This is a genomic window from Massilia luteola (assembly GCF_034420155.1).
GTDB classification, from domain to species: Bacteria; Pseudomonadota; Gammaproteobacteria; order Burkholderiales; family Burkholderiaceae_D; genus Telluria; species Telluria luteola.
Map to the genome: position 1 here is coordinate 1 of NZ_JAXOFN010000008.1, position 203,858 is coordinate 203,858.

Here is a 203,858-nt window from a genome sequence, read left to right on the forward strand (position 1 = left end):
CCAGGTGCAGGGCAATATCGAGCTACCCAACGACAAGGACTGGTTCAAGGTCGCGCTGCAGGCCGGCACCACCTACGTCTTCGACCTGACCGGCGCCGACGGCGGCGGCGGGACGCTCGGCGCCGGCTTCGGCGAAGCCTACCTCAGCCTGTTCAACGGCAACGGCAGCATCGTCGACTCGGCCATCAACAACGGTGTCGGCGACGATCCGCGGCTGTCGTTCACGCCGACGGCGAGCGGCACCTATTACCTGCAAGCGTCCGACCTGAACGACGGCACCGGCACGTACACGCTCAAGGCCACGACGGGCATCAACGATGACTTCAGCGACAACGCGGCGACGACTGGCAATCTCGCCATCGGCGGCCAGGTGCAGGGCAATATCGAGCTACCCAACGACAAGGACTGGTTCAAGGTCGCGCTGCAGGCCGGCACCACCTACGTCTTCGACCTGACCGGCGCCGACGGCGGCGGCGGGACGCTCGGCGCCGGCTTCGGCGAAGCCTACCTCAGCCTGTTCAACGGCAACGGCAGCATCGTCGACTCGGCCATCAACAACGGTGTCGGCGACGATCCGCGGCTGTCGTTCACGCCGACGGCGAGCGGCACCTATTACCTGCAAGCGTCCGACCTGAACGACGGCACCGGCACGTACACGCTCAAGGCCGCATCCGCATCGGCGCCGCCCGTCAACGGCGTCGGCACGCCGGGGGCCGACGTGCTGTCCGGCAGCAAGGGGAACGACCACCTCGACGGCGGCGCCGGTCTCGATACCGCCGTGTATGCCGGCGCGCGCGCCAATTTCACCATCACGAAGACGGCGACCGGATTCAGCGTCGTCGACAATACCGGCGCCGAAGGCCATGACGATTTGCTGAACGTCGAACGGATACACTTTGCGGACACCGCCGTTGCGCTGGACGTCGACGGCAACGCCGGCAAGGCCTATCGCATCTACCAGGCCGCCTTCGACCGGACGCCCGACCTGGCCGGACTCGGATTCTGGCTCAAGGCGATCGACGACGGCGCCCGCGTGGAGGACGTCGCCGCCGGCTTCATCGCGTCGGACGAGTACCGCAACACCTATGGCAGCGACCTCGGTGCGACTGACCTGGTCACGCGGTATTACGAGAACATCCTGCATCGCGCACCGGAAGCGGCCGGGCTGGATTACTGGGCCGGGGTACTGACCCACAAGGATGCGACGGTGGCCGACGTGCTGGCCGCGATCAGCGAAAGCGCGGAGAATGTGACCGGCGTGGCGACCGTCATCGGCAACGGCTTCCAGTACACGCCTTACGGCAGTTGAGGCCAACCGGCCGGCAAACAAAAAGGCAGGGCCGCGGCCCTGCCTTTTTCGTCGGTCCGTCCTGTGCTTACAGGATGTGCGTCCCGACCCACCACGCAATCGCGGCCATGAAGGCCGATGCGGGGATCGTGAAGATCCAGGCCCAGACGATGTTGCCGGCCACGCCCCAGCGCACGGCCGAGGCCTTTTGCGCCGAGCCGACGCCGACGATGGCGCCCGTGATGGTGTGCGTCGTCGACACCGGCACGCCGATCGCGCTGGCGAGGAACAGCGTGATGGCGCCGCCCGACTCCGCGCAGAAGCCGCCGACCGGCTTGAGCTTGGTGATCTTCTGGCCCATCGTGCGCACGATGCGCCAGCCGCCGAACAGCGTGCCCATCGAGATGGCCGTGTAGCAGGCGATGATCACCCACAGCGGCGGTGCCGAGGCGCCGGCGTTGGAGACGCCGGCCACGATCAGCAGCATCCAGATGATGCCGATGGTCTTCTGCGCGTCGTTGCCGCCGTGGCCCAGGCTGTAGGCCGCGGCCGAGAACAGCTGCAGGCGGCGGAACCACGTGTCGACCTTGCGCGGCGGCGTGCGCACGAAGATCCACGACACGGCCAGCATCACGAGCGAGCCTAGGATGAAGCCCAGCAGCGGCGACAGGATGATCCACTCGACGGTCTTGAGCAGGCCGCCGCCGACCAGCGCGCCGGTGCCGCTCTTGGCCACCGCGGCGCCCACCAGGCCGCCGATCAGCGCATGCGACGACGATGACGGGATGCCGTAATACCAGGTGATCACGTTCCAGATGATGGCGCCGACGAGCGCGCCGAACACGACGTACTGGTCGACGATGTGCGGGTCGACGGTCCCCTTGCCCACCGTCGACGCCACGTGCAGGCCGACGGTGAAGATGGCGACGAAGTTGAACATCGCGGACATCGCGACCGCGGTCTGCGGACGCAGCACGCCGGTCGACACCACCGTCGCGATCGCGTTGGCGGCATCGTGGAAGCCGTTCATGAAGTCGAAGACCAGCGCCAACAGGACGAGCAGGACCAGCACATACATGCTGATATGAATTGTATGCATATTGTTTTTGTTGTTCCGGTCGTTACGCGTTTTCGACGATGATGCCTTCGATGATGTTGGCAACGTCTTCGCAGCGGTCCGTCACGGTCTCGAGGATTTCGTAGATGGCTTTCATCTTGATCAGGTTGCGCACGTCCGGCTCGTCGCGGAACAGCTTGGACATCGCGGCGCGCATCACGTGGTCGGCGTCCGACTCCAGGCGGTCGATCTCTTCGCAGATGGCGACGATCTTCTGGGCATTGTCCATGTTGTGCAGCATGCCGACGGCCTGCTGGACCTTTTCGCAGCAGGTCAGGCACAGCTCTGCCAGGCGCTTGGCTTCCGGCGTCACGGCATGCAGGTCGTACAGCGAGATGGTCTGGGCGGCGTCCTCCATCATGTCGAGGATGTCGTCCATGCGGGTGATCAGCTTGTGGATGTCGTCGCGGTCGAGCGGCGTGATGAAGGTCTTGTGCAGCAGGTCGACGCACGCGTAGGTGACCTTGTCCGCCTGTTTTTCGATGCTCTCCACGGCGTGCGTGCGGTTTTCCAGGTCGTCGAAGTTGGTCATCAGGCCGACCATCTCTTGTGCACCCTTCACGCACAAGGCCGCGTGCTGGTTGAACAGGTCGAAAAATTTGCCCTCCGTGGGCATCAGGCGTCCAAACATAGGTTCTCCGTTGGGTAATTCTCTTGGGACTTCTTAAAGATTGCGGCACCGGGCCGCAACATCATCTTGTTATTCACTACTGAGCAACAGGGGCCTCGAAAACCGTCGCGAGCGGCGGCAGTTTCGTTCGAGAAGCGCAACCGTACTTAAGGTACGGTGAGCATCACAGAACGAAAATGCAACGCGCAGCAGGTTTGCGAGACCCCCACTACTAGTCGCCCTGGTAGATACCGAGGCTGCCGCTGTAATTGCCGAACTTGGTGTACATGCCCATCCAGGTCAGGCGAATGGCGCCGATCGGGCCGTTACGCTGTTTGCCGATGATGATTTCGGCGGTACCTTTGTCGGGCGAATCCGGGTTGTAAACTTCGTCACGATACAGGAAGATGATCACGTCCGCATCCTGTTCGATAGCGCCCGATTCGCGCAGGTCGGACATCACCGGGCGCTTGTTCGGGCGTTGTTCCAGCGAGCGGTTCAACTGGGACAGCGCGATCACGGGGCACCCCAGCTCCTTCGCAAGGCCCTTCAGGCTACGCGAGATTTCCGAAATCTCGGAGGCGCGGTTGTCGCCCGGCTTGGAACCCTGCATCAGCTGCAGGTAGTCGACGATGATCAGGCCCAGCTTGCCGCACTGGCGCGCCAGGCGCCGCGCGCGCGCGCGCATCTCGATCGGGTTCAGCGCCGGCGTCTCGTCGATGAAGATCTGGGCGTCGTTCATCTTCTGGATCGCATGCGTCAGGCGCGGCCAGTCCTCGTCGAGCAGCTTGCCGGTACGCAGGCGGTGCTGGTCGAGCTGGCCGATCGAGCCGAGCATACGCATCGCCAGCTGCACGCCGCCCATCTCCATCGAGAAGATCGCGACCGGCAGGCCGGCGTCGACGGCGACGCTCTCGCCGATGTTGACGGAAAACGCGGTCTTGCCCATCGACGGACGGCCGGCGACGATGACGAGGTCGCCCGGCTGCAGTCCGGACGTCATCTTGTCGAGGTCGACGAACCCGGTCGGCACACCGGTGACCTCACCCTGGCTGTCGCGGCTGTACAGCTCGTCGACGCGCTCGACCACCTGGGTCAGCAGCGGCTGCACGGGCAACCAGCCCTGCGCGCCGCGGGCGCCCTGCTCGGCGATCGCGAAGATGCGCGATTCGGCTTCGTCGAGGATCTGCTTGACCTCGGCACCCTGCGGATTGAAGGCCTTGCCCGACACTTCGTCGGCGACAGTGATGAGTTGGCGCAGCACGCCGCGATCGCGGACGATCTCGGCATAACGGCGGATGTTGGCGGCGGATGGCGTATTCTGCGCCATCGCGTTGAGGTACTGCAGGCCCCCGACGTCCTCGGCCTTGCCGAGTTGGACGAGCGCCTCGTACACGGTGATCACGTCGGCAGGCTTGCCAGCATTGATCAGGCGGACCATCTGTTCGAAGATGATCCGGTGGTCGTAGCGGTAAAAATCCTCCGCATGCATGAAGTCGGCGATGCGGTCCCATGCCGCGTTATCGCGCAGCAGGCCGCCAATGACGGACTGTTCTGCTTCGATGGAATGCGGGGGGATGCGGAGCGACTCGATCTGCGGGTCTGCTGGGGTGTTCATGGCCGGCATTATACCCGTTCCCGATCAGGCGCTGAAATCATTGGTGAGTTTCCAAAAGCGAATTCTTTTTGCTGTTGCAAAAAAAAATCGTCCCCGCGGAGGCGGGGACCCAAGCTTTGCATCCGAAGTCGCAAATTGGGCCCCCGCCTGCGCGGGGACGACGTTTCAGAGTCTGACTCTTGATTCTTAGGCAGCTTCGCCCACGACAGCGATGGTGATTTCCGCCACGACGTCGGTGTGCAGAGCGACCGACACCGGGTGCTCGCCGGCGGTCTTCAGCGGACCGGTCGGCATGCGCACTTGTGCCTTTTCGACGGCGAAACCTTGCTTGGTCAGGGCTTCGGCGATGTCGAAGTTGGTCACGGAACCGAACAGACGGCCGTCGACGCCGGCTTTCTGCGCGATGGTGACGGTCATGCCGTTCAGCTTGTCGCCCTGGCCTTGAGCGGCGGCCAGTTTCTCGGCAGCTGCCTTTTCCAGTTCGGCGCGCTTGACTTCGAACTCGGCCACGGCAGCTTGCGTTGCACGGCGGGCCATTTTTTGCGGGATCAGGAAGTTACGGGCGTAACCATCCTTGACCTTGACGACGTCGCCCAGGTTGCCGACGTTGACGACTTTTTCCAGCAGGATAACTTGCATTTTATTCTCCAGTAATCTGACTATGCTTGCGGTCGCGACCGACGATTAAGCGTTGTGCAGGTCGGTGTACGGCAGCAGAGCCAGGTAACGGGCGCGCTTGATGGCGGTGTCAACTTGACGCTGATAGTGCGCCTTGGTACCGGTCAGGCGTGCCGGCATGATCTTGCCGTTTTCCTGGACGAAATCCTTCAGGGTGTCGACGTCCTTGTAGTCAACCTGTTCCACGCCTGCGGCGGTGAAGCGGCAGAATTTCTTGCGCTTGAACAGCGGGTTCTGCTGTTTACGCTTCTCTTTGAGCTTAGCTTTGTTTTTGTCGAACTTTTTACCGAATGCCATTTTGAGGCTCCTGTATCTATCTAAAAACGTGCCCGCACAATTCTTTATGCGGCGGCACTGAAATCAATGATGTGAAACACCAAGCTTTTGCTGTGACGGCTTTTCCTGGCCAAAAACCCTGTGAAGCGGTACATCGCGCCCAACTCGGCGTTGGCAAATCGTCCCGAAATCTCGCCCGCGGCAACCGCGGGAATCTCGAAGTCGACCTGCCTGTCCATCCTCGCTTCCGTCTGCGTCGATCCGTGTTGCAGGACGCCGCCCACGATGGGGATGCCGGCCGGGGTGTAGCGCAAGGTGTCGCGTTCCAGAATGCTTGCGACCAGCGACAGCTCGTTCACGTACTGCTCGGTGCTCCCGCGAGAGATTTAGGCGGCAGCGGCCGGAGCGGCGGCCTGCTCGGCGCGGTGGCTCTTGGCTGCGTCTTCGCGCTGGACCGACTTCATCATCGGCGACGGCGCGGTTTCGGCCTTCTTCATCTTCACGGTCAGGTGACGCAGCACGGCATCGTTGAATTTGAATGCGGTTTCCAGCTCGACCAGGGTCTCGTTGTCGCACTCGATGTTCAAGCAGATGTAGTGTGCCTTCGGCAGCTTCTGGATCTGGTAAGCCATTTGACGACGGCCCCAATCTTCGACGCGGTGGATGTTGCCGCCGCGCGAGGTGACCGTGGTCTTGTAGCGTTCGATCATCGCCGGGACCTGTTCGCTCTGGTCCGGGTGGACGATAAACACGATTTCATAATGACGCATGAAACACTCCTTAAGGACGTTTAAACAAATGCCCACCTCGGCGTCAAGACGAGTGTGGGAAGGGAAAGCCCAACATTATAACAGCAAAGCCGTCAAGTACTCAATAGGTGTCGACGGCGCGCGCGGGCTTGCGGCGGCGCGCAAGGTCGCGGACGTGCGCTGCGTACCGCACCGCAAAAACATTGTGGACGTGCGCTGCGTACCGCACCGCAAAAACATTGTGGACGTGCGCTGCGTGCCGCACCGCAAAAAAATCTCGAAATCCCCTTGCGCGCGGCGCAATACTGTACAAAAATACAGTCTGATCCCGTACCAACCAAGACAAACATGCTAAAGCTCACCGCACGGCAAGAACAGATCCTCAACCTGATCAAGGAAGCCATCGACAACACCGGCTTCCCGCCGACCCGCGCCGAAATCGCCCAGGAGCTTGGCTTCCGCTCGGCCAACGCGGCCGAGGAACACCTGCAGGCCCTGGCCCGCAAAGGCGCGATCGAAATCTCACCGGGTACCTCGCGCGGTATCCGCCTCGTCGGCCAGTCCGTCACCGAATCGAAGGCCGCCCTGCCCTCGTTCGTGCCGCCGATCCCGCCGAACCTGATGTCGCTACCGCTCGTCGGCCGCGTCGCCGCCGGCTCGCCCATCCTTGCCCAGGAACACGTCGAGGCGACCTATTCCGTCGACCCGGCGATGTTCTCCAGCAAGCCGGACTTCCTGCTGAAGGTCAAGGGCTGGTCGATGCGCGATGCGGGCATCTGCGACGGCGATTTCCTGGCCGTCAAGAAGGTCGACAACGCCAAGAATGGCCAGATCGTCGTCGCCCGCATCGGCGACGAAGTGACGGTCAAGCGCTACCGCAAGACGGGCGCCACGATCGAACTGCTGCCGGAGAATCCGGACTTTTCCGTGATCACCGTCGATCCCAGCTCGGACGAGTTCGCGCTCGAAGGTCTCGCAGTCGGGCTGCTGCGGTCCTGGCATTGAGAACGACATCGTAGTTACGTCCCGCAACATCGAAAGGCCGCATCTTGCGGCCTTTTTTTACGCATATAAATATACAAAAAGAAATATACTCCGGACACAAAATGAATAGAATATAAACTTTTTATCCAAGCGGACAGAAGGAATTTCATGCAACGTCACGTATTGAGCATCGCAAGCCTGGCATTGTTCGCCGGCCTGGGTCACGCGGCCGAGGGCGACGTCAAGTCCGCGCCGGTTGCCGTGCGTTCGGCACTCGCCAGCGGCGTCGACACCCGGTACATCGAAGGCTCGGTACGGCCGCAAGACGATTTTTTCGAATATCTGAACGGCAAATGGCTCAAGACGGTCGATATCCCGTCGGACAAGCCATACCTCGATCCGTTCGTCGACCGGTATGAGGATTCACTGCGCCAGCTGCGCGAGATCATCGAAAAAGCCGGTGCCGGCACCGATGCAACCCACAAACCGGATGCCCGCCGCATCGGCGACCTCTACGCCAGCTTCATGGACGAGGCGAAGCTGGAACAACTGGGCATCACACCGTTGCGGCGCGAACTGGATCGGATCGCCGCGATCAAGGACAAGACCGAATTGTCCATGGTACTGGCCCACCTGGGCAGGCTCGGCATGGGCGTGCCGCTCGACTTCACCATTCACCTGGACAACAAGGATTCGACCCGCTATGTCGCCGACATCAGCCAGGGCGGACTGGGCCTGCCTGACCCCGACTATTTTCTGAAGGCGGACGACCAGAAGCTGGCCGATATGAAGGCCAGATATCTGGCCCACTGCCAAAAGGTCCTCGCCATGGCGGGCGACCGGCATGCCGCCGCCCACGCGCAAGCCATCGTCGCGTTCGAGACCGAACTGGCCAAGGCGCAATGGACCAAGGTCGAACTGCGCGATCCGAACAAGGCATACAACAAGTTCCACCTGACCGATCTCCCAGGGTTCGCACCAGGTTTCGACTGGAACAGCTGGCTGGACGGCATCGGCCTGTCCGGCAAGAGCACGTACGTGATCGTTGGGCAGCCGAGCTATCTGAAGGCGTTTGCCGGGATCGCGGATGCCACGCCGCTCGATACCTGGAAAGCGTACCTGACCCTGCACCTGGTCAAATCCTATAGCCGTTTCCTGTCGAAGGCCTTTGTCGACGCCGATTTCGAATTTTTCGACAAGACGCTGTTCGGCATCGAAGCGAACGAGCCGCGCTGGAAACGCGGCGTCGGCGTGATCGAAAGCACGCAGGGTGATGCGCTGGGCAAGTTGTATGTGGCTCGGTATTTCCCACAAGAGCGCAAGGTACGCATCGAACGCCTGATGCGGAACCTGCTGGCCACCTACAAGCTGAGCATCGACAAGCTCGACTGGATGAGCCCGGCCACCAAGACGGAAGCCCAGGCCAAGCTGGCCAAGATGAAGACGAAGATCGGGTATCCGGACAAGTGGAAGGATTATTCGGCCCTCGTCGTCAAACGCGACGACCTGGTCGGCAACGTGATGCGGTCGCGCGAACTCGAGTTCGACCGCGACCTCGCGAAACTGGGCAAGCCCATCGATCGCGACGAGTGGACCATGACGCCGCAGACGGTCAATGCCTACTATAACCCGGAAAAGAACGAAATCGTGGTGCCGGCCGCCATGCTGCAGCCGCCGTTCTTCGATGGCGATGCGGACGATGCCGTCAATTACGGCGGCATCGGCACCATACTCGGCCACGAGATCAGTCACGGCTTCGACGACCAGGGTTCCCAGTACGACGGCGACGGCAACCTGCGCGACTGGTGGACCGCGGCCGACCATGAACGGTTCAAGGACAAGAGCAGGATGCTGGTCAGCCAGTACGACGCCTTCGAACCGGTCCCTGGCTACCATGTGAACGGCGAACTGACTCTGGGCGAGAATATCGCCGACATGTCGGGTCTGGCGATCGCGTACAAGGCCTACCACATGTCGTTGAAGGGAACGACACCCCCCATGATCGGCGGCCTGACCGGCGACCAGCGTCTCTACATGGGTTTCGGCCAGATCTGGCGTCAGAAGATGCGCGACAACATGCTGATCATGGTGCTCAAGACCGATCCGCACTCGCCAGGCCGATTCCGCACCAACGGCCCCCTGCGCAACAACCCGGGCTTCTACGATACGTTCGGCGTCAAGCCGGGCGACAAGATGTACCTTGCACCCAAGGATCGGGTAAGTATCTGGTGACCGCTCGAGCCGGCGGCCGCCCGCGGCGGCGGCCGGCATCGGTCACTTGCCGTCATCCGGCGGCGGCGCGTTCTTGACCATCTCGTTGTGTTCCTTGACGTACGCCTCGGTCCCCGCGCGCCAGGCGTCGAAGTCCGCGACGACCATCCGGCCGGCCACCTTCGTATCTTCCGCCAGGCGATCGCTCACCTCCTTCAGGTGCGCCGTCGCCTTGTCGGTCTCGTCCTTCGTCATGATCTTGGCGAGGTCGTCCGGGATGCGCTTGGTCAGCGGCAGTGCCGCGTTCAAGTGTTTTACCCAGTTGTTGTGGCAAGCCTCCCAGTCCTTCATCTTGCCGCCGTAATAGTCGATTTCCTCGTTGACCTTGGACATGGTCGGAAAACGCGGTGCCGGGCAGCGGTATTCGCTCGTGCGCAGGTCGGAACCGTCGTATTTGGCGATCCAGTAATCGAGGTCGGCGCGGCGCACCTCGCGCTGCTTCATCAGCGCGAGCGAGGCGATGGCGACGGCATTGCCCTTGGCGGCGGCCTTCTGGAACCATTGCGCGGCCTGGTCCATGTCGACCTTGCCGGCGTCGCCGTAGAAATACATTTCGCCCACGTGCTGCTGGGCCATGACGTTGCCGGCATTTGCCAGCGTCGTATATTTCTGCAGGGCTTCCGGATAGGCTTTCTTGGCGAAAAGCGCATCCGCTTCCGCGAGCTCGGCGGCGGCGTTGGCGGACGATGCGGCGGCGGCCGGCTTCGCAGCGCCGCCCTTGGCGGACGATTTGGCGGTGGATTTGGCGACAGGCTCGGCGCCGCACGCGACACCGGCACACAGCAGTGCGGCGCAAAACAGGACAGTCTTCATGGTGTGCAATTCTACGAGTAGAGGGATGGCAACACGACGATCATAACCGCAGCGTCGTCCGTGCTCAACCGGGAAGGCGATCCACCCTCCCGGCTTTACGCAGCTTTACGACAGAATCAGCCGTTCAGCGCCTCGCCGAAATCGGCCAGCAGGTCGTCCGTGTCCTCGATGCCCACCGACACGCGGATCAGCGATTCCGCGATGCCCATGCTGGCGCGGCGCGCCGCGCCCATCTCGAAGAAGATCGTGTGCGCGACGGGGATGACGAGCGTGCGCGTGTCGCCCAGGTTGCTGGCGGGGATGCCGACCTTGAGGCGGTTCAGGTAGTCGAAGCAGTCGATCCCCTCCTTCAGCTCGAAGCTGAACAGCGAGCCGTAGGCGCGGAACTGTTCGGACGCCAGCTTGTGCTGCGGATGCGATGCCAGGCCCGGATAGTGGACGGCCGCCACGCGTTCGTCCGCTTCCAGCATCGTCGCCAATGCCAGCGCGTTCGCGCAGGTGCGGTCCATGCGCAGGGCGAGCGTCTCGGCGCCGACCGCGATGTGGTGCGCCGCTTCCGGTGCGAGCGACGCGCCGAAGTCGCGCAGCGCTTTCGCGCGCAGCTGGGCCATGCCCTGCGCGGCCGGCGGCTGGCGGCGGAAGTTGTCGGCGATGTTCGGGTAGGCGGACCAGTCGAACACGCCGGTGTCGGTCAGCGCGCCGCCCAGCGCCATGCCGTGGCCGCCGATCGACTTGGTCAGCGCGTTCACGACGAGGCCCGCGCCGACGGCTTTCGGACGGAACAGGTAGGGCGTCGTCATCGTATTGTCGACGACGTACAGGATGCCGCGCGCACGGCACAACTCGCCGATGCGGGCGAGATCCGCGATCTGCGTGCGCGGATTGGCGATGGTTTCGACGAACACCATGCGCGTAGTCGGCTTCAGTGCGGCTTCCACGTTGGCGACGTCGGTCGCATCGACGAACGACACGTCCGTTCCCTGCGCGGCCACCGTGTTCCACAGGCTGTTGGTATTCCCGAACAGGAACGAGGACGACACCACGTGGTCGCCCGCGCGCAGCAGCGCCTGCGCGAGCGCGCCGATGGCGGCCATGCCGGTGGCGAAGCACAGGGTGGCGGTGCCGCCTTCCATCTTGCTGATCTTGTCTTCCAGCGCGGAGACGGTCGGGTTGCCCTGGCGGCCGTAGCGGAAGCCCGGCTCCTTGCCCTGGAAGACGGACGCGAGCTGGCGCGCGTCGGTGTAGCCGAAGGCGACCGACGTGTGGACCGGCTTATGGAGGGAGTTGTGTTCGATCGGCTTGCTGCGATCGTTGTGCAGGATGGTGGTGGTGAAGCCGTAGTTTGGTTTGTCGCTCATGGTCTTGTTCTGCGCGGTGGTAAATGATGGGGCCCATTAACAACAAACCGGATTTATTCGGCCGCGACGGACGGATTCAGATTCAGCTGCGTCCGCACGATGTCGTCCGACGATTTACCGGACGACTTGTGGCGCACGCTCTCGAGCTGGTCGAGATAGGCCGGCGTCACGTCGCCCGTCACGTACACGCCGTCGAAGCACGACGCTTCCACGTTCGTCAGGGCCGGATTGACGTCCGAGATCGACTTGCGCAGCGCGTCCAGGTCCTGGTACACGAGGCGGTCGGCCGTGATCTCGCGGCACACTTCCTCGACGGTGCGGCCGTGGGCGATCAGTTCGTCGCGCGTCGGCATGTCGATGCCGTACACGTTCGGGTACAGCACCGGCGGCGCGGCCGACGCGAAAAAGACCTTGCGGGCGCCCGATTCGCGCGCCATCTGCACGATCTCGCGGCTCGTCGTGCCGCGCACGATGGAGTCGTCGACGAGCAGCACGTTCTTGTCCTTGAACTCGGACGCGATCGCGTTCAGCTTCTGGCGCACCGACTTCCGGCGCATCGTCTGGCCCGGCATGATGAACGTGCGGCCGATGTAGCGGTTCTTGATGAAGCCTTCGCGGTATTCGACGCCCAGCTTCAGCGCGAGCTGGATGGCGGCCGGACGCGACGAATCCGGGATCGGCATCACGACGTCGATCTCTTCGACCGGGATCTCCTTGCGGATCTTCTCGGCCAGGTATTCGCCCATGCGCAGGCGCGTCGCGTACACGGACGCGCCGTCGATCACGGAGTCGGGACGGGCCAAATACACGTATTCGAACGCGCACGGATTCAGCGACGGGTTCGCGGCGCACTGGCGCGTGTGCAACTGGCTGTCGGCGTCGATCCAGACGGCTTCGCCCGGCGCGATGTCGCGCACGAAGCGGAAGCCCAGGCCTTCGAGGGCGACGGATTCGCTGGCGACCAGGTATTCGGGGCCGTTCTCGGTCTCGTTGATGCCGAGGCACAGCGGGCGGATGCCGAACGGATCGCGGAACGCGAGCAGGCCGTGGCCGGCGATCTGCGCGATGACGGCATAGGCGCCGCGCACGCGGCGGTGCACCTGCGCGACGGCCTTGAACACGGCGTCCGGCGCCAGCGAGTAGCCGTCGGCGGCCTGGGCGATTTCGTGGGCGAGCACGTTCAGCAGGACTTCCGAATCGGAGTTCGTGTTGACGTGGCGGCGGTCGTTGCGGAACAGTTCTTCCTTCAGCTGTTCCTGGTTGGTCAGGTTGCCGTTGTGCGCCAGGGTGATGCCGAACGGGGCGTTCACGTAGAACGGCTGCGCTTCTTCTTCGCTGGACGAGCCGGCCGTCGGATAGCGGCAGTGGCCGATGCCGGAATTGCCTTGCAGCGAACGCATGTTGCGCGTGCGGAAAACGTCACGCACGAGGCCGTTGGCCTTGTACATCGAGAACATGCTGCTGTGATTGGTTGCAATCCCCGCCGCGTCCTGACCGCGATGCTGCAGTAGCAGCAATGCGTCATACAACAGCTGGTTGACGGGGGCTTGCGAGACGACGCCGACGATGCCACACATGGTGTGCTCCTAATACCGTGAAGAAGTGTTCAAAACTGTAAGTGCTGCGCGAAGGCAGCGGGCAAGAAAGGCTTGACCGTGCGCGCTCCGGTTTCCGCCATGGGCGAGAGCAGCGCGTCTTTCCAGAAAGCCTGTTGGGGAATGGAAGTCATCCCGCACAATATGACGCCGGCCAGCACGATTACAATGCCCCGGCCCAAGCCGAACAGGCCGCCGAGGCCGCGGTCGGCCAGGCTCAGGCCGGAAGCCTCGATCAATGCGCCGATCGCGAGGGCCAACAGGCCCATCAGCACGCGCACGCCGAGGAATAATGCAATGAAGGCGACGATGAGCCGCAAGGCTTCGCCCGGAATCACGGATGGTAGCATGGGCGCCAGCTTCGCGCCGAAGGCGTTGGCGACGATGAAGGCCGCCACCCAGCCGAGCAGCGACAGGATTTCCTTCACCAGGCCGCGCATGGTGCTGATGACGACCGACGACGCCAGGATGAACAAGACCACGTAGTCGAAGATCGTCACGGCGCGGCTTTTGCAGTCATCATCGGTTGCGGACAGCCGGCGTCAGACCGGGCTCATGGTGCCGGCCATGCCCAGGCGGCCCAGTTTGGCGCGGACTTTCTCGGCGTCGTCCTTGTTCAGGGGGCCGACCCGTACGCGGATCAGTTCGCCAGCCGGCGTGTTCGTCTTTTGCGTGTACGACGAGATGCCCGCTTCGCGCAGCCGGGCCTGCACTTCGGCCGCCTTTTCCGGGCTCGACAGTGCCGCGACCTGCAGCACGAATTTCTGCGATCCGGACTCGGCCGGCTTGTCCTTCTCGGCGGCCTTCTCGGCCTGCTTGCCTTCCAGGATCGCCATGGCGCGCGCCGCGTCGTCATGCGGCCTGACGGGCTTGTCGTCGGTTTTCGGCTTGACGGGCTTTTCCTTTTCCGCCAGGCGCGGTTCCGGCCGCGGTTCCTTGTGCTCCGGTTTCGGCACGTCCTTGTGTTCCGGCCTTGCCGGCTCGGACTTCACGGGCTCAGGCTTCGCGGGTTCGGGCTTCGATTCGGGCTTGTGCTCGACCTTGGGTGCCGGCTGCGGGGCGGTCACTGCGGCGACGGCGGCCGGTGCCTTCGATGCGGGCGCGGGCGGCGGTGCCTCGACGACTTCTTCGCCCTTGTCGACGCTGTCCGCGGCGGACACGGGCTTATCGGCGGCCGGCACGGGCAGCGGCGCCGCCTTGTCTTTCGCGGGGATCTGGATCGCGATGTCGCCGGCGAGCGGCTTGGGTTCGGAATCGAGCAGCATCGGCAGGCCGACGGCGGCCGCCAGGGCCAGCGCGATGGCGCCGACGAGGCGGCGCCGGGCGCGCTTCTTTTCGGGCAGCATGGGGTCGTTGCCGGGACGGCGCGACGCACCGCCGGCATTGCTCGCCCGCTTGGCGCGGGCGCGCTCGCCGATCGCGGCGTCGTCATCCTTGCTGTAGAAGCGGCCACTGTCCTCGGTGAGGCGGTCCTGCTTGCTTTTACGGGGAAACAAGCCCATGCGGTGTCACGTCAATGAAGAGAGGATTTACGGGCCGCCATCACGCCAGCCACGGTGTAGAACGAGCCAAAGACCACTATTCTATCATCCTGTCCGGCCCGGCTCGTTGCATCTGCGAATGCCTCGGCCGGATTCGCGAACGTTTTGACGGAAAATTCGCCGTCCTTGGCATCCGCCGGCCTGAGCGCTTCGAGCTTCGCGGCCAGCACGGCCGGGTCGGCCGAACGGGGCGACGGCAGCGCCGCCACGCACCAGTGGTCGACGTACGGCGCCATGTGGGCGACGACCGCGTCGATGTCCTTGTCCTGCATGATGCCGAGCACGCCGTAGGTAAAACGGTGGAACCCCATGTTGCTCAGGTTCTGCGCCAGCGTCGCCGCCGCGTGCGGATTGTGGGCGACGTCGAGGATCGTCGTCGGACGGCCCGCCAGCACCTGGAATCGGCCCGGCAGCTCGACCAGCGCGAGGCCCGTGCGCACCTCTTGCGCGCCTACCGGCAGCACGTTGCGCAGCGCTTCCAGCGCCGCCAGCGCGGCCGCCGCGTTCAGCAACTGGTTGGCGCCGCGCAGCGCCGGATACGCGAGCGAATTGCGGCGCTGGTTGCGGCCGCCGTAGGCCCATTGCTGCTTGTCGCCCTGGAAGTTGAAGTCGCGGCCCAGCAGCCACAAATCGGCGCCGATGGTTGCCGCGTGGTCGATCAGCGATTGCGGCGGCAGCGGATCGCTGCAGATCGCCGGCCGGCCGGGGCGGAAGATGCCGGCCTTCTCGAAGCCGATCTCCTCGCGCGTGTCGCCGAGATAATCCTTGTGGTCGATGTCGATGCTCGTGACGATGGACACGTCCGCGTCGATCACGTTCACGGCGTCCAGGCGCCCGCCCAGGCCGACCTCGAGGATCGCCACGTCGACGCCGGCCGTCGCCAGCAGATGCATGATCGCGAGCGTCGTGAATTCGAAATACGTGAGGTCGATGTCGCCGCGGCGCGCTTCCACTTCAGCGAACGCCGCGATGAGAACGGCGTCGCTGGCCATCTCGCCATTGATGCGGGCGCGCTCGTTGAAGTCGAGGAAGTGCGGCTTGATGTACAGGCCGACCTTGTAGCCGCCCTGCAGCAGCATCGCTTCCAGCATGGCGCAGGTCGAGCCCTTGCCGTTGGTGCCCGCGACCATGATCACGGGGCAGGAAAAGGCCAGGCCCATGCGCTCCTTGACGGTGCGCACGCGGTCCAGCCCCATGTCGATGTGGGTTTCGGCATGGCGTGACTCGAGCAGCGCCAGCCAGTCGGGCAAGGTGGTCGGGAGGTTGTGCATGGGATGTCGTCCGGATGAAGCCTGGCGAAGGGAAAATACGCGCGCGGCCGGTTGCTTGTCGGGAGCAGCCGGCCGCGCATTTGGGCGTAGTGTAGCCGTTCGTATCAGGCTTGTCGAATTCTTGCCGTCAATTACTTGGCTTCTCGACAAGCTTCAAGGCCCGTGTACCTGAACGAATCCCTACCTCCACGCGACTCAGTGCGTGGCGGCGCCGACCTCGGCCGTGGTGAATTCGAAACCGCCGATGCGGGCGGCCACCTGGTTGTAGATCCACGCGCCGACCGCGACGCCGATGAACGCGCCTGCCGCATACGCCACCGGCATGACGATCAACATGGCGATGCCGACGCCCGCCGGCATCACCGCCGACATGAACAATGCCGCCAGCACGACGACCGGGATGGCGGTGACGAGATACACAGCGGCCATGACCTTGGCCGACTGCACGACGGATACCTGCACGATTTGTTTTTTCATGATGGATGCCGGGGTGAGGTGGAAGAAAACAGCTCGTCCACTCTATCCCGACATTTCCACCAAGAAAATCGAACGCATCAAGGAACGGGCATCCGGCCTTGGCCAATTCGAGGCCGGAGCACTGGCCGACAATCAATTGCCCAAAACCGGGCTCTGACCCCGAATTGTCGATTTAAACGGCGGTTATTTGGCGTCCAGCGCTTCCCGGATGCCCGCGACGAACGCCCGCACCGCCGCCGGCCCCTGCTCCTTCGGCGTATTTTCCAGCTCCTGGATGATGCGGCTGCCGATCACGACGGCGTCGGCCACCGCCGCCACCGACCTGGCCGTCTGCGCGTCGCGGATGCCGAAGCCGACGCCGATCGGCAGCTTGACGTGCTCGCGGATCGCGGCCACGCGCTTGGCCACGTCGGCCGTGTCGATGCCGCCCGCGCCCGTCACGCCTTTCAGCGAGACGTAATAGGAAAAGCCGCTGCCGTGGCGCGCCACCTGTTTCACGCGCTCGACGGTGGACGTCGGCGCCAGCAGGAAGATCATGTCGAGGCCGTTGGCCTTCATCTCGGCCGCGAACGCTTCGCATTCTTCCGGCGGATAGTCGACCACGATGGCGCCGTCGGCACCGGCGGCCTTGGCGCGACGGACGAATTCGCTTTGGCCCATGCGCTCGATGGGGTTCGCGTAACCCATCAGCACGACGGGCGTGTGCTGGTTGGTCTTGCGGAACTCGACGACCTGGGCGAACACGTCGGTCATGCTGATGCCGAACGTGAGCGCGCGTTCGCAGGCGCGCTGGATGACGGGGCCTTCCGCCATCGGGTCGGAGAACGGGACGCCGAGTTCGAGGACGTCGGCGCCGCCTTCCACGAGGGCGTGCAGCAGCGGGACGGTCAGTTCCGGGGCCGGGTCGCCGGCGGTGATGAAGGTGACGAGGCCGGTCTTGCCCTGCTCTTTGAGGGCGTCGAAAGTTTGTGCGATACGGGACATGCTGGTTTCCTTGTATGTGGTTGGCAATGGGAGGATGGGGCTCAGCCGAAGTTGAGTCCCGCCCGTTGCGCCACGGTATGCATGTCCTTGTCGCCGCGGCCCGACAGGTTCACCAGGATGATCTGGTCCGCCGGGAGCGTCGGCGCCAGCTTGGCGGCGTAGGCGATCGCGTGCGACGATTCCAGCGCCGGGATGATGCCCTCGATGCGGCAGCAGTCGTGGAACGCGGCCAGCGCTTCGTCGTCCGTGATCGACACGTACTGCGCACGCTGGCTGTCCTTCAGCCACGCGTGTTCCGGACCGACGCCCGGATAATCCAGGCCCGCGGACACCGAATGCGTCTCGATGATCTGGCCGTGCTCGTCCTGCAGCAGGTAGGTGCGGTTGCCGTGCAGGACGCCCGGGAAGCCGGCCGTGAGCGACGCCGCGTGCTTGCCGGAGTCGAGGCCCTCGCCCGCCGCCTCGACGCCCACCAGCTTCACGCCCGGCTCGTCGATGTACGGATAAAAGATGCCCATCGCGTTCGAGCCGCCGCCGATGCAGGCGACGACGTAGTCCGGCTGGCGGCCCGTCATCTGCGGCATCTGCACGCGGCATTCCTCGCCGATCACGGACTGGAAGTCGCGCACCATCATCGGATACGGGTGCGGACCTGCGACCGTGCCGATGATGTAGAACGTGTTCTCGATGTTGGTGACCCAGTCGCGCATCGCCTCGTTCAGCGCGTCCTTCAAGGTCTTCGATCCCGATTCGACCGGGACGACGGTCGCGCCCAGCAGCTTCATGCGGTAGACGTTCTGCGCCTGGCGCTTGACGTCCTCGCTCCCCATGTAGATCACGCATTCGAGGCCGAAGCGCGCGCAGATGGTGGCCGTCGCGACGCCGTGCTGGCCGGCGCCCGTCTCGGCGATGATGCGCGGCTTGCCCATGCGGCGGGCCAGCAGCGCTTGACCGATCACGTTGTTGATCTTGTGGGCGCCGGTGTGGTTCAGGTCTTCGCGCTTGAAGAAGATCTGCGCGCCCAGGCCGTGATGCGCCCCCTGCTGTGACCAGCGCTTGGCGTGGTACACGGGCGACGGACGGCCGACGAAGTGCGCCAGCTCGTAGCGGAATTCTTCGAGGAATTCGGGGTCCTGGCTGTAGCGCGCGTAGGCGTCGTTCAGTTCGGCCAGCGCGTGGCTGAGCGTCTCGGCGACGAACGAGCCGCCGTACGGGCCGAAGTGGCCGGTGGTGTCCGGCAGCTGGTAGTCGGAGGTCTTGAACAGCGCTTGTGCGCCGTTAACTTGATTGGCTTTCATGGTGTGTCAGGCTTTCAGTGGTGGCATCGCCGGCCCGCACCGCGTCGACGAATGCGGCGATCTTGCGGGCATCCTTGATCCCCTTGCTCGCCTCGACACCGCTACTGATGTCGACCGCGAAGGGGCGTACTTGCGCCACCGCGCCAGTCACGTTGTGTACGCTCAAGCCACCACTCAAAACGACCCGAGGCGCGAGCTCTTTTGGAATCAGAGACCAATCGAAAACCTTTCCTGCACCGCCATAGGCATCCACGTAAGTGTCGAGCAGAAGGCCCGAGAACCAGGCACTGGCGGCGCGGTATTGAGCTTCCGATTCTAGCAAATCGACGGCCGTCGTGTCAGGTTTTACGCGAAACGCCCGCACGAACGGGCGTTGCACGGCACTCGCCAGCCGCGCGCACTGCCCGACCGTTTCGTCGCCGTGGAATTGCAGCAGCGCGACCGGACCGGCCGCGACGACCGCGCGGACCTCGTCCTCGGTCGCGTTGACGAACAGCGCGACGGTGTTCAGGAACGGCGGCAGTGCGCGCGCCAGTTCGGCGTAGCGCGCGGGCGTGACGTAGCGCGGGCTCTTCGGGTAAAACACGAAGCCGAGGGCGTCGGCGCCGGCATTGACGGCGGCGTGGAGGTCTTGTTCGCGGGTGATGCCGCAGATCTTGATTCGGGTACGGGGCATATCGAGCGGTTATCGATGGGTCAGAGCCCGGTTTTGCTTTTCAAGGGGCTCTGACCCCGGAGTTGCGGTTTTGCTTTTCAAGGGGCTCTGACCCCGGAGTTGCCGGCTGATGCTCAGCCAATTATTGGGTTGTAACGGGCGCTACCACTAACCACCGGGGTCAGAGCCCCAAAGGAAACACCGGGCTCTGACCCCTCTCCTGCGGCAGCCCCCACTTGGGATCGTAGTCGATTGTAGCAAGGTACAGCCCATCCGGCATGAAGGTCGGCGCCGCGGCGTCGCGCGAGCGCGCGGCGAGCACCTCGGCCATCCAGCCCGGCTCGTTGCGCCCCGTGCCCACATAGATCAGCGACCCGACGATGTTCCGCACCATGTGATGCAGGAACGCGGAGGCGCGCACCGTGAACACGACGATGTCGCCGCTGCGCTCGATGCCGATGTCGTGCATCTGCTTGACGGGCGAATTCGCCTGGCAGCCGGATGCGCGGAAACTGGAAAAGTCGTGCGTGCCGACCAGGTGGGCGGCGGCCGCGCGCATGCGCTCGACGTCGAGCGGCCGGAACACCCAGCCGGCGCGTCCCGCCAGCAGGGCGGACGGGTTGGCGTGGTTGTACAGCACATAGTGATAGGTGCGCGAGCGGGCCGAGAAGCGCGCGTGGAAATCCTGTCCTTCGACGTCCGGCGCGACCACGTGGGCCCAGCGCACGACGATCGACTCGGGCAGGAACGCGTTCGTGCCGCGCACCCACGATTGCGGCGCGCGGTCGAGGTCCGTGTCGAAATGGACGACCTGCTCGATGGCGTGCACGCCGGCGTCCGTGCGGCCGGCGCACGTCGTCGCGAGCCGTGTGCAGGCGAACTTCTCGAGCGCGATCTCCAACCGGTCCTGCACCGTGTCGCGCGATGGCTGTTTCTGATACCCGTTCCAGGCAGTGCCCACGTACTGGACACCCAAAGCGATTCGTGTCAAAGCGCGTGACCTTACGCCAGCGATGCGCGCATCGAGTTGGCGCGCGCCGCCTGCTCGGGACTGCCGCCGCGGATGACTTCGTCGAGCAGCTCGCGCGCCCCTTCCTTGTCGCCGATTTCCTGGTAGGCGATCGCCAGGTCGAGCTTCGTCTCCATCTCCATGTGGGCGGCGGACAGCGCGCCCGAATCGACCGGCGCGGACGGCGCGGCAAACTCCGGCTCGGACAGCGTCTGAACTTCCGGCAGCGGCAGCGCACCGTCGGCCGGCAGGTCGAGGTCGAAGCCGCCCATGTCGAATTGCGGTTCGGCGCGCTCCGGCGTGACGCGATCCGGCTCGGCGAACAGCGCGTCGGCCGGGGCCGGCGTGGCCGGGATGTCGAACATATGCTCGTCCAGCGCGGCCGCCGGGATCGAGGCCGGGCTTTCCGCGCGCGGCGTCTCGGCGATGTCGAAATCCATGGCGTCGAGGTCGAACAGCGGGTCGCGCTCCGCGGTTGCGGCGTGCGGCTCCGGCTCGGGCGGCAGGCTGGCCTGCAGTTCCGTCGGCAGGTCGGGCAGGTCGAATTCGCGCGCCAGGTTGGCCATCTCGATCTCGCCGGCGGCGGCGGTCGCGGCGGCCGGGGCCAGCAGATCGTCTTCCGTGTGCGCTTCCAGATGCGGCACCGGATTCGCGGCCGGGGCGGCGAAGTCCATGTCGAACGAGAAGTCGAGCGGGTCGTGCTCCGCCTTGTCCGGCGCAGCGGCCGGTTCGGCCGGCACCGCCGGGGCGGCGGTCGGCTGGTCGAATGCGCTCATGTCGAATTCGAGGTCGGGCACGTCGCCCACGTCGGCCAGCGGCTGCGCGACCTGCGGCGCGGGCGCCGTCTCGACCGGCTCGAACGCCAGGCCGCCCAGGTCGAAGTCGAGGGCGTGGTCGTCTTCCACCGGCGCCGGTTCGGTCGACGGCGCGTTGGTCACGGGGGCCGGTGCCGGCTGGGCCGTCGCCATCGCGTCGGCGAAGTGCTGGCTGAAATCCATCGGCTCATCGAGCGCCGCGGCGAACGGGTTATCCGCTTGCGCGTCGGCGACATGCGCGTCCGCGACATGCGCGTCCGCGACATGCGCGTCCGTCACCGGCACCGCGGTGGGCGCGCCGAAGACATCGTCCAGTTCCTTCGACAGCAATGCCTGCTGGCCCAGTTCCTCGGTGCTCGGCGCCGGACCGGCAGGCGTGAGGCTGTGGGCATACAGCGGGTTGAGCGGGTCGATGGACAGGCCCAGCGCGGCGGCCTGCGCCCACTCGTCGCCCTGGCCGCGCGTCATGCCGTACAACTCGGCGGCCTGCGTTTCGAACGCGCGCTGGTCCTTGCGGGCGGCGTAGATCTCGAGCAGCTTGAGGCGCACCGGATAGCGCTCCGGATGGGTGCGCAGGGCTTCCTTGAGGATCTCCTCGGCCTGGGCATCGCGGCCGTACGCGATGTAGACGTCGGCTTCCGCGACCGGATCGACTTCGTTCGTGTCGAGCTGGCTGGCGGACGGCGCGAAGCTCGAATTGAAGACGCTGTTGTTCGTGTCGACGCTCTGCCCACCCGTCTCGGCGAACATCGAGTGCGCCGGCTCGGCCGGCACGCCGAGGATCGACGGTTCGGCCACCGGCTTGACGACCTTCTGCTTGCGGCGCTGGGCGACGAGCAGGCCGCCGAGCAGCAGCGCGGCCACGCCGCCGCCGACCAGCGCCAGGTTGTTCATGATGAAGTCCATCAGGCCCGGTTCCGGCGGCGCGGCGGGCTTGGCGGGTTTGATGGTCGGCAGCTTCTTCGGCTGCACGTGCGGCGCGACCGGGGCCGGCGTTTGCGCCAGCGTGGCCGAAGGCTGCGCGGCAGGGGCCGGGGTCGACGCGTTCTTCTCGGCTTCGGCGCCCGTCTTGCTCTTGACGGTCGCCAGCTTCTCGAGGTCGTTCACATTGCGTTCGAGCTCGCGCACGCGCTGCTGCGCATCGGCCAGGGCCTTTTCCTTGGCGATGCGGTCCTCGGCGCTCATCGTCGCGCCCTTGCCGGCAGGCGTGTCCGGCGCGGCCTTGGACAGGCGCAGCTTGTCCTGGGATGCGTTGGCGGCCGTCGGGCGCTCCTCGACCTTGGCCGTGATCTTGCCGGCCGCGCCCTGCCCCGCCTCCGGGGTCTTGGCGGGTTCGGACGCGCCGACCTGGCCCGCCAGCTTGTTGCGGTAGGCGTTGAAGTCGGCCGCGTGGGCGATGACGACGCCATGCGCCTCGGCGTCGTCCGTGCCGCGCACCGCGTCGCCCGCCGGCACGGTCAGGATACGGCCCGACTTGAGGCGGTTCATGTTGTTGCCGATGAAGGCATCGGGATTGGCGCGGTACAGCGCGACGAGCATCATGTCGAGCGACACGTCGACCGGCTTGAACTGGCTGGCGATGCGGCCCAGGCTGTCGCCCGGCCTGACGCGGTACTTCGACGGCGCGGCCGCCGCCTGGGCGCCCTCGCCTTCCGTGGCCGGGCGCGCGCGGTTGCGCTGCGTGGCGGCGGTTGCGCCGCGGTCCGTCTCGACGGGGCGCGCCTGCGCGGGTGCTGGTGCCGGTGCCGGTACCGCCGCCTGCGGGCGCGGGGCCGGCGCGGCGCGCATCTCGCTGGGTGCCACCTGGGCCGACTGCGTCGCGCGCAGCTCGGCCGGATCGAGCAGGAACGTGTATTCGCGCACGAGACGGCCGTTATTCCACGACAGTTCCAGCAGCATGTCGACGAACGGCTCGTTCAGCGGCTGCGTGGAGCTGACGCGGATGAACTGGCGGCCGCCGCGCTGCTCGACGTTGAAGCGCAGCGACAGCAGGGCCGGATTGAAATCGATGTTGGCCGCCTTGAACGCGTCCGGCGACGCCAGCTTGGCCGCGAGGCCGGACGCCTCGTCCCCGGATACTGCCGTCAATTCGATTTCGGCGCGCAGCGGCTGGCCGAGCGCGGACAACACCGTGAGCTTGCCGAGACCGGCAGCATGCGCCGCGGACGTCAGGACCAGCGCACTTGCGACCGCCGCGGTGAGCTTCTTCAGCGCGGACGACTTCAGCGGGAGGCGATGAGTGACATGCATAGAGTAGAAAGCGGAGTGGGTTGACGGGGGCGCGCGACCTTGCCCGGAGGTCTCAGCAACATATCATCATGCACTGTGGCATGCAAGTTCTGCAGGGAGAAACATTCAGCGAGTCTGAGATATGTAGACGGTATATTCAGAGTTATGATGTTTTTTGGATGGTTCGGTGTCAATTCATCACGAAACCCGTCCTCGTCGTTCCTGCGCAGGCGGGAGCCCGGGTTGCGCATGTCGGCCGCTCGACATTGGGCCCCCGCCTGCGCGGGGGCGACGCGATCGAAATAAAAAGCAAATAAAAAAGGCGGCCCTGCGGCCGCCTCTCTCGCGCCCGCAGGCGACAGATTACATCACTTGTCCAAGACGATGCGCAGCATGCGGCGCAGCGGCTCGGCGGCGCCCCACAGCAGCTGGTCGCCGACGGTGAACGCCGAGATGTATTCCGGGCCCATCGACATCTTGCGCACGCGGCCGACCGGGATCGTCAGGCTGCCCGTGACGGCGGCCGGGGTCAGGTCGCGCACCGACGCTTCGCGCGTGTTCGGCACGAACTTCACCCACTGGTTGTCGTTTGCGATGATGTCGTTGATCTCGTCCAGCGGCACGTCTTTCTTGAGCTTGATGGTCAGCGCCTGCGAGTGGCAGCGCATCGCGCCGATGCGGACGCACAGGCCGTCGACCGGAATGACGCTGGCGCCGGCACCGTTGCGACCGAGGATCTTGTTGGTCTCGGCGCCGCCCTTCCACTCTTCCTTCGACTGGCCGTTGCCCAGGTCCTTGTCGATCCACGGGATCAGGTTGCCGGCCAGCGGCGCGCCGAACTGCTTGGTTTCCTCGGCCGACAGACCGTGCTGGGTGGCCAGCACGCCGCGGTCGATTTCCAGGATGGCCGACGCCGGGTTGTCCAGCAGCGGCTTGACGGCCGCGTTGATGGTGCCGAATTGCGTGAGCAGTTCGCGCATGTGCTGGGCGCCGCCGCCCGATGCGGCCTGGTAGGTCATCGACGTCATCCAGTCGACCAGGTCGTGCTTGAACAGGCCGCCCAGGCCCATCAGCATGCACGACACGGTGCAGTTACCGCCGATGAAGTTCTTGACGTCGCGGCTCAATGCGGACTTGATGACGTCGGCGTTGACCGGGTCGAGCACGATCACGGCGTCGTCGCTCATGCGCAGGGTCGACGCGGCGTCGATCCAGTAGCCGTTCCAGCCGGCCGCGCGCAGTTTCGGGAACACTTCGGTCGTGTAGTCGCCGCCCTGGCACGAGATGATGATCTCGCATTTGGACAGTTCGGCGATGTCGGTCGCGCTTTTCAGCTTGGTCTCGTTTTTCGCCATCTTCGGCGCGTCGCCGCCCGGATTCGACGTCGTGAAGAACACCGGCTCGATATGGGCGAAATCGCCCTCGTCCTGCATGCGCTGCATGAGGACCGAACCGACCATGCCGCGCCAACCAACCAGACCTACTAATTTCATTTTGATCCCTCGTTTGAAAATTACTCCGCCCCGTTCGGCGTATTCCTTGGTTCACGCGAAGGTGGGCACGGGGTGCCCACCTTCGCGTAACGTCGAATTAACCCAATGCGTTGACGACCGCGTCGCCCATCTGTTCCGTGCCGACGCGCGTCGTGCCGTCTTCGTGGATGTCGGCCGTGCGCAGGCCCTGGGCCAGCACCTTCTTGACGGCGTTGTCGATGCGGTCGGCCTGCTCGGGCTTGCCCAGCGTGAAGCGCAGCATCATCGCGGCGGACAAAATCGTCGCCAGCGGATTCGCGATGCCCTTGCCCGCGATGTCCGGCGCCGAACCGTGCGACGGCTCGTACAGGCCCTTGTTGTTGACGTCCAGCGACGCCGACGGCAGCATGCCGATCGAACCGGTCAGCATCGCCGCCTCGTCCGACAGGATGTCGCCGAACATGTTGCCGGTGACGAGCACGTCGAACTTCTTCGGCGCGCGCACGAGCTGCATCGCGGCGTTATCGATGTACATGTGTTCGAGCTCGACGTCCTGGTATTCCTTGTGCACGTCGGTGACGATGTCGCGCCAGAACTGGAACGTCTCCAGCACGTTGGCCTTGTCGATGCTCGTCAGGCGGCGGTTGCGCTTGCGCGCGGCCTGGAACGCGACGTGGGCGATGCGGCGGATCTCGCCTTCCGCATAGCGCATCGTGTCGAAGCCTTCGCGCTGGCCGGCGAACGGACCGTCCGGGCATTCGCGCACGCCGCGCGGCTTGCCGAAATAGACGTCGCCCGTCAGCTCGCGGATGATCAGGATGTCGAGACCCGACACGACTTCCGGCTTGAGCGTGGACGCGCCGGCCAGTTCCGGATACAGGATCGCGGGACGCAGGTTGGCGAACAGGCCCAGTTCCTTGCGCAGGCCGAGGATGGCCTGTTCCGGACGCAGCGCGCGCTCCAGCGAGTCGTACTTGAAGTCGCCGACGGCGCCCAGCAGCACAGCGTCGGCGGCTTTCGCCAGCGCCAGCGTGCCCTGCGGCAGCGGATGGCCGTGCGCGGCATAGCCGGCGCCGCCGACTTCCGCGCTTTCCAGCTCAAACGATTCGCCCAGCGCCTTCAGGACCTTGACGGCTTGCGCGGTGATTTCGGGACCGATGCCGTCGCCCGGCAGGATTGCAATCTTCATGTTCTTGTTCTCAGTTCAGATGGTGTTGGCGAGCCACGGCTGCGCGCGCAGATGGCGTTCCTCGTAGGCGCGGATGTCGTCGGCGTGGCGCAGCGTGAGGCCGATGTCGTCCAGGCCGTTCAGCAGGCAGTACTTGCGGAAGTCGTCGACGGCGAATTCGAACGCGAGGCGGCCGTCCGGCGTGCCCACGGTCTGCTTCTCGAGGTCGACGACCAGCTTGTAGCCGGGGAAGGCCTTGACTTCATTCATCAGCTGGTCGACCTGGGCTTCGCCGAGAACGATCGGCAGCAGGCCCCCCTTGAAGCAGTTGTTGAAGAAGATGTCGGCGAAGCTCGGCGCGATGACGGCGCGGAAGCCGTACTGCTGCAGGGCCCACGGCGCGTGCTCGCGCGACGAGCCGCAGCCGAAGTTCTTGCGGGTCAGCAGGATCGACGCGCCGGCGTAGCGCGGCTGGTTCAGCACGAAGTCCGGATTGACCGGGCGCTTCGAATTGTCCATGCCCGGCTCGCCGTGGTCGAGATAGCGCCACTCGTCGAACAGGTTGGGGCCGAAGCCGGTGCGGCGGATCGACTTGAGGAACTGCTTCGGAATGATGGCGTCGGTGTCGACGTTGGCCCGGTCCAGCGGGACCACCAGTCCTTCGTGTACGTTGAATTTATCCATGATCGACCCGATTATTTCCCGCCGGCGCCCGTGATGACCTGGCCGACCTTCTGCACGTCCTTGCCGACGCCGGAGATGGTGTTGCAGCCGGTGACGGCGAGTGCGATGAGCGCGAGAGCAAAAATTTTCTTCATTGATTTCTCGTAGGATGGGCACCCGTGCCCACCGATATATGCGATTACGGAAACGCATGGTGGGCACGGGGTGCCCACCCTACTGCTTCTCAGATTTTACGAACGTCGACGAAGTGGCCCGCGATACCGGCCGCCGCGGCCATCGCCGGCGACACCAGGTGCGTGCGCCCGCCCTGTCCCTGGCGGCCTTCGAAGTTGCGGTTCGACGTCGACGCGCAGCGCTCGCCCGGTTCCAGGCGGTCGGCGTTCATCGCCAGGCACATCGAGCAGCCCGGCTCGCGCCATTCGAAACCGGCGGCCTTGAAGATCGCATCCAGGCCTTCGCGTTCCGCCTGTTCCTTCACGAGGCCGGAGCCCGGCACCACCATCGCCAGCTTCACGTTCGAGGCGCGCTGGCGGCCGCGCACGACAGCGGCGGCGGCGCGCAGGTCTTCGATGCGCGAGTTGGTGCAGGAACCGATGAACACCTTGTCGATCCGGATGTCTTCCATCGCGGTATTCGGCTTCAGGTCCATGTAGACCAGCGCCTTTTCCATCGCGTCGCGCTTGACCGGATCCTTTTCCTTGTCCGGATCGGGCACGCGGCCGTCGATCGTCGTGACCTGCTCGGGCGACGTGCCCCAGGTCACCTGCGGTCGGATGTCGTGCGCGTTCAGCTGCACGACCAGGTCGAACTTCGCGCCCGGGTCGGTGTGCAAGGTACGCCAGTACGCGACGGCCTGTTCCCACTGCGGGCCGACGGGCGCGAACGGGCGGCCCTTGACGTAGTCGATGGTCGTGTCGTCGACGGCCACCATGCCGGCGCGCGCGCCCGCTTCGATCGCCATGTTACAGACGGTCATGCGGCCTTCCATCGACAGCGCGCGGATGGTCGAGCCGCCGAATTCGATGGCGTAGCCCGTGCCGCCAGCCGTGCCGATCTTGCCGATCACGGCCAGCACGATGTCCTTGGCGGTCACGCCGGCCGGCAGTTCGCCGTCGACCTGCACCAGCATCGCTTTCGATTTTTTCGCCAGCAGCGTCTGCGTGGCCAGCACGTGCTCGACTTCCGAGGTGCCGATGCCGTGCGCCAGCGCGCCGAACGCGCCGTGGGTCGACGTGTGCGAGTCGCCGCAGACGACGGTCATGCCCGGCAGCGTGGCGCCCTGCTCCGGGCCGATCACGTGCACGATGCCCTGGCGCTTGTCGTTCATGTTGAAGTACGTGAGGCCGAAGGACTTGGCGTTGCTGTCCAGCGTTTCGACCTGCAGGCGCGACGTCGGGTCAGCGATGCCGTGCGAGCGGTCGGTGGTCGGCACGTTGTGGTCGGCTACGGCAAGGTTGGCCGAAGTGCGCCATAGCGGGCGGCCGGCTTCGCGCAGGCCTTCGAACGCCTGCGGGCTGGTGACTTCGTGGACCAGGTGACGGTCGATATACAGCACGGTGGTGCCATCCGCATCGGCACGCACGACATGCGAATCCCAAAGTTTGTCGTAGAGCGTTTTTAACATAATGAGTTGCGAAGTCCAGAGAAACGACCGCTTCATGCGGGCATGGTCTTTGATTATGCCATATTTGTGCAATGCGGAAGCAAGGGCCTTCAGGCACGATTATTCCAATGAACTCATCGATATAAAAATTTTGTTCGGATGTGTTTTCAGAAACGCAAATAAAAAAAGCCTGCGCATTTCCTGCGCAGGCTTTTCGTAGCTTTGTAGCAAAAATGACGGCGGCGTCGTTTATGCGGCCAAACGCACCGTCGAGCGGCAACCGTCCATGAGGAACGACAGGCCGACGACCAGCACCAGCGATCCTTCGGCCGAACGCGCCGTGCCGGTGATGCCTTCGACGGTCAGCGCCGTCATCGGCTTGATCACTAGGTCGGCCGTGCCGTCGACGGCTTCCACCGCGATGATGTACGGCTGCGGGGCGTTGATGACGATGCCCACGCGCTCCACGCACTCCTCGTAGCCGAGCGACAGCGCCAGCGAACGCACCGGCAGCGGACGGCCCTGGTCCTTCAGCACCGGGGCGCCGCCGACCTGCATGAAGGTCTCCGGCAGCTCGACCACGCGCTCGACGACGGCCATCGGCAGGGCCAGCTGCGCGCCCGACGTCGACACGAGCATGGTCGGCACGATCGACAGTTCGATCGGCAGGCGGATCGAGAACTTCGTGCCCGTGCCCAGGTTCGAGTCGATGCGGATCGCGCCGCGGTTCTTCTCGACGGCCGTCTTGACGACGTCCATGCCCACGCCGCGGCCAGAGACCGACGACGCCACTTCCTTGGTCGAGAAGCCGGGCAGGAACACGAGCTGGTACGCCTCGTCGTCGCTCGTCGCCTGGTTGTCGCTGATCAGGCCCTTTTCCATCGCCTTCTTGCGCAGCTTGGCCGGGTCCATGCCGCGCCCGTCGTCCTGCAGCACGATCATGACGCTGTTCGCTTCCTGCCAGGCTTTCAGCAGGATGAACGCCTTGGCCGGCTTGCCGTTGGCGACGCGGTCTTCCGGACCCTCGACGCCGTGGTCCAGCGCATTGCGCAGCATGTGCACGAGCGGGTCGTACAGGCTGTCCACGACGACGCGATCGACTTCCGTCTCGGCGCCTTCGATGGTCAGCTCGACGTCCTTGCCGAGGTCCTTGGCCAGCTCGCGCACGAGGCGCGGGAATTTCTGGAACAGGCGGCCGACCGGCTGCATGCGGGTTGCCAGCGTGGCGCGCTGCAGCTCGGCCGAGTAGCGCGACGCGCGTTCCAGCGTCTCGGTCAGGGTCGCCATCAGCGTCGCGGCCTGGCCCTCGAACTTGAACTGCGACAGGCGCTCGAGCAGCACAGCGGCCTGGTTCGCGGCCTGCACGGATTCGCCGGCCACTTCCAGCAGCGCGTCCAGCTTGACCGCGTCGATACGGATGCTCTCGTCCTTCGCGGGACCGGTGCTGGCCGGCTTGGCCTCGTTGCGGCGCTCGATGCCGTCCCAGCCCGGCTTGCCCGGTGCGGCGGCGTCAGGCGCCGCTGCCGGCACCGGCGCGGCGGCCGGCGCTGCCGCCTCGGCGGCCGCGGGCGCCGCGACAGCCGGCGCGGCGCCCGGCGTATAGGTGCCCGCCGGGACGACCGCCATGAACATCGCTTCCCAGTCGAGACCATCGGCAACCGCCACCGCGGCCGGCGCAGCAGCAGCAGGTACCGGTGCTGCGACAGGCGCCGGCGCGGCCGCTGCCGGCGCGGGCACGGCCTTGGGCGCGGGCGCGGCGTCGTTGCCGGCGATGGCCTCCTTGAGCATGCGCTCCAGGTCCGGCGGCATCGACGGCAGCTGGTCCGGCGTGGCGCCGTTGTTCAGGTCACCCAGCTGGTCGGCCACGAAGCCGGACGCCTGCAGCGACGCTTCGATCGCGGCCGGCGTGACGGGGGCCGCGCCGGTGCGCAGCGCGTCGAACAGGTTTTCCGTCAGGTGGCAGGCGGCGACGAGCGCCGGCAGCCCCATGAAACCCGCGCCACCCTTGATGGTGTGGAACGAGCGGAACACCGCGTTCAGCGTTTCCTTGTTATTGGGATCGCGTTCGAGGTGCAGCAGATGCTCTTCGACATTTGCTGCAAGATCCATCGCCTCGACGACGAAATCCTTGAGCATTTCATCCATTAGAATCCCAGATCGGCAAGAAGGTCATCGACACTGTCCTGGTCGAGCGCCGCGGACGGCACCGACGGACCCTGCATCAGCGTTACGGGCTGCTCCTGCTCCTGCGCGGCCTGCTTCTGCGCCAGCTTTTCCTTGACGTCCGGCGGCGCGCTGTCCTTGAGCAGCTGGGTCAGCTCGTTCTCGACCGTCTTGGTGATGACCACGACTTTCTTGATCAACTGGCCGGTGATGTCCTGGAAGTCCTGGGCCATCATGATCTCGAGCAGGCGCGCCTTCTCGGCTTCCGTCGCTTCCGAGACCAGCTGGGCGAACTGCTTCGAATCGCCGGCCAGGGCCTTGAACTGCTCGATCGAGAGCTTGCCCGCGAACAGGTCGTCCCAGCGGTTTTCCATGTCCTTGGCCTGCTTGGACAGCAGGTCCTGGGCCGGCATGCCGTCGTCCAGGGTGTTCAGTACCTTGTTGGCGGCCTGTTCGGTCAGGGTGGCGACGTATTCCAGGCGGTCCTGCGCGTCCATGATCTGGGACGATGCCTCGGTCAGCGCCTTGTCGTAGCCCAGCTCGCGCAGCGAGTCGTGCAGCAGGCGCACGATGCCGCCCAGGCGCTCGTACATGCCTTTTTCGTGGTCTTCCTCGCCGGCCTCGGCCGGCGCGGCGGCTGCGGCTGCGACCGGCGCGACCGGCGCAGGCACGACGGCCGGGGCCGGTGCGCTGGTGGCCGCGACCTGGTCGAACAGGGCCTCCAGGTCGTCGGTGTCGTCGCTGGCGGTGGGTGTGGGTGCTGGTGCCGGAGCGGCTGCGGGCGCGCTGGCACGCTGCGCTGCCACTTCCTCGAATAGTGCGTCGAAATCGTCAGCGGCGTCGGTCATAGTCCCTGCTTCTCCATAATTTAAATGTCGCAATCATCTTTGCTGTGTGCGGTACGGCTGCCGTCATGACGCTGACGGTACGAATTTCCGACGAGTGTATCAGTGTGGTTGCCGTAGGTAAATCTTCGAAAATGCCCGCGCAGCCGAATCTTGGGTAATCTTGGTCTGTCGACAATCTTTTACAGCCGTTTCTGAATCATTTCGCAAAGTATCTGTTGTATTTTTTTATCGCTGGGTAATTTGTGACATCCGGTATTTGCCTGCGGACAGCCGAGCACATCACTGAGCAAGATCAAGCATTTACGTTCTGCCAAGAGGTCAAACGCGAACTACAATGAGAACGTAGCGTGACGTGAGGGAGGACTCACCATGTACCAGAAAATTCTGATCACCACCGACGGCTCCACGGTATCGCAGCACACCGCTTGCGCCGGCGTCAAATTCGCCCAACAGATGGGAGCCGAAGTACTGGCCCTGTTCGTCGCGCCCGAGTACCAGTACCCGGTCTATGTCGAGATCATTCCGCCCGCCTACCCCAGCGAGGAGGAATACGTCGAGCAGATGCAGCGGCTGGGCCAGGAATACATGGGCTCGATCGTGCGCTCGGCGGAAGGCTGCAGCCTCAAGCATGCCTGCATCACGGCGTTTTCCGACGCGCCGGCGCTCAAGATCGTCGACGTGGCGGAACAGCAACACTGCGACCTGATTTTCATGGGCTCGCACGGCCGCAGCGGCTGGGGGCAATTGCTGCTAGGTAGCGTGACCAACAAGGTGCTGTCGCATACGAGCAAGCCCGTGCTGGTACACCGCCTGATCCGCGAACCCGGCACCTGAGCGACTGACTGCAAGTTGTCGCACCGTCATCGGACAGTAGGCATTGTCCAAAAAAAGGCAACGTCAATGTTGCTGACGTGATATCTTTTTACCTTCTATTTTACAATTGACCCCTTGGGGACACTTTATGATTCGCATTGTCATCGCCGACGACCACACGATCATGCGCGAGGGCCTCAAGCGTATCCTCGACGGCGCGCTCGACATCGAGATCGTCGGGGAGGCCATCAACGGCTTCGAAGTGCTGTCGCTGGTGCGCCAGGGCGGCTTCGACCTGTTGCTGCTCGACTTGTCCATGCCGGGCCGCAGCGGCGTCGACCTGATCCGCCAGGTGCGCAGCGAGGCGCCCAAGCTCGCCATCCTGATCCTGACGATGCACGAGGAAGAGCAGTACGCCGTGCGCGCCATCCGCGCCGGGGCGCAAGGCTATCTCACCAAGGAAAGCGCGGGCACGCAACTCGTCGGCGCGATCCGCAAGGTGGCGTCCGGCCGGCCGTACATCAGCACCGAAGTGGCTGAGCAGCTGGCGCTGAACATCATGGCGCCGAACGAACAGTTGCTGCACAAGCAACTCTCGGACCGCGAATTCGAGGTATTTTCGCTGCTCGTGGGCGGCAAATCGATCACCGAGATCGCCAACAACCTGCACCTGTCCGTGAAGACGGTCAGCACCCACAAGACCCGCATCATGCAGAAAATGGGCATGACCTCCCTGTCGGAAATGGTCCAGTATGCGGTCGCGCACCGTCTGCTGGCACCGATGAAGGCCTGACAGGGCACCGCCCGAAACAACTAGACGTTCCGACGACACGTTTTGTGCCCTGCTTCGGCGATTTTCCTGCATGCGCAGGGCCCAGTCCGCACGCGTACTCCTACCCACGTTTCATTCGCATTCCCCTCTGGACGACCGGTTGGCAGTAAGAAAATTCCTACAGCTTGACGCTCCCTCCTACTACACATTCAGCCGTTGCTGATATTAATGCCGGACTCGTGTTGGCATACTGACTTCAGCGTTTCGACTTGCCTGCGGTCCATACCCGTATCCAGTCAGTCCGCCCTGTGCTCCGACACCGCGCTGGCATCACCGGATCGCAGCTTGCTTCTTTGAAATCCTAAACCTGGAGATGAGTATGCAGTCCCAGCTAACTTCAGAACAACGCAACGCCTCCCCGTCGACCCTGCACTCGTCACAGATGGAAGCCGGACGTCAGCGCCAGGGTCGTCTCTGGTCGAACCTGAAAGAGGTCTGCGACCTGCTTCACATCCCGGCCGCCGTATCGATGAATACGGAGGAGCTGTTGTTCCAGCACGTGCAGTTCAAGACCGGGCAGCGCGTGCACACGATCGGCCAGGCGTTCGACACCCTGTACATCGTCAACTCCGGCTTCCTGAAAACCGTGCTGATCGATGAATTCGGCAACGAACAGGTGCTCAGCTTCCCGATGAAGGGCGACATGCTCGGCGTCGACGGCATCCATACGCGCCATTACGCGTCGGAAGCGGTCGCCCTGTCCGACTGCGACCTGATCCTGGTGCCGTTCAAGAAATTGACCGCCCTGGGCCGTGTGCACGCCGAGCTCGAGAACCTGATGTATGGCGTGATGAGCCGCGAACTGGTGCGCGAACAGGCCATGATCGGCATGCTCGGCGCCCTGTCGGCCGAAGCCCGTGTGGCGCGCTTCCTGATCTCGCTGGCCGACCGCTTCGCCGCGATGGGATATTCGAGCAAGTTGTTCAACCTGCGCATGACCCGCCATGAGATCGGCAGCTACCTCGGCCTGACGCTCGAGACGGTGAGCCGTACCTTGTCCGCATTCAACGAAATCGGCCTGATCACGGTCGACCAGCGCACCATCGGCATCAAGGATCCCGACGCCCTCAAGACGCTGCGCCGCCTGCCGCCATCGCGCGCGCGCGCCAAGCAGAACGCCAAGCACAAGGCCGAAGCGGACAGCGCCGGCGATGGCCAGGTGCTGGCCACGGTCTGACGCTGCCAAGCGCGGCGCGACACCGCGCCAGTCTCACTGTCGACGATAAAGCCGGTTCCGCGCGGAAGCCGGCTTTCTGTTTATTCGCCGCCGCTCAATCGCGGATCAGCACGCCATCGTTGACCTTCACCCGATCGCCGACGCGGAAGCCCGGATTGTTTTCGTACGGGATGGTCTGCGTGGCACCGTTCGGATAGCGTACGACGACTTCGTAGCGCTGGCCCGCATGGGCATTGCGCTCGATCTCGCGGCCCGCGAGCGCACCGCCCACGGCGCCGGCGACGGTGGCCGCCGTGCGTCCGCCGCCGCTGCCGACCTGGTTGCCCAGCAACCCGCCCACGACGGCGCCGGCGCCCGTACCCAGGTAGCTGCCGTCGCCGCTGACCTGCACGACGTTGACGGCTTCTACCGTCGCGCAATTCGTGCAGTAGCGCGCCACGCGCGGCTGGCTGTTCGGGTTGATGCCCTGGCCATTGCCACCCGCCATCAGCGGTTGGCCCAGCGTGGCGACCGTGTAACGGCCGTTGGCGCGGATCGTGGCCGTGACCGAGGCGTCCGGTGCGATATGGTCGTTGCGGCGGATCGTGTACAGGCCGCTGTATTCGCCCGGCCGCACTTCCGGCAGGAAGAAGATGCCGCGTGTACCGGCGATCTGCACCTCGACCTTGGCGCCCGGCGTGCCGTGCACGGTGAATTTCAGTTCGTTGCCCGGTCCCAGGTCGTCGCTCCCGCGCACGTCGAAGCGGTCGACGTGCGGCATGTTGGACGCCGTACGGCCGGCGCGATCGTCATCGCGGCCGGGACCGCGCACGATCGATTCGGCCAGCAGGCGCGTCGTCACCATATTGTTCACGCGCAGGTTGGCGGTGACGGCGCTGCCCGGATTGATGCGGTCATGCGTGCCGATCGTGTACGTGCCCTGGTAGGTGCCGGGCGACGTTTCCGTCATCGTCAGGTTGCGCGTGGCGCCGTCGATGCGCAGCGTGGCGTAGCCGCCCGGCGTGCCGTACAGGTCGAAGTTCAGTTCGGTGCCCGGTTCCAGGCGCCGCACTTCGTCCACGTTGAAACCGTCGATGCGCGGCGCCAGCCGGGCCGCGCGCGGATGTTCCTGCGCATGCACGGGTGCCGTGACGGTCATCGAGAGCAGGGGCAGCGCGGCCACGACGGCCGCGGCCAGTGTCTGTCGGGTTGTTGCCATGAGGTCCTCCGACTTTGTCTTGTTGTCGATACGACCAGCTTACGCCGCGGTCCCGCCGGGCTCGGTGCGTTAGCGTACGCTGTGCACGGCTTCCCCGGAGGTAACGAAGATGCGGTCGCCCTCGTCCGGACGCATGGCGTGTCCGCCAGTAAAAGATCCGAACGACGGCAGGATCATCCGACGCATCCCCACGATGAAACACGGCAGGCGCAGCGCGTCGAAACGTGTCGCCAAGACATAAACTGGGTGGACGTGGCCGGCCAGCACATAGCCGGGCGCGTCCACGTCCGGGTGGTGGCAGAAGGAAAACGACCCGACCGTGTACGGCTCGTCGACGAGGTCGATGCCGAGCACGGCGGCCGGATCGCCCGCATGCCGGTCATGGTTGCCGCGCACGAGCGTCAGGATAAGGTCGCAGCGCCGCCGGCGCCACGCGAGCATCGCGGCCTGCGTGCCGGCCGCGTGCGCCGCGCGTGCGTGCAGGAAGTCGCCCAGGAACAGCACGTGGTGCGCGCCGGTCGCATCGACCAGCGCGTCCAGGGCATCGAGGTTTTCGCTCGTCGTCCCGCGCGGCACGGGAATGCCGAACGAGCGGAACGCGGCCGCCTTGCCGAAGTGGATGTCGGCGATCGCCAGCAGCGATTCGCGCGCCCAGTACACGGCCCTTTGCGGCAGCAGTTCCAGCCGCTCGCCGCCGACCTCGATCGCCACGCTGCCGGCGACGGTCATGCCTCGGCCGCCTTTTCCAGCTCGCGCACCATGCGCGCGACGCGGTCCGCCAGCTTTTCCGTGCTGACCTTTTCGCGGAAGCGCTCCACCATCAGCGGAAAGCCGAACGGCGTGGCGCGCTTGACCTCGCGGAAGGCGACGCGGCGCGCGTGCAGTTCGACGAGCGTGTCGCGCAGGCGCGTGAGTTCCAGTTCCTGCTCCAGCACTTCGCGCTCGGCCTGCGTGAGCAGCAGGTTGGCGCTGTCGTGCTTGCGGAAGACTTCGAAGAACAGCGAGGACGACGCCTGCACCTGGCGCAGCGATTTCGGCTGGCCCGGATACCCCTGGAACACCAGCCCAGCGATGCGCGCCACTTCGCGGAAGCGCTGCTGCGACAGCTGCGTCGCGTTCAGGCTGTCCAGCACATCTTCCAGCAGGTGCGACGTGTCGAACAGGCCCACGTCGGCGCCCCGCATTTCCTCATCCTTGGCGGCGAACACGGTCGCCCAGTCGACCGCCTCGGGCGCCAGCAACTCGAACCCGTAGTCGTTGATGGCAATGGAAAACGTGCTGGGCATGACGCGCCCCACGCGGAACGCGAACAGCGACGCGAGCCCCGTGTGCACGGCGCGGCCGGCGAACGGATAGACGAACAGGTGATAGCCCTCGCGGCTCTTCATGCTTTCCACGACCAGCACGTCGCTGCCGGGCAGCGCCGACCAGCGCGCCTGGATCTCCAGCAGCGGTTGCAATGCCCGCATCTCCGGCCCGTCGAACACGCCCGCGCCGGCCAGTTTCAGTTCTTCCAGCGCCGCGTGCGCGAGTTCGGACGACAGCGGCATCTTGGTGCCCTGCCAGCGGCTGACGGCGCCGCGCGTCGAGTCCGAGCGCTTCACGAACGCCGTCATCTCGTGCACGCGCACGAGCTCCAGGATGCGGCCCGAGAACAGGAAGCGGTCTCCCGGCTTCATGCGGCCGATGAACGATTCCTCCACGCTGCCGATGCGGCCCCCGCTCATATACTTCACCTGCATCTGCGCGTCGGAGACGATGGTGCCGATGCCCATGCGGTGGCGCCGGCCGATCTTCGCGTCGGGCACGCGGTAGACGCCCTCCTCGTCCGGCAGCACGCGCTGGTATTCCGGATAGATCGTCAGGCTCTGGCCGCCGCGCGCGACGAAATCGAGCGCCCACTGCCACTCCTCCGGCGTCAGGTGCCGGTACGACCACGCGCTTCGGACTTCCTCGTACAGGTCGTCGGCGCGGAACCCGCCGCCCAGCGCGACGGTGACGAGGTGCTGCACGAGCACGTCGAACGGCTTGTTCGGCACCTGCCGCGCCTCGATGCGGCGCGTGGCGACCGCGCGTTTCGCCCCCGCCGCCTCCAGCAATTCCAGGCTGTTGGTGGGCACGAGCGTCACGCGCGAGATGCGCCCCGGCGCATGGCCGCTGCGGCCCGCCCGCTGCAACAGGCGCGCGATGCCCTTGGCGCTGCCGATCTGCAGCACGCGCTCGACGGGCAGGAAATCCACCCCGAGGTCGAGGCTCGCCGTGCACACGACGGCTTTTAAATCGCCGCGCTTGAGTCCCGTCTCGACCCATTCGCGCACCTCGCGGTCGAGCGAACCGTGATGCAGCGCGACGAGGCCGGCCCAGTCGGGACGCGCCTCGATCAGGTTCTGGTACCACAGCTCCGACTGCGAGCGCGTGTTCGTGAAGACCAGCGTCGCCGCATGGTTCTCGATCTCCGCGACGACCGCCGGCAGCATCTGCAATCCCAGGTGGCCCGCCCACGGAAAGCGCGCCACGCTGTCCGGCACGAGGCAGTCGACGACGATCTGCTTTTTCAGGTCGCCTTCGACGAGCACGCCGCCGTCCGGATCGCCCAGCAGCACGCCGCGCGCTTCCGCCAGGTTGCCCATCGTGGCCGACAGGCCCCACACGACGAGTCCGGGATTCCAGCGCCTGAGCCGCGCCAGCGCCAGCTGCACCTGCACGCCGCGCTTGCTGCCCATCAGCTCATGCCACTCGTCGATGACGATCATGTCGAGGTGCTTGAACTGGTCGCGCGCGGCCGCGTGCGACAGCAGCAGCGACAGGCTTTCCGGCGTCGTGATCAGCACGCCGGGCAGCGCTTTCGACTGGCGCGCACGCTCGGCCGCGCCGGTGTCGCCCGTGCGCGCGCCAATGCTCCACGTGCCAATGACGTCCGGACTCGCGGCCCCCAGTTCGGCCGCCGACACTTCCAGCGAGCGCTGCGTGTCCGCGGCGAGCGCGCGCATCGGCGTGATCCACAACACGCGCAGGCCCGTGCGTTGGGTCGTGCCGGCGCGGCGGGTGCCGCTTTTCCCCAGCCTTGCGCCGCGCAGCAGCGCCGCGAACCACACGGCGTAGGTCTTGCCGGCGCCGGTGTTCGCGTGCAGCAGGCCGGATTCGCCGGCCAGCGCGGCCTTCCACACGGCGCGCTGGAACGGAAAGACTTTCCAGCCGCGCGCGGCGAACCACGCGTCGACGGCGGCTTCCGCCTGGGTCTTGCTCATGGCGTGACGGCTCCCAGCAAACCCTTCAGCGTATCGAGCGTATCCGCCTGCTCGACCGTCTTGTCGTCGCGCCGGCGCAGGATGCGCGGGAAGCGCACGGCGATGCCGGCCTTGTGGCGCGTGGACAGCGCGATGCCCTCGAAGCCGATCTCGAACACCAGCGTCGGCCGCACCGAGCGCACGGGGCCGAACTTTTCCACCGTCGTCTTGCGGATGATGTTGTCGACCTGCGCGATCTCCGCGTCCGTCAGGCCGGAATACGCTTTCGCGAACGGCACCAGCTTGCGCGCATCGCCCTCGCCGTCCCACACGGCGAACGTGTAATCCGTGTACAGCGACGCGCGCCGGCCGCTGCCGGCCTGCGCATAGATCAGCACAGCGTCGACGGCATACGGGTCGATCTTCCACTTCCACCATGTGCCAACGTCCTTCGTGCGGCCCACGCCGTACTGCGCATCCTTCGCCTTGAGCATCATGCCCTCGACGCCGCGCGCCCGCGATTCCGCGCGCAGCGTGCCCAGGTCGTCCCAACTGTCGGCCGTCACCAGCGGAGAAATGCGCAGCTGCGCCTGCGCGGCGCCGGTGACGAGCGTCTCCAGCAGCGCGCGCCGTTCGTGCTGGGGCAGCGCGCGCGTGTCGACGCCGTCCAGTTCCAGCACGTCGTACGCCAGCAGCACGGCCGGCAGCTCGGCCAGCAGCTTGCTTGATAAGGTCTTGCGGCCGATGCGTTTCTGCAGGTCGGCGAACGGCGCCGGTGCATTGCCGCTCGTCCAGATCAGCACCTCGCCGTCGACGACCGTCCCTTCCGGCAGGATGAGGCCCGCCAGTTCCGGAAAGCGGTCCGTGATGAGGTCCTCGCCGCGCGACCACAGGTAGTTCTGGCCGCCGCGCCGCACGAGCTGGGCGCGGATGCCGTCGTACTTCCATTCGACCTGCCAGTCGCCCATGTCGCCCAGGGCCGCGGGGTCGCCCTGCAGCTGGTGCGCGAGGAAGAACGGGTAAGGCTGGCCGCCGCGCAGCTTGTGCTCGTTGTCCGTCGGCGCCGCGATCAGTTGGAGGAAGCCGGCCGCCGTCGGCTTCACGCGGCCGTCCGTCCAGCCCATCAGGCGCTGCGCGATCAGTTTCGAATCGACCGCGGCGATGGACGCCAGCGCGCGCGTGACGAGCAGTTTCGATACGCCCACGCGAAAGCCGCCGCCGATCAACTTCACGAACAGGAAGCGTTCGCGCCACGTCAACTCGTCCCAGTACGAGAACAGCGCCGCGCGGATCGTGCCCGGGTCGGCGCCGCGCAACGGGCCGATGCGCTCTTCCATCCAGGTCGCCAGACCCACGTCGCTGTGCTGCGTCGGCGGCGGCAGGATGTGGGCGATCGTCTCGGCCATGTCGCCGACGGCCGCATACGACTCGTCGAACAGCCAGTCGTCCAAGCCCGCGTACTCGATCGCGTACTGGCGCAGGAGTTTGCTCGGCACGGCCTGGCGCGGCTTGCCGCCGGCGAGGAAGTACACGGCCCAGGCGGCGTTTTCCGGCGCGGCGCTGGCGAAGTAGTTCTGCAGCGCCTCCAGCTTGCGGTTGGTGGCCGTGGTTTCGTCGAGGTCGGCGTACAGGCGGGCGAATTCACGCATCCTTCGTCTCCTCGACCGGTTCGCCGGGCGTCGCCGAGACGGCTTCGTCGTCTTCCTCGCCGTACTCGGTGTCGAACGCTTTCGCATCGAGGCCGATCTGGCACAGCCAGCGCACCATCACGGGAATCGACCCGTGCGTGACGATGACCTGCTGCGCGCCGGTGGCATGGATCGCGCCCAGCAGGCCGGGCCAGTCGGCGTGGTCGGACAGCACGAAGCCGCGGTCGACCCCGCGCCGCCGGCGCGCGCCGCGCAGCAGCATCCAGCCGCTGGCGAAGGCGTCGCTGTAATCGCCGAAGCGGCGCGTCCACGGCGAGCCGGACGCCGACGGCGGCGCCAGCACGAGCGCCTGTTTCAGGTCCGCCTTGTCGGTCTCGCTGACGAGCTGCGTGGGCGGCAGCGCCACGCCGCCCTCGCGGTAGATGCGGTTCAACGGCTCGACGGCGCCGTGGCAGACGATAGTGCCGATGGATGGATCGAGGCCGCAGAGCAGGCGCTGCGCCTTGCCGAACGCGTAGGCGTACAGGATGCTCGTGCGGCCCTCGCCCGCATTGCGGCGCCACCAGCGGTTGATCTCGTCGAACACGTCCTGCTGCGGGTCCCAGCGGTAGATCGGCAGGCCGAACGTCGATTCCGTGATGAAGGTGTGGCAGCGCACGGCTTCGAACGGCGCGCAGGTGGCGTCCGGCTCGACCTTGTAGTCGCCCGACGCGACCCAGATCTCGCCTTCGTACTCCATGCGGACCTGGGCGGACCCAAGGACATGGCCGGCCGGGTGCAGCGAGATCGTCACGCCGTTGTGGACGACCGTCTCGCCGTAGCCGACGCCCTCGATGTTGATGCCCTGGCCGAGCCGCGACTTCAGGATGCCGACGCTTTGCGTCGACGCCAGATAGTGCTTGTGGCCCCAGCGCGCGTGGTCGCCGTGCGCATGGGTGATGACGGCCCGGTCCACCGGCCGCCACGGGTCGATGTAGAACTGGCCCGGCACACAGTACAGGCCTTCCTTGCGTACGACGACCATGTCTCCCATGCGCTTGGCGTCCTCCCCGTCAGGCCGGGCTGACGAAATCGGCGACGAAGGCGCGCTGCTCGCCGTCCGGGAATTCGATGTTGACCTGGTCCCCGGCGACGGACAGCACGATGCCGTCGCCGTACTTCGGCACCGTCACGCGCGCGCCCGTGTCGAACGCGGGCGCGGGCGGCGCGTCGCTGTCCGGCTCGCGGTCGAATTCGTCGTCGCGGATGTCGACGTCGTCGAGCAGCACGGCGGCCGGCGGGTTCAGGCAGTTGTCGCAGCGGCAGCACTTCTCGAAGCCTTCGACCTCGTCGCCGAAGTAGTCGAGCAGCAGCTTCCAGCGGCAGAAACCGCTGACGGCATACGACACCATCTGCTCCAGCGCTTCCTTGTCGCGCTCCTGCTTCTGGCGGTAGATCTCGGCCAGCGCCGCGAACAGCTTGTCGGCCGGTTCCGCGCTGCCGAGGGCATACGCGAGCTTGCGGTTCTGGCGCAGCAGCTTCGCATCCTTCAGCAGCTTCAGGCAGACTTTCAGGTGCGGCCCCGCGAGGTCGCCCGCCGCGTCGCCGACCCGGTCCGGCGTGGCCGCCCCGTTCTCCGCCAGCGCGTGTACGGCCTCGTACACGGTGCGGATTTCATGCGCCGTCGGATAGTGCTTCACGAGGAAGAACTGCTGCACGCGTTTGTCGTCCTGCAGGAACAGCAGGGTGCAGCTGGCGTCCTGGCCGTCGCGCCCCGCGCGGCCGGATTCCTGGTAATAGGCTTCCAGGTTGGCCGGAATCTGCAGGTGGATGACGAAGCGTGTGTCCGGCTTGTCGATGCCCATGCCGAACGCGTTCGTCGCCACCATCACGCGCCGCTCGTCGTTCATGAACAGGTCCTGGTTCGCGCGCCGCTCGCTGGCTGCCAGCTTGCCGTGGTAGAGCGTGACGGATTCGCCGGCGTCCAGCAGCACCTGGTGCATCTCCTCGGCCGCCTTGACGGTGGCCGCGTAGACGATGCCCGTCCCCTGGGTTGCGCGCACGAGGCGCAGCGCTTCCTCCAGCTTGTCGGCGGGGTTCGTCACCTGCACGACGCCGTAGTGCAGGTTCGGCCGGTAGATGCCCGTGTTGATGACCTTCATGCGCGGGCGGTTCAGTTGCCGGCCGATGTCGTCGATGACGTCCTCCGTCGCCGTCGCCGTCAGCGCCAGCACGGGCGGGCTTCCCAGCGCGTCGATCGCGCCGGCCATCTCGAGGTAGGCCGGACGGAAGTCGTGGCCCCATTGCGAGATGCAGTGGGCTTCGTCGACGACGACGAGGGCGATGCGCACCGGCTTGAGCACGTCGACGAAGTCCGGCATGGCGAGGCGCTCGGGCGTGCAGAACACGATCTCGCAGCGTTCCTCCGCGATCGCGGCCAGCGCGGTCCGCTCCTCCTCGGCCGACAGGCTGCTGTTGACCTGCGTGGCGCGGATGCCGAGTTCGCCGAGCTTTTCCAGCTGGTCCTTCATCAGCGAGATCAGCGGCGAGACGACGACCGTCATGCCACCCTTGATGCGGGCGGGGATCTGGTAGCACAGCGATTTACCGCTGCCGGTAGGCATGATCGCCAGCGTGTCCTTGCCGTCGAGGACGCTGTCGATGACGCGCTGCTGGCCGTCGCGCAGGTGTTCGATGCCGAACACGGTATGCAGCAGGCGCCGGATGGTGTTGCGGCGGACCGCGAGCACGCCGTTGTGGAGGAGTTTGGGGTCGTGTGTCGTCATGATGAATCCACTCTAAGCCTGAGCACGGCGACACGCCATAGGACGCAACCTACACCCACCGTAGGAGCGCTACGACGAGCTACCACAACCGCTCATACAGTCTCACGAGGCTTATTCCTACATCACGACGGATTGCCAGCCGATAGTTTCCATGAAGCATACGCCCTAACATGATATCAACACGACAGCATTCCGCACTTTCGGAGGTTCATCATGACCCGCATGTTCCCGACCGCCTGGACCGCAGCCTTCATCGCCCTCACGAGCACGGCGACGTGGCTGCTGTGCGCGACCGATGCGCTGGGCGGCGTGCCGCCGCTGTTCTTTCATTGACGATGCAGCACCGTACCGCCGTACCGGCCGTGTGCCGGCGTACCCGCGTTTCGCCCTCCGCCTGAACCGCGTGCGGCCCGCAGGGGCTGCGCGCGCGTCCGCTGCACCGTCCACCGCATGACCCGCCGCAGCGCATCCGCCGCGGCTGATATAGTTGTTACAAATTAGCAGTTGAACAACACGAAGGAGGCCGCCATACCTGTGGCAGGAGGACTCATCCATGAAGTACGCTCTGTTATACGACGATGACGCGGCCGCACGCCGCCACAGCGCCACCCTGCTCAAGTCGCTCGGCTATGCGGTTGCCGAGGCGGCGACGGCCCAGGCCGCGCTGAACGCCACACGGGCGCTGCACTTCGATGTGATCCTCACGGCCAGCGCGCACGCCGATGGCGAGCGGCGCGCGCTGCCGGGCGAGCTGTCCCGCCTGGCGCCCGACACGCCCACGATCCTCCTGCTGGACGACGACGAACCGTTTCCTCCGCTGTACGCCGCGTTCAGCGCCACGGTCACCAAACCGGTCACGGTGCGCGCCCTGCGCCACGCGCTGGAATTCGGGCTGGACGGCCTGGGCGCCCGGCCCGTGCCGCCCGCCGTCCGGTACGAGCGGCGCGCCGGTTAGCGGCGCGGCAGGCAGGTACCCCGCCCGCGGTTCCACGATCGGATCCGTCCCGTGTGCACGCCGGGCTATCTCGGAGGCGTGCACCACTTCAGCGCCAATGACTACAACCTCCTGATCCAGATGGTGCTCAACAACCAGCGCGTCGCGCTGGGGTTCGATCACCTGGTCACGCCGCTCGTCGACAAGTGGCAATTGATCCGGCCGACCAGGAACTGGTGCTGGAAGAGACGCGCCACTACTTCGCCTCATTGAGCCGGTTCCGCGGCTGGTTTTTCGGCCAGAGCGATGCGGCCTGAAGCAGTCCGAAGCCGGCCCAGTTCAGGTTGACCTGTGCGGCCAACAGATACATGCTGAATTCTGTCCTAATTTAGCACCACACCCAACAGGGAGGCACCATGGAAGTCGCGCAGCGTTTCCGCCCTGTCTCTTATCTCAAGGCCAACACGGCCGACGTCGCCAGGGAATTGCAGGAAGAGTCGGGCGCCGTCGTCATCACCCAGAACGGCGTCCCGGCGTTTGTGTGCGTGAGCTTCGAAGAGTACTACCGCTCGCAAGAAACGAATGCCTTGCTGAAACTGGTAAACCTGGGCGAGAAGGACAAGGCGGCCGGCAAAGTCACCCCGCTCGAGCAAGCCAAGCGCGACATGGAAGCAGGGTAATGCATGCCCTACGCCGTCGACATCCTGGACTCGGCCAGGGAATACATCATCGAGGACACCTTGTATGTGATGGAAAAGTGGGGCCGGGACAAGGCATGGGAAAGCTACGCCGCCATCACCGAAAAACTGGACCTGCTGGCGCCGCAACCTCATATGGGGGCCGTCGTGCCGGAACTGGCAGCGCTCGAGAAGACGAACTACCGCATCGATTCTCGCGAACGCCACACGAGGTTCTTGTATGACGTGGATGAAGGCAAACGGAAGATAACGGTGCATATGGTCTTCAGCAGCACGCAGGATTTCCAGGCCCTCCTCTACCGAAGAATCATTCGCTACATATGACGATACCGGGCGGCGCGCCGCCGCCCGGACCGGGAACAACTTACGCCGCTTCCACCGCCACCGGCATCCGGATCAGGTAATCGAAGGCCGACAACGCCGCCTTCGCGCCGTCGCCCGCCGCGATCACGATCTGCTTGAACGGCGTCGTCGTCGCATCGCCTGCGGCGAACACGCCCGGGATGTTCGTGCGGCCATGCGCATCCACGACGATCTCGCCGAAGCGCGACAGTTCCACCGTGCCCTTGAGGAACTCGGTGTTCGGCACGAGACCGATCTGGACGAACACGCCGGCCAGCGGCACGAGGTGCTCCTCGCCGGAGAGGCGGTCCTTGAACTTGATGCCGTTCACTTTGCTGCCGTCGCCGGTGATTTCCGTCGTCTGCGCGTTCACGTGGATCGTCACGTTCTTCAGGCTCTCGACCTTGTTGACGAGCACCGCATCCGCCTTCAGCTGCGGCGCGAATTCGACCAGGGTCACGTGCTCGACGATGCCCGCGAGGTCGATCGCCGCTTCCACGCCCGAGTTGCCGCCACCGATGACCGCGACGCGCTTGCCCTTGTACAGCGGGCCGTCGCAGTGCGGGCAATAGTTCACGCCGGCGTTCTTGTATTCCTGCTCGCCCGGCACGTTCACGTTCCTCCAGCGCGCGCCCGTCGACAGGATCACGGTGCTCGATTTCAGCGAGCCGCCGTTCGCGAACCGCACTTCGACCAGCTCGCCCGGCGCGGCCGGCGGGATGATCTTCGCGGCCGCCTGCTGCGTCATGATGTCGACGCCGTAGTGGCGCACCTGGGCTTCCAGCGCGGCCGCGAATTTCGGGCCGTCCGTTTCCAGCACGGAGATGTAATTCTCGATCGACATCGTGTCATTCACCTGGCCGCCCATGCGCTCCGTCGCGATGCCGGTGCGGATGCCCTTGCGCGCCGCATACACGGCCGCCGCGGCGCCCGACGGGCCGCCGCCGACGATCAGCACGTCGTACGGGTCCTTCGCGTTCAGCTTCGCGGCGTCGCGCGCGCCGGCGCCCTTGTCCAGCTTGGCGACGATCTCTTCGATCATCATGCGGCCGGACCCGAACATCTCGCCGTTCAGGAACACCATCGGCACGGCCATCACCTTGCGCGCCTCGACTTCGGCCTGGAACGCGCCGCCTTCGATCACGGTCGTCTTCACGCGCGGGTTCAGGATCGCCATCAGCGAGAGCGCCTGCACGACGTCCGGGCAGTTATGGCAGCTCAGCGACATGTACATCTCGAAGTCGTAGTCGCCGTCGAGCGCCTTGATGGCGTCTATCGTTTCGGCCTCGACTTTCGGCGGATGGCCGCCCGTCCACAGCAGCGCCAGCACGAGCGACGTGAATTCGTGGCCCAGCGGCAGGCCGGCGAAGCGCAGGCTCGTATTGGTGCCGGCGCGCTGCAGGGTGAACGACGGCTTGCGCGCGTCGTTGCCGTCGGTGCGCAGCGTGATCTTGTCGGCGCGCAGGCCCTGGATGGTCTGCAGCAGGTCGAGCGTCTGTTTCGACGTATCGCTGTCGTCGAGCGTAGCGACGATCTCGAACGGTTGCTGGACGCGTTGCAGGTAGCCGGCGAGTTGGTTTTTCAGGTCTTGTTCGAGCATGATCGTATCCTTTCGTTCAGTCGTGTTCAGGCCGATGCATCGCACATGCGGACGCATCCATCCAATCTAAATAGTGAATCTGGAAGGCAGATCGACTAGCGAGATCGCCTGTCTTGCTGTGGCGGGCCCATTCCGGTTGGGCGCGTGAAGAGGGGGCGACACGAACCGCCCCTCGCGGTCCGTGCCTGGTACGACGGTGCTGCAGTATCGTAGGGTGGGCACCCTGTGCCCACCGCACGTTACTTAGATCTTGCCGACCAGGTCCAGCGACGGCTTCAGCGTTTCGGCGCCTTCGGTCCATTTGGCCGGGCACACTTCGCCCGGGTGCGATGCGACGTACTGGGCTGCCTTCACCTTGCGCATCAGTTCGGAGGCGTCGCGGCCGATGCCGTTGTCGTGCACTTCCATGACCTTGATCTGGCCTTCCGGATTGATCACGAAGGTGCCGCGCAGGGCCAGGCCTTCTTCTTCGATCATGACTTCGAAGTTGCGCGACAGCAGGCCGGTCGGGTCGCCGATCAGCGGGTAGTTGACCTTCTTGATCGCTTCCGAGGTGTCATGCCATGCCTTGTGGGCGAAGTGGGTGTCGGTCGACACGCCGTAGACTTTCACGCCCATCTTGGCGAACTCCGGCTGGAAAGCAGCCAGGTCTTCCAGTTCGGTCGGGCAGACGAAAGTGAAGTCCGCCGGGTAGAACATCAGGACCGACCAGGTGCCCTTGAAGTCGGCTTCGGTCAGGTCGATGAACTTGCCTGCGTGGTAAGCGGTTGCCTTGAACGGCTTGATTTCGGTATTGATGATGGACATGCAGTACTCCTCTTTCGGGGTTAAAAAAATGCTCAGGTGCGTACTATACCTTGCACACCGGATCATGTGAAATTGATTGAACAGATTCTATCAATTGATTTTAGCTATCGCATGGCAGGCACTCCTGTGCCCATGCGTGACGGTTCCGATGTGTTGGCGTTACGCGTGGGCACGGGGCGCCCACCCTACGGTCGTATCAGGCCGGCGCCGCGGCCGTGTCAGGCCGACGCGGCCGCCACCATCCGGGCGACTTCCGTGCACGGCAGGATGAGGCTGAAGCAGGCGCCCTGCCCCGGCACGCTCTCGACCGTCAGGTGGCCGCCATGCGACGCGGCGAGCTGGCGCGAGATGTACAGGCCGAGGCCGAGGCCCTTGGGCTCGCCGCTCTTGGCGCCCCGCTCGTAGGGTTCGAAGATGCGGTCGATGAAGTCGGGCGCGATGCCCTTGCCGTGGTCGCGCACGGCGATGCGCACGTTGCAGCCTTCGTCGTGGACGCTGACCTCGACCGCGCCGCCGCCGCCGTAGCGCAGCGCATTGGTCAAGAGATTCACGACCACCTGCTCGATGCGGAACTCGTCCCAGTAGCCTTCGACGGGATGATGCGGCGCGAGCACGACGTTGGCGCCGGCCGCCGCGGCCTGCAGCGACAGGTCGTTGACGACGCGCTCCAGCAAAGCGAGCAGCTCGACCTTGCCGGGGCGGATGGACAGCGTGCCGCTCTTCATGCGCGAGACGTCCAGCATGTCGTCGATGAGGCGGATCATGGCCTTGATCTGGCGCTCGTCGCGCTTGATCATATTGCCCATCTGCTCGGGATTGAACGCCGGCAGATTGCCCCGCTTGAGCTGCAGGCTGCGCATCTGCGTTTCCAGGAACAGCGTGTTGAGCGGCGTGCGCAGCTCGTGCGCGACGAGGGACATGAATTCGTCGCGCATGCGCAGCGAGCGCTGCAGTTCGGCCTGCGTCGCGTTCAGTTCGCGCAGCAGCACTTCCTGGTCGCGCCGCGCCGCTTCCAGCGCCTCCATCTGGCGCTGCATCTCGCGCCGCTGCTGGTCGAGCGTGACGAAGACCTTGACCTTGCTGCGCACGGCGTCCGGGTCCAGCGGCTTGTACAGGAAATCGACGGCGCCCGTCTCGTAGCCCTTGAATGCATAGTTCAGCTCGCGGCCGGCGGCGGACACGAACACGATCGGGATGTTGCGCGTGCGCGAGGTCGAGCGCATCAGTTCCGCGAGTTCGAAGCCGTCCATGCCCGGCATCTGCACGTCCAGGATGGCCAGCGCGAACTCGTGTTCGAGCATCAGCGACAAGGCTTCCTCGCCGGACTGGGCCTGGAACACCTGGCGCTGCTCGTCGCGGATCAGGGCGTCGAGGGCGCGCAGGTTTTCCGGCAGGTCGTCGACGATCAGCAGTTTGCTAGGGTCATGTGCGCTCATGGTTCATTCATCTCCAACATGGGCAACAGCGCGTGGATGCGCGCCAGCGGCAGGATCAGGTTCGGCTCGCAGCGGTGGATGGCGCTCGCGGGCATCGTGGGAACGAGCGCGTCCACCGGGTCCTGCACGACGGTAAAGCCGCCGCGGGCGCGGATGCGCGCCATGCCGTCGGCGCCGTCGTGGTTCGCGCCAGTGAGCAGGATGCCGGCCAGGGCGGGCCCGTAGACGTCCGCGCTGGATTCCATCAGCACGTCGATGGCCGGCCGCGCGAAGTGCACGGGCGGCTCGCAGCTGAGCGAGAACGTGCGGTCGCGCTCGACGGACAGGTGGTAGCCGGCGCCGGCGAAATACACGGTGCCGGGCGCGATCTCTTCCTTGTCGGCCGCTTCCTTCACGGGCATGGGCAGGCGCTCGTCGAACAACTCGGCCAGCCGGCTGTCGCGGTTGCCCGGCACGTGCAGGATGCAGAACACGGACAGCGCAAAGCCGGCCGGAAGCGCGGGCAACAGGGCCACGAGGGCATCGACGCCGCCGGCCGAGCCGCCGATGACGACGGCCTCGAAACGCCGGCCGCGCAGGCTGGCGCGCAGCGCGTCGTCGGCGGGCGTCATGGCGCCACCTTGCGGAAGAGGCGCTCGCGCCTGGCGAGCGGCTCGAAACGCTGGGCATAGGTGGAAAAGTCGATGCTTTCCTTGCTGCCGAGGCCGAGGAAGCCGCGGTGGCACAGCGAGTCGTGGAACAGGCCCAGCACCCGGTTCTGCAGGTGCCGGTTAAAGTAGATCATCACGTTGCGGCAGCTGATGAAATGCGTTTCGGCGAACACGCTGTCGGTCGCGAGGCTGTGGTCCGCGAACGTGACGTTGTCGACCAGCGCGCGGTCGAACAGCGCGCCGCCATAGGCCGCCGTGTAATAGTCGGAAAACGCGCGCATGCCGCCCGCCTTCTGGTAATTCTCGGTGTACACGCGCATCTTATCCAGCGGCATCACGCCGCGCCGCGCCGCTTCCAGCGCATCCGGATTGATGTCGGTCGCGTACATTTGCGTGCGCTCCAGCAAGCCCTCCTCATGCAGCAGGATCGCGAGCGAATACACTTCTTCGCCCGTACTGCAGCCGGCCACCCACACGTTCAGCGACGGATACGTCTTGAGGAACGGCACGACCAGCCGGCGTATGGCCAGATAATAATCCGGGTCGCGGAACATTTCCGTTACAGGGATGGTCAAAAACTGCAGCAGCTGCGTGAACGCGGCCGGGTCGTGCATGACGCGCGCCTGCAGGGCCGAGATCGTATCGCACTCCATCGTGCGCAGGGCGGCGAGGATGCGGCGTTTTTGCGAGGCGCCCGTGTAATCGCGGAAATCGTAGTTGTACTTGAGGTAGACAGCTTCGATCAGCATCCGCAACTCGATGTCGACGTCGCTCGCCGGATTGTGCATCGGTTTCTTCAAATGCGCTCCAGCGTCGGCATCCACACGCGCAGCAGCGAGTACAGCCGGGTCAGGTCGATCGGCTTGGCCAGGTAATCGTTGGCGCCCGCGGCCAGGCATTGTTCCTGGTCGTCCTTCATCGCCTTCGCCGTGATGGCGATGATGGGCAGGCGCGCGAAGCGCTTGTCCTGGCGGATGCGGCGGGTCGCTTCCAGCCCGTCCATGCCGGGCATCATCACGTCCATCAGGACCAGATCGATCGCTTCGTTCTCATCGAGCCTGGCGATGGCTTCGAAACCATTGCGGCCCACTTCCACCCTGGCGCCACGTTGTTCCAGTGCACTGGTCAGCGCGAACACATTGCGCACGTCGTCGTCCACGACGAGGATCGTGCGGCCTTCGAACACGCGATCGCGCCCGCGCACCGTCTTGAGCATCGACTGGCGTTCCGACGACAGCTGCGATTCCACCTTGTGCAGGAACAGCGTGACCTCGTCCAGCAGGCGCTCCGGCGAGCGCGCGCCCTTGATGATGATCGAGCGCGAGTATTTCAGCAGTTCCGCTTCCTCGTCGCGCGTCAGGTTGCGTCCCGTGTAGACGATCACGGGCGGGAACGAACACAGCTCTTCCATGGACATCCGCTTGAGCAATTCGTTGCCCTGCAAATCGGGCAGCTTCAAGTCGATGATCATGCAATCGAAAATCTGCGTGCGCAGCAACTCCAGGGCTTCCGCGCCGGACCCGACGGCCGCGATCTCGACGTCGGCATCGGCGATCAGCTGCACGACGCTGTCGCGCTGGCGTTCGTCGTCCTCGACGAGCAGCACGCGCTTGATGGTCTGCGACGACTTGTCCTTGAGCTTGCGGAACACCTCTTCCAGCTGCTCGCGCGACGTCGGTTTCAACGCATAGCCGATCGCCCCCAGGTGCAGGGCCTCGCCGCCGTTGTCCTGGCTGGACACGACGTGGACGGGGATGTGGCGCGTGGCCGGGTTGTCCTTGAGCTGTTGCAGCACGGACAGGCCGGAGCGGTCCGGCAGGCGGATGTCGAGCAGGATCGCATCCGGACCGTCGTTCGCGGCAAGGTCCAGGCCTTCCTGCGCCGTCAGCGCGACGAGGCAGCGGAATTCCATGTCGTGCGCGAGGCCGTACAGGATGCGCGCGAACTCCGGCTCGTCCTCGATCACGAGCACCGTGCGCACGCCGGCGGCGGGCTCGCCGCGGTCGTCGGCGAAGGTGGGCGACGCGTCCTGCGGCTGCGCGGCGGCCGGCGCGGGAACGGGCTCGGGCGCAGCGACCTTCGGCTGGGCCGGCGCCGGCATGGGCGGCGTGGCCGCGACGGTGCCGTTGCGCGGCAGGCACAGCGTGAACGTGCTGCCCTCGCCCGGCGCGCTCGTCAACGTCAGCGTGCCGCCCAGTAAGGCCGTCAGGTCGCGCGAGATGGACAGCCCCAGGCCCGTGCCGCCGTACTTGCGCGCGGTGGAACCGTCGGCCTGGTGGAAGGCGTCGAAGATCTTGTCCTGCTGCTCGGCCGCGATGCCGATGCCGGAATCCTGCACGGCGAACTGGATCCAGCCGTCCGTGCCGGCGCTCACGTGCAGGGTGACCTTGCCGGCGTCCGTGAACTTGACGGCGTTCGACAACAGGTTCTTGAGGATCTGCTCCAGGCGCTGGCGGTCCGTGTGGATGCTCATCGGCACGTCCGGCTCGACGCTCAGGTCGAATGCCAGGCGCTTCTGGCGCGCCAGCGGTTCGAAGACGCGGGCCAGGCCCTCGATGACGCGGCGCAGCGGCAAGTCTTCCGGCACGAGCTCCAGCTTGCCGGCTTCGACCTTGGAGATATCGAGGATGTCGTTGATCAGGTTGAGCAGGTCGTTGCCGGCCGAATAAATCGTCTGGGCGAAACGCACCTGTTCCTCGTTCAAGTTGCCGTTGCCATTGTCCGCCAGCAGCTTGGCAAGGATCAGCGAACTGTTCAGCGGCGTGCGTAATTCGTGCGACATGTTCGCGAGGAATTCGGACTTGTAGCGGCTGGCCCGTTCCAACTCCAGCGCCCGGTCGCGCAATTGATCCTGGGCTTGCACCAGCGCCGTGTTCTTGTTGTCGAGGTTGGCGGCCTGCTCGGCCAGCTGTTCGTTCGTCTGCTCCAGCTCGGCCTGCTGGTTTTCCAGCGCCGACTGCGATTCTTCCAGCGCGCGCGACTGCTCTTCCAGTTCCTCGTTCGCCGTGCGCAGCTCTTCCTGCTGCACCTGCAATTCCTCGTTCAGCGCCTGCTGCTCTTCCAGCGCCGCCTGCAGGCGCTGGCGGTGCAGCACGTTGGCGACGGCCGCGCCGATCGATGCCCCGACCGTTTCCATGAACTGGATGTCGCGGTCGCGCACGCCGTGCAGGAAGCCGATCTCGATGACACCCTTGATCTTGCCGAAGTTCGACACCGGTGCGATCAGCAATTCGCGCGGCGCCGTCTCGCCCAGCGCCGAACCCACCTTGATGTAGTCCGGCGGCAGCTCGCGCAGCAGGACGGCGCGGTTCTCGTTGGCGGCCTGGGCGGCCAGCGATTCGTTCGGCTGCAGGATGCGGCCCTGCGCCGTGTCCGCATGGGCGAAACCGTAGGCGCCGATGCGGGTCAAGATGCCATCCTCGCCGCGCACGTACATCGCGGCCACGACGCCGTTCAGGTAGCGCGCCAGGTAGCCCAGCACGACCTCGGCCAGCGGTTCCAGCGCGATGATGCCGGTCGTCTTCGCGCTCAGTTCGGTCAGGCCGATGCGCTGCCAGGCCTGCTGGCGCAGCTGGTCGTTATGGTCCGCCTCGTGTTGCAGGACGTCGCGGTACGACGTGGACAGCGCCATCAGCTCGCGCCGGCCGAACAGCGCCAGCAGCCCGGCGACGACGAGGCTGAACGCGAGAAACGCGGCGACGGACCAGGCGATCACGGAGCGCGAGGACGCGTTGCGTTCCTGCAGCAGACGCTGTTCGAAGAGGATGAAATCGAGGAACTCCTGCCTGACCTGGTCCGTCAGCACCTTGCCGCGGCCGCTCTTGATCGTGTCGACGAAGTCGTTGTTCTTGCCGCGCCGCGCAATCATCTCCTCGGCAAAGGCCTGCCAATCCTTTTGCGCGGCGCGCACCCGTTCGATGCGCTCGGATTGCACCGGATTGTCGTCGACGAGACGCGTCAGATTCTTGAGCTCACCTTCCATGCGCGGCTTGGCCGTGAGATAAGGCGTCAGGAAATCCTCGTCGCCGGACAATAAATAGCCGCGCATGCTCGCTTCCATGTCGGCGGACAGGCGGCTGACCTCGTTGGCGCGGCCGATCACACGCTCGGAATGCTCGACCCAGCTCAGGACGTTGATGAGGTAGGCGATGAGACCGACGAACACCAGCGCGCTGAGCACGCCCATGCCGAGCGGCATGGCGACGTTGCGCGACAGGATGCGGCGGAATTGGTCACTATCGATGCTTGAACCGGCCATGCTGTCGTTATTGTTAAGAAAAAAATATCCCTAGTGTAACGCAAGCAAACAAACCGGCGCGTTCGTTTGAACCTATTTTTTCGCAAAGTCGGCGGCGTTACGAGGCGTTGCCGCGTATTTACTCGATAGATAGCCGACGTTAGGACTCAGTCGCCGACGTTCAGTGCGCGGCGCCGGGCACGAACGCGGCCAGATGCGGCGCCGTGCGGCTCGCGCGCGCCTTGGCGACCTCGGCCGGCGGCCCGGACGCCACGACCTTGCCGCCGGCCTCGCCCGCACCGGGGCCGATATCGATCACCCAGTCGCAGGCCGCGACGACGCGCATCGTGTGTTCGACCATGATGACGGTGTTGCCGGCGTCGACGAGGCGGTCGAGCTGGGCCAGCAGGCGGTCGGCGTCGAGCGGGTGCAGGCCCGTCGTCGGTTCGTCCAGCACATACAAGGTGCCGCCGCGCCCCGCCCGCTGCAATTCCGTCGCCAGCTTGATGCGCTGGGCTTCGCCGCCGGACAGCTCGGTCGCGCTCTGCCCCAGCCGCAGGTAGCCGAGTCCGACCTCGCGCAGCACCCGCAGCGGCCGCGCGACCGGCTCCTCGGCGGCGAAGAAGGCGTGGGCTTCGTCGACCGTCATGCCGAGCACCTCGGCGACGTTGCGGTCGTGGTAGCGCACGGCGAGCGTATCGGCGTTGTAGCGCGCGCCGCCGCAGGTGGGGCAAGGCGCGTACACACTGGGCAGGAACAGCAGCTCGACCATGACGAAGCCCTCGCCCGCGCAATGCTCGCAGCGGCCCTTGGCGACGTTGAACGAAAACCGCCCGGCGTCGTAGCGGCGTTTCCTTGCGGCCGGGGTCGCGGCGAACAGCTTGCGCACCTGGTCGAACAGGCCCGTGTACGTGGCGAGGTTCGAGCGCGGCGTGCGGCCGATGGGCTTCTGGTCCACGCGCACGAGGCGGCGGATGCCGTGCAGCGGGCCGGCGATGTGGCCGACGGTCGGGATGTCGGCCTCCCGTTCGAGGTCCATGCCCTCCTCGGTGTCGTCCTCCGCGCCGCCCTGCCCGAGCGCGACGCCGACGAGGTCGACGAGCACCTGGCTCACCAGCGTCGACTTGCCCGAGCCGGACACGCCGGTCACGCCCGTCATCACGCCCAGCGGGAAGGCGACGGCCAGGTCGTGCAGGTTGTTGCGCGTGACGCCCTCCAGCCGCAGCCAGCCCGTGGCCGCGCGCGGCATGCGCGCCGGCGGGAGGATCGCATCGGCCGCATCGGGAAACAGGTAGCGCCGCGTGTGCGAGCCGGCCACGTCGCGCAGGCCGGCGGGGAGGCCGCTGTAGAGGATCTGCCCGCCCTGCTCGCCCGCCTGCGGGCCGACGTCGACGATCCAGTCGGCGTGGCGGATCACGTCCAGCGCATGCTCGACGACGAACAGCGAATTGCCGGCCGCCTTCAGGCGCGCGAGCGCGTCGAGCAGCGCTTCGGTGTCGGCCGGATGCAGGCCGGCCGACGGCTCGTCCAGCACGTACACGACGCCGAACAGGTTCGAACGCACCTGCGTGGCCAGGCGCAGGCGCTGCAGCTCGCCCGGCGACAGCGTCGGCGTGCTGCGCTCCAGCGCCAGGTAGCCGAGGCCCAGCGCCAGCATCGTGTCGAGCCGCGCGCACAGGTCCGCGGCGATGCGCCGGGTGACGATCAGCTGCTCGGGATGCTTGCCGCCGCGCGCCCTGCCCCTGGGCTCCGTCCCGTCCACGTAAGGGCGCAGCAGCTGCGCCAGGCGTTCCAGCGGCACGCGCGACAGGGTCATGATGTCCATGCCGGCGAACGTCACGGACAGCGCTTCCTGGCGCAGCCGGCGGCCCTGGCACAGCGGGCATTCCGTGCTCACCATGTAGCGCGCCACGCGCTTCTTCATCGATGCGCTTTCCGTGTTCGCGAAGGTCTGCAGCACATAACGGCGCGCGCCGCTGAACGTGCCCTGGTAGCTCGGGGTGTCCTTGCGCTTCAGGGCGCGCCGCGTTTCCTCGGGCGTCAGGCCGGCGTACACGGGGACGGTCGGGGTCTCGTCGGTGAACAGGATCCAGTCGCGCACCTTCTTCGGCAGGTCGCGCCACGGCGTGTCGACGTCGTAGCCCATCGTGACGAGGATGTCGCGCAGGTTCTGGCCGTGCCACGCGGGCGGCCACGCGGCGACGGCGCGCTCGCGGATCGTCAGGCTGTCGTCCGGCACCATCGACGCTTCCGTCGCGTCGTACACGCGGCCGAGGCCCGAGCACTGCGGGCAGGCGCCTTCCGCCGTGTTGGGCGAAAACGATTCGGCATACAGCAGGTCCTGGCCGGGCGGATAGTCGCCGGCGCGCGAATACAGCATGCGCAGCGAATTCGACAAGGTGGAGACGCTGCCGACCGACGAACGCGTCGTGGGCGTGCCCCGCTGCTGCTGCAGCGCGACGGCGGGCGGCAGGCCGTCGATGTCGTCCACTTCCGGCACGGGCATCTGGTGAAAGAGCCGGCGCGCGTACGGCGACACCGATTCCAGGTAGCGCCGCTGCGCTTCCGCGTACAGCGTCCCGAACGCGAGCGACGACTTGCCCGAGCCGGAGACGCCCGTGAACACGACGAGCGCGTCGCGCGGGATGTCGAGGTCGACGTTTTTCAGGTTGTGCTCGCGCGCGCCGCGCACGCGCACGTAGCCTGTCTTCGGCGGCGATTTGCTGGATGGGTCGGGCATGCCTGCGGCTCCGGGTGCGTCACGATGGCTTATTTCAGCACGCACGCGCCCGGGCGTCCGTGCGCTCGGCCACCGTCGGGGATTCATGTTACCGGGTCTCGGCGAGGTCTTCGAGCGCCGCGCACATCCTGTCGATGCCGGCGCGCGGCCGGCATCGCTCCGCCACAGCGCGCGTGCGCTCCGCCAGGCCGGGGGCCGCCAGCAGCGCCTCCAGCGCGCGCGCGAGCCGTGCCTCGTTCAGCCGCCCCGCGGGCAGGCTCGCGCCGACGCCGAGCGCCGCCACGCGCGCGCCATTGTCGAACTGGTCGTGCGCGAGCGGCACGACCAGCTGCGGCGTCCCCGCGCGCAGCGCCTCCGCCGTCGTGCCGATACCGCCGTGGTGGACCAGCGCGGCCGCATGCGGCAGCAGGAGCCGCAGCGGCACGTAGTCCTGCCACAGCATCGCCGGCGGCAGGTCCGGCGGCACCTGGTCGCGGTGCGGCGTGAGGAAGATCGCGCGCCGGCCCAGGCGCCCGGCGGCCGCGCACGCATGGCGGAAATACGCCGCCGCCTGCGTGTTGCCGGTGCCGTGCGTGAACACGAGCGGCGCCGTGCCGGCCCGCAGGAACGCGTGCAGAGCGGCGCCCGGCGGCGCGTCGGCGTTCGGATCGAACAGGGGGAAATCGCCGCGGACCAGCGGCTGCGGCCAGTCCGGCTGCGTGGGCGCGAACCAGTCGGGGAACAAGGTCAGCGACAGGTCGGGCACGGCCGCGATCCAGTCGACCAGCGTCGCCACGGGCGCGCACCCGCGCGCGACGCGCGCCGCGTTCACGTCCGCCAGCGCGACGGGATCGACGAAGCGCTTGCCCACCCAGCGCCAGAAGCGGCGCCGCGCGGCCAGCGGCACCCACGCGGGCACGCGCCATGGGCCGACCAGCAAGGGATCGTGCACCGTCACCAGGTTCGCCGGCGCGAGGTAGGCGGCCGCGATCCTGACGCCGGGATGCACCGCGCGGCACAGGTCCGCCTCGGGCAGCGCGAGCGGGTGCGCGAGCAGCACGCAGCGCTCGTCCGCCGGCAGCGCCTCGACGAACGGCACGATGCGCGCCATCGCCGGCCGCGTCGCGCGCCAGACGACACCGAAGCCGCGCGTGGGGTGCCACAGGTCCGGGTCGCGCAGCACGGCTTCGTCGGCCGGCAGGCCCGTGAACGGCAGCCCGGTCGGCCGCACCCACGGACCGTGCTGCTCCGGCGCGAGGAAACTCACGCGATGGCCGCGCGCGCGCAGCGCGAGCGCCAGCGCCAGGAAGGGGAACAGGTCGCCGGCCGAGCCGATCGTGACGACGACGAAGTGGACGGGTTCGATGCGAGTCTCCTTGTTGCGTTGCCGCTACTGTACCCGAAGCATGCGGCGAGCTTGCGTAGCAAACGCTGTGGCTCGGACAGCGGTCCAGAATTGTCCACTTGTCACGCCACGGACACGCAGGGGAAAAATTAGCGCTTATCCACCTGCCTCGCTGCCAACCGGAAGGACGAGCGATCAATCAAGTTTAAAGATTCCGGGAGAAAATTTCACCGATGTCTTTGCCAGTGACAAGCATGACACGGTGAGGAAGCGAATACCGCAGCTGTGCAATTGAGCATTTTTTGTTGCAAATCAGGAAGGTCGCCCTTGCGTGGTCTTTAAATGTCAAGACCCGGCTGGTTATACACGCGTTTCCTGAACAATTCAGGGCGCTATCCGTGTCAATCCAATGCATTGTCACACGCTGCGCAAAAGCAAAACGGCAGATGAGTCCCTATCGAATGGCGGATTTGACAATATTTATCGCCAGATGATATGTAACTGACCAATCGACGCCCCAACTTAATCGGTTGGGCGCAAATGGAAATCCAGAGAAAATGGAATATGTAAAAAAAATTAATATTTGGCTTTTTTTGCCTTTTTTGTTCGTGGCAAAATTATGGGCTGCGATAGATAAAGGCAATGCGGGACCGTGGAACCTCGCAATAATCGTCACTTGTTCAGTGCTGTTGTTGCTGTACGCCGAAAGAAATACCGCTATGCGAAGTATAGTTTGGCAGGGCGTACTATGTATTTCATATATAGCTCTTTTGCTATTTATGCTCTTCGCCCTGGGGCTCAGAGAAAAGGAATTATCGTTCGTAAAATCCTTAATTCCTTACAACCTTTGGCCAATGTTTCTAATTGATGCGCTTGGCGCAGCTGTTTCAGAAGAAATCATTTTCAGAAAGTTTCTTCTGCGCTCGCTTCTAAAAAGGATGAGGCCGATATATGCCATAGTTTCATCCTCACTAATCTTTTGTCTTTGCCATTTCTCAATAATGGCAACAATCATAATCAGCGGGATATTTTATGCAAGTGTCGCTCTTAGATGGAATTCGCTTTCACTGGCAATAGCAATGCATACGATATATGATTTCCTTGGAAACATGGCATTATCTGTTAACCAAGTATCTATCACTATCACAGGGGGCCTTAATGCGTACCAAGTATTACATGGAGCAGCTGCCCTTTCTGAATTTATATTCATTGCCGCGTACTTCACGATGATCTTGGCTTTTGATATTAGCTCCGCCTGCGTAGCCAAAATAAAAACAAGGAGAAAAATAGGGGAGATTGCGTCATAAATTAAGGCCACCTCGAATAGCCCGGCTTTCGGCATGAGCCAGGCAATGTAGTGCTTGATTCGGCGTTGCTACGTGGCTCCATCAACGTGATTTCGATAGCCACTCGTATCTGGATGAGGTCAGTTCGGCAAGCGCAGGGTGCCAAACTGCTGGTTTAGAACGGTGCCACCCGATGTTCTTTCAGGAAGACCAATCGCTTGAGGTTATAGCTGCGACGGTCCAGCAACTGGTACTCCAGCGCGTCGTCCGCAAGGTTATATAACTGTCGAAGCACCAGGATCTTGATCATCAAGACTGTCGGGTACGGCGGGCCCCTGCCCTTGGCGCGCGAAGGCCGCGGTGCGGCGGCATCGATGCGCGCGGCCAGCGCTTCGAAATCGACGTGCTCGGCCAGGCCGACCAAAGGATCGCCTATTTTTGCTCGCCGGTCTTCGCGCTCCTGCTCGGCAAAAAGGCTGAGCCGGGGTTTCATCATGACGACACTCGCTGGCTGCGTCGATGTCAGGATGTTACTCAGCCATCGTCAGCCTGGCCGAGGTTTTTCGAGGTGGCCTTAACAGGATCCAGATCCCACCAGCTGTGAATTCCTGGCCACGATAGCGCCCGCATCAGCCGGTAACGCTTATAGGAACCGGTCCAGAATCTTCCTGCTGCCCTTGTCGATCGCGAACATGTCGCGGATGAGGAAGTGGATGCCGTGGCTGTCCGCGATCAGCAGCGAATAGGCGCCCAGGCGGCGGATGTCTTCCTCGCCTTTCAGCACGAACTCCGTGTCGCCGCGGTCGGTCCTGACGGTCCAGGTGCACGGCGTGGCGAAGCTGGACACGGCCTTGATCGACTGAATCTCGGGCATGAATTCGCGGCCGTCCAGTTCATCGGTGACGAGCGTGCGGAGGTCGGCCGGCAGGTTCTCGAGGTCGTCGATCCACGCGACTTCCTTGCCGCCGTCCCGCACAAGCGAGATGCCCTTCGTCGGCGCCTGCACGGGGAACGAGCGCACGGGGGCCACGCCGACGAATTCCTCGCCGTCGCCGTTCGTCAGTACCAGCTTGCCGAACGCATCCCGGCGTAAAGTAAAAGTGGTCATCGTTCAGTCTTCCTTGTTGCCGTCGTCCGGGTCCTGGTCGACGTTGCGCGCCTGCGCCTCGTACAGCCGGAAGTAGGCACCCTGGCGCGCCATCAGGTCGTCGTGGTTGCCCTCTTCCACGACCTGGCCGCGATCCAGCACGACGAGGCGGTCGGCGCGGTGCAAGGTGGAGAGCCGGTGCGCGATGGCGATCGTCGTGCGGCCCTGCACGAGGTTGTCCAGCGCCTTCTGGATTTCTTTTTCCGTTTCCGAGTCGACCGAGGACGTGGCCTCGTCGAGGATCAGGATCGGCGGATCGATCAGCAGCGCGCGCGCGATCGAGATGCGCTGGCGCTCGCCGCCGGACAGGCCCTGGCCGCGCTCGCCGACCATCGAATCGTAGCCTTGCGCCAGGCGCAGGATGAATTCGTGGGCGTGCGCGGCGCGGGCGGCGGCGATGATCTCTTCGCGCGTCGCGTCCGGCTTGCCGTAGGCGATATTTTCCGCGATGGTGCCGAAGAACAGGAACGGCTCCTGCAGCACGAGGCCGATGTGGCGGCGGTAGTCGGCCACGGCGAAGCTGCGGATGTCGCGGCCGTCCAGCAGGATCGCGCCTTCCGCCACGTCGTAGAAGCGGCAGATCAGGTTCACGAGCGTGCTCTTGCCGGAACCCGAGTGGCCGACGAGGCCGACCATCTCGCCCGCGTTGATGTTCAGCGAGATGCCGCGGTTGACGGCGCGGTTGCCGTAGCGGAAGCCCACTTCGCGCAACGCGATATTGCCTTCGACCTTGTCCAGCTTGACCGGGTTGACGGGGTCCGGGACGCTCGACACGTGGTCGAGGATGTCGAAGATACGCTTGGCGGCCGACGCCGATTTCTGCGTGACGGACACGATGCGGCTCATCGAATCGAGGCGGACGTAGAACCGGCCGCTGTACGCGATGAATGCCGAGAGCACACCGACGGTGATTTCCTGCTGGCTCACCTGCCAGATGCCGAAGCACCAGATGATGAGCAGACCCAGCTCCGTCAGCAGCGAGACGGTCGGCGAGAACAGCGACCACACCTTGTTCAATTTGTCGTTGACGGCCAGGTTGTGCTTGTTCGCTTCGCGGAAACGCGACGCCTCGCGATGCTCCTGGGCGAAGGCCTTCACGACGCGGATGCCGGGGATCGTGTCGGCCAGCACGTTCGTGACCTCGCCCCAGACGCGGTCGATCTTCTCGAACCCGGTGCGCAGCTTGTCGCGCACGACGTGGATCATCCAGGCGATGAACGGCAGCGGCACCAGCGTGATCAGCGCCAGCTTGGCATTGATGCTGAACAGGATCACGCCTGTCATGATGATCATGAGGACGTCGGACAGGAAGTCGAGCAGGTGCAGCGACAGGAACACGCAGATCCGGTCCGAGCCGCTGCCGATGCGCGACATGAGGTCGCCCGTACGCTTGCCGCCGAAGAATTCCAGCGACAGTCTCAGCAGGTGTTCATAGGTTTCCGAACGCATGTCGGCGCCCATGCGCTCCGAGACCAGGGCGAGGATGTAGGTGCGGCCCCAGCCCAGTGCCCAGGCCAGGATCGCGGAGGCGAACAGGCCGCCCATGTACTGGTAGACGAGGCGTGTGTCGATGTGCTTGCCGTTCTGGTACGGGATCAGCACGTTGTCCATCAGCGGCATCGTCAGGTACGGCGGAATCATGTGTGCGCCAGTACTTGCCAACATGAGCAAGAATCCTAGGAGCAATTGACCCCGATACGGCATGGCGAAGCGCCACAAACGGAACAGCGTCCAGGTCGACGGCGGCGTATGGAGCACCTTCGTGCAGATCGGGCAGTCTTCCTGGTCCGGTTCCAGCGGCGCCTTGCAACTTGGACAAGTGTGTTGCTCGGGCGGCTGCACGGCGACGCCGCTGACGTGGCTGTCGACCTGGTCGTGGAACTGGTCGACGACGCGGATGGCCTGCAGGTTCTGGCCCAGGGTGAAGCGCCAGGCCGCCAGCAAGCCGTTCTCGTCGATCAGTTCGAGGTGGCCGACGCCGCCGTGGTCGTAATGGCGCATTGTCAAACCGGCACGATACGGCCAGTCGCGCCACATCGTGTCGCCGGGCGCACGCGTGAGCAAGCGATAATTGGTGACGACGAGGATACCCTTGGTGAAGCGTAATTTCGCATCGAGGTCAACCTCGACGCTGTTTAAAACGTTTTCCCCTGGCGCAAGCTTTTTCGCGACGTCCGCCTGCCAGTGCTCAGGCAGGAAACCGGCAGTCAATGCCGGCGGAACGGAGGGAACAAGTTGTTGAGTTGTCATGTGATGCCGCCGGTAAAGGCGAAGTTTCCAGTTCGAATCGGGATTGGACAGTGCCAAAGGCTGGCAGATCTGTACGATGGAACGTTGCGAATGGTATTGCCGTTGACACGCGCGCCGACCGAAAGGTGGCGCGCGGGAGTGTACGGTATTCTATCGGAGGGGTCAGACTGGCAGAAATCGATTCGGCACGGTAAGCTTCGTTCCGGCAAGTATACAACATGTGCATTGTGGAAAGAGAGGAAGACGGGCCGCGATCCGGCGCCGTCTTCGACCAACGATGTGCAAACTTAGGCAACGCCACGCGATGAGAGAGCGGTCATCGCGTGGCTGGATATTTTCATGACAAACAAGAAAGACATTGCAATTCTTCGTGTAAACCACCTGCGTGGACCGAACATCTGGACCTATCGCCCTGTCATCGAAGCATGGCTCGACATCGGCGAACTCGAAGAATGTCCTTCGAACAAACTTCCCGGCCTGTACGAACGCCTCACCGCCTGGCTGCCGGGCCTGATCGAACACCGCTGCGGCGTCGGCGAGCGCGGCGGCTTCCTGGAGCGCCTGCGCGACGGTACGTGGGCCGGCCACATCCTGGAACACGTCGTCCTCGAACTGCAGAACCTGGCCGGCATGAAGACCGGCTTCGGCAAGACCCGCTCCACGGCCGACCAGGGCATCTATAAAATGGCGTTCCGCACGCGCGACGATACCGTCGGCCGTGCCGCCCTGCAGGCCGGCCACGCCCTCCTGATGGCCGCCATCAACGATACGCCGTTCGACCTGCAGGGCAAGGTGGACGAGCTGACGGAACTGGTCGACCGCTACTGCCTCGGCCCATCCACGGGCCACATCGTGGAGGCCGCCACCGACCGCCGCATCCCGTCGATCCGCCTGACCGACGGCAATCTCGTGCAGCTGGGCCACGGCGCCGCGCAGCGCCGCATCTGGACGGCCGAGACCGACCGCACGAGCGCCATCGCCGAGTCCATCGCCAGCGACAAGGACCTCACCAAGACCCTGCTCGCGTCCTGCGGCGTGCCGGTCCCGGAAGGCACCGTCGTGCGCAGCGCGGAAGCCGCGTGGGAAGAAGCGCAGGACATCGGCCTGCCCGTCGCCGTCAAGCCGGTCGACGGCAACCATGGCCGCGGCGTGTCGCTGAACCTGATGTCGGAAGCGGACGTGCACGCCGCGTACGCCATCGCGTCCGAGGAAGGCGAATCCAGCGCCGTCCTCGTCGAGCGCTTCATTCCCGGCAACGAACACCGCCTGCTCGTCGTCGGCGCGAAGGTCGTCGCGGCCGCCAGGGGCGAATCGCTGTGGGTCGTCGGCGACGGCGCATCCACCGTCACCCAGCTGTGCGACAGCCAGATCAACATCGACCCGCGCCGCGGCGAATCGGAAGAATTCCCGCTCAGCCCCGTCAGGCCGCATGACAGCGACGAGATCAAGCTCGACCTGCAGCGCCAGGGCCTGAACCCGGATTCCATCCCGCAGGCCGGCCAGAAGGTGCTGATCCAGCTGAACGGCAACGTGGCGGACGACGTCACGGACGACGTCCATCCGGATGTCGCGCACGTGGCCGCGCTGGCCGCGCGCGTCGTGGGCCTGGACATCGCCGGCATCGACCTCGTGTGCGAAGACATCGCGCGTCCGCTGGAGGAACAGCGCGGCGCCATCATCGAAGTCAATTCCAGCCCGGGCCTGCTCGCCCACATCAAGCCCGCGCAGGGCGAGCCGCGCAACGTCGGCAAAGCCATCGTCGAGCACCTGTTCGCCGACGGCGAGACCGGACGCATTCCGCTCGTGGGGGTCACCGGCACCACGGACGCCGCGCTGGCCGCGCGCCTCGTCGGCACCGTGCTGAACCTGTCCGGCAAACACGTGGGCGTGGCGAACCGCGACGGCCTGTTCCTCGACAGCCGCCAGGTCACGACCCAGGACGGCACCCGCTTCGACGCCGGCCAGCGCCTGCTGATCAACCGCACCGTGCAGGCCGCCGTGTTCGAATCGAACGCGCGCACCATCCTCTCCGAGGGCCTGCCCTACGACCGCTGCCAGGTCGGCATCGTGACCGACATGGGGAACGTGGCCGACGTGGCCGACCTGTACGTGCGCGACGACGATGCACTCTACAACGTCGTGCGCAGCCAGGTGGACGTCGTGCTGGCCGATGGCGCGGCCGTGCTGAACGCGCGCGACCCGCGCGTGGCCGCGCTGGCCGACCTGTGCGACGGCGCCGTGCTGTTCTACGCGCAGGACGAAGCCGACGACGTACTGCGCGCGCACCGCGCCGCCGGCGGCCGCGTGGCCTTCGTGCGCGACGGCCACATCGTCCTGGCGCAAGGCAGCGAAGAGATGCCGCTGCTGGGCATCGACAAGGTCAAGCCCGCCACCGCCGCGCAGCCGGACGCCCTGCTGGCCGCCGCGCTGGCCGGCTGGGCGCTGGACGTGCCGACCGACTTGATCTGCGCCGGCCTGCGCACGTTCGACGCAGCCGGCAAAAAGAAGGGCAAAGCCTCATAAAGATACGTGCCCGGCATGACCGGGCCGGTGCGCGCCAGCTACCAGGAGCTCTGGCGCCGCAAGACCCTAAAGGAAAGATCCATGGAAGTAACACGCGTACGGGCCCTGCGCGGCCCGAACCTCTGGAGCCATCACACGTCGATCGAGGCGATCGTGACCTGCGCGCCCGAGGAAGAATCGATCGACGCCCTGTCCGGTTTCGAGACGCGCCTGCGCGCCTCGTTCCCCGACATCGGCGCGCTGCAGCCGACCGGCCATGACGACAAGATCCCGCTGGCCCACGTGCTCGAAGTCGCCGCGCTCGCCCTGCAGGCGCAGGCGGGCTGCCCCGTCACGTTCAGCCGCACGACCGCCACGCTGGAGCGCGGCGTCTACCAGGTCGTCGTCGAATACAGCGAGGAAGACGTCGGCCGCCTGGCCATGCAACTGGCCGAGCAGCTGTGCGCCGCGGCCCGCAACGACCAGCCGTTCGACCTCGAAGGCGCCCTCAAGCAGCTCCGCGACCTCGACGAGGACGTGCGCCTCGGCCCGTCGACGGGCTCGATCGTGCACGCCGCCGTCGCGCGCGGCATCCCGTTCCGCCGCCTGACCGAGGGCAGCCTCGTGCAGTTCGGCTGGGGCAGCCGCCAGCGCCGCATCCAGGCCGCCGAGATCGACGCCACCGGCGCCATCGCGGAATCGATCGCCCAGGACAAGGAACTGACCAAGACCCTGCTGAACGCGGCCGGCGTGCCCGTGCCGCTGGGCCGCAGCGTCGCCGACCCTGACGACGCCTGGGCCGCCGCGCAGGAAATCGGCGTGCCGGTCGTGATCAAGCCGAAGGACGGCAACCAGGGCAAGGGCGTGACCGTGAACGTCACGACGCGCGAACAGCTGGACGCGGGCTTCCACGCCGCGTCCGAGTTCCGCGACGACATCATGGTCGAAAAATACCTGCCGGGCCACGACTACCGCCTGCTCGTCGTCGGCAACAAGCTCGTCGCCGCCGCCCGCCGCGACCCGCCGCACGTCGTCGGCGACGGCAAACACACCGTGCGCCAGCTCGTCGACATCGTCAACAAGGACCCGCGCCGCGGCGATGGCCACGCGACGTCGCTCACGAAAATCCGCTTCGACGACATCGCCCTCGCCTCCCTTGCCAAGCAGGGCTACGACGCCGACTCCGTGCCGCCGAAAGGCCAGCGCGTCACCTTGCGCAACAACGCGAACCTGTCGACGGGCGGCTCCGCCACCGACGTGACGGACGACGTCCACCCCGAAGTGGCGGCACGCGCGATCGCGGCCGCGCACATGGTCGGCCTGGACATCTGCGGCGTCGACCTCGTGTGCGACAGCGTCCTGAAGCCCATCGAAGAGCAAGGCGGCGGCATCGTCGAAGTGAACGCCGCGCCGGGCCTGCGCATGCACATCTCGCCGTCGTTCGGCAAGGGCCGCGCCGTCGGCGACGCCATCATGGACACGCTGTACGCCCCGGGCGACGACGGCCGGATCCCGGTCGTCGCGGTGACGGGCACGAACGGCAAGACCACCACCGTGCGCCTGATCGCGCACCTGCTCGCGAGCTCGGGCCTGCGCACCGGCATGACGAACACGGACGGCGTGTACATCCAGGGCCGCCGCATCGACAGCGGCGACTGCAGCGGCCCGCGCAGCGCGCGCAACGTGCTGCTGCACCCGGACGTCGACGCGGCCGTGTTCGAGACGGCGCGCGGCGGCATGCTGCGCGAGGGCCTGGCATTCGATCGCTGCCAGGTCGGCGTCGTCACCAACATCGGCGCCGGCGACCACCTGGGCCTGAACTACATCACCACGCTGGAAGACCTCGCGGTACTCAAGCGCGTGATCATCCAGAACGTGGCCCCCGGCGGCATGGCCGTGCTGAACGCGGCCGACCCGATCGTCGCGGGCATGGCCGAGAACACCCGCGGCGACGTCACCTATTTCGCGCAGGACCCGTCGCTGCCGACCATGCAGAAGCACCGCGCGCAGGGCCGCCGCATCGTCTACGTCAAGGACGGCCACCTCGTCGCGGCGCAGGGCAAGAAGGAAGAGCGCGTGCCGCTGCTCGAGGTGCCCATCACCCGCGGCGGCGTGGTCGGCTTCCAGGTCGAGAACGTGATGGCCTCGGTGGCCGCCGCGTGGGCCGTGGGCATCGCGTGGGACGCGATCCGCCTGGGCCTGAAGACCTTCGTCGGCGAGAGCGACAACGCGCCGGGCCGCTTCAACGTGTTCGACTACCGCGGCGCGACCGTCATCGCCGACTACGGCCACAACCCGGACGCGATCCAGGCCCTGGTGAACGCCGTCGAATCGATGCCGGCCAGGCGCCGCTCCGTCGTGATCTCGGGCGCGGGCGACCGCCGCGACGAGGACATCCGCGACCAGACCCGCATCCTCGGCAAGGCGTTCGACGACGTGCTGCTGTACGAAGACCAGTGCCAGCGCGGCCGCTCGGAAGGCGAAGTCGTCGCCCTGCTGCGCGAGGGCCTGGCCGGCGCGAGCCGCACGACGCACGTCGACGAGATCAAGGGCGAGTTCGTCGCCATCGACCAGGCGCTGGCACGCCTGCAGCCGGGCGACCTGTCCCTGATCCTGATCGACCAGGTCGACGAGGCGCTGGCGCATATCACGCAGCGGGTGAAGGAAGGCTGACGCGCTGTCCGCGCTGTTCCGGAACTGGCGCCGCGTGCGCCCGTTTTGCTTTTTGTTGGTGCTGCTCAGAAACGAAGGAAGCCGCGCACGCTACGTTAGTCCGCGAACGTGCTCTGAGCAACATCTGGCATAACATGGGTGATCGTGGCCAGGTGTGATGACCTGCCATTCAAGCGAGCGGTGCAACCATGACGATCGACAAGGACACGCAACAACAGGCTGCTACGGCCGGGGAGCCGGTTCCCGAGATGCCGTTCCGGCGCCTGCTCTACCGCTTCCTGTTCTTCGACTGGCTGTTCCGCGACGTCAGCGCCGCGCGCGACCGCGTCGAACGGCACGCCGCGCACCAGCACAACCGCAGGATGAGCCGCTACCTGCCCGTGTATCTGCGGCGCTGGTCGTTCCTGACCGCGTTCGATTTCGCGCTGGGCGTGCTGTTCGAGAAAGTGCTGCAGGCGGGGCTGCTGTCGGCCTGGTTCTTTACCTGGTCATGCGTGACATTCACGGGGATGGTCATCATCACGGTGGCCTGGCTCATCCTCAATCATGCGCGATTCTCCTGAATTTGATGCTCGGTAAGTTGCTGTTGTGCAATTACGCGACGATTGAGTCCTCAACCACCACGAGGAGGACGTCATGACTTACCGATGGATCGACGACCAGGGCTTGCTGAAGAAAATGCTGGGTGAACGGCGGATCGACCGCTGGACGGCCGACAACGTGCAGGATGCCTTGCGGGCGCGCGGGGTGCATGCGGCGGCAAGGGCGATGGAGTATCGGCGGGTGCGGATGGAGACGGCGCTCAGGGTGTTGGCGGTGCCGGAACAACGACGAAAAAAACTGCTGGCATGACCCAACAGCAGAGCCGGATCAATACTTGTCGCATCACCACTGGCGGAAACGTAAAATGTTGACAGGAAGTCCACCAGCTTCCTTGGCCAAAGATAAAATGCTGTTTATTTAACGAACCCGGCGAAACGGCCTTGCTAAGCTCCGCTTTCTATTTTTTTGTTGATAACGGTCTCTGGTTTCTGGTCAACCTAGGGGTACCCGTACTCTTGCCCTACCTTGTCGTCGGCATTATTGCGATTGATGAGGCAACAAGCGGTACCCCTGGTGTTGCCCGTACCCTGATGCGCAAGTCTGTCGAGACTGGTCAGCTGTTTTGGACCGCGATCGCCCTGTTGGCGGCGACGAGCTATGATGCAATCTCGGCTTGGGAAAGACATGCGGACGATCATAGAGCCATCGGCTGGACCATCGGTCTGTGCGGCGTCCTCGCCCTGATCTGCACCTTGTTCGTTGGATTCAGCACCGCACGGACGGTGCGTAGTGGCGTGAGCAATCAATATGTTGTCAATATTTCAATCGGGGTAACCGCTGCTATGTGCATCTTGTACCCGCTCGTCCACTTTAAGCTTGCGTAACGTGTGTTAGACTACTTATCAGCGTAAGAAGGAGGTGCAAAAATGATGCACGTAATGCAAGCGATCACCAAGGACGATTCGAAGTTTGGCAAAGCAATGCTGACTTTGGCCGTGGCCTTTGCGGGTGCTCTTGCGGCGGCCGTTACGATCGTCGCCCACCTCTAGGCTTCTCCAAAGCCTCCCGCGAGGCATGACGACATGGCCGCCGATGCGGCCATGTTTGTTATGGCGCCCCCGCTGCCCTGGTCCCGGTTGTTATTGCGCGCCCACCGTGATGACCGTAAACGTACCGGGCTTCAGGGCGACCCGGCCTTTCGGACCGGGGGCCGCGGCCGGATCGGTTTCGGCGGACACGAGATACAGCTTGTGCGTCGCCGGATCGAGCGTGACCGTCCGGGCGCGCGGCATGGTCGCGACTGTTCCACGGACGGCGAACGGCGCCGCCGCGTCGATCACGGCCAGGGTCCCGTCGCCGTTGGACGCAAAGACAAGCTTGCGCTGCAGGTCGATGGCGACGGCGTCGTTGCCGCGCCCGATCGCCGCGGAACCGACGATCCTCCCCGTGCGCGCGTCGACGACGGCGAGCTTCCGGTTGTGGCACCCCGCATAGAGCAGCCCGCCCTGGGGATCGATCGCCAGGCCCGCCGGTTCTTCACAGACGGACGCGATACGGCGTTCGGCGACCAGCTTCAACTTGTCCGTATCGATTTCGGCGATCGCGTTCCGATCTTCCAGTGCCACGAACAGCCGCCCCTTGCCGTCCACCACCGCGGTTTCGGGCGCGCCCGGCAACGCGATCGTACCCACGACTTTCCTGGTGCCGGCATCGATGACGGACATGCTGTTGCCCGCGCCGTTGGCGACGAACACCCGATGGGTGGCGGTATCGTAGACCAGCGAGTCCGGACCGGCGCCCACCGCCACGGTCGCGATCGGCACCAGCGTGTCCAGGCGGAAGACCGTGACGGCATTCGCAGCGCCGTTGCTGGAAAAGCCGAGCCCGAGGTCGGCCGCCACCGCGACGCCGTGCACGCCCGGTGTCGACGGAATCGTACCGACGACTTCCCGCTTCTGGACGTCGTACACGTCGACGTGCTCGCCGCGCGTCAGGAACAGGTGATGCCGCTCGCTGTCCATCGACACGTAGTCCCAACGTACCGGTCCGTCGAGGACGCGCTTGTCCGTCACCCGATAACCGCCGTCGCCGGCGTGCGCGGCGAGCGTTGTCCCGGACAAGGCAGCCAGTCCCGCCGCCGCCAGGCAGCGCAACATCGTGTGCTTCATGTTTCCTCCGATAGTGAATGAATGGCCCTGGATACCGGCCAGGCCCGGCCTGTGCCGGTTCGACGCTACATCAACCGCGGCAACGTCACCTCCGCGCGCAGGCCGCCCGTCGCCGCTTCGCCACGACGATGCAAGGTCACCTTGCCGCCGCATTTGTCGACGATGGATGCGACGATGGCGAGTCCGAGTCCCGTACCGGGCTGCTGCTGCCCGGTGCCGCGATAGAACGGCGCGAACACACGTTCCAGGTCGCCGGCGGCGATGCCTGGCCCCTCGTCCGTGACCTCGATCGACACGTGTGCCGCTGCGGCGTGCGCCACCAGGTCCACCCGGCCGCCCGCAGGGCCATAGCGAATCGCGTTGTCCACCAGGTTCTTGATCAACATGTACAGATCGGCTTCGCCCAACAGGACCCGCGCATCGGCGTCTGCGACGATGCCGATGTCGACGCCCTTGGCCTCGGCCACGGCCACCATGTCCTCGAGGACATGGCGCAACGCCGGACGCACGGATGCGCCCGGGCTGTCCGGCAATGGCTGCAGGCGCGCGCGGGCGAGGGACAACAGCTGGTCCAGCAAGTCCGTTCCGCGCACGATCCCCTGGCGCAGGACCGCCAGCCGGGCCCGCGCCTCGTCCGGCATCGGCGCCTCGGCCAGGCGCTCGGCCTGCAGCGCGATGGCGGTCACTGGTGTCCGCAGCTCATGCGCAGCATCGGCGATGAAGCGGCGCTCGACGGCCAGCGTGGCGGCCAGCCGGCCGAGCAGCCGATTCAGCGCCACCGCAAAGGGACGCACCTCGACCGGCAGCGCCTGGTCGTCCAACGGGCTCAGGTCGTGCTGGTCACGCGCATCGAGATCGTGCGCGGCCGCGGCAATCGGCGCGATGAGCTTGCGCACCACGACCGCCACCGTGACGAGCAGCACGATCGCCACGATCACCAACGGCAGCACGGTACGCACCGCGCTGTCCTGCGCCGCGTCGTCGCGCAGGTCGGTTTCCTGCGCCACTGCGATCCTGCGTCCATCGGCCGCCGTTTGCACCAGCACGCGGTATCCCGTGCCCGCGACGTCGCGCGTGCTGAAGCCGTCCGGCACGTGCGCGGGCAGCGGCAGCGGCCGCGATACGTCAGTGCCGCCGATGGTTTCGACGAGGAGGCGCGCGTCCAGGTTGCGGCTGGCCGGCGCCTCTGCCGGCCGCGCGGACGCCATGCCGGCCGGCAGGCGCAGCGCGAGCGCCGCGATTTCACGCAGCGTGTCGTCCTGCAACTCATTGGCGGAGCGGAATGCGGTAATGAATGAGAACGTTCCGGCCGCAATCGCGCCTACGAACATGACGGCCGCGAGCACGAACGACAACTGCAGCCGGAGCGACGCGCTCAAGCGCGCCTGGAAACCATCCATCCCGCGCCCCTGACGTTCTGGATGACGCGCATGCCGAGCTTGCGCCTCAATGTGTGGATGAGGTATTCGATCGCATTGCTCTCCACTTCCTCGCCCCAACCGTAGACGCGGTCTTCGAGATCGCTGCGCGACAGGATTGCCCCGGGACGCACCATGAGCGCGTGCAGCACGGCGAATTCGCGGTTCGACAGGCTGACGGGACCAGCATCGCCGACGCGGGCCTCGCGGGTCATCGGATCGAGCGCGACGATGCCGTTGGAGAGCAGGACGGCGCCGTCCGCGCTCTGGCGCCGCACGACCGCCCGCATCCGCGCCAGCAGCTCCGCCATGGCGAAAGGCTTGACGAGGTAGTCGTCGGCGCCGCCGTCGAGCCCGCGCAACCGTTCATCGAGGTCGTCGCGGGCGGTGATGATCAATAGCGGCAAGGTCTTTCCCGCGCCGCGCAGGCGGCGCAGCACCTGCTGGCCGTCCTGTCCCGGCAGGCCGAGGTCGAGCAATACCATGTCGTAATGCTGGCTGCCGACGGCAGCGGGCACCTCGACGCCATTGCGCACCCAGTCGACCGCGTACGACGCATCGCGCAAGGCGGCCTGCACGGCCGCGCCGATCATGAGGTCGTCCTCCGCCAGTAACACCCGCATGCAGCCCCTTTCACTCCGACGATCCGGTTCGATGAACTGGACGATACTATGGCACAAGACTTAGCTGCCACTGAGGACGCTGCCATTTTGGCGGATTCACAACATGTCATGGAAATCACGCTGCCGAACACGGCGATTGGGCTAGGATGGCGCGCATTGTCGTCAATCGGAGTCCGTATGAGCCCAGCCGCTTCCGTCCGTGATTGCCATCACGCCGACCTTGCCAAGGTCCCCGCCCTGACACTGGGATTCTGGATCATCAAGATCCTGGCAACGACGCTCGGCGAGACTGCCGGCGATACCGTCACGATGTCGATGAATCTCGGCTATCTCGCGGGCACCGGCATTTTCGCGGCCTTGCTGGCGCTCGCGCTGACCGCGCAGATACGCGCCAACCGCTTCCACCCGTTCCTGTTCTGGACCGTCATCGTGGCCACCACGACGGTGGGCACCACCCTGGCGGACCTGTGCGACCGGTCGCTGGGGATCGGCTACCTCGGTGGCTCGACGCTGCTGTTCGCGCTCTTGACGGTGACGCTCTTCGCCTGGCACCGCAGCCTCGGTTCCGTGTCGATCAAGCGGCTCGACACGCGCACGGCGGAGATCTTCTATTGGATCACGATCCTGTTTTCCCAGACCCTCGGCACGGCGCTCGGCGACTGGGTGGCCGATCCGGAAACGGGCTGGGGATTCGGCTACGGTGGCGGGGCCGCCCTGTTCGGTGCGGGACTTCTGGTCGTGGTTGGCCTGTATTTCTGGACACGCACGTCGCGCACCGCGCTGTTCTGGGCCGCGTTCATCCTGACCCGGCCGCTCGGCGCCACGGTCGGCGACTACCTCGACAAGCCGGTCGCCGACGGCGGACTCGCGCTGAGCCGGTACGCGGCCTCCGGGGCACTCGTCGTGTGCATGCTCATGCTCGTGGTCCTGTTGCCCCAGCGGGCGGAACGCCTGGAGCATGTCGCCCATGATTAAGGCACTGCGCCGATGCGTCGCCGCGGCAGCCGTGGCGTCGACCTGTGCCCACGCGGGCCCGCCGTTCGTCACCGACGATCCCGAGCCGGTCGACCTGCACGCGTGGGAAATCAACTACGGCGCGACCTGGCTGCGCAGCGCGGACGGCAGCGGCGGTGCCGTGCCGGGTATCGACCTGAACTACGGTGTCCTGCCCAACGTCCAACTGCACGCGCAGCCGCAGATCGCCTACACGCGCGGCCCCGGCGGCAACGCCGTGGGCCTGGGCGATCTCGAGCTCGGCGTCAAATACCGCCTGACGCGTCCCGACCAGCCACGTAGCGACTGGATGGTGGGCATCTACCCGATGCTCGAACTCCCGACCGGCAGCGCGCGCCGCGGCCTCGGCGCGGGCGCCCACAGCGTCTACCTGCCACTCTGGGTGCAGACGACACGCGGACGCTGGACCGTCTTCGGCGGCGCCGGTTACTGGCTCGACCATGGCACGCGCGCGCACGACGCCTGGGCGGGCGGGATCACCGCGCTGTACGAGGTCAATGCCCGCCTCCAGTTCGGCGGAGAGTGGTACGGCACCACGCGTCACCACGTCGACGAAGCGACTGCGACCGGGATCAACCTCGGCGGCATCCTGCAACTACGCGACGGCCTGGCACTGTTATTCTCGGCAGGACACGGCCTGCGCAATGCGGGCGCCAGCAACAAGGGCGCGGCGTACCTCGGGCTGAGAACGAGTTTTCAATAGCGCTCGCACGCCTGCGGAGGTTCGACCAGCGCAAGCGGCAGCCTGACATCGACCTGCAACCCCTTGCCCTGTTCGCCGGCCCCCATCCGGATCTCGCCGCGGAGCGAATCGCAGATCTCCTTGACGATCGATAGCCCCAGCCCGAAGCTGTTCGGTTTGCCATGGTCGGCGCGGTAGAAACGCTCGAACACGCGATCCAGGTGTGCGGGCGCGATACCGGGGCCGGTATCGACGATGCGCAGCAGTGCGCAATCGCCGGCGCGCTGGACCCGCACGCTGACCGAGCCCGGCCCGTCCATGTGCTTGATGGCGTTGTCGATCAGGTTGAAGGTGATCTCGCGCAGCAGATGGGCCGGCACCGACAGGACCAGGCCGTCGTCGGATGCGTCGAGGCCCAGTTCGACATCATGGCGCTGCGCCAGCGGCGCAAGCTCCTCGATCACCGACGTGACCGTTTCGCTCAGCACGGTAGACGGCGGCGCCTGCTCGGGGGCGGCGTGCTGGCGGCCTTGTTCGATGCTCGCCAAGATCAACAACTGGTTGATGACCTTGGTGCCTTGCACCGTCGTGTTCTGCATCGCGGCCAGCAGGGTCTTCTGCTCCGGCGTCACGTGCTCGTTACGCATGCCGTAGTTGAGTTGAGACGTCAGGATGGCGAACGAGGTGCGCAGGTGGTGCGCGGTGCTTGCCACGAAGCGCTCGTACGAGGACAGCGTCTGGTCCAGCCGCACCACGTAGCCGTTCAGCGCGCCGATCACCGGCAGCAGCTCGCGCGGCACCTCCTCCGCGTCCAGTTGTTCGAGCGAGCCGGGTTGGCGCCGGGCCACGCGTTCACTGAAGCGCATCAACGGGCCCAAGGTCCAGCGCAACGCGACGACCAGCGCAACGAGTACCAGCGCAAGCAGGATCAGGTGCTCGCGCGCGGTCATCAAGAACAGCCGCTTGCGCAGCGCGGCGTGGCCTCCCATGGTCTGCGCCACCTCGACGGTGATATGCCCCCCGTCCCGCAGGTCCTGGCCATAGGCGACGACGCGGACGGGTTCGCCGCGCACGCGGCTCTTGAAATAGCTTTCCTGCTCGTCCCGGCCCGGCGAAGGCGGAGGCGTCAGCGCGGCGTCGCCGTCGATCAGGCGGCCGTCCGCCCGGCGTACCGCATAGAACACGCGATCCTGGTTTTCATCGGCGAACAGTTCGAACGCGGCCGGCGGCGCGCCGTTGCCGGCGCCGCCATCGGCCGCCATCTGCTCGGCGATGATCCGCGCCGATCCTTTCAGCAGCTGGCGCTGGACTTCGGTCGCCACGCGGTCGGCGCTGCGATACGTGACGACCAGGTCGATTGCCGAACAAAGCAGCATCGGCAGGAACACCCATGTCGCCAGGCGCGATTTCAGGCTGTGCATCTCAAGACTCGATCGCGCTCAACATGTAGCCGAGTCCGCGCAAGGTGATGATGGCGACGCCGCTGTCTTCCAGCTTCTTGCGCAGGCGGACGATGTAGACCTCGAGCGCCTTGGGCGTGACCATGTCGTTCAGGATGACGAGGCTGTCGGCCAGGTCCTGCTTGGACACCGTCTTGCCGACCTTGCGCAGCAGCGCTTCGAGCACCGCGTGCTCGCGCGGGGTCAGCGGCAAGATCTGGTCGCGGACGCGGAACATCTTCGAATTGCTGTCGTAGTGCAGGTTGCCGCAGCTGACCATCGGGTTGGCGTTGCCGCTGGCGCGCCGCAACAGCGAGCGCAAGCGTGCCTCCAGTTCCTGGATGTCGAACGGCTTCGCGAGGTAGTCGTCGGCACCCAGGTTCAAATGCTCGACGATGTCCTGCAGCGAATCCTGGGCACTGATGATCAGCACGGGTACGCCATTGTCCTGGCTGCGCAGCCGGCGCAACAGCATCTGCCCGCTCAGCAGCGGCAGGGTCAGGTCGAGCAGGATGGCGTCATACGTCTGCGTGCGCAGTAAATGATCGGCCTCTTCGCCGCTGAACGCCTGTTCGACGGCATAGCCCGACTGCTTCAGGAGCCTGGTCAGCCAGGCCGACAGGTCGCGATTATCTTCTGTGAGTAAAAGTTTCATCCCGATAATCATGTTCCTTGCGCGCACATACAGCAAGTCCCGAAAATTAATTTTTAGATAGAAAATTTATTGTAGGCATTTAGTAGGGTTGCCATTCCTATAGTGAGCTCGGTATGCCTGAAGCACCGAAGGCTACAGCCACCCTCACCTATAAAAACGATGGAGACCGTATGAAAAAGCTGATGGCAATCGCCGTTCTCGGTACGCTGGGCGCAGCGGCGCAGGCGCAGGCCCAATCCGTGCCCGAGTTGCAGGATGCCCTGCTGAAAGCGCAACAGGCTGCGGCCGATGCGCAACTCGCGGCAAAGCAAGCGCAACAGGCATTGGCCCAGGTGCAGCAGGCCATGGCCGCGCGCCAATCCCAGGCGGCCGCCGACACCGGCGCCACGCCACCCACGACCGCGGCGACCGACACCACGACGGCAAGCGCCGCTGCCGGCCATCCGGTCGATCCCCTGGGCGCCAGCTCCGCGGGTCCGGGCGGGCTGGTCTATCGCCGCGGCGGCGACGCCGTGCGCCTGTACGGCTTGATCGACCTGAGCATGAGCCGCAAGAACAATGCCGATGCCGCAGGCCATACCCAGAACGACATGTCGGTGGCCTGGTTCAGCGGCAACCGCTGGGGTCTCGAGGGCGAACACTTGCTGCCCAATACGGATGGCCTGAAGGCGGTTTTCAAGCTCGAGAGCGAATACGAACTCCCCACCGGCAACATGGATACGCCGGGCGTCCTGTTCAACCGGGATGCGTGGCTGGGCCTGGAAAGCCCGACGCTGGGCAAACTGACCTTTGGCCGCCAGAACACGCTCGCACGTGAATTCTCGAAGATCTACGGCGACGCCTACGGCAGCGCCGGCGTGACCTATGACGAGGGCGGCTACACCAACAACAACAACTTCAAGCAGCTCATCTTCTACTCCGGCAGCGCCACCGGCACGCGCTACGACAAGGGTATCGTGTGGAAGAAAAGCTACGGCAAGTTGATGGCGGGCCTGGCTTACCAGGTCGGCGGCGAACCGGGCAACAACCGCGAAGGCACCACCAAGTCGGCCGCCCTGGCATATAACGGCGGCGCCGTGAACGTGTCGGGCTTCTACAACACCGCGGTGGTCAACGATTTTACGCACACGTCCTACTCGATCGGCGGCAACTACAAGATCGGCAAGCTGCGCCTGAACGCCGGCTACGTCCACTACACGGCGGAACAACCGGCATCCCTCGGCGATCGCCACGACAACGCGTACACGATTTCGACCAAGTTCGCACCGGGCGGCCACTTCGATTACGAGCTGGGTTGGCAGACGATGAACGCCACCAACGCGGCTGTCAACGGCGGCGGCTTCGTGCTGAATGCCTATGCCGACACGTCCGCCGCCAAGGCAACCGCGACCGGCAAGCGCAAGACCGTGTATGGCTCGGTGTTCTATCACTTCGACAAGCGTACCGAACTGTACCTGGCGTCCGACTACCTGAGCACGGACGGCAGCTACAAGGCCGCGCAGGCGCACGGCGCCGACTCCCAGTTCGAACTCGCAACCGGCCTGCGCTTCCGTTTCTGAGCGGACGGCCGTACTGTAGATGAGCCGGGCGGCGCCGGCATCATGCGCGCCGCCCCGGCCACGACAATAATTAATAAGGAGACAACATGAACGTTCCGTACAAAACCCTGGCTGCCATCACGTTCGCAATGCTCGCCGGGCACGCATCCGCCGCCGAGAAGATCACCATCATGGTGGGCGGCATGGAAAAGCAGATCTACCTGCCGGCCAAGCTGGCCGAGCAGCTCGGCTACCTGAAGGAAACCGGGCTGGACATCGAACTGCTGAGCGAGCCGGCCGGCGTCAATGCCGAGACCGAGATGCTGTCCGGCGCAGCCCAGGGCGTCGTCGGCTTCTACGATCACACGATCGACCTCCAGGCGCGCGGCAAGATGGTGGAATCGGTGGTGCAGTTCAGCCAGGCCCCTGGCGAAGTGATCCTGGTGTCGAAAGCGGCGGCCGCAAGCATCAAGTCGCCGGCCGACTTCAAGGGCAAGACGCTGGGTGTGACGGGCCTCGGTTCGTCGACCAACTTCCTGACCCAGTATCTGGCCTCGCGTGCCGGCGTCAAGTACAGCGAATTCACGACGTTGCCGGTGGGCGCCGGCTCGACCTTCATTGCCGCCATGGCCCAGGGCAAGATCGATGCGGGCATGACCACCGAACCGACCATCGCGCGCCTGACCTCGACCAACGCGGCGCGGGTGCTGGTGGACCTGCGCAGCCTGAAGAGCACCGTGGCCGCGCTGGGCGGCCCATATCCCGCCGCGTCGCTCTACATGCAAACGTCCTGGGTCAACAGCCACAAGGCGCAGGTGCAGAAGATCGCGACGGCCTTCGTCAAGACGCTCCGCTACATCAACACCCACAGCGCCCAGGAGATCGCGGACAAGCTGCCGCCCGAATATTTCGCGGGTAATAAACAGCTCTACGTCGATGCGCTCGACTCCGGCAAACCGATGTTTACCCCCGACGGCGTGATGCCGGCGGACGGCCCTGCCACCGTCCTGAAGGTCCTGGCCAGCTTCGACAAGGCCGTCGAGGGCAAAACGATCAACCTGTCCAGCACCTATACGACGGAATTCGTGAAAGCAGCCAAGTAATGAACAGCCCTGCAATCGAACTCAGTAACGTCAGCCGCAAATTCATCAGCCAGGAGGGCAAGGTCACGCTGGCCCTGCGTGACTTCAGCCTGCAAGTGAGAGAGGGCGAGTTCTGCGCCATCGTCGGCCCGACCGGCTGCGGCAAGTCGACCACGCTCGGCATGATCACGGGGCTGAACCCGCCCTCGTCCGGTTCGGTGAAGGTGTTCGGCAAGTCGGTCGACGGCATCGACCCGAGGATCGGGTTCGTCTTCCAGGCGGATGCGGTGTTCCCCTGGAAGGACGTGCTCGAGAACGTGGCCTGCGGTCCGATCTTCCGCGGCCTCGATCCGAGCGCCGCGCGCGACAAGGCGTCCGACTGGGTGCGCCGGGTCGGCCTCGCCGGCTTCGAACACCATTATCCCCACCAGCTGTCGGGCGGCATGCGCAAACGCGTCGCATTGGCGCAGACCTTCATCAACGAGCCGGCCATCCTGCTGATGGACGAGCCGTTTTCTGCCCTGGACGTGCAAACGCGCGCGATGATGCAGGAAGAGCTGCTCGGCCTGTGGTCGGAGCGCAAGGCCTCGGTCGTCTTCGTGACGCATGACATCGACGAGGCGATCACGCTGGCCGACCGCGTGGTCGTGCTCACCAAGGGACCGGGCTCGGTCAAGAGCGTGTACGACATCCCGCTGCCGCGTCCACGCGCATCGGAAGCCCGCTACACCCCGGAATTCATCGAGCTGTCGCGGCAGATCTGGGCCGATCTCAAGGCAGAAGTCAGTATTTAACAGACGCACATTATGAACACGACAACATCGACAATGACGCCCGCCATCGCCAGCACGGAAGAACGCCGCGCGTTGCGGCGGGCACGGAATTACCGCCGCCTGGTGATCGGATTGCGCGCCGGTCTTGCAGTGGCCGCGATCGCGGCCTGGGAAATTTCCGTCCGCATCGGGTGGCTCGACCCCTTCTTCTTCTCGCAGCCGAGTGCGATCTACCAGCAACTGGCCACCTGGCTGACCGAAGGGACCGGACAGGGGCCGCTGTGGAGCGAACTGCTCGTCACGATGGAAGAAACCGCACTCGGCTTCCTGATAGGCAGCGTGCTCGGCATCGTCTGCGGCATCGCCCTGGGACGCAACAAGCTGGCGGCGGACGTCTTCAGCATCTACATCAAGGTCGCCAACGCGATACCGCGCGTCGTGCTCGGCTCCATCTTCATCATCATGTTCGGTCTCGGCATGGGCTCGAAGGTGGCGCTGGCCGTCGTGATGGTGTTCTTCGTCGTATTCGGGAACGCCTTCCAGGGTGTGCGCGAAGCGGACCGCAACATGATCGCGAACGCCTACATCCTGGGTGCCAACGCCCGCCAGGTCACGGCCTCGGTGGTACTGCCCTCGGCGCTGAGCTGGATCCTCGCCAGCCTGCACGTCAGCTTCGGCTTTGCGCTGGTCGGCGCCGTGGTGGGCGAATTCCTCGGCGCCCGCCATGGCATTGGCCTCTTGATCTCGACGGCACAGGGCACATTCAACGCCGCCGGCGTGTTCGCGGCAATGATCGTCCTCGCGGTCGTGGCGCTGGGGGCGGAATATCTGCTGACCGCCGTCGAGAACAAGCTGCTGAAGTGGAAGCCGCCCCAGTTCGTCGAAATGGGCATGTAGCGGCACCTCACAGCCGGAATAGCGGGGCCGGCGCCGCAACGGCGCCGGTGCACATCGTGGATGTTCCACCTGGCTTGGCGGTACAATGACGGGCCCGGATCTTGCGCGCCTTCGACATCGCACGATTCGAATAATTATTTATATTATTTATCCCGTTACCAACCAAAAGACGGTGCTGTCGCGGTATGCAGATTTCCGAAATTCGCGACGTGGGTCCCGCCTGGCAGCAGTTTGTGCCGATTCAGTCGGTTTCGCAGTTACTTCATTTTGTGCGTACTATGCCCTGCTGATCGCCATCGTGTATTTGCTTACGAGAAACAGCACTGATCATGACGCTTTCGCGGTCACCTGTCTCGGCTGCACGGTCGGCACATTTCCGGCACTGATCATTGCACTGCCTCAGGCGTTCAGTGCCGAGTTCGGTTCTGAGCGCGCCGCGGTGGCGGCGCTGGAAGAGATCGATGCGCTACTCCGCTTTCGAGGGTATAGAAAGAAGGACGATGCGAGCACGGCGGCCGTTTTGTACACGTCCAGGCTGCCCGCTGCGTTGTCCTGGAAAGAGAACAGTTTTTCTATCTGCCTTACTGGAAAATCAATTTCTATCCGCGGGCCAAAAGGTAGCGTAACATGGCTGCGCAATCGTCTGATCCGATCAACAACCCGTTCCTGAAGAAATAGGCGTGACCGGCTCGCCAGGGGTCGGCGCGTGGATTGGCCGCGACCTGGCCCGTCCATTGTCGAACGCGGTAAAATGGCGCTCTTGGCAAGCCCTTGCCCCGCTGTCCCCGACTTGACCACATGAACGTTCCACGCGAAATCAACGCCGACGCGGCCAAACGCCTCGCGACCGAAAAGCACACCCCCATGATGCAGCAGTACCTGAGCATCAAGGCCGACTACCCGACCATGCTCGTCTTCTACCGGATGGGCGACTTCTACGAGCTGTTCTTCGAGGACGCCGAGAAGGCCTCGCGCATCCTGGGCATCACGCTGACGGCGCGCGGCAGCTCGGGCGGGAATCCGATCAAGATGGCGGGCGTGCCCTTCCACTCGCTCGATCCCTACCTCGCCAAGCTGGTCAAGCTGGGCGAGTCGTGCGCGATCTGCGAACAGATCGGCGATCCGGCGCTCAGCAAGGGCCCGGTCGAGCGCAAGGTCGTGCGCGTCGTCACGCCGGGGACGCTGACGGATGCCGACCTGCTGCCCGAGAAGGCCGAACGGCCCCTGCTCGCGGTGTGCACGGTCGCGACGCGCAAGGTGGTGACCACCGGTCTCGCGTGGATGTCGCTGGCGAGCGGCGCGCTCAAGCTGATGGAATTCACGGGCGACGCGCGCGCGGCCGCGGCACGCCTGGTCCAGGAACTGGAACGCATCGCGCCGGCCGAAGTGCTGCGCGCGGACTCGGTTGGTAACAGCGCCGACCTGTTCGCCACGAGCCCGATCGGCCACACGGCGCGCGTGCCGGAATGGCATTTCGATGTCGTGCACGGCCACAAGACGCTGCTCGACCAACTCGGCGTCGCCACCTTGTCCGGCTTCGGCGCGGACGGTCTCGGCGCCGCGTTCGGCGCGGCCGGCGCGCTGCTGCGCTATGCCCAGGCGACGCAGGGCCGCGGCCTGCAGCACGTGAAGCGTCTTGCCGTCGAATCGGAGAGCGAATTCATCGGCCTCGATGCGTCCACGCGCCGCAACCTCGAACTCACGGAAACGATCCGCGGCCACGAATCGCCCACGCTGTTTTCCCTGCTGGACGGCTGCCGCACGGCGATGGGGTCACGCCTGCTGCGCCACTGGCTGCACCACGCCAGGCGCGACCAGCGCGTGGCCCGCGCGCGCCACGAGGCGATCGCGGCGCTGGCCCAGCGCGAAGCGATGTCCGACCTGGCGGCGACGCTCACGCATGTGCCGGACATCGAGCGCATCACGACGCGCATCGCGCTGCTGACGGCGCGTCCGCGCGACCTCGCGAGCCTGCGCGACGGCCTCACGCAATTGCCGGCACTGCGCGACCAGGTGGCGCGCTGCTTCATCCCAGGCGACTCCTGCCTGCTGCGCGACATCTTCGATGCCATCGCGATTCCCGAGGCGTGCGCCGACCTGCTCCAGCGCGCCATCGCGACGGAACCGGCCGCGATGGTGCGCGACGGCGGCGTGTTCGCGCGCGGCTTCGACGCGGAATTGGACGAGCTGCGCGCGCTGTCCGAGAACGCCGGCCAGTTCCTCGTCGACCTGGAAGCGCGCGAACGCGCCCGCACGGGCATCGCCAACCTGCGCGTCGAGTACAACCGCGTGCACGGCTTCTATATCGAAGTGACGAACGGCCAGGCCGACAAGGTGCCGGACGATTACCGCCGGCGCCAGACGCTGAAGAACTGCGAGCGCTACATCACGCCGGAACTCAAGGCGTTCGAAGACAAGGCCCTGTCCGCGCAGGACCGGGCGCTGGCGCGCGAAAAGCTGCTGTACGACCTGCTGCTGGCCGACCTCGCGCCGCACATCGCCTGCCTGCAGCGCATCGCGTCCGGCATCGCGCAGCTCGACACGCTGACCGCCCTCGCCGACCACGCCGTGCGCAACAACTGGTGCATGCCGCAGCTGGTCGAGGCGCCGTGCCTGACGATCGTCGAAGGCCGCCACCCGGTCGTCGAGAACCAGATCGAGCGCTTCATCGCGAACGACTGCATCTTGTCGAACGAGCGCCGCCTGCTGCTGATCACGGGGCCGAACATGGGCGGCAAATCGACGTTCATGCGCCAGGTCGCGCTGATCACGCTGCTCGCCTACGTCGGCAGCTACGTGCCGGCGACGAGCGCGGCGATCGGTCCCATCGACCGCATCTTCACGCGCATCGGCGCATCCGACGACCTGGCGGGCGGCCGCTCCACGTTCATGGTGGAGATGACGGAATCGGCCGCGATCCTGAACGGCGCGACGGAGCACTCGCTCGTGCTGATGGACGAAGTGGGCCGCGGCACGTCGACGTTCGACGGCCTCGCGCTCGCGTGGGCCATCGCGCGCCACCTGATCGAGACGAGCCGCAGCTTCACCCTGTTCGCCACCCACTACTTCGAACTGACGCAGCTGCCGGAGCAGAATCCGAGCGCGGCCAACGTGCACCTGTCGGCCGTCGAGCACAAGGACAACATCGTGTTCCTGCACGCCGTGCAGGACGGTCCCGCATCGCAGAGCTACGGCCTGCAGGTCGCGCAGCTCGCGGGCGTGCCGCCAGGCGTGATCCGCGCCGCGCGCAAGCACCTGGCGCGGCTGGAAGCGCAGGCGCTCGATGCGACGCCGCAGCTCGACCTGTTCGCGCCGGCACCCTGCGACGACGACGCCGACGCCGGCACTGCGGCCCCGGCCGCGCCGGCGCCGCTGCAGGAAGCGGCCGACTCGCCCGCGCTGGTGCTGCTGGATACCATCGATCCGGATGCCCTGAGCCCGCGCGAAGCGCTCGAGCGCCTGTACGAGCTCAAGCGCCTGGCCTCGGCCTGACGATGCACCGGCTGTCGATGCAGCGGCTGTCGATACGGCGGCGCCGTTCGTTCGCCTTGTTTGCCATCCTCTGCGCCCTCACGGGAGGCGCCCGTGCGGTCGCGCTGATCCGCAACACCTACGAGGACAATGCGCACCGCTTCGCCATCATCGGCCACGGCTTCACGGACGGCGGCGAAAAGCGCCTCGCGCAGGCGCTGCGCGACAACGACGACAATGTCGTCGCCTTCCTCGTCGTCACTGGCATCAAGGGGATGAACGAACCGTGCACCGACAAGCTGTACCAGCAGCGGCGCGAACTGCTCGACGATGCGCGCCGGCCCGTCGTCGTGCTGCCGGCCGGCAGCGACTGGAGCGAATGCAAGAACAGCGCCGGCCGCTCCGACGCGATCGAGCGCCTGAACCGCATCCGCGAACTGTTCTACGGCGAACCGAACACGCTGGGCGTGCGCAAGCTGGCGCTGACGCGGCAGTCGATGAGCCCGCGTTTTCGCAGTTATGCGGAGAATGCCCACTGGTCGGTCGGCAAGGTGTTATATGCGACCGTCAACATGCCGGCCAATAACAACCACTACCTGAACGAGGCCGGCCGCAACAGCGAGTATGAGGACAGGCTCGTCGCCAACCGGTTCTGGCTGAACCGGCTGTTCGCCATCGCCCGGCGCGACAAGCTGGAAGCGCTCGTGCTGTTTTCCGAGGGTGACGTGAAGGCGCTCTCGCAACCGACCGGCCTGCGGGCCCTGCTGCGCGGCGCGGCGCCGGACAACGACGGCTTTGCCGAACCGCGCCGGCTGATCCTGTCGCTGGCGCAGAAATTCCGGGGCAAGGTGCTGCTCGTGGACGGCACGCGCGTGCGCGCGAAGCCGGCGATCGAATGGCGCGGCAACGTCGGCCACCTCGCGGCCGGCGCGGATGCGCTGGAAGTGGTCGTGGACCCGGCGACGAAGACCCTGTTCAAGGTCGATCAACGCAAGGTCGAGGCGGCGAAGCCGGCGAAAGGCCAGTGACCATGTCACCGCGGATTCGGCCGCCGCAATACCCGCGTCGTCCCCGCGCAGGCGGGGACCCAAGCTTTGCGTTCGACGCCGAAGACATTGGGTTCCCGCCTTCGCGCGGGAACGACGGCATCGCGATTACTGCAGCGGCTGGCTGCGGAAGTGGTCGCCCTCTTCGCTGTCGCCGATGTCGTCATGGCCGTGATCGTGGCCGTGGGCGCCGTGCACGTGGCCGTGCGCGATCTCTTCCGGCGTTGCCGCACGCACGTCGATCACGGACAGGTCGAAGCGCAGGGCCATGCCGGCCAGCGGATGGTTGCCGTCGAGGACGACCTTGTCGTCGGCGATTTCGGTGACGGTGAAGATCACCGGCTCTTCGTCGCCACCCTCGGCCATGCCTTCGAACTGCATGCCGACTTCGATCGGCTCCGGCAGGCGGTTGCGCTCTTCGACCTTGACCAGGTTCGGGTCGTAGTCGCCGAACGCGTCTTCCGGCTCGATCTGGATCGTCGACGTGTAACCCACGTCCTTGCCGTCCAGCTCTTCTTCGATCTTGGGCAGCGTGTTCTCGTAGCCACCGTGCAGGTAGACCATCGGCTGGGCGCCGTCTTCGATCAGGTTGTTCTGGGCGTCGGACAGTTTGTAGTTCACCGACACAACCGTGTTCTGGGCAATCTTCATTGCACTTCCTTTCGTGGGTAAGGTTGCGATTATAACCCTACCACCAGTGGCTCCAAAAACCTACTGCGCGCCGCACTGCAGGCGTGCGATGCCCACTGTACTTTCGTACAGCTGCGCTTCTCGGCCAGCATTGCTTCCGCTCGCCACGGTTTTAGAAGCCACTTGCGACAACGGGCGCTGGTTATAATGGCGCATGCAAAAATTACAGCTCCTCGGGAACATTACCCCCGCCCAGTTTCTCCGCGATTACTGGCACAAGAAGCCTCTCCTGATCCGTCAGGCGATCCCCGATTTCAAGCCGCTGCTCAAGTTCGAGAAGCTGGCCGAACTGGCGCAGCTGAACCACGTCGAGTCGCGCCTCGTCACGCTGGCGGACGGCATCTGGGACATGCAGCACGGCCCGCTGGCCGGGTTGCCGCCGCGCACGCAGCGCGAGTGGACCATGCTCGTGCAGGGCGTGAACCTGCACGATGCCAGGGCGGACGCGCTGCTGCGCCAGTTCCGCTTCGTGCCGGACGCGCGCCTGGACGACCTGATGGTCAGCTATGCGACGGATGGCGGCGGCGTCGGCCCGCACTTCGATTCCTACGACGTCTTCCTGCTGCAGGCGCAGGGCAGGCGCCGCTGGCGCATCGGCGCGCAGCAGGACCTGACGCTCGTCGACGGCCTGCCGCTGAAGATCCTCGCCAACTTCGAGCCCGAGGAAGAATTCGTGCTGGAACCGGGCGACATGCTGTACCTGCCGCCGCACTACGCGCACGACGGCGTGGCCGAGGGCGAATGCATGACGTATTCGATCGGCTTCCGCTCGCCGTCGTTCCAGGAACTGGGCGAGGCCTTCCTGCAATTCATGGCCGATTCGATCGACCTGCCGGGCCGCTACGCCGATCCCGGCCTGGCGCCGGCGAAGAACCCGGCCGAGATCCCGCGCGACATGCTGTCGACCATCACCGAAGAGCTCAACAAGGTGCGCTGGGACGAGGAAGACGTGACGATCTTCCTGGGCGAACACCTGTCCGAGCCCAAGCACAACGTGTTCTTCACGCCGGTGGCGAAACCGCTGACGATGGGCCGCTTCATGGAGCAGGCGGCGAAGAAGGGCCTCAAGTTGTCGCCCAAGACATTGATGCTGTACCGCGGCAAGCACGTATTCATCAATGGCGAATCGTTTGCCGTCGGACGCGCCGACAAGACCGTACTGGACGTGCTCGCCAACGAGCGCGGCCTGGCCGGCGCCCTGCTCGCGCAGGCGTCGGACGACGTGCTGGAAGCGCTGTACACCTGGTATCAGGACGGTTGGCTGGAGCTGAACTGACCATGGCCGCGCCCGCGCCCGAACCCTTCGACACCCGCGCCGCGTTCCAGCAGCGCCTTGGCGACGTGCTGGCGCGGGCGCGGACGACGCTCGTCATGTTCGATCCGGACTACGCCCTGTTCCGCCTGGGCGCACCGGACGTCGATGCGGCCCTGCGCCGCTTCCTGCACGACGGCGGCCGCCTGCGCCTGGCGCTGCACGATGCCGCGCACCTGGAGCGGGAGGCGCCGCGCTTCCTGCGCCTGTTGCGGGATTACGCCCACGCCATCGAGTGCCGCCGGACGCCGCGCGCGCTGCGCGACCTCACGGACTCGTTCTGCATCGCGGACGACCTGCATATCGTGCGGCGCTTCCACAGCGATCACATGCGTGGCGAAGCGGCTTTTGATGCGCCGCAACAAACCGAGCTGTCACGCCTGCGCTTCGATGGAATTTGGGCAGAATCACAGCCTGGTCTGCAGGCCAGTGTTACCGGGTTGTAATCACTAGTTTTCACTTGCTTTCGCCTATGAGAACTAGCGCACGGACAGGCGCCGTCACGTTACAACAAAATGAAGATTGCCTGTTCTGGCAACTGTTACGTCTTGACACGACTTTTCTATTGCGATTCAGTAAATTTGGCTATAATATCGGGTTAGGAAGGTTCCGTTGTCTGTAGGCACTTTTTCCAAAGTATACAAACAAGAGAATTCCTGACGAGCGATAATTACCGGTAATTATTCATCGCACCACCCTTTTGAATCAATTAAGGAAAAACCATGAAAAAATCTCTGCTGATCGTTTCCCTGCTGGCTGTTGCTCTGGCTGCCTGCTCGAAGAAAGAAGAAACCACCGTGACCCCGGCGGCTCCGGCTGCTGAGACGACCGCTCCGGCTGCTGCTCCGGCCGCTCCGGCTGACGCTGCCGCTACCCCGGCTGCTCCGGCTGCTGCTGACGCTGCTGCTTCGGCCGCTTCGGCTGCCGCTTCGGCTGCTTCGGCTGCTGCTGACGCCGCTTCGGCTGCTGCTGCTCCGGCTGCTTCGAAGTAATCAGCACCGCGCTGAAAAAACCGGCCTGCGGGCCGGTTTTTTTACGTCCGTATGTTTTGCATATGGTTGGTGGGCACGGGGTGCCCACCCTACGGTTCCGTTTGCGCACCCGTGCCCACGGTGCATCGCCAAGCCACGACCCCGTTTAATTCGTACGCCGGGCACCCCGTGCCCACGATACATCGGCCAAGCCACGGCCCGTTTAATTCGTACGCTGGGCACCCCGTGCCCACGATACGTCGACCGAGCCACGGTCCGGTTAATTCATGGGATGGGCACCCCACCACGCATTGCCCGAGCAATAAAAAAACCGGCCACGAAGGCCGGTTTTTCGTTCGAGCGATACGAGGTTATTTCAACTCGTCCGCCAGCAACTTGAGGATCTTGGCCCCGGTCGGCGACGTCTCCGGCTTGCCGTCGTTCGTCTGGACGGTCACGTCGGTCGACGTCGCGTTCGGCACGGTCGAGACGATCACGCGGAACTTCTGCGCTTCCTTGTTCTTGTCGTCGCTGCCGAACAGCTTGCTGAAGAAACCTTCCTTCTTGACTGCGTCCGGGTCGACATAGCGCACGAAATAGATGCCCTGCACACGGTCGCGGTCTTCCACCGTGAAGCCGACGCGGTCCAGCGCCAGGCCGACACGGCGCCAGGCACGGTCGAAGCCTTCGTCGACGACGACCTTGCTGCCTTCCAGCTTGGCGTGCTGCGGCTCCAGCGGAGCGTTGGTCACGAATGCGGTCGCTTCCTTGACCTTGGTGCCGGTCAGCTGGGCCATCAGGCGGCCCAGGAATTCGGCTTCCAGCTCCGGATCGTTCGGACGCGCGGTCCACGTCGACGTTTCCTTCTGCGGGCCGGTCAGCACTTCCTCGGCGCCGCGGTGGCTGATGTAGATCTCGGTCATGCCGTCCGGACGGCGCTCGAGGCGCGTGCGGAACTTGTCGCGCTCGCCCGTCGAATACGCGGAATCGAATACCTTGCCGATCGTGCGGCGGATGAAGTCCTGCGGGATCTTGGCGCGGTTCTCGGCCCAGTTGGTTTCCATGATGCCGGTCTGCGCCGACTCGGTCTCGACGGTGAAGCCCGAGTTATGCCAGAACTCCAGCAGTTGCGGCCACAGCTGTTCCGGCGTTTCCTTGACCACGAGCCAGCGCTGGTTGCCGTTGCGCTCGATCCGGATGGTGTCGGTGGGCACTTGTCCGATCTGTTCGCCGGACGCGGCGGCAACGGCCGGATTGGCGCTGCGCTGCTGCTGGAAGCCGGAGGCTGTCGCGACGCCGCGGCCATCCGGCACGGCGTAGCGGTTGTCCTTTTGCAGTTGGGTCAGGTCCGGCGGAATGTCCAGCGGCGCGGCCTTCTTGGAGGCTTTGTAGTCCACCTTGTCCGATTCGAACACGGTCGTGCACGCGGTCAGGCTGAACGCGATGGCGGTCAGCGCCAGGGTGCGGGCTACGGTGGAGGTCATCATCTTGCGATTCGTCATATCGTTAAAGCTGGTAATCAAAGAACGCCGGAGGCGCGCAGGGCCGCGCGGACGGTGTCGTGGTATTGCGCGGACAGCTGCACCAGCGGCAGGCGCAGGCCGGCCGGCATCTTGCCCATCTCGGCCAGTGCCCATTTCACCGGCACCGGATTCGGTTCGACGAACAGCTTGCTGTGCAGTTCCAGCACGCTGTTGTTGATCTCGATCGCGCGGGCGTTCTGGCCGCTCAGCGCGGCCTTGCACATCTCGGCCATCGCGCGCGGCGCCACGTTCGCGGTCACCGAGATGTTGCCGGCGCCGCCACACAGCATCAGCGCCAGTGCGCTCGCGTCGTCGCCCGAGTACACGCCGAACGATTTGCCTTTGCCGGCGAACGAACGGTCGATGTCGCGCAGCAGTTCGATGCAGCGCGCGATGTTGCCGGTCGCGTCCTTGATGCCGACGACGTTGTCGATGGCGGCCAGGCGCACCACGGTCTCGTTGCTCATGTCGGCCACGGTACGGCCCGGCACGTTGTACAGATACACCGGCAGGTCGGTCGATTCGGCGATCGCCTTGAAGTGGCGATACATGCCTTCCTGCGACGGACGGTTGTAGTACGGGACGACCTGCAGCGAGGCATCGGCACCGACTTCCCTGGCGTGGCGGGTGAGCGCGATCGCTTCGGCCGTCGAGTTGCCGCCCGTGCCGGCGATGACCGGGACACGGCCAGCGACGTGGTCGACCGTCAGCTTGATCAGGTCGCAGTGCTCGTCCGGGCTCACGGTGGCCGATTCGCCAGTGGTACCGACGATGCAGATCGCGTCCGTACCTTCCGCCACATGCCAGTCGAGCAGTTTGCGCAGGCTGTCCCTGTCCAAACTTCCATCCTCGAACATCGGAGTGACGATTGCTACTATGCTGCCCTTAATCATAATCAGTGGACCGTGCCGTTAATAAATAATTGTCGATTGTAGCGGATAGCCTGGCGTTATGGTTCATTCCACACCATATAAATGGCATGGTTACAGGTTGGTTACATATCCAGTCTGACCGCCGCCGGATCGAATGCCGGCCCCGCCGCGCACAGCCGTTGCACGCGTGCCGGACGCGGCGCGTCGACGCTGCCGTCCTCGTACGCCAGCACGCGCAGGCCGTGACGAAGGGCCATATCGAGCAGCTCGCCGGATGCCAGCAGGAAGGCCGGATTCGACGGCTTGCCGAAGCGTTCATTGCCTTGGGCGAAGGTTTCGTAGACGAGCATCCCGTCCGGCGCCAGCGCCGCCGCCAGGTGCGCGAACAGCGGCCGATGCAGGTAGTTCGTGACGACGATGCCGGCAAAGCGTCCCGGCGCGAAGGGCCACGTGGCACCCTCCGCTTCCAGGTCGGTTTGCAAGGTCGTGATGCCGGGCCCGGCCGCCTGCGCCAGCGCGGCCGCGTCGCGGTCGACGGCCTGCACGGGGTGGCCGAGCGCGGCCAGCAGGCGCGCATGGCGGCCGCCGCCGCAGGCGAGATCGAGCGTCTCGCCTGGCGGGATCGAACGCGCCCAGCGCGCGACCCAGGCCGATGGATTGTCGCCGGCGCCGTGCATCACGAGTACGAGAGACCCATGACTTCGCGCACGTCGCGCATCGTCTCCTGCGCCAGCTTGCGTGCGCGCTCGCAGCCGTCGGCGACGATGGCGCGCACGAGCGACGGGTCGTCGACGTATTGCTGGGCGCGCTCGTGCATCGGCTCCTGTTCGGCCAGCACGGCTTCCACGACGGGCTGCTTGCACTCCAGGCAGCCGATGCCGGCACTCGTGCAGCCCTTCATCACCCATTCGCGCGTAGCCGGGGCGGAATAGACTTCATGCAATTGCCACACGGGGCATTTGAGCGGATCGCCCACGTCGCTCCTGCGCACGCGCGCGGGGTCGGTCGGCATCGTGCGGATTTTCTTCGTGACGGATTCCGGATCTTCGCGCAGCGAGATCGCGTTGCCGTAGCTCTTGGACATCTTGCGGCCATCCAGGCCCGGCAGGCGCGACGCTTCCGTCAGCTTCACCTGCGGCTCGACGAGGATGATCTTGCGGCTGCCTTCGAGATAGCCGAACAGGCGCTCGCGGTCGATGTTCGACAGGCTGCCCGCCTCGTCCAGCATGGCCTGCGCCTGCTCCAGCGCGGCAGCAATGCCATCCTGCTGGTAGGCCGTGCGCAGTTCCGCATACAGCTTGGCGCGCTTGCTGCCCAGCTTTTTCACGGCCTCCAGCGCCTTCTGCTCGAAGCCCGGTTCCTTGCCGTACAGGTGGTTGAAGCGGCGCGCGATCTCGCGCATCATTTCGATGTGCGGGACCTGGTCCTCGCCGACCGGCACCTGCGTGGCGCGGTAGATCAGCACGTCGGCCGCCTGCAGCAGCGGATAGCCGAGGAAGCCGTAGGTGGCCAGGTCGCGGTTGGACAGGTTCTCGATCTGGTCCTTGTAAGTCGGCACGCGCTCGAGCCAGCCGAGCGGCGTGGCCATCGACAGCAGCAGGTGCAGTTCCGCGTGTTCCGGGACCTTCGACTGGATGAAGATCGTGGCCTGGGCCGGATCGATGCCGGCCGCCAGCCAGTCGATGACCATGTCCCAGGTACTTTTTTCGATGATCGACGGGTCGTCGTAGTGCGTGGTCAGCGCGTGCCAGTCGGCCACGAAGAACAGGCACGGCAGCTCGGACTGCATGCGGATCCAGTTCTTCAGGGCGCCGTGGTAGTGGCCAAGGTGCATCAGCCCGGTGGGGCGCATGCCGGAAACGACACGGTCGGGAAACATAGCGGTATCAGGTCAGGAGAATGTTCAGGGGAGAGACGATCAGGTGCAGCAGCAGCTTCGCGATCAGCTCGACGAAGAACAGCCAGTAACCGATCACCTTCAGGAAGATCAGCGCCAGCAGGATGATGAAGCCGTACGGCTCCAGGCGCGCGAACTGGAACGCGGCCTTGTGCGGCAGCATGGAAAACAGCACGCGGCCGCCATCCATCGACGGGATCGGCAGCAGGTTGAACGCCATCAGCCACAGGTTGGTCTTGACGCCCGCGTCGGCCACGAGGTGCGGGAAATCTTCCTGCACGCCGAAATACTGCAGGAAGATCGCGATCAGCAGCCACATCAGGGCCATCACGAAATTGGCGCCGGGACCGGACAGCGCCACCCACGCCATGTCGCGCTTGGGATGGCGCATCTGGCCGTAGTTGATCGGCAGCGGTTTCGCATAGCCGAACACGAAGCCGGACATCAGGTACATCACCACCGGAATGACGATGGTGCCGATGGGATCGATGTGACCGAGGGGGTTGAAGGTGGTACGCCCTGCGGCGTGGGCGGTGTTGTCCCCGAAGTACCGTGCGGCGAATGCCTGGGCGGCATCGTGCATCGTGATCGCAAAGAGGACAGGCAGTGCATACACTGCCAGATTGCGTATGAGTTCATCCATAGACTGCGATTCTATCAGAGCGCGCGGTCACGACGGCCGCGGGCGCTAGAGGCCGAACGCGGCCGGGTCGCCGCGGCCTTCGCGCACGAGCTCGGCTTCAGGTCCCGTGAGGTCGACGATGGTGGTGGGTTCGAGCGTGCCGGCGCCGCCGTCGATCACGAGCTCGATCTGGCGGTCGAGGCGCTCGCGCACCTCGTCCGGATCGGACAGCATCTGGTCGTCGCCCGGCAGTTGCAGCGTGGTGCCGATCAGCGGCTCGCCCAGTTCTTCCAGCAGCGCGAGCAGGATCGCGTTTTCCGGCACGCGGATGCCGATCGTCTTGCGCGACGGATGCGACAGGCGCCGCGGCACCTCTTTCGTCGCTTCCAGGATCACCGTGTACGGTCCCGGCGTGACGGCTTTCAGCTGGCGGTACTGGCGATTGTCGACGCGCGCATAGGTGGCGATCTCGGACAGGTCGCGCACGAGCAGCGTCAGGTGGTGCTTGTCGTCGACGCCGCGGATGCGCCGCAGTTTTTCGACGGCCGTCTTGTCGTCCAGGCGGCATACGAGGGCGTAGGCGGAATCGGTCGGCGCGGCGACGATGCCGCCCGACTGGATGATCTGGGCGGCCTGGCGGATCAGCCGGGCCTGCGGATTCTGGGGATGGACTTCGAAATATTGCGTCATCGCGCCGCCCCCGTCTGGCGCAGGGCCTGCAATGCCGCGATGCGTTCTTCCATCGGCGGATGCGACGCGAACAGTGCGCCCCAGCCGCTGCCGTGGCCGGAGATGCCGGACGCCGCCATCGACTGCGGCAGCGCGCCGGGTTGCAGGCCGCCGAGGCGGGCCAGCGCATGCTGCATCGGCAGCGCGCTGCCCAGCAGTTGCGCGGAACCGGCGTCCGCGCGGAATTCGCGCCGGCGCGAGAACCAGGCGACGATGATCGACGCGACGATGCCGAACAGGATCTCGCACACGAACACGGTGACCGCGTAACCGATGCCGGGACCGCGCTCGTTGTCGCCGCGCCGGAACACGACGTTGTCGACGAAGAAGCCGACGACGCGCGCGAGGAACACGACGAAGGTGTTGACGACGCCCTGGATCAGCGTGAGCGTGACCATGTCGCCGTTCGCCACGTGCGCGATCTCGTGACCCAGCACGGCCTCGACTTCCTCGCGGTTCATGCTGGCGAGCAGGCCCGTCGACACGGCCACCAGTGCGGAATTCTTGAAGGCGCCCGTCGCGAACGCATTCGGTTCGCCCTCGTACACGGCCACTTCCGGCATGCCGATGCCAGCGCGCTGCGCAAGGTTGCTCACCGTGTTCATCAGCCATGCCTCGGTGGCATTGCCGGGCTGCTCGATGACGCGCGCGCCGGTCGACCACTTGGCCATCGGCTTGCTCATCAACAGCGAGATGATCGCGCCCGTGAAGCCCACGACGAGCGAGAACACGAGCAGCGCCCCGACGTTGATCCCGGCGCCGCCGACGGGACGTCCGACGCCGAGGACGTTCAGCACGATCGACAGCACCAGCACGACGGCGAGGTTGGTGGCGAGGAACAGCAGTATGCGCTTCATGGGGGGACGGTCTCCGGCCGGGTTACGCAGGTGGGCGGCCCTCCGCCCACGCGTGGGCACGGCGTGCCCACCCTACGATTGGTTCGATATCAGTCGGACAAGATAAGGGCTGAACGGCGGAATTTCAAGCACGCGGCCGTAAAACCGTCGCCCCCGCGCAGGCGGGGGCCCAGGTTTTGTGCGTCGACGCGGCGTAAATTGGATCCCCGCCTTCGCGGGGACGACGTTGCTTGCGATACGTGGCCGACTCAAAACCAATCATGCCAGACCGGCACCACCCCGCTCGGCAACGGCGGCAACTGGTCGAACTCCACGCGCGCCTCCCCCGGCGCGTGGAAATCCGTCCCGCGCGACGCGAGGAAGCCGTAGCGGCGCGCCGCCTCGGCATAGGCCGCGTACTGGTCCGGCGTATGGCTGCCCGTGACGACTTCGATGGCATTGCCGCCGAGCTGCTTGAACTCGTCGAACAGCACGCCCTCGGCCGTCGCGTCGAAGCGGTAGCGGCCCGGGTGCGCGATCACGGGGATGCCGCCGGCGGCGCGGATCCATCCCATCGCATCGGCCAGGGTGGCCCAGCGGTGCGGCACATAGCCCGGCTTGCCTTCCGTGAGGTAGCGGCGGAACACCTCGGACGTCGTCGAGCACGCGCCGACCTCGCACAGATAGCGCGCGAAATGGGTACGCGACAGCAGGTCCGGATTGCCGACGTATTTCAGCGCGCCCTCGTACGCGTTCGGGATGCCGGCCTTGTCCAGCTGCGCGGCGATCTCGCGCCCGCGCGCGTCGCGCCCGTGACGCGTGGCGGCCAGGCCCTGCAGGAGCGTAGGATTGTCTTCATCGACCTGCAGGCCGACGAGGTGCACGGTCTCGCCCGCCCACGTCACGGAAATCTCCACGCCGGGCACGAAGCGCATGCCGAGCGCCTCGGCCTCCGCACGTGCGGCCTTGACGCCTTTCAGCTCGTCGTGATCCGTCAGCGCCCACGCGTCGACGCCGCCCTTGCGGGCATACGCGGCCACGGCGGCGGGCGTGAGCACGCCGTCGGAGACGTTGGAGTGGCAGTGGAGATCGACTTTCATATGCGGCATCCGGACCTTGGGTGTCTTTGCGAAATACCATTGTACGCGGTTCGCATCGGGCGCGAATCGTGGGCACGGGGTGCCCACCAGAACGTCAGGCGGCCAGGAAGTCCTCGATCATCCGCGCCAACATTTCCGGCTGGTCGTGATGCAGCATATGCCCCGCGTCCGGCATCATGCGCGGCGTGACGTCCGCCAACTGGGCCAGGCGGCGGTCGACCTCGTGGCGCGCCTCCTCCTTCGGTCCCATCCAGCGCCACATGTCGGTGTGCTCGGCCTCGACCCACAGCACGGGCGCCGTGATGCGGCGCCAGCAGGCGAGCACTTCTTCCACCTGGTACAGCAGCGGTCCCGTCATCTTGTGCGCCGGGTCGCCCAGGATTTCCCATGCGCCCTGCGCGTTCTGCGCGGACCAGTGCTGCGCGAGGAAGGCGGCACGGTCGGCCGGCAGGCGCGGATTCGTCTTTTGCAGGCGCGCCGCCACCGCTTCCAGGCTGGCATAGCCGCTCATGGCCGGTGGCGCCTTCACCTCGTCCAGCCATTTGGCGTAGCGGCCCGGCGCCTGGGCGGGCTGTGTCGCGGGCAATCCGAAGCCTTCCAGGTTGATGAGCTTAGCGATGCGCGCCGGGCGGACGCCCGCGTACACGCTCACGATATTCCCGCCCATGCTGTGTCCCAGCAGGTTCACCGGCGCGTCGGGTGAATAATGGTCGAGTATCGCTTCCAGGTCGGCGAAGTAGTCGGGGAACCAGTAGGTGTCGTTGCCCGTGCGGTCGGTGAGCCCGAAGCCGCGCCAGTCGTGGGCGATCACGTGCCAGTCGCCGGCCAGCGCGTCGACGACGAACTGGAACGAGGCCGACATGTCCATCCAGCCATGGGCCATGAACAGCTTGGGCGCGCCCGCGCGGCCCCAGTGACGGACGTGGGTTGCTAGGCCGCGGATGGTGAGGAATTCGGAGCGGGACGGTGTCATGGCGTTTCCTGTCTGGGATTTAAATTAGTACGACCGTTCGCATTATAGGCATGAAGCTTGTATTTCCGCTGGCCGGCCCCATCTGGGCCGCTTGCCGGACGATGCGGGCGGGAGGGCGTAAAATACGGCCATCTCAACCTTCCGTGAGCACCCCATGGCGATTTACCAGTTGGGCGAGCATGCGCCCGAGATCGATCCTTCGGCCTATGTCGCCGAGTCGGCGAACCTGATCGGCAAGGTCACGGTCGAGGCGGATGCCTCGGTCTGGTTCGGCGTGACGATCCGCGGCGACAACGAACGCATCACGATCGGTGCCGGCAGCAACGTGCAGGAAGGCACGGTGATGCACACGGATATGGGCTTTCCGCTCGTGCTCGGCAAGAACGTCACCGTCGGCCACCAGGCGATGCTGCACGGCTGCACTGTCGGGGACGGCGCGCTGATCGGGATCCAGGCCGTGGTGCTGAACGGCGCGACGATCGGTAAGGGCTGCCTCGTGGGGGCCGGCGCCGTCGTCACCGAAGGCAAGGCATTCCCGGACCACTCGCTGATCCTGGGCGCCCCGGCCAAGGTGGTACGCACGCTCACGGAAGACGACCTGCTCCGCCTGCAGGGCAATGCCGCCAGCTATGTCGAGCGCGGCAAGCGCTTCAAGGCGGAGCTCAAGAAAATCGGATAAAGAATGACGACTGAAACCAGCAAGGACATCCTCCAGAAATTCATCTTCGACAATGCGGCCGTACGCGGCGAGCTCGTCGAGATTTCCAACGCGTGGCGCGAGATCCAGTCGCGCCACGCCTATCCCAAGGCGGTGCGCGCCTTGCTGGGCGAAATGGTTGCCGCGGCGGCGCTGCTGTCGGCCAACCTCAAGTTCAATGGCTCGATCGTGATGCAGATCCACGGCGACGGCCTGGTGAAGCTGCTCGTCGTCGAATGCGACGCGAACCTGCGCCTGCGCGCCACCGCCAAGCTGCGCGACGGCGCCGAGGTGCCGGACGATGCGACCGTCGTCCAGTTGCTGAACCAGCACGGCCGCGGCCGCTTCGTGATCACGCTCGACCCGCAGGACAAGGTCCCGGGCCAGCAGCCTTACCAGGGCGTCGTGCCGCTGGTCGGCGAGGACATCGCGACCATCATCGAGAACTACATGCTGCGCTCGGAGCAGATGGACACCAAGCTGTGGCTGGCGGCCGACGAGAACGTCGCGCGCGGCCTGCTGCTGCAAAAGCTGCCGCGCAACAGCGCCGTCGAAGGCCAGGTCGAGCAGGCCAGCGAGGAAGAAGATCGCGAGACGTGGACCCGCGCCGTCATGCTGGGCCAGACGCTGAAGCAGGAAGAGCTGCTCACGGCCGACGTGGAAACCTTGCTCAAGCGCCTGTTCTGGGAAGAGACGATCCGCGTGTTCGACCCGCTGCATCCAGAATTCCACTGCACGTGCTCGCGCGAAAAAGTCGCGAACATGCTCAAGATGCTGGGCCAGCAGGAAGTCGAGTCCGCCCTGCACGACCTGGGCGAGCTGGGCATCAACTGCGACTTTTGCGGCAAGCACTACGGCTTCGACGCCGTCGACTGCGCCCAGCTGTTCGCCAGCGATACGACGGCCGACGCCGTGGCGCCCGCGTCCAGCGTCAAGCACTGAGACCGCGCCGATGATGGGGCATCCCGTCATCGGCTTTCCCTATCAATTTGATTGGGAATATAAACAGCGCCTATTGATTAATCCTGTTAAGCTGTCATTCATCCATGCAGCAACGACAACCTGACAGGAGAACTTCATGAGCAAGATCAATATCGGCATCAGCACCGAAGACCGCGCCAACATCGCCGCGTCGCTGTCGCGCGTTCTGGCGGACAGCTACATGCTGTACCTGAAGACGCACAATTTCCACTGGAACGTGACGGGCCCGATGTTCCAGACGCTGCACATCATGTTCATGGAGCAGTACACGGAATTGTGGAACGCGCTGGACAACATCGCCGAGCGCATCCGCGCCCTGGGCCATTTCGCGCCGGGCACCTATGCCCGCTTCGTGGAACTGTCGTCGATCAAGGAAGAAGCGGGCGTGCCGAACGCGCAGGAAATGATCCGCCAGCTGGTCGAGGGCCAGGAAGCGCTGATCCGCACGGTCCGCGAAGCGTTCAAGATCGCCGACGACGCCAACGACCAGCCCAGCGCCGGCATGCTGAGCGACCGCATGGAAATCCACGAAAAGAATGCGTGGATGCTGCGTTCCTTCCTCGAGAACGGCCAGCCGTCCTGATCTCCCGCCCGGCACGGCCGGGCACTTCCCCTTTCATGCCGCATCGCCCCGTAACCACGGGTCGATGCGGCATCGTCTTTATTGCTGGTCGGAAGTTAACCAGCGCCCCTGTCGGAATCCCCTGATTCCCGGCCAGCGCCAATTTTGACTTGCGCTGCATCAATTGGCATAAATCAACGCCGCGCTTCAATGAGCTCCGGTGTACGAAGCCGTGCACCCGTTGCCGGGAATGTGTCGCTTTTTTACAGCCTTTTAGCAATCACAAGCGGCGATCGCGTCCCACTCATTTGCAAACTTCTGGAGAACCGGATGAAATCAGTACGTGCCAATGATGCAGCCTTTGCCACCAGCACAGCCCAGGGCGCAGCCGCGCCGCGCAAGGTCATCGCCCGCTACCCCATCGCGACGATCGGCTCGCGCACCCGCCGCGGCGGCGAAGTGGTCCTCGCATCGCAGGGCGAACCCGCGGACGATTTCCGCATCGCCTGCGTCGGCGACCGGGTGCGCTACCCGGACGGCAGCGAAAGCGTGATCGTGTCGGGTGCCGGGCATGCATCGACGTACGCGAACCGCCCGATCGCCCTCGTCGGCAGCCACATCGCGAACGGCGACCGCATCGTCGCGCGCGCGCAAAGCATCGGCGAGATCGTCGTGGTGGAAGGTGAACCGATTCCCGGCCTGCTGGAGCCGGGCTATGCGCTGCCGGCAGGCGTCGGCGCAGGCGCCTGACGCGCTCGCCGCCGGCGTGCGGTGCTGCCTGGGGCGGCAGCGCACGCCGGCGGCGCGAATTTGCGAGGATGCGTAACGGCCCCGTGCGCGTGCGCGCACCAGGTGACGCGAGTTTAGTTCAGCTTCCCGTCCGCCGGACGGTACAGGTCGATGACCTTCATGATCGCCAGCAGCGTATCGAGGCCCAGCTCGCCGCGACTCATCGAGGCGGCGAGCAGTTCGCGCGGCACGGCGGCCGCCGCGGCCAGGTGCGCGAGGCCAGACGAGCGCGCCACCCGGGACAGGGCTTGCGTCATGGTATCGGGATCGCCGGCGTCGAACGCGGCGGCGAGATGGGCGGCGACGGCCTCGAGCGTGTCGAGCGCCGGCGGGGACGATTCGGCGGAGGTCATGACGTCAATGCTCGCCCTTCTGGGCGCCCTTCTTGACTCGTGGCGGCGGCGGTTCCGTCATCATGACGGCCGGCTTCTCGTCCTTGCGCAGCACCTGCACGAAGATCTCGTTCGATTTGATCATGCCCAGGTCGTAGCGCGCGCGTTCCTCGACGGCGCCGAGGCCATCCTTCAGGTCGCGGACTTCCGATTCGAGCTTGGCGTTGCGTGCCTTGAGCTGTTCCGTGTGGGCATGGGTTGCCGCCACCTGGGCTTCCAGGTCGGCCACGGTCAGCCAGCCGCCCTTCCCCAGCCACAGGGGATACTGGATCAGCAGCAGCAGGGCTGCCAGGGCAAGGGTGATGATGCGCATGGATGAAAACGGCTGTGCGGAATGAAAACACGGGCCCGGCGAACCGGACCCGTGTCCATACTACTCGATTACTTCAGGTTATAGAAGGCGTCGCGGCCCGGGTAGCTGGCGATATCGCCCAGGTCTTCCTCGATGCGCAGCAACTGGTTGTACTTGGCCATGCGGTCCGAACGCGACAGCGAGCCCGTCTTGATCTGCAGGGCATTCATGCCGACGGCGATGTCGGCGATGGTCGAGTCCTCGGTCTCGCCCGAACGGTGCGAGATCACGGCCGTGTAGCCGGCGCGCTTGGCCATTTCGATGGCGGCGAACGTCTCGGTCAGGGTGCCGATCTGGTTGATCTTGATGAGGATCGAGTTGGCGACGCCCTTCTGGATGCCCTCCTTGAGGATCTTGGTGTTGGTGACGAACAGGTCGTCGCCCACCAGCTGGACGCGCTTGCCCAGGGCGGCGGTCAGCGTGGCCCAGCCTTCCCAGTCGCCTTCGGCCATGGCGTCCTCGATCGAGACGATCGGGTATTTGTCGCACCAGGTCGCCAGCATGTTGGTGAAGTCCTGGGCCGTCAGCTGCAGGCCGCCTTCGCCTTCCAGCACGTACTTGCCGTCCTTGTAGAACTCGCTGGCGGCGCAGTCCAGGCCGATCGCGATGTCCTGGCCGGCCACGTAGCCTGCCTGCTCGATTGCCTGCATGATCAGCTTGATGGCTTCTTCATGGTTCGCGACGGACGGGGCGAAACCGCCTTCGTCGCCGACGGCCGTGTTCAGGCCCTTGCTGTGCAGGATTTTCTTCAGCGTGTGGAACACCTCGGCGCCGTAACGCACGGCTTCCTTGAACGACGGTGCGCCGACCGGGATGATCATGAATTCCTGGATGTCCAGGTTGTTGTCGGCGTGCGCGCCGCCGTTAATGACGTTCATCATCGGCACCGGCATCTGCATCGCGCCCGAACCGCCGAAGTAGCGGTACAGCGGCAGGCCGGATTCTTCGGCGGCGGCCTTGGCGACGGCCATGGAGACGGCCAGCATCGCGTTCGCGCCCAGGCGGCTCTTGTTCTCGGTGCCGTCCAGGTCGATCAGGGTGCGGTCCAGGAATGCCTGTTCGTTGGCGTCCAGGCCCATGATGGCTTCGCTGATCTCGGTGTTGATGTTCTCGCAGGCCTGCAGTACGCCCTTGCCGAAGTAACGCTTGGGATCGCCGTCACGCAGCTCGATGGCTTCGCGCGAACCGGTCGAGGCGCCCGACGGGACGGCGGCGCGGCCCATCACGCCGGATTCCAGCAGCACATCGCACTCGACGGTCGGATTGCCGCGCGAGTCGATGATTTCGCGGCCGATGATGTCAACGATAGCACTCATGGTAGTTCAATCTCCAGAAAGTAAAAAAAGCCAAAGCGCGAAATGGGAGGCGTTAAGCCACAAACACATCCCACCGTCGTTCCCGCGCAGGCGGGAACCCAATTTTTGCTCGCGATTCGGTAACGCCGGCAATACTTGGGCCCCCGCCTGCGCGGGGGCGACGTACTTGTCGTACTTGTGATTCAGCCGAACGCAGGACCCCTTGGTACACTCGAGCCCCGCTTCCGTTTATTCAGTCGGGGTCAGAGCCCACCCGTGTGATTCGGGCTCCGCCCCCGATCATCAAGAAAAATCGGACTCGATAAATCCAGCCTTCTTGACGATGCGGTCGATATCGACCAGGGTGGTCAGCAAATCCTTCATGCGGGCGAGCGGCACGGCGTTCGGGCCGTCCGACAGCGCGCACGCCGGATCCGGGTGTGTTTCCATGAACAGGCCCGACACGCCCGCCGCGACGGCGGCGCGCGCCAGCACGGGCACGTGCTCGCGCTGGCCGCCCGACGACGCGCCCTGCCCGCCCGGCAGCTGCACGGAGTGGGTGGCGTCGAACACGATCGGGCAGTTCGATTCGCGCATGATCGCCAGCGAACGCATGTCGGACACGAGGTTGTTGTAGCCGAACGAGACGCCGCGCTCGCACGCCATGAACTGGTCGGGCAGGCCGGCGTCAAGCGCCGCCGCGCGCGCCTTGTCGATCACGTTCTTCATGTCGCCCGGCGCCAGGAACTGGCCCTTCTTGATGTTCACGGGCTTGCCGGAACGGGCGCAGGCGTTGATGAAGTCGGTCTGGCGGCACAGGAAGGCCGGGGTCTGCAACACGTCGACGACGCTCGCCACGACCGGGATTTCTTCTTCCGTGTGCACGTCGGTCAGCACCGGCACGCCGATTTCGCGGCGCACGTCGGCCAGGATCTCCAGGCCTTTTTCCATGCCCGGACCGCGGAACGATTTACCGGACGAACGGTTCGCCTTGTCGAACGACGATTTATAGATGAACGGGATGCCCAGCGCGCTCGTGATTTCCTTCAGCTGGCCCGCGACGTCCATCGCCATCTGGCGCGATTCGATCACGCAGGTGCCTGCAATCAGGAAGATCGGCTGGTCGAGGCCGACGTCGAATCCGCAAAGCTTCATGCCGCATCTCCTTGAACGGCCGGCGCATTGGCGGCCTGTTGATGACCGTGTTCGGCCTGGTGCGCGAGTGCCGCGCGGATGAACGACGAGAACAGCGGGTGGCCGTTACGCGGCGTCGACTTGAACTCCGGGTGGAACTGGACCCCCATATACCACGGGTGCACGCTGCGCGGCAGTTCCATGATCTCGCACAGGTCTTCGTTCGGCGTACGCGCGGCCACGACGAGGCCCGCTGCTTCGACCTTCGGCAGGTAGTAATTGTTCGCTTCGTAGCGGTGGCGGTGGCGTTCCGTCACGACGTTGCCGTAGATTTCGGCGGCCAGCGTGCCCGCGTTCACGGCGCAGGTCTGCGCGCCCAGGCGCATGGTGCCGCCCAGGTCGGAATTGCTGTCGCGCTTCTCGACCTTGCCGTCGTGGTTCTGCCATTCGTTGATCAGGGCGACGACCGGTTGATCCGTCTCCGGATCGAATTCCGTCGAGTTGGCGTTCGGCAGGCCGGCCATGTGGCGCGCGTATTCGATCAGCGCGACCTGCATGCCCAGGCAGATGCCCAGGTAAGGGATGCCGTTCTCGCGGGCATAGCGGGCGGCCATGATCTTGCCTTCCACGCCGCGCTTGCCGAAGCCGCCCGGCACGAGGATCGCGTCGTACTTGGCCAGGTTGGCGCAGCCCGTCGATTCGATCTCTTCCGAGTCGATGTACTCGATGTTGACGCGGCTTTCCGTGTGGATACCGGCGTGGCGCAGCGCTTCCGTCAGCGATTTGTACGACTCGATCAGGTCGACGTACTTGCCGACCATGCCGATCGTCACTTCATGCTTCGGGTTCTCCAGCGTGTGGATCAGCTTCGTCCACATCGACAGGTCGGCCGGCGGCGCATCGAGGCCGAGTGCTTCCAGGATGATGTCGTCGAGGCCCTGGTCGTGCAGCACCTGCGGCACTTTATAGATCGTGTCGACGTCCCACACGGAGATGACGGCCTGCTCTTCCACGTTGGCGAACAGCGAGATCTTGGCGCGCTCGTCGTCCGGGATGCGGCGGTCGGCGCGGCACAGCAGCGCGTTCGGCGAAATGCCGATCTCGCGCAGCTTTTGCACCGAGTGCTGGGTCGGTTTGGTTTTCAGTTCGCCGGCGGACGAGATGTACGGCACCAGGGTCAGGTGCACGAACGCGGCGCCCTTGCGGCCCTGGCGCAGCGACAGCTGGCGCGCGGCTTCCAGGAACGGCAGCGACTCGATGTCGCCGACGGTGCCGCCGATCTCGACGAGCGCCACGTCGACGCCTTCGGCGCCGCGGCGGACATAGTCCTGGATCTCGTTGGTGATGTGCGGGATCACCTGCACGGTCTTGCCGAGGTACTCGCCGCGGCGCTCTTTACGAATCACGGATTCGTAGATCTGGCCGGTGGTGAAGTTGTTCACCTTCTTCATCCGCGTGCTGATGAAGCGCTCATAGTGGCCCAGGTCCAGGTCGGTCTCGGCGCCATCGTCGGTGACGAACACCTCGCCGTGCTGGGTCGGGCTCATCGTGCCCGGGTCCACGTTGATGTACGGGTCGAGCTTGAGCATGGTGACTTTGAGACCGCGCGATTCGAGGATCGCGGCGAGGGAGGCGGCCGCGATCCCTTTACCCAGGGAAGACACGACGCCGCCAGTGACGAATACGAATTTGGTCATTGTGCAGAAGGTGCCGAACGGCACGCGCGGGAAATAGAAATTATACCTTAAACGCGCAAATACTTCCTCATTCCATATTGGCAACATATCTTGCTGACAACGGCCGGGAGTCGAGCTACACTGGACATCTTTCTTCCATGTCAAGAAAAATCCAGCCATGCACGAGTCACCCACCTCGCCCGCGGAAACGCCGCTGCCGTTCACGTTTTCCGGCAGCGGCGCCGAATACTTCCGCATCTGGATCGTCAACCTGCTGCTGACGGTGGCCACGCTGGGCATCTACTCGGCCTGGGCCAAGACGCGCCGGCTGCGCTATTTTTACCGCAACACCCAGCTCGCCGGCGCCGCCTTTGATTTCCGCGGCGATCCGAAAGCGATCCTGCGCGGGCGCATCCTCGCCGTGGCGCTGCTGGCCGCCTATCACTACGCGTTCGGGTTCTCGCTCAAGGCCGGCGTCGTCACGGTCGCGCTGCTGCTGGCCGGCCTGCCCTTCATGATGCGGTCCGCGCTGCGGTTCCGCCTGGCGAACACGGTGTACCGCGGGCTGCCGTTCGGCTTCGCCGGCGGCGTCAAGGAAGCCTATCTCGTGTACCTGCTGCCGGCGGCGATCTTCGTGCTGCCCGGCGCGCTGGTGGCGCTGATGCCCGGGCGCCCCATCGCCGGCACGGTGTTCCTGCTCTACCTGTGCTGGCCGCTGATGCACGGCGCCATGAAGGCCTACCAGCACAAGCACCTGATGGCGGGCGACCAGCACGCCGCCTTCGCGCTCGGCACGGCGGACCTCGCCAAGCCGTACGTGCGCGCCCTCCTCATCGGCCTGGGCCTGCTGGTGCTCGTCGGCGCGGCCTTCGCCCTGGCCGTCGTCGTCCCGCGCGGCCACGGATGGAAGAATGTCGTCGCTTTCCTGCCGGCCATCATCAGCCTCGTGATCGGCTACGTCTGCCTGCTGCTGAGCGGCCCCTACATCATGGTGCGCATGAACAACCTGGCGTGGTCCGCGACGTCGTTCCCGGGCGTGCGCATCGCGTGCGCGATGCGGGTGGGGCCATACCTGCGCCTGCAGGTGGCCAACGTGCTGCTGACCCTGTTGACGTTCGGCCTGTACCGCCCGTTCGCCGTCGTGCGCACGTGGAAATATCGCGTGGCGCACGTGACCGTCGAGGCGCCGGACGGGTTCGAACAGGCCGTGCTGACGGCGCGGCGTCCGCCCGTGGCGGCGGCCGGCGACGGCGTCGCCGATTTCCTCGGCGTGGACCTGTCGTGGTAAGGGGGCAAGCATGATCGCGGCACATTTTTTCGATGGGCACAGCGCCCGCCTGCAACCGGTCGGCCTGGACGTGCGCGCCGGCCACCTGCACGTCGACGCGCCGGGGTTCGAGCGCAGTTATCCATTGGCGGCCGTCGTGCTGGCCGAACCGTTCGACAACGCGCCGCTGATGCTGCGCCTGGCCGATGCGACCTGTGAAGTGCCGTGCGGTCCGGATCGCCAGGCGCTGCTGGCCGCGCTCGGCTACCGCAGGAGCGGCGTGGAACGCTGGCAGGCGCGCTGGCCGGCCGTCGTGCTCGCGCTCGTCCTGCTGCTGGCGCTGCTGGGCGCCGGCTTCGTCTGGGGCGTGCCGGCCGCGGCCGACTACGTCGCCGCGCGCCTGCCGGCCTCGGTCGACACGACGCTCGGCCGGGCCGCGCTGGCCGGCCTGGAAGCGCAGCACATGCTGGCGCCGTCGCGCCTCTCCGACGACCGCATCGCCGACGTCGAGGCCCTGCTGCCGCGCGCCCTGCCCGCGCACCCGCGCGTGCCCGTGCGCCTGCTCGTGCGCGCCTCCGATACTCTGGGCGCCAACGCGCTCGCACTGCCGGACGGCACGATCATCGTCACCGACGCCATGGTCCGCCTGGTGCTGGACAAGGACAATGCACTCGACGACACCGGCAAGGCCCGGCTGCTGGGCGTGATCGGCCACGAAGTCGGCCACATCGAACGGCGCCACGCCACGCGCGCCATGACGGGATCGTCGCTGACGGCGGCCGTGTCGGCCGCCCTGTTCGGCGACTTCAGCGCCGTCGCCGCCGGCGTGCCGGCCGTGCTGACGCAGATGCAATACTCGCGCGCGATGGAACTGGAGGCGGATGCGTACGCGGTCACCGTCCTGCGCCGCAACGGCCTGGCGCCGGACTGTCTCGCGGACGCCCTGCGGGCGCTGGAGCGCCAGCAGCCGGGGCAGGACAAGCTTCCGCGCTGGCTGAAGCGGCCGATGACCTATCTGTCGACGCACCCCGCCACCGCCGAGCGCATCGCCCGCCTGCAGGCGGCCGAAGCCCATCCCTAACGCCTGTTGTCACTCTCGCCACTGAGCCATATCACGCCTGCCGCATATTCTTAATTGCGATGCATGAAGCTGTCACCTGCCGACAACAATATAGCGGTAACAACCGTCCATTTCGGCTAAAAAATTCCCAAAAGTAACAAATTTTTCCGCGCATAAGTAGAATCCGAAACGGGGACAGTGACCGGAACGGCCCCCGGGCCGGGCCGCCGGCCGTGTACAACAATCACGCTTGATCAGTTAGGAAGAATCATATGGGCTTTCTCGCCAACATGAATATCGCGAAACGTCTCGGTGTGGGCTTCGCCCTCGTACTGGGCCTGACCCTCGTCATTGCGACCGCCGCCGTGTGGCGCCTGAATGCGATCGCGGATTCCACGCGCGCGATGATGGCCGTGCCGCTGGCCAAGGAACGCATGTTGACGGAATGGCATATGCAGACGTTCGCCGCCGTGCGCCGCACCGCCGCGATCGTCAAGAGCACGGACCCCAGCCTGGTCGAATTCTTCAAGGCCGACGGCGTCAAGACGGCCACCCGTTCGACCGAGCTGGTCAAGCAAATCGAGCCGCTGCTCGACGGCCCGGAAGAACACGCGCTGTTCAACCGCATCGTCGAACTGCGCAAGGCCTACACGGATTCCAAGGTCAAGGCCATCAAGGCCAGGGCCGACGGCGACGCCGAGGCGGCGGAGCGCATCCTGAACCAGGAATACGTCCCGACGTCGGATGCCTACGAAGGCAAGCAGGGCGAACTGGTCAAGATGCAGCAGGACCACATCGACGCCATCGCCCGCAAGATCGACAACGCCAACCGCAACAGCGCGCGCATGATCATCGTGCTGGCCGGCGTGGCCGTGCTGTTCGGCGCCATCTGCGCATGGCTGCTGGCGCGCGCCATCGTCGACCCGATCCGCCAGGCCGTCGACGTGGCCGAGAAGGTCGCGGGCGGCGACCTCACCCAGCACATCGAAGCCGTCGGCACGGGCGAGACGGCCGCCCTGCTGCGCGCGCTGCGCCACATGAACGACGGCCTGGTGTCCATCGTTTCCCAGGTGCGCAGCGGCACCGACACCATCGCCACCGCGTCGGCGGAAATCTCGGCCGGCAACATGGACCTGTCGAGCCGCACCGAACAACAAGCCGGCTCGCTCGGCACGACGGCCAGCACGGTCGAGCAACTGACGGGCACCGTGCGCCAGAACGCGGACAATGCGCGCCAGGCCAGCCAGCTGTCGATCGCCGCATCGGACATCGCCGTGCAGGGCGGCGCCGTCGTCGACCAGGTGGTGCAGACGATGGGCGCGATCAACGATTCGTCGAAGAAGATCGTCGACATCATCAGCGTCATCGACGGCATCGCGTTCCAGACCAACATCCTCGCGCTGAACGCGGCCGTCGAAGCGGCCCGCGCCGGCGAGCAGGGCCGCGGCTTCGCCGTCGTGGCGGGCGAAGTGCGCACGCTGGCCCAGCGCTCGGCCGCGGCGGCGAAAGAAATCAAGCAGCTGATCGTCGATTCGGTCGGCAAGGTCGAGGACGGCACCAAGCTCGTCGACCAGGCCGGCATGACGATGAGCGAAGTGGTCGACAGCATCCGCAAGGTGAGCGACATCGTCGCCGAGATCGCCAGCGCCAGCGGCGAGCAGAGCACCGGCATCGAACAGGTCAACCACGCGATCGCCGAGATGGACTCGTCGACGCAGCACAACGCCGCCCTCGTCGAGGAATCGGCCGCGGCCGCCACTGCCCTGCGCGACCAGGCCGACAAGCTGGCCGAGGTGGTCAGCCTGTTCCACATCGGCACGCCGGCCGCGGCCGCACCCCGGGCCGTGGCCGCACCCGCACGCGCACCTGCACGGGCAGCCGCGCGCGCCGTCGTGCCCGTGACCCGCGCCGCCAAGCCGGCCCCGAACCGCGCTGGTGCTGCCGCCGCCGAGGAGTGGGAGACCTTCTGAGGCCGTCCGCGCCCCGCCGTGCGCGTGCGTCCGAACTGAACCGCGAGACTCGGGTTATCCTTCTGCTTCCCGACAGGAAGGCACCAAGGAGAGGAGACAGAAATGTCCTACGAGGAACGCGACGATTACGGCATGTACAGGAACAAGCACGGCAAGGGGCCGGGCCCCGAACTGATGGGTGCGAACACCCTGATCGGCGACCACGTCCACAACCTGCAGAACGAGCACCTGGGCGTCATCAAGGAGTTCATGGTGGACATGCGCACGGGCGCCATCGCCTACGCAGTGATGTCGTCCAGCCGCTTCCTCGGGCTGGGCGAAAAACTCTTCGCCGTGCCCTGGCAGGCGCTGACCCTCGACGCGGGACACAAGCGCTTCACGATGGACATCCCCAAGGACCGCATCGACAACGCGCCCGGGTTCGATAGCGACCATTGGCCGGACATGGCGGACACGCGCTGGATGGGCGCGGTGCACGCGTATTTCGGCACGCAGCCGGCCTGAAGCCGGCCGCATTTACACCTTGCGCACGCTGCAGACCGTGTCGAACCACGACTGCATCCCGACCAGCGGCGCCGGATTCACGGGCAGGATGGCGTTGATGTTCACGCCGTTGCCCCGTCCGCCGTTGCGCTGATCCCACCACACACCGTTCTTCAGGTCGTCGACGCGCGGCGCCGGGCCAAGAGCCTTGCGCGTGGCGGCCTGGCTTGACGCGTCGAGGACCGCGTCGCGCATGCCCGCGCGGCCCTGCGCGGCGCGGCCGCCCATCTGCCAGCCCAGCGAGTTCGACACGGCCAGCACCTTCGGATGGATGCCGTCGGTGACGAACACGCGGATGCGCGCGTGGCCCACGACCTGCTCCCCGCCAGCCGGCGCGGCCTTGAAGGCGGCGTCGCCCCGGGTGCCCGAATGCGGCCGGTAGGTCGTCAATTCCACCATGTCGCCGGATGTCACGCCGATCCGCGCGGCGACCTGCGGGTGCATCCACATCGGATTGTCGTGCACGATCTCCGACAGGTATTTCTGCGATGCCGTGCGGCCCTGCGTGTGCACGTTCCATTTAAAGGTCGTCAGGACGAAGCGGTCGTCGGCCAGCCGGTCGAGTCCCGGCACGTGGTGGAACGCCGGCATGCCGTCGTCCGCGATGCCGGCCTGCGCCGCCACGTGCGCCACTTCCGGCGCGAGGATCTCGAAGCGGCGCGACGGCGTCGCGAAGCCGCGCATGGGCTCGCCCTTCACCATCATGCCGACGGCGCGCTCCTTGCCGGCCTTGTCCGCCTTGAGGATGCGGCCGTCGGCGTCGACGCGCGTTCCGGCCAGCTGCTCCGCCGCGAGCTTGCGCCGGTAGACCTCGTAGGTCTTGGGCTGGCTCGTGTCGACGTGCACACCGTAGTGCTTCATGTAGTCGAAGCCGGACGCGAAGGTGCGGCCGTCCGGTCCCGTCGTCGGCAGCTTCGAACACTGGGTGCGCACGTAGTCCTCGTGCGTGCCGAACGCGAAATACTTCGCCTGTTCCGGCGCCAGGCGCCTGCCGACGTTGAACAGCACGTCCGGGAACGACACGGCTTCGCCCGGCGGCGGCACCATCGGCTGGCGCAGCATCACGTAGTGCTGCAGTTCGAGGTTGTTGCGGATGTCCATGCCCCAGCGTTCGAGGTAGGTCGCATCGGGCAGGATCAGGTCGGACCAGTGCGCCATCTCGGAATACACGATGTCCGAACAGGCGTGGAACGGGATCAGCGTTTCGTCGCCGAGGACCCGGGTGGCCGTCGCGCGGCCCTCGGGCCACGTCATTGGCGAGACGATCGTGTAGCTCAGGTAGACGTCGAGCTTCGCGCGCCCCTGCTCCAGATAGTCGTACACGACCTGGCCCACCTTCATCTTCTGCCAGCGGTTCGCCAGCGGCCACTCGGGCGGATCTTCCAGGTCGGTGCGGACCGCGACCTTCGGCGGCGCGGGCTGCGGCGCGGGATACCGGGCCGGCGCCAGCTTCTCTTCGAGCCCGTAGCAATACCCGCCCGGCTTGCCGACCGAGCCGACCAGCGCGTTGAGCATCACGACGGCCCGTTCGTTGTTGAAGCCGTTGTAGTGCGCGCCCGTGCCGCGGTTGGTGAAGGCGGCGACGGCCGGGCGCGCGCGCGCGAACTCGATCGCGATGCGCTCGATGTCGGCGGCCGGCACGCCCGACTGGGCCTGCGCCCACGCCGGCGTGCAATCCTTGAGCCAGGCGCGCAATTGCGCCTCGCCGGGCTGCACGAAGTCCTCGATGAACGCGCGGTCGTGCAGGTTCTCGCGCAGGATCACGTGGGCCATCGCCAGCGCGATCGCGCCTTCGGTGCCCGGATGCGGCTGGAACCATTCGTCGCTGCGGCCCGCCGTGTTCGACATGCGCACATCGAACGTCACCAGCTTGGCGCCATGGTCGAAGCGCGCCTTGACGACGCGTTTCACCAGGTGCAGGCCGCCCTGGTGCGCTTCGTAGAAATTGGAACCGAAATTCAGGAAGTAGCGGCAACGCTCGGCGTCGATCGATTCCCAGTCGGTCTCGCCCAGACTCACGTAATTGGCGGCGCGCTTGTTCGACGAGCACAGGGCGCGGTGGTTCAGCAGCACCGGCGAGCCGATCGCGTTCAGGAAGCGCGCGAACTCGGAGGCGTAGCGCGAGCGGCCCTGGTGGATCGCGACGCGCTCCGGGTGCCCGGCGGCGATGCTCTTGCGGATGCGCGCCGCGATCTCGTCGTACGCCTCATCCCACGTGATGCGCTTCCACAGGCCCTCGCCGCGCTTGCCCACGCGCTTGAGCGGATACAGCAGGCGCTCCGGATACGTGTTGATCGTGGGGCCGCTCTGCCCCTTCGCGCACGTCATGAAGTTGCCGAGGTTCGGGTCGAGCGGATTGCCGCGGATCTTGACGACCTTGCCGTCCTCGACGAAACCCTCGATGCCGCACACGGTGGAGCAGTTCAGGCACACGCTCTTGACCATCGTGGCCTTGCCGTAGTCGATATGGCGCTTGCGCGCGGTGCCGTCCGCGGCGATCGCGTAATTCAGCGGCTCGGCGACGCCGGCGGCGGCATCGCCGGGGGCCAGCAGGATCGTTTCGCCGACGGCCAGCGTGGCCAGCGCCCCGAGGCCGGACTTGAGAAAATGGCGGCGCTCCATCACTTGTCTCCCTTCGTGCCGTGCTTCGCGTTGCCGACGGCGGTGCCGTAGTCGGCGCGCAGGTCGGCCCAGGTGTCGATCTCGTAGGTGAACGGATCGTGGTTGCGGCCTTTCGGCAGCTTGTTTTCGACGGCGCGCGGCACGACGGTGCCGATGCCGCGGTAATGCACGGCGGGCCGCGTGTGTTCCTGCGGCTTGAGCACGGCGAGGTCCGCCTTGTGCTTCGCATTGAAACGGCTGATGGCGCTGCCCGGGTCGTTCAGGTCGCCGAACGCGAACACGTCGGCGGGACATGCTTCCACGCAGGCCGGCTGCATGCCGGCGTCGAGCCGGTGGCTGCAGAAATCGCATTTGTCCGCCACCTGCGCCACCGGGTCGATGTGGATGGCGCCGTATGGGCAGGCGGCGATGCAGTCGCGCGAACGGTCGCACTTGTCGACGTCGATGCGCACGATGCCGTCCGGTGCGCGGCTGATGGATTCGGTGGGGCACGCCTTGAGGCACGGCGCGTCCTCGCACTGCATGCACAGGGTCGGCAGGAAGGCGCGCCGCAGCGCATCCTTGCCGGCGGCGTTCTTGCCGTGGAAGTCGTGGTAATAGACCTTGGTGCGGAACATGCCGAGGTAGACCGAGTTCTCGACCTTGCAGGCGACGGAGCAGGCGTGGCAGCCGATGCACCGTTCGGTGTCGATGGCCAGGCCCCAGTGCGGGCTTTTTTCAGGTGTCATATCGTGGGTGGAATCGTGGACGGCGCGGGCGCGAATCCCGTGATGATAAACGATCGCTAGCAAAAATCCCGGCTGCGCACATCCAGCTTGCCCAGCCAATCCGACATGTCGACGAGCCGCTTGGCCACGAGATGCCGCACTTCCCCTTCGCGCTGCCACACGCCGTACACGCCCAGCAGCGACGCGTTCAGCACTTCGCGCCGCTGCTGTTCGACGAGCTGCGGCCAGACGATCACGTTGATGTTGCCCGTCTCGTCCTCGATGGTCAGGAACAGTACGCCCTTCGCCGTGCCGGGGCGCTGGCGCACGGTGACGATGCCGCAAGCGCGCGCCAGCTGGCCGTTCTGGAAGTCGTGCAGCACGTCGGCCGGCAGGAACCGCCTGGCCAGCAGCCGCTCGCGCAGCAGCGCCAGCGGATGACGGCCCAGCGTGAGGCCCTGCGCGCGGTAGTCGCCGACGATCTCCTCCCCCTCCTTCGGCGCGGCCAGGACCGGCACCTCTTCGACGGGCTTTGTTGCCCGCAGCAGGTCCTTGTCCGGCACGGCGCCCGCCGCCTGCCACAAGGCCTGGCGCCGGTGGCCCGCGAGCGGTCCGAGCGCATTGCCGGCGGCGAGCACCTGCAGGTCGCCCCGGTCGAGCTGCGCGCGGCGCGCGAGGTCGGCCACGTCGGCGAACGGGCGGATCGCGCGCGCCATCCCGATGCGGTCGGTCGCGTCCTGGCCCATCCCGCGCAGCATGTGCAGGCCCAGGCGCACGGCCGGCTGGCTGCGCGCATTGTCGGCACACTGGGCGTCCAGCTCTTCGAGCGTGGACTCCCAGCCGCTCACCGTGATGTCGACGGGGCGCACGTCGATGCCGTGGCGGCGCGCGTCCTGCACGAGCTGGGACGGACTGTAGAACCCCATCGGCTGGCTGTTCAGCAGCGCGCATAAAAACGCGGCCGGTTCGTGGCACTTGAGCCAGGAACTGGCATAGGCGAGCAGCGCGAAGCTGGCCGCGTGCGATTCCGGGAAGCCGTATTCGCCGAAGCCCTGGATCTGCTGGAAGATCTGCTGCGCGAACGCCATGTCGTACCCGTTCCTTTGCATGCCGCCCACGATGCGCTGGTAGTAGTGTTCGAGGTTGCCCTTTCTCTTCCACGCGGCCATCGCGCGGCGCAGCTGGTCGGCCTCGCCGGGCGTGAAATCGGCGGCGAGGATCGCCACCTGCATCACCTGCTCCTGGAAGATCGGCACGCCCAGCGTGCGTTCGAGCGCCAGTTTCATCTTCGGACTCGGATACTCGACTTCGTTCTTGCGCTGGCGCCGCTGCAGGTACGGGTGCACCATGCCGCCCTGGATCGGCCCCGGGCGCACGATGGCGACCTGGATCACGAGATCGTAGAACTCGCACGGCTTCATCCGCGGCAGCATGCTCATTTGGGCGCGCGACTCGATCTGGAAGACGCCCACGGTGTCGGCGCGGCAGATCATGTCGTAGGTCGGCTTGTCGCCGTGCGGGATGTCCTGCATCTCGAACGTCGTGCCGCGGCGCAGTCCGACCAGGTCCAGGCAGCGGCGCAGCATCGACAGCATGCCGAGCGCCAGCACGTCGACCTTCATGAGGCCCAGTTCCTCGAGGTCGTCCTTGTCCCACTGGATCACGCTGCGGTCCGCCATCGTCGCGTTCTCGATGGGGACGAGGCGCGACAGCTTCCCGCGCGCCATCACGAACCCGCCCGGATGCTGCGACAGGTGGCGCGGAAAGCCGAGCAGGCGCTGGGCCAGCGACGCCCATTGCTGCGACAGCGGCGCGGCCGGATCGAGTCCGCTCTCGGCCAGGCGGTTCAGCAGGTCGGCCTTGCCGTCGAACCAGTGGTGCTGCTTGCAGACCTTGTCGACGATGGCGAGGTCGACACCGAGCGCGCGGCCGCTGTCGCGCAGCGCGCTCTTGGGCCGGTAGCTGATGACGACGGCCGCCAGCGCCGCGCGGGTGCGGCCGTATTTTTGATAGATGTACTGGATGACTTCCTCGCGGCGCTGGTGCTCGAAGTCGACGTCGATGTCGGGCGGCTCGTTGCGCTCCTTCGAGATGAAGCGTTCGAACAGCAGGTTGCCGCGCGCCGGATCGACTTCCGTGATGCCCAGGCAGTAGCACACGGCGGAATTGGCGGCCGAGCCGCGGCCCTGGCACAGGATGCCCTGCGAGCGCGCATGGCGCACGATGTCGTACACGGTGAGGAAGTAGTGCTCGTAGCGCATCTCGGCGATCAGCGCGAGTTCGTGCTCGATCTGCCGCTGCACGCCGGCCGGGATGCCCTGGGTGAAGCGCCGGTGCGCGCCGGCCCACGCCTGCTCGCGCAGATAGCTCGCGGCCGTGTGGCCGGACGGGACCACCTCGTCCGGATATTCGTAGCGCAGCTCTTCCAGCGAAAACGTGCATTCGCGCGCGATGCGGACCGTCTCGTCCAGCGCCGCGTGCGGGTAGATGTTCGCCAGGCGCACGCGCGAGCGCAGGTGCTGCTCCGCGTTCGGCGCGAGCTGGTAGCCGCATTGCGCCACCGGCTTGCCGACGCGGATGGCCGTCATCGTGTCCTGCAACGGCTTGCGCGAGCGGACGTGCATCGTCACGTGGCCGCAGGCGACGATCTTCATGCGGTGCTGCCAGCCCACTTCCTCGATGGTGGTGCGGTGTACCTCGTCGAACGCGCGGTACAGCAGGTTCAGGCCGATCCACGCGCGGCCCGGGAATGTCTGCGCCATCCACGCGGCCTGCATGTGCAGGCGGTCGACGTCTTCCGGCAGGTGGCCGGGATACGCCGGCAGCAGGATCGCCAGGCAGTCCGGCATGCCGCGCAGGTGGGCGAGGTCGCCGTCGGGCGCGTCGAAGTCGGACGGATACAGCAGGTAGCTGCCCTTCTCGCTGCGCGTGCGCCCCAGCGTGATCATCTCGGCCAGGTTGCCGTAGCCGTCGCGGTTTTGCGCCAGCAGCACGAGCGACGGCCCGCGGCCGCCGTCCGGATGGCGCAGGTGGAAATGGGCACCGACGATCAGGGGGAGCTGCGCGCGCTTGGCCTCGGCATGCGCGCGCACCACGCCGGCCAGCGAGCACTCGTCCGTCAGCGCCAGCGCCGTGTAGCCCAGCTGCACGGCGCGGTCGACCAGTTCTTCCGCATGCGACGCGCCCTCCAGGAACGAGAAATTCGACAGGCAAAACAGTTCCGCATAGGCCGGCAATCCCGCCGCCGCACGGGGATCGGCCGCGGGCGGCGACTGGCGGATCGACGGCGGGATTGACGGCGGGGTCGGCGGAACATCGGGCATGGTAATTTCGCTAAAATGGTGTAGTATGCAATACTGTACATAAACACAGTATAGCCAACGAACCCGACCCTGCCAAATATGCACATCCATTCCTTGCGCTGTTTCGGTGCCCGTCCCGGTACCGGCAACCCGGCCCTCGTCATCGAACACGGCGAGCAGGACGCCGACGCCCGCCTGGCCCTCGCCCGCGCGCGCGACACGACCTGCGTCTTCATCGACACCGGCGCCGACGGCGTACTGTCCGTCGATTATTACTATCCGCACAAGCGCAGCCCGCTGTGCATCCACGCGACGCTGGCCGTGGCGGGCGTGCTGTTCGCACGCGCTCCGCACGCCGGCAGCATCGCCGTGCGCACGGCGGTCGACCGACAGGAACTGGAACTGGTGCGCGCCGGCGGCGACTATTTCGTCCGGCTGTCCGCGCAGCAGGCAGCGGCGCGGGACGTGACCGCCGACACCGCCGCCGTGCTGCTGGGCGTGCCCGCCGCGTCGCTGGCCACGCCGCCGCGCGTGGCGTCGGTCGGCAGTCCCAAGCTGCTGGTCAAGGTGGCGGACACGGAGGCGTTGTACGGCCTCGCGCCCGACCTCGCGCGCATCGCCGCGTGGGGCAAGGACACCGGCATCAATGGCATCTATGCCTGGTGCCGGCGCGACGACGGCACGTTCGAGGGCCGCAACTTCAACCACCTCGACCCCAGGCTGGAAGACAGCGCGACGGGCGTCGCGGCCGGTGCGCTGACGGCGCTGCTCGGACTGGGCATGCGGCTGCGCCAGGGCCGCGCGACCGGCGGCGAATGCCTGATCCGCACGCGTACGGAAGGCCGCGCCATCCTCGTCGGGGGCGCGGTCGAAACGATTTGATTCACAGGCGTTGTACCCCCTCAACCCACTGCATCAAGGAGACCGAAATGGAACGAAACGTCGTAGGCTGGTTCGAAATCTATGTGGACGACATGAAGCGCGCCCGCGCTTTCTATGAAGCCGTATTCCAGGTGACGCTGTCCAACCTCGCGTCGGAAGGCGACGCGTCCGGCCTGCAGATGTGGGCATTCACGGGCGACCCGAACGCCGGCGGCGCGGCCGGCGCGATCGTGTACATGGAAGGATGCAAGGCGGGCGGCAACAGCACGATCGTGTATTTCAGCTGCGCCGATTGCGCCGTCGAAGCGGCGCGCGCCGTCGCGAACGGCGGGCGCATCTTCAAGGACAAGTTCTCGATCGGGCAGTACGGCCACATCGCCCTCGTCCACGATACCGAGGGCAACATCATCGGCCTGCACTCGATGAACTAAGGTCAGGCCTGGGGCGCCATCCAGGCCAGTTCCCAGATATGGCCGTCGAGGTCTTCGAACCCATGGCCATACATGAAGCCATGATCCTGCGGCGGCCGCGGCGCCCGGCCGCCGGCCGCGACGGCTTTCGCCACCAGGTCGTCGACTTCCTCGCGGCTCTCGCAGCTCAGGCAGACCAGCACCTCGGTCGCTTCCTTCGCCTGCACGATGGGCTTGTCGACGAACGTCCTGAAAAACGGTTCCGTGAGCAGCATCGCGTAGATGCTGCCGTCCGCGATCACCATGCAGGCGCCGCTCTCGTTGGTGAACTGGGGATTGAACGTATAGCCCAGCGCATTGAAGAATGCCTTCGATTTATCCAGGTCCTTGACGGCCAGGTTGACGAAGATCTGCTTGTTCATGATGCCTCCTGATTGTTGGTGAAAGTGGATGCCGCATGCCTACGACGGATGAGGCATCGCGAAATCGACAAGACAACCGGGGTCAGAGCCCGATTTTTGGAAATTGCCCAAAATCGGGCTCTGACCCCGGTTTGGGGCATCACCCGGCCAGGAAGCCGCTCAACTTCGCCAGGTCGATGTTGCCGCCGCTGACGAGGATGCCGACCTTCTTGCCGCGCAAGTCATCCTGCATGCGCCGCGCCGCCGCGAAGCCGAGGCAGCCCGTCGGTTCGACGACGATCTTCATGCGCTCGGCAAAGAAGCGCATGCACTGTACCAGTTCATCGTCGGTCGCCGTCAGGATGTCGTCGACGTCGCGCCGGATGATCGGAAACGGGATGCTCCCCAGGTGCTGGGTCTGGGCACCGTCGGCGATGGTCTGCGGGGTGTCGATGTGCACGATCGCGCCGCTGCGGAACGATTGCTGGCCATCGTTGCCGGCTTCCGGCTCCACGCCATACAGGCGACAATCCGGCGCCAGCGCGCGCGTGGCCAGCGCGGAGCCGGACAGCAGGCCGCCGCCGCCCAGGCACACGAAGAAGGCGTCCAGCGGTCCGGTTTCCTCGAACAATTCCTTCGCGGCCGTGCCCTGGCCCGCGATCACGTCCGGATGGTCGTACGGCGGAATCAGGGTCAAGCCGTGTTTCTGCGCCAGCTCGCGGCCGATCTGTTCGCGGTCTTCGGTGTAGCGGTCGTACAGCACGACGTTGCCGCCGTAGCCGCGCGTGGCGGCGACCTTGGCGGCGGGGGCGTCCTGCGGCATCACGATCGTGGCCGGAATGCCGAGCAGCTTCGCGGACAGCGCGATGGCCTGCGCGTGGTTCCCGGACGAGAACGCGACGACGCCGGCGCGGCGCTGCTCGGGCGTAAACTTCATCAACGCGTTGTAGGCGCCGCGGAACTTGAACGCGCCCATGCGCTGCATGTTCTCGCACTTGAAATAGACCTGGGCGCCGAACGCCTCGTCGACGGTACGCGAGGTCAGCACCGGCGTGCGGTTGGCGACGCCGGCGATGCGGGAGGCCGCCTGGACGACATCATCATAGGTAGGGAGTGGAGGGAGGCTCATCCTGTTTTCCTTTCGGGTGATCGGTGGCTGGCATTCTAATCCTTCCTTGTTGTACTTATGAGACGTTCAAATGGTTGCCTTCTTGGAAATTCTTTAATATGCAATTTTTCCCTCGGAGCATACCCCTTGAAACTCACCCCGATCCGCCAGTCCATCCTGCTCGGCTTGTACGGCAGCGCGGCCCTGGCTTTCGCGCCGGCCGCCTTCGCACAAAATGCACAGGCCGCCGCCGGCACCGACGTCCAGAGCGTCACCATCGTCGGCTCGCGCCGCGTGGGCAACACGTCGTCCATCGATACCCCGGTTCCCGTCGACTACATCCCTCTGACCAAGGCCGCCGAGCAAAGTGGCCAGTTCGACCTGGCCCAGACCCTGGCCAACATCTCGCCGTCGTTCAACTCGACGCGCCAGACCGGCGCCGACGGTGCCGACCTGATCGACTCGGCCGCCCTGCGCGGCCTCGGTTCCGACCAGACCCTCGTGCTCGTGAACGGCAAGCGCCGCCACACGACGGCCCTCGTGAACCTGTTCGGCGCGCGCAACCGCGGCAACACGGGCACGGACATGAACGCGATCCCCGTGCTGGCCATCAAGGACGTGCAGGTGCTGCGCGACGGCGCCGCCGCGCAATACGGCTCGGACGCCATCGCCGGCGTCATCGACGTCGAGCTGCGCAAGGATCTCGGTTGCGAGGCCGTGACCAGCTTCGGCGAATACTCCAGGCACGACGGCAAGAACTGGCTCGCGTCCGCGTACTGCGGCGTCGCCCTCGGCGGCGGCGTGCTGGGCATCACGGGCGAATACTACGACCGCGGCCGCTCCAACCGCTCGGATCCGGGCAGCCTGCGCATCATCGGCGACACCAAGTCGAAGAACGAGACCGTCTATGCGAACGGCGAATTCCCCGTCGGCCCGGGCAAGCTGTACCTGACGGCCGGCGCCCAGACCCGCGACGCCTCGTCGGCCGCGTGGGCGCGCGGCGGCATCGGTTCCGACGACGTCCCGTCGCGCAACTCCGCCGCCATGTACCCGGACGGCTTCGTCCCGTTCATCAACGGCGACATCGACGACCGCTACGGCATCATCGGCTACCGCACCCGCATCGGCGACTGGGCCAGCGATTTCTCGCAGACCTATGGCTACAACCGCATGCGCTACAACATTGCGCACACGCTCAACGCGTCGATCGCGAACCTGGACCTGATCAACGGCGGCAAGGGCGTGAGCCCGTCGCAGTTCGACGCCGGCGGCTTCTCGTTCCGCCAGCTGACTTCCAACGCGGACTTCAGCCGCTTCTACGACGACATCCTCGGCGGCCTGAACGCCGCGTTCGGCTTCGAATACCGCAAGGAGAACTACCAGATCTTCGCCGGCGAGCCGGGTTCGTACAACGACGTCGACGGCCTGGGCTTCGGCGGCAATGCCGGCAGCCAGGGCTTCCCGGGCTTCCAGCCGGGCGACGCCACCTCGCGCGACCGCCACAGCGCGGCCGCCTACCTCGACTTCGAAGCGGACATCGCCCCGCGCACCAAGCTGCAGGCCGCGGTGCGCCACGAAAAATACTCCGACTTCGGCTCGACGACGACCGGCAAGCTGGCCGGCGCCTTCAAGGCCACGGACGACCTGCTGCTGCGCGCCTCGGCCAGCACCGGCTTCCGCGCGCCGTCGCTGCAGCAGGTCTACTTCTCGTCGACGTTCACCGACTTCGTCGCGGGCGTGCCGATGGACGTCGTGCTGGCGCCGAACGGCGGCAAGGTCGCCAACGCGGCCGGCATCCCGAAGCTGCATGAAGAAAAATCGAAGAGCTACACGCTAGGCGCGACGTGGACGCCCACGAAAGCCGTCTCCGTCACGGCCGACCTGTACCACATCCAGATCGACAACCGCATCGTGCTGTCGGGCCGCTTCGACGCCGACAACTACCCGGCCCTCGGCGCCACCCTGCAAGCGCTGGGCGTGGGCCAGGCGCAGTTCTTCGTGAACTCCGTCGACACGCGCACGCAAGGCCTGGACCTGACCGCGTCGCACCGCACGACCGTGGGCGGCGGCAAGTTGAACACCTATCTCGCCATGAACTTCAGCAAGACCGAAGTGACGGGCGTGCACGCCCCGGCCGTGCTGGCCGGCTACGAGGACGTGCTGCTGTCCGACCGCGAGCGCCTGTTCATCGAACAGGGCGGCCCGCGCCGCAAGGCCACGCTGGACTTCGACTACACGCTCGGCCAGCTGGAATCGGATTTCCGCATCATCCACTACGGCCCGCAGACGCTGGGCACGTTCGATGGTCCGCCGGTGCCGAACCAGTATTACAAGTCGAAGACGTCGGCCGACCTCGCGTTCACGTGGGCGTTCAGCGACAAGACCAAGCTGACCGTCGGCGGCACGAACATCTTCAACGTGCATCCGACCGAGCAGAATCCGGACGAGACGGACAATGGCTTCAAGTATGAAAGCGTGCAGTTCGGCCTGAACGGCGCGGCATACTTCGCGCGCCTGTCGCACAAGTTCTGACCGCATGGTGGGCGCGGGGTGCCGGCAAGTGACGTTCGCGTCCTGCCGGCGTCCGCGTGGGCTCCGGGAGCCCACGCGGACGCCAACATATCGCAAGCGTTACGCCGGGAACGTGACGGTCGCTTCCAGCCCGCCCAGCCGCGTCGATTCGCCCAGCGCCAGCGTGGCCCCATGCCGCTCCGCGATCGACTTGATGATGGCGAGACCGAGCCCGCTGCCCGCCGCGTCGCTGCCCGGCACGCGATAGAAACGGTCGAACACGCGCTCGCGTTCCGCCGGCGGGATGCCCGGCCCGCTGTCTTCCACGATCACGCGCACGCCGCCCGCTTCCGCCACCACCGACACGTCGACCGTGCCGCCGTGCGGCGTGTACTTGATCGCGTTGTCGACCAGGTTGCGCAGCAAGATCATCAGCGCGTCCGGCTGCCCCTCGACCTCGGCGACGTCCGCGCGCGGCAGGCCCAGGTCGATGCCCCTGGCCTGCGCGACGCCGGCCATGTCGGCCACGGCGCGCCTGGCCGCGGCCGCGATATCGATCCGCTGGCGCGGCGCGACGCTCGCTTCCTGGCGCGCCAGCACGAGCAGCTGTTCGACCAGGCGCGTGGCCCGTTCGATGCCGGCCGTCAGGCGGCCGACGGCGACGCGCTTCGCGTCCGGGCTGTCGGACCGCTCCAGGCTCTGCACCTGCAGCTTCAGCGCGGCGAGCGGCGTGCGCAGCTCGTGCGCGGCGTCGGCCACGAAATGCTGCTGGGCGTCGAATGCCGTGCGCACGCGGCCGAACAACAGGTTCAGTTCCTGCACGAGCGGACGCACTTCGTCGGGCAGGCCCGCCTCGGACACGGGCGACAGATCGTCCGCCTGGCGCGACGCCACCTGCTTGCGCACGCGCGCGACCGGTTCCAGCGACCCGCTGACGACCCACCACACGACGAGCATCAGGATCGGCATCATGACGGCGATCGGCCCCAGCGTGCGCAGCGCGAGATTGCTCGCCATGCTGCGCCGTACGGCCAGGTCCTGCGCGACCTGCACGGTCTGGTTATCGGTCTGGATCGAGAAGATGCGGTACGTCGTGCCGTTCGCGCGCACGTTGGAAAAACCCAGCACGGCGCGCTGCGGCAGATGCGCGTGCGACGCGCTGCGGAACACGCGCACGCCGTCCGGCGACCACACCTGCACGACGAGATCGTCGTTGCCGCTGATGGGCGCGTCGGCATTCGCGTCCTCGGCGCTCGTCAGCGGCACGCGCGAACGCAGCGACAGCGCCATCTGCTGCATGTGGTAATCGAAGATCTGGTCGGCGTCGTTGAGGGCGGTGCGGTAGGCGATCGACGCCTGCGCGACGGCCGCGATGGTGATCGCAGCCAGCAGGAACCACAGCAGCCGCCCGCGCAGGGAATGCGTGACCCTCACTTTCATGGGACCCTCACACCTTGGGGACCATATATCCCACGCCGCGCACGTTCTGGATCAAGTCGCTGCCCAGCTTCTTGCGCAGGCCGTGGATATAGACTTCCACGGCATTGCTGGACACTTCGTCGCGCCAGCTGTACAGCTTTTCCTCGAGCTGGGCGCGCGACAGCACGGCGCCGGGACGCGCGACGAGCGCTTCCAGCACGGCCCATTCGCGCGCCGACAGCACGACCGGCTGGCCGTCGACCAGCACTTCGCGCGTGGCGGGATTGATGGTGATGTTCTTGTATTCGAATATGGGTTCAGCGCGTCCGGCGGCGCGCCGCAGCAGCGCGCGGATGCGCGCCAGCAGTTCGTCGAGATCGTAGGGTTTGAGGACGTAGTCGTCCGCGCCGGCATCGAGCCCGGCGATGCGCTGCGAGACGGCGTCGCGCGCCGTGGCGACCAGCACCGGCGTGCGGTCCTTGCGCGCACGCATCGCGCGCAGGACCTCGAGCCCGTCCTTGCGGGGCAGGCCCAGGTCGAGCACGACGAGGTCGTAGTTCTGGTTCTGCATCAGGGCCGTGTCGGCCATCTCGCCGTCCTTGACCCAGTCGACGGCGTAGTGCTCGGCCCTGAGCAGGTCGAGCACCACTTCGCCGATCATCGTATCGTCTTCCACCAGCAGCAGCCGCATCCAATCCCCCGATTCTCAGAAACCCATGCGGATGAAAAACGTCACGATGCGTCAGCCGATCGGCACGGGGATGAATATTTTGTCATCTCCACGCTGAACCAGCAAGGCCACCGACTTGGCGGACTTCCTGACGACATCGCGCACCTGGCCCACCGAACTCACCGGCTTGCCATTCACGGCCAGCACCACGTCGCCCGGCTGCACGCCGGCCACCGCCGCCGCGCCGCCCGCATCCTCGACCAGCAGGCCCGCCGCGATGCCGGACTGGTTGCGCTCGGACGGGTCGAGCGGACGCAGGGACAGGCCCAGCTTGGCGCCGTTGTCGCCGCCGGCGAGGTTGTCGCGGCTGGACGGATCCGGCTTGTCCTTGGCATTGGCCAGCGTGGCGTTCATCTGCACGATTTTACCGTCGCGCCAGACGTCCAGCGCCAGCTTGTCGCCCGGCTTGGCCACCGACACGATGGCCGACAGGTCGCCGCCCGTGATGAGCGGCTGGCCGTTGACCTTGCGGATCACGTCGCCCGCCTTGAGACCGGCCTTGTCGGCTGCGCTGCCGCGTTCGACGTTCGACACGAGCGCGCCGTCCGGCGACTGCAGCTTGAACGCATCGGCGAAGCCCTGGCTGACGTCCTGCAGGCCCACGCCCAGCTTGGCGTGCTGCACCTTGCCGGTGGCGACGATCTGGTCCTTGATGCGCACCGCGACGTCGATCGGGATCGCGAACGACAGGCCCTGGTAGCCGCCCGTCTGGCTGTAGATCTGCGAGTTGATGCCGACCACCTCGCCGCGCGTGTTGAACAGCGGACCGCCCGAGTTGCCGGGGTTGACGGCGACGTCGGTCTGGATGAACTGCACGCCGTTCTGGTCGATGTTGCGGCCCTTGGCGCTCACCACGCCGGCGGTCACGGTCGACTCCAGGCCGTACGGCGAACCGATCGCCAGCACCCATTCGCCGACCTGCAGGTTGCGCGTGTTCCCGAGCGGGACGACGGGCAGGTTCTTCGCATCGATCTTCAGCACGGCGACGTCGGTCTTCGGATCCGAGCCGAGGACTTTCGCGCGGTATTCGCGGCGGTCCTGCAGCTTGACCGTGACTTCGTCGGCGTCGCGCACCACGTGCGCATTGGTCAGGATGACGCCGTCCGGGCTGACGATGAAGCCCGATCCGGCGCCGTAAACGAGTTCCCCGCGTCCGCCGCCGCCATGCGGTTGCTGCGGCTGGAAGCGGCGGAAGAATTCGAAGAACGGATCGTCCTCGTCGAACTGCGGCATCTGGCGTTGCGACACCTTGGTCGTACCGACGACGCGGACGTTCACGACGGCCGGGCCGTTGTGGGCGACGATTTGGGTAAAGTCGGGCAAGGCCACGCCGGCCGGATTGCCCGCCACCGGCGCCGCAGCGGCGGCGACAGGGGCCGGCGACGCCGGCGCGGTTGCGACGGCCGCGGCGGCGGCGTCCTTGTGTTCGACTGCGATCGTACCTACCGCTCCGCCAATGACACCGGCCGCAAACAGGGCCAGCGTGAGACGTTTTGCGGTGATGGCAGTAACAGTACCTTCGTTAGGCATTGACGTGCTCCCAGATTGGAAAGTGGTTTGAAGACTGCGCTTTTCGTAGGGAGTATATTGGCGCAGCAGTCTTAGACCTTCCTTAAAAATCGGCAGGCCGCGCAGGCGCCCGGGAGGTTGCGCGCCGGCGCTTGGCCACCGAGGCGCGCAGGCTCACGCTGACCGGGAAGGTGCGCGTGACGGTGCGGTTGAAGCCGTAGCACAGGTTGAGGAGTTCGGCGATGCCGTTCTTCGTCATCTCGCGCCAGGGGATGTGCACGGACGTCAGGCGCGGCGCCGAATACGCGGCGGCGTCGGCCAGTTCGGCCATGAAGCCGTCGATGCGGTCGACGTTGTCGGCGACCGTCATCGGGCCGGCGATGACGGCGATCTCGCGGTGCGCCTGATCAGGACGTGGTGTGTGCGCGCAATGCTCTTCAGGGCGCCGCGCGCCAGGTGAACGTCACCACGCTGGCGGCCGGCAGCGTGTAGCGGAAGCCCCGCGCGCCCACGCGTACCGCGAGCGCGCGCGGCTGCGCGGCGCCGTTTGCCACCAGCAGCGCGAACGAACCGTCCGGGTTGGCGAACGCCACGTTGTCGTCGCCGCTCGATGCGATGCGGCGCGCGCCCGGCAGCACGAAGCGGCTGGCGTGGGCCAGCGCGTAGTACTCGACGTTGCGCGTGACGGCGCCCGTGGCCGCATCGATGGTCACGACACCGCGGCAGTTCGCGCAGCCACCCAGGTGCGGGCCGTCGTGCGCGTCCAGCGCCAGGTTCCAGAACAGGACGCCGCGCGCCCAGTTGCGCGTCGTGTCGATGACGAGCGTCTTCGCAAAATACTGCAGGTTCTGCGCCCAGTCCGGCGCCCAGCGCCCGCCCGAGCATTCCGTGAACCACGTGTCCTTGGCCGGGAACAGGCGGTGCAGCCGGCCCTGCGCGCGCACGTCGCCGCCGTAGCAGTGCCACGCGATGCCGCTCACGTACCGCGCCGCTGCCGGATCGGAGAGCACGATGGCTGGCGACTCCGGCTCGTCCCAGTTGTGGTCCCAGTCGAAGATGGCGGTGCCCGGGTGCGTACGCGCCAGCAACGGCCCGAGATGGCCGCCGATGAACGCGGCGCGCTTGAACGGATCGACGCGCATCCCGGGATAGTCGTCCGGCTCGAAGTGCGGTTCGTTCTGCAGGGTGAGCGCCGACACGGTCACGCCCGCGGCCTGCATCTCCGCGAGGTAGCGGTCCAGGTAGCGCGCGTAGGCGTCGAACGCTTCCGGCTTCAGCGTGCCCTTCACGAGGCTGTCGCTCGTCTTCATCCAGCCCGGCGCGCTCCAGGGCGACGCCATCACTTTCAAGTGCGAATTGATGGCCAGTGCCGCCTTCACGGTCGGCAGCACGGTGTCGCGCTGCGGCGCGAGCGAGAAGTGCGCGAGCCGCGGGTCGGACTGCCCCGGCGGCATATCGTCGAAGCTGTAGTGGGTGCGCGAAAAGTCGGAGGCGCCGATCGTCAGGCGGGTGAACGACAGGCCGATGCCCTCGCCTTCGCGGCCGAACAGGCGGCGCAGCAGCGCGTCGCGCCGGGCCGGGTCCATGTGCTGGATCAGGTACGCCGACGCATCCGTGATGGCCGCGCCGAAGCCGGCGATTTCCTGGTAGCGCGTGGCCGGATCGACGGTGATCGTCGCGGCGCCGGGGTCGGCGGCGTTGTTGGCCTCCATGCGCGCATCGGCGGCGCGCGCGAGCAGGTGCGACTGGTCGCCGGTGGTGATCCAGGCCTGCACCGGCGCGGCGGCGGCGCCCGGCGCCAGCGCCGCGAGGACAACGAGGGCGGCGGCCCACGGCGTGGCCAGGATACGGTGGGGGACGAACGGTTGCCGCATGCGGCATCTCCTCTGATTGGAAACGTTGCCAATCTGGCCGCGCCAACTATAGCAGCTATGTCCGCGAAGTCAACGGGAGCGCGGGATCAATACATGTCGGGGACGATGATCGCCTGCGGCACGGGACGCCGCACGTAGTCGTCGTGGTATTCGCGTTCGGGCAGCCGGATCGAGGGCCGGTCGACTTCCGCGTACGGGATCTGCTGCAGCAGGTGGTGGATGCAGTTCAGGCGCGCCCGCTTCTTGTCGATGCCCTGCACGACCCACCATGTCGCTTCCGGGATGTGGGTACGCTCCAGCATGATCTCTTTCGCCTTCGTGTACTCTTCCCAGCGGCGCCGCGATTCCAGGTCCATGGGACTCAGCTTCCACTGCTTGAGCGGATCGTGGATGCGGCTGAGGAAGCGCGCGTTCTGTTCCTCGTCCGAGATCGAGAACCAGTACTTGATCAGCTGGATGCCCGAGCGCGCCAGCATGCGCTCGAATTCGGGCACGGTCTGGAAGAATTCCTCGTACTCGGCGTCGGTGCAGAACCCCATCACGCGCTCGACGCCGGCGCGGTTGTACCAGCTGCGGTCAAACAGGACGATCTCGCCGGCCGCCGGCAGGTGCGACACGTAGCGCTGGAAGTACCACTGCGTGCGTTCGCGGTCGTTCGGCGCGGGCAGCGCGGCCACGCGGCACACGCGCGGATTGAGGCGCTGGACGATGCGCTTGATGGCGCCGCCCTTGCCGGCCGCGTCGCGGCCTTCGAACAGGATCACGACCTTGTGCCCCGTGTGCACGACCCAGTCCTGCAGCTTGACCAGTTCGGCCTGCAGGCGGAACAGCTCGCGGAAGTAGTGCATGCGCGCTTCCCGCTCCGCGTCGGTCTGCGCGTGGGCCGGCAGCAGCGTGTCCGGATCGAGGTCGCGGTCGTCCAGTTCCAGCTCGAGTTCCTCGTCATAGCTGTCGGCGATGTCACGGCGCACGCGTTGCACCAGGTCCGGATGATCGGTATGTCGCATGAGGGTGGCGGGTTCGGAACGGTGTGGAGGACGTGCCCGACTATAAAGCGCGGATGTGACGGCAGCGTGACCGGTGCCCACCCTACGTCGATCGGGTACCGTGACCGGTGCGCGGCGGTCGGCACGGAGTATCCAGCGTACCTGAATCGGGCGCCGTAGGGTGGGCTCCCCGAGCCCGCCATGCATGACCGGTAAACGACAGAAGGCGCCGAAGCGCCTTTGTGTCAAGCGGTCACGCGATTACGCGGCGTGCTGCTGCTGGCCCGGTTGCTCCAGCACCTGCACGTTGTCGGTGTTGCCGTTGGCATCGGCGATCGCGATCTTGCGCGGCTTGAATGCTTCTGGCACTTCGCGCGCCAGTTCGATGGTCAGGATGCCGTTGTCGAAGCCGGCGCTGACGACCTTCACGTGGTTGGCCAGCTGGAAGCGCTGTTCGAAATCGCGCTGGGCGATGCCGCGGTGCAGGAAGGTGCGCTGCACGTCGTCCTTCTGTTTGCGGCCGGTCACGAGCAGCGTGTCGCGTTCGGAAGTGATCTCGATCTCGTTGCGGGTGAAACCGGCGAGCGCCATCACGATACGGTATTTGTCTTCGGAGACCAGTTCGATGTTGTACGGCGGGTAGCTCGGCGCGGTTTCGGCGCGTTGTTCGAGCAGGTTCACCAGGCGGTCGAAGCCGATGGCGGAACGATACAGGGGGGACAGGTCAAAAGTACGCATGATTCGATATCCTCTAAAAAGTACAAGCGATAAGTTGACGGACCTCATCGTGAGCATCCGCTGGAACCAATCTAATGGCACCCTGCCCCGTTTTCAAGCCGTACAAAATATCTTTTTTACGACCGCTCCTAAAATTTTGTTTGGATCGCTGCCGGCCGGAATTTCGCCCTGGCGCACGGTGCTACACTCGGCCGTTTGCATCCATTCCCTGGGTTTCAGCCAATGACCGCTTCCAAGTTCGCTTCCACCGTCTCGGCCGCCGCGCTCGCGCTGGCGCTGGCCTTCCCGGCGCATGCCGGGGTTCCCGCCCCCGTCGACCAGCCCTACCCCGGCACCATCGTGCTGAACGTCGATGCGACCGATCTGTCGCAGCAGGTCTTCCGCATGCACATGACGATCCCGGTGAAGCCCGGCCCCCTCACCCTGCTGTATCCACGCTGGATTCCCGCGAACCACGGCCCGAACGGCCCGATCACCCAGCTGGCGGGCCTGAAATTCACGGCGAACGGCAAACCGGTCGAGTGGGCGCGCGACCCGATCCAGGTGTATGCGTTCCACCTGGTCGTGCCCGAAGGCGCGACGACCCTGGAAGCGGAATACCAGTACCTGTCGCCGCTGGACGGCGGCCAGGGGCGCATCACGATGACGGACGATATCCTCGGCGTGCAGTGGATCTCGACCACGCTGTACCCGGCCGGCTATGTGGCGCGCGGCATCGACGTGCAGGCCAACCTCAAGCTGCCCGCGGGCTGGCAGTACGCCACCGCGCTGGAGACCGACAACCGCGCCGGCGACGAGGTCCATTTCAAGACGAGCGACCTGGAGACGCTGATGGACTCCCCGCTGTTCGCGGGCCGCTACAGCAAGCGCTTCGACCTCGACCCGGACGGCAAGGTGCGCGTCACGCTGAACGTCTTCGCCGACCATCCGGAAAGCCTGGAAGCGAAACCCGAGCAGATCGCCGCGCACCGCGCGCTCGTGCAACAAGCGTATAAACTGTATGGTTCGTATCACTACGACCACTACGACTTCCTGTTCGCGCTGTCCGACGAATTCGGCGGCATCGGCCGCGAGCACCACCAGTCCAGCGAGAACGGCGTCACGCCGGGCTATTTCACCGACTGGGCCAAGGGCGAGGCCCGGCGCGACCTGCTGCCGCACGAATACACGCACTCGTGGAACGGCAAGTTCCGCCGTCCGGCCGGCCAGAACGTCCCCAACTTCAACACCCCGATGGACAACGAGCTGCTGTGGGTGTACGAAGGCCAGACCCAGTACTGGGGCAATGTGCTGGCCGCGCGTTCCGGCCTCGTCTCGGCAACCGGCGCGCGCGACGCCCTGGCCGCGATGGCCGCGCGCTACGACAGCGTCGCGGGCCGCGCGTGGCGTCCCGTGCAGGACACCGTCTACGACCCGATCCTCAACGCGCGCCGCCCGCTCGGCTGGCCGAACTGGCAGCGCAGCGAGGATTACTATGTCGAGGGCATGCTGATCTGGCTGGACATCGACACGCGCATCCGCGAACTGTCGCGCGAGCGCCGCTCGCTGGACGATTTCGCGCGCGCCTTCTACGGCGTGAACAACGGCAGCCACCTGCCCGTGTTCTACACATTCGACGACGTCGTCGCCACCCTGAACAAGATCCAGCCGTACGACTGGGCGGCCTTCCTGCGCGCGAAGCTGGACGGCCACGGTCCGGGCGCCCCGCTGGACGGCCTCGCCCGCGCCGGCTGGAAGCTCGTCTACACGGACACGCCGACGGACTACATCAAGGGCTACGACGAGCGGAATAAATCGCTGGACCTGACGTATTCGCTCGGCTTCACGGTGGCGCAAGATGGCGCGGTCCGCAACGTCGTGTGGGACGGCATCGGCTTCCGCGCCGGCCTCGCCGCCAACACGACCGTCATGGCCGTCAACGACCGCGTGTACAAGCCGGAACTGCTGAAGGCCGCGATCAAGGACGCGAAGGACGCGAAGGAGGCCAAGCCGATCCGCCTGCTGGTCAGGAAGGGTAACGTGCTGCGCACGATCGCGCTCGACTACCGCGGAGGCCTGCGCTACCCGCGCCTGGAACGCATCCCGGGCACGCGGGACCGCCTGGAGACGATCTTCGCGGCGCTGAAGTAAGTTATAGACGCAAGTCATCGAACTGTCATGAAAACCTCCTAAGCTGAACGTGCCGGCAAAGCACAACAAGGAGGCGATATGGGATGGCTGAACGACCTGCGCGCCGCACGGCTGCGGCGCGCTTCCCCCTGGCAGGCCGCGCTGGCGGACCTGCCGGCGGGGTTGGAGAGTTTCTGGCGCCACCACGCGCCGCGCGAATACGAAGGCATCCGGACGGATGCCTTTTTTTTCACCCGCGCGGCGGAAGGCTTGCTGCGGTTCTTCGACACGGTGCGGCACAGCGGCCAGTCCTGCGCCCTGCCCTCGAACGCGGCGGACTCGGTATGGCACGCCTGGCTGCGCCAGGATCCGATCGGGCTGGAACGCTTCTGCCGGCGCCATTTCGGCAGCGCGATACCCCACGTCGAACGCGCCGGCCTCGCATCGAACGCCCTGCTGCACGCGTTCGCGGCCTGCTGCGCGCGGGACGGCGTCCATCCGGGCACGCTGCGCATCCCGGCACTGTTCGCGCTGGACGCCGACCTGCGCATGCCGGGCGGGCACGGTTACTGGAACCGCGCCGGCGAGATCCGCTACGCGCGCCTGAACGAACGTGGCCGCGGCATGTGGCGCGCCACGCCGCATCCGGAACTGGCGCTGGCGGCCCTCGTGGCACACGGCCTGGTCGCGCCGCAGATCCTGGCCGCCCACGAGCGCAGGCTAGCGGCGGCGACGGATGACAATGCCTGCGGCGGCATGGCGTTCGCCGACGGCGACGCGGGCGGCGACGGTGGCGCGGGCGACACGTGCGGCGACGGCGGCGCGGGCGACGGCAGCTGCAGCTGCGGCAGCAGTTGCGGTGGCGATTGAGGTGGGCGTGACTTTGAACCGTCATCCCTGCGCAGGCGGGGATCCAAGGTTGCACGCCTCGCGGCAACGCATGCAGAACTTGGATTCGCGCCTGCGCGGGAACGACGCAAGGATGCTCAGCGGATGATCGCCGCCAGCTCGGCGGCCACCTGACGGCCCAGCAGGTGGATGTGCCAGCCGTCGACGAAGCCGTGATGCGCCTGCACGGAGAACGGCAGTTGCAGGCCGTCGGGACCGGCGCGGAAACGGCCCCAGGCCAGCGAGGGAATGTCCGGCGTGGCGAGGGACGCCATCGGGTGCTGGATCGAGGTGAAGTCGAGCCACGGCATGCAGGTGACGAACACCTGGTCCTTGGCCTCGCGCGGCGACATCGTGCGGTATTTGATATTCAGTTCCGCCATGTTCGACGCCGCTTCCCGCGCCGCCTGGCCGCGCGCGACGAATTCGCGCACGTCGTCGGTCCAGTCGAACTGGGCGAAGTTCAGATCGCCGTACTGGTTCATCACCGTGAACGACGGCACGAGACGGTCGATGCGGATCACCTCACCGTCGACGACGCGGTAGCGGAAGTTCTCGACCTTGAGCACCGCGCGCAGCACGGCGCACAACATCACGTGAAAGGGCGCCAGCGCCTGCGCCTTGCACCAGGGCCGGAAATCCGGCACGTCGAGCGTGAAGCACAGGTTGACCGCGGGGCTTTCCATGCGGTCGAAGAAGTCGAAGCGGTCGCGCCGCCGTTCGAAGTCATGCATGCGGCGCCTCCGAGGCGAGGTAGCGCGCGCTCCAGGCCGAGATGACGCCGGCGACGTAGGCCGCATCCTCGCGCCGCGAGATCAGGTGGTCCATGCCGTCCAGCGACACGAAGCTTTTCGGATGCTGCGCCAGTTCGAAGATGCGGGTGGCGTTGTCCATGCTGACGGTGTCGTCCTGCGGCGCCTGCATCACGAGCAGCGCGCGCCCGAGGGTGGCGATTTTTTCGTGCAGCTGGTGCCGGGCGGCGTCCTCGACGAATTGCTGGCGGATGTTGAAATCGCGTCCCGCCAGCTTCACGCGCGCCTCGCCCTGTTGGGCGATCGTGTCGAGGTGCTCGGACAGCAGTGTATTCACGACGTAGTGCGGATCGCTGGGCGCGGCGATCGTCACGACGGCACGCGCTTCCGGCACGCGCTGCGCCGCCGCCAGCACGGCCGCGCCGCCCAGGCTGTGGCCGATGAGGAGCCTGGGGGCCGCGAATGTCGCGCGCAGGTAATCGGCGGCCGTGACGAGATCCTCGACGTTGGATGAAAAATTGGTGTCGGCGAAATCGCCATGGCTGGACCCGAGGCCGGCGAAGTCGAAGCGCAGCACGGCCACGCCGAGCGCCGCCAGCCCGCGCGCGATGTGCGTGGCGGCCAATACGTCCTTGCTGCAGGTGAAGCAATGGGCAAAGATGCCGTAGGCGCGCGGCGTGCCGGCCGGGGCGTCCAGCTTGGCGGAGATCTTGCCGTGCGGGCCGGGGAAGTCGATACGTTCGGTGAGCATGGTGTTCGTTGCGGGAATCGGTGACAGACGCATTGTGGAACAAGCCGGGAATATTTGCTTGAACGGGTGGGAATGCGTGAGCTTTCGGGACGATGAAATTGCTATGCTGGGCGCTCGACTCAAGGAGAAAACGCATGCGCCTCATCATTGCCCTGGTCCTGCCCTGGCTGACCTTTTTCACGATCGGCCGTCCGTTCGCCGGCATCATCTGCCTGATCCTGCAGATCACCGTGATCGGCTGGCTGCCGGCCGCGATCTGGGCCGTGTATTCGCTCAGCCAGTACAAGACCGACCAGAAGATCGAGCGCGCGCTGCGGCAGCGGACCTGAGCCATGATGCGTCGCCAGATATTGTTATTCGTCGCGCTCGTTGCCCTCTGCCTGGGACTGACCGGTTGCGCATCGCTGCAAGACGCGATGAAGTGCTTTCCGGGAAAGGACAGCTGGCCGCTGTGCGGCCTGTAATCGATGAAGAAAGCGATCGGCTTGCTGCTGTGGCTGGCCGGGCACGCCGTCAATGTCCTGACGTTGGCCGGGGCCTGCGTCTATCTTTGGGGCGTCGTCGTCTGGATGCATGCCCCGCTCGCGGGCGCGCTGGGCGTGACCGCCGCGATGGCGTTGCTGCCCCTGGCGCTGGCCTGGGTGTGCACGACGATCGGCAAGCACCTGTGGAAGAATCTGCCCGTGGCCGCGCCGTCGCCCGCCAGACGCTGGCTGCTCGCCGGCGCCGGCATCGTCTTCGTCGTCGCCTGCGGCTCGCTCGTGCGCGCCGGACTGGCCGAGCACCAGTGCGGCGTCGACCGGTCGCGCACCTGGGCGACGCGTGACGCGGACACGCGCAGGAACGGTTTCGAGCGTGTCTGCCCGGGCGACCTGGCACGTTTCGATATCTCGTTCAAGTCGCTCGCATCGAGCACCCGCAAGCTGGCGTTCACCCCGGTCGATCTGGCGCACACGCCGTTCGCGCGGTTCGAGAGCCTCGGCGGCCGGGCCGAATCCGTCGGCGATGTGCCCTCGCGCCTGTACCGCGGCTTCCGCATGCCGGACGGGCACCGGGTCACCTTGTTCGAACACGACATGTCGGCCGACGGCAGCAGGAGCTGGCGCGCGCCCAAGGACGAACCGGAACGCATCAACGGTTTGCCGGCGCGACTGGTCGTCCTGGAAGACAACACCGGCACGGCGGTCTCGCTGCTGTCGTGGTTCGAGGGCCGGCGCGGTTACCAGCTCTGGATCGATGCCAACGTCGCGCGCGTCCCGCTGCGCGGCCAGTTGTTCGCGCTGGCGGCGTCGCTGCCGCACTCGGTGCCGGCCTGTCCCGACGAGCCCCCGCCCGCGCCGCTGCGCTTCGACGCGGACGGCAATCCTGTCGACGAACCGATGCCCGAGGTGCTGACCCGGACGCAGGCGGATGCGCTGGCCGACGGGAGCAAGCGGCCTTGCAAGTGACCGCGGGGTGCCTCGGCGAGCGCGGGCCTCAGTCGTTCAGGCCGAGCGCTTCCCATCCCTGCGGCGTGAGCTTGACGTACAGCTTTTCCTTCTGCGTGCGCTCGCCGTCGACGGTCCGTCCGAGGACGGGGAACGCCTCCTTGACCTGCGGTTTCCTGGCCCACGCGGCCACGTTCGACAGCGTGTACGTGTAGATCACGCTGGATTCCTCGTGGTCGCCCACCTTGGCCGGGTCGGCCCAGCGCACCACCTTGTCCAGCGACTTGCGGCCCCAGCACAGGCGCGGCTGCTTTTTCGCGTCCGCGCGCAGGTAGGGCTGCGCGGCGGCGGTCATCGTGTAGCGCCTGACCTTCACCTTCAATCCGTTCGGCTTGCCGTCGACAAAGGTGCCGGGCAATTCCATGTCCTCGCCCCTGGCCAGGCCCGCCGCTTCCAGCGCCGCCATCCGGCCGGCGACGCCGTCCGGGTACAGCTTCTGCTGGCGCAGGTCGGTTTCGTACACGTCGACCGGCCAGGTCACGGGGTCCAGGCACAGGTCGCCCTTCTTGTCGAAGTACTGGCCGACAGTGACGGCGAAATTCTTCTCGTTGGCGGAGGTCTTGCCGCCGCAGGCGGACAACGCGGCGGACAATGTCACGCCGAGGATCAGGGAAATGGCGGTCTTGTTCATAGTAATTTTATTGTACCAAGGCTTGAAGACTGTCGGTCGCCGCTCATCCGAACAAGCCATGCAAGAACCACCTCGGTTCCCGCTCATCGATACCGATGCGTTCCCGATACACCCAGTACAGCGTGTGATCCTGTCCCTCGGCGATGAAATAATCGCGCGTTTCCGGGCCGTCCCACCAGCCGCCCTCGATACGCTCGGGGGTCGAGGCCACCCGCAGCGGCGAGCCGTAGAACGGACGGCGGTCGCGCATCAAGAGCGCGATCGGGCGGGCCAGCAGCCACGTCGGACGCGGCAGGCTCAGCACGTCGGGCGGCAGCTGGGCGTTGCGCGCCTTGTCGCTGACGTTGTGCTGGACCGGCACCCAGACGTTGGCCTGCTCCGGGCGGTAATCGGCCAGCGGCAGCGGCTGCAGGACGTTGTCCGCGCCCAGGCGCGCCGCCAGCAGTTCCAGCATGCGCATGCGGTCTTCCTCGCTGCCGCCCGGTTCGGGGAACAGCGAGGCATTCGGCGGCGCCATCGGCCGCACCTGCACGGCTTCCAGCGCGAGGCCGATCACGGGCGCGTCCAGCGTCAGCCTGGCGAGGCGTTCCCGGAGCAGGCGCACCAGGTGCTCGTCGCGCCACGCCGGCTCGGCCAGCACGATCTCGATGCCGGTCGGCGGGCATGCCACCCTGCCCCGTTCGTGCTCCAGCCGCAGGACGATGCGCTCCACCGCCAGCTGGCGCGCACACAGCCAGCCCGTGAGCTGCACCAGCAGGCAGCGTGCGCCCGCCAGCAGCAGCTCGGCGTCGTCGATGCGGTCGTACAGTTCCAGGCGCGCGCGGAAGGTCTCGGGCGGCGCGATCCATGTGTGCAGCTCCGAAGTGAGACCGTAGGCGGCATCGAGCAGGTCGAGCAGGTCGCGTCCGCAGCGCCGCTGCAGGCCGGGGCGCGGCAGGCGGCGCAGGTCGCCCAGCGTATGGCAGCCGATGCCGTCGAACCAGTCCGCGAACGGACGCGCGGGCGGCGCCAGCAGCACGGCCAGCCGGTCGAGCCGGCGCAGCAGCGATTCCATCCGCACGGCGCGGCCCGCGTTCGCGCGCGCCAGCAGCCAGGCCCCGCGCGCGGTGGGCGCGCACGCGAGCGAGGCCGTGAAGCCCAGCGCGCGCACGTTCGCATGCACGCGCCGGCACAGCGCGCGGATGCCGCCGAACAGGCGCAGGCTGGCGCCGACATCCATCAGCAGCGTCGCTTCCGCGCCCTCCGTCACCTGCGGCGTGTACTGCAGCAGGGCCAGCGCCACCGCCTGGCGCGCCTCCGCCTCCAGCGCCGGCGCACGCACGTGGAGCCGGGCGTCGGGCAGCAGCATCACCACGCCGCCGCGGCGCATGCCGACGCGCACCCCGGCGTCCATTGCCTCCTGCGAGGCCACCAGCACGCGCTCCTGCTCGAGCACGACGCTGCCGGCGTCAGTGGACCAGCTCGGTGCGAACACCTCGAGCGGCAACCGGGGCAGGTGTAGTCCGATCCACAGGCGCATGGCGATTGGGCAGGTAGGAAGTCAATGGAAGGAACAGGGTCGCGTCGCGCTGCGGTCCGCGGCGTTTCACGAAACTGATGTCGATGCCGCCCGACTGGGGCCGCAAGGCGAGACGCAGCGGCGCCGGCGACGCGTCCTGGCCGGCCGCCAGCGGCCGCATCATGAAGAACAGGGTCTCCCCCGCCTGCGCCGCCAGGTGCAGCCGGCGCAGGTGTTCGCCACGCACGTGGTTTTGCCAGAACAGCAGCGCGCCGCAACTGCCGCTGCGCAGCACCTGTTCCGCCGCCCACAGCGCATCGGCCGTGCCGCCGGCACGCAGCCAGATCAGTTGCGAAGGCTGCACCCCGAGCGCGGCCAGCGCCAGGGCCTGGGGCGGATGCGGCGGCTGCAACAGCACGACGCGCCGCGTTGCCACGGCCGCCAGCGCGGGACGCAGCAGCCGCATTTCGCCGATGCCGGGCTGCGGCAGCAACAGGTCGACCAATGTTCCGGTCGGCCAGCCGCCGCCGGGCAAGTGGGCCGACAGGGCGAGATGGCCGGTATCGATGCAGCGCGTGTCACCACGCGCCAGCTGCGAGGCAAGCCAGAGCGACGGATGCAACGACTCCGGCGCTGCAGATATTGAACCTGAGCAATTCATGTTTGATGCGAAGAAATACTGTATAAACATACAGTACTATTCTCATCAGGTTTTGGCAAGGTTAATCTTCTTGAATGGTAGGGTGGACAGCTCCACCGAAACGCTTGTGTCGCTACGACGCCGGCGCCCACGCGTAACGCTTGCATGGCCAGCTCGGTAGGGTGGGCTCCCCGAGCCCACCATGCAGCATCACCGATCAAAAGGCATGCCGGATCCCGAGATCGACCGCCCCGTTCCCCGATCCCCCTTCGATGGCGCTGCCGACCGTGTAGCTTGCCCCGTGCCGGTTCACGATGTGCGCGATCGCGGCATACAACTCGGTCCGGCGCGACAGCGCGTAGCGGTAGCCCAGCGCGTACTGGCTCGCGTCCTGGTCGAGCGCGCCGCGGTCGTCCTTGTGGATCCACGACACCATCCACGTGTGCGGGCCGGATGGGATCGTGGCGCCCAGCAGCACGTCGCGGCTGTCGCTCGACGCCACCGGCGTACCGGCCCTGCCGTACGGGTTCGCCGTATTGCGCAGCAGGGAACTGTTCGGGCCCTTGTTCACGCCGTACGCGACATGCGCCTTCACGAAGCCGAAGTCGTAGACCGCGGCCAGCACCGTGTTCTTCGCATTGCCGGCGTTCCTGAGCGCCGCCGTGCCGTTGTTGCGGTTGTGATAGCCGAGCCGCGCATGCAGCGGGCCGGCGTTGTAGTCGAGCGCACCGCCGAATTGCCGGCCCGCCGCGCTGTCGCCCGCCACTTCGCCGGCGCCGTACACGACTTCCGCGCTCACGCCGCCGACGCCGGGCGACACGTATTTCAGCGAATTGTCCATGCGGCTGGTCGAGTTGCCGCTCGGGGCCATCAGGTTCTTCGTGTCGCCCGCGTAGCCGGAGCCGAACGGGTCGGCCAGCACCACCGTCAGGTATTGCGGCGTGTACTGGCGGCCCGCCGTCAGCGTGCCGAAGCCGCCCTGCAGCCCGGCATACGCCTGGCGCCCGAACAGCAGCCCGCCCTGCCCCAGCGCGCCGGTATCGGCCTGGAAGCCGCTCTCCAGCAGGAATATCGCGGCCAGGCCGTCGCCCAGGTCCTCGCGCCCCTTGAAGCCGAGCCGCGAGCCGGCGCCGACGCCGCTCGTGATCTTGGTGACGTCGCCGGCGCTGCCGCCGGTTTCGCGCACGAGCGCGACGTCCACCAGGCCGTACACGTTGACCGACGAGCCGTCGGCGGCACCAGCGTCCATGCAGATCGCGGCCAGCGCGCCGGCACACAGGATTGTTTTCATCATTGTCTCTTTCTCGTTATGGTTATGGTTATGGTTGTGGTTGTGGTTATGCGGGGATGCCGTCATGGAGCGTGGCGACGGCCGCCGGTGCTTCCTGCGCCGGGGGCGCATACCCGCCGCCGCCCGGCGTCTCGATGACGAACACGTCGCCCGCGCACATCTCCGTGGTCGCGACGAAGCCCAGTTTCTCGACCTTGCCGCCGGCCCGCACGACGTAGTTGCGGCCGCACCTGCCGGGCTCCCCGCCCGCCATGCCGAACGGCGGCACGATGCGGTTGTTCGACAGGATCGACGCCGTCATCGGCGCCAGGAAGCGGATCCGGCGCACACCGCCGTTACCGCCGTTCCAGCGTCCGCGGCCGCCGGAATCCCGTGCGATCTCGTAGCTGTCCAAGCGCACCGGATAGCGCCACTCGAGCACCTCCGGATCGGTCAGGCGCGAGTTCGTCATATTGGTCTGGACGACGTCCGTGCCATGGAAGCCGTCGCCCGCCCCCGAGCCGCCCGCGATGGTCTCGTAGTACTGGACATCCTCGTCCCCGAACGTGAAATTGTTCATCGTGCCGGGCGACGACGCCTGCACGCCGAGCGCGCCGTACAAGGCGTTCGTGATGCAGCTCGACGTCTCCACGTTGCCGGAGACGACGGCCGCCGGGTAGCGCGGATTGAGCATCGAGCCTGCCGGGATGATCACGTTCAGCGGCTTCAGGCAGCCGGCGTTGAGCGGGATGTCGTCCTCGACGAGCGTGCGGAACACGTACAGCACGGCCGCCATGCAGATCGAGCTCGGGGCATTGAAATTGTTGTCGAGCTGGGGCGACGTGCCGGTGAAGTCGATGTCGGCCGTGCGCGCGGCGTGGTCGACGCGGATCGCCACCCGGATCACGGCGCCGTTGTCGAGCCGGTACGTGTAGCTGCCGTCCTTGAGCGCGCCGACGACGCGGCGCACGGCTTCCTCGGCATTGTCCTGCACGTGCCGCATGTACGCCTGCACGACGTCGAGCCCGAACTGGTCCACCATCTTGAGCAGCTCTTCGACGCCCTTCTGGTTGGCGGCGACCTGCGCCTGCAGGTCGGCGATGTTCTGCGCCACGTTGCGGCACGGGTAGGCACCCGACAGCAGCAGCGCCGCCGTCTCGCGTTCGAGGAAGCGCCCCGCCCGCACCAGCTGGAAGTTATCGATCAGGACGCCCTCTTCCTCGACCCTGCGGCTGTCCGCCGGCATCGATCCCGGCGCGATGCCGCCCACGTCGGCATGGTGGCCGCGCGACGCCACGTAGAACAGGATGTCCTTCCCCGCCCGGTCGAACACGGGCGTGATCACGGTGATGTCCGGCAGGTGCGTGCCGCCGTGGTAAGGATCGTTGAGCATGTAGACGTCGCCCGCGCGCATGCGTCCGCGGTTGGCCTCGATCACCGTCTTGATGCTCGCGCCCATGGAGCCCAGGTGGACGGGAATGTGCGGCGCGTTGGCGATCAGGTTGCCCTCGGCATCGAACAGCGCGCACGAGAAGTCCAGGCGTTCCTTGATGTTCACCGACACCGCCGTGTTCTGCAGCCGCAGGCCCATCTGCTCGGCGATGCTCATGAACAGGTTGTTGAAGACTTCCAGCATGACCGGATCGGCCTCGGTGCCGATGGCCTTGCGGCGCGCGCGCGGCGCGACGCGCTGAAGCACGAGGTCGTCCTCCGCCGTGACCTCCGCCACCCAGCCCGGTTCCACCACGTTGGTGCCGTTCGCCTCGACGATGATCGCGGGGCCGGCGATGCGGTCGCCGGGCCGCGTCTGCGCGCGCAGGTACAGCGCGCTGTCGTGCCACTGGCCGCCCGAGTACACGGGCACCGTCTCGTGCGGCGCCAGCGGCGTGGCGCGCGGCCCGGGACCGGCGGCACGGGCGGCGGCGGCGTCGGTGTCGCCGATCGCTTCCACCGAGATCGCCTCGACGACGATCGTCTTGTCCGGCATGAGGAAGGAATAGCGCTTGCCGTACGCTTCCTCGAACTGCACCTGCATCGAGGCCACGCTGTCGTGCTGCACGATGATGACGGAATCCGTGCCTTCGTAGCGCAGGTGCGCCCGCTTGACGACGCGCACGGCATCGAGCGCGATGCCCTGCGCCAGCAGTTCATTGGTCGCTTCCTGCGCCAGCGCGTCCAGCGCGGCACGCAGCCCGCCGTCGGCCAGCGCCGTTTCCATCGTCCGCTCGCGCATCGCCGTCTGGCTCGCGAGGCCCATCCCGTACGCGGACAGCACGCCGGCGAACGGGTGGGCGAAGATGCGGGTCATGCCGAGGGCGTCGGCCACCAGGCAGGCGTGCTGGCCGCCGGCGCCGCCGAACGTGGCCAGCGTATAGTCGGTCACGTCGTGGCCGCGCTGCACCGAGATGAACTTGATCGCGTTGGCCATGCTGCCGACCGCGATCTCCAGGAAGCCTTCGGCCACCTCTTCCGGCGTGCGGCGGCGGCCGGTCTCGCGTTCGATGCGGGCGGCGACCTGCGCGAATTTCTCGCGCACGATGCCGGCGTCGAGCGGTTCATCCGCGTGCGGGCCGAACACCGCCGGGAAGTGCGCGGGCTGGATCTTGCCGAGCATGACGTTGCAGTCGGTGACCGTGAGCGGCCCGCCGCGGCGATAGCTGGCCGGGCCCGGATTGGCGCCCGCGCTGTCCGGACCGACGCGCAGGCGGGTGCCGTCGAAGTGCAGGATCGAGCCGCCGCCCGCCGCCACCGTGTGGATGCTCATCATCGGCGCGCGCATCCGCACGCCCGCGACCTGCGTCTCGAATTCGCGTTCCAGTTCGCCCGCGTAGTGCGACACGTCGGTGGACGTGCCGCCCATGTCGAAGCCGATCAGCTTCTCGAAGCCGGCCTTGCGCGCCGTGCCGACCATGCCGACGATGCCGCCGGCGGGGCCGGACAGGATCGAGTCCTTGCCCTGGAAGCGGTGCGCGCCCGTCAGGCCGCCATTGCTTTGCATGAACAGCAGGCGCACGCCTTCCATCTCGGCCGCGACCTGGTCGACGTAGCGGCGCAGGATCGGCGACAGGTAGGCATCGACGACCGTCGTGTCGCCGCGCGACACCAGCTTCATCATCGGGCTGACCTGGTGCGAGACCGACACCTGCGTGAAGCCGGTTTCCGCGGCGATGGCGGCGACCGTCCGTTCGTGATCGCCGTAGCGGTAGCCGTGCATCAGCACGATCGCCACCGAGCGGAATCCGTCGGCGTGCAGCGCCGCGAGGTCGGCGCGCACGGCGGCGGCGTCCAGCGGTGCGATCACGTCGCCGTGCGCGCCGATGCGCTCGTCCACTTCGACCACGCGTTCGTACAGCAGCTGCGGCAGCACGGGATGGCGGTCGAACAGGCGCGGGCGGTTCTGGTAGGCGATGCGCAGCGCGTCCCTGAACCCCTTGGTGATGAGGAGCGCGGTGCGCTCGCCCTTGCGCTCCAGCAGGGCGTTCGTCGCGACCGTCGTACCCATCTTGACGGCTTCCACGAGGTCGGGCGTGATCGGGGCGTCGGGCGCGATGCCGAGCAGGCGGCGGATGCCGGCGACGGCGGCGTCGCGGTACTGCTCCGGGTTCTCGGACAGCAGCTTGGCCGTCACCAGCGCGCCGTCGGGCTTGCGCGCGACGATGTCGGTGAAGGTGCCGCCGCGGTCGATCCAGAACTGCCAGCGCTGGCGCGGCGTGTTGTCGTGATGGGTTGCTTGGTTCATGGTCTTACCTCTTCAAAATATCGGGCGCGCGCAGGCAAAGCGCTGCCCTGGCGCGCCGTGCGCCCGTGTGTCTGTCTGGTGGAATCGGGATGCGGCCGTGACGGCCGGCGGATCAGGCTTCGAGCCGCTTGCCGCGGGTTTCGGGCAGGGTCAGCGCGGCGACGATCATGATGCCGTAGGCGCCGGCCGCGAACAGGCCGATGGCGTGGCCGAGCGAGAGCGATTGGCCGGCGGCGCCGATCGCGAACGGGAACAGCGAACCGATCGCACGTCCCATGCTGTAGCAAAAGCCCTGGCCGGAGCCGCGCATGCGGGTCGGGAACAACTCGGTGAGAAAGGCGCCCATGCCGCTGAAGACGCCGGAGACGAAGAAGCCGAGCGGGAAACCCAGCACCAGCATCACGTTGTCCGTCACCGGCAAGCGGGTGTAGGCCAGCGCGATCAGCAGCGAGCCCACGGCGAACAGGATGAAGTTGCGCTTGCGGCCCAGGCGGTCGGTCAGGTAGGCGCTGACGATGTAGCCGATGTACGAGCCGGCGATGACCATCGCCAGATAGCCGCCGGTGCCGAGCACCGTCAGGTGGCGCTCCGTCTTCAGGAACGTGGGAAGCCAGGTCGTGATCGCGTAATAGCCGCCTTGCGCGCCGGTCGTCAGCAGCACGGCGCGCAGCGTCGTCGAGATCATGCCCGGCGCGAAGATCTCGGTGAACCGCGCTTGTTCCGCGTGCTCGCTGCGGCGCTGCGCGGCCAGGAAGACGTCCGGCTCCTCCACGAAGCGGCGGATGTAGATGACGAAGACGGCGGGGATGATCCCGAGCAGGAACAGCGAGCGCCACGCCAGTTCGGCCGGCAGCAGCGAGAACATCAGCGCATACAGCAACGCCGAGACGCCCCAGCCCAGCGCCCATCCGGCCTGCACCATGCCGACCGCCTTGCCGCGGTCCTTGGCGCGGATGACTTCACCCATCAGGATCGCGCCGGCCGTCCATTCGCCGCCCATGCCGAAGCCCATCAGGCCGCGCAGCACGAGCAGCTGGCCGAAGGTCTGGGCAAAGCCGCTCAGGACCGTGAACACGGCGAACCACAGGATCGTCAGTTGCAGCGTCTTCACGCGGCCGATGCGGTCCGACAGGATGCCGGCCAGCCAGCCGCCCAGCGACGACGTGAGCAGCGTGACGGTGCCGATCAAGCCGGCATCGCCCTTCGACAGGCCCCACGTCGCGATCAGCGTGGGAATGACGAAGCTGAGGAATTGCGTGTCCATCGCGTCCAGCGCGTAGCCGACCTTGCAGCCGATGAAGGTGCGGCGTTCGGCCTTGGTCAGTTGGCGCAGCCAGCCGAAATGGCCGGCGTCCACGCGCTCCTGCGTGAGTTCCTGGGTATTCATGTCGTCTCCGTTGTGGGTATATTTTTTTACAGCGTCATCGTTTTACAGCGTCGCCAGCGATGCATTCGGCACGTCGGTCACCAGCATGTAGCCGGGACGGTGCGTGACGACGAACGGCAGGCGTGCGGCGCGGATCGCTTCCTGCGGCGTGACGCCGCATGCCCAGAACACGGGCACTTCGTCCGCCATGACCTCGACGGCGTCGCCGTAGTCGGGCCGCGCCAGGTCGGCGATGCCGATCAGGCGCGGATCGCCCAGGTGCACCGGCGCGCCATGCACCGCGGGAAAGCGGCTGGTGATCTGGATCGCGCGGATCGCATCCCGCGCCTTCAACGGGCGCATGGACACGACCATGTTCGCGCCGAACGGCCCCGCCGCTTCGTTCGGGATGTTCGTGCGGTACATGGCGATGTTCTTGTCCTGCTCGATGTGGCGCAGCGGGATGCCGGCGGCGAGCAGCATCTCTTCGAACGAGAACGAACAGCCGATCGCGAACGCGACCAGGTCGCCGCGCCACAGGCCGGCCAGCGACGCCGGCGTGTCCGCCAGTTCGCCGTCGCGGTAGACGTAGTAGCCCGGCACGTCGGTGCGCAGGTCGAGGTCGGCGCCCAGTGCCGGCAGGTGCCACGCGCCCGGCTCGCCGACCGCGAGCAATGGACAGGCTTTCGGATTGCGCTGGGTAAAACGCAGGAAGTCGTGGGCCTGCGCCTCCGGCAGGATGACGAGGTTGGCCTGGGCAAAGCCGCCGCAGACGCCGGCGGTCGGCTTGCGGAATTCACCCGCGCGGACCAGGTGACGGAACTGGATCGGTTTCATTTTTTTCAGCTCGGTAATGACATGCAAATAAGCATAGATGCGTATTCTCTATCCACCAAGCCACTTATTTTTACCGCATGTGTTAAGTTTTACTAAACGCGTCTCCTCCCCATTCCCGTTATGCTTAAAGTATTCTTTACGCCATGAACACCCGCTTCCTCGAAACCCTGATCACCCTCGCCCAACTGCGCAGCGTCCGCGCGACCGCCCGCGCCATGCACGCGACGCCGGCGGCGATTTCATTGCGGATCAAGGCGCTGGAAGAAGAGCTGCAGACGGAACTCATCGACCGCAGCACCCGCGAATTCCGGCTGACGCCGAACGCGGACTATCTGCTGAACCACGCGAAGGCGGTCGTGGATGCGACGCGGCGCCTGCGCGAGGCGGCGCGCACGGACAGCGCGGTGCGGGGCCGGCTGCGGCTGGGCGTGATCGAGACGGTGGTGCACAGCTGGCTGGCGCATTCCGTACGCCAGCTGAACGCCAGTTTTCCTGAGCTGGAAATCGATCTTGTCGTGGACATGAGCACGACGCTGGAAAAGCGCCTGCTGGCCGGAGAGCTCGACCTGGTGGTGGGCATCGAGGGTGTCAACAACAGCCAGATCACGTCGGAGCCGCTGGCCGTGTATCCGGTACGGTGGATCGCGCGCGAGGGCCTGCTGGCGCCGCAGCGGGAAGGCCTGGCCCAGCGCCTGCTGCAATTCCCGATCCTGACGTTCGGCCGCGGCACGGCGCCGCACCGGATGCTGGAAGACATCGTCACCCGGCTCGCCAGCCTGAGCGGGGTGCCGCTCGAACAGACCCGAATCACCTGCTCGCCGTCCGTGGCCGCCATCATCCAGCTGATCCGGAACGGCTTCGGCGTGGCCGCGATTCCCTGGCTGTTCGTCAGCAGCCACCTCGAGAACGGCGAATTCGTGGAGGTGCCGCTGCAGCCGGTGCCGCCGCCGATCATCGTATCGATGAGCCGCTGCACCAACGCGGCGGTGGCGGTGCATGCGGCGGCGTCCGCCGTGCGCGCGGCCTGCGCCGAGTATTGCGCGCAGGTGGACGAGCGGTATATCGAGAGCCTGGGCTAGTTGCGGGAACCGCCCATTCTTGCGCCGTTCACTGCTGGCGCTTTTTCTCTTCCTTCTTGACTTTCTTGTCCGCCTTCTTTTCCTTGGCGGTTTTGGCGGGTTCTTTCTTCGCAGATTTTTTTGCGTCCTGGTTTTTACTCATTCTATTCTCCGTGACAATGGATTCGATCGATTTCAACGCTTGCAAGATTCAATGGATCGAGCAGCCACGCAGCGTTGGTAATGGTTGAATGGCAATAGCAACGTCGCCTTCGGGATCTTCCTCGGTTTTCCACTGAATCCATGCAAGCACTTCGGCAATACTGGCCAATCCGCTGTGCAAGGAAGCGCGGGTTGCGTAATAATCGGCCAGCTCGCGGTCGTCGGACACGGGCACGGCGGTCACCGAGTGGCCCAGTGCGAGGATTTTCGCTTCCAGTTCTTTGAGATCGAACGTCAGCGCGGCATGCAGCACTTCCATGGCCGCCACTGCGTCGTCCATATCGTAGGAGATTGCATCGTCCATTGCGGTTCTGTTTCCAGCCTTGTGGTTGTCTTGTGATGCGCGGGCCGGGCAACGCGGTGCGTGGAAAGCCGGATAACGGAAGGAATAAAAAAGCGGGCAACATCCGGCTCACGCAAACATAAGATACAGCAATTATCAAAAGCGCGTCGCATCGAATCGTTGCCATTCCGACCGCGCGCGATAATGCGGTCATGCAGGCCGAAAAAAATAAATCGGAAATGATTAGGTGAACAGGGAAAAGTCCTGTATCTTTCATCGGGCACTGCATCAAGTCGTCGTTATTGTTGGCCTTTCTCTCCCGTCCTGCTTCCGCCGGTCCCGTTTGATTTCCTTCGTTACACTCCCTTGGTCGAAAGTGCGTTTCGGGCGCTTTGCCCATGCATGTAAAAAGGATTAAAAATGACTACTCAAACCGGCACCGTAAAATGGTTCAATGACTCCAAGGGCTTCGGCTTCATTACGCCCGACGCAGGCGGCGGCGATCTGTTCGCCCATTTCCAGGACATCCAGTCGGAAGGCTTCAAGAGCCTGGCCGAAAACCAGCGCGTTTCGTTCGAGCGCTCGACCGGCCCCAAAGGCGAAAAAGCGGGCAATATCCGCGCGATTTAATCAGCCAGCCTGATCACCCGGACGCACCACGCAGATAGCGTGGGCGCCCACCAAAAAACGGATTCACGTTCAGCGTGACTCCGTTTTTTTCATGAGGGGTGCCTCCCGCGCGAACGCCAGCAGCCGCTCCCGCACCCAGCGCTGCGCCGCATCGCCGTGATTGCGGTTATGCCAGGCCATGTGGATGGCGAATCCGGACACCGGCAGCGGCGGCGCCAGCACGCGTAGCCGCACGGCGCGGCCCTCCACCATGCGCGCCGGTATCAGCGCGACGAGATCGGAACGCTCGACCAGGTCCAGCACCGCATGGAACGTCGACGCCGACACGGCGACCCGGCGCCGCAGGCCCTGCGCGTCGAGCACCTCGTCGACGGGGGTGGTGAAACTGCCGCCGCGCGGCGACACCATCACGTGTTCGAGTGCGCAGAAGCGCCGTACGTCCAGCGGACGGCGCAGCGCCGGGTGGCCGCGCCGCGCAATGAAGACGTAGCGCTCCTCGAACAGCCGGCGCGAACGGAGGGCGTCGGCGATGCCGTCCGGCGTCAGCACGGCCAGGTCGATCGCGCCCTGTTCCATCTGCGCTTCCAGGCGCGCGGCGTCGGCCGCGCGCAGCGCGATGCGCAGGCCGGGCGCCTCCCGGCGCAGCGCCAGCGTGAAGTCGAGCAGCAGGGCCGCCTGCACATAGTCCGACGCCGCGATGCGGACGGTGAACTCGTCGCGCGCGGGATCGAAGGCACGGGCCGACGTCACCACGTCGCGCAGCTGCGCGAGGGCCGCCGCGAGCGGCGCCTGCAGGCCCAGGGCCAGCGGCGTGGGCGTCATGCCGCGGTGGCTCGGCACGAACAGCGGATCGCCCAGCATCTCGCGCAGGCGCGCCAGCTGGGCGCTCAGCGCGGGCTGGCTCAGGCTCAGGCGCTGCGCGGCGCGGCTCACGCTGCGCTCGGCCAGCAGCGCGTCGAGGGTCACGAGCAGGTTGAAGTCGAGTCTCTTGATATCCATTTTTTGGATACTACCCCAAAAGCCGGCTGGCATTCCCGGCCGCCCCGGGCGCGCCCAGAATGCATTCATCGCCAACCGAGGAGCACAACGATGAAGACCGCAACCAAGACCATTCTGCTGGTGCACGCCCACCCCGATCCCCACTCGCTCACCGCGCAGATGGTGCAGGCCGCGCGCGCCGAACTGCGCGCCCAGGGCCATGAAGTGATCCAGTCCGATTTATATGCGCTGGGCTGGAAGGCCGTGTACGACGAACACGATTTCCCCGACCGCGTCGACCGCGCACGCCTGTCGTTCGTGGACGAATCCGGCCACGCCTTCAGCACCGGCACGCAGCCGGACGACGTGCGCGCCGAACAGGCCAAGCTGATGGCGGCCGATGCCGTCGTGTTCCAGTTTCCGCTGTGGTGGTTCAGCATGCCCGCGATCATGAAGGGCTGGATCGAGCGCGTGTACGCCTTCGGCTTCGCCTACGGCTTTCAAGGCGCCGGCAACCGCCACCGCTACGGCGAGGGCGGCCTGGCCGGCAAGCGCGCGCTGTTGTCCGTGACGACGGGCGGTCCGGCCGCCGACTACGGCCCGCGCGGCATCAACGGCCAGCTCGACGAACTGCTGTTCCCGATCACGCACGGCGTCCTCTTCTATCCCGGCATGGAGGTGCTGCCCACGTATGCCGTGCACGGCGCGGGCCGCATCGATGCCGCCGGCGTCGAGCGGGCCAAGGCCGGCCTGGCGGCGCGCATGCGTACCCTGTTCGACGACGCGCCGCTGCCGTACCGCCTGCAGAACGGCGGCGACTTCCCCGACCGGCACGTGCTGGCGGACGACGTCGCGCCCGGCGTCACGGGATTGCGCGCGCATCTGCGCTGAGGGTTCGCGCCCGTCGTGGGACAATGGCGGGATCATCACTACGCGGTAACTCACGACGGTGCCGCGTATGCTCAGGATGAAACAGGAAGCCATTAAAACCACGTGCGTCAAGACCGTCCACCCGCTTTAACACCGTCGCCCCCGCGCAGGCGGGGGCCCAATTTGCATGCGCCATCGAAACGCATACAACCTGGGTTCCCGCCGCCGCGGGAACGACGTGGCAACTGAAAGGAATTTTTTCATGACCACGACCATGCACAAGATCGCCCTGGTCCTGTTCGTGCTCGCCCTGCTGCACACGTTCGCCACCCGCCTCTTCGAAGTGCTGGCGCACCGCCATCCGCGCCACGCCGGGCTGTTCCACCTGCTGGGCGAAGTGGAAGTCGTCTTCGGCTTCTGGGCGTTCGTGCTGATGCTCGCGATGGCCTTCGTCGACGGCAGCGCCGCCGCCATCGACTACGCCGAGTCGCGCCACTACACCGAGCCGCTGTTCGTGTTCGTCGTGATGGTGGTGGCCGCGTCGCGCCCCGTGCTGGAGGCGGCGCGCGCCATCGTGCGCGTGCTCGCGCGGCTGCTGCCGCTGCGCACCGAGGTCGCGCAAACGTGGCTCGGCCTCGCGCTCGTGCCGCTCGCCGGCTCGCTGATCACGGAGCCGGCCGCGATGACGCTGGCCGCCCTGATGCTGGCGCCCTCCGTGTTCCGCCAGGGGATGCCGGAATGGCTGAAGTACGGGGCGCTGGGCGTCCTGTTCGTCAACGTGTCGATCGGCGGCACCCTGACGTCGTACGCCGCGCCGCCCGTGCTGATGGTGGCCGCCGCGTGGGGCTGGGACAGCGTCCACATGCTCACGCACTTCGGCTGGCGCGCGCTCGTCGCCGTGCTGGCCAACGCCAGCGTCGTGACCTTCCTGCTGCGACCGCACCTGCGCCCGCTCGACGTGTCGATCGACGGCGAGGCGCGCATGCGCATGCCGCCGCTGGTGACACTGACCCACCTGGCCGTGCTGACGGCGATCGTGCTGCTGGCCCACCATCCCGTGCTGTTCGCCGGCATCTTCCTGCTGTTCCTCGGCGTCATCCAGGCGTACCCGCGCTACCAGGACCCGCTGATCCTCAAGGAAGGGCTGCTGGTCGGCTTCTTCCTCGCCGGCCTCGTCGTGCTGGGCGGGATGCAGCAATGGTGGCTGCAACCCATCGTCGCGAAGCTGGAGCCCACCGCCCTGTTCTTCGGCGCGCTGGGCCTCACGGCCATCACGGACAATGCCGCGCTGACCTATCTCGGCTCGCTGATCGCCGGGCTGTCCGACCGCGCGCAGTACATGCTGGTGGCGGGCGCCGTGGCCGGGGGCGGCCTGACCGTCATCGCCAACGCGCCGAATCCGGCCGGCGTGGCCCTGCTGCGGCGCGGCTTCAATGACGAGTCGATCGGGGCCATCGGCCTGCTGCTGGGCGCGCTGGCGCCCACTTGTGCGGCGGCCGTGTTGTTCTTGTTGTAAGTTATTCCCTGGAGCGGGACCTTCCTCGTCCCGCAGCGAGGGAAACATGGATCAAGACCTGCTGGTCAGCAAAACGGGCACCATCGAGCGCTGCTGCAAGCGTGCCCGCGACGAATACGAGAAGGACCCGACCACCTTCGTCGGCGACATCACGCGCCAGGACGCGGCCACCCTGAACGTGATCCGCGCCTGGGAGGCGGCCGTCGAAATGGGCGACCACGTGCTGGCCGACCAGGGTCTCGGCCCGGCGCGCGACGAGCGCGAGATCATCACGCTGCTGGCCGACAACGGCTGGATCGAGGCGGCGCTGGCCGAGGAGCTCAAGCGCACGGGCGAATTCTGCCGCGCCGAATGGGATTACCAGGCCGCGCCGCTGCCTGCGCTGGTGACCATCATCAAGCGCGGGCTGGACGATTTCGACGTCTATGCGCGCGCCCTGCTGACCGGCGCCGAGGCGTTGCCGTCCGGGCCCGCCGGATCGCCTCCGTTGTCGAACTGATGGCGGCCCAACTGGTATCATGCGCCCTTTGACGAACCGCCATTTAGCAAACCATACAAGAACATGAGCCAACCGACCAACCTGCCATCCTTCTGGAGCCGGCTGTCCCTTGCCTTCGGCGCCTTCTTCAAGACCCTGGGCGACGCCGAATTCGCCGCGCGCGTGCGCGACGACCAGGTCGGCCCCGTCGCCGCACCTGCTCCCGCACCGGCGCCGGCACCCACGCCGGCTCCGGCGCCCGCCCCGCTGCGCATCGCCACGCCGGACGCCGCCCTGCAGCTGCTGGGCCTCCTGCAGCGCGAAGCGCGCCTGATCGACTTCGCCAACGAAAACATCACGGTCTATGCGGATGCCGACATCGGCGCCGCCGCCCGCCTCGTGCACGAAGGCTGCGCGCGCGTGCTGCGCGAGCACTTCACGATCGAGCCGGTGCGCGGCGAACTGGAAGGCGCGCGCGTGACCCTGCCGGAAGGCTTCGACGCGGCCAGCGTGCGCCTGACCGGCAACGTCGTCGGCAAGGCACCGTTCACCGGCACCTTGAGCCACCGCGGCTGGCGCGCCCGCGACGTGCGCCTGCCGCAGCTGGCGGATAAACACGACGCCAGCATCATCGCCCCGGCGGAGGTGGAACTGTGAGCGACATCCCGAACCACGACGCCCGCTACGCCATCGGCATCGACCTGGGCACGACGCACAGCGCGCTGTCGTACGTCGACCTCCAGGCCAGCGACGGTGAACAGGCCGACCAGCGCGTGCTCGGCATCCCGCAGCTGAGCGCCCCCGGCACGGTCGAAGCGCTGCCGCTGCTGCCCTCGTTCCTGTACCTGCCGCATCCCGAAGAACTGGCGCCGGGCGAACTCGCGCTGCCTTGGGCGGACGGCCAGGCCGCGCCCGCATTGTCTTATGTTGTCGGCGACATGGCGCGTTCGCGCGGCGCAAGCACGCCGATCCGCCTCGTGTCATCGGCCAAGAGCTGGCTGAGCCACCCGAGCGTGGACCGCCGCGCCGCCATCCTGCCGACCGACGCACCGGAAGAAGTCGACAGAGTCTCGCCGCTGGCGGCATCCACCCGCTACCTCGAGCACCTGAAAGCCGCCTGGAACGCGGCGCACCCGGACGCGCCGTTCGAACGGCAGGCCGTCACCGTGACGATCCCCGCCTCGTTCGACCCGGCCGCGCGCGAACTGACGGCGGAAGCGGCGAAGAACGCCGGCTACGGCAGCCCGACCCTGCTGGAAGAACCGCAGGCCGCGCTGTACAGCTGGATCGAAGGCAGCGGCGGCGGCTGGCGCAAGCAGGTCAAGGCCGGCGACATCGTGCTCGTCGTCGACGTGGGCGGCGGCACGAGCGACTTCTCGCTGATCGCGATCCTCGAACGCGACGGCAACCTGGAACCGCACCGCGTCGCCGTCGGCGACCACATCCTGCTGGGCGGCGACAACATGGACCTCGCGCTGGCCCACCTCGTCGCGAGAAAACTGCAGGCGACCGGCACGCAGCTGGACGCGTGGCAGATGCGCGCCCTCACCTACGCCTGCCGCGGTGCCAAGGAACACCTGCTGGCCGACGTCGACGCGACCACCTGGCCCATCGTCGTGCCGAGCCGCGGCTCGAAGCTGATCGGCGGTTCGATCCGCACGGAGCTCACGCGCGACGAAGTCACCACGTTCATCACGGACGGCTTCTTCCCGCGCGTGGAAGCCGCCGCGCGGCCGGCGACACGCGCGCGCGCGGGCCTGACGCAGGTCGGCCTGCCGTATGCGCAGGACGCCGCCATCACGCGCCACCTGGCCGCCTTCCTGGGCCGCCAGGCCGGCGCCACGGCGGCGCTGGAAGGCTTCAACGGCAACGTCGATCCGGGCCACACCTTCCTGCACCCGAGCGCCGTGCTGTTCAACGGCGGCGTGTTCAAATCCGAGATCCTGTCCAGGCGCGTGATGGACACCCTCAACGACTGGCTCTACATGGAAGGCGCGCAGCCCGCGCGCATGCTGGAAGGCGCGGACCTCGACCTGGCCGTCGCCCGCGGCGCCGCCTACTACGGCTATGCGCGGCGCGGCGGCGGCGTGCGCATCCGCGGCGGCACGGCCCGCTCCTACTACGTCGGCATCGAGTCGTCCATGCCGGCGATCCCCGGCTTCGAACCGCCGCTGGAAGCGCTGTGCGTGGCGCCGTTCGGCATGGAAGAAGGCAGCGAACTGGAACTGCCGGGCCAGGAATTCGGCCTCGTCGTGGGCGAACCCGTGCACTTCCGCTTCTTCGGTTCGTCCGTGCGCCGCCAGGACCACATCGGCGCCGTGCTCGAATCGTGGAGCCCGGACGAGCTGCAGGAACTGAACGAGATCCAGGCGACCCTGCCGGCCGAGGGCCGCACGCCGGGCGACGCCGTGCAGGTCAAGCTGCACGCGGTGGCGACCGAGGCCGGCACGCTGGAGCTGGTGGCCGTGGCGCGCGACGGGCAGCGCTGGAAGGTCGAGTTCGACGTCCGCAGCACCGAGCAGTGAACCGCGCTTCCGTGTCCACGCCGGCCCGCGTCGGCATCGATCTCGGCACCACCAACACGGTGCTGGCCTATGCCGACGCCGGGCTCGATACCGTGGCCACGTTCGACATTCCCCAACTGGTGGCGCCCGGCGAGGTCGGCACGGCGCCGCTGCTGCCGTCGAACCGCTACCACCCGCTGGCCGGCGAACTCGCCGCGGGCGCGCTGCAGCTGCCGTGGTCCGCGCCCGACGTGGGCGGCGTGGAGCGCGTGGCCATCGGCCGCCTGGCCCGCACGCTCGGCGCGGCGTCGCCGGGCCGGCTCGTCGCGTCCGCGAAAAGCTGGCTGTCGCATCCGGGCGTGGACCGTACGGCGCCCATCCTGCCGTGGGGCGCGCCGGACGACGTGCCGAAAGTCTCCCCGCTCGCGGCCAGCGCCAGCTATCTCGCGCACCTGCGCGCCGCCTGGAACACGCGACATCCGGACCGTCCGCTGGAAGACCAGCAGATCGTGCTCACCATCCCGGCCTCGTTCGACGAAGGCGCGCGCGCCCTCACCCTGGAAGCGGCGCGGCGCGCGGGCCTGGCCGACGTGCGCCTGCTGGAAGAACCGCAGGCAGCGTTGTACGACTGGCTGCAGCGGCATCGCGCAACCCTCGCGGCCGACCTCGCGGATGCGAAGCTGGTGCTCGTGGCCGACGTGGGCGGCGGCACGACCGACTTCACGCTGGTGAAGGTCGAACTGAAGGATGGCGAACCCGCGCTGGCGCGCATCGGCGTGGGCAACCACCTGATCCTCGGCGGCGACAATATGGACCTCGCCCTCGCCCACCTGGCCGAAGCGCGCATGAAAGGCGCCGACGGCCAGCGCCTGTCGGCCGGCCGCCTCGCGCAACTGACGGAACGCTGCCGCGCCGCGAAGGAGCAGTTGCTGGCGCCGGATGCGCCGGATGACGTCAACGTCACCCTGCTCGGCGGCGGTTCGCGCCTCGTCGGCGCCAGCCGCTCGGCCACGCTGACGAAGGCCGACGCCGAGCGCATCGTGCTGGACGGCTTCTTTCCCCTCAACGCCGCGCAGGAAGGCCCGCAACGGGCCCGCGCAGGCATCGTCGAATTCGGCCTGCCGTATGCGAGCGACCCGGCCATCACGCGCCATCTGGCCGGCTTCCTGCGCCAGCACGCGCAGGCGGCGCGCGCGGCGCTGGGCCTCGTTGACGACGACCGCTTGCCGGTGCCGGACACCCTGCTGCTGAACGGCGGCGTATTCCGCGGCGAAGCGCTGGCGCACAGGCTCGCCGCCGTGCTGTCCGCATGGCGCGGCGCGCCGGTCCGGGTGCTGCACAACGCCGATCCGGACGTCGCGGTCGCGCGCGGCGCCGTCGCGTATTCGCTCGCGCGGGCCGGGCTCGCGCCCGCCATCGAGAGCGGGTCGGCCCGCAGCTACTACCTGCTGCTGGACGAGGCGCCCGCGGGCGGCCGCAAGGACGGGCGACTGCGCGCCGTCTGCGTGCTGCCGCGCGGCGCCCGCGCCGGCGCCGAGATCACGCTGGCGGAACGCAGCTTCGCCCTGCGCCTGGGACGGCCCGTGCGCTTCCACCTCGTGTCGGCCGTGGGCGACGCGGGCAATGCGCGCGCCGGCGATCTCGTCGACCTCGATCCCGCCGACGTCGTGCGCTTGCCCGCGATCGCCACCGTGCTGCGCGCCCAGGACGCCAGGGCCGGCGCGCGCGGCAGCGAGATTCCCGTGCAACTGGCGGCCGCGCTGTCCGAACTCGGCACGCTGGAGATGTTCTGCGTGGCCGAGGATGGCAGCGGCCAGCGCTGGCGCCTGGAGTTCCAGCTGCGCAGCGAAGACGATGCGCCGGCCGCCGCGGCAGGTCAGCATCCGCAGCTCGACGACGCCATCCAGCGCATCGACCGCATCTTCGGCGCGCGCAACCAGCAGGTCGAAGCGCGCGAAGTGCGCCAGTTGCGCGGCGCGCTCGAACACGTATTGGGCGGCCGCGAACGCTGGGAGACGCCCCTGCTGCGCCGCCTGTTCGACACCCTGATGGAACGCGCGAAAGGCCGGCGCCGCTCGGCCGAGCACGAACGCGTGTGGCTGAACCTGGCCGGCTGGTGTTTGCGGCCCGGCTTCGGCGATCCGCTCGACGACTGGCGCATCCAGCAGCTGTGGGCCCTGTTCCCGGCCGGCGCCCAGTACGTCAAGGACAGCCAGGTGCGCGCCGAATGGTGGACGTTGTGGCGGCGCGTGGCCGGCGGCCTGTCGACGGAAGCGCAGCTGCGCCTGCTCGACGATTTCGCCTTCAACCTGCAGGCCGAGCCGGGCGAGCGCGCCAGGCGGCCCGCCACGCTCGTCGACGGCAACGAGGACGACATGCTGCGCCTGGGCGCGTCGCTGGAACGCATCCCGGCCGCGTACAAGGCCGAGATCGGGGACTGGATGGTCGGCCGCATCATGGCGATCGCCCCGGCGCCGAAGCCCGATGCGAAGGCGGCGGCCACGTATGCGCGCTACCTGTGGGCGCTGGCGCGCGTGGGCGCGCGGGCGCCGCTGCACGGCAGCGCGCACGAGGTGGCGCCGCCCGATGCCGCCGGGCGCTGGCTCGCGGAACTGATGCAGCTCGACTGGAAGCGGATCGAGCCGGCCGGCTTCGCCGCCGCCCACCTCGCGCGCAAGACGGGCGACCGCACGCGCGACATCGACGAGGCGCTGCGCGCACAGGTCCTGCAACGCCTGGCCGCGACCGGCGCGCCGGCCGGCTGGTCCGCGCAGGTGCGCGACGTCGTCGAGCTGGACCAGGAAAGCAGCACGCGCATGTTCGGGGACGCGCTGCCGCCGGGGCTCAAGCTGCTGCGCTGAATGCGTCGCCCCCGCGCAGGCGAATATCCGAGTACCGTCGCCCCCGCGCAGGCGGGGCCCAAGTTTCAAGCGTCATCGAGATGCCAGCAAATTGGATCCCCGCCTGCGCGGGGACGACGTTCGGATCGCGGGAACGACGTTCGGATCGCGGGAACGACGTTCGGATCTCGGGGACGACGTTCGGATCGCGGGCACGACGTTCAGACCTCGGCAACGCCGGCCCCCTCCGCAGCGACGACGTATCCGGCGGCGCCGAGCACGAACATGGCTTTTCGGGCATCATCCTTCTCCACCGAGCCACAGAAGGAGAGTGCAATGCTTGATCCCACGAACCCGTTCGCGACCCCGTACGTCCCGCCCCGGGTCTGGTCCCCGGCGACGCCGTCGGGTGGTGCCTTCGCCAGCATCAACCGCCCCATCGCGGGCCCGACCCACGAGCAGGAACTGCCGGTCGGCAAGCATCCGCTGCAACTGTATTCGCTGGGCACGCCGAACGGCCAAAAGGTCACGATCATGCTCGAGGAGTTGCTGGCCGCCGGCCACACGGACGCGGAATACGACGCCTGGCTCATCAAGATCAACGAAGGCGCCCAGTTCGGCAGCGGCTTCGTCGGCGTGAATCCGAACTCGAAGATCCCGGCCCTCGTCGACCGCAGCGGCGACACGCCCGTGCGCGTGTTCGAGTCGGGGTCCATCCTTGTCTACCTGGCGGAAAAATTCGGCGGTGCGTTCCTGCCCAAGGACATCGCGACCCGCACGGAAACGTTCAACTGGCTGATGTGGCAGATGGGCTCGGCGCCCTTCGTCGGCGGCGGCTTCGGCCACTTCTACGCCTATGCGCCGGAAAAGCTGGAATACCCGATCAACCGCTACGCGATGGAAACGAAGCGCCAGCTGGACGTGCTCGATCGCCTGCTGGCTGGGCGCCGCTTCGTGGCCGGCGACACATACACCATCGCCGACATGGCGATCTGGCCGTGGTACGGCGGCCTCGTGCTGGGCGAGCTGTACGACGCCGGCGAATTCCTGGCCGTGCACCAGTACCAGCAGGTGCGCCGCTGGGCCGACGAGATCCTGGCGCGGCCGGCCGTGATGCGCGGCCGCAAGGTCAACCGCGTGCGCGGCAAACCGGAGGAGCAAGTGCTGGAGCGCCACGCCGCGTCCGACCTGGACTGAGCGCGCGGCCGCGGGCTGCGCCGCCCGCAGCCTCGAGGCGCCTCCTGCCATCGGTATCGGGCCTGACGGCCAGCTCGCCGGGCAATGACGCCATATCTCTTTCCCCACGTCTAGCGAGCGCGCGGCAACGCGGATAGGGACTAGTATCGCTCCCGTCGGCACGACATCCGCCGGGCCGCCCGCGCCACGATCGGACACGATTGAGTGAACGCAAACGCGCGCCGGCCGGTCCCCTTACCCTGAACGGATCGCCGCACCGACGGCCCTGCAATCATCGACATCAGGAGGACGAGATGACTTACGCAGATCGCGACAAATATGGCATGTACAAAACCACCGGCCAAAGCGCCGGCCATGCCGGTCCCGGCCCGGCGCTGATGGGCGCCGACACCCTGATCGGCGATAGCGTCGTCAACGCCACCGACGACGACCTGGGCGACATCAAGGAAATCATGCTCGACATGCAGACCGGCCAGGTTGCCTACGCCGTGCTGTCCTTCGGCGGCTTCATGGGCATGGGCGACAAGCTGTTCGCCGTGCCCTGGCAAGCCCTGCACCTGGACACCGTCAACAAGCGCTTCGTGCTCGACATCGACAAGCAGCGCCTGCAAAACGCGCCGGGGTTCGACAAGGATGCCTGGCCCGACATGGCCGACACCCAGTGGGCCCAGCACATCCACAGCTTCTACGGCACCGACCCCACGCGTCCCGGCGCGCCCAGCATGGGGCCGAACGTGGGGATGCGCGGCACGGCCGGCGGCGCCGGCACGGGCGTGGGCGCCGGCATGGGCTCGATGGGCGCCGGCCATGCCGGCTCGACCGGCACGGGTGCCGGCAGCGCAATGTCAGGCGGGGGCGCTGGCGGCAGCGTCGATCCGCGGCCCGGCACCGCCGGCAGCGATACCGACCTGAGCAAGATCCGCGGCAGCAACATCGGCTGACGGTCCGGGCCGGCAGTGCCCGATTCGGCATGGCGTCCATACGCCATGCCGCACGATATGTGTCGTCCCGACTTCGTGTCGTTACAACTTGTAACCTCAACAGTGCATCGCTTTTCCACGCAATCTGGCAGACTGACGGGGTGCAATATTTACTAATCAACCACCTGCAGGCCGCGCCGGCATGCCATACGGACGTCATTGAAATCTGCTAATTCTTAACAAAAGCTTTACCCAACTTTACAGCGCCGCCGGCTCTACGCCGGCCATTCGCCCCTACAATCTTCACGTCCTTTGTCTTTACTGTTTCACGGAAACGTCCCATGACCATGCGCTTTTTTCTTGACCATGAAAATCTCGAGTGAACAGACGCTGAAACTGGACAGCTGGGGCGGCCAGGCGCATCCTGGCGCCGCCATCAATTTCAGGCAGGCCGATCCGGCCGCATTCGAGGCGGACTGGCTGGCGGACACGGTGTCGCGCACGGCGCTGGTCGACCGCGCACTGCTGGCCCGTTCCGACAAGATCCTGTTCATCGCTCACCTGGCGCTGGGCGACTTCACTTACCTGCAAAGCTGCTTCGCCGCGTTCGCGCACGCCTTCCCGCACCTGAAGATCCACCTGTGGGTCGACGAACGCCGCCGCACGAACCGGGCGGCGGACTGGCCGCACCTGAAAAAATACGCCCTGTACGACTGGCTGGCCGAGTGCCCGCATATCGACAAGGTCTACGACGAAACCTACAGCCCGGCGCTGTACAAGGCATCGCTGCAGGAAGCGCGGCGGCAGGATTACCCGGTCGTCGTCTCGCTCGCCGTACTGGACCGGCACAAGTATGCGGGCCTCGCGCGCAAGATCAGCCCGCACGGCTTCGTCGTGGGCCAGAAAAAGCGCGTGCGGCCCTACGACCTGCCCAAGCACTTTTGCTACCGCAAGCTGGATGCCTTCATTCCCGCTTACGACGCCGCCTCGCATCCGGACCAGCACATCAGCGACATCTACGCCGACTGGTTCACGCAATTATTCGGCATCACGATTTCGCCGGCCGCCCGCTACCCCGTGCTGTCCATTCCCGCGCGCTGGATGGACTATGCGCGCGAGCGGTTCGCCGCCTGGGGGTTCGGCGGCGCCGGCACCGGGGCGTCCAGGGTCGTATTCCTGAATGCGTATTCGAAGTCGATCGAACGCTCGTGGCCGCTGGAACGGGTCATCGAACTGATCCGCACGATGCGGCGGGACGAGGCCTGGCGCGATGCCGGCTTCATCGTCAACGTCGTCCCCGAAGACCTGGCGCGCGCCCGCGCCCTGTTCGCCGGCCAGGACCTCGCGCGCACCCAGCTGTTCAGTGCCGAAGACAATTTCTTCCAGCTGCCGGCCATCCTCAGCCTGTGCAAGCTGATCGTCTCCGTCGAGACGGCCGTGATGCACCTGGCGAATGCCGTGCACGTGCCCGTCATCGCCCTGATGCGTCAAAAGAATCCGGAATGGGCGCCGATCGACAAGCGCAACAGCACCATCGTCACGGTGGCGCGGCGCGACGACTGGGTCGACAAGATCGGCGTGGACGAGGTGATGGCCGTGCTGGACCGGCAGGCGGCCTGACGCCGGCGCGGCCCGCGGCCCGCGACCCGCAGCCGGCCGCCGCGCTATGCCTGGCCGCACTACTTCTTGCCGCGCTACTTCCGGCCAGGCGACTCCTGGCCGAGCGACTCCCACGCCGGCAAGGCGAATTCCCTGCGTTCGCGCGCGTAAAACCAGGCCACCATCACCCCGAAACACGTGCCCGCCATGCCGGCCCTGAGCGCCAGGCCCAGCATGCCGACGCCCTGTTGGGACCACACCAGCAGCCACATGGACACGCCCCAGACGCCCGCGAACCAGGTGCCGTAGCCGAGCGCGATGTGGGCGAAGCCGAGGAAATGGGGCGGACGGACATTGACCCCGAGCTTCCACAGCAGCCGGAACAGCAGCGGCTCGGCATGATTGCGCGACAGGCCGCGCTCCGACAGCACGGCAAGGGAACGGTCCAGTTGTAATCGAAAATGCATGGTGGCGGTGCGATGATTGCTGTCCGGATCTTGAACAGCCAGGGCCGCCACCTTAGCAGGTGCGCCGCCGAAAAAATGCGTGCATTGTCACCGATGCATCGACAGTATCCAAAAACACATCGTGCCGCGTGCGCCCGAAGAACCGCTTGAACTCGCTGCGCCGCTGGCGTAATATAGTTAGGTAGCCTACCTATCACACGATGACCAACTCACACACCACACCGCGGAACGAACGCGTCGACCGCCTGTCCGAAGACTTGCGCGGCGCCCTCAAGGGCATCGTGCGCCAGATGCGGCGCGACACCGAGCGCCACGAGCAGGGCCTGTCGCTGATGCAGACGATGCTGCTGCACCTGATCCACGAACACCCCGGCATCGGCGTGGCCGAGCTGGCGCGCATGCAACAGGTGCGCAGCCCGACCATGAGCAGCCAGGTGAAGGCGCTGGAAGCGGCCGGCCTCGTCGAGCGCGCCGCGCCGTTGGCCCAGGACCGGCGCCGCAGCGGCCTGCACGTCAGCCAGGCCGGCCACGAGGCCTTGCGCCAGCTGCGCGACCGGCGCCACGACTGGCTGTCGCAACGCATCGCGCGCCTGTCGCCCGACCAGATGGAAGCGCTCGCCGGCGCCGTCGACGTCCTTACTATCCTTGCCGAACATGAAAATTGAAACCCCCGCCGACGCGCGCGAAATCCGTTCCGTCTACCTGGCCCTGATGGCCGTGCTGGGCCTCGGCGCGCTCGACCAGAGCATCGTCGCCACCGCCCTGCCCCGCATCGTCGACGACCTGGGCGGCATGGCCCATCTGTCGTGGGTCGTCACGGCGTACGTGCTGGCGTCCACCGCGACGATGCCGCTGTACGGCAAGCTGGCCGACCAGTACGGCCGCCGTCCGATGATCTTCACGGCGCTCGCAACGTTCCTGCTGGGCTCCGTGCTGTGCGGCTTCGCGCAGAGCATGACGCAGCTGATCGCCTTCCGCGCCATCCAGGGCATGGGCTCGGGCGGCTTCATGCCACTGGCGCAGATCATCATCGGCGACCTCGTGCCGCCGAAGGAACGCGGGCGCCGCCAGGGCTCGATCGCCATCGTGTTCGCCGTCACCAGCGTCCTCGGCCCGGTGCTGGGCGGGATCATGACGGACCTGCTGTCGTGGCACTGGATCTTCTTCATCAACCTGCCCGTCGGCGCGGTGGCCTTCTACGCCATCGCGCACTCGCTGCGCAAGCCCGTGCGCACGCACGCGCACCGCATCGATTACCTCGGCTCGGTGCTGCTCACCGTGTGCATCACCGCCCTGCTGCTGATCCTCGCGCTGGGCGGCACCGAATGGGCCTGGGATTCCGCGCAGGTGCAGGTCTGCGCCGCGCTCACGGTCGTGCTGGGCGGCTGGCTGCTCGTGCACCTGCGCCGCGCGCCGGAACCCGTGCTGCCGCCGGACCTGTTCGCGAACCGCGTCTTCAACGTCGCCAGCATCGTGATGGCGCTGACCTTCATGGGCCTGATGGGCGCCAGCGTGTTCTTCCCGCTGTTCTTCCAGCTCGTCATGGGCAACAGCCCGGCCCATTCGGGCATGATGACGGTGGCGATGATGGTCGGGATGATCGGCTCGTCGACCCTGAACGGCCGCGTCCTCTCGCGCTCGGGCAAGTACAAGGCCGTGCAGGTCGCCGGGCTGGCGGCGGCGGTATTGGCGTTCGCGGTCCTCGCCTGGGCCATGGACACGGCGCGCGGCTACTGGATCATCGAACCGGCCATCTTCCTGTTGGGCGCCGGGCTCGGTCTCGTCATGCCCAACATGACGATCGCCGTGCAGAACGCCTTGCCCGTCCCGCGGCGCGGCGTGGGCACGGCGATGCTGACCTTCTTCCGCTCGTTCGGCGGCCTGCTCGGCGTGACGGGTTCCGGCGCCATCCTCGCGCACCAGGTGCACGCGCACGGCATCGCGGCGGTCGCGCGCGGGGGCGCGCACGGCGCCGCCGCCGTGCTGCCGGCCGTGCAGGCGCTGACGGTGGACGTGTACCGCCACGCCATCGCCAACATCTTCGGCGCCGGCGCGCTGATCGTGCTGGCGGGGCTCGTCGCGCTGCTGTTCCTGCCGGAGCTGCCGCTCACCGGTCACCCGGCGGCGGCACCGGCCGCACCACCGGCGGAGTGAACACCGTCCACGCCGGCGCAACGCAGCCGGCGCCGGCGCGGACGTGCTATCGTTCCCGGCGGCTGTTCACGCAGCCCCGACGACTCATCAACCAGGAGGGAACATGGCCAGCAAGAATACGATTTGCCTTTGGTACGACAACGACGCACTGGGCGCAGCAACGTTCTATGCGGAGACGTTTCCGGACAGCGCCGTCGGCGCGGTCCACCGCGCGCCCGGCGACTATCCCGCCGGCCAGCAGGGGACTATCCTGATGGTCGAATTCACCGTCATGGGCATCCCCTGCCTCGGCCTGAACGGCGGTCCCGGCGTGCAGCACAACGAGGCGTTTTCGTTCCAGGTCGCGACCGAAGACCAGGCCGAGACCGACCGCTTGTGGAATGCGATCGTCGCCAATGGCGGCCAGGAAAAAGAGTGCGGCTGGTGCCGCGACCGGTGGGGCCTGTCGTGGCAGATCACGCCGCGCGTCCTCATGGACGCCGTCACCGGCACCGACCCGGCCGCGGCCAAGCGGGCGTTCGACGCGATGATGACGATGAAGAAGATCGACGTCGCGGCCATCGAGGCGGCACGGCGCGGCTGACGCGGGCCGGCGCCGGGGTTCAGGTGCCGGCCAGGACGTGCAGCGCACCGGTGCCGGTGCCAGCGCCGGTGCCGGCGTCGCGCACGGCGGCCTGCGGCTGGCGCGCCGGATCCTGGCGCGGGCCGTGCACGCAGTCCAGCGCCAGCAGCGCGCCGACCACGGCGCCGTCGCCGTCGCGCTCCAGCGCCGCCATCACGGTGGCGGCCGCCGCGCACAGGCGGGTGACGATGCGGGCCTGGTTGCGGCCTTGCGCCTTGCCCTGGTAAAGCGCCCAGTCGGCCAGGCGCACGGCGCATTGCCAGTCGAACGCGTCGCCCGTCACGGGCGGCAGCGCGACGACGCCCGCGGTGAGGGTCACCGGAATCCGGCAACTCCCGGCGTCGACCGGCGCCGTGCCGACCGTCTCCAGGATGCGGACCGCCATGCCGGCGACGCTGCCCGTGTCCGTGGCGGGCGCGTAGATCATGAATTCTTCGCCGCCCCAGCGCACCACCATGTCGGTATCACGCACGGCCGCGGCGAGCCGGCGCGCGACCTCGACGAGGACCGCGTCGCCCGCGCCGTGTCCCCAGCGGTCGTTGATGCTCTTGAAGTGGTCGATGTCCATGAGGACGAAGCAGTCGACGCCGTCGCGCGGATTGTGGCGGCGGTCGTCCCGGCCGGTCGCGCCGCGGCCGGCCATCCGGCCCGTCAGCGAACGCCGGTTGTGCAATCCCGTCAGGGCGTCGTGCGTCGACCTGAATTCGAGCTGTCCGTTCAATTCCTTCAGCTGGGCGTTGCTCCGCGCCGCGCGCCGATACATCACGTACACGACGACGCCCGCCAGCACCGTCAGCACGGCGGCGAACGTGGTCGCGAACTGCACCGTGCGGCGGTTGCCCAGCTCCGCATCCTTGAGCTTGTTCTCGCGTTGCAGCAGCACGATCTGCTGGCTGCGCCGGTGGGCATCGAATTCTTCCTGCAGCGCGGCGATCGCGCGGTCGCGCGCCACGCGGGCACTCTGCTGCTGCAGCGACTGCTGTTCGCGGACGATCTCCAGCGCGCGCTGATACTGCCCCGCGCGCTCCAGCATGCGGCCTTTCTCGTCCAGCATCGCTTCCAGGTCCGCCGTGGTTTTTTCCTTGCGCATCTCGGCGATCACGCCGTCGACATAAGGCGTGCCTTCGTCGATGCGGCCTTGCCCCATCAGGGCGAAACCGAGATTGGCGCGCGCCATCTGGATGACGTTCCGGTCGCTGACCTTGATCGATGCGACCAGTGCCTTGCGCGCTTCCTGTTCCGCGCGCACGTAATCCCGGCGGATCAGATAATAGTCCGCGATATTGCCCCGTATCGCCGCTTCCATCCCCAACAACCCGGCACGCAGCGCCGTCGCCAGCGCCTTTTCGAACGCGGCAATGCCTTCGTCATCCCGCCCCAGCCTGATCAGGGCGACGGCCCGGGTGAACTGCAGCGACGCGAGCGGCCGCAGCGGCATCCTTTTTTCCGCCATGCCCAGGTCGGCACTGTCGATCGCCTTGGCGGGATTGTCGGCATTGATGTACACCTGGGCGATGCGGCCGTACAGCGCGGCGCGCTTCCCGCTTTCACCGGGTTCGCCCTGCAGCAGGCGCAACCCGCGCAGATACGCCGCCAACGCCTCGTCGAACCGGGCGCGCAGATTCAGGATGTCGCCCTGCGTTCTCGCGGCCGCGACCTTGAACGTCAGCGACACGTCCGCGGGTGCCTGCGCCGTCGTCTGGTCCAGCAACACCTGCGCGTCGTCCAGGCTGTGCTTGTCGACCAGTTCGCGGACTGCGCCCAGCCGGGCCTCCGCCGCGCCCGCCGCGTCGCCGTGGGCGACGGCCAGTTGCAGCGACGTCCGGTCCAGCGCATACGACGCGTCCAGCTGGCCCAGGTCTTCCCGCAGCCAGGTTTCCATGCGCAACAGTTTCTGCCGGTTCTCGTACGACGCACCCGGCCCCAGCATGCGGCGCACGGTTTCCACCCGGTCCAGGGCCTGCATGGGCGCGTCTTCCGCCAGCCGCTGGATCCGCGCCACTTCGGCCGGCACGTCCACCGCGGGCGGCGCGGCGTGGGCGGCCGCGCCGAACACCGTGGCGGCGACGAACAGGACAGAGACGAAGCGGTTGCGAAGGGCCATGAACGGAAACGCCGGAAAATGATCCAGGATTGGTCACGCTGATTATCCGCCGGACTTATATTTACCTCAAGGAAACTGAAGTGATCGCACGGCAAATGACGCAATCGATGCATGAGTACAACATCGAGCGCCACGGGCATCAGATGTTATCGCATAACAATTATGTTACGTGTGAAATCCATCGTTTCATCCATCGCGCTGGCCGGCTCCTCACCAATATCGATTTCGATATCGGTTCGCAATAAAAAGTTATTGGCTTCTGAACAATTCCTACACTACATTGTCCCTCGCCTGCCCTCATGCCGCCTCCTCGACCGGACACGCGTGATCGACCCACGCCTGCCCACGTCACGGGTGGACGGCATGCTGGGCCGGCACCAACTGTTATCGCAACCATCCACCACCCGGGCTATCAGTCCGGAACGCGCGATGGCATGACAGTCGTCCCCCGATGGCCGGCTTCGCGTTGGCACGGACACCGGCATCGGCCCATCTCACCTTTGAAGGTAGATCCCATGCAAAAAGATAAGACCAAAAAAATTGGTCAGGTAGGAGACTTATCGAGAGGCTTCCGGCGCACCGCGGCATGCGGCGCCTTGATGCTCATGGCGGCGCTGCCAGGCGCCGCGCGGTCCGCCAATGCGCGCGCGGATGCGGACGCCCGCGCCCGCGCGCTCGTCGCGCAGATGACGCCGGACGAAAAGTTCGCCCAGCTGCTCAACGTGGCGCCCGCCCTGCCCCGCCTCGGCATCCCCGCCTATAACTGGTGGACCGAGTCGCTGCACGGCGCGCTCGGGCCGCTGCCCACCACGAACTTCCCGGAACCCATCGGCCTCGCGGCCACGTTCGACGCCCCGCTCGTGCACCGGGTCGCGTCCGCGATCAGCACCGAGGTGCGCGCGCTGCACACGCTGGGACGCGAGACGGGGCACCTGGGACGCATCGGCACGGGCCTCGACACGTGGTCGCCGAACATCAACATCTTCCGCGACCCGCGCTGGGGCCGTGGCCAGGAAACCTATGGCGAAGACCCGTACCTGACGGCGCAGCTGGGCGTCGCCTTCATCCGGGGCATCCAGGGACCCGACCCGGACCTGCCCGACGTCGTCGCCACGCCCAAGCACTTCGCCGTGCACAGCGGGCCGGAATCGACGCGCCACGTGGCCGACGTGTTCGTGTCGCGCCACGACCTCGAGGACACTTACCTGCCCGCCTTCCGCGCCGCCATCGTCGATGCGAAGGCCGGATCGATCATGTGCGCCTACAACCGCATCGACGGCCAGCCGGCCTGCGGCAGCGACCTGCTGCTCAAGGAACACCTGCGCGGCGCCTGGGGCTTCAAGGGCTACGTCGTTTCCGACTGCGATGCCGTGACCGACATCTCGGAGCACCACAAGTACGCGCCCGATCCCGCCGCCGCGGTCGCCGTCGCGTTGAAGGCCGGGACCGACAACGAGTGCAACACGCAGACGCTGGGCGACAAGACGGGACTGGACACGCGCTACCGCGAGGCGTGGCAGCGCGGCCTGATTTCCACGGCCGACGTCGACCAGGCGCTCGTACGCCTGTTCTCCGCGCGCTACCGCAACGGCGACCTCGCGGGCCTGGCCGGGCGGGCACCGAACAAGGTCCCGGTCGACGCGATCGACACGCCGGCGCACCGCGACCTCGCGCTGCAGGCGGCGGCGAAGAGCCTCGTGCTGCTGAAGAACGACGGCACGCTGCCGTTCAAGGCCGGCGTGAAGATCGCGGTGATCGGCCCGCTGGCCGACGCCACCCGCGTCCTGCGCGGGAATTATTCGTCGACGCAGTCGGCGCCGCCCGTCTCCGTCGTCGCCGGGCTGCGCAGCGTGCTGCCGCAGGCGCGCATCACGCTCGTGCCGGCCGGCGCGTCGATCACCGACGGCGACCCGGTCCCCACCGCCGCGCTGCGCACGCCCGACGGCAAGCCGGGCTTGCGCGCCGAGTACTTCAACGGCACCGACACCAGGCCGGCCGTCGTCCGCGTCGAACCGGGGCTGGAATCGCATGCCCTGCAGATGAAAGCCGTCGCCGACCGGCACAAGGTCGTGTGGACCGGCTATCTCGTCGCGCCGGAGACGGGCACCTACCGGCTCGGCGTGACCGGCGTGCAGGGCGAGCTGACGGTGGCCGGCAAGCCCGCCGTGCGCGCCGCCACGTATTCGCAATGGGGCGAACCGCTCAAGCTCACCGACGTGCGGCTGGAGAAAGGCCAGCGCTATCCGCTGCGCTTCCAGGCCGAAGCGGGTTCCTCCGGCGTGCCCGGCCTGTTCTGGAAGCGGATCTCGACGGCGCCCGACGCCGACCTCGCGGCGGGGACGGCGGACGCCGACGTCATCGTCGCCGTCGTCGGCCTGACGTCGGACCTCGAAGGCGAAGAGATGGCGATCAAGGTCGACGGCTTCGCGGGCGGCGACAAGACGTCGCTGGACCTGCCGCTCGCGCAGCGCACGCTGCTGGAACGGGCGAAGGCGCTGGGCAAGCCGCTCGTCGTCGTACTGATGAACGGCAGCGCCATCGACCTGTCGTGGGCGAAGGAGAATGCGGCGGCGATCCTCGAAGCGTGGTATCCGGGCCAGTCGGGCGGCCTCGCCGTCGCCGGCGTCCTGGCGGGCAAGACCGATCCGGGCGGGCGCCTGCCGCTCACCTTTTATCGCAGCATCAAAGACCTGCCGCCGTTCGACGATTATTCGATGCGGGGCCGGACCTACCGCTACTACACGGGCACGCCGGTCTATCCGTTCGGCGCGGGCCTCTCGTACACGACGTTCCGCTATGCGCCGCTGCGCATCGAACCGGTCCACGGTGCGCCCGAGAATGGCGTCGTCGTCACGACGGAAGTCGCCAACACGGGCACGCGCGACGGCGACGAGGTCGCGCAACTGTACCTGACGCCGCCCGCGTCCGACGGTGCGCCGCGCCTGGCGCTGCGCGGGTTCCAGCGGCTGTCGCTGAAGGCCGGCGAGCGGCGCCAGGTCAGCTTTGCGCTGACGCCGCGCGACCTCAGTTTCGTCACGCGCGACGGCATCCGCCAACTGACGCCCGGCCAGTACCGGCTGAGCGTCGGCTCGGGCCAGCCGGGCACCGGGGCCGCGCAGCAGGACGGCGCGCTCACGCTGAAGCAGACCGTCGTACTGGCCCAATGACACGAGGAGATACCATGAAGACGACACATCGATTCGGCCAGCTGGCCGGCGCGGGCGCGCTCGCCCTGGCCTGCGCGCTCGCCGCGCCGGCGCACGCACAGAACGACAGGATGACGCCCATCGCGGCGCCCGCGCAGCCGGACGCCATCGTGCTGGCCACCGGCCCGCTGCCGGGCGCGAAGGCGCAGGAGAGCTGGCACACGCAGTACGGGAGCACCTTCGCGCGCAACGTCACGGTGGCGACGCTGACGCCGTTCCTGCCCGATCCGGCAAGGGCGACGGGCGCCGCCGTGATCGTCGCGCCCGGCGGCGGCTTCAAGACGCTGTCGATGAGTAACGAGGGCTGGGACGTCGCGAAGGCGCTGGCCGGCAAGGGCGTGGCGGCGTTCGTGCTGAAATACCGCCTGAACCAGACGCCGCAGGACATGGATGCGTTTGCGCGCGAGTTGGCGCAGATGTTCTCGGGCGCCGCGCGGCCGCCGGCACCGCGCGATTCCGCATCCACGCTGGCGCCGCAGATCGCCGACGCGCGCGCCGCGTTCGCGCTCGTGCGTGCGCGGGCGGCGGCGTGGCACGTGGACCCGGACCGCATCGGCATGCTGGGCTTTTCCGCTGGCGCGATGCTGACGATGGCGACGGCCTTGCATGGCGAGGACGCGAAGCCGGCGTTCCTCGGCGACATCTACGGGCCGCTGGCGCCCGTCAAGGTGCCGGCCGACGCGCCGCCGCTGTTCGTCGCGCTGGCGGCGGACGACCCGCTGTTCGGCAACGGCGGCTACGGCCTTGTCGACAGCTGGCGCGCGGCGCGGCGCCCGGTCGAATTCCACCTGTACGAACAGGGCGGCCACGGCTTCGGCATGTATCCCAAGACGACCACCAGCACCGGCTGGTTCGACGCCTTTGCGCGCTGGCTCGGCATGCACGGCTATTTGAAGCCGGCGCACTGACGGCATCGGACGACGGGGCCGCGCGGCCCCGTTTTTTTAGGCTGTGTTCGCGTTATGTAGGTAAGCGAGCGCTGCCGCCTAGCCGCGCTGCGCCGCAGCGCACAACAGGTGCGCAGGCGTCGTCAGCCGCCGCGCATCCAGCAGTCGTTGCCAGCCCGAATAATTGATCAAATAGCGGCTCGCGACGCCGCGGAAGCGCACCAGCCAGCTCTTGAAACGGCTGTGCCAGCTGTTGACGTTCTGGATGTGGATCGCGCCGCGCGCCCGCACGCCAGCCTTCACGTTCACCGCCTCGTGCGTGATGCCCGCTTGCACGGCGAAACGACGATACGCCGCGGCCCCGTCGCTGATCAACAACACATCGGCCGGCAATACCGGCTTGAGGCACGCATGCAATTGCGCAGCCGTCACTTGGCCCCGGCCCGTATGAAAGTCCAGCGTCTGCCCCGTACGGTCGCGCGCGATGAGGAGGCAGTCGTGCTCACGATTGATCCCGCGCCGACTGGCCACGCCGCCGCGCTTTCTCGGCCGCCGCGTCAGGCTGCGCGACCCCTTCTGCGATTCCAGACGATAGGTTTCGTCCACCTCGACGATGGCCGTCAACATTGCCGGACGGTCGCGCATCGCGCCGGGCACGAACCGGTGGCGCCACCGGAAACTGGTCGTCCGGTGCACGCCGGTCACGCGCGCGGCGTCGCGCACCGTGCGCGATTCGAGGATGGATTGCAGGAACGGTAGCCAGCACTCTTTCTTGCGAAGACGAGCGAGCGGCGTGCCGGTCAGGGCGTTATAGCTGCGTCCGCAGGCGAGGCACCGAAAGCGTTGCAGGCCGCTCGCCTGGCCGCAGCGGTGTACGCGACCGCAACCGCAGCGCGGACACGGCCGGCCTCTGGCGGCCTGTTCGATCAGGGCGATACATTCGGCCGGATGCGACAGACCAGCGATCCATTCGCGCAGCCGGACCAGGTCGGTAGCCGAGAGCTGCGCCGCCGACAACAGCGTGAACACGTCGTCGAAGGGTAGGCCGCGCATCGTCACTCCTCATGAGTTAACTCGACGATACGTATGACCTCCGCAACCAGATTCAGTTCACATAACGAACGCGAACACAGCCTTTTTTTACTGCACGGCCGTCAACGCGACGTCGAACACCAGTCCCGAATTGGCCGGGATCGCACCGTTGGCGGTCGCGCCGTAGCCCAGGCTGGACGGAATCAGCAGCGTGCGCTTGCCGCCCACCTTCATGCCCAGCACGCCCTGCTCGAAGCCGGCGATCACCTGGTTCTGCCCAAGCGTGAACGTGAACGTCCCGGCGTCGAACTGCGTGCCCTTGTGGTCCGTCGCCGTGTCGCTGTACAGCCAGCCCGTGTAGGTCACGGTCGCGGTCTTGCCGCTGGCCGCCTCGGTGCCGGTGCCGAGGACGACGTCGGTGGCGCTGAACTGGGCGGGATTCGCCACGGCGGTCGTACCGGACGACGAATCGCCGCCGCCGCCGCCACAGCCGGCGAGGCTCAGGACGGCGACAAGAACGGCAACGGATGCGGCGGAGAAGGAAGGCTTGAATGTCATTGGATCCCTGATGCGTAAGGTTTTGTAAAGGCAGGCAACCTTACCGCAGGTCCATGTTTAGGTTGCCTTTACATTTGTTTTTCTTTGTTACAAATTCAAAGTTGATTGTATGCGAAGACGCCTCCGCAACAATTTTCTCGGAAACCTAAAATAATTCGCTAAGGCAATACCGTCAAGGCTTACACTGCACCCAGCACCGTACGATGAAAGATATCCATGATCAGCCTTGCGCAATTTTTTGACGACGTCAAACTGCCCACGATTTCCGAAGTGGCCCACGCCCTGATCGCGACCCTCGACGACGAGGACGCGTCCGCCAGGAAGGTCGCGGCGGTCATCGCGCGCGACCCGGCGCTGACGGCCAAGCTGCTGCGCCTGGCGAACAGCGCCCGCTTCGGTTCGCGCCGCAACGTCAGCTCGCTCGACGAAGCGATCTCGCTCGCGGGCATGGCCCACATCCGCACGCTCGCGCTGGCCACGTGCTTCTCCGATTCCTTTCCGTCCCTGCCCGGCCTGGATTCCGACGAGTTCTGGAAAAGCAGCATGGCTTGCGCCGGCTACGCCAAATGGCTGGCGGGCGGCCTCGGCATCGACGGCAGCGAAGCCTGGCTGGCCGGCATGATGCTGCGCCTGGGCGAACTGCTGATCTATCAGGTGGCGCCGACGACGTTCGCGGAGATCGAGCAGCTGCCGCACCTGCCGGGCGGCCGCTGGGAGCGCGAGCAGCATCTGCTGGGCCTGTCCGAAGGCCAGATCACGGCCGAACTGGGCCGCCGCTGGAACTTCCCCGACAAGATCGTGCGGGCGCTGGAAAATTCGTCCGACCCGATGGCGGCGCACCCGTTCTGCCAGCTGGGCGGCATCATCCACGTGGCCAGCCTGCTGGCCGACACGCCGAGCGACGACCCGGCCATCCTCGACACGCTGCCAGCCGACGTGATCGACACGCTGCGCCTCTCGCGCGAATGGATGACGGCGCGCTTCCCCGCGCACGACGCATTCTCCGCCGCACCCTGAACCTCGTGTAGCATGGACGGCAACGCAAGGAGCCGTCCATGCCCTACCAGTCCACCCTCGAATTCAACACGTTCGGACGCGGCAGCCGCGACATCACGTCCGCCGTCGCCGACGCCGTCGCCCGCTCGGGCATCCGCTGCGGGCTCGCGCACGTGTTCGTCCAGCACACCAGCTGTTCCCTCCTGATCACGGAAAACGCCGATCCCGACGTGCGCCACGACCTGGAAACCATCATCAGGCGCCTCGCGCCGGACGGCGACCCCGCGTACCGCCACCGCACCGAAGGCCCGGACGACATGGCCGCGCACGTGCGCACCATGCTGACGTCCACGAGCGTCACCGTACCGGTCGGCGACGGGCGGCTGCTGCTCGGCACGTGGCAGGGCATTTATTTGTGGGAGCACCGGGTGGCCGAGCATAGTCGCCATGTCGTCGTCACGGTGCTGGGCGACTGAACCCTGGCAACAATGGACGCCAAACACTGAACTGGAGGTCTCGATGACCGTAAAAGTCTACCGCTACGCACAGTACCCGGACGATCATGACGAGACGTTGTCGCATGGATACGCAACGATGGAATTCATCATCCTCAACAAGCTGACGCCCATGTCGGACAGTGTGATGGACGTCGATCCGGCGCACGTCGCCGAGGACGGGCGCTACCTGGGACTGAACGGCGGCAAACCCGCCTAGTACGCCGGTCGAGCCATCACAACGACACGCCGATCGTCAGCGTGACGACATAGCCGTTGACCGGATCGCCGCTCACGGACGCCATCTGCAGCGACGTGCCGTCGGAAAACACGTTGTCGGTCGCATAGCTCATCGAGGCCAGGTTGCGCGAACTGGCGCTGTAGGCGGTGGTCGCATACGCTTCGTTCAGGGTCGCCATCGGGAAGGTCATCTGCGACGTCTTGATGCGGTTCGACGCGCTCGCCGCCTTCGCGAGGCTCGGATAGACCTCGAAGTGGATGTGCGGCATGCGGCCCGAGTAGCACCCCGGGAAGATCGTCGTGAACGTGACGGTGCCCGTGCTGTCCGCCTCCTGCACGCCGCGCAGGTAGTTCTCGTTCGTCAGCCCGCTCGCATACATCGAATAATTGCCGTCGCGGTCGCAATGCCACAGGTAGACGGCGGCGCCGGCCACGCTGGCGCAGCCCGCGCCCACGTTGACGATCTGGAGTTTCAGGGTCGTCGGAATGCCGGCCGCCGTCGCGCTGCCGGGCGCCACGCTCGTGCGGATGTCGCTGCGCACGATGCCGGACAGGGTCAGCGCGTTCGCGACGCCGCTGCCGTTGCTGTTGGTGCCGTCGCCCGGGTACGGGCCGCCCGTTTCCTCGGGGATGACGGCGCAGGTGCCCGTCGTCGTCGTGGTGCCGGTGGTGCCGGTGATGGCGGTCGTGCCGCCGGTCGTCGACGCCGCCGTCGATGCCGTCGTGCCGGCGCTCGAACTGCCGCCGCCGCAGCTCGCGAGCGGCACGGCGGCCGCGGACGCGAGCAGCCAGCGCAGCGAGCGGCGCCGGCTGGTCTCGGTGGCGAGCATGCGCTCGAGGTCTTCGGCAAGGCTGTGATGTGAATGGTCCATGGGTCCCCCTGGGTTACGAAACGAGTATCCGGCCCGGCTTATCGGTATGGATGCGGCATGCCAGGCGCGCGACGCATTGTCGGATGGGGGAACGTTAAGCGCCGTCAACCACTGTAAAGCTGCGTAAAGACGCGCGCGCCGCCCGCACTTCGCGCCATCCCGCCGCATTTCGCGCCGCGCTGCGGCATCTCGTCGCATGGGCGCACGGACGGACCGGCGTCCCGGCACAGTGGCACCACTTAACGCATTCAAGGAGCCCGCCATGCTGATCCAGATCCTGACCCACACCCCGTTCTACGTCTGGGCGATCCTCGCCTTCCTCGTCCAGCGCGGCATGATCGCCATGCGCGACCGCGACCTGGAACTCCGCAAGCTGGTCATGATCCCGGCCGTGATGCTGGTGCTGTCGCTGCAGGACATGAACGCGAAGTTCGGCCTCGGCGGCCTGGCGCTGGCCGCATGGGCGCTGGCGGCGGCCGGCATGGCGCTGCTGGCCGGGCTGGCCGGGCTGGCCGGCGGCCGGCGCATCGAGGCCGGCAACGTGCCGGGCCACGTGCGCGTGCTGGGTAGCCGGCTGCCGCTCGTCATGATGATGGCCGTGTTCTTCACGAAGTACGTGGCGTCCGTGGCGCTGTCCGTCGCGCCGCAGCTGCGCCACGACACGCTGTTCGCCTGCGCCGTGTGCGGCCTGTTCGGCGTGTTCAACGGCTGGTTCGCCGGCCGCCTGGCGCGCGACCTGGCGTCGTACCGCCTGCTGCCGGCGGGCACGGCGGCCGCCGCGTAAGGTTCAGCTGTAGCCGACGCCGCGCGCCATCATCGCCGCGAAGATCGGGATCAGCGCGAACACGTGGATCTCCAGCAGCATCGTCCGGCGCAGCGCATTGACCTCGTCCAGCGCCGGGACGAACGCCGCATCCGCCTTCGCCAGTTTTTGCCAGCCGAGGATGCGCAGGGTGGGCCGGATCGAGACCAGGCCCACGACGGCGAAGGCGGCAATCTTCGCCCAGAACACCGGGTTGTGCATGTAGAAGGCGGGGCCTTTCGCGCCGTACTTCACGCGCAGGAAGCCTACGACGAGGATCGCCAGCGCCATCACACCGTACGCCGCATCGAAGCGCCCCAGCAGCCGCACGGTGTGCGGCGACATCGCGGCAGGCCGCATCAGCGCCAGTTCGGCGGCCAGCACGGCCGCGAGACCGAACACGATCAGGTGGTGGACGATGGCGAGCAGGAGGTCGGTCATGATGCGGTCGCTGACAGTGATGGGATGTCAACTGTAGCAAACTTCGGGGTCAGAGCCCGATTTCAGGAAATTGCCAAAAATCGGGCTCTGACCCCGGTTCAGCGCAGCATCGACTCCCACACCTTCTGCAGGCGCTTGGACGACACCGGCATCGGCGTGCGCAGTTCCTGGGCGAACAGCGAGACGCGCAGCTCTTCCAGCATCCAGCGGAACTCGATCATGCGCGGATCGAGGTTCTTCAGCGGCTGGTTCTTCACCGTGCGCTGGAACTGCGTCGCCGCCGCCTGCCACTCGGCCATCAGCTGCGCGTCGCGCGCCGGATTCCCGCGCAGCTTTTCGAGGCGCACGTTCATCGCCTTCAGGTAGCGCGGGAAGTGCGCCAGTTGGCTGTAGTCCGTCTCGGCGATGAAGCGCTTGTGGACGAGGCCCTGCAACTGCGCCTGCATGTCGCCCGCGACGGCCTGCGGCAAGCCTTGCAGGCGCTTGGGCAGGCCGTGGAACTCCGCGAGGATCTGGCCGGCCAGGCGCGCGGTCTCGTTGATCAGGAGGCCGATGCGGCCCTTGCCCTCGTCGCGGCGCTTGTTGAACGAGGCGGCATCGACCGGCAGCGGGTCCTGCAGGCAGGCGATCTCGATGGCCTTGTTGACGATCTGCTCGCGCAGCTCGTCCGGCGTGCCGACCGACATGAACTGCATGCCCATCTGCTGCAGGCCAGGCACGTTCTTCTCGGCGAATTTCAGCTGGTCCTTGAACTGCAGCGCGAACAGGCGGCGCAGGCCGATGCGGTGCGTGCGCGCCGCCACGTTCGGGTCGTCGAACACCTCCAGGTCGCAATGCGTGCCCTTGTCGACGAGCGCCGGGAAGCCGATCAGCGTGATCTTGCCCTGCGTGATCTCCAGCAGTTCCGGCAGCTCGCCGAAGGTCCAGCCCGTGATGTTCGTGTGGGCGCTCGGCGCGGCGGCGGCCGCCGGCGCGGGCGCGGCCTTTCCTTTCGCATGCGAAGGCACGGGCGCCGGCGCGTTGGCCGCCAGCGGCTGCGCGAGCGGCTTCGCCCCGGACTGCGCGGCGGCCGGCGTGCTTTCCGCCATGCGCTGGAAACTCTGGCGCGCCTGGCCGCCCAGTTCCGCCTGCAAGGTGGCCAGGTTGCGCCCCATGTCGAGCTGGCGGCCGTGTTCATCCACGACCTTGAAATTCATGAACAGGTGCGCGGGCAAGGTCTCCAGCTTGAAATCCGTCGTCATCACGCGCACCCCCGTCTGCGCGTGGATGTCGGCGATGAGCGCGTCGATCAGGTCGCCGCGGCCGAAGCGCACCGGGTCCTCGTTGCGCTCGAAGAAGCGCGCGGCGTAGTCCGGCAGCGGCACGCAGTGGCGGCGCAGCTTCTGCGGCAGCGATTTCAACAGCAGCTGCACCTTCTCCTTGAGCATGCCCGGCACGAGCCAGTCCGCGCGCTCGCGCGGGATCTGGTTCAGCGCGAATAGCGGCACCGTCAGCGTGACGCCGTCGCGCGGGCTGCCCGGCTCGAAGTGGAACGTGAGGCCCATCTCGATGCCGGTGACGTTCATCGTCTTCGGGAACAGCTCCGTCGTGACGCCCGCCGCTTCGTGGCGCATCAACTCTTCGCGGTTCAGGTACAGGAGCTTGGGGTTGTCGCGCGCCGCGTCCTTGTACCACTTCTCGAAACCCGCGCCGTTCACGACGTCCGTCGGGATCTCATTGTCGTAGAACGCGAAGATCAGCTGGTCGTCCACGAGCACGTCGAGGCGGCGCGACTTGTGCTCGAGGTTCTCGATCTCGCGGATCAGCTTGTGGTTGTGGGCGAAGAACGGAGAACGCGTCTCGTAGTCGCCGCCGACCAGCGCGTCGCGGATGAATATCTCGCGTGCCTCCTGCGGATTGTGCAGCGCGTAGTTGATGCGGCGCTGGCTGTAGACGACGATGCCGTACAGCGTCGCGCGCTCGCTCGCCGTGACCTGCGCCGTGCGCTTTTCCCAGCGCGGCTCGCCCCACGATTTCTTCAGCAGGTGGCCGCCGATCTTCTCGATCCACTCCGGCTGGATCTGCGCGATGCAGCGCGCGTACAGGCGCGTCGTCTCGACCAGCTCCGCCGCCATGACCCACTTGCCGGCCTTCTTGCCGAGCGTGGAACCGGGCCAGATGTGGAACTTGATGCCGCGCGCGCCGAGGTAGGCGCCGCCGGACTGCGCCCCGCCTTCCTCTTCCATCTTGTACCCGATGTTGCCCAGCAGGCCCGTGAGCAGCGCCATGTGCAGCTGGTCGTAGGTCGCGGGTGTCTCGTTCAGGCGCCAGCCCTGTTCCTTGACGATGGTGAGCAATTGCGAATGCACGTCGCGCCACTCGCGCAGGCGCACCTGCGAGAGGAAATTCTCGCGGCAGTTGTCCTGCAGCTGGCGGTTCGTCTTCTTGTGCTCGATGGCCTGTTCGAACCAGCGCCAGATCTTCAGGAAGCCCAGGAACTCGCTCTTCTCGTCCGCGAATTTCTTGTGCTTCTCGTCGGCCTGCTGCTGGTATTCCATCGGCCGGTCGCGCGGATCCTGCACGGACAGCGCGGACGCGATGATCAGCATCTCGCTGAGGCACACATTGTCGACGGCGGCCAGGATCATGCGGCCCACGCGCGGATCGAGCGGCAGCTTGGCCAGCTTGCGGCCCATCGGGGTCAGCTCGTTGGCGTCGTCGACGGCGCCCAGTTCCTGCAGCAGCTGATAACCGTCGGCGATGGCGCGGCCCTGCGGCGGCTCGACGAACGGGAAGGTCTCGACGTCCGTCAGGTGCAGGGACTTCATGCGCAGGATGACGGCCGCCAGCGACGAGCGCAGGATTTCCGGGTCCGTGAATTTCGGCCGCTGCAGGAAGTCGGCTTCCTCGTACAGGCGGATGCAGACGCCGTCCGCGACGCGGCCGCAACGGCCCGCGCGCTGGTTGGCGGCGGCCTGCGCGATCGGCTCGACCTGCAGCTGCTCGACCTTGTTGCGATAGCTGTAGCGTTTTACGCGCGCCAAGCCGGCATCGACGACGTAGCGGATGCCGGGCACCGTCAGCGACGTCTCGGCCACGTTCGTGGCCAGCACGATGCGGCGCGCGTTGGTCGTGCGGAAGACGCGGTCCTGTTCTTCGACCGACAGGCGCGCGAACAGCGGCAGGATGTCCACGTGCGGCGGATGGTGTTTGCGCAGCGCCTCGGCGCAGTCGCGGATCTCGCGCTCGCCGGGCAGGAACACGAGCACGTCGCCCTGGCCCAGCCGGCACAATTCGTCGACGCCGTCGACGACGGCATCCATCAGGTCGCGCTTGTCGCGCGCGGCCTGCGCCTTCGACGCCGGCTTGCCGTCGGCGGCCGCGAATTCCTGGTCGCGCTCCACCGGGCGGTAACGCACCTCGACCTTGTACAGGCGGCCCGACACTTCGATGACGGGCGCCGGTTTGTCCGGCGTGCCGAAATGGCGCGCGAAGCGGTCGGCGTCGATCGTCGCGGACGTGATGATCACCTTCAGGTCCGGCCGGCGCGGCAGGATCTCCCGCAGGTAGCCGAGCAGGAAGTCGATGTTCAGGCTGCGCTCGTGCGCCTCGTCGATGATGATCGTGTCGTAGGCCTTGAGCAGCGGGTCGGTCTGCGTCTCGGCCAGCAGGATACCGTCCGTCATCAGCTTGACCCAGGCGCCGGCCGACAGCGTGTCGTTGAAGCGGACTTTATAACCCACGTGTTCGCCCAGCGGCGAACCCAGCTCGAACGCGATGCGCTTCGCCGTCGACGACGCGGCGATGCGGCGCGGCTGCGTATGGCCGATCATGCCCTTCTCGCCGCGGCCCAGCGCCAGGCAGATCTTCGGCAGCTGCGTCGTCTTGCCCGAGCCGGTTTCGCCGGACACGATCACGACCTGGTTCTCCATCAGCGCCTTCGCGATTTCGGCGCGCCGGCCCGAGACGGGCAGCTCTTCCGGGAAGACGATGGGCGGCAGGGGATTCCGAACCGCGGGCTTGCGTCCATCGCCGCGCGCGGCGCGATCTTCGCGCGGACGCGATCCGCCGTCGCGCGGCTTGGCCGGGCGCTCCTGCGCGCCGGCGTCGTCGTGCGGCGCACGCACCTGCGCCTGTGCGAGCGCGCTCGCGAGCGCGCCCTCGCGCGCGGGCGGACGCGGGCCGCGGCGCGCATCGCTGCGCGGCGCTTGCGGGGAACGGTCGGGAGAAGGTGCGCGCGCCGGCTTCGGCGCGGGCTTGTTACTCTGTTCAGACATTGATTTTTACGAGGATTTGGTGCGCAAGTCGCGCAGCGAATTATAATGCGGCAAATGGAAAACCCTACCCTATTCGTCCAGTGGCTGCGCTCCGTCGCGCCATATATTCACGCCTTCGGCGGCAAGACGTTCGTCGTCGCTTTCCCCGGTGAACTGGTCGCGGACGGCGTACTGCCCGTGCTCGCGCAAGACCTGTCGCTGCTGGTCGGACTCGGCATCCGCGTCGTGCTGGTGCACGGCTCGCGGCCGCAGGTGGCCGAACAGCTGGCGCTGCGCAACGTCGAGGGCCGCTTCCACAACGGCGTGCGCGTCACGGACGGCGCGGCGATGGAATGCGCCAAGGAAGCCGCGGGCGAACTGCGCCTGGACATCGAGGCCGCGTTCAGCCAGGGTTTGCCCAACACGCCGATGTCGAATGCCCATATCAGCATCGTCTCCGGCAACTACGTCACGGCCCGCCCGCTCGGCGTGATCGACGGCGTCGACCACGAGCTGACGGGCGTCACGCGCAAGGTCGCGGCCGACAAGATCCAGCCGATCCTCAACACCGAGGACAACATCGTGCTGCTGTCGCCGCTGGGTTTTTCGCCGACGGGCGAGGTATTCAACCTGACGATGGAAGACGTAGCGGTATCCGCCGCGATCGCCCTGCACGCCGAAAAACTCGTCTTCATCACCGAGACGCCGCTGATGAAGGACGCCGGCGGCGGCGACATCCGCGAACTGTCGTCGCACCAGGCCGAGGCCGTGCTGCAGGCCGGTTTCTTGCCGAACGACGCGTCGTTCTACCTGCAGCACGCCATCAAGGCCTGCAACAGCGGCGTCGACCGCGCCCACATCGTGCCCTACTCGCTGGACGGCTCCGCGCTGCTGGAACTGTTCACCCACGACGGCGTGGGCACGATGATCACGCACGACAACCTGGAAAGCCTGCGCCAGGCCTCGATTGAGGACGTCGGCGGCATTATCAAGCTCATCGAACCGCTGGAAGCGGACGGCACGCTGGTAAAGCGTCCGCGCGAACTGATCGAACGCGAGATCGAGCAATTCTCCGTGATCGAGCACGACGGCGTCATCTTCGGCTGCGCCGCGCTGTACCCGTTCCCCGAATCGAAGATGGCGGAAATGGCGTGCCTGACCGTGAGCCCGGATGCGCAGACCCAGGGCGACGGCGAGCGCATCCTGAAACACATGGAAAACCGCGCCCGCGCGGCCGGCATGACCAAGCTGTTCGTGCTGACCACGCGCACGTCGCACTGGTTCAAGAAGCGCGGCTTCGTGCTCGCGACCGTCGACGACCTGCCCAAGGACCGGGCGCATATGTACAACTGGCAGAGACGGTCGCAGATCCTGATCAAGCAGCTGTGAAAACGCCGTCGTTCCCGCGACAGACGGAACCCAAGTAAACGGTCGTTCTGCGGACGCGGGAACCCAAGTAATCCGCCGATCCCGTTGCGCCGCCACGCGCGCAAATTGGGCCCCTGCCTTCGCAGGGGCGACGTTGTTCACGGCAGGTAGTGGTCGTTGCTCACCGCAGTAACGTTCGATGTTCACCGCAGTAACAGTCGTTGTTCACTGCAGTAACGTTCGATGTTCACGGCAAGTAACTTTCGTCGCTCACGGCAGGTAGCTTTTTCCCGGCCGCCTTATAATCACGTTTTTCCGATACCGAACCAGGAGCAAGAACATGGCCCGCACCGTCCACTGCGTCAAACTGAACAAGGAAGCCGAAGGCCTTGCCTTCCCGCCGTACCCGGGCGAACTGGGCAAGCGCATCTATGAAAGCGTGTCGAAAGAGGCGTGGGATGGCTGGCTCAAGCACCAGACCATGCTGATCAACGAAAACCGCCTGAACATGGCCGACGCGCGCGCCCGCAAATACCTGGCCACGCAGATGGAACGCCATTTCTTCGGCGAAGGCGCCGACGAGGCCGCCGGCTACGTGCCGCCGGCCGCCTGATCAGGTAGGGTGGACGGCGGCGCCGTCCACCCTACATCTGCCTGCACTGGCGCAGTTCGCACCGCGCCATGAACACTTTCCCGCTCATCGTCCCGCTTTCGCAGCGCATCCGATAGACCTCGACGGGCCCCGGCTGCGTGATCAGCCCGGCGCCCTGCCCGCCCGTACAACCTTGCTGCTTCGCCATCTTCTCGACGGTGGCCGACGACACGCCCGTGTGGAATGGAATCGTCTCGACGGCCGGCGCCGCGGCGGCCACGGGTGCGGCCGGCGCGGCCGGTGCCGGCATGCGGTGATGAAACAGGGAGCAACCGCCCAGGCCCAACGCGGCCGCCACGGCGATCGACAGCAGAACCGGAGCGCGCTTCATGTCCGCTCCGCTCAGAACGTCAGCGACTTGACGCCGTCGCCCGTGCCCAGCAGGCAGACGTCGGCGCCGCGGCGGGCGAACAGGCCGACGGCGATCACGCCGACGATCTGGTTGATGTCGGATTCCAGGCCCACCGGGTCCGTGATCGACAAGCCGGCCACGTCGAGGATGTAGCCGCCGTTGTCGGTGACGAAGGCGTCCGTGCTGCCCGGCTTCGTGCGCAGGCGCGGCTGGCCACCCAGCGCGGCCAGCTTGCGGCTGACGGCATTCGCGGCCATCGGCACGACTTCGACCGGCAACGGGAACGTACCCAGGGTCTCGACCAGCTTGGAGCCGTCGGCGATGCACACGAACTTGCCCGACACGGACGCGACGATCTTTTCGCGCGTCAGCGCCGCGCCGCCGCCCTTGATCATGGCGCCGCCGGCGTTGATCTCGTCGGCGCCGTCGACGTAGACGGAGATCGCCGCGACGTCGTTCAGGTCGAACACCTCGATGCCGTGGCCGCGCAGGCGGGCCGCCGTCGCTTCCGACGACGCCACGGCGCCCTTGATGCGCGACTTGATCTTGCCGAGTTCGTCGATGAAGAAGTTGGCGGTGGAGCCGGTGCCGACGCCGATGATTTCGCCGTCGACCACGTGATCGATGGCGGCGCGGGCCACAGCCTGCTTGAGTTCGTCCTGAGTCATGATGTTGGTAAGAGGTGAAGAATCCGACATTTTAGCGGATTCGGCGGCCCTCCTTGCCGCAACGGCCACGATCCGCCACGCTTTCGCGACAGTTTTCATGCCAATTCAGCATATAATCTTGCAACCAAAGAAACACCTGTCTCAGCCTCGGACACCACCACGCCCAACGACCCATGTTCCGGACCCTGACCACCTTCCTGTTCGCCCTCGTCCTCGCGCACACCGCCGCGGCCGCCGACTTCATGCCGTCCGCACCGTCCGGCCCGTACCGTGTCGGCTTCCACGTCCGCCAACAGTACGACCGGGCGCGCGTCTACCAGCACCCGCGCAATCCGGTCACGGCGCAGGCCACGAGCGGCGACCGCTCGCGGCCGCTGCAGACGCTCGTCTGGTATCCGGCCATCGGCACCGGCGGCGCCATGACGTACCGCGACTACGTGACGACCGTCGCGACCGAGGAAGAATTCAGCCGCATGCCCGACCAGGTGCGCCGCGCCACCGACGCGCTCGTCGAAACGCGCGAAGCGCAGGTCCAGCGTGCACTCGCGAACCCCGTGCGCGCCCTGCGCGACGCGCCCGAACGTCCGGGCAAATTCCCCGTCGTGATCTACGCGCCCAGCCACAGCGCCTACGCGATCGAGAACGCCGACCTGTGCGAATACCTGGCGAGCCACGGCTATATCGTGCTCGCCACGCCCTCGCTGGGCCCGCGCTCGCACGCGATGACGGCCGACCTGGAAGGCGCCGAAGCCCAGGCCGACGACATCGGCTTCCTCGTCGGCTATGCCCACACGCTGGCGCAGGCCGACCCGAACCGCATCGCCGTCGTCGGCCACAGCTGGGGCAGCCTGGCGAGCGTGCTGGCCGCGGCCCGCGACGACCGCATCCGCGCCCTCGTCACGCTGGACGGCTCGCTGCGCGCCGCCTACGACTACGTGAACGGCGGCCCGCGCGCCGCGCGCTACGTCACGCCGGAACGCATGGGCATCCCGCTGCTGTACATGACGCGCCTGCAGGACGAGGGCGCTATCGGCACCGAACTGCTGGCGCGTGTGCGCTATGCCGACGTCTACCTCGCCACGCTCGCTGCCGCGAACCACATGGATTTTTCGTCCTGGTCGCAGCGCATGGCGCCGGACGCCGCATTCATCGGCCGCACGCGCGCCCAGGTGGCACAATCGTATGGCGCGATGGCGCGCATGGTGGAACGCTTCCTCGACGCCCGCCTGAAGAACGACGCCCCCGCGCGCCGCCAGCTGGACGACGCGCTCGCCGCGCAGCGCCCGCCGGCCGGCTTCGTGTCGTTCGCCGTGCACCGCGCGGCTGGCGCCCCGCCCACGCTCGACACCTTCCTCGACCAGCTGGGCCAGCAGGGCTTCGAGCACATCGGCGCCATCTACGACCGCCTGCACGCGCAAAACCCCGACCTGACCCTCGACCCGCTGCAGGCGCACGACTGGGGCATGAAGCTGCTGCGCGAACGGCGCCCGGCGGACGCCTTGCAGGTGTTCCGGCTTAGTGTGAAGCTGTATCCGGAGCGCTTCGACTTCCTCTACGACGGCCTGGGCCAGGCCTGCGAAGCGGCGGGCGAGCGCGACGCGGCCATCGCCAATTACCGGCAGGCGCTGGCGCTGGAGCCGGGACAGATGCATGCGCGCGAACGGCTGGGCGCGCTCGGTGAGCCGGCCGGTCAACAGTAATCCGCACGGCCTGCCGCATCGATCCCGACGTCGTGCCGCACTGTAGGCTGGCCGGCGCCTAACGGCCCACGGCGCCCCTGCGACGCCACGCCACGGCGTGCAAGGACAGTGCCGACACGAGGAAGTAGAACGCCCCAAAGCCGGCATATCCGGCCACGGTGGCGATCGTCGGCTCGACGGCCGTCCCCGCCTGGTGGATGAAGACGGCGCCCGCCAGGGCCGACTGGCCACCGCTCAGGATCATCGCCCATTGCGCGCCGTACGCCTTCCAGCGGCGCAGCCCCGTGCCGAGTTGCAGCAGCCCGGACAGGATGGCCCAAACGCCGAACACGCCGAGCACCCGGTGCATGTCGGGCAGCGCGACGGCAACGGCGGCCGCCACCGCCAGGCTGGCGACGGCGTTCGCGGCCTGCGTCCGGTTTGCGGCGAGGCCGCCGCTGCGCGATCCATCGGCCACGTTGGCCAGCGCGTCCCAGGCGGGATAGCACACGAGCAGCGCGGCGGCGAAGCCCGTCGAATACCGTGCCACGCCCACGGCGGCGGCGACCCAGACGAACGAGAATACCGCCCGGGTCAAGTAGTACGTCTTCAGCCAGCGTTCCTGGGCGGCGCGGTCCGGCATTGCGTGCGAGTCGTTCATCGGTCTTCCTTCGAATTTACCTACCTACCAGTTGGTAGGCATGTCGATTAAAAAAATGCACAAGTGTGCACCCTAGTTTTTGGCCGCCATGCGCTCCAGTTGCGGATCCATGATGGTGCCGAACATGGCGGCATCGCCGTAGGCACGGGCCGACAGCATCGCGCCGTGCACCGTCGCCATGAACGCTTCCGCCTCCGTGCGCGGTGGATGGGTCAGCGCGACGGTCCCCTGCCGTACGCCGCGCTCGAGCACGGACGTCAGCCATCCCGACAGGAAGCGGAAATACGCCCGGATCTCCACGGCCACGTCATCCGGCAGAATCGGTAATTCGCTGGCCAGCAAGGCGCATACGCAGAACGGCGCGCTGGCATCCCCGATGCAGCTCTTCCAGTACTGGACATACGCACGCAACTGGTCGAGCGGACCGGCGACGCCGTGTTCGAGATTCCCGAGCCCTTCTTCGGCCGCTTCGCGATAGCGGACGACGAGCGTCTTCACCAGGTCGACCTTGGCGGGGAAGTGGTGATGGATGCTCGCCTTGCGAATACCGACCGCCTCCGCGATGTCGGCGTAGCTGAATCCGTTATAACCGCCCGTGACGATCAGGGAACGCGCGCAGGCCAGGATGTCGTCGGCCGTGGTGGAGGGTTTGTTCATGCCGCACACCCTACCTTCTAGTAGGTAGAATGTCAAAGACTTTTTGCGCGGCGCGAGCGCGACCAAGGTATAAATCGGCAAATTCAAAAAATTTCTCTCAGGAATTTAATAGAAAGTGCAAACTGGTCGCCCTGTCATTAAGGATAGTTATTGCACATCCCAAGACCTTCACAACAACAAGATTTCAACCATGCTGAGCCTTCATACCAACGTCGCCTCGCTGTCCGCCCAAAATTCGCTGGGCCACACGCAGGCGACCCTGTCGACCTCGATGACCCGCCTGTCGACCGGCTACCGCATCAATTCGTCGATGGACGACGCGGCCGGCCTGCAGATCGCCACCCGCCTGAAAGCCCAGACCAGCGGGATGTCGGTCGCCATGCGCAACACCCAGAACTCGATTTCCATGCTGCAGACGGCCGACGGCGCACTGAACGAAGTCAACAACGTCCTGACCCGCATGAAAGACCTGGCCACCCAGGCCGCCGACGGCTCCTCCTCGGCCGACGACAAGACGGCGCTCCAGGCCGAATACGATTCGCTGACGGACGAACTCTCGAATATCTTCAGCAACACCAAGTTCGGCGGCACCCGTTTGCTGAACACCAACGACCCGGCGGATGTGAATCCGGTCAAGGCGGCCAAGGCCGGCAAGCTGAACGGCTCGGTGACGTTCCAGATCGGCGCCGACGATTCGGAAACCATGACCGCGAGCTTCTCCACCGAACTGGGCGCCGTCAACACCGCCGTCCAGAACGCGACCGGCGGCAATCCGGCCGTCGCGGGACGCTTCGCGGGCGACGGCTCGGCAACGATCGCGACCATCGGCCATGCGCTGGCCGATCACACTGGCGATACCAATCTCGCCAACAACGGCGCCGCCGATGCGACGTCGGCGATCTCGAACCTGAGCGGCGCCATCGACGCCGTGTCGGCCCTGCGTTCGAAGCTGGGCGCGATCTCGAACCGCCTGGACCACGTCTACAACAACCTGGCCAACATCTCGAGCAACACGCAGGCCGCGACGGGCCGCATCATGGACGTCGACTTCGCGACCGAGTCGTCGAGCATGACGTCGAACCAGATGCTGATGCAGGCCGGCACCGCCATGCTGAAACAGACCAACAGCATGTCGTCGATGGTCATGTCGCTGCTGCAGTAAGCACGGCGGGTTCAGTCGGGCGGCAGGCAGCCGTACATCCGCCGCCCTTCCCGCTCGCCATTCCAGATCTGGTGCACGACGGCGCTGCCGTCATGCTGGCGCGCGAGGCAGAACCTGGCCTCGTAGCTGGACGCGGCCTGGCCGTTGGCCTCCGGCCGCGCCTCGATGCGCAGGCTGTAGATCCGGCCCGGCGCCAGGGGCGTCGACGCCGTGCGCGGCAGCGACGCCACCCTGCCGCCGTACGGCACGCACATCGCGAACGTGAGCGGGAACGTGCGTTCCCTGGGCATCGTCATCTTCCACACCGGGCGTGCGCCCTCCCACACGATGATCGCCTGGAAATCCGGCGTGCCCAGGCGTTCTTCGCGCGGGGTGATCGTGAAGCACGGGCCGCCGCGCGGGCCTTCGCGCACCTCGGCCTCGCCGACGCGCGCAAAGGCCGCCGCGGCCGGCAGCCAGGCGCACACCAGTAAAACCGGAACTCGGATGCGGAAGGCTTTGGACATGGCCGGATCGCGGGAGAGGAACGCAAGGCGACAGCCTACGACGGTGCCGCCGTCAAATTTTGAGGTCGCGCAAGTTCAGGTAGAGACGGACGTCACGATCCGCAGGAAGCGGCGCGCGCCGCCGCGCGGCAGGTTGTCCGGGTCGCGCGGATCGGCGAGAAAGCGGGCCAGCACCTGTTCGTACAGATCGAGCTGGTGCGCATGGCGGCGCTGGCGCATGACGCGCGGATTGCGCATGTATTTCAGCGCGAAATAATCGGCGAGCAGGTCGCCTTGCGCTTCCATATTGTAGTCGGCAAGGGTGGCGTCGGGACGCAGTTCGTAGCGGTACGACAGGCCGATGCGGATGGCGCCGCGCAGCCTGACCGGATAGCAAGACGCATAAGTTCGACTGACGACGCAATTCGCCGAGCCAGCAATGTCGAGGTAGGCCAACCCGACCGTTGATCTGCGTTCGGCAATCGCCTGACTTCCGCCAACGTCGCCCTGAAACTGCCGAACAACAATCGTTCACTTGCTCAACTACGACGGGGGCACCATGGCAGTGGACGCATATCTTCAGATTGACGGCATCAAGGGCGAGTCCCAAGACTCTTCCCACAAAGACTGGATCGAATGCCTGAATGTGCACTTCGGTGTGGATCAACCACGCAGCCCCGTAACCTCGACTAGCGGCGGTCATACATCGGCTCGTGCCGATTTCGATGATGTCGTGGTATCCAAGCTCACCGACCTGTCCACGCCCCTCTTGCTGCAACACTGCGCGATGGGCAAGACCATCCCGAAAGCAAAATTCGAATTCTTCCGTGCGGATGGCAATGGCGAGCGAGTCAAGTACTTCGAGATGGTGCTTGAGAACGTACTAATCGGCTGCATGAAGCCGGGCCTGACGCCGACCGGCGGCATGCAAGAGCATTTCCAACTGAAATTCTCCAAGATGACATGGAAATACACGGCACAGAAGATTTCTGGCGGTGCTGGTGGATCGACTGCCGGCGGATGGGATCTTTCTAGCAATAAGGTAGCTGTGTAACCATCGTCCACCTTGGAGGTCACGAATGTCGGACTTCTACAAGTACTTCAAAGAAAACATGGAAGACCTCGGGCTTACCGCACCACCGAAAAGTCTTTTTGGAACGCAGCAGCTTGCGATATCGACCATAGCGGCCATCCTTGCCTTCATCGACAAGTTCGGAACGAAAGTAACTGTGATGGAGATAGCAGGCGCAGGCACTAGATTGGAGCAACTGGCTTTGCTGGGGGCTTTGGGTGCCTCCTACTATACGGGGGCAGCAATCGGCAGCCTTGCGGTTGCGACAGGCCGAACGCTGGCCGGTGGCACGTCGTTAGCCGATGTGCTTTTCGAGGCGTCGAGGTGGGGATTCGGCCGTCCGTGGCTCACGTCACTTCTCCATCGAAGGCCGGGCATATACAACCCAAGCGTCTCGGGCCGGAAATACTACAAGCTCTACGAGAACTTCAGATGAAAGACTCGCTGTTGTTGCTCGCTACGGGTGCCGGAGTGTCGTTGGTCGCTTGGGCGTTCTGGCACTACCTCGGGAATGATGCGCTCAGCACGCTAAACACCGTCGTTCTCGTTGGTGTCGTGGCAGATAATTTTCGGCTTCGCCGCCAGTTGCGAAAACGGGGGACGACGGTTTGAGGTTTCAGCCAGGATCACCTGATTTCTTATTGGGCCGAGATAAGAAGGTGTCTGGACTACCCCTGCGTCTCGCTAGGCGCTTCAGATACAACAGACAGCGACCATAATCTCGAGGCAGATTCGCCACGCTGGCTGGATCAGCAAGAAAGCCAGCCAATACTTCTTCGTACAGCGGCAGGCTGCACGCGTAGCGTCGCTGACGAATAGACTTAGGCGACCGCAGATACTTGAGTACGAAGTAATCGGCCAGTAAATCGCCCTGCGCCTCCATGTTAAAGTCGGCAAGCGTCCTACCCGGTGCCAGATCGTAGTCGTAGAACAGCCCGATGCGCACCGCGCCCCGCAGGCGCACCGCGTATCCAAGTTGATGCTGCCAAACATGCGCCATTTCGTGAAGGAACCAATGCACTACTGGCGGATCGCCACGCGTATAGTCAGGAAGGAAACAGGACCAGTGAAAGTACATGCTACCGTTGGGCGTCATGCAGCAGTTTTTCGGTTGAAACGGCATGTAACGGCGGGCATGGATGCGCACACGCTTATAGTCGATTGATGTACCGAACATCAACGCTGCCATTGCTATTTCGCCCGAAGTGAGCGGGCGAGAGCGCTGTGGTCCGTAACGCAGGCTGTCGCGTGTTCCCGGCGTATAAACTTTGATTTCCACGTCCATTCATGCATCGTACATCAGTGACGATGACACGACCCAGCCAGATCAAGCCACTCGGCGTGCAGAGCGCCACACGTGCACCATCTCGTGCATGAACCAGTGGATGGTGTGCGGATCGCCCGCGGCATAGTCGGGCAGGAAGCGGGAGGGGTGGAAATAGATGCTGCCGTTGGGCGTCATGGCGCAGTTTTTCGGCTGCACCAGCGGCAGGTAGCGGCGCCCGTGCACGTGCACGCGCGCGCAATCGATGGCGCCGCCGAACAGCAGCGACGCCATGCGTATTTCGCCCGGGGTCAGGCCCCGGAGCAGGCGCCGCCGCATTCGGTAAGGCTCAGGCTGCCTTGCCGAGGGCCGCCGCGGACTTGGCCAGTTCGGTGATCCGGCCCCAGTCGCCGGCCTTCATCGCGTCGGCCGGGGTCAGCCAGGAGCCGCCCACGCACGCGACGTTCTTCAGCGCGAGGAATTGCGGCGCGGTCTCGATCGAGATGCCGCCCGTCGGGCAGAACGTGATGTCCGCCAGCGGACCGCCCAGCGCCTTCAGCATGCCGACGCCGCCCGCCGGCACGGCCGGGAACAGTTTCAGCTGCTTGAAGCCGGCTTCGCGCGCCACCATCACTTCGGACGGGGTCATGCAGCCCGGCAGCATCGGCAGGCCGCTCTTCCTGGCCGCCTCGATCAGGGCCGGGGTCAGGCCCGGCGACACGCCGAACACGGCGCCCGCGTCGCGCGACGCGGCGAGTTCTTCCGGCTGCGTCAGGGTGCCGACGCCGACGATCGCGCCTTCCACCTGGGCCATCGCGCGGATCGCCTCCAGGCCGTGCTTGGTGCGCAGCGTGACTTCGAGCACGCGGATGCCGCCGGCGACGAGCGCCTTGGCGAGGGGGACCGCATGGTCCGGATCGTCGATCGCGATCACGGGGATCACGACGGCCGATTTCATGATGTCCAGCAGGGTCATATCGTTACTCATCGTTGTGCTCACTTACCTTATTTGGATTTGCGGAACAGGAAGTCTTCATCGGAACCCGGCATGATCTCACCGCTGTCGGTGCCTTCGTGCAGGGGAACGGTCGTATCGATCGGCGACGGCAGCGGGAAGTGGGCGGCGCCCTCTTCCGCCGCGCTGACCGATTTGCGGAACACGTCGAACAGCTCGCGGCCCATGCCGATGTGGCCGGAGCTCAGGTCGGCGGTCGCCATCTTGCGCGCGGCCCACACGTCTTGCGGCACCAGCGCGTCGAGCGAGCCTTGCGTCGCGTCGACGCGGATGATGTCGCCGTCGCGCACCAGGCCCAGCGGACCGCCGGCCAGGATTTCCGGCGACACGTGGATCGCGGCCGGCACCTTGCCCGACGCGCCCGACATGCGGCCGTCGGTGACCATCGCGACGTGGAAGCCGCTGTCCTGCAGGTTCGCCAGCGCCGGCGTCAGCGCGTGCAGTTCCGGCATGCCGTTGGCGCGCGGGCCCTGGAAGCGGATCACGGCGACGAAGTCGCGATTCAGCTTGCCGGCCTTGTAGGCGTGCATGAAATCTTCCTGCGAATCGAACGTCAGGGCCGGTGCTTCGACGACGTGGTGTTCCTTCTTGACGGCCGAGATCTTCATCACCGCGCGGCCCAGGTTGCCCTGCACGAGCACCATGCCGCCGTTGTCGCTGAACGGGTTCGTGTGCTTGCGCAGCACGGTCTCGTCGCCGCTCTGTTCCGGCAGGTCGCGCCAGACGACCTTGTCGCCGTCGAGGAACGGTTCCTTGCAGTGGTTGCGCAGGCCGCGGCCGAGGATGGTGTTGACGTCGTCGTGCGCGAGGCCGGCGTCCAGCAGTTCGCGGATGACGAAGGTCGGGCCGCCCGCGGCCTGGAAGTAGTTCACGTCGGCGTCGCCGTTCGGGTACACGCGCGTCAGCGACGGCACGACCTTCGACAGTTCATCGAAGTCGTTCCAGTCGATCACGATGCCGGCCGCGCGCGCGATCGCGACGAGGTGCAAGGTGTGGTTCGTCGAGCCGCCCGTCGCGTGCAGCGCGACGATGGCGTTGACGATGCTCTTTTCGTCGACGATGTGACCGATCGGCATGTACTCGCCGCCCTGCTGCGAGATCTTGACGGCATGCTGGGCCGCGGCACGGGTCAGCGCCTCGCGCAGCGGCGTGTCCGGATGGACGAACGCGGCGCCCGGCAGGTGCAGGCCCATCATCTCCATCAGCATCTGGTTGCTGTTGGCGGTGCCGTAGAACGTGCAGGTGCCGGCGCTGTGGTAAGCCTTGGCTTCGCCTTCCAGCAGTTCCTCGCGCGTGGCCTCGCCCTTCGCATAACGCTGGCGCACGGCGGCCTTTTCCTTGTTCGAGATACCGGTCGCCATCGGGCCACCCGGCACGAAGATGCCCGGGATATGGCCGAAGTGCAGCGCGCCGATCAGGAGGCCCGGCACGATCTTGTCGCAGATGCCGAGATACAGGCTGGCGTCGAACATATTGTGCGACAGCGCGATGGCCGTCGACATGGCGATGGTGTCGCGCGAGAACAGCGACAGCTCCATGCCCGGCTGGCCCTGCGTGACGCCATCGCACATGGCGGGCACGCCGCCGGCGAACTGGGCCACGGCGCCGACTTCACGCACGGCGTCCTTGATGACCTTGGGATAGGCTTCGAACGGCTGGTGCGCCGACAGCATGTCGTTGTACGAGGAGACGATGGCGACCGACGGCTGCTTGGCCTCGCGCAGCTTGAGCTTGTCGTTGGCCGGGAACGCGGCGAACCCGTGCGCCAGGTTGGTACACGCCAGCACGCTGCGCTGCACGCCCTTCACGCGCGCCGCATCGAGATGCGCCAGGTAGGCCTGGCGCGAAGGCCGGCTACGCTTGATGATCCGGTTGGTGACCTGTTCTACTACGGGGTGCAGCGCCATGATCTGTTCCTTGTGAATTGGATTTCTGAAATTTTACTACGAAATTCGGATTACCGCTCGTTGTTCGTTCGCATTCGGGGAGATGAATGCCGCGTGTCCGCACGCGCCACGCGTTGGCACAGGGTGGCCACCCCACGGCCGCCGCCGGTGGATGCGCTGCGGTAGGGTGGGCACCCCGCGCCCACGCGCCCAACCGACTTATGCCCATCCACGCCGCGGCGGCACGACGGATTTGTGTAGTGAATTTACGCCTGCTTCCTGTATGATTCGATAACCTGCACAAAATGACATCATACCGTCCCACGTCCATCACCATGCGCCAACCATCCCTGACCAGCACCGCCAGTTACCAGGCCCTCCGGAACCACGCCGCCGACGCGAAACAATGGCAGATGCGCGACCTGTTCGCGCAAGACCCGCAGCGCTTCGAGCGCCTGTCGGCCGAAGCGGCCGGGTTGTTCCTAGACTATTCAAAAAACCGCCTGGACGGGCGCACGCTTGCACTGCTGGCAAGCCTCGCGCGCGAGCGCGGCGTCGAGCGCCTGCGCGACGCCATGTTCGCCGGCGACAAGATCAACCTGACGGAAAACCGCGCCGTCCTGCACACCGCGCTGCGCGCGCCGCAGGACAAGCAGATCACGGTGGACGGCCAGGACATCACCGCCGACGTGCACGCCGTACTCGCGCGCATCAGGACGTTCAGCGACGCCGTGCGCAACGGCCAGTGGCTCGGCCACACCGGCAAGGAAATCACGGACATCGTCAACATCGGCATCGGCGGTTCCGACCTCGGCCCGAAGATGGTCTGCCTGGCGCTGCGCCAGTTCGCGCATCCACGCTTGCGCATGCACTTCGTCTCCAACGTTGACGGCCACGACATGGACGCGGCGCTGTCGCGCGTGAATCCCGAAACGACGCTGTTCATCATCGCGTCCAAGACGTTCACCACGGCCGAGACCATGATGAACGCGAACACGGCGCGCGCGTGGTTCCTCAAGCACGCACCGGAACAGGCGCTGGCGAAGCACTTCGTCGCGGTCTCGACCAACGTCGAAGCGATCAAGAAGTTCGGCATCGATCCGGACAATATGTTCCCGTTCTGGGACTGGGTCGGCGGCCGCTATTCCGTCTGGTCGGCGATCGGCCTGCCGGTCGCGCTGTGCGTCGGCTACGGCTATTTCGCCGACTTCCTCGCGGGCGCGCACGCCATGGACGAGCACTTCCGCACCGCGCCCATCGAGCAGAACCTGCCGATGATCCTCGCCCTCGTCGGCCTCTGGAACCGCGAATTCCTGGGCTGCCCGTCGGTGTCGATCGCGCCCTACCACCAGGACCTGAACCGCTTCCCCGCCTACCTGCAGCAGCTCGACATGGAAAGCAACGGCAAGCGCGTCACGCGCGCCGGCGACACCATCACCGACTATGCGACCGGCCCCGTGATCTGGGGCGACGTCGGCACGAACGGCCAGCACGCCTACTTCCAGCTGCTGCACCAGGGCACGGACGTCACGCCGATGGATTTCATCGCCGCGCTGCGTCCGGCGCACGAATTCCAGAACCACCACGCCGCGCTGCTCGCCAACTGCTTCGCGCAGTCGGAAGCCTTCATGAAGGGCAAGACGGCGGACGAGGTACGCCAGGATCTGGCAGGACAGGACCCGGCCGAGATCGAGCGCCTCGTGCCGCACAAGACCTTCCCCGGCAACCGTCCGAGCAACACGATCCTGATGGAGTACCTGACGCCGGCCACGCTGGGCGCCCTGATCGCGCTGTACGAGCACAAGACGTTCGCGCAGGGCGCGCTGTGGGACGTGAACAGCTTCGACCAGTGGGGCGTCGAACTGGGCAAGGTGCTGGCCAAGAAGATCGAGGCGGAACTGAACGGCGCCGCGCAGCCGGCACAGCACGACGGCTCGACCAACGGCCTGATCGCGCGCGCCAAGGCCGCCGTCTGAGGAGCGTTCCATGAAGAGCGAAAAATTCCACATCGTGCATGACGAGGCGATGCTGGTCGGCGAATCGGCCGTCTGGCATGCGATCGAATCCGCGCTGTACTGGGTCGACATCGACGGCAAGTCGGTGCACCGCCTGCATCCGTCGAGCGGCAAGTACTCGCGCTGGAACACGGCCACCGAACCCTCCGCCATCGCGGTCGACCAGGACAACAACCTCGTGCTGTCCACGCGCGCCGGCTTCGTCTACCTGAACACGACGACGGGCGAACTCTCGGACATCGCGCCCGCGCCGTACGACACGACGATCGTGCGTTTCAACGACGGCCGCGTCGATCCCGCCGGCCGCTTCTGGGTCGGCACGATGTACGAGCCGCGCGACCAGCCGAAGGCCGAGATGTACGTGCTGGACAAGGGCGCGCTGCGCCTGGCCTGGTCCGGCGGCATGACGAACTCGAACGGCCTGGGATTCAGCCCGGACGGCAGGACGATGTACCACTCGGACACGACCAGCCACCGCGTCGACGCCTACGACTACGACATCAAGACGGGGACGGCCTCGAACCGCCGCAACCTCGTGACCTTCGCGGACGACAAGAAGGCGGCCGACTACGGCGGCCGTCCGGACGGCGCGGCCGTGGACAGCGAGGGCAATTACTGGTCCGCGATGTACGAAGGCGGCCGCATCGTCAAGCTGTCGCCGACGGGCGAGCTGCTGCAGGAAATCGAACTGCCGGTGCGCTGCCCGACGTCGGTCGCGTTCGGCGGGCCGGACCTGCGCACGCTGTACGTCACCAGCGCCAGCAAGGGCCGCTCGAACGACGAGCTGGCGAAGTATCCGCACAGCGGCAAGGTGCTCGCCTTTGCCGTGGATGTTCCCGGTGTCGAGCAGGCCGAATACCGCGGCTGATGTTCGCGTGGGCACGGGTGCCCACCCTGCCAGGTTCGTAGCCGTTTGGCGGGCTCCCCGAGCCCGCCAAACGTTCGCACATCGTTATCATTTTTCCCTCGCGCCCATCCCCGCATGGATGTGGCACCATAATCCCAAGCCTCGTTTTACGTAGTAAATTTTCTTGCGCAATCAATAATCGTGTAGTAAATTTACAGCATTTCATTCCTCGACAGACACCATGGCTCTTTCCGATTTCGATCTCGTTTTCTTCGGCGGCAGCGGCGACCTCGCGATGCGCAAGCTGTTGCCGGCGATGTATGCCCGTGACGTGTGCAACGACCTGCCCGCGACGGCGCGCATCATCTGCGTCGGCCGCGATGCCATGTCGCAGGAAGCGTTCATCGACATGGTCGAGACCCATGCGAAACCGCACGTGAAAGAAAACGTCGATGCCGCCGCGTGGCAGGCCTTCCTGAACCGCATCACCTATGTCGCCGTCGATGCGGGCAATGTGGCGACCTACGCGGGGCTCGTCGAGGCGCTGCGCCAGGATGCCGGCATCACGCGCGTCTACTACCTCGCCACGCCGCCCCAGCTGTTCGCGCAGATCTGCGAGAACCTGGCCGCCGTGGGCCTGGCGACGCCGGATTCGCGCGTCGTGCTGGAAAAACCGCTGGGCCGCGATCTCGCATCGGCCAAGCAGATCAATGCCGACGTCGGCAAGGTCTTCGCCGAATCGCAGATCTACCGGATCGACCACTACCTCGGCAAGGAAACCGTGCAGAACCTGCTGGCCCTGCGCTTCGGTAACATCCTGTTCGAGCCGCTGTGGCGCCGCGAATGGATCTCGGACGTGCAGATCACCATCGCGGAAAAGATCGGCGTCGGCAACCGCCTCGGCTACTACGACAACTCGGGCGCCCTGCGCGACATGCTGCAGAACCACCTGCTGCAGCTGCTGTGCATCGTCGCGATGGAACCGCCGACGTCGATCGCGCCGGACGCCGTGCGCGACGCCAAGCTGCAGGTGCTGCGCTCGCTGAAGCGCTTCACGCCGACGACGCTGTCGCAGAACATCGTGCGCGGCCAGTACCGTTCGGGTTACGTCGACGGCCAGGCGGTGCCGGGCTACCGCGACGAACCGGGTGCGCCGAAGCAGTCGAAGACCGAAACCTTCGTCGCGATGAAGGCCGAAATCGACACGTGGCGCTGGGCCGGCGTGCCGTTCTACCTGCGCACCGGCAAGCGCATGGCCGACCGCCTGGCGGAGATCGTCGTGCGCTTCAAGCCGATCCCGCACTCGATCTTCAACCAGCCGACGTCGAGCTTCCAGCCGAACAGCCTCGTGATCCGCCTGCAGCCGGATGAAGGCCTGTCGATGAACCTGATGGCCAAGACGCCGGGCGACTCCATGCGCCTGAAGCAGGCCGAGCTCGAACTCGACTTCCGCGAACAGTTCAAGTCCCCGCGCATGGAAGCGTACGAGCGCCTGCTGCTGGACGTCCTGCGCGGCCAGCTCACGCTGTTCATGCGCGGCGACGAGCTGGAAGCCGCGTGGGAATGGGTCGAGCCGATCCTCGAATACTGGGAACAGGACGACACGACGCCGGTCCCGTACACCTCGGGCACGTGGGGCCCGGCCTCCTCTTCCGCACTGATCGGCCGCGACGGCCTGCAGTGGCGCGAAGAGGCGCTGCCGGAAGACTGAGGACGCACCGTGCTGCTCGATTCGATCCGTACCCAGCTCGACTCGCTGTCGAAGTCCGAGCGCAAGGTGGCGCTCGCCGTGCTGGCCGCGCCCAGCGCCACCGTGAGCCAGAACATCACGGCGCTGGCGCGCAGCGCGCAAGTGTCCGAGCCGACCGTCGTGCGCTTCTGCCGCACGCTCGGCTACGACGGCTGGCACGAGTTCAAGCTGAAGCTCGCGCAAGGCCTCGCGCTCGCGCTGCCCGGCGCGACCGAACAGCCGGCGCAGGACGACCTGGCCGCGGACCTCGTCAACAAGATCTGCAGCCGCTCGATCAACACGCTGCTCGACCTGCGCAACAACCTGAAACCGGAACTGATCCAGAAGGCGCTCGACATCCTGTCGCGCGCCAACAAGATCGAGTTCTACGGCCAGGGTACATCGGGCTTCGTCGCCGCCGACGCGCAGCATAAATTCTTCCGCTCCGGCGTGCCGACCGTCGCCTATACCGACCCGGCGATCCACGCCATCGCGGCCGCGCTGCTGCGCGAAGGCGATGCGCTCGTCGCGATCTCCCAGCGCGGCAACAACCCGTCGCTCACGCGCTCCGCGAAACTGGCGCGCCGCGGCGGCGCCGAAGTGATCGTGCTGGCGCCGTCCGGCACGCCGCTCGCGGACATGGCGAGTCTGCTGATTCCCATCGACCTCGTGTTCGCGATCGACCCGTACACGCCGATCTCCGCGCGCCTCGCCTACCTCGTCGTGATCGATGTGCTGGCGGTCGGCCTCGCGCTGCAGCGCGGGCCGGAATTCCGCAAGAAGATGCAGAACGCGCAGAAGGCCTTGCAGGAATTCGACCTGCAGTTCGATTCCTTCATCGGATGACCGCCCCGGTCTTCTTCGAGGACGCCGCGGCGTTTCGCGCCTGGCTCGCCGCGCACGCGCACGAGGCGCGCGAGCTGCTCGTCGGCTTTCACAAGGTCGGCACGGGCAAGCCATGCATGCGCTGGTCCGACTCGGTCGACCAGGCGCTGTGCTTCGGCTGGATCGACGGCGTGCGCAAGGGCGTGGACGCCGATACCTACACGATCCGCTTCACGCCGAGAAAAGCCGGCTCGATCTGGAGCGCGGTGAACATCGACAAGGTCGCGCGGCTGCGCGAACTCGGGCTGATGACACAGGCGGGCGAAGCGGCGTTCGCCCTGCGCTCGGAAGACCGCTCGCGCGTGTATTCGCACGAGCGCGCAACGCCCGCCGAACTGGAACCCGCGGACCTCGCCCGCTTCAAGCGCCACAAGGCCGCGTGGGCGTATTTCGAAGCGTGCCCGCCCGGTTACCGCAAGCGCATGCTGCACGTCGTGACGAGCGCGAAGAAGCCGGAGACCCGGGCCGCGCGGCTCGACCGGCTGATCGCCGCGTGCGCGGAGGGGCGCCGGCTCGACGAGTGGACGCCAGCGAAGAACACCTGACAAGTTCTTTAAAGCCGTCAAGGCAATCTACGCCGGCGACCACGGTTCATCAGTCGAACTTGACCAGGTCCTTGAAGATCAGTTGACCCCAGCTGTTTCCGCGCGCCTGCACCAGCTGTCCCCCTTCCGACAGCGCGCCCAGTTTGACCGGTGCGAAACCGAGATCTTCCGCAAGCGAAGCAATCCCGGTTGCGGCGCCGTCATCGTCGCTCGCCAGGAACACGACGCGCCGTCCACCATGCACGGCCGGATCCTGCCCGAGGACGGTCGCGCCCAGATGGTTGAAGCCTTTGACCAGTCGCCCGCCGTTGAAAGCCTGCGCAACGAACCGGGAAGAAGGCATGCCTCCCAGTTCCTCCGGGGGCACGCCATAGGCATTGGTCACATCGACGATGGTCTTCCCCTGCCAGTTGGGGAGCGCCTTCGCGACGTCCGGGTGCGCTCCGAAACCGACCGCCAAAAAGATGACGTCCGCCTTGACGGCATCCTCCAGCTTTTTGGGAATGACCCCGGGTCCGATCGCGGCCGCATCGGACGCAAAGCTTTCCGGGTCACGCGTGGTCGCGACCGACACGTCAATGTTCTTGCGCGCGAACGCCTTGGCCAGCGCGTGGCCGATCTTGCCGAAACCGATAATTGCGTAGCTCATATATTCTCCTTGGGTGTATCACGCCATGAAGGCGCGTCAGATTTGCGCGAGGCCGCCGTCGACGGCGACCTCGCTGCCGGTCATGAAACTGCTGTCCTGCGACGCCAGGAAGGCGGCCGCCGCGCCGATCTCCGCCGGATCGGCCATGCGCTTGAGCGGCGTCAGCGCGGCGAAGATCTTCATGCCTTCCGCGCCCAGCGCTTCCTTCGCCAGTTCGGTCGCGGTCGGCCCCGGCGACAGCACGTTGACCCGGATACCGGTGCCCTTCAGGTCCTCCGCCCAGGTCCGCGCGAGGTTGCGCACCGCGGCCTTGCTCGCGCTGTAGGCGCTGAACGCAGGGGCGCCCGTGGTGCCGGCGCTCGAACCGGTCAGGATGATCGAACCGCCGGCGCCCATCAGCGGCAGCGCCTTCTGGACCGTGAAGATCGTACCCTTCACATTGGTGTCGAAGATGTCGTCGATGTGCGCGGCGGTGATCTGGCCGAGCGGAAGCTGGCTTCCCGCCCCCGCATTGGCGAAGACGATGTCGAGGGTGCCGCGCTCGGTCTTCACCGCCGCGTACAGCCGGTCGAGATCGTCCAGATCGGAGACCGAGCCCGTTACCGCGCGGGCATTCGGTCCGAGGTCGGCCACGGCCGCGTCGAGCGCTTCGCGCCGGCGGCCGAAGATGAAGACGAAGGCGCCCTCCTCGATGAAACGCTTGGCCGCCGCGCGGCCGATGCCGGTTGCGCCGCCGGTGACGACGGCAGTCTTTCCATGCAGTCTGTTCATGTCGTGCATTCTTCCTTGAATCGTTTCGATCGATAAGCAGCCGACGCGTGCCAACGCGTGCTGTTCGACCTGAATGATGACGACTGGAGCCGATCACGAGAAGACGGTATATTGAGATGTGATCTATCTATTTTTGAGATGGGAAGATACATGCTCGATGGCGCCCCCCCCTGGACCAGCTCAGGACCGTTATTGCCGCTGTGGATGAGGGAAGTGTTTCCGCCTCGGCGAGAACGCTCGATCGCGTTCAGTCGGCAGTGAGCGGGTGGATGGGGAGTCTGGATGGCCGGTGCGGCCTGGGCATTCTCTCGACCGTGCCGCGCCGGAACGGCGTTTGCCATTTCCGCCTGCCACCAGGCGTCGGGCCCACCGGGGCCGGCAGGCAGATGGCTCATCGACTATTTGAAGACAGTGGCAGTTACACCTCCCGTTCACGTTCAGCAGCATACGATCACGCCGTCAAACCTGCTCATCCCTGCCCTGCTTGTCATGCATCGATGCGGTAGAACCGGCCGGGCTGGAAGCGCCAGCCCGGCCGTATCAAATAGCCGCCGCGGTCGATCTCAATACCCGACCGTGAACCGCTGGCGCACATGCGCCGGCTTCTCGATCTCGTCGACCAGCGCGACGGCATAGTCCTCATACGAGATCGTGCTGCCCTTCTCGCTCACCAGCAGCTCGTCCTGCGCGAGGCGGAATTTGCCGGTGCGCTCGCCCGGCACGAACATCGCCGACGGCGAGATGAACGTCCAATCGAGATCGCTCACGCCGCGCAGCACGTCCAGGAACGCGGCGCCCCTGGTCGCCTCGTCCTTGTACGCGGCGGGGAAATCGGGCTGGTCGAGCAGGCGCTGGCCCGGCGCGACGAACAGGCTGGCGGCGCCGCCGACGACGAGATAACGCTTGACGCCGGATGCGCGCACGGCGTCGATCAGCGCGTTCGGATCGCTGTCGAGGAAGCGCACGGCACTGATCACGGCGTCGTGACCCTCGAGCACCGCGGCGAGGCCGGCGGGGTCGGCGACGTCGCCGCGGGCCGCGGTCACGCCGGCCCGGGCCGGGACTTTGGATGGATCGCGGACGATGGCCGTGACCTGGTGGTTGCGCGAAACGAGTTCGTTCAGGATGCGCGTGCCGACGTTGCCGGAGGCGCCGATGAGAGCGATGCGTGCCATGGGGGGTTCCCTGAGTCTGTGGTTGAGAACAGGTCTAAAAACGAGACCGACGAGGCATCTTATGCTAGCCTGCGCATGCCGCACAAGAAGTCAGCGCGGCGTGATCAGGTCAGTGCGAACTGACCGCTACCCTCCGCACACCATGGCCAAAACGAATCTCCTTGCCGCAAATGGCGGCTTCGAACAACCCTGCCCCATCCGCGACGTGCTGGACCGCATTGGCGACCAGTGGAGCCTCCTCGTGCTCGACGCCCTCGAAGGCGGCACGAAACGCTTCAACGAATTGATGCGCGAACTGGGCGACATCTCCAAGCAGATGCTGTCGCTGACCCTCAAGCGCCTGGAAGAAGACGGCTTCGTGCGCCGCACGCTGTATCCGGAAGTGCCGCCGCGCGTCGAATACGACCTCACGCCGCTGGGCCACTCCTTCCTCGTGCCGATGAAGGGACTGGTCGCCTGGGCCGACGCGCATCATCGCCTCGTGTGCGAGGCGCGCCGCGAGTACCGGGCGGCGCCGCAGGCGGTGCGCCCCGCGCCGCGCTGATCCCGCGACCGGCCGCGCTCAGTTGACCGCGCCCTCGGCGACCGCCGCCGCGGCAGGAACGCGGCGCCGTCCCGCCAGCACGATCAGCGCCGCGACGCCGCACGCCGCGGCCGCCGTGTACACGGCCGGCGAATACGTGAACGCCAGCGTGCGGATGCGGCCCGCGCCGTACGCCGCGACGGCCGCGCCGAGCTGGTGGCCGGCGAAGACCCAGCCGAAGATCATCGGTGCGCGCTTGCCCCAGGCCTGCGCGGCCAGGCGGACGGTCGGGGGCACGGTCGCGATCCAGTCGAGACCATAGAACATGGCGAACAGCGACAGGCCGGTCAGCGTGAAATCGGCCGACGGCAGCCAGGCCAGCGACAGCCCGCGCACGCCGTAGTACCAGCACAGCAGGTAGCGGCTGTCGTAGCGGTCGGACAGCCAGCCGGACAGGATCGTGCCGACGAGGTCGAACGTGCCCATCATCGCCAGCACGGACGCGGCGGGGACGGCGCCGAGACCCGCGTCGCCGCACAGCGAAATGAAGTGGGTCTGGATCAGCCCATTGGTCGACAGGCCGCAGATGAAGAAGCTGCCGAACAGCACCCAGAACACGCGGTCGCCGCGCACGCTGGCGAGCGTGGTGAACGGTGTGCGGATCGACACCGGCGCGCGCGCCGGCACCACCGGTGGCACGGACGTGTCGCCGCCATACGGCACAAGGCCCAGTTCCTGCGGATGGTCGCGCACGAACAGCAGCGCGAGGACGGCGACGAGCGCGCAGCTGGCCATCACCGGCAGCAGCGCCGTGCGCCAGCCGCCATGTTCGATGAGCCACGTGCCGACCGGCAGGAACACGAGCTGCCCCGTCGCCGAGCTGGCGGTCAGAAGTCCCATCACGAGGCCCCGGCGCCGTTCGAACCAGCGGTTCGCGACGACCGCGTTGAGCACGAGGGCCGTCATGCCGGACCCCAGGCCCAGCATCACGCCGAGCAGCAGCACGAGCTGCCAGAAGTCCGTCATCTGGCGCACGAGACCGAGACCGGCCGCGATGACGGCGAGCGCCGTCACCATCACGTTGCGCAGGCCGAAGCGTTCCATCAACAGGGCGGAGAATGGCCCCATCAGGCCGAACAGCGCGAAGCGCACGGCCAGCGCCGTCGAGATCTGGTCGACGCTCCAGCCGAATTCATGGCTCAGGGGTTTCAGCAGGGCGCCCGGCAGGCCGAGGGCGGCGGACGACGACAGCGCCGTCAGGAAGGTGATGGCGGCGACGAGCCAGCCGTAGTGCAGGCCGCGGCGGCCCATCCACCGGGCGACAGATGTGGAAAGCATGGGCGTCCTTAGTCGAGAAGACGGGCCGTGGCCGCGTCGAGGATATGGTGGGCGTAGGCGTCGTCCTCGACGGCGCGCGCCAGCACGAGGGCGCCAACCATCGTGGCGAAGGCGGCGAGCGCGTCGTCCGGGGTCGCGTCCGGATTCTTCCTGCGCAGCGCGCCGTCGAGGATGTCGACGAAGGTCCTGACGCCCGCCTCGAAGTGGCGCGGCAGGCCGGGGCCGTGGCGGGCCGCGTCCGGGCCGAGCGAGGCGATGACGCAGCCGGAACCGGGGCGGCCGCGGTGCCCCGGTGTCAGGTAGCGGCGCACGAGGGCCGCGTAGGCGCTCTCCCCCGCGTCCGCCGCCGCGCGCCGCCACCCGTCGATGCCTTTTTCCAGCGCGCGGTCGCAGGCCTGGGCGATCAGGTCGTCCTTGGACTCGAACTGTTTATAGAATGCGCCGTGCGTGAGGCCGGCCGCGGCCATCAGTTCGGCGAGGCCGACCCCGTCGAAGCCCCGTTCGCGGAACAAACGGCTGGCGGCATCGATGACGGCCTGGCGGTTTTCCTCCGCCTGGATTCGATTGACTCGCATGATTCCCTCCAATATGGATGTCAATCATAATCCATTTTTCCGGCCAGCGCAGCGGCGCACGCTGCCGTAAAATACGTGTTTTCGACAACGCAGCATCCGTCCGCCATGCACATCAATCCCGAACGCAGCACCCGTCCCGACTACGACCTGCTGGTACGCCAGGCCGCCAGCATCCTCGAGGGCGAGCGCGACCTGACCGCGAACGCGGCGCAGTTCTCGGCGCTCGTGTACGACACGCTCGCCGACCTGAACTGGGCCGGCTTCTATCTCACCGTGCCCGCCAGATCGGGCGACGGCCAGGACCTGCTCGTCGGCCCGTTCCAGGGCAAGCCGGCCTGCGCCCGCATCCCGTTCGGCCGCGGCGTGTGCGGCACGACGGCCGTCCGGCGCGAGACCATCGTCGTGGCGGACGTGCACGCGTTCCCGGGCCACATCGCGTGCGATTCGGCGTCGAACTCGGAAATCGTCATCCCGCTCGTCAAGGACGGCCGGCTCGTCGGCGTGTTCGATATCGACAGCCCGTCGCTCAACCGGTTTTCGGACGAGGACAAGGCCGGATTGGAAAAAATGGTCACGGCATTCCTGGATGCGACCGATTGTTGATGTATCGGCGTTCGGTGGTCACAGGATGTCCACCAAACGTCATCGACACATCGTAGATACCGTCTTGCGCGTCAAGCCTCACATGGCGTAATTCGGGTCATATGGCCTGCCTGAGTGCACAACACCAAAGCACAGGTGGGCCAGCTTGCGCATGCAGGCACCTATCACGGCCATCTTGGACTTGCCTTTAGCGAGCAAGCGCTCGCTGAAGGATTTGATGTGAGGATTGAAGCGCCGGGCCACGACGGCTGGCATGTAAAGCAGCTTGCGCAGGTGCGATGGGCCAGCCTTGGATAGGCGAGGACGTTTATGCACCGACGTACCTGAGTCCCACTGTACCGGCACCAGGCCAAGATAAGCGGCCAGTTGTTCGGCAGTGTCGAACGTTTTAGCGGCAAACAGCGCCGTCAGGTTGCTCGATACTCGTCCACCCACGCCAGGAATCGTCTCCAGTAAT

The 203,858-nt window shown here is 66.4% G+C and carries 188 protein-coding genes; 79 read left to right on the forward strand and 109 right to left on the reverse strand.

From position 1 onward, the window contains the following. Positions 1-1,309, forward strand: a 1,309-nt coding sequence (locus U9J41_RS11020) for a DUF4214 domain-containing protein (RefSeq protein WP_322402232.1), incomplete at its 5' end; no start/stop codon positions are given. 67 nt (positions 1,310-1,376) lie between these two features. Here U9J41_RS11020 and U9J41_RS11025 read toward each other — a convergent pair. The 7 genes from U9J41_RS11025 to rpsF form a co-directional block, all read right to left on the reverse strand. After that, positions 1,377-2,387, reverse strand: a complete 1,011-nt coding sequence (locus U9J41_RS11025; RefSeq protein ID WP_322402233.1) for an inorganic phosphate transporter — start codon at positions 2,385-2,387, stop codon at positions 1,377-1,379. A gap of 22 nt (positions 2,388-2,409) precedes the next feature. After that, positions 2,410-3,036 carry a DUF47 domain-containing protein gene (locus U9J41_RS11030; RefSeq protein ID WP_322402234.1) on the reverse strand — a complete coding sequence of 209 codons (627 nt, stop codon included), beginning with the start codon at positions 3,034-3,036 and terminating at the stop codon, positions 2,410-2,412. Between the two features lie 211 nt (positions 3,037-3,247). Beyond that, a complete protein-coding gene (locus U9J41_RS11035) occupies positions 3,248-4,633 on the reverse strand; it encodes a replicative DNA helicase (protein WP_322402235.1) in 1,386 nt (461 codons plus the stop codon). Between the two features lie 186 nt (positions 4,634-4,819). Further along, a complete protein-coding gene (gene rplI, locus U9J41_RS11040) occupies positions 4,820-5,272 on the reverse strand; it encodes a 50S ribosomal protein L9 (protein ID WP_322402236.1) in 453 nt (150 codons plus the stop codon). 45 nt (positions 5,273-5,317) lie between these two features. Further along, on the reverse strand, positions 5,318-5,608 hold the full coding sequence (gene rpsR / locus U9J41_RS11045; RefSeq protein WP_020656854.1) for a 30S ribosomal protein S18: 291 nt from the start codon (positions 5,606-5,608) through the stop codon (positions 5,318-5,320). 44 nt (positions 5,609-5,652) lie between these two features. Continuing rightward, entirely contained in the window at positions 5,653-5,946 is a 294-nt protein-coding gene (priB, locus tag U9J41_RS11050) for a primosomal replication protein N (RefSeq protein ID WP_258818222.1), read from the reverse strand. 27 nt (positions 5,947-5,973) lie between these two features. Beyond that, on the reverse strand, positions 5,974-6,357 hold the full coding sequence (rpsF, locus tag U9J41_RS11055; protein ID WP_105378247.1) for a 30S ribosomal protein S6: 384 nt from the start codon (positions 6,355-6,357) through the stop codon (positions 5,974-5,976). On the opposite strand from rpsF, the gene U9J41_RS11060 reads away from it, so the two are divergent. The 3 genes from U9J41_RS11060 to U9J41_RS11070 all read left to right on the forward strand — a co-directional run bounded on the left by U9J41_RS11060 (position 6,356) and on the right by U9J41_RS11070 (position 9,552). Further along, positions 6,356-6,691: a hypothetical protein gene (locus U9J41_RS11060; RefSeq protein ID WP_322402237.1), complete on the forward strand. Its 336-nt coding sequence runs from the start codon at positions 6,356-6,358 to the stop codon at positions 6,689-6,691. The two genes, rpsF and U9J41_RS11060, sit on opposite strands and share 2 nt — an antisense overlap. Next, a complete protein-coding gene (gene lexA / locus U9J41_RS11065; RefSeq protein WP_322402238.1) occupies positions 6,685-7,341 on the forward strand; it encodes a transcriptional repressor LexA in 657 nt (218 codons plus the stop codon). Before U9J41_RS11060 ends, lexA begins: the two co-directional genes overlap by 7 nt. 147 nt (positions 7,342-7,488) lie before the next feature. Then, positions 7,489-9,552 (forward strand): M13 family metallopeptidase, encoded by a 2,064-nt coding sequence (locus U9J41_RS11070; RefSeq protein ID WP_322402239.1) that lies wholly within the window; start codon positions 7,489-7,491, stop codon positions 9,550-9,552. A gap of 42 nt (positions 9,553-9,594) precedes the next feature. Here the strand turns inward: U9J41_RS11070 and U9J41_RS11075 are convergent, their stop codons facing one another. From U9J41_RS11075 to U9J41_RS11105, 7 genes are all read right to left on the reverse strand, one after another. After that, positions 9,595-10,404 (reverse strand): tetratricopeptide repeat protein, encoded by an 810-nt coding sequence (locus U9J41_RS11075; protein ID WP_322402240.1) that lies wholly within the window; start codon positions 10,402-10,404, stop codon positions 9,595-9,597. Positions 10,405-10,520: 116 nt separating this feature from the next. Beyond that, positions 10,521-11,762, reverse strand: a complete 1,242-nt coding sequence (locus U9J41_RS11080) for a cystathionine gamma-synthase family protein (RefSeq protein WP_322402241.1) — start codon at positions 11,760-11,762, stop codon at positions 10,521-10,523. Positions 11,763-11,815: 53 nt separating this feature from the next. Continuing rightward, the gene (purF, locus tag U9J41_RS11085) at positions 11,816-13,339 is read right to left on the reverse strand and encodes an amidophosphoribosyltransferase (protein ID WP_322402242.1); all 1,524 of its coding nucleotides are present in this window, start codon (positions 13,337-13,339) and stop codon (positions 11,816-11,818) included. A 29-nt stretch (positions 13,340-13,368) separates the two neighbouring features. Beyond that, complete coding sequence (locus tag U9J41_RS11090; protein ID WP_322402243.1) at positions 13,369-13,857, reverse strand: CvpA family protein; 489 nt, start codon at positions 13,855-13,857, stop codon at positions 13,369-13,371. A 42-nt stretch (positions 13,858-13,899) separates the two neighbouring features. After that, positions 13,900-14,859 carry an SPOR domain-containing protein gene (locus U9J41_RS11095; RefSeq protein ID WP_322402244.1) on the reverse strand — a complete coding sequence of 320 codons (960 nt, stop codon included), beginning with the start codon at positions 14,857-14,859 and terminating at the stop codon, positions 13,900-13,902. A gap of 11 nt (positions 14,860-14,870) precedes the next feature. After that, positions 14,871-16,169, reverse strand: a complete 1,299-nt coding sequence (gene folC, locus U9J41_RS11100; RefSeq protein ID WP_322402245.1) for a bifunctional tetrahydrofolate synthase/dihydrofolate synthase — start codon at positions 16,167-16,169, stop codon at positions 14,871-14,873. Between the two features lie 195 nt (positions 16,170-16,364). After that, entirely contained in the window at positions 16,365-16,646 is a 282-nt protein-coding gene (locus U9J41_RS11105; RefSeq protein ID WP_322402246.1) for a hypothetical protein, read from the reverse strand. Between U9J41_RS11105 and U9J41_RS11110 the strand changes: the two genes are divergently transcribed. Then, the gene (locus U9J41_RS11110) at positions 16,645-16,803 is read left to right on the forward strand and encodes a hypothetical protein (protein WP_322402247.1); all 159 of its coding nucleotides are present in this window, start codon (positions 16,645-16,647) and stop codon (positions 16,801-16,803) included. The genes U9J41_RS11105 and U9J41_RS11110 overlap by 2 nt on opposite strands. Before the next feature lie 26 nt (positions 16,804-16,829). Here U9J41_RS11110 and trpA read toward each other — a convergent pair whose 3' ends face one another. From trpA to U9J41_RS11170, 12 genes are all read right to left on the reverse strand, one after another. Continuing rightward, positions 16,830-17,630 (reverse strand): tryptophan synthase subunit alpha, encoded by an 801-nt coding sequence (trpA, locus tag U9J41_RS11115; protein WP_322402248.1) that lies wholly within the window; start codon positions 17,628-17,630, stop codon positions 16,830-16,832. A 41-nt stretch (positions 17,631-17,671) separates the two neighbouring features. Beyond that, positions 17,672-18,928 (reverse strand): tryptophan synthase subunit beta, encoded by a 1,257-nt coding sequence (gene trpB / locus U9J41_RS11120; RefSeq protein WP_322402249.1) that lies wholly within the window; start codon positions 18,926-18,928, stop codon positions 17,672-17,674. Continuing rightward, on the reverse strand, positions 18,909-19,604 hold the full coding sequence (locus tag U9J41_RS11125) for a phosphoribosylanthranilate isomerase (protein WP_322402250.1): 696 nt from the start codon (positions 19,602-19,604) through the stop codon (positions 18,909-18,911). The genes trpB and U9J41_RS11125 overlap by 20 nt, the downstream gene beginning before the upstream one ends. Positions 19,605-19,764: 160 nt before the next feature. Then, positions 19,765-20,574: a tRNA pseudouridine(38-40) synthase TruA gene (gene truA / locus U9J41_RS11130; protein ID WP_322402251.1), complete on the reverse strand. Its 810-nt coding sequence runs from the start codon at positions 20,572-20,574 to the stop codon at positions 19,765-19,767. 11 nt (positions 20,575-20,585) lie between these two features. Further along, positions 20,586-23,657 carry a motility hub landmark protein FimV gene (locus tag U9J41_RS11135; protein ID WP_322402252.1) on the reverse strand — a complete coding sequence of 1,024 codons (3,072 nt, stop codon included), beginning with the start codon at positions 23,655-23,657 and terminating at the stop codon, positions 20,586-20,588. A 347-nt stretch (positions 23,658-24,004) separates the two neighbouring features. After that, a complete protein-coding gene (asd, locus tag U9J41_RS11140; RefSeq protein ID WP_322402253.1) occupies positions 24,005-25,129 on the reverse strand; it encodes an aspartate-semialdehyde dehydrogenase in 1,125 nt (374 codons plus the stop codon). A gap of 97 nt (positions 25,130-25,226) precedes the next feature. After that, positions 25,227-26,297, reverse strand: coding sequence for a 3-isopropylmalate dehydrogenase (gene leuB, locus U9J41_RS11145; RefSeq protein ID WP_322402254.1), 1,071 nt, complete (start codon positions 26,295-26,297; stop codon positions 25,227-25,229). Between the two features lie 15 nt (positions 26,298-26,312). Next, positions 26,313-26,960 (reverse strand): 3-isopropylmalate dehydratase small subunit, encoded by a 648-nt coding sequence (gene leuD / locus U9J41_RS11150; protein WP_322402255.1) that lies wholly within the window; start codon positions 26,958-26,960, stop codon positions 26,313-26,315. An 11-nt stretch (positions 26,961-26,971) separates the two neighbouring features. Then, positions 26,972-27,094 (reverse strand): lipoprotein, encoded by a 123-nt coding sequence (locus U9J41_RS11155; RefSeq protein ID WP_082547895.1) that lies wholly within the window; start codon positions 27,092-27,094, stop codon positions 26,972-26,974. Between the two features lie 89 nt (positions 27,095-27,183). Beyond that, positions 27,184-28,584 carry a 3-isopropylmalate dehydratase large subunit gene (gene leuC / locus U9J41_RS11160; protein WP_322402256.1) on the reverse strand — a complete coding sequence of 467 codons (1,401 nt, stop codon included), beginning with the start codon at positions 28,582-28,584 and terminating at the stop codon, positions 27,184-27,186. Positions 28,585-28,812: 228 nt separating this feature from the next. Then, positions 28,813-30,708 (reverse strand): chemotaxis protein CheA, encoded by a 1,896-nt coding sequence (locus U9J41_RS11165; RefSeq protein WP_322402257.1) that lies wholly within the window; start codon positions 30,706-30,708, stop codon positions 28,813-28,815. Then, entirely contained in the window at positions 30,708-31,574 is an 867-nt protein-coding gene (locus tag U9J41_RS11170; RefSeq protein WP_322402258.1) for a protein phosphatase CheZ, read from the reverse strand. The genes U9J41_RS11165 and U9J41_RS11170 overlap by 1 nt, the downstream gene beginning before the upstream one ends. Positions 31,575-31,943: 369 nt before the next feature. Between U9J41_RS11170 and U9J41_RS11175 the strand changes: the two genes are divergently transcribed. The 3 genes from U9J41_RS11175 to U9J41_RS11185 all read left to right on the forward strand — a co-directional run bounded on the left by U9J41_RS11175 (position 31,944) and on the right by U9J41_RS11185 (position 34,396). Further along, on the forward strand, positions 31,944-32,408 hold the full coding sequence (locus U9J41_RS11175) for a universal stress protein (protein WP_322402259.1): 465 nt from the start codon (positions 31,944-31,946) through the stop codon (positions 32,406-32,408). A gap of 127 nt (positions 32,409-32,535) precedes the next feature. Further along, complete coding sequence (locus U9J41_RS11180) at positions 32,536-33,180, forward strand: response regulator (protein ID WP_036232923.1); 645 nt, start codon at positions 32,536-32,538, stop codon at positions 33,178-33,180. A 421-nt stretch (positions 33,181-33,601) separates the two neighbouring features. Then, positions 33,602-34,396 (forward strand): Crp/Fnr family transcriptional regulator, encoded by a 795-nt coding sequence (locus U9J41_RS11185; protein WP_322402403.1) that lies wholly within the window; start codon positions 33,602-33,604, stop codon positions 34,394-34,396. 94 nt (positions 34,397-34,490) lie between these two features. Here the strand turns inward: U9J41_RS11185 and U9J41_RS11190 are convergent, their stop codons facing one another. From U9J41_RS11190 to U9J41_RS11215, 6 genes are all read right to left on the reverse strand, one after another. After that, on the reverse strand, positions 34,491-35,594 hold the full coding sequence (locus U9J41_RS11190) for a glycine zipper 2TM domain-containing protein (protein ID WP_322402260.1): 1,104 nt from the start codon (positions 35,592-35,594) through the stop codon (positions 34,491-34,493). A gap of 69 nt (positions 35,595-35,663) precedes the next feature. Beyond that, complete coding sequence (pdeM, locus tag U9J41_RS11195; RefSeq protein ID WP_322402261.1) at positions 35,664-36,323, reverse strand: ligase-associated DNA damage response endonuclease PdeM; 660 nt, start codon at positions 36,321-36,323, stop codon at positions 35,664-35,666. After that, the gene (locus U9J41_RS11200) at positions 36,320-38,842 is read right to left on the reverse strand and encodes a ligase-associated DNA damage response DEXH box helicase (RefSeq protein WP_322402262.1); all 2,523 of its coding nucleotides are present in this window, start codon (positions 38,840-38,842) and stop codon (positions 36,320-36,322) included. The genes pdeM and U9J41_RS11200 overlap by 4 nt, the downstream gene beginning before the upstream one ends. Beyond that, a complete protein-coding gene (locus tag U9J41_RS11205) occupies positions 38,839-40,470 on the reverse strand; it encodes an ATP-dependent DNA ligase (RefSeq protein ID WP_322402263.1) in 1,632 nt (543 codons plus the stop codon). Before U9J41_RS11205 ends, U9J41_RS11200 begins: the two co-directional genes overlap by 4 nt. Next, entirely contained in the window at positions 40,463-41,503 is a 1,041-nt protein-coding gene (locus tag U9J41_RS11210; RefSeq protein WP_322402264.1) for a ligase-associated DNA damage response exonuclease, read from the reverse strand. Before U9J41_RS11210 ends, U9J41_RS11205 begins: the two co-directional genes overlap by 8 nt. A gap of 19 nt (positions 41,504-41,522) precedes the next feature. After that, positions 41,523-43,235: a RecQ family ATP-dependent DNA helicase gene (locus U9J41_RS11215; protein WP_322402265.1), complete on the reverse strand. Its 1,713-nt coding sequence runs from the start codon at positions 43,233-43,235 to the stop codon at positions 41,523-41,525. A gap of 553 nt (positions 43,236-43,788) precedes the next feature. On the opposite strand from U9J41_RS11215, the gene U9J41_RS11220 reads away from it, so the two are divergent. The 3 genes from U9J41_RS11220 (at position 43,789) to U9J41_RS11230 (ending at position 45,191) form a co-directional block, all read left to right on the forward strand. Next, entirely contained in the window at positions 43,789-44,190 is a 402-nt protein-coding gene (locus tag U9J41_RS11220) for a hypothetical protein (RefSeq protein ID WP_322402266.1), read from the forward strand. Between the two features lie 395 nt (positions 44,191-44,585). Next, positions 44,586-44,849, forward strand: a complete 264-nt coding sequence (locus U9J41_RS11225; RefSeq protein WP_322402267.1) for a type II toxin-antitoxin system Phd/YefM family antitoxin — start codon at positions 44,586-44,588, stop codon at positions 44,847-44,849. A 3-nt stretch (positions 44,850-44,852) separates the two neighbouring features. Beyond that, positions 44,853-45,191, forward strand: a complete 339-nt coding sequence (locus tag U9J41_RS11230; RefSeq protein WP_322402268.1) for a hypothetical protein — start codon at positions 44,853-44,855, stop codon at positions 45,189-45,191. 40 nt (positions 45,192-45,231) lie between these two features. Here the strand turns inward: U9J41_RS11230 and ahpF are convergent, their stop codons facing one another. From ahpF to U9J41_RS11270, 8 genes are all read right to left on the reverse strand, one after another. Continuing rightward, entirely contained in the window at positions 45,232-46,809 is a 1,578-nt protein-coding gene (gene ahpF, locus U9J41_RS11235; RefSeq protein ID WP_322402269.1) for an alkyl hydroperoxide reductase subunit F, read from the reverse strand. A gap of 243 nt (positions 46,810-47,052) precedes the next feature. Then, positions 47,053-47,616 (reverse strand): alkyl hydroperoxide reductase subunit C, encoded by a 564-nt coding sequence (ahpC, locus tag U9J41_RS11240; RefSeq protein ID WP_056440511.1) that lies wholly within the window; start codon positions 47,614-47,616, stop codon positions 47,053-47,055. A 218-nt stretch (positions 47,617-47,834) separates the two neighbouring features. Continuing rightward, complete coding sequence (locus tag U9J41_RS11245; protein WP_322402270.1) at positions 47,835-49,052, reverse strand: hybrid sensor histidine kinase/response regulator; 1,218 nt, start codon at positions 49,050-49,052, stop codon at positions 47,835-47,837. Then, positions 49,049-49,663: a chemotaxis protein CheB gene (locus U9J41_RS11250; RefSeq protein WP_322402271.1), complete on the reverse strand. Its 615-nt coding sequence runs from the start codon at positions 49,661-49,663 to the stop codon at positions 49,049-49,051. Before U9J41_RS11250 ends, U9J41_RS11245 begins: the two co-directional genes overlap by 4 nt. Beyond that, positions 49,660-50,490, reverse strand: coding sequence for a CheR family methyltransferase (locus tag U9J41_RS11255; RefSeq protein ID WP_322402404.1), 831 nt, complete (start codon positions 50,488-50,490; stop codon positions 49,660-49,662). The genes U9J41_RS11250 and U9J41_RS11255 overlap by 4 nt, the downstream gene beginning before the upstream one ends. A gap of 8 nt (positions 50,491-50,498) precedes the next feature. Further along, positions 50,499-53,960 (reverse strand): response regulator, encoded by a 3,462-nt coding sequence (locus U9J41_RS11260; RefSeq protein ID WP_322402272.1) that lies wholly within the window; start codon positions 53,958-53,960, stop codon positions 50,499-50,501. Positions 53,961-54,120: 160 nt separating this feature from the next. Continuing rightward, the gene (locus tag U9J41_RS11265; protein WP_322402273.1) at positions 54,121-56,679 is read right to left on the reverse strand and encodes an excinuclease ABC subunit UvrA; all 2,559 of its coding nucleotides are present in this window, start codon (positions 56,677-56,679) and stop codon (positions 54,121-54,123) included. 88 nt (positions 56,680-56,767) lie between these two features. After that, on the reverse strand, positions 56,768-58,024 hold the full coding sequence (locus U9J41_RS11270; RefSeq protein WP_322402405.1) for a glycosyltransferase: 1,257 nt from the start codon (positions 58,022-58,024) through the stop codon (positions 56,768-56,770). A 536-nt stretch (positions 58,025-58,560) separates the two neighbouring features. Between U9J41_RS11270 and U9J41_RS11275 the strand changes: the two genes are divergently transcribed. After that, positions 58,561-59,310: a CPBP family intramembrane glutamic endopeptidase gene (locus U9J41_RS11275; protein WP_322402274.1), complete on the forward strand. Its 750-nt coding sequence runs from the start codon at positions 58,561-58,563 to the stop codon at positions 59,308-59,310. Between the two features lie 154 nt (positions 59,311-59,464). Here U9J41_RS11275 and U9J41_RS29340 read toward each other — a convergent pair whose 3' ends face one another. The 3 genes from U9J41_RS29340 to U9J41_RS11290 all read right to left on the reverse strand — a co-directional run bounded on the left by U9J41_RS29340 (position 59,465) and on the right by U9J41_RS11290 (position 62,686). Next, a complete protein-coding gene (locus tag U9J41_RS29340) occupies positions 59,465-59,785 on the reverse strand; it encodes a transposase (protein ID WP_425260314.1) in 321 nt (106 codons plus the stop codon). A 147-nt stretch (positions 59,786-59,932) separates the two neighbouring features. Next, positions 59,933-60,397, reverse strand: coding sequence for a cyanophycin metabolism-associated DUF1854 family protein (locus U9J41_RS11285; RefSeq protein WP_322402275.1), 465 nt, complete (start codon positions 60,395-60,397; stop codon positions 59,933-59,935). 3 nt (positions 60,398-60,400) lie between these two features. After that, positions 60,401-62,686, reverse strand: coding sequence for a cyanophycin metabolism-associated ABC transporter (locus U9J41_RS11290; RefSeq protein ID WP_322402276.1), 2,286 nt, complete (start codon positions 62,684-62,686; stop codon positions 60,401-60,403). Positions 62,687-63,025: 339 nt separating this feature from the next. Here U9J41_RS11290 and U9J41_RS11295 point away from each other — a divergent pair, with 339 nt between their 5' ends. The 5 genes from U9J41_RS11295 (at position 63,026) to U9J41_RS11315 (ending at position 69,288) form a co-directional block, all read left to right on the forward strand. After that, on the forward strand, positions 63,026-65,209 hold the full coding sequence (locus U9J41_RS11295; protein WP_322402277.1) for a cyanophycin synthetase: 2,184 nt from the start codon (positions 63,026-63,028) through the stop codon (positions 65,207-65,209). 81 nt (positions 65,210-65,290) lie between these two features. After that, positions 65,291-67,861, forward strand: coding sequence for a cyanophycin synthetase (cphA, locus tag U9J41_RS11300; protein WP_322402278.1), 2,571 nt, complete (start codon positions 65,291-65,293; stop codon positions 67,859-67,861). 188 nt (positions 67,862-68,049) lie between these two features. Further along, a complete protein-coding gene (locus tag U9J41_RS11305) occupies positions 68,050-68,424 on the forward strand; it encodes a hypothetical protein (protein WP_322402279.1) in 375 nt (124 codons plus the stop codon). A 73-nt stretch (positions 68,425-68,497) separates the two neighbouring features. Then, positions 68,498-68,713: a hypothetical protein gene (locus U9J41_RS11310; protein WP_322402280.1), complete on the forward strand. Its 216-nt coding sequence runs from the start codon at positions 68,498-68,500 to the stop codon at positions 68,711-68,713. A 206-nt stretch (positions 68,714-68,919) separates the two neighbouring features. Further along, positions 68,920-69,288 carry a hypothetical protein gene (locus U9J41_RS11315; protein ID WP_322402281.1) on the forward strand — a complete coding sequence of 123 codons (369 nt, stop codon included), beginning with the start codon at positions 68,920-68,922 and terminating at the stop codon, positions 69,286-69,288. A gap of 255 nt (positions 69,289-69,543) precedes the next feature. Here the strand turns inward: U9J41_RS11315 and U9J41_RS11320 are convergent, their stop codons facing one another. The 3 genes from U9J41_RS11320 to U9J41_RS11330 form a co-directional block, all read right to left on the reverse strand. Beyond that, positions 69,544-70,572, reverse strand: a complete 1,029-nt coding sequence (locus U9J41_RS11320) for a YncE family protein (RefSeq protein ID WP_322402282.1) — start codon at positions 70,570-70,572, stop codon at positions 69,544-69,546. A 65-nt stretch (positions 70,573-70,637) separates the two neighbouring features. Next, entirely contained in the window at positions 70,638-71,972 is a 1,335-nt protein-coding gene (locus U9J41_RS11325) for an ATP-binding protein (protein WP_322402283.1), read from the reverse strand. After that, the gene (locus U9J41_RS11330; RefSeq protein WP_322402284.1) at positions 71,948-72,613 is read right to left on the reverse strand and encodes a response regulator transcription factor; all 666 of its coding nucleotides are present in this window, start codon (positions 72,611-72,613) and stop codon (positions 71,948-71,950) included. Before U9J41_RS11330 ends, U9J41_RS11325 begins: the two co-directional genes overlap by 25 nt. Positions 72,614-72,790: 177 nt before the next feature. Between U9J41_RS11330 and U9J41_RS11335 the strand changes: the two genes are divergently transcribed. Together U9J41_RS11335 and U9J41_RS11340 are read left to right on the forward strand one after the other, a co-directional pair. Beyond that, positions 72,791-73,588, forward strand: coding sequence for a COG4705 family protein (locus U9J41_RS11335; protein WP_322402406.1), 798 nt, complete (start codon positions 72,791-72,793; stop codon positions 73,586-73,588). Then, entirely contained in the window at positions 73,581-74,330 is a 750-nt protein-coding gene (locus U9J41_RS11340) for a transporter (RefSeq protein WP_322402285.1), read from the forward strand. The genes U9J41_RS11335 and U9J41_RS11340 overlap by 8 nt, the downstream gene beginning before the upstream one ends. On the opposite strand, the gene U9J41_RS11345 is transcribed toward U9J41_RS11340, so the two are convergent. Together U9J41_RS11345 and U9J41_RS11350 are read right to left on the reverse strand one after the other, a co-directional pair. Continuing rightward, entirely contained in the window at positions 74,324-75,730 is a 1,407-nt protein-coding gene (locus tag U9J41_RS11345; RefSeq protein WP_322402286.1) for a sensor histidine kinase, read from the reverse strand. The genes U9J41_RS11340 and U9J41_RS11345 overlap by 7 nt on opposite strands. A 1-nt stretch (position 75,731) precedes the next feature. Further along, entirely contained in the window at positions 75,732-76,403 is a 672-nt protein-coding gene (locus U9J41_RS11350) for a response regulator (protein WP_322402287.1), read from the reverse strand. 170 nt (positions 76,404-76,573) lie between these two features. On the opposite strand from U9J41_RS11350, the gene U9J41_RS11355 reads away from it, so the two are divergent. From U9J41_RS11355 to U9J41_RS11385, 7 genes are all read left to right on the forward strand, one after another. After that, complete coding sequence (locus U9J41_RS11355) at positions 76,574-77,962, forward strand: porin (RefSeq protein ID WP_322402288.1); 1,389 nt, start codon at positions 76,574-76,576, stop codon at positions 77,960-77,962. An 86-nt stretch (positions 77,963-78,048) separates the two neighbouring features. Continuing rightward, positions 78,049-79,044, forward strand: coding sequence for an ABC transporter substrate-binding protein (locus U9J41_RS11360; RefSeq protein ID WP_322402289.1), 996 nt, complete (start codon positions 78,049-78,051; stop codon positions 79,042-79,044). After that, positions 79,044-79,817: an ABC transporter ATP-binding protein gene (locus U9J41_RS11365; protein WP_322402290.1), complete on the forward strand. Its 774-nt coding sequence runs from the start codon at positions 79,044-79,046 to the stop codon at positions 79,815-79,817. The genes U9J41_RS11360 and U9J41_RS11365 overlap by 1 nt, the downstream gene beginning before the upstream one ends. 12 nt (positions 79,818-79,829) lie before the next feature. Continuing rightward, positions 79,830-80,693 carry an ABC transporter permease gene (locus tag U9J41_RS11370; RefSeq protein ID WP_425260318.1) on the forward strand — a complete coding sequence of 288 codons (864 nt, stop codon included), beginning with the start codon at positions 79,830-79,832 and terminating at the stop codon, positions 80,691-80,693. Between the two features lie 85 nt (positions 80,694-80,778). Beyond that, on the forward strand, positions 80,779-81,363 hold the full coding sequence (locus U9J41_RS11375; protein WP_322402292.1) for a hypothetical protein: 585 nt from the start codon (positions 80,779-80,781) through the stop codon (positions 81,361-81,363). A 128-nt stretch (positions 81,364-81,491) separates the two neighbouring features. Continuing rightward, entirely contained in the window at positions 81,492-84,185 is a 2,694-nt protein-coding gene (mutS, locus tag U9J41_RS11380; RefSeq protein ID WP_322402293.1) for a DNA mismatch repair protein MutS, read from the forward strand. 2 nt (positions 84,186-84,187) lie between these two features. Next, positions 84,188-85,192, forward strand: a complete 1,005-nt coding sequence (locus tag U9J41_RS11385; protein WP_322402294.1) for a hypothetical protein — start codon at positions 84,188-84,190, stop codon at positions 85,190-85,192. Positions 85,193-85,318: 126 nt separating this feature from the next. On the opposite strand, the gene U9J41_RS11390 is transcribed toward U9J41_RS11385, so the two are convergent. Then, the gene (locus U9J41_RS11390) at positions 85,319-85,861 is read right to left on the reverse strand and encodes an FKBP-type peptidyl-prolyl cis-trans isomerase (RefSeq protein WP_322402295.1); all 543 of its coding nucleotides are present in this window, start codon (positions 85,859-85,861) and stop codon (positions 85,319-85,321) included. 193 nt (positions 85,862-86,054) lie between these two features. Between U9J41_RS11390 and U9J41_RS11395 the strand changes: the two genes are divergently transcribed. From U9J41_RS11395 to U9J41_RS11405, 3 genes are all read left to right on the forward strand, one after another. After that, positions 86,055-87,176 carry a cupin domain-containing protein gene (locus tag U9J41_RS11395; RefSeq protein WP_322402296.1) on the forward strand — a complete coding sequence of 374 codons (1,122 nt, stop codon included), beginning with the start codon at positions 86,055-86,057 and terminating at the stop codon, positions 87,174-87,176. Positions 87,177-87,178: 2 nt separating this feature from the next. After that, positions 87,179-87,658: a DUF7931 domain-containing protein gene (locus tag U9J41_RS11400; RefSeq protein WP_322402297.1), complete on the forward strand. Its 480-nt coding sequence runs from the start codon at positions 87,179-87,181 to the stop codon at positions 87,656-87,658. Between the two features lie 276 nt (positions 87,659-87,934). Continuing rightward, positions 87,935-88,204, forward strand: coding sequence for a hypothetical protein (locus U9J41_RS11405; RefSeq protein WP_322402298.1), 270 nt, complete (start codon positions 87,935-87,937; stop codon positions 88,202-88,204). A 350-nt stretch (positions 88,205-88,554) separates the two neighbouring features. On the opposite strand, the gene bamC is transcribed toward U9J41_RS11405, so the two are convergent. From bamC to U9J41_RS11450, 9 genes are all read right to left on the reverse strand, one after another. Next, a complete protein-coding gene (gene bamC / locus U9J41_RS11410) occupies positions 88,555-89,685 on the reverse strand; it encodes an outer membrane protein assembly factor BamC (protein ID WP_425260321.1) in 1,131 nt (376 codons plus the stop codon). Positions 89,686-89,702: 17 nt separating this feature from the next. Next, positions 89,703-90,599: a 4-hydroxy-tetrahydrodipicolinate synthase gene (gene dapA / locus U9J41_RS11415; RefSeq protein WP_322402300.1), complete on the reverse strand. Its 897-nt coding sequence runs from the start codon at positions 90,597-90,599 to the stop codon at positions 89,703-89,705. 101 nt (positions 90,600-90,700) lie between these two features. Next, the gene (locus tag U9J41_RS11420; RefSeq protein WP_322402301.1) at positions 90,701-91,255 is read right to left on the reverse strand and encodes a class I SAM-dependent methyltransferase; all 555 of its coding nucleotides are present in this window, start codon (positions 91,253-91,255) and stop codon (positions 90,701-90,703) included. Beyond that, positions 91,255-92,457 carry a tryptophan--tRNA ligase gene (locus tag U9J41_RS11425; RefSeq protein WP_322402302.1) on the reverse strand — a complete coding sequence of 401 codons (1,203 nt, stop codon included), beginning with the start codon at positions 92,455-92,457 and terminating at the stop codon, positions 91,255-91,257. The genes U9J41_RS11420 and U9J41_RS11425 overlap by 1 nt, the downstream gene beginning before the upstream one ends. Before the next feature lie 7 nt (positions 92,458-92,464). After that, entirely contained in the window at positions 92,465-93,058 is a 594-nt protein-coding gene (locus U9J41_RS11430) for a site-2 protease family protein (protein WP_307188999.1), read from the reverse strand. Between the two features lie 105 nt (positions 93,059-93,163). After that, positions 93,164-93,787 (reverse strand): L-threonylcarbamoyladenylate synthase, encoded by a 624-nt coding sequence (locus U9J41_RS11435; RefSeq protein WP_322402303.1) that lies wholly within the window; start codon positions 93,785-93,787, stop codon positions 93,164-93,166. Then, positions 93,784-94,683 (reverse strand): protease HtpX, encoded by a 900-nt coding sequence (gene htpX, locus U9J41_RS11440; protein ID WP_322402304.1) that lies wholly within the window; start codon positions 94,681-94,683, stop codon positions 93,784-93,786. The genes U9J41_RS11435 and htpX overlap by 4 nt, the downstream gene beginning before the upstream one ends. A gap of 248 nt (positions 94,684-94,931) precedes the next feature. Further along, complete coding sequence (locus tag U9J41_RS11445; RefSeq protein WP_322402305.1) at positions 94,932-95,771, reverse strand: 3',5'-nucleoside bisphosphate phosphatase; 840 nt, start codon at positions 95,769-95,771, stop codon at positions 94,932-94,934. 85 nt (positions 95,772-95,856) lie between these two features. Then, entirely contained in the window at positions 95,857-96,735 is an 879-nt protein-coding gene (locus U9J41_RS11450; protein WP_322402306.1) for an alpha/beta fold hydrolase, read from the reverse strand. A gap of 154 nt (positions 96,736-96,889) precedes the next feature. Between U9J41_RS11450 and U9J41_RS11455 the strand changes: the two genes are divergently transcribed. The 4 genes from U9J41_RS11455 to U9J41_RS11470 all read left to right on the forward strand — a co-directional run bounded on the left by U9J41_RS11455 (position 96,890) and on the right by U9J41_RS11470 (position 99,725). Beyond that, complete coding sequence (locus tag U9J41_RS11455) at positions 96,890-97,414, forward strand: gamma carbonic anhydrase family protein (protein WP_322402307.1); 525 nt, start codon at positions 96,890-96,892, stop codon at positions 97,412-97,414. 3 nt (positions 97,415-97,417) lie between these two features. Then, positions 97,418-98,374: an Hsp33 family molecular chaperone HslO gene (hslO, locus tag U9J41_RS11460; protein ID WP_322402308.1), complete on the forward strand. Its 957-nt coding sequence runs from the start codon at positions 97,418-97,420 to the stop codon at positions 98,372-98,374. 136 nt (positions 98,375-98,510) lie between these two features. Beyond that, complete coding sequence (locus tag U9J41_RS11465; protein WP_322402309.1) at positions 98,511-98,996, forward strand: Dps family protein; 486 nt, start codon at positions 98,511-98,513, stop codon at positions 98,994-98,996. Between the two features lie 309 nt (positions 98,997-99,305). After that, entirely contained in the window at positions 99,306-99,725 is a 420-nt protein-coding gene (locus tag U9J41_RS11470; RefSeq protein WP_322402310.1) for a PAAR domain-containing protein, read from the forward strand. A gap of 113 nt (positions 99,726-99,838) precedes the next feature. Here U9J41_RS11470 and U9J41_RS11475 read toward each other — a convergent pair whose 3' ends face one another. The 5 genes from U9J41_RS11475 to U9J41_RS11495 all read right to left on the reverse strand — a co-directional run bounded on the left by U9J41_RS11475 (position 99,839) and on the right by U9J41_RS11495 (position 104,634). Continuing rightward, a complete protein-coding gene (locus U9J41_RS11475) occupies positions 99,839-100,117 on the reverse strand; it encodes a hypothetical protein (protein ID WP_322402311.1) in 279 nt (92 codons plus the stop codon). Between the two features lie 4 nt (positions 100,118-100,121). Further along, the gene (gene ftsB, locus U9J41_RS11480) at positions 100,122-100,469 is read right to left on the reverse strand and encodes a cell division protein FtsB (protein ID WP_322402312.1); all 348 of its coding nucleotides are present in this window, start codon (positions 100,467-100,469) and stop codon (positions 100,122-100,124) included. Between the two features lie 68 nt (positions 100,470-100,537). Beyond that, positions 100,538-101,824 carry a phosphopyruvate hydratase gene (gene eno / locus U9J41_RS11485; protein ID WP_322402313.1) on the reverse strand — a complete coding sequence of 429 codons (1,287 nt, stop codon included), beginning with the start codon at positions 101,822-101,824 and terminating at the stop codon, positions 100,538-100,540. Between the two features lie 282 nt (positions 101,825-102,106). Beyond that, complete coding sequence (gene kdsA, locus U9J41_RS11490; RefSeq protein ID WP_322402314.1) at positions 102,107-102,958, reverse strand: 3-deoxy-8-phosphooctulonate synthase; 852 nt, start codon at positions 102,956-102,958, stop codon at positions 102,107-102,109. Beyond that, entirely contained in the window at positions 102,955-104,634 is a 1,680-nt protein-coding gene (locus tag U9J41_RS11495; RefSeq protein ID WP_322402315.1) for a CTP synthase, read from the reverse strand. Before U9J41_RS11495 ends, kdsA begins: the two co-directional genes overlap by 4 nt. 157 nt (positions 104,635-104,791) lie before the next feature. On the opposite strand from U9J41_RS11495, the gene U9J41_RS11500 reads away from it, so the two are divergent. The 4 genes from U9J41_RS11500 (at position 104,792) to U9J41_RS11515 (ending at position 109,414) form a co-directional block, all read left to right on the forward strand. Then, positions 104,792-105,901, forward strand: coding sequence for a YjgN family protein (locus U9J41_RS11500; protein ID WP_322402316.1), 1,110 nt, complete (start codon positions 104,792-104,794; stop codon positions 105,899-105,901). Positions 105,902-105,911: 10 nt separating this feature from the next. Then, positions 105,912-106,961, forward strand: a complete 1,050-nt coding sequence (locus tag U9J41_RS11505) for a M48 family metallopeptidase (protein WP_322402317.1) — start codon at positions 105,912-105,914, stop codon at positions 106,959-106,961. A gap of 251 nt (positions 106,962-107,212) precedes the next feature. Then, a complete protein-coding gene (locus U9J41_RS11510; RefSeq protein WP_322402318.1) occupies positions 107,213-108,910 on the forward strand; it encodes a methyl-accepting chemotaxis protein in 1,698 nt (565 codons plus the stop codon). A 102-nt stretch (positions 108,911-109,012) separates the two neighbouring features. Beyond that, on the forward strand, positions 109,013-109,414 hold the full coding sequence (locus U9J41_RS11515) for a PRC-barrel domain-containing protein (RefSeq protein ID WP_322402319.1): 402 nt from the start codon (positions 109,013-109,015) through the stop codon (positions 109,412-109,414). A 12-nt stretch (positions 109,415-109,426) separates the two neighbouring features. Here the strand turns inward: U9J41_RS11515 and U9J41_RS11520 are convergent, their stop codons facing one another. From U9J41_RS11520 to U9J41_RS11530, 3 genes are read right to left on the reverse strand one after another with little or no spacing between them, the layout of a single operon-like run. Further along, positions 109,427-112,075, reverse strand: coding sequence for a molybdopterin-containing oxidoreductase family protein (locus U9J41_RS11520; protein WP_322402320.1), 2,649 nt, complete (start codon positions 112,073-112,075; stop codon positions 109,427-109,429). Further along, positions 112,075-112,803 (reverse strand): 4Fe-4S dicluster domain-containing protein, encoded by a 729-nt coding sequence (locus U9J41_RS11525; RefSeq protein ID WP_322402321.1) that lies wholly within the window; start codon positions 112,801-112,803, stop codon positions 112,075-112,077. Before U9J41_RS11525 ends, U9J41_RS11520 begins: the two co-directional genes overlap by 1 nt. 56 nt (positions 112,804-112,859) lie before the next feature. Further along, a complete protein-coding gene (locus U9J41_RS11530) occupies positions 112,860-116,105 on the reverse strand; it encodes an error-prone DNA polymerase (protein WP_322402322.1) in 3,246 nt (1,081 codons plus the stop codon). Between the two features lie 78 nt (positions 116,106-116,183). Here U9J41_RS11530 and U9J41_RS11535 point away from each other — a divergent pair, with 78 nt between their 5' ends. Together U9J41_RS11535 and U9J41_RS11540 are read left to right on the forward strand one after the other, a co-directional pair. Beyond that, a complete protein-coding gene (locus U9J41_RS11535; RefSeq protein WP_322402323.1) occupies positions 116,184-116,966 on the forward strand; it encodes a PhzF family phenazine biosynthesis protein in 783 nt (260 codons plus the stop codon). Between the two features lie 47 nt (positions 116,967-117,013). Beyond that, entirely contained in the window at positions 117,014-117,397 is a 384-nt protein-coding gene (locus tag U9J41_RS11540) for a VOC family protein (protein ID WP_322402324.1), read from the forward strand. A gap of 2 nt (positions 117,398-117,399) precedes the next feature. On the opposite strand, the gene U9J41_RS11545 is transcribed toward U9J41_RS11540, so the two are convergent. Further along, positions 117,400-117,798, reverse strand: coding sequence for a VOC family protein (locus U9J41_RS11545; protein ID WP_322402325.1), 399 nt, complete (start codon positions 117,796-117,798; stop codon positions 117,400-117,402). 139 nt (positions 117,799-117,937) lie between these two features. Further along, on the reverse strand, positions 117,938-118,906 hold the full coding sequence (locus U9J41_RS11550) for a threo-3-hydroxy-L-aspartate ammonia-lyase (RefSeq protein WP_322402326.1): 969 nt from the start codon (positions 118,904-118,906) through the stop codon (positions 117,938-117,940). Between the two features lie 126 nt (positions 118,907-119,032). Between U9J41_RS11550 and U9J41_RS11555 the strand changes: the two genes are divergently transcribed. After that, positions 119,033-121,417 carry a TonB-dependent receptor plug domain-containing protein gene (locus tag U9J41_RS11555; protein ID WP_322402327.1) on the forward strand — a complete coding sequence of 795 codons (2,385 nt, stop codon included), beginning with the start codon at positions 119,033-119,035 and terminating at the stop codon, positions 121,415-121,417. Between the two features lie 99 nt (positions 121,418-121,516). Here the strand turns inward: U9J41_RS11555 and U9J41_RS11560 are convergent, their stop codons facing one another. From U9J41_RS11560 to U9J41_RS11590, 7 genes are all read right to left on the reverse strand, one after another. Next, positions 121,517-122,836, reverse strand: coding sequence for an ATP-binding protein (locus tag U9J41_RS11560; protein ID WP_322402328.1), 1,320 nt, complete (start codon positions 122,834-122,836; stop codon positions 121,517-121,519). A 7-nt stretch (positions 122,837-122,843) separates the two neighbouring features. Further along, positions 122,844-123,506 (reverse strand): response regulator transcription factor, encoded by a 663-nt coding sequence (locus tag U9J41_RS11565; RefSeq protein ID WP_322402329.1) that lies wholly within the window; start codon positions 123,504-123,506, stop codon positions 122,844-122,846. A gap of 51 nt (positions 123,507-123,557) precedes the next feature. Continuing rightward, on the reverse strand, positions 123,558-125,075 hold the full coding sequence (locus U9J41_RS11570) for a Do family serine endopeptidase (protein ID WP_322402330.1): 1,518 nt from the start codon (positions 125,073-125,075) through the stop codon (positions 123,558-123,560). An 82-nt stretch (positions 125,076-125,157) separates the two neighbouring features. Beyond that, positions 125,158-125,424, reverse strand: coding sequence for a hypothetical protein (locus tag U9J41_RS11575; protein WP_322402331.1), 267 nt, complete (start codon positions 125,422-125,424; stop codon positions 125,158-125,160). A gap of 67 nt (positions 125,425-125,491) precedes the next feature. After that, the gene (locus U9J41_RS11580) at positions 125,492-126,928 is read right to left on the reverse strand and encodes a glycoside hydrolase family 30 protein (protein ID WP_322402332.1); all 1,437 of its coding nucleotides are present in this window, start codon (positions 126,926-126,928) and stop codon (positions 125,492-125,494) included. A gap of 86 nt (positions 126,929-127,014) precedes the next feature. Beyond that, positions 127,015-127,935 carry a polyphosphate kinase 2 gene (ppk2, locus tag U9J41_RS11585; protein ID WP_322402333.1) on the reverse strand — a complete coding sequence of 307 codons (921 nt, stop codon included), beginning with the start codon at positions 127,933-127,935 and terminating at the stop codon, positions 127,015-127,017. Between the two features lie 240 nt (positions 127,936-128,175). Next, positions 128,176-128,652 carry an Hsp20 family protein gene (locus U9J41_RS11590; RefSeq protein ID WP_322402334.1) on the reverse strand — a complete coding sequence of 159 codons (477 nt, stop codon included), beginning with the start codon at positions 128,650-128,652 and terminating at the stop codon, positions 128,176-128,178. 222 nt (positions 128,653-128,874) lie between these two features. On the opposite strand from U9J41_RS11590, the gene U9J41_RS11595 reads away from it, so the two are divergent. Next, the gene (locus tag U9J41_RS11595; protein WP_322402335.1) at positions 128,875-130,782 is read left to right on the forward strand and encodes a M61 family metallopeptidase; all 1,908 of its coding nucleotides are present in this window, start codon (positions 128,875-128,877) and stop codon (positions 130,780-130,782) included. Between the two features lie 78 nt (positions 130,783-130,860). Continuing rightward, on the forward strand, positions 130,861-131,631 hold the full coding sequence (locus tag U9J41_RS11600; RefSeq protein ID WP_322402336.1) for a glycine-rich domain-containing protein: 771 nt from the start codon (positions 130,861-130,863) through the stop codon (positions 131,629-131,631). A 116-nt stretch (positions 131,632-131,747) separates the two neighbouring features. Here U9J41_RS11600 and U9J41_RS11605 read toward each other — a convergent pair whose 3' ends face one another. Together U9J41_RS11605 and U9J41_RS11610 are read right to left on the reverse strand one after the other, a co-directional pair. Next, complete coding sequence (locus U9J41_RS11605) at positions 131,748-132,383, reverse strand: CatA-like O-acetyltransferase (RefSeq protein ID WP_322402337.1); 636 nt, start codon at positions 132,381-132,383, stop codon at positions 131,748-131,750. Further along, positions 132,376-133,152, reverse strand: coding sequence for an alpha/beta hydrolase family protein (locus U9J41_RS11610; protein WP_322402338.1), 777 nt, complete (start codon positions 133,150-133,152; stop codon positions 132,376-132,378). Before U9J41_RS11610 ends, U9J41_RS11605 begins: the two co-directional genes overlap by 8 nt. A gap of 134 nt (positions 133,153-133,286) precedes the next feature. Between U9J41_RS11610 and U9J41_RS11615 the strand changes: the two genes are divergently transcribed. Both U9J41_RS11615 and U9J41_RS11620 read left to right on the forward strand, forming a co-directional pair. Continuing rightward, complete coding sequence (locus U9J41_RS11615) at positions 133,287-133,481, forward strand: YqaE/Pmp3 family membrane protein (protein ID WP_322402339.1); 195 nt, start codon at positions 133,287-133,289, stop codon at positions 133,479-133,481. A 138-nt stretch (positions 133,482-133,619) separates the two neighbouring features. Continuing rightward, the gene (locus tag U9J41_RS11620; RefSeq protein ID WP_322402340.1) at positions 133,620-134,600 is read left to right on the forward strand and encodes a hypothetical protein; all 981 of its coding nucleotides are present in this window, start codon (positions 133,620-133,622) and stop codon (positions 134,598-134,600) included. A gap of 28 nt (positions 134,601-134,628) precedes the next feature. Here the strand turns inward: U9J41_RS11620 and U9J41_RS11625 are convergent, their stop codons facing one another. The 7 genes from U9J41_RS11625 to U9J41_RS11655 form a co-directional block, all read right to left on the reverse strand. Beyond that, on the reverse strand, positions 134,629-135,270 hold the full coding sequence (locus tag U9J41_RS11625; RefSeq protein ID WP_322402341.1) for a hypothetical protein: 642 nt from the start codon (positions 135,268-135,270) through the stop codon (positions 134,629-134,631). Positions 135,271-135,313: 43 nt separating this feature from the next. After that, positions 135,314-136,789, reverse strand: coding sequence for a Y-family DNA polymerase (locus tag U9J41_RS11630; protein WP_322402342.1), 1,476 nt, complete (start codon positions 136,787-136,789; stop codon positions 135,314-135,316). Further along, entirely contained in the window at positions 136,719-137,459 is a 741-nt protein-coding gene (imuA, locus tag U9J41_RS11635) for a translesion DNA synthesis-associated protein ImuA (RefSeq protein ID WP_322402343.1), read from the reverse strand. Before imuA ends, U9J41_RS11630 begins: the two co-directional genes overlap by 71 nt. Before the next feature lie 166 nt (positions 137,460-137,625). Continuing rightward, positions 137,626-138,702 (reverse strand): porin, encoded by a 1,077-nt coding sequence (locus tag U9J41_RS11640; RefSeq protein ID WP_322402344.1) that lies wholly within the window; start codon positions 138,700-138,702, stop codon positions 137,626-137,628. Between the two features lie 43 nt (positions 138,703-138,745). Beyond that, on the reverse strand, positions 138,746-142,417 hold the full coding sequence (locus U9J41_RS11645; protein WP_322402345.1) for a hydantoinase B/oxoprolinase family protein: 3,672 nt from the start codon (positions 142,415-142,417) through the stop codon (positions 138,746-138,748). A gap of 112 nt (positions 142,418-142,529) precedes the next feature. After that, the gene (locus tag U9J41_RS11650) at positions 142,530-143,804 is read right to left on the reverse strand and encodes an MFS transporter (RefSeq protein WP_322402346.1); all 1,275 of its coding nucleotides are present in this window, start codon (positions 143,802-143,804) and stop codon (positions 142,530-142,532) included. A 42-nt stretch (positions 143,805-143,846) separates the two neighbouring features. After that, positions 143,847-144,629, reverse strand: coding sequence for a putative hydro-lyase (locus U9J41_RS11655; protein ID WP_322402407.1), 783 nt, complete (start codon positions 144,627-144,629; stop codon positions 143,847-143,849). 134 nt (positions 144,630-144,763) lie between these two features. Here U9J41_RS11655 and U9J41_RS11660 point away from each other — a divergent pair, with 134 nt between their 5' ends. Next, positions 144,764-145,699 (forward strand): LysR family transcriptional regulator, encoded by a 936-nt coding sequence (locus U9J41_RS11660; RefSeq protein WP_322402347.1) that lies wholly within the window; start codon positions 144,764-144,766, stop codon positions 145,697-145,699. Positions 145,700-145,889: 190 nt separating this feature from the next. On the opposite strand, the gene U9J41_RS11665 is transcribed toward U9J41_RS11660, so the two are convergent. Beyond that, the gene (locus tag U9J41_RS11665) at positions 145,890-146,204 is read right to left on the reverse strand and encodes a hypothetical protein (protein ID WP_322402348.1); all 315 of its coding nucleotides are present in this window, start codon (positions 146,202-146,204) and stop codon (positions 145,890-145,892) included. A 399-nt stretch (positions 146,205-146,603) separates the two neighbouring features. On the opposite strand from U9J41_RS11665, the gene U9J41_RS11670 reads away from it, so the two are divergent. Continuing rightward, positions 146,604-146,813 carry a cold-shock protein gene (locus tag U9J41_RS11670; RefSeq protein ID WP_056443212.1) on the forward strand — a complete coding sequence of 70 codons (210 nt, stop codon included), beginning with the start codon at positions 146,604-146,606 and terminating at the stop codon, positions 146,811-146,813. Positions 146,814-146,882: 69 nt separating this feature from the next. Here U9J41_RS11670 and U9J41_RS11675 read toward each other — a convergent pair whose 3' ends face one another. Continuing rightward, positions 146,883-147,812: a LysR family transcriptional regulator gene (locus U9J41_RS11675; RefSeq protein ID WP_322402349.1), complete on the reverse strand. Its 930-nt coding sequence runs from the start codon at positions 147,810-147,812 to the stop codon at positions 146,883-146,885. A gap of 90 nt (positions 147,813-147,902) precedes the next feature. Here U9J41_RS11675 and U9J41_RS11680 point away from each other — a divergent pair, with 90 nt between their 5' ends. The 9 genes from U9J41_RS11680 to U9J41_RS11720 all read left to right on the forward strand — a co-directional run bounded on the left by U9J41_RS11680 (position 147,903) and on the right by U9J41_RS11720 (position 159,736). Further along, positions 147,903-148,682 (forward strand): NAD(P)H-dependent oxidoreductase, encoded by a 780-nt coding sequence (locus U9J41_RS11680; protein ID WP_322402350.1) that lies wholly within the window; start codon positions 147,903-147,905, stop codon positions 148,680-148,682. 241 nt (positions 148,683-148,923) lie between these two features. Then, positions 148,924-150,177 (forward strand): putative Na+/H+ antiporter, encoded by a 1,254-nt coding sequence (locus U9J41_RS11685; RefSeq protein ID WP_322402351.1) that lies wholly within the window; start codon positions 148,924-148,926, stop codon positions 150,175-150,177. Positions 150,178-150,223: 46 nt separating this feature from the next. Beyond that, positions 150,224-150,676, forward strand: a complete 453-nt coding sequence (hepT, locus tag U9J41_RS11690; protein WP_322402352.1) for a type VII toxin-antitoxin system HepT family RNase toxin — start codon at positions 150,224-150,226, stop codon at positions 150,674-150,676. Between the two features lie 63 nt (positions 150,677-150,739). Then, a complete protein-coding gene (locus tag U9J41_RS11695; RefSeq protein ID WP_322402353.1) occupies positions 150,740-151,312 on the forward strand; it encodes a DUF2760 domain-containing protein in 573 nt (190 codons plus the stop codon). Next, a complete protein-coding gene (locus U9J41_RS11700; protein ID WP_322402354.1) occupies positions 151,309-153,180 on the forward strand; it encodes an Hsp70 family protein in 1,872 nt (623 codons plus the stop codon). The genes U9J41_RS11695 and U9J41_RS11700 overlap by 4 nt, the downstream gene beginning before the upstream one ends. Beyond that, positions 153,177-156,020 (forward strand): Hsp70 family protein, encoded by a 2,844-nt coding sequence (locus U9J41_RS11705; RefSeq protein WP_322402355.1) that lies wholly within the window; start codon positions 153,177-153,179, stop codon positions 156,018-156,020. Before U9J41_RS11700 ends, U9J41_RS11705 begins: the two co-directional genes overlap by 4 nt. Positions 156,021-156,335: 315 nt before the next feature. Further along, on the forward strand, positions 156,336-157,196 hold the full coding sequence (gene yghU / locus U9J41_RS11710; RefSeq protein WP_322402356.1) for a glutathione-dependent disulfide-bond oxidoreductase: 861 nt from the start codon (positions 156,336-156,338) through the stop codon (positions 157,194-157,196). Between the two features lie 293 nt (positions 157,197-157,489). Further along, positions 157,490-158,137, forward strand: a complete 648-nt coding sequence (locus U9J41_RS11715) for a PRC-barrel domain-containing protein (RefSeq protein WP_322402357.1) — start codon at positions 157,490-157,492, stop codon at positions 158,135-158,137. A 345-nt stretch (positions 158,138-158,482) separates the two neighbouring features. Continuing rightward, positions 158,483-159,736 carry a glycosyltransferase family 9 protein gene (locus tag U9J41_RS11720; protein WP_322402358.1) on the forward strand — a complete coding sequence of 418 codons (1,254 nt, stop codon included), beginning with the start codon at positions 158,483-158,485 and terminating at the stop codon, positions 159,734-159,736. 74 nt (positions 159,737-159,810) lie between these two features. On the opposite strand, the gene U9J41_RS11725 is transcribed toward U9J41_RS11720, so the two are convergent. Continuing rightward, a complete protein-coding gene (locus tag U9J41_RS11725) occupies positions 159,811-160,182 on the reverse strand; it encodes a DUF6404 family protein (protein WP_322402359.1) in 372 nt (123 codons plus the stop codon). 200 nt (positions 160,183-160,382) lie between these two features. On the opposite strand from U9J41_RS11725, the gene U9J41_RS11730 reads away from it, so the two are divergent. From U9J41_RS11730 to U9J41_RS11740, 3 genes are all read left to right on the forward strand, one after another. Continuing rightward, positions 160,383-160,847, forward strand: a complete 465-nt coding sequence (locus U9J41_RS11730; protein WP_322402360.1) for a MarR family winged helix-turn-helix transcriptional regulator — start codon at positions 160,383-160,385, stop codon at positions 160,845-160,847. Next, complete coding sequence (locus U9J41_RS11735) at positions 160,837-162,336, forward strand: MDR family MFS transporter (protein ID WP_322402361.1); 1,500 nt, start codon at positions 160,837-160,839, stop codon at positions 162,334-162,336. The genes U9J41_RS11730 and U9J41_RS11735 overlap by 11 nt, the downstream gene beginning before the upstream one ends. Before the next feature lie 103 nt (positions 162,337-162,439). Then, entirely contained in the window at positions 162,440-162,919 is a 480-nt protein-coding gene (locus U9J41_RS11740) for a VOC family protein (RefSeq protein WP_322402362.1), read from the forward strand. 19 nt (positions 162,920-162,938) lie between these two features. On the opposite strand, the gene U9J41_RS11745 is transcribed toward U9J41_RS11740, so the two are convergent. Beyond that, on the reverse strand, positions 162,939-165,062 hold the full coding sequence (locus U9J41_RS11745) for a tetratricopeptide repeat-containing diguanylate cyclase (RefSeq protein ID WP_322402363.1): 2,124 nt from the start codon (positions 165,060-165,062) through the stop codon (positions 162,939-162,941). A gap of 605 nt (positions 165,063-165,667) precedes the next feature. Between U9J41_RS11745 and U9J41_RS11750 the strand changes: the two genes are divergently transcribed. Both U9J41_RS11750 and U9J41_RS11755 read left to right on the forward strand, forming a co-directional pair. Further along, a complete protein-coding gene (locus U9J41_RS11750; protein WP_322402364.1) occupies positions 165,668-168,229 on the forward strand; it encodes a glycoside hydrolase family 3 C-terminal domain-containing protein in 2,562 nt (853 codons plus the stop codon). Positions 168,230-168,243: 14 nt separating this feature from the next. Next, positions 168,244-169,176, forward strand: coding sequence for an alpha/beta hydrolase (locus U9J41_RS11755; protein WP_322402365.1), 933 nt, complete (start codon positions 168,244-168,246; stop codon positions 169,174-169,176). Between the two features lie 78 nt (positions 169,177-169,254). Here the strand turns inward: U9J41_RS11755 and U9J41_RS11760 are convergent, their stop codons facing one another. Together U9J41_RS11760 and U9J41_RS11765 are read right to left on the reverse strand one after the other, a co-directional pair. Next, positions 169,255-170,208, reverse strand: coding sequence for an IS1595 family transposase (locus U9J41_RS11760; protein WP_322402366.1), 954 nt, complete (start codon positions 170,206-170,208; stop codon positions 169,255-169,257). Between the two features lie 87 nt (positions 170,209-170,295). Further along, positions 170,296-170,745 (reverse strand): FKBP-type peptidyl-prolyl cis-trans isomerase, encoded by a 450-nt coding sequence (locus U9J41_RS11765; protein WP_322402367.1) that lies wholly within the window; start codon positions 170,743-170,745, stop codon positions 170,296-170,298. Between the two features lie 216 nt (positions 170,746-170,961). Here U9J41_RS11765 and U9J41_RS11770 point away from each other — a divergent pair, with 216 nt between their 5' ends. The 3 genes from U9J41_RS11770 to U9J41_RS11780 are packed head-to-tail and all read left to right on the forward strand — an operon-like array spanning position 170,962 to position 172,455. Further along, positions 170,962-171,762 (forward strand): HDOD domain-containing protein, encoded by an 801-nt coding sequence (locus U9J41_RS11770; RefSeq protein ID WP_322402368.1) that lies wholly within the window; start codon positions 170,962-170,964, stop codon positions 171,760-171,762. Between the two features lie 38 nt (positions 171,763-171,800). Beyond that, complete coding sequence (locus U9J41_RS11775) at positions 171,801-172,217, forward strand: secondary thiamine-phosphate synthase enzyme YjbQ (RefSeq protein ID WP_322402369.1); 417 nt, start codon at positions 171,801-171,803, stop codon at positions 172,215-172,217. 43 nt (positions 172,218-172,260) lie between these two features. Continuing rightward, positions 172,261-172,455, forward strand: a complete 195-nt coding sequence (locus U9J41_RS11780) for a hypothetical protein (RefSeq protein ID WP_322402370.1) — start codon at positions 172,261-172,263, stop codon at positions 172,453-172,455. 16 nt (positions 172,456-172,471) lie between these two features. Here the strand turns inward: U9J41_RS11780 and U9J41_RS11785 are convergent, their stop codons facing one another. Continuing rightward, on the reverse strand, positions 172,472-173,347 hold the full coding sequence (locus U9J41_RS11785) for a dioxygenase family protein (RefSeq protein ID WP_322402371.1): 876 nt from the start codon (positions 173,345-173,347) through the stop codon (positions 172,472-172,474). Positions 173,348-173,543: 196 nt separating this feature from the next. Between U9J41_RS11785 and U9J41_RS11790 the strand changes: the two genes are divergently transcribed. Then, a complete protein-coding gene (locus U9J41_RS11790; RefSeq protein WP_322402372.1) occupies positions 173,544-174,131 on the forward strand; it encodes a DUF6622 family protein in 588 nt (195 codons plus the stop codon). A 3-nt stretch (positions 174,132-174,134) separates the two neighbouring features. On the opposite strand, the gene U9J41_RS11795 is transcribed toward U9J41_RS11790, so the two are convergent. Both U9J41_RS11795 and hrpA read right to left on the reverse strand, forming a co-directional pair. Continuing rightward, a complete protein-coding gene (locus U9J41_RS11795; protein ID WP_322402373.1) occupies positions 174,135-174,590 on the reverse strand; it encodes a DUF2214 family protein in 456 nt (151 codons plus the stop codon). A 98-nt stretch (positions 174,591-174,688) separates the two neighbouring features. After that, positions 174,689-178,846, reverse strand: coding sequence for an ATP-dependent RNA helicase HrpA (gene hrpA / locus U9J41_RS11800; RefSeq protein ID WP_322402374.1), 4,158 nt, complete (start codon positions 178,844-178,846; stop codon positions 174,689-174,691). 54 nt (positions 178,847-178,900) lie between these two features. On the opposite strand from hrpA, the gene argA reads away from it, so the two are divergent. Both argA and U9J41_RS11810 read left to right on the forward strand, forming a co-directional pair. Next, positions 178,901-180,214, forward strand: a complete 1,314-nt coding sequence (gene argA / locus U9J41_RS11805) for an amino-acid N-acetyltransferase (protein WP_322402375.1) — start codon at positions 178,901-178,903, stop codon at positions 180,212-180,214. A 319-nt stretch (positions 180,215-180,533) separates the two neighbouring features. Further along, on the forward strand, positions 180,534-180,806 hold the full coding sequence (locus U9J41_RS11810; protein WP_322402376.1) for an oxidative damage protection protein: 273 nt from the start codon (positions 180,534-180,536) through the stop codon (positions 180,804-180,806). 31 nt (positions 180,807-180,837) lie between these two features. Here U9J41_RS11810 and U9J41_RS11815 read toward each other — a convergent pair whose 3' ends face one another. Both U9J41_RS11815 and rpiA read right to left on the reverse strand, forming a co-directional pair. Beyond that, the gene (locus U9J41_RS11815; RefSeq protein WP_322402377.1) at positions 180,838-181,176 is read right to left on the reverse strand and encodes a hypothetical protein; all 339 of its coding nucleotides are present in this window, start codon (positions 181,174-181,176) and stop codon (positions 180,838-180,840) included. 11 nt (positions 181,177-181,187) lie between these two features. After that, positions 181,188-181,865: a ribose-5-phosphate isomerase RpiA gene (gene rpiA / locus U9J41_RS11820; RefSeq protein WP_322402378.1), complete on the reverse strand. Its 678-nt coding sequence runs from the start codon at positions 181,863-181,865 to the stop codon at positions 181,188-181,190. 173 nt (positions 181,866-182,038) lie between these two features. On the opposite strand from rpiA, the gene U9J41_RS11825 reads away from it, so the two are divergent. After that, positions 182,039-183,565, forward strand: a complete 1,527-nt coding sequence (locus U9J41_RS11825) for a poly(ethylene terephthalate) hydrolase family protein (RefSeq protein ID WP_322402379.1) — start codon at positions 182,039-182,041, stop codon at positions 183,563-183,565. A gap of 58 nt (positions 183,566-183,623) precedes the next feature. On the opposite strand, the gene U9J41_RS11830 is transcribed toward U9J41_RS11825, so the two are convergent. Both U9J41_RS11830 and U9J41_RS11835 read right to left on the reverse strand, forming a co-directional pair. Further along, the gene (locus U9J41_RS11830; protein WP_322402380.1) at positions 183,624-184,205 is read right to left on the reverse strand and encodes a DUF308 domain-containing protein; all 582 of its coding nucleotides are present in this window, start codon (positions 184,203-184,205) and stop codon (positions 183,624-183,626) included. A gap of 72 nt (positions 184,206-184,277) precedes the next feature. Beyond that, complete coding sequence (locus U9J41_RS11835; protein ID WP_322402381.1) at positions 184,278-184,862, reverse strand: TetR/AcrR family transcriptional regulator; 585 nt, start codon at positions 184,860-184,862, stop codon at positions 184,278-184,280. A gap of 190 nt (positions 184,863-185,052) precedes the next feature. Between U9J41_RS11835 and U9J41_RS11840 the strand changes: the two genes are divergently transcribed. Further along, positions 185,053-186,024 carry a flagellin N-terminal helical domain-containing protein gene (locus U9J41_RS11840; protein ID WP_322402382.1) on the forward strand — a complete coding sequence of 324 codons (972 nt, stop codon included), beginning with the start codon at positions 185,053-185,055 and terminating at the stop codon, positions 186,022-186,024. Positions 186,025-186,035: 11 nt separating this feature from the next. On the opposite strand, the gene U9J41_RS11845 is transcribed toward U9J41_RS11840, so the two are convergent. Together U9J41_RS11845 and U9J41_RS11850 are read right to left on the reverse strand one after the other, a co-directional pair. Next, positions 186,036-186,530 carry a hypothetical protein gene (locus U9J41_RS11845; protein ID WP_322402383.1) on the reverse strand — a complete coding sequence of 165 codons (495 nt, stop codon included), beginning with the start codon at positions 186,528-186,530 and terminating at the stop codon, positions 186,036-186,038. Between the two features lie 75 nt (positions 186,531-186,605). Beyond that, positions 186,606-186,965, reverse strand: a complete 360-nt coding sequence (locus U9J41_RS11850) for a hypothetical protein (protein WP_322402384.1) — start codon at positions 186,963-186,965, stop codon at positions 186,606-186,608. A 103-nt stretch (positions 186,966-187,068) separates the two neighbouring features. Here U9J41_RS11850 and U9J41_RS11855 point away from each other — a divergent pair, with 103 nt between their 5' ends. Genes U9J41_RS11855 through U9J41_RS11865 form a run of 3 tightly spaced genes read left to right on the forward strand, consistent with a single transcriptional unit; the run spans position 187,069 to position 188,193 of the window. Further along, positions 187,069-187,563: an Hcp family type VI secretion system effector gene (locus U9J41_RS11855; RefSeq protein WP_322402408.1), complete on the forward strand. Its 495-nt coding sequence runs from the start codon at positions 187,069-187,071 to the stop codon at positions 187,561-187,563. 25 nt (positions 187,564-187,588) lie between these two features. Further along, positions 187,589-188,017, forward strand: a complete 429-nt coding sequence (locus U9J41_RS11860) for a hypothetical protein (protein ID WP_322402385.1) — start codon at positions 187,589-187,591, stop codon at positions 188,015-188,017. Continuing rightward, positions 188,014-188,193 (forward strand): hypothetical protein, encoded by a 180-nt coding sequence (locus tag U9J41_RS11865; RefSeq protein ID WP_322402386.1) that lies wholly within the window; start codon positions 188,014-188,016, stop codon positions 188,191-188,193. The genes U9J41_RS11860 and U9J41_RS11865 overlap by 4 nt, the downstream gene beginning before the upstream one ends. A gap of 4 nt (positions 188,194-188,197) precedes the next feature. Here U9J41_RS11865 and U9J41_RS11870 read toward each other — a convergent pair whose 3' ends face one another. The 4 genes from U9J41_RS11870 to edd are packed head-to-tail and all read right to left on the reverse strand — an operon-like array spanning position 188,198 to position 191,767. Then, positions 188,198-188,866, reverse strand: coding sequence for a Rhs element Vgr protein (locus tag U9J41_RS11870; RefSeq protein WP_322402387.1), 669 nt, complete (start codon positions 188,864-188,866; stop codon positions 188,198-188,200). A 42-nt stretch (positions 188,867-188,908) separates the two neighbouring features. Continuing rightward, a complete protein-coding gene (locus U9J41_RS11875) occupies positions 188,909-189,139 on the reverse strand; it encodes a hypothetical protein (protein WP_322402388.1) in 231 nt (76 codons plus the stop codon). Between the two features lie 55 nt (positions 189,140-189,194). Then, positions 189,195-189,821, reverse strand: coding sequence for a bifunctional 4-hydroxy-2-oxoglutarate aldolase/2-dehydro-3-deoxy-phosphogluconate aldolase (eda, locus tag U9J41_RS11880; RefSeq protein WP_322402409.1), 627 nt, complete (start codon positions 189,819-189,821; stop codon positions 189,195-189,197). A 29-nt stretch (positions 189,822-189,850) separates the two neighbouring features. Continuing rightward, on the reverse strand, positions 189,851-191,767 hold the full coding sequence (gene edd, locus U9J41_RS11885; protein WP_322402389.1) for a phosphogluconate dehydratase: 1,917 nt from the start codon (positions 191,765-191,767) through the stop codon (positions 189,851-189,853). Positions 191,768-192,081: 314 nt separating this feature from the next. Here edd and pgi point away from each other — a divergent pair, with 314 nt between their 5' ends. The 5 genes from pgi to U9J41_RS11910 all read left to right on the forward strand — a co-directional run bounded on the left by pgi (position 192,082) and on the right by U9J41_RS11910 (position 197,767). Further along, on the forward strand, positions 192,082-193,722 hold the full coding sequence (gene pgi / locus U9J41_RS11890) for a glucose-6-phosphate isomerase (RefSeq protein ID WP_322402390.1): 1,641 nt from the start codon (positions 192,082-192,084) through the stop codon (positions 193,720-193,722). Between the two features lie 10 nt (positions 193,723-193,732). After that, positions 193,733-194,629 (forward strand): SMP-30/gluconolactonase/LRE family protein, encoded by an 897-nt coding sequence (locus U9J41_RS11895; RefSeq protein ID WP_322402391.1) that lies wholly within the window; start codon positions 193,733-193,735, stop codon positions 194,627-194,629. A gap of 220 nt (positions 194,630-194,849) precedes the next feature. Next, on the forward strand, positions 194,850-196,319 hold the full coding sequence (gene zwf / locus U9J41_RS11900; protein ID WP_322402392.1) for a glucose-6-phosphate dehydrogenase: 1,470 nt from the start codon (positions 194,850-194,852) through the stop codon (positions 196,317-196,319). 9 nt (positions 196,320-196,328) lie between these two features. Further along, on the forward strand, positions 196,329-197,183 hold the full coding sequence (locus tag U9J41_RS11905) for an SIS domain-containing protein (RefSeq protein WP_322402393.1): 855 nt from the start codon (positions 196,329-196,331) through the stop codon (positions 197,181-197,183). Further along, a complete protein-coding gene (locus tag U9J41_RS11910) occupies positions 197,180-197,767 on the forward strand; it encodes a YdeI/OmpD-associated family protein (protein ID WP_322402394.1) in 588 nt (195 codons plus the stop codon). Before U9J41_RS11905 ends, U9J41_RS11910 begins: the two co-directional genes overlap by 4 nt. Before the next feature lie 49 nt (positions 197,768-197,816). Here the strand turns inward: U9J41_RS11910 and U9J41_RS11915 are convergent, their stop codons facing one another. Both U9J41_RS11915 and U9J41_RS11920 read right to left on the reverse strand, forming a co-directional pair. After that, positions 197,817-198,416 carry an NADPH-dependent F420 reductase gene (locus U9J41_RS11915; RefSeq protein WP_322402395.1) on the reverse strand — a complete coding sequence of 200 codons (600 nt, stop codon included), beginning with the start codon at positions 198,414-198,416 and terminating at the stop codon, positions 197,817-197,819. A gap of 36 nt (positions 198,417-198,452) precedes the next feature. Continuing rightward, positions 198,453-199,187: an SDR family NAD(P)-dependent oxidoreductase gene (locus U9J41_RS11920; protein WP_322402396.1), complete on the reverse strand. Its 735-nt coding sequence runs from the start codon at positions 199,185-199,187 to the stop codon at positions 198,453-198,455. A 200-nt stretch (positions 199,188-199,387) separates the two neighbouring features. Here U9J41_RS11920 and U9J41_RS29345 point away from each other — a divergent pair, with 200 nt between their 5' ends. After that, positions 199,388-199,693, forward strand: a complete 306-nt coding sequence (locus U9J41_RS29345; RefSeq protein WP_425260343.1) for a hypothetical protein — start codon at positions 199,388-199,390, stop codon at positions 199,691-199,693. 57 nt (positions 199,694-199,750) lie between these two features. On the opposite strand, the gene U9J41_RS11925 is transcribed toward U9J41_RS29345, so the two are convergent. Beyond that, positions 199,751-200,362: an NAD(P)-dependent oxidoreductase gene (locus U9J41_RS11925; protein ID WP_322402397.1), complete on the reverse strand. Its 612-nt coding sequence runs from the start codon at positions 200,360-200,362 to the stop codon at positions 199,751-199,753. A gap of 142 nt (positions 200,363-200,504) precedes the next feature. Between U9J41_RS11925 and U9J41_RS11930 the strand changes: the two genes are divergently transcribed. Continuing rightward, positions 200,505-200,906 (forward strand): winged helix-turn-helix transcriptional regulator, encoded by a 402-nt coding sequence (locus U9J41_RS11930; protein WP_322402398.1) that lies wholly within the window; start codon positions 200,505-200,507, stop codon positions 200,904-200,906. Between the two features lie 18 nt (positions 200,907-200,924). On the opposite strand, the gene U9J41_RS11935 is transcribed toward U9J41_RS11930, so the two are convergent. Beyond that, the gene (locus tag U9J41_RS11935; RefSeq protein WP_322402399.1) at positions 200,925-202,223 is read right to left on the reverse strand and encodes an MFS transporter; all 1,299 of its coding nucleotides are present in this window, start codon (positions 202,221-202,223) and stop codon (positions 200,925-200,927) included. 8 nt (positions 202,224-202,231) lie between these two features. Then, on the reverse strand, positions 202,232-202,798 hold the full coding sequence (locus U9J41_RS11940) for a TetR/AcrR family transcriptional regulator (RefSeq protein ID WP_322402400.1): 567 nt from the start codon (positions 202,796-202,798) through the stop codon (positions 202,232-202,234). Positions 202,799-202,903: 105 nt separating this feature from the next. Between U9J41_RS11940 and U9J41_RS11945 the strand changes: the two genes are divergently transcribed. Next, positions 202,904-203,401, forward strand: coding sequence for a GAF domain-containing protein (locus tag U9J41_RS11945; RefSeq protein WP_322402401.1), 498 nt, complete (start codon positions 202,904-202,906; stop codon positions 203,399-203,401). Positions 203,402-203,479: 78 nt separating this feature from the next. Here U9J41_RS11945 and U9J41_RS11950 read toward each other — a convergent pair. Beyond that, on the reverse strand, positions 203,480-203,858 hold a 379-nt coding region (locus tag U9J41_RS11950; RefSeq protein WP_322402402.1), incomplete at its 5' end, for a transposase.

Bases quoted from the DNA above. Each gene is read 5' to 3' on its own strand.
- U9J41_RS11430 (WP_307188999.1), bottom strand. From the start codon at position 93,058: ATGCACGATGCCGCCCAGGCATTCGCCGCACGGTACTTCGGGGACAAC.
- U9J41_RS11645 (WP_322402345.1), bottom strand. From the start codon at position 142,417: ATGAACCAAGCAACCCATCACGACAACACGCCGCGCCAGCGCTGGCAG.
- U9J41_RS11255 (WP_322402404.1), bottom strand. From the start codon at position 50,490: ATGCACAATCCGGCGAGCGACGTCGACATCGAGTTGCGGATGCTGATC.
- U9J41_RS11625 (WP_322402341.1), bottom strand. From the start codon at position 135,270: ATGAACAAGACCGCCATTTCCCTGATCCTCGGCGTGACATTGTCCGCC.
- U9J41_RS11840 (WP_322402382.1), top strand. From the start codon at position 185,053: ATGCTGAGCCTTCATACCAACGTCGCCTCGCTGTCCGCCCAAAATTCG.
- rplI (WP_322402236.1), bottom strand. From the start codon at position 5,272: ATGCAAGTTATCCTGCTGGAAAAAGTCGTCAACGTCGGCAACCTGGGC.
- U9J41_RS11685 (WP_322402351.1), top strand. From the start codon at position 148,924: ATGACCACGACCATGCACAAGATCGCCCTGGTCCTGTTCGTGCTCGCC.
- U9J41_RS11310 (WP_322402280.1), top strand. From the start codon at position 68,498: ATGACTTACCGATGGATCGACGACCAGGGCTTGCTGAAGAAAATGCTG.
- U9J41_RS11355 (WP_322402288.1), top strand. From the start codon at position 76,574: ATGAAAAAGCTGATGGCAATCGCCGTTCTCGGTACGCTGGGCGCAGCG.
- U9J41_RS11675 (WP_322402349.1), bottom strand. From the start codon at position 147,812: ATGGATATCAAGAGACTCGACTTCAACCTGCTCGTGACCCTCGACGCG.
- U9J41_RS11860 (WP_322402385.1), top strand. From the start codon at position 187,589: ATGTCGGACTTCTACAAGTACTTCAAAGAAAACATGGAAGACCTCGGG.
- U9J41_RS11360 (WP_322402289.1), top strand. From the start codon at position 78,049: ATGAACGTTCCGTACAAAACCCTGGCTGCCATCACGTTCGCAATGCTC.
- U9J41_RS11445 (WP_322402305.1), bottom strand. From the start codon at position 95,771: ATGCCGCATATGAAAGTCGATCTCCACTGCCACTCCAACGTCTCCGAC.
- U9J41_RS11730 (WP_322402360.1), top strand. From the start codon at position 160,383: ATGACCAACTCACACACCACACCGCGGAACGAACGCGTCGACCGCCTG.
- U9J41_RS11725 (WP_322402359.1), bottom strand. From the start codon at position 160,182: ATGCATTTTCGATTACAACTGGACCGTTCCCTTGCCGTGCTGTCGGAG.
- U9J41_RS11620 (WP_322402340.1), top strand. From the start codon at position 133,620: ATGAAGAAAGCGATCGGCTTGCTGCTGTGGCTGGCCGGGCACGCCGTC.
- U9J41_RS11695 (WP_322402353.1), top strand. From the start codon at position 150,740: ATGAGCCAACCGACCAACCTGCCATCCTTCTGGAGCCGGCTGTCCCTT.
- U9J41_RS11815 (WP_322402377.1), bottom strand. From the start codon at position 181,176: ATGAAGCGCGCTCCGGTTCTGCTGTCGATCGCCGTGGCGGCCGCGTTG.
- U9J41_RS11105 (WP_322402246.1), bottom strand. From the start codon at position 16,646: ATGAAAAAACAAATCGTGCAGGTATCCGTCGTGCAGTCGGCCAAGGTC.
- U9J41_RS11650 (WP_322402346.1), bottom strand. From the start codon at position 143,804: ATGAATACCCAGGAACTCACGCAGGAGCGCGTGGACGCCGGCCATTTC.
- leuC (WP_322402256.1), bottom strand. From the start codon at position 28,584: ATGTTAAAAACGCTCTACGACAAACTTTGGGATTCGCATGTCGTGCGT.
- U9J41_RS11260 (WP_322402272.1), bottom strand. From the start codon at position 53,960: ATGGCCGGTTCAAGCATCGATAGTGACCAATTCCGCCGCATCCTGTCG.
- U9J41_RS11630 (WP_322402342.1), bottom strand. From the start codon at position 136,789: ATGCGCCTGTGGATCGGACTACACCTGCCCCGGTTGCCGCTCGAGGTG.
- purF (WP_322402242.1), bottom strand. From the start codon at position 13,339: ATGTGTGGCATCGTCGGCGTCGTCTCGCAAGCCCCCGTCAACCAGCTG.
- U9J41_RS11760 (WP_322402366.1), bottom strand. From the start codon at position 170,208: ATGCGCGGCCTACCCTTCGACGACGTGTTCACGCTGTTGTCGGCGGCG.
- U9J41_RS11550 (WP_322402326.1), bottom strand. From the start codon at position 118,906: ATGAGCCTCCCTCCACTCCCTACCTATGATGATGTCGTCCAGGCGGCC.
- U9J41_RS11835 (WP_322402381.1), bottom strand. From the start codon at position 184,862: ATGAACAAACCCTCCACCACGGCCGACGACATCCTGGCCTGCGCGCGT.
- U9J41_RS11285 (WP_322402275.1), bottom strand. From the start codon at position 60,397: ATGACCACTTTTACTTTACGCCGGGATGCGTTCGGCAAGCTGGTACTG.
- U9J41_RS11455 (WP_322402307.1), top strand. From the start codon at position 96,890: ATGGCGATTTACCAGTTGGGCGAGCATGCGCCCGAGATCGATCCTTCG.
- U9J41_RS11025 (WP_322402233.1), bottom strand. From the start codon at position 2,387: ATGCATACAATTCATATCAGCATGTATGTGCTGGTCCTGCTCGTCCTG.
- U9J41_RS11570 (WP_322402330.1), bottom strand. From the start codon at position 125,075: ATGCCTAACGAAGGTACTGTTACTGCCATCACCGCAAAACGTCTCACG.
- bamC (WP_425260321.1), bottom strand. From the start codon at position 89,685: ATGACGAATCGCAAGATGATGACCTCCACCGTAGCCCGCACCCTGGCG.
- U9J41_RS11295 (WP_322402277.1), top strand. From the start codon at position 63,026: ATGACAAACAAGAAAGACATTGCAATTCTTCGTGTAAACCACCTGCGT.
- U9J41_RS11390 (WP_322402295.1), bottom strand. From the start codon at position 85,861: ATGAAGATTGCCCAGAACACGGTTGTGTCGGTGAACTACAAACTGTCC.
- U9J41_RS11740 (WP_322402362.1), top strand. From the start codon at position 162,440: ATGGCCAGCAAGAATACGATTTGCCTTTGGTACGACAACGACGCACTG.
- ahpF (WP_322402269.1), bottom strand. From the start codon at position 46,809: ATGCTCGAACAAGACCTGAAAAACCAACTCGCCGGCTACCTGCAACGC.
- U9J41_RS11125 (WP_322402250.1), bottom strand. From the start codon at position 19,604: ATGCCCCGTACCCGAATCAAGATCTGCGGCATCACCCGCGAACAAGAC.
- U9J41_RS11935 (WP_322402399.1), bottom strand. From the start codon at position 202,223: ATGCTTTCCACATCTGTCGCCCGGTGGATGGGCCGCCGCGGCCTGCAC.
- cphA (WP_322402278.1), top strand. From the start codon at position 65,291: ATGGAAGTAACACGCGTACGGGCCCTGCGCGGCCCGAACCTCTGGAGC.
- U9J41_RS11745 (WP_322402363.1), bottom strand. From the start codon at position 165,062: ATGGCCCTTCGCAACCGCTTCGTCTCTGTCCTGTTCGTCGCCGCCACG.
- U9J41_RS11435 (WP_322402303.1), bottom strand. From the start codon at position 93,787: ATGACGCAATATTTCGAAGTCCATCCCCAGAATCCGCAGGCCCGGCTG.
- imuA (WP_322402343.1), bottom strand. From the start codon at position 137,459: ATGTTTATACAGTATTTCTTCGCATCAAACATGAATTGCTCAGGTTCA.
- U9J41_RS11225 (WP_322402267.1), top strand. From the start codon at position 44,586: ATGGAAGTCGCGCAGCGTTTCCGCCCTGTCTCTTATCTCAAGGCCAAC.
- U9J41_RS11785 (WP_322402371.1), bottom strand. From the start codon at position 173,347: ATGGACCATTCACATCACAGCCTTGCCGAAGACCTCGAGCGCATGCTC.
- rpsR (WP_020656854.1), bottom strand. From the start codon at position 5,608: ATGGCATTCGGTAAAAAGTTCGACAAAAACAAAGCTAAGCTCAAAGAG.
- zwf (WP_322402392.1), top strand. From the start codon at position 194,850: ATGGCTCTTTCCGATTTCGATCTCGTTTTCTTCGGCGGCAGCGGCGAC.
- U9J41_RS11420 (WP_322402301.1), bottom strand. From the start codon at position 91,255: ATGCACGGCGCCGGCGACAATCCATCGGCCTGGGTCGCGCGCTGGGCG.
- U9J41_RS11070 (WP_322402239.1), top strand. From the start codon at position 7,489: ATGCAACGTCACGTATTGAGCATCGCAAGCCTGGCATTGTTCGCCGGC.
- U9J41_RS11325 (WP_322402283.1), bottom strand. From the start codon at position 71,972: ATGGATGGTTTCCAGGCGCGCTTGAGCGCGTCGCTCCGGCTGCAGTTG.
- U9J41_RS11680 (WP_322402350.1), top strand. From the start codon at position 147,903: ATGAAGACCGCAACCAAGACCATTCTGCTGGTGCACGCCCACCCCGAT.
- U9J41_RS11540 (WP_322402324.1), top strand. From the start codon at position 117,014: ATGGAACGAAACGTCGTAGGCTGGTTCGAAATCTATGTGGACGACATG.
- U9J41_RS11165 (WP_322402257.1), bottom strand. From the start codon at position 30,708: ATGGATGAAATGCTCAAGGATTTCGTCGTCGAGGCGATGGATCTTGCA.
- U9J41_RS11465 (WP_322402309.1), top strand. From the start codon at position 98,511: ATGAGCAAGATCAATATCGGCATCAGCACCGAAGACCGCGCCAACATC.
- U9J41_RS11510 (WP_322402318.1), top strand. From the start codon at position 107,213: ATGGGCTTTCTCGCCAACATGAATATCGCGAAACGTCTCGGTGTGGGC.
- U9J41_RS11605 (WP_322402337.1), bottom strand. From the start codon at position 132,383: ATGCATGACTTCGAACGGCGGCGCGACCGCTTCGACTTCTTCGACCGC.
- U9J41_RS11185 (WP_322402403.1), top strand. From the start codon at position 33,602: ATGGAAGCCGGACGTCAGCGCCAGGGTCGTCTCTGGTCGAACCTGAAA.
- U9J41_RS11110 (WP_322402247.1), top strand. From the start codon at position 16,645: ATGATGGATGCCGGGGTGAGGTGGAAGAAAACAGCTCGTCCACTCTAT.
- U9J41_RS11210 (WP_322402264.1), bottom strand. From the start codon at position 41,503: ATGGGAGACATGGTCGTCGTACGCAAGGAAGGCCTGTACTGTGTGCCG.
- U9J41_RS11560 (WP_322402328.1), bottom strand. From the start codon at position 122,836: ATGAAAGTGAGGGTCACGCATTCCCTGCGCGGGCGGCTGCTGTGGTTC.
- leuD (WP_322402255.1), bottom strand. From the start codon at position 26,960: ATGGATAAATTCAACGTACACGAAGGACTGGTGGTCCCGCTGGACCGG.
- U9J41_RS11530 (WP_322402322.1), bottom strand. From the start codon at position 116,105: ATGCCCGATGTTCCGCCGACCCCGCCGTCAATCCCGCCGTCGATCCGC.
- ppk2 (WP_322402333.1), bottom strand. From the start codon at position 127,935: ATGCGACATACCGATCATCCGGACCTGGTGCAACGCGTGCGCCGTGAC.
- hslO (WP_322402308.1), top strand. From the start codon at position 97,418: ATGACGACTGAAACCAGCAAGGACATCCTCCAGAAATTCATCTTCGAC.
- U9J41_RS11170 (WP_322402258.1), bottom strand. From the start codon at position 31,574: ATGACCGACGCCGCTGACGATTTCGACGCACTATTCGAGGAAGTGGCA.
- edd (WP_322402389.1), bottom strand. From the start codon at position 191,767: ATGGCGCTGCACCCCGTAGTAGAACAGGTCACCAACCGGATCATCAAG.
- U9J41_RS11775 (WP_322402369.1), top strand. From the start codon at position 171,801: ATGCCCTACCAGTCCACCCTCGAATTCAACACGTTCGGACGCGGCAGC.
- U9J41_RS11575 (WP_322402331.1), bottom strand. From the start codon at position 125,424: ATGACGGTCGCCGACAACGTCGACCGCATCGACGGCTTCATGGCCGAA.
- U9J41_RS11175 (WP_322402259.1), top strand. From the start codon at position 31,944: ATGTACCAGAAAATTCTGATCACCACCGACGGCTCCACGGTATCGCAG.
- yghU (WP_322402356.1), top strand. From the start codon at position 156,336: ATGCTTGATCCCACGAACCCGTTCGCGACCCCGTACGTCCCGCCCCGG.
- U9J41_RS11715 (WP_322402357.1), top strand. From the start codon at position 157,490: ATGACTTACGCAGATCGCGACAAATATGGCATGTACAAAACCACCGGC.
- U9J41_RS11925 (WP_322402397.1), bottom strand. From the start codon at position 200,362: ATGGCACGCATCGCTCTCATCGGCGCCTCCGGCAACGTCGGCACGCGC.
- U9J41_RS11735 (WP_322402361.1), top strand. From the start codon at position 160,837: ATGAAAATTGAAACCCCCGCCGACGCGCGCGAAATCCGTTCCGTCTAC.
- U9J41_RS11505 (WP_322402317.1), top strand. From the start codon at position 105,912: ATGATCGCGGCACATTTTTTCGATGGGCACAGCGCCCGCCTGCAACCG.
- U9J41_RS11305 (WP_322402279.1), top strand. From the start codon at position 68,050: ATGACGATCGACAAGGACACGCAACAACAGGCTGCTACGGCCGGGGAG.
- pdeM (WP_322402261.1), bottom strand. From the start codon at position 36,323: ATGACCGTCGCCGGCAGCGTGGCGATCGAGGTCGGCGGCGAGCGGCTG.
- trpA (WP_322402248.1), bottom strand. From the start codon at position 17,630: ATGTCCCGTATCGCACAAACTTTCGACGCCCTCAAAGAGCAGGGCAAG.
- U9J41_RS11495 (WP_322402315.1), bottom strand. From the start codon at position 104,634: ATGACCAAATTCGTATTCGTCACTGGCGGCGTCGTGTCTTCCCTGGGT.
- U9J41_RS11470 (WP_322402310.1), top strand. From the start codon at position 99,306: ATGAAATCAGTACGTGCCAATGATGCAGCCTTTGCCACCAGCACAGCC.
- U9J41_RS11395 (WP_322402296.1), top strand. From the start codon at position 86,055: ATGCAAAAATTACAGCTCCTCGGGAACATTACCCCCGCCCAGTTTCTC.
- U9J41_RS11500 (WP_322402316.1), top strand. From the start codon at position 104,792: ATGCACGAGTCACCCACCTCGCCCGCGGAAACGCCGCTGCCGTTCACG.
- htpX (WP_322402304.1), bottom strand. From the start codon at position 94,683: ATGAAGCGCATACTGCTGTTCCTCGCCACCAACCTCGCCGTCGTGCTG.
- U9J41_RS11320 (WP_322402282.1), bottom strand. From the start codon at position 70,572: ATGAAGCACACGATGTTGCGCTGCCTGGCGGCGGCGGGACTGGCTGCC.
- rpsF (WP_105378247.1), bottom strand. From the start codon at position 6,357: ATGCGTCATTATGAAATCGTGTTTATCGTCCACCCGGACCAGAGCGAA.
- U9J41_RS11135 (WP_322402252.1), bottom strand. From the start codon at position 23,657: ATGCATGTCACTCATCGCCTCCCGCTGAAGTCGTCCGCGCTGAAGAAG.
- U9J41_RS11825 (WP_322402379.1), top strand. From the start codon at position 182,039: ATGTTCCGGACCCTGACCACCTTCCTGTTCGCCCTCGTCCTCGCGCAC.
- U9J41_RS11915 (WP_322402395.1), bottom strand. From the start codon at position 198,416: ATGAGCTACGCAATTATCGGTTTCGGCAAGATCGGCCACGCGCTGGCC.
- leuB (WP_322402254.1), bottom strand. From the start codon at position 26,297: ATGAAGATTGCAATCCTGCCGGGCGACGGCATCGGTCCCGAAATCACC.
- U9J41_RS11370 (WP_425260318.1), top strand. From the start codon at position 79,830: ATGAACACGACAACATCGACAATGACGCCCGCCATCGCCAGCACGGAA.
- U9J41_RS11475 (WP_322402311.1), bottom strand. From the start codon at position 100,117: ATGACCTCCGCCGAATCGTCCCCGCCGGCGCTCGACACGCTCGAGGCC.
- folC (WP_322402245.1), bottom strand. From the start codon at position 16,169: ATGCACAACCTCCCGACCACCTTGCCCGACTGGCTGGCGCTGCTCGAG.
- lexA (WP_322402238.1), top strand. From the start codon at position 6,685: ATGCTAAAGCTCACCGCACGGCAAGAACAGATCCTCAACCTGATCAAG.
- U9J41_RS11365 (WP_322402290.1), top strand. From the start codon at position 79,044: ATGAACAGCCCTGCAATCGAACTCAGTAACGTCAGCCGCAAATTCATC.
- eno (WP_322402313.1), bottom strand. From the start codon at position 101,824: ATGAGTGCTATCGTTGACATCATCGGCCGCGAAATCATCGACTCGCGC.
- U9J41_RS11765 (WP_322402367.1), bottom strand. From the start codon at position 170,745: ATGACATTCAAGCCTTCCTTCTCCGCCGCATCCGTTGCCGTTCTTGTC.
- U9J41_RS11535 (WP_322402323.1), top strand. From the start codon at position 116,184: ATGCACATCCATTCCTTGCGCTGTTTCGGTGCCCGTCCCGGTACCGGC.
- U9J41_RS11895 (WP_322402391.1), top strand. From the start codon at position 193,733: ATGAAGAGCGAAAAATTCCACATCGTGCATGACGAGGCGATGCTGGTC.
- U9J41_RS11945 (WP_322402401.1), top strand. From the start codon at position 202,904: ATGCACATCAATCCCGAACGCAGCACCCGTCCCGACTACGACCTGCTG.
- U9J41_RS11670 (WP_056443212.1), top strand. From the start codon at position 146,604: ATGACTACTCAAACCGGCACCGTAAAATGGTTCAATGACTCCAAGGGC.
- dapA (WP_322402300.1), bottom strand. From the start codon at position 90,599: ATGATTAAGGGCAGCATAGTAGCAATCGTCACTCCGATGTTCGAGGAT.
- U9J41_RS29340 (WP_425260314.1), bottom strand. From the start codon at position 59,785: ATGATGAAACCCCGGCTCAGCCTTTTTGCCGAGCAGGAGCGCGAAGAC.
- U9J41_RS11330 (WP_322402284.1), bottom strand. From the start codon at position 72,613: ATGCGGGTGTTACTGGCGGAGGACGACCTCATGATCGGCGCGGCCGTG.
- U9J41_RS11845 (WP_322402383.1), bottom strand. From the start codon at position 186,530: ATGTCCAAAGCCTTCCGCATCCGAGTTCCGGTTTTACTGGTGTGCGCC.
- ftsB (WP_322402312.1), bottom strand. From the start codon at position 100,469: ATGCGCATCATCACCCTTGCCCTGGCAGCCCTGCTGCTGCTGATCCAG.
- U9J41_RS11720 (WP_322402358.1), top strand. From the start codon at position 158,483: ATGAAAATCTCGAGTGAACAGACGCTGAAACTGGACAGCTGGGGCGGC.
- U9J41_RS11405 (WP_322402298.1), top strand. From the start codon at position 87,935: ATGAAAAAATCTCTGCTGATCGTTTCCCTGCTGGCTGTTGCTCTGGCT.
- U9J41_RS11640 (WP_322402344.1), bottom strand. From the start codon at position 138,702: ATGATGAAAACAATCCTGTGTGCCGGCGCGCTGGCCGCGATCTGCATG.
- trpB (WP_322402249.1), bottom strand. From the start codon at position 18,928: ATGAAAGCCAATCAAGTTAACGGCGCACAAGCGCTGTTCAAGACCTCC.
- kdsA (WP_322402314.1), bottom strand. From the start codon at position 102,958: ATGAAGCTTTGCGGATTCGACGTCGGCCTCGACCAGCCGATCTTCCTG.
- U9J41_RS11340 (WP_322402285.1), top strand. From the start codon at position 73,581: ATGATTAAGGCACTGCGCCGATGCGTCGCCGCGGCAGCCGTGGCGTCG.
- hepT (WP_322402352.1), top strand. From the start codon at position 150,224: ATGGATCAAGACCTGCTGGTCAGCAAAACGGGCACCATCGAGCGCTGC.
- U9J41_RS11200 (WP_322402262.1), bottom strand. From the start codon at position 38,842: ATGAGCAAGACCCAGGCGGAAGCCGCCGTCGACGCGTGGTTCGCCGCG.
- U9J41_RS11425 (WP_322402302.1), bottom strand. From the start codon at position 92,457: ATGTTTCCCGACCGTGTCGTTTCCGGCATGCGCCCCACCGGGCTGATG.
- pgi (WP_322402390.1), top strand. From the start codon at position 192,082: ATGCGCCAACCATCCCTGACCAGCACCGCCAGTTACCAGGCCCTCCGG.
- U9J41_RS11795 (WP_322402373.1), bottom strand. From the start codon at position 174,590: ATGACCGACCTCCTGCTCGCCATCGTCCACCACCTGATCGTGTTCGGT.
- U9J41_RS11855 (WP_322402408.1), top strand. From the start codon at position 187,069: ATGGCAGTGGACGCATATCTTCAGATTGACGGCATCAAGGGCGAGTCC.
- U9J41_RS11095 (WP_322402244.1), bottom strand. From the start codon at position 14,859: ATGGGCTTGTTTCCCCGTAAAAGCAAGCAGGACCGCCTCACCGAGGAC.
- U9J41_RS11790 (WP_322402372.1), top strand. From the start codon at position 173,544: ATGGGCGCACGGACGGACCGGCGTCCCGGCACAGTGGCACCACTTAAC.
- U9J41_RS11910 (WP_322402394.1), top strand. From the start codon at position 197,180: ATGACCGCCCCGGTCTTCTTCGAGGACGCCGCGGCGTTTCGCGCCTGG.
- U9J41_RS11940 (WP_322402400.1), bottom strand. From the start codon at position 202,798: ATGCGAGTCAATCGAATCCAGGCGGAGGAAAACCGCCAGGCCGTCATC.
- U9J41_RS11290 (WP_322402276.1), bottom strand. From the start codon at position 62,686: ATGACAACTCAACAACTTGTTCCCTCCGTTCCGCCGGCATTGACTGCC.
- U9J41_RS11660 (WP_322402347.1), top strand. From the start codon at position 144,764: ATGAACACCCGCTTCCTCGAAACCCTGATCACCCTCGCCCAACTGCGC.
- U9J41_RS11600 (WP_322402336.1), top strand. From the start codon at position 130,861: ATGGGATGGCTGAACGACCTGCGCGCCGCACGGCTGCGGCGCGCTTCC.
- hrpA (WP_322402374.1), bottom strand. From the start codon at position 178,846: ATGTCTGAACAGAGTAACAAGCCCGCGCCGAAGCCGGCGCGCGCACCT.
- argA (WP_322402375.1), top strand. From the start codon at position 178,901: ATGGAAAACCCTACCCTATTCGTCCAGTGGCTGCGCTCCGTCGCGCCA.
- U9J41_RS11830 (WP_322402380.1), bottom strand. From the start codon at position 184,205: ATGAACGACTCGCACGCAATGCCGGACCGCGCCGCCCAGGAACGCTGG.
- U9J41_RS11180 (WP_036232923.1), top strand. From the start codon at position 32,536: ATGATTCGCATTGTCATCGCCGACGACCACACGATCATGCGCGAGGGC.
- U9J41_RS11610 (WP_322402338.1), bottom strand. From the start codon at position 133,152: ATGCTCACCGAACGTATCGACTTCCCCGGCCCGCACGGCAAGATCTCC.
- U9J41_RS11275 (WP_322402274.1), top strand. From the start codon at position 58,561: ATGGAATATGTAAAAAAAATTAATATTTGGCTTTTTTTGCCTTTTTTG.
- U9J41_RS11865 (WP_322402386.1), top strand. From the start codon at position 188,014: ATGAAAGACTCGCTGTTGTTGCTCGCTACGGGTGCCGGAGTGTCGTTG.
- U9J41_RS11520 (WP_322402320.1), bottom strand. From the start codon at position 112,075: ATGGAGCGCCGCCATTTTCTCAAGTCCGGCCTCGGGGCGCTGGCCACG.
- U9J41_RS11230 (WP_322402268.1), top strand. From the start codon at position 44,853: ATGCCCTACGCCGTCGACATCCTGGACTCGGCCAGGGAATACATCATC.
- eda (WP_322402409.1), bottom strand. From the start codon at position 189,821: ATGACCCTGCTGGACATCATGAAATCGGCCGTCGTGATCCCCGTGATC.
- U9J41_RS11035 (WP_322402235.1), bottom strand. From the start codon at position 4,633: ATGAACACCCCAGCAGACCCGCAGATCGAGTCGCTCCGCATCCCCCCG.
- ahpC (WP_056440511.1), bottom strand. From the start codon at position 47,616: ATGTCCATCATCAATACCGAAATCAAGCCGTTCAAGGCAACCGCTTAC.
- U9J41_RS11755 (WP_322402365.1), top strand. From the start codon at position 168,244: ATGAAGACGACACATCGATTCGGCCAGCTGGCCGGCGCGGGCGCGCTC.
- U9J41_RS11875 (WP_322402388.1), bottom strand. From the start codon at position 189,139: ATGGCGTCGCTGCTGTTCGGCGGCGCCATCGATTGCGCGCGCGTGCAC.
- U9J41_RS11075 (WP_322402240.1), bottom strand. From the start codon at position 10,404: ATGAAGACTGTCCTGTTTTGCGCCGCACTGCTGTGTGCCGGTGTCGCG.
- U9J41_RS11920 (WP_322402396.1), bottom strand. From the start codon at position 199,187: ATGAACAGACTGCATGGAAAGACTGCCGTCGTCACCGGCGGCGCAACC.
- U9J41_RS11515 (WP_322402319.1), top strand. From the start codon at position 109,013: ATGTCCTACGAGGAACGCGACGATTACGGCATGTACAGGAACAAGCAC.
- U9J41_RS11080 (WP_322402241.1), bottom strand. From the start codon at position 11,762: ATGAGCGACAAACCAAACTACGGCTTCACCACCACCATCCTGCACAAC.
- U9J41_RS11245 (WP_322402270.1), bottom strand. From the start codon at position 49,052: ATGAGCGCACATGACCCTAGCAAACTGCTGATCGTCGACGACCTGCCG.
- U9J41_RS11525 (WP_322402321.1), bottom strand. From the start codon at position 112,803: ATGACACCTGAAAAAAGCCCGCACTGGGGCCTGGCCATCGACACCGAA.
- mutS (WP_322402293.1), top strand. From the start codon at position 81,492: ATGAACGTTCCACGCGAAATCAACGCCGACGCGGCCAAACGCCTCGCG.
- U9J41_RS11265 (WP_322402273.1), bottom strand. From the start codon at position 56,679: ATGCCCGACCCATCCAGCAAATCGCCGCCGAAGACAGGCTACGTGCGC.
- U9J41_RS11545 (WP_322402325.1), bottom strand. From the start codon at position 117,798: ATGAACAAGCAGATCTTCGTCAACCTGGCCGTCAAGGACCTGGATAAA.
- U9J41_RS11450 (WP_322402306.1), bottom strand. From the start codon at position 96,735: ATGACACCGTCCCGCTCCGAATTCCTCACCATCCGCGGCCTAGCAACC.
- U9J41_RS11665 (WP_322402348.1), bottom strand. From the start codon at position 146,204: ATGGACGATGCAATCTCCTACGATATGGACGACGCAGTGGCGGCCATG.
- U9J41_RS11565 (WP_322402329.1), bottom strand. From the start codon at position 123,506: ATGCGGCTGCTGCTGGTGGAAGACGATACGATGATCGGCGAAGTGGTG.
- U9J41_RS11400 (WP_322402297.1), top strand. From the start codon at position 87,179: ATGGCCGCGCCCGCGCCCGAACCCTTCGACACCCGCGCCGCGTTCCAG.
- U9J41_RS11595 (WP_322402335.1), top strand. From the start codon at position 128,875: ATGACCGCTTCCAAGTTCGCTTCCACCGTCTCGGCCGCCGCGCTCGCG.
- U9J41_RS11590 (WP_322402334.1), bottom strand. From the start codon at position 128,652: ATGCGTACTTTTGACCTGTCCCCCCTGTATCGTTCCGCCATCGGCTTC.
- rpiA (WP_322402378.1), bottom strand. From the start codon at position 181,865: ATGACTCAGGACGAACTCAAGCAGGCTGTGGCCCGCGCCGCCATCGAT.
- U9J41_RS11220 (WP_322402266.1), top strand. From the start codon at position 43,789: ATGAAGTACGCTCTGTTATACGACGATGACGCGGCCGCACGCCGCCAC.
- U9J41_RS11810 (WP_322402376.1), top strand. From the start codon at position 180,534: ATGGCCCGCACCGTCCACTGCGTCAAACTGAACAAGGAAGCCGAAGGC.
- U9J41_RS11190 (WP_322402260.1), bottom strand. From the start codon at position 35,594: ATGGCAACAACCCGACAGACACTGGCCGCGGCCGTCGTGGCCGCGCTG.
- U9J41_RS11215 (WP_322402265.1), bottom strand. From the start codon at position 43,235: ATGACGACACACGACCCCAAACTCCTCCACAACGGCGTGCTCGCGGTC.
- U9J41_RS11870 (WP_322402387.1), bottom strand. From the start codon at position 188,866: ATGGACGTGGAAATCAAAGTTTATACGCCGGGAACACGCGACAGCCTG.
- U9J41_RS11385 (WP_322402294.1), top strand. From the start codon at position 84,188: ATGCACCGGCTGTCGATGCAGCGGCTGTCGATACGGCGGCGCCGTTCG.
- U9J41_RS11580 (WP_322402332.1), bottom strand. From the start codon at position 126,928: ATGCGGCAACCGTTCGTCCCCCACCGTATCCTGGCCACGCCGTGGGCC.
- U9J41_RS11250 (WP_322402271.1), bottom strand. From the start codon at position 49,663: ATGACGCCCGCCGACGACGCGCTGCGCGCCAGCCTGCGCGGCCGGCGT.
- U9J41_RS11060 (WP_322402237.1), top strand. From the start codon at position 6,356: ATGAAACACTCCTTAAGGACGTTTAAACAAATGCCCACCTCGGCGTCA.
- U9J41_RS11155 (WP_082547895.1), bottom strand. From the start codon at position 27,094: ATGAAGAAAATTTTTGCTCTCGCGCTCATCGCACTCGCCGTCACCGGC.
- U9J41_RS11335 (WP_322402406.1), top strand. From the start codon at position 72,791: ATGAGCCCAGCCGCTTCCGTCCGTGATTGCCATCACGCCGACCTTGCC.
- U9J41_RS11030 (WP_322402234.1), bottom strand. From the start codon at position 3,036: ATGTTTGGACGCCTGATGCCCACGGAGGGCAAATTTTTCGACCTGTTC.
- U9J41_RS11350 (WP_322402287.1), bottom strand. From the start codon at position 76,403: ATGAAACTTTTACTCACAGAAGATAATCGCGACCTGTCGGCCTGGCTG.
- asd (WP_322402253.1), bottom strand. From the start codon at position 25,129: ATGAAATTAGTAGGTCTGGTTGGTTGGCGCGGCATGGTCGGTTCGGTC.
- U9J41_RS11345 (WP_322402286.1), bottom strand. From the start codon at position 75,730: ATGCACAGCCTGAAATCGCGCCTGGCGACATGGGTGTTCCTGCCGATG.
- U9J41_RS11770 (WP_322402368.1), top strand. From the start codon at position 170,962: ATGATCAGCCTTGCGCAATTTTTTGACGACGTCAAACTGCCCACGATT.
- U9J41_RS11930 (WP_322402398.1), top strand. From the start codon at position 200,505: ATGGCCAAAACGAATCTCCTTGCCGCAAATGGCGGCTTCGAACAACCC.
- U9J41_RS11750 (WP_322402364.1), top strand. From the start codon at position 165,668: ATGGCGGCGCTGCCAGGCGCCGCGCGGTCCGCCAATGCGCGCGCGGAT.
- U9J41_RS11780 (WP_322402370.1), top strand. From the start codon at position 172,261: ATGACCGTAAAAGTCTACCGCTACGCACAGTACCCGGACGATCATGAC.
- U9J41_RS11615 (WP_322402339.1), top strand. From the start codon at position 133,287: ATGCGCCTCATCATTGCCCTGGTCCTGCCCTGGCTGACCTTTTTCACG.
- U9J41_RS11375 (WP_322402292.1), top strand. From the start codon at position 80,779: ATGACGGGCCCGGATCTTGCGCGCCTTCGACATCGCACGATTCGAATA.
- U9J41_RS11205 (WP_322402263.1), bottom strand. From the start codon at position 40,470: ATGCGTGAATTCGCCCGCCTGTACGCCGACCTCGACGAAACCACGGCC.